197 protein-coding genes, 4 tRNA genes, 8 pseudogenes and 1 riboswitch (2 of these 210 running past the window's edge) are annotated in these 229,407 nt (G+C 66.4%); of the genes and pseudogenes, 121 read left to right on the top strand and 88 right to left on the bottom strand.

Annotation, left to right across the window (positions count from 1 at the left end; all coding sequences use genetic code 11):
* Positions 1-1,742, top strand: the 3' portion of a protein-coding gene (gene pbpC, locus FBQ73_RS19045) for a penicillin-binding protein 1C (RefSeq protein WP_210236828.1). It extends 349 nt beyond the left edge of the window; only the last 1,742 of its 2,091 coding nucleotides appear in the window; the start codon falls outside the window, past its left edge; it ends in the stop codon at positions 1,740-1,742.
* A gap of 124 nt (positions 1,743-1,866) precedes the next feature.
* On the opposite strand, the gene FBQ73_RS19040 is transcribed toward pbpC, so the two are convergent.
* A complete protein-coding gene (locus FBQ73_RS19040) occupies positions 1,867-2,073 on the bottom strand; it encodes a hypothetical protein (protein ID WP_138401058.1) in 207 nt (68 codons plus the stop codon).
* A 242-nt stretch (positions 2,074-2,315) separates the two neighbouring features.
* Here FBQ73_RS19040 and FBQ73_RS19035 point away from each other — a divergent pair.
* Positions 2,316-2,389: transfer RNA gene (locus tag FBQ73_RS19035), tRNA-Gln, on the top strand.
* A gap of 231 nt (positions 2,390-2,620) precedes the next feature.
* On the opposite strand, the gene FBQ73_RS19030 is transcribed toward FBQ73_RS19035, so the two are convergent.
* Positions 2,621-3,310 (bottom strand): fumarylacetoacetate hydrolase family protein, encoded by a 690-nt coding sequence (locus FBQ73_RS19030; RefSeq protein WP_138401057.1) that lies wholly within the window; start codon positions 3,308-3,310, stop codon positions 2,621-2,623.
* 170 nt (positions 3,311-3,480) lie between these two features.
* Between FBQ73_RS19030 and FBQ73_RS19025 the strand changes: the two genes are divergently transcribed.
* Complete coding sequence (locus tag FBQ73_RS19025) at positions 3,481-4,464, top strand: LLM class flavin-dependent oxidoreductase (RefSeq protein ID WP_138401056.1); 984 nt, start codon at positions 3,481-3,483, stop codon at positions 4,462-4,464.
* Between the two features lie 13 nt (positions 4,465-4,477).
* On the opposite strand, the gene FBQ73_RS19020 is transcribed toward FBQ73_RS19025, so the two are convergent.
* Positions 4,478-4,930, bottom strand: a complete 453-nt coding sequence (locus tag FBQ73_RS19020) for a GNAT family acetyltransferase (RefSeq protein ID WP_138401055.1) — start codon at positions 4,928-4,930, stop codon at positions 4,478-4,480.
* Positions 4,927-5,964, bottom strand: coding sequence for an L-threonylcarbamoyladenylate synthase (locus tag FBQ73_RS19015; RefSeq protein ID WP_138401054.1), 1,038 nt, complete (start codon positions 5,962-5,964; stop codon positions 4,927-4,929). The genes FBQ73_RS19020 and FBQ73_RS19015 overlap by 4 nt, the downstream gene beginning before the upstream one ends.
* A gap of 151 nt (positions 5,965-6,115) precedes the next feature.
* On the opposite strand from FBQ73_RS19015, the gene FBQ73_RS19010 reads away from it, so the two are divergent.
* Positions 6,116-7,906, top strand: coding sequence for an acyl-CoA dehydrogenase (locus FBQ73_RS19010; RefSeq protein ID WP_138401053.1), 1,791 nt, complete (start codon positions 6,116-6,118; stop codon positions 7,904-7,906).
* Positions 7,907-7,912: 6 nt separating this feature from the next.
* On the opposite strand, the gene FBQ73_RS19005 is transcribed toward FBQ73_RS19010, so the two are convergent.
* Positions 7,913-8,956, bottom strand: coding sequence for a hypothetical protein (locus FBQ73_RS19005; RefSeq protein ID WP_138401052.1), 1,044 nt, complete (start codon positions 8,954-8,956; stop codon positions 7,913-7,915).
* 166 nt (positions 8,957-9,122) lie between these two features.
* Between FBQ73_RS19005 and FBQ73_RS19000 the strand changes: the two genes are divergently transcribed.
* The 4 genes from FBQ73_RS19000 (at position 9,123) to FBQ73_RS18985 (ending at position 12,451) form a co-directional block, all read left to right on the top strand.
* Positions 9,123-10,130, top strand: a complete 1,008-nt coding sequence (locus FBQ73_RS19000; protein WP_246089777.1) for a TIM44-like domain-containing protein — start codon at positions 9,123-9,125, stop codon at positions 10,128-10,130.
* A gap of 76 nt (positions 10,131-10,206) precedes the next feature.
* Positions 10,207-11,196: an ABC transporter ATP-binding protein gene (locus FBQ73_RS18995; RefSeq protein WP_138401051.1), complete on the top strand. Its 990-nt coding sequence runs from the start codon at positions 10,207-10,209 to the stop codon at positions 11,194-11,196.
* Complete coding sequence (locus tag FBQ73_RS18990; protein WP_138401050.1) at positions 11,193-11,954, top strand: ABC transporter permease; 762 nt, start codon at positions 11,193-11,195, stop codon at positions 11,952-11,954. Before FBQ73_RS18995 ends, FBQ73_RS18990 begins: the two co-directional genes overlap by 4 nt.
* Before the next feature lie 38 nt (positions 11,955-11,992).
* Positions 11,993-12,451 carry a carboxymuconolactone decarboxylase family protein gene (locus FBQ73_RS18985; protein ID WP_138401049.1) on the top strand — a complete coding sequence of 153 codons (459 nt, stop codon included), beginning with the start codon at positions 11,993-11,995 and terminating at the stop codon, positions 12,449-12,451.
* A 42-nt stretch (positions 12,452-12,493) separates the two neighbouring features.
* On the opposite strand, the gene FBQ73_RS18980 is transcribed toward FBQ73_RS18985, so the two are convergent.
* Positions 12,494-13,972 carry an NAD-dependent succinate-semialdehyde dehydrogenase gene (locus FBQ73_RS18980; RefSeq protein WP_138401048.1) on the bottom strand — a complete coding sequence of 493 codons (1,479 nt, stop codon included), beginning with the start codon at positions 13,970-13,972 and terminating at the stop codon, positions 12,494-12,496.
* A gap of 157 nt (positions 13,973-14,129) precedes the next feature.
* On the bottom strand, positions 14,130-14,351 hold the full coding sequence (locus FBQ73_RS18975) for a hypothetical protein (protein WP_138401047.1): 222 nt from the start codon (positions 14,349-14,351) through the stop codon (positions 14,130-14,132).
* 198 nt (positions 14,352-14,549) lie between these two features.
* Between FBQ73_RS18975 and FBQ73_RS18970 the strand changes: the two genes are divergently transcribed.
* Positions 14,550-14,756 carry a hypothetical protein gene (locus FBQ73_RS18970; RefSeq protein WP_138401046.1) on the top strand — a complete coding sequence of 69 codons (207 nt, stop codon included), beginning with the start codon at positions 14,550-14,552 and terminating at the stop codon, positions 14,754-14,756.
* A 12-nt stretch (positions 14,757-14,768) separates the two neighbouring features.
* Here FBQ73_RS18970 and FBQ73_RS18965 read toward each other — a convergent pair whose 3' ends face one another.
* Positions 14,769-16,079: a cobyrinate a,c-diamide synthase gene (locus FBQ73_RS18965; protein WP_170218978.1), complete on the bottom strand. Its 1,311-nt coding sequence runs from the start codon at positions 16,077-16,079 to the stop codon at positions 14,769-14,771.
* Between the two features lie 50 nt (positions 16,080-16,129).
* On the opposite strand from FBQ73_RS18965, the gene FBQ73_RS18960 reads away from it, so the two are divergent.
* Positions 16,130-17,260 (top strand): cobalt-precorrin-5B (C(1))-methyltransferase, encoded by a 1,131-nt coding sequence (locus tag FBQ73_RS18960; RefSeq protein ID WP_138401044.1) that lies wholly within the window; start codon positions 16,130-16,132, stop codon positions 17,258-17,260.
* Between the two features lie 8 nt (positions 17,261-17,268).
* Here the strand turns inward: FBQ73_RS18960 and cobM are convergent, their stop codons facing one another.
* The 3 genes from cobM to cbiE are packed head-to-tail and all read right to left on the bottom strand — an operon-like array spanning position 17,269 to position 19,660.
* Positions 17,269-18,030, bottom strand: coding sequence for a precorrin-4 C(11)-methyltransferase (gene cobM / locus FBQ73_RS18955; RefSeq protein WP_138401043.1), 762 nt, complete (start codon positions 18,028-18,030; stop codon positions 17,269-17,271).
* A complete protein-coding gene (locus FBQ73_RS18950) occupies positions 18,027-18,416 on the bottom strand; it encodes a cobalamin biosynthesis protein (RefSeq protein ID WP_138401042.1) in 390 nt (129 codons plus the stop codon). The genes cobM and FBQ73_RS18950 overlap by 4 nt, the downstream gene beginning before the upstream one ends.
* Positions 18,413-19,660 carry a precorrin-6y C5,15-methyltransferase (decarboxylating) subunit CbiE gene (gene cbiE, locus FBQ73_RS18945; RefSeq protein ID WP_138401041.1) on the bottom strand — a complete coding sequence of 416 codons (1,248 nt, stop codon included), beginning with the start codon at positions 19,658-19,660 and terminating at the stop codon, positions 18,413-18,415. The genes FBQ73_RS18950 and cbiE overlap by 4 nt, the downstream gene beginning before the upstream one ends.
* Positions 19,661-19,697: 37 nt before the next feature.
* Here cbiE and FBQ73_RS18940 point away from each other — a divergent pair, with 37 nt between their 5' ends.
* On the top strand, positions 19,698-20,513 hold the full coding sequence (locus FBQ73_RS18940; RefSeq protein ID WP_138401115.1) for a cobalt-precorrin-6A reductase: 816 nt from the start codon (positions 19,698-19,700) through the stop codon (positions 20,511-20,513).
* Here FBQ73_RS18940 and FBQ73_RS18935 read toward each other — a convergent pair.
* The 10 genes from FBQ73_RS18935 to uraH form a co-directional block, all read right to left on the bottom strand.
* On the bottom strand, positions 20,456-21,256 hold the full coding sequence (locus FBQ73_RS18935; protein WP_138401040.1) for a precorrin-3B C(17)-methyltransferase: 801 nt from the start codon (positions 21,254-21,256) through the stop codon (positions 20,456-20,458). The genes FBQ73_RS18940 and FBQ73_RS18935 overlap by 58 nt on opposite strands.
* Entirely contained in the window at positions 21,253-21,978 is a 726-nt protein-coding gene (locus tag FBQ73_RS18930) for a precorrin-2 C(20)-methyltransferase (RefSeq protein ID WP_138401039.1), read from the bottom strand. Before FBQ73_RS18930 ends, FBQ73_RS18935 begins: the two co-directional genes overlap by 4 nt.
* Positions 21,975-22,610 carry a precorrin-8X methylmutase gene (locus tag FBQ73_RS18925; RefSeq protein ID WP_138401038.1) on the bottom strand — a complete coding sequence of 212 codons (636 nt, stop codon included), beginning with the start codon at positions 22,608-22,610 and terminating at the stop codon, positions 21,975-21,977. Before FBQ73_RS18925 ends, FBQ73_RS18930 begins: the two co-directional genes overlap by 4 nt.
* A 13-nt stretch (positions 22,611-22,623) precedes the next feature.
* Positions 22,624-23,940: a precorrin-3B synthase gene (cobG, locus tag FBQ73_RS18920; protein ID WP_138401037.1), complete on the bottom strand. Its 1,317-nt coding sequence runs from the start codon at positions 23,938-23,940 to the stop codon at positions 22,624-22,626.
* Positions 23,937-27,302 (bottom strand): cobaltochelatase subunit CobN, encoded by a 3,366-nt coding sequence (gene cobN / locus FBQ73_RS18915; RefSeq protein WP_138401036.1) that lies wholly within the window; start codon positions 27,300-27,302, stop codon positions 23,937-23,939. Before cobN ends, cobG begins: the two co-directional genes overlap by 4 nt.
* Before the next feature lie 15 nt (positions 27,303-27,317).
* Positions 27,318-28,352: a cobalamin biosynthesis protein CobW gene (cobW, locus tag FBQ73_RS18910; RefSeq protein WP_138401035.1), complete on the bottom strand. Its 1,035-nt coding sequence runs from the start codon at positions 28,350-28,352 to the stop codon at positions 27,318-27,320.
* Positions 28,352-28,798, bottom strand: a complete 447-nt coding sequence (locus FBQ73_RS18905) for a DUF1636 family protein (protein WP_246089784.1) — start codon at positions 28,796-28,798, stop codon at positions 28,352-28,354. Before FBQ73_RS18905 ends, cobW begins: the two co-directional genes overlap by 1 nt.
* A 99-nt stretch (positions 28,799-28,897) precedes the next feature.
* Positions 28,898-29,101: riboswitch (cobalamin riboswitch) on the bottom strand.
* Positions 29,102-29,254: 153 nt separating this feature from the next.
* Positions 29,255-30,535, bottom strand: coding sequence for an allantoate amidohydrolase (locus FBQ73_RS18900; RefSeq protein ID WP_138401034.1), 1,281 nt, complete (start codon positions 30,533-30,535; stop codon positions 29,255-29,257).
* Positions 30,532-31,980, bottom strand: a complete 1,449-nt coding sequence (gene puuE, locus FBQ73_RS18895; RefSeq protein WP_138401033.1) for an allantoinase PuuE — start codon at positions 31,978-31,980, stop codon at positions 30,532-30,534. The genes FBQ73_RS18900 and puuE overlap by 4 nt, the downstream gene beginning before the upstream one ends.
* A 3-nt stretch (positions 31,981-31,983) precedes the next feature.
* Positions 31,984-32,337: a hydroxyisourate hydrolase gene (gene uraH, locus FBQ73_RS18890; protein ID WP_138401032.1), complete on the bottom strand. Its 354-nt coding sequence runs from the start codon at positions 32,335-32,337 to the stop codon at positions 31,984-31,986.
* A 258-nt stretch (positions 32,338-32,595) separates the two neighbouring features.
* Between uraH and FBQ73_RS18885 the strand changes: the two genes are divergently transcribed.
* Positions 32,596-33,987: a nucleobase:cation symporter-2 family protein gene (locus FBQ73_RS18885; RefSeq protein ID WP_138401031.1), complete on the top strand. Its 1,392-nt coding sequence runs from the start codon at positions 32,596-32,598 to the stop codon at positions 33,985-33,987.
* A 68-nt stretch (positions 33,988-34,055) separates the two neighbouring features.
* Here FBQ73_RS18885 and FBQ73_RS18880 read toward each other — a convergent pair whose 3' ends face one another.
* Positions 34,056-34,982 (bottom strand): LysR family transcriptional regulator, encoded by a 927-nt coding sequence (locus FBQ73_RS18880; RefSeq protein WP_246089776.1) that lies wholly within the window; start codon positions 34,980-34,982, stop codon positions 34,056-34,058.
* A 192-nt stretch (positions 34,983-35,174) separates the two neighbouring features.
* Between FBQ73_RS18880 and FBQ73_RS18875 the strand changes: the two genes are divergently transcribed.
* From FBQ73_RS18875 to trxA, 8 genes are all read left to right on the top strand, one after another.
* Positions 35,175-36,398 (top strand): urate hydroxylase PuuD, encoded by a 1,224-nt coding sequence (locus FBQ73_RS18875; protein ID WP_138401029.1) that lies wholly within the window; start codon positions 35,175-35,177, stop codon positions 36,396-36,398.
* Positions 36,399-36,510: 112 nt separating this feature from the next.
* A complete protein-coding gene (locus FBQ73_RS18870; protein WP_138401028.1) occupies positions 36,511-37,740 on the top strand; it encodes an ArgE/DapE family deacylase in 1,230 nt (409 codons plus the stop codon).
* A 220-nt stretch (positions 37,741-37,960) separates the two neighbouring features.
* Positions 37,961-40,492 (top strand): sensor histidine kinase, encoded by a 2,532-nt coding sequence (locus FBQ73_RS18865; RefSeq protein WP_138401027.1) that lies wholly within the window; start codon positions 37,961-37,963, stop codon positions 40,490-40,492.
* On the top strand, positions 40,489-42,060 hold the full coding sequence (gene tsaE, locus FBQ73_RS18860) for a tRNA (adenosine(37)-N6)-threonylcarbamoyltransferase complex ATPase subunit type 1 TsaE (protein WP_138401026.1): 1,572 nt from the start codon (positions 40,489-40,491) through the stop codon (positions 42,058-42,060). The genes FBQ73_RS18865 and tsaE overlap by 4 nt, the downstream gene beginning before the upstream one ends.
* Positions 42,061-42,122: 62 nt before the next feature.
* A complete protein-coding gene (locus tag FBQ73_RS18855) occupies positions 42,123-42,824 on the top strand; it encodes a nucleotidyltransferase family protein (protein ID WP_138401113.1) in 702 nt (233 codons plus the stop codon).
* A 23-nt stretch (positions 42,825-42,847) separates the two neighbouring features.
* The gene (addB, locus tag FBQ73_RS18850) at positions 42,848-45,895 is read left to right on the top strand and encodes a double-strand break repair protein AddB (RefSeq protein WP_138401025.1); all 3,048 of its coding nucleotides are present in this window, start codon (positions 42,848-42,850) and stop codon (positions 45,893-45,895) included.
* Positions 45,892-49,392, top strand: a complete 3,501-nt coding sequence (gene addA / locus FBQ73_RS18845; RefSeq protein ID WP_138401024.1) for a double-strand break repair helicase AddA — start codon at positions 45,892-45,894, stop codon at positions 49,390-49,392. The genes addB and addA overlap by 4 nt, the downstream gene beginning before the upstream one ends.
* Positions 49,393-49,478: 86 nt before the next feature.
* Positions 49,479-49,799, top strand: coding sequence for a thioredoxin (gene trxA, locus FBQ73_RS18840; RefSeq protein ID WP_012115276.1), 321 nt, complete (start codon positions 49,479-49,481; stop codon positions 49,797-49,799).
* 94 nt (positions 49,800-49,893) lie between these two features.
* Here trxA and FBQ73_RS18835 read toward each other — a convergent pair whose 3' ends face one another.
* The 4 genes from FBQ73_RS18835 to def all read right to left on the bottom strand — a co-directional run bounded on the left by FBQ73_RS18835 (position 49,894) and on the right by def (position 52,705).
* Positions 49,894-50,238: a hypothetical protein gene (locus FBQ73_RS18835; RefSeq protein WP_138401023.1), complete on the bottom strand. Its 345-nt coding sequence runs from the start codon at positions 50,236-50,238 to the stop codon at positions 49,894-49,896.
* A 151-nt stretch (positions 50,239-50,389) separates the two neighbouring features.
* Positions 50,390-51,127, bottom strand: a complete 738-nt coding sequence (truA, locus tag FBQ73_RS18830) for a tRNA pseudouridine(38-40) synthase TruA (RefSeq protein ID WP_138401022.1) — start codon at positions 51,125-51,127, stop codon at positions 50,390-50,392.
* A gap of 15 nt (positions 51,128-51,142) precedes the next feature.
* On the bottom strand, positions 51,143-52,066 hold the full coding sequence (gene fmt / locus FBQ73_RS18825) for a methionyl-tRNA formyltransferase (RefSeq protein ID WP_138401021.1): 924 nt from the start codon (positions 52,064-52,066) through the stop codon (positions 51,143-51,145).
* 120 nt (positions 52,067-52,186) lie between these two features.
* A complete protein-coding gene (def, locus tag FBQ73_RS18820) occupies positions 52,187-52,705 on the bottom strand; it encodes a peptide deformylase (protein ID WP_138401112.1) in 519 nt (172 codons plus the stop codon).
* Positions 52,706-52,785: 80 nt separating this feature from the next.
* On the opposite strand from def, the gene FBQ73_RS18815 reads away from it, so the two are divergent.
* The 5 genes from FBQ73_RS18815 to FBQ73_RS18795 all read left to right on the top strand — a co-directional run bounded on the left by FBQ73_RS18815 (position 52,786) and on the right by FBQ73_RS18795 (position 57,015).
* Positions 52,786-53,952 (top strand): DNA recombination protein RmuC, encoded by a 1,167-nt coding sequence (locus FBQ73_RS18815; RefSeq protein WP_138401020.1) that lies wholly within the window; start codon positions 52,786-52,788, stop codon positions 53,950-53,952.
* Positions 53,953-54,125: 173 nt separating this feature from the next.
* The gene (gene mutM, locus FBQ73_RS18810; protein ID WP_138401019.1) at positions 54,126-55,007 is read left to right on the top strand and encodes a bifunctional DNA-formamidopyrimidine glycosylase/DNA-(apurinic or apyrimidinic site) lyase; all 882 of its coding nucleotides are present in this window, start codon (positions 54,126-54,128) and stop codon (positions 55,005-55,007) included.
* A gap of 205 nt (positions 55,008-55,212) precedes the next feature.
* Positions 55,213-55,983 carry an enoyl-CoA hydratase gene (locus tag FBQ73_RS18805; RefSeq protein WP_138401018.1) on the top strand — a complete coding sequence of 257 codons (771 nt, stop codon included), beginning with the start codon at positions 55,213-55,215 and terminating at the stop codon, positions 55,981-55,983.
* 362 nt (positions 55,984-56,345) lie between these two features.
* Positions 56,346-56,432, top strand: a tRNA-Leu gene (locus FBQ73_RS18800).
* 163 nt (positions 56,433-56,595) lie between these two features.
* Entirely contained in the window at positions 56,596-57,015 is a 420-nt protein-coding gene (locus FBQ73_RS18795) for an Arm DNA-binding domain-containing protein (protein ID WP_138401017.1), read from the top strand.
* 517 nt (positions 57,016-57,532) lie between these two features.
* Here FBQ73_RS18795 and FBQ73_RS18790 read toward each other — a convergent pair.
* On the bottom strand, positions 57,533-58,138 hold the full coding sequence (locus FBQ73_RS18790; RefSeq protein WP_170218971.1) for an invasion associated locus B family protein: 606 nt from the start codon (positions 58,136-58,138) through the stop codon (positions 57,533-57,535).
* Between the two features lie 134 nt (positions 58,139-58,272).
* Positions 58,273-64,191 carry a hypothetical protein gene (locus FBQ73_RS18785; protein WP_138401015.1) on the bottom strand — a complete coding sequence of 1,973 codons (5,919 nt, stop codon included), beginning with the start codon at positions 64,189-64,191 and terminating at the stop codon, positions 58,273-58,275.
* A 703-nt stretch (positions 64,192-64,894) separates the two neighbouring features.
* Between FBQ73_RS18785 and FBQ73_RS18780 the strand changes: the two genes are divergently transcribed.
* On the top strand, positions 64,895-65,554 hold the full coding sequence (locus FBQ73_RS18780; protein WP_138401014.1) for a helix-turn-helix transcriptional regulator: 660 nt from the start codon (positions 64,895-64,897) through the stop codon (positions 65,552-65,554).
* A 69-nt stretch (positions 65,555-65,623) separates the two neighbouring features.
* On the opposite strand, the gene FBQ73_RS18775 is transcribed toward FBQ73_RS18780, so the two are convergent.
* On the bottom strand, positions 65,624-67,384 hold the full coding sequence (locus FBQ73_RS18775) for a thiamine pyrophosphate-binding protein (RefSeq protein ID WP_138401013.1): 1,761 nt from the start codon (positions 67,382-67,384) through the stop codon (positions 65,624-65,626).
* Between the two features lie 245 nt (positions 67,385-67,629).
* On the opposite strand from FBQ73_RS18775, the gene FBQ73_RS18770 reads away from it, so the two are divergent.
* The 7 genes from FBQ73_RS18770 to FBQ73_RS18740 all read left to right on the top strand — a co-directional run bounded on the left by FBQ73_RS18770 (position 67,630) and on the right by FBQ73_RS18740 (position 75,195).
* A complete protein-coding gene (locus FBQ73_RS18770) occupies positions 67,630-68,406 on the top strand; it encodes a FadR/GntR family transcriptional regulator (RefSeq protein ID WP_138401012.1) in 777 nt (258 codons plus the stop codon).
* Between the two features lie 163 nt (positions 68,407-68,569).
* Positions 68,570-69,412 (top strand): ABC transporter ATP-binding protein, encoded by an 843-nt coding sequence (locus tag FBQ73_RS18765; protein WP_138401011.1) that lies wholly within the window; start codon positions 68,570-68,572, stop codon positions 69,410-69,412.
* Positions 69,412-70,290: a branched-chain amino acid ABC transporter permease gene (locus FBQ73_RS18760; RefSeq protein WP_210236827.1), complete on the top strand. Its 879-nt coding sequence runs from the start codon at positions 69,412-69,414 to the stop codon at positions 70,288-70,290. The genes FBQ73_RS18765 and FBQ73_RS18760 overlap by 1 nt, the downstream gene beginning before the upstream one ends.
* The gene (locus FBQ73_RS18755; protein WP_138401010.1) at positions 70,290-71,333 is read left to right on the top strand and encodes a branched-chain amino acid ABC transporter permease; all 1,044 of its coding nucleotides are present in this window, start codon (positions 70,290-70,292) and stop codon (positions 71,331-71,333) included. Before FBQ73_RS18760 ends, FBQ73_RS18755 begins: the two co-directional genes overlap by 1 nt.
* A 45-nt stretch (positions 71,334-71,378) precedes the next feature.
* A complete protein-coding gene (locus tag FBQ73_RS18750; protein ID WP_138401009.1) occupies positions 71,379-72,560 on the top strand; it encodes an ABC transporter substrate-binding protein in 1,182 nt (393 codons plus the stop codon).
* The gene (locus FBQ73_RS18745) at positions 72,560-73,375 is read left to right on the top strand and encodes an ABC transporter ATP-binding protein (protein WP_392567242.1); all 816 of its coding nucleotides are present in this window, start codon (positions 72,560-72,562) and stop codon (positions 73,373-73,375) included. Before FBQ73_RS18750 ends, FBQ73_RS18745 begins: the two co-directional genes overlap by 1 nt.
* An 8-nt stretch (positions 73,376-73,383) precedes the next feature.
* Positions 73,384-75,195 (top strand): AMP-dependent synthetase/ligase, encoded by a 1,812-nt coding sequence (locus FBQ73_RS18740; protein ID WP_138401007.1) that lies wholly within the window; start codon positions 73,384-73,386, stop codon positions 75,193-75,195.
* Positions 75,196-75,212: 17 nt separating this feature from the next.
* On the opposite strand, the gene FBQ73_RS18735 is transcribed toward FBQ73_RS18740, so the two are convergent.
* Both FBQ73_RS18735 and FBQ73_RS18730 read right to left on the bottom strand, forming a co-directional pair.
* Entirely contained in the window at positions 75,213-76,574 is a 1,362-nt protein-coding gene (locus FBQ73_RS18735) for a PP2C family protein-serine/threonine phosphatase (RefSeq protein WP_138401006.1), read from the bottom strand.
* A gap of 48 nt (positions 76,575-76,622) precedes the next feature.
* A complete protein-coding gene (locus FBQ73_RS18730) occupies positions 76,623-77,060 on the bottom strand; it encodes a potassium channel family protein (protein WP_138401005.1) in 438 nt (145 codons plus the stop codon).
* Between the two features lie 209 nt (positions 77,061-77,269).
* Here FBQ73_RS18730 and typA point away from each other — a divergent pair, with 209 nt between their 5' ends.
* A complete protein-coding gene (typA, locus tag FBQ73_RS18725) occupies positions 77,270-79,099 on the top strand; it encodes a translational GTPase TypA (RefSeq protein ID WP_138401004.1) in 1,830 nt (609 codons plus the stop codon).
* Between the two features lie 53 nt (positions 79,100-79,152).
* Here the strand turns inward: typA and FBQ73_RS18720 are convergent, their stop codons facing one another.
* Positions 79,153-80,256: an NAD(P)/FAD-dependent oxidoreductase gene (locus FBQ73_RS18720; RefSeq protein ID WP_138401003.1), complete on the bottom strand. Its 1,104-nt coding sequence runs from the start codon at positions 80,254-80,256 to the stop codon at positions 79,153-79,155.
* A 208-nt stretch (positions 80,257-80,464) separates the two neighbouring features.
* Between FBQ73_RS18720 and FBQ73_RS18715 the strand changes: the two genes are divergently transcribed.
* The 4 genes from FBQ73_RS18715 to FBQ73_RS18700 are packed head-to-tail and all read left to right on the top strand — an operon-like array spanning position 80,465 to position 83,886.
* The gene (locus FBQ73_RS18715) at positions 80,465-80,902 is read left to right on the top strand and encodes a gamma-butyrobetaine hydroxylase-like domain-containing protein (protein WP_246089775.1); all 438 of its coding nucleotides are present in this window, start codon (positions 80,465-80,467) and stop codon (positions 80,900-80,902) included.
* The gene (locus FBQ73_RS18710) at positions 80,899-82,635 is read left to right on the top strand and encodes a fumarate reductase/succinate dehydrogenase flavoprotein subunit (RefSeq protein WP_138401002.1); all 1,737 of its coding nucleotides are present in this window, start codon (positions 80,899-80,901) and stop codon (positions 82,633-82,635) included. Before FBQ73_RS18715 ends, FBQ73_RS18710 begins: the two co-directional genes overlap by 4 nt.
* 34 nt (positions 82,636-82,669) lie before the next feature.
* Positions 82,670-82,903 carry a 4Fe-4S dicluster domain-containing protein gene (locus FBQ73_RS18705; RefSeq protein WP_012114793.1) on the top strand — a complete coding sequence of 78 codons (234 nt, stop codon included), beginning with the start codon at positions 82,670-82,672 and terminating at the stop codon, positions 82,901-82,903.
* An 8-nt stretch (positions 82,904-82,911) separates the two neighbouring features.
* Positions 82,912-83,886, top strand: coding sequence for a HEAT repeat domain-containing protein (locus tag FBQ73_RS18700; protein ID WP_138401001.1), 975 nt, complete (start codon positions 82,912-82,914; stop codon positions 83,884-83,886).
* A 46-nt stretch (positions 83,887-83,932) separates the two neighbouring features.
* Here the strand turns inward: FBQ73_RS18700 and FBQ73_RS18695 are convergent, their stop codons facing one another.
* The gene (locus tag FBQ73_RS18695; RefSeq protein ID WP_138401000.1) at positions 83,933-85,792 is read right to left on the bottom strand and encodes a TRAP transporter large permease; all 1,860 of its coding nucleotides are present in this window, start codon (positions 85,790-85,792) and stop codon (positions 83,933-83,935) included.
* Positions 85,793-85,994: 202 nt separating this feature from the next.
* Positions 85,995-87,014: a TRAP transporter substrate-binding protein gene (locus FBQ73_RS18690; RefSeq protein WP_138400999.1), complete on the bottom strand. Its 1,020-nt coding sequence runs from the start codon at positions 87,012-87,014 to the stop codon at positions 85,995-85,997.
* Between the two features lie 194 nt (positions 87,015-87,208).
* Here FBQ73_RS18690 and FBQ73_RS18685 point away from each other — a divergent pair, with 194 nt between their 5' ends.
* The 6 genes from FBQ73_RS18685 to bluB all read left to right on the top strand — a co-directional run bounded on the left by FBQ73_RS18685 (position 87,209) and on the right by bluB (position 94,587).
* Positions 87,209-88,117 carry an IclR family transcriptional regulator gene (locus FBQ73_RS18685; RefSeq protein WP_138400998.1) on the top strand — a complete coding sequence of 303 codons (909 nt, stop codon included), beginning with the start codon at positions 87,209-87,211 and terminating at the stop codon, positions 88,115-88,117.
* A gap of 68 nt (positions 88,118-88,185) precedes the next feature.
* Positions 88,186-89,841 (top strand): acyl-CoA synthetase, encoded by a 1,656-nt coding sequence (locus FBQ73_RS18680; RefSeq protein ID WP_138400997.1) that lies wholly within the window; start codon positions 88,186-88,188, stop codon positions 89,839-89,841.
* Between the two features lie 44 nt (positions 89,842-89,885).
* Positions 89,886-90,647 (top strand): SDR family NAD(P)-dependent oxidoreductase, encoded by a 762-nt coding sequence (locus FBQ73_RS18675; RefSeq protein WP_138400996.1) that lies wholly within the window; start codon positions 89,886-89,888, stop codon positions 90,645-90,647.
* 148 nt (positions 90,648-90,795) lie between these two features.
* Complete coding sequence (glpD, locus tag FBQ73_RS18670) at positions 90,796-92,301, top strand: glycerol-3-phosphate dehydrogenase (RefSeq protein ID WP_138400995.1); 1,506 nt, start codon at positions 90,796-90,798, stop codon at positions 92,299-92,301.
* Between the two features lie 23 nt (positions 92,302-92,324).
* Positions 92,325-93,818, top strand: a complete 1,494-nt coding sequence (glpK, locus tag FBQ73_RS18665; protein WP_138400994.1) for a glycerol kinase GlpK — start codon at positions 92,325-92,327, stop codon at positions 93,816-93,818.
* Positions 93,819-93,906: 88 nt separating this feature from the next.
* A complete protein-coding gene (bluB, locus tag FBQ73_RS18660) occupies positions 93,907-94,587 on the top strand; it encodes a 5,6-dimethylbenzimidazole synthase (RefSeq protein ID WP_138400993.1) in 681 nt (226 codons plus the stop codon).
* Here the strand turns inward: bluB and FBQ73_RS18655 are convergent.
* The gene (locus FBQ73_RS18655; protein WP_138400992.1) at positions 94,577-95,152 is read right to left on the bottom strand and encodes a protease inhibitor Inh/omp19 family protein; all 576 of its coding nucleotides are present in this window, start codon (positions 95,150-95,152) and stop codon (positions 94,577-94,579) included. The two genes, bluB and FBQ73_RS18655, sit on opposite strands and share 11 nt — an antisense overlap.
* 294 nt (positions 95,153-95,446) lie before the next feature.
* Here FBQ73_RS18655 and FBQ73_RS18650 point away from each other — a divergent pair, with 294 nt between their 5' ends.
* Both FBQ73_RS18650 and FBQ73_RS18645 read left to right on the top strand, forming a co-directional pair.
* Positions 95,447-96,220, top strand: coding sequence for an SDR family NAD(P)-dependent oxidoreductase (locus tag FBQ73_RS18650; RefSeq protein ID WP_138400991.1), 774 nt, complete (start codon positions 95,447-95,449; stop codon positions 96,218-96,220).
* Positions 96,221-96,365: 145 nt separating this feature from the next.
* Positions 96,366-97,244: a methylated-DNA--[protein]-cysteine S-methyltransferase gene (locus FBQ73_RS18645; protein WP_138400990.1), complete on the top strand. Its 879-nt coding sequence runs from the start codon at positions 96,366-96,368 to the stop codon at positions 97,242-97,244.
* 5 nt (positions 97,245-97,249) lie between these two features.
* Here the strand turns inward: FBQ73_RS18645 and FBQ73_RS22850 are convergent, their stop codons facing one another.
* The gene (locus tag FBQ73_RS22850) at positions 97,250-97,426 is read right to left on the bottom strand and encodes a hypothetical protein (protein WP_170218970.1); all 177 of its coding nucleotides are present in this window, start codon (positions 97,424-97,426) and stop codon (positions 97,250-97,252) included.
* A 112-nt stretch (positions 97,427-97,538) separates the two neighbouring features.
* Positions 97,539-98,600 (bottom strand): ferrochelatase, encoded by a 1,062-nt coding sequence (gene hemH, locus FBQ73_RS18640; protein WP_138400989.1) that lies wholly within the window; start codon positions 98,598-98,600, stop codon positions 97,539-97,541.
* A 356-nt stretch (positions 98,601-98,956) separates the two neighbouring features.
* On the opposite strand from hemH, the gene FBQ73_RS18635 reads away from it, so the two are divergent.
* Positions 98,957-99,376, top strand: a complete 420-nt coding sequence (locus FBQ73_RS18635; protein ID WP_138400988.1) for an EF-hand domain-containing protein — start codon at positions 98,957-98,959, stop codon at positions 99,374-99,376.
* A gap of 330 nt (positions 99,377-99,706) precedes the next feature.
* Here the strand turns inward: FBQ73_RS18635 and FBQ73_RS18630 are convergent.
* Positions 99,707-99,781 (bottom strand) — tRNA-Val (locus FBQ73_RS18630).
* Positions 99,782-99,842: 61 nt separating this feature from the next.
* Entirely contained in the window at positions 99,843-100,205 is a 363-nt protein-coding gene (gene cpdR / locus FBQ73_RS18625; RefSeq protein ID WP_012114807.1) for a cell cycle two-component system response regulator CpdR, read from the bottom strand.
* Between the two features lie 191 nt (positions 100,206-100,396).
* Here cpdR and FBQ73_RS18620 point away from each other — a divergent pair, with 191 nt between their 5' ends.
* Positions 100,397-101,284, top strand: a complete 888-nt coding sequence (locus tag FBQ73_RS18620) for an N-formylglutamate amidohydrolase (protein ID WP_138400987.1) — start codon at positions 100,397-100,399, stop codon at positions 101,282-101,284.
* A 1,360-nt stretch (positions 101,285-102,644) separates the two neighbouring features.
* Positions 102,645-103,427: a histidinol-phosphatase gene (gene hisN, locus FBQ73_RS18615; RefSeq protein WP_138400986.1), complete on the top strand. Its 783-nt coding sequence runs from the start codon at positions 102,645-102,647 to the stop codon at positions 103,425-103,427.
* A 141-nt stretch (positions 103,428-103,568) separates the two neighbouring features.
* Here hisN and FBQ73_RS18610 read toward each other — a convergent pair whose 3' ends face one another.
* The gene (locus FBQ73_RS18610) at positions 103,569-104,516 is read right to left on the bottom strand and encodes an alpha/beta fold hydrolase (protein ID WP_138400985.1); all 948 of its coding nucleotides are present in this window, start codon (positions 104,514-104,516) and stop codon (positions 103,569-103,571) included.
* A 108-nt stretch (positions 104,517-104,624) separates the two neighbouring features.
* Positions 104,625-105,119: a hypothetical protein gene (locus FBQ73_RS18605; RefSeq protein ID WP_138400984.1), complete on the bottom strand. Its 495-nt coding sequence runs from the start codon at positions 105,117-105,119 to the stop codon at positions 104,625-104,627.
* A 252-nt stretch (positions 105,120-105,371) separates the two neighbouring features.
* Between FBQ73_RS18605 and FBQ73_RS18600 the strand changes: the two genes are divergently transcribed.
* On the top strand, positions 105,372-105,854 hold the full coding sequence (locus FBQ73_RS18600) for an Hsp20 family protein (RefSeq protein WP_138400983.1): 483 nt from the start codon (positions 105,372-105,374) through the stop codon (positions 105,852-105,854).
* A 185-nt stretch (positions 105,855-106,039) separates the two neighbouring features.
* Entirely contained in the window at positions 106,040-107,035 is a 996-nt protein-coding gene (locus FBQ73_RS18595; protein ID WP_138400982.1) for a phosphoglycerate dehydrogenase, read from the top strand.
* A gap of 163 nt (positions 107,036-107,198) precedes the next feature.
* On the opposite strand, the gene FBQ73_RS18590 is transcribed toward FBQ73_RS18595, so the two are convergent.
* Both FBQ73_RS18590 and FBQ73_RS18585 read right to left on the bottom strand, forming a co-directional pair.
* A complete protein-coding gene (locus FBQ73_RS18590) occupies positions 107,199-107,501 on the bottom strand; it encodes a MoaD/ThiS family protein (RefSeq protein WP_342780540.1) in 303 nt (100 codons plus the stop codon).
* Positions 107,498-108,583, bottom strand: coding sequence for a sialidase family protein (locus tag FBQ73_RS18585; protein WP_138400980.1), 1,086 nt, complete (start codon positions 108,581-108,583; stop codon positions 107,498-107,500). Before FBQ73_RS18585 ends, FBQ73_RS18590 begins: the two co-directional genes overlap by 4 nt.
* A gap of 165 nt (positions 108,584-108,748) precedes the next feature.
* Between FBQ73_RS18585 and FBQ73_RS18580 the strand changes: the two genes are divergently transcribed.
* The 3 genes from FBQ73_RS18580 (at position 108,749) to FBQ73_RS18570 (ending at position 113,779) form a co-directional block, all read left to right on the top strand.
* Entirely contained in the window at positions 108,749-109,363 is a 615-nt protein-coding gene (locus FBQ73_RS18580; protein ID WP_170218969.1) for a TetR/AcrR family transcriptional regulator, read from the top strand.
* 97 nt (positions 109,364-109,460) lie between these two features.
* Positions 109,461-110,651: an efflux RND transporter periplasmic adaptor subunit gene (locus FBQ73_RS18575; RefSeq protein WP_138400978.1), complete on the top strand. Its 1,191-nt coding sequence runs from the start codon at positions 109,461-109,463 to the stop codon at positions 110,649-110,651.
* Positions 110,648-113,779: an efflux RND transporter permease subunit gene (locus FBQ73_RS18570; protein ID WP_138400977.1), complete on the top strand. Its 3,132-nt coding sequence runs from the start codon at positions 110,648-110,650 to the stop codon at positions 113,777-113,779. Before FBQ73_RS18575 ends, FBQ73_RS18570 begins: the two co-directional genes overlap by 4 nt.
* A 184-nt stretch (positions 113,780-113,963) precedes the next feature.
* Here the strand turns inward: FBQ73_RS18570 and FBQ73_RS18565 are convergent, their stop codons facing one another.
* Complete coding sequence (locus tag FBQ73_RS18565; protein ID WP_138400976.1) at positions 113,964-114,539, bottom strand: HdeD family acid-resistance protein; 576 nt, start codon at positions 114,537-114,539, stop codon at positions 113,964-113,966.
* Between the two features lie 554 nt (positions 114,540-115,093).
* Complete coding sequence (locus tag FBQ73_RS18560) at positions 115,094-116,329, bottom strand: L,D-transpeptidase family protein (protein ID WP_138400975.1); 1,236 nt, start codon at positions 116,327-116,329, stop codon at positions 115,094-115,096.
* 301 nt (positions 116,330-116,630) lie between these two features.
* Here FBQ73_RS18560 and FBQ73_RS18555 point away from each other — a divergent pair, with 301 nt between their 5' ends.
* The 3 genes from FBQ73_RS18555 to metH all read left to right on the top strand — a co-directional run bounded on the left by FBQ73_RS18555 (position 116,631) and on the right by metH (position 122,505).
* On the top strand, positions 116,631-117,650 hold the full coding sequence (locus FBQ73_RS18555; RefSeq protein WP_138400974.1) for an ArsR/SmtB family transcription factor: 1,020 nt from the start codon (positions 116,631-116,633) through the stop codon (positions 117,648-117,650).
* Complete coding sequence (gene metF, locus FBQ73_RS18550) at positions 117,650-118,603, top strand: methylenetetrahydrofolate reductase [NAD(P)H] (protein ID WP_138400973.1); 954 nt, start codon at positions 117,650-117,652, stop codon at positions 118,601-118,603. The genes FBQ73_RS18555 and metF overlap by 1 nt, the downstream gene beginning before the upstream one ends.
* Before the next feature lie 167 nt (positions 118,604-118,770).
* Positions 118,771-122,505: a methionine synthase gene (gene metH, locus FBQ73_RS18545; protein ID WP_138400972.1), complete on the top strand. Its 3,735-nt coding sequence runs from the start codon at positions 118,771-118,773 to the stop codon at positions 122,503-122,505.
* Here metH and FBQ73_RS18540 read toward each other — a convergent pair.
* Positions 122,468-123,049 carry a methyltransferase family protein gene (locus tag FBQ73_RS18540; protein ID WP_138400971.1) on the bottom strand — a complete coding sequence of 194 codons (582 nt, stop codon included), beginning with the start codon at positions 123,047-123,049 and terminating at the stop codon, positions 122,468-122,470. The two genes, metH and FBQ73_RS18540, sit on opposite strands and share 38 nt — an antisense overlap.
* Positions 123,050-123,243: 194 nt before the next feature.
* Between FBQ73_RS18540 and FBQ73_RS18535 the strand changes: the two genes are divergently transcribed.
* The 3 genes from FBQ73_RS18535 (at position 123,244) to FBQ73_RS18525 (ending at position 124,921) form a co-directional block, all read left to right on the top strand.
* The gene (locus FBQ73_RS18535; RefSeq protein WP_138400970.1) at positions 123,244-123,783 is read left to right on the top strand and encodes a YeeE/YedE thiosulfate transporter family protein; all 540 of its coding nucleotides are present in this window, start codon (positions 123,244-123,246) and stop codon (positions 123,781-123,783) included.
* Positions 123,784-123,813: 30 nt separating this feature from the next.
* On the top strand, positions 123,814-124,440 hold the full coding sequence (locus FBQ73_RS18530; protein WP_138400969.1) for a YeeE/YedE thiosulfate transporter family protein: 627 nt from the start codon (positions 123,814-123,816) through the stop codon (positions 124,438-124,440).
* Between the two features lie 106 nt (positions 124,441-124,546).
* Complete coding sequence (locus tag FBQ73_RS18525; RefSeq protein WP_138400968.1) at positions 124,547-124,921, top strand: hypothetical protein; 375 nt, start codon at positions 124,547-124,549, stop codon at positions 124,919-124,921.
* Here FBQ73_RS18525 and rsmA read toward each other — a convergent pair.
* The 8 genes from rsmA to msrB all read right to left on the bottom strand — a co-directional run bounded on the left by rsmA (position 124,906) and on the right by msrB (position 135,603).
* Positions 124,906-125,781: a 16S rRNA (adenine(1518)-N(6)/adenine(1519)-N(6))-dimethyltransferase RsmA gene (gene rsmA, locus FBQ73_RS18520; RefSeq protein ID WP_138400967.1), complete on the bottom strand. Its 876-nt coding sequence runs from the start codon at positions 125,779-125,781 to the stop codon at positions 124,906-124,908. The genes FBQ73_RS18525 and rsmA overlap by 16 nt on opposite strands.
* Positions 125,778-126,830 (bottom strand): 4-hydroxythreonine-4-phosphate dehydrogenase PdxA, encoded by a 1,053-nt coding sequence (pdxA, locus tag FBQ73_RS18515; protein ID WP_138400966.1) that lies wholly within the window; start codon positions 126,828-126,830, stop codon positions 125,778-125,780. Before pdxA ends, rsmA begins: the two co-directional genes overlap by 4 nt.
* Before the next feature lie 134 nt (positions 126,831-126,964).
* A complete protein-coding gene (locus FBQ73_RS18510) occupies positions 126,965-127,876 on the bottom strand; it encodes a SurA N-terminal domain-containing protein (RefSeq protein ID WP_138400965.1) in 912 nt (303 codons plus the stop codon).
* A gap of 110 nt (positions 127,877-127,986) precedes the next feature.
* Positions 127,987-130,437: an LPS-assembly protein LptD gene (locus FBQ73_RS18505; RefSeq protein WP_246089774.1), complete on the bottom strand. Its 2,451-nt coding sequence runs from the start codon at positions 130,435-130,437 to the stop codon at positions 127,987-127,989.
* 68 nt (positions 130,438-130,505) lie between these two features.
* A complete protein-coding gene (lptG, locus tag FBQ73_RS18500; protein ID WP_138400963.1) occupies positions 130,506-131,600 on the bottom strand; it encodes an LPS export ABC transporter permease LptG in 1,095 nt (364 codons plus the stop codon).
* A gap of 5 nt (positions 131,601-131,605) precedes the next feature.
* Positions 131,606-132,814, bottom strand: a complete 1,209-nt coding sequence (locus FBQ73_RS18495; RefSeq protein WP_138400962.1) for an LptF/LptG family permease — start codon at positions 132,812-132,814, stop codon at positions 131,606-131,608.
* A 232-nt stretch (positions 132,815-133,046) separates the two neighbouring features.
* On the bottom strand, positions 133,047-135,143 hold the full coding sequence (locus FBQ73_RS18490; protein WP_138400961.1) for a S9 family peptidase: 2,097 nt from the start codon (positions 135,141-135,143) through the stop codon (positions 133,047-133,049).
* The gene (gene msrB / locus FBQ73_RS18485; protein ID WP_138400960.1) at positions 135,133-135,603 is read right to left on the bottom strand and encodes a peptide-methionine (R)-S-oxide reductase MsrB; all 471 of its coding nucleotides are present in this window, start codon (positions 135,601-135,603) and stop codon (positions 135,133-135,135) included. The genes FBQ73_RS18490 and msrB overlap by 11 nt, the downstream gene beginning before the upstream one ends.
* A 531-nt stretch (positions 135,604-136,134) precedes the next feature.
* On the opposite strand from msrB, the gene FBQ73_RS18480 reads away from it, so the two are divergent.
* Entirely contained in the window at positions 136,135-136,551 is a 417-nt protein-coding gene (locus tag FBQ73_RS18480; RefSeq protein ID WP_138400959.1) for a MucR family transcriptional regulator, read from the top strand.
* Positions 136,552-136,732: 181 nt separating this feature from the next.
* Here FBQ73_RS18480 and FBQ73_RS18475 read toward each other — a convergent pair whose 3' ends face one another.
* Both FBQ73_RS18475 and FBQ73_RS18470 read right to left on the bottom strand, forming a co-directional pair.
* Entirely contained in the window at positions 136,733-138,346 is a 1,614-nt protein-coding gene (locus tag FBQ73_RS18475; RefSeq protein ID WP_138400958.1) for a phosphoenolpyruvate carboxykinase, read from the bottom strand.
* A 208-nt stretch (positions 138,347-138,554) separates the two neighbouring features.
* On the bottom strand, positions 138,555-139,271 hold the full coding sequence (locus FBQ73_RS18470; RefSeq protein WP_138400957.1) for a HugZ family pyridoxamine 5'-phosphate oxidase: 717 nt from the start codon (positions 139,269-139,271) through the stop codon (positions 138,555-138,557).
* Between the two features lie 298 nt (positions 139,272-139,569).
* Between FBQ73_RS18470 and FBQ73_RS18465 the strand changes: the two genes are divergently transcribed.
* The 7 genes from FBQ73_RS18465 (at position 139,570) to FBQ73_RS18435 (ending at position 145,366) form a co-directional block, all read left to right on the top strand.
* Positions 139,570-140,268, top strand: coding sequence for a response regulator transcription factor (locus FBQ73_RS18465; RefSeq protein ID WP_012114836.1), 699 nt, complete (start codon positions 139,570-139,572; stop codon positions 140,266-140,268).
* 34 nt (positions 140,269-140,302) lie between these two features.
* Positions 140,303-142,111 (top strand): sensor histidine kinase, encoded by a 1,809-nt coding sequence (locus FBQ73_RS18460; protein WP_138400956.1) that lies wholly within the window; start codon positions 140,303-140,305, stop codon positions 142,109-142,111.
* A 3-nt stretch (positions 142,112-142,114) separates the two neighbouring features.
* Positions 142,115-142,564 (top strand): HPr kinase/phosphorylase, encoded by a 450-nt coding sequence (locus FBQ73_RS18455; protein ID WP_138400955.1) that lies wholly within the window; start codon positions 142,115-142,117, stop codon positions 142,562-142,564.
* Between the two features lie 109 nt (positions 142,565-142,673).
* Complete coding sequence (locus FBQ73_RS18450; protein ID WP_138400954.1) at positions 142,674-143,075, top strand: PTS sugar transporter subunit IIA; 402 nt, start codon at positions 142,674-142,676, stop codon at positions 143,073-143,075.
* A complete protein-coding gene (locus FBQ73_RS18445; RefSeq protein WP_392567241.1) occupies positions 143,044-143,430 on the top strand; it encodes an HPr family phosphocarrier protein in 387 nt (128 codons plus the stop codon). Before FBQ73_RS18450 ends, FBQ73_RS18445 begins: the two co-directional genes overlap by 32 nt.
* A gap of 201 nt (positions 143,431-143,631) precedes the next feature.
* Positions 143,632-145,110 carry an ATP-binding protein gene (locus FBQ73_RS18440; protein WP_392567243.1) on the top strand — a complete coding sequence of 493 codons (1,479 nt, stop codon included), beginning with the start codon at positions 143,632-143,634 and terminating at the stop codon, positions 145,108-145,110.
* A gap of 179 nt (positions 145,111-145,289) precedes the next feature.
* Positions 145,290-145,366, top strand: a tRNA-Arg gene (locus FBQ73_RS18435).
* 417 nt (positions 145,367-145,783) lie between these two features.
* Here the strand turns inward: FBQ73_RS18435 and FBQ73_RS18430 are convergent.
* The gene (locus FBQ73_RS18430; RefSeq protein ID WP_246089773.1) at positions 145,784-146,485 is read right to left on the bottom strand and encodes a DNA-methyltransferase; all 702 of its coding nucleotides are present in this window, start codon (positions 146,483-146,485) and stop codon (positions 145,784-145,786) included.
* A gap of 422 nt (positions 146,486-146,907) precedes the next feature.
* Here FBQ73_RS18430 and FBQ73_RS18425 point away from each other — a divergent pair, with 422 nt between their 5' ends.
* The 8 genes and pseudogenes from FBQ73_RS18425 to katG all read left to right on the top strand — a co-directional run bounded on the left by FBQ73_RS18425 (position 146,908) and on the right by katG (position 153,256).
* Positions 146,908-147,450 (top strand): MarR family winged helix-turn-helix transcriptional regulator, encoded by a 543-nt coding sequence (locus FBQ73_RS18425; RefSeq protein ID WP_210236824.1) that lies wholly within the window; start codon positions 146,908-146,910, stop codon positions 147,448-147,450.
* Positions 147,447-147,992, top strand: coding sequence for a GlcG/HbpS family heme-binding protein (locus FBQ73_RS18420; RefSeq protein WP_210236823.1), 546 nt, complete (start codon positions 147,447-147,449; stop codon positions 147,990-147,992). Before FBQ73_RS18425 ends, FBQ73_RS18420 begins: the two co-directional genes overlap by 4 nt.
* 16 nt (positions 147,993-148,008) lie before the next feature.
* Positions 148,009-148,857 carry a siderophore-interacting protein gene (locus tag FBQ73_RS18415; protein WP_138400953.1) on the top strand — a complete coding sequence of 283 codons (849 nt, stop codon included), beginning with the start codon at positions 148,009-148,011 and terminating at the stop codon, positions 148,855-148,857.
* A 9-nt stretch (positions 148,858-148,866) separates the two neighbouring features.
* Positions 148,867-148,995, top strand: a pseudogene (locus FBQ73_RS22945) (oxidoreductase); the annotation flags it as partial.
* Positions 148,996-149,090: 95 nt separating this feature from the next.
* Complete coding sequence (locus FBQ73_RS18405; RefSeq protein WP_138400951.1) at positions 149,091-149,816, top strand: SDR family NAD(P)-dependent oxidoreductase; 726 nt, start codon at positions 149,091-149,093, stop codon at positions 149,814-149,816.
* A gap of 38 nt (positions 149,817-149,854) precedes the next feature.
* Positions 149,855-150,412 carry an NADPH-dependent FMN reductase gene (locus tag FBQ73_RS18400; RefSeq protein WP_138400950.1) on the top strand — a complete coding sequence of 186 codons (558 nt, stop codon included), beginning with the start codon at positions 149,855-149,857 and terminating at the stop codon, positions 150,410-150,412.
* A 199-nt stretch (positions 150,413-150,611) separates the two neighbouring features.
* Positions 150,612-151,076, top strand: coding sequence for a Fur family transcriptional regulator (locus tag FBQ73_RS18395; protein ID WP_138400949.1), 465 nt, complete (start codon positions 150,612-150,614; stop codon positions 151,074-151,076).
* Positions 151,073-153,256, top strand: a complete 2,184-nt coding sequence (gene katG, locus FBQ73_RS18390; RefSeq protein ID WP_138400948.1) for a catalase/peroxidase HPI — start codon at positions 151,073-151,075, stop codon at positions 153,254-153,256. Before FBQ73_RS18395 ends, katG begins: the two co-directional genes overlap by 4 nt.
* A gap of 212 nt (positions 153,257-153,468) precedes the next feature.
* Here katG and FBQ73_RS18385 read toward each other — a convergent pair whose 3' ends face one another.
* Positions 153,469-154,374: a LysR family transcriptional regulator gene (locus FBQ73_RS18385; RefSeq protein WP_138400947.1), complete on the bottom strand. Its 906-nt coding sequence runs from the start codon at positions 154,372-154,374 to the stop codon at positions 153,469-153,471.
* A 102-nt stretch (positions 154,375-154,476) separates the two neighbouring features.
* Between FBQ73_RS18385 and FBQ73_RS18380 the strand changes: the two genes are divergently transcribed.
* A complete protein-coding gene (locus FBQ73_RS18380; RefSeq protein ID WP_138400946.1) occupies positions 154,477-156,006 on the top strand; it encodes a CoA-acylating methylmalonate-semialdehyde dehydrogenase in 1,530 nt (509 codons plus the stop codon).
* Between the two features lie 76 nt (positions 156,007-156,082).
* Here the strand turns inward: FBQ73_RS18380 and FBQ73_RS18375 are convergent, their stop codons facing one another.
* Positions 156,083-156,997, bottom strand: a complete 915-nt coding sequence (locus tag FBQ73_RS18375) for a LysR family transcriptional regulator (RefSeq protein ID WP_138400945.1) — start codon at positions 156,995-156,997, stop codon at positions 156,083-156,085.
* 102 nt (positions 156,998-157,099) lie between these two features.
* Between FBQ73_RS18375 and FBQ73_RS18370 the strand changes: the two genes are divergently transcribed.
* From FBQ73_RS18370 to FBQ73_RS18345, 6 genes are all read left to right on the top strand, one after another.
* Complete coding sequence (locus FBQ73_RS18370) at positions 157,100-157,474, top strand: Dabb family protein (RefSeq protein WP_138400944.1); 375 nt, start codon at positions 157,100-157,102, stop codon at positions 157,472-157,474.
* 30 nt (positions 157,475-157,504) lie between these two features.
* Entirely contained in the window at positions 157,505-158,587 is a 1,083-nt protein-coding gene (locus FBQ73_RS18365) for a maleylacetate reductase (protein ID WP_138400943.1), read from the top strand.
* A 101-nt stretch (positions 158,588-158,688) separates the two neighbouring features.
* The gene (locus FBQ73_RS18360) at positions 158,689-159,576 is read left to right on the top strand and encodes an intradiol ring-cleavage dioxygenase (protein WP_138400942.1); all 888 of its coding nucleotides are present in this window, start codon (positions 158,689-158,691) and stop codon (positions 159,574-159,576) included.
* Positions 159,577-159,700: 124 nt separating this feature from the next.
* Positions 159,701-161,374, top strand: a complete 1,674-nt coding sequence (gene mhpA, locus FBQ73_RS18355; RefSeq protein WP_138400941.1) for a bifunctional 3-(3-hydroxy-phenyl)propionate/3-hydroxycinnamic acid hydroxylase MhpA — start codon at positions 159,701-159,703, stop codon at positions 161,372-161,374.
* A 687-nt stretch (positions 161,375-162,061) separates the two neighbouring features.
* The gene (locus tag FBQ73_RS18350) at positions 162,062-163,330 is read left to right on the top strand and encodes an MFS transporter (RefSeq protein WP_138400940.1); all 1,269 of its coding nucleotides are present in this window, start codon (positions 162,062-162,064) and stop codon (positions 163,328-163,330) included.
* 77 nt (positions 163,331-163,407) lie between these two features.
* Complete coding sequence (locus FBQ73_RS18345) at positions 163,408-164,307, top strand: SphA family protein (RefSeq protein ID WP_138400939.1); 900 nt, start codon at positions 163,408-163,410, stop codon at positions 164,305-164,307.
* A 37-nt stretch (positions 164,308-164,344) separates the two neighbouring features.
* Here the strand turns inward: FBQ73_RS18345 and FBQ73_RS18340 are convergent, their stop codons facing one another.
* On the bottom strand, positions 164,345-165,253 hold the full coding sequence (locus FBQ73_RS18340; RefSeq protein WP_138400938.1) for a LysR substrate-binding domain-containing protein: 909 nt from the start codon (positions 165,251-165,253) through the stop codon (positions 164,345-164,347).
* 63 nt (positions 165,254-165,316) lie between these two features.
* A complete protein-coding gene (locus FBQ73_RS22845; RefSeq protein ID WP_170218968.1) occupies positions 165,317-165,493 on the bottom strand; it encodes a hypothetical protein in 177 nt (58 codons plus the stop codon).
* Here FBQ73_RS22845 and FBQ73_RS18335 point away from each other — a divergent pair.
* Genes FBQ73_RS18335 through FBQ73_RS18320 form a run of 4 tightly spaced genes read left to right on the top strand, consistent with a single transcriptional unit; the run spans position 165,486 to position 168,726 of the window.
* The gene (locus tag FBQ73_RS18335; RefSeq protein WP_210236822.1) at positions 165,486-166,745 is read left to right on the top strand and encodes an MFS transporter; all 1,260 of its coding nucleotides are present in this window, start codon (positions 165,486-165,488) and stop codon (positions 166,743-166,745) included. The genes FBQ73_RS22845 and FBQ73_RS18335 overlap by 8 nt on opposite strands.
* Positions 166,742-167,581: a cyclase family protein gene (locus FBQ73_RS18330; RefSeq protein WP_138400937.1), complete on the top strand. Its 840-nt coding sequence runs from the start codon at positions 166,742-166,744 to the stop codon at positions 167,579-167,581. The genes FBQ73_RS18335 and FBQ73_RS18330 overlap by 4 nt, the downstream gene beginning before the upstream one ends.
* A gap of 27 nt (positions 167,582-167,608) precedes the next feature.
* Entirely contained in the window at positions 167,609-168,391 is a 783-nt protein-coding gene (gene hpaH, locus FBQ73_RS18325) for a 2-oxo-hept-4-ene-1,7-dioate hydratase (RefSeq protein ID WP_138400936.1), read from the top strand.
* A gap of 8 nt (positions 168,392-168,399) precedes the next feature.
* Positions 168,400-168,726, top strand: a complete 327-nt coding sequence (locus FBQ73_RS18320) for an aldolase/citrate lyase family protein (RefSeq protein WP_138400935.1) — start codon at positions 168,400-168,402, stop codon at positions 168,724-168,726.
* A gap of 51 nt (positions 168,727-168,777) precedes the next feature.
* Here FBQ73_RS18320 and FBQ73_RS18315 read toward each other — a convergent pair whose 3' ends face one another.
* Entirely contained in the window at positions 168,778-169,554 is a 777-nt protein-coding gene (locus tag FBQ73_RS18315) for an IclR family transcriptional regulator (protein ID WP_170218967.1), read from the bottom strand.
* Between the two features lie 507 nt (positions 169,555-170,061).
* On the opposite strand from FBQ73_RS18315, the gene hpaH (FBQ73_RS18310) reads away from it, so the two are divergent.
* From hpaH (FBQ73_RS18310) to dmpH, 4 genes are all read left to right on the top strand, one after another.
* Positions 170,062-170,844, top strand: coding sequence for a 2-oxo-hept-4-ene-1,7-dioate hydratase (gene hpaH, locus FBQ73_RS18310; RefSeq protein ID WP_138400933.1), 783 nt, complete (start codon positions 170,062-170,064; stop codon positions 170,842-170,844).
* Positions 170,845-170,851: 7 nt separating this feature from the next.
* Positions 170,852-171,631, top strand: a complete 780-nt coding sequence (gene hpaI / locus FBQ73_RS18305; protein ID WP_138400932.1) for a 4-hydroxy-2-oxoheptanedioate aldolase — start codon at positions 170,852-170,854, stop codon at positions 171,629-171,631.
* A 145-nt stretch (positions 171,632-171,776) separates the two neighbouring features.
* Positions 171,777-172,865: a VOC family protein gene (locus FBQ73_RS18300; protein ID WP_210236821.1), complete on the top strand. Its 1,089-nt coding sequence runs from the start codon at positions 171,777-171,779 to the stop codon at positions 172,863-172,865.
* A 136-nt stretch (positions 172,866-173,001) separates the two neighbouring features.
* Positions 173,002-173,802 (top strand): 2-oxo-3-hexenedioate decarboxylase, encoded by an 801-nt coding sequence (dmpH, locus tag FBQ73_RS18295; protein ID WP_210236820.1) that lies wholly within the window; start codon positions 173,002-173,004, stop codon positions 173,800-173,802.
* 943 nt (positions 173,803-174,745) lie between these two features.
* Here dmpH and FBQ73_RS18290 read toward each other — a convergent pair.
* The 4 genes from FBQ73_RS18290 to FBQ73_RS18275 all read right to left on the bottom strand — a co-directional run bounded on the left by FBQ73_RS18290 (position 174,746) and on the right by FBQ73_RS18275 (position 178,553).
* Complete coding sequence (locus FBQ73_RS18290) at positions 174,746-175,630, bottom strand: LysR family transcriptional regulator (RefSeq protein WP_138400930.1); 885 nt, start codon at positions 175,628-175,630, stop codon at positions 174,746-174,748.
* A gap of 263 nt (positions 175,631-175,893) precedes the next feature.
* Positions 175,894-176,625, bottom strand: coding sequence for an SDR family NAD(P)-dependent oxidoreductase (locus FBQ73_RS18285; RefSeq protein ID WP_138400929.1), 732 nt, complete (start codon positions 176,623-176,625; stop codon positions 175,894-175,896).
* A gap of 99 nt (positions 176,626-176,724) precedes the next feature.
* Positions 176,725-177,474, bottom strand: a complete 750-nt coding sequence (locus FBQ73_RS18280) for a pirin family protein (RefSeq protein WP_138400928.1) — start codon at positions 177,472-177,474, stop codon at positions 176,725-176,727.
* Entirely contained in the window at positions 177,471-178,553 is a 1,083-nt protein-coding gene (locus FBQ73_RS18275) for an alkene reductase (RefSeq protein ID WP_138400927.1), read from the bottom strand. Before FBQ73_RS18275 ends, FBQ73_RS18280 begins: the two co-directional genes overlap by 4 nt.
* A gap of 464 nt (positions 178,554-179,017) precedes the next feature.
* On the opposite strand from FBQ73_RS18275, the gene FBQ73_RS18270 reads away from it, so the two are divergent.
* From FBQ73_RS18270 to FBQ73_RS18260, 3 genes are read left to right on the top strand one after another with little or no spacing between them, the layout of a single operon-like run.
* The gene (locus FBQ73_RS18270; RefSeq protein ID WP_138400926.1) at positions 179,018-179,269 is read left to right on the top strand and encodes a hypothetical protein; all 252 of its coding nucleotides are present in this window, start codon (positions 179,018-179,020) and stop codon (positions 179,267-179,269) included.
* A complete protein-coding gene (locus FBQ73_RS18265; RefSeq protein WP_138400925.1) occupies positions 179,266-180,132 on the top strand; it encodes a pirin family protein in 867 nt (288 codons plus the stop codon). The genes FBQ73_RS18270 and FBQ73_RS18265 overlap by 4 nt, the downstream gene beginning before the upstream one ends.
* Positions 180,133-180,159: 27 nt before the next feature.
* Positions 180,160-180,744, top strand: a complete 585-nt coding sequence (locus FBQ73_RS18260) for an isochorismatase family protein (protein WP_138400924.1) — start codon at positions 180,160-180,162, stop codon at positions 180,742-180,744.
* 105 nt (positions 180,745-180,849) lie between these two features.
* On the opposite strand, the gene FBQ73_RS18255 is transcribed toward FBQ73_RS18260, so the two are convergent.
* Together FBQ73_RS18255 and FBQ73_RS18250 are read right to left on the bottom strand one after the other, a co-directional pair.
* A complete protein-coding gene (locus tag FBQ73_RS18255; protein WP_138400923.1) occupies positions 180,850-182,082 on the bottom strand; it encodes an ABC transporter substrate-binding protein in 1,233 nt (410 codons plus the stop codon).
* Between the two features lie 170 nt (positions 182,083-182,252).
* Entirely contained in the window at positions 182,253-183,146 is an 894-nt protein-coding gene (locus tag FBQ73_RS18250; protein WP_170218966.1) for a TetR/AcrR family transcriptional regulator, read from the bottom strand.
* Here FBQ73_RS18250 and FBQ73_RS18245 point away from each other — a divergent pair.
* Positions 183,100-184,017, top strand: a complete 918-nt coding sequence (locus tag FBQ73_RS18245) for an alpha/beta hydrolase (RefSeq protein WP_138400921.1) — start codon at positions 183,100-183,102, stop codon at positions 184,015-184,017. The two genes, FBQ73_RS18250 and FBQ73_RS18245, sit on opposite strands and share 47 nt — an antisense overlap.
* 49 nt (positions 184,018-184,066) lie before the next feature.
* Here FBQ73_RS18245 and FBQ73_RS18240 read toward each other — a convergent pair whose 3' ends face one another.
* Positions 184,067-184,804, bottom strand: coding sequence for a FadR/GntR family transcriptional regulator (locus FBQ73_RS18240; RefSeq protein ID WP_138400920.1), 738 nt, complete (start codon positions 184,802-184,804; stop codon positions 184,067-184,069).
* A gap of 177 nt (positions 184,805-184,981) precedes the next feature.
* On the opposite strand from FBQ73_RS18240, the gene FBQ73_RS18235 reads away from it, so the two are divergent.
* The 6 genes from FBQ73_RS18235 to FBQ73_RS18210 all read left to right on the top strand — a co-directional run bounded on the left by FBQ73_RS18235 (position 184,982) and on the right by FBQ73_RS18210 (position 194,069).
* Positions 184,982-186,163 (top strand): acetyl-CoA C-acyltransferase family protein, encoded by a 1,182-nt coding sequence (locus FBQ73_RS18235; RefSeq protein ID WP_138400919.1) that lies wholly within the window; start codon positions 184,982-184,984, stop codon positions 186,161-186,163.
* A gap of 97 nt (positions 186,164-186,260) precedes the next feature.
* A complete protein-coding gene (locus FBQ73_RS18230; RefSeq protein WP_138400918.1) occupies positions 186,261-187,910 on the top strand; it encodes a long-chain fatty acid--CoA ligase in 1,650 nt (549 codons plus the stop codon).
* A 107-nt stretch (positions 187,911-188,017) separates the two neighbouring features.
* Positions 188,018-190,114 (top strand): 3-hydroxyacyl-CoA dehydrogenase NAD-binding domain-containing protein, encoded by a 2,097-nt coding sequence (locus FBQ73_RS18225; RefSeq protein WP_138400917.1) that lies wholly within the window; start codon positions 188,018-188,020, stop codon positions 190,112-190,114.
* The gene (locus FBQ73_RS18220; RefSeq protein WP_138400916.1) at positions 190,111-190,893 is read left to right on the top strand and encodes an SDR family oxidoreductase; all 783 of its coding nucleotides are present in this window, start codon (positions 190,111-190,113) and stop codon (positions 190,891-190,893) included. Before FBQ73_RS18225 ends, FBQ73_RS18220 begins: the two co-directional genes overlap by 4 nt.
* 41 nt (positions 190,894-190,934) lie before the next feature.
* Positions 190,935-192,755, top strand: a complete 1,821-nt coding sequence (locus FBQ73_RS18215) for an acyl-CoA dehydrogenase (RefSeq protein WP_138400915.1) — start codon at positions 190,935-190,937, stop codon at positions 192,753-192,755.
* A gap of 72 nt (positions 192,756-192,827) precedes the next feature.
* A complete protein-coding gene (locus FBQ73_RS18210; protein ID WP_138400914.1) occupies positions 192,828-194,069 on the top strand; it encodes an ABC transporter substrate-binding protein in 1,242 nt (413 codons plus the stop codon).
* 197 nt (positions 194,070-194,266) lie between these two features.
* Here the strand turns inward: FBQ73_RS18210 and FBQ73_RS18205 are convergent.
* Positions 194,267-195,406 (bottom strand): annotated as a pseudogene (locus FBQ73_RS18205) (IS110 family transposase); the annotation flags it as partial.
* Between the two features lie 141 nt (positions 195,407-195,547).
* Here FBQ73_RS18205 and FBQ73_RS18200 point away from each other — a divergent pair.
* Positions 195,548-195,910 (top strand): annotated as a pseudogene (locus tag FBQ73_RS18200) (integrase core domain-containing protein); the annotation flags it as partial.
* 252 nt (positions 195,911-196,162) lie between these two features.
* A complete protein-coding gene (locus FBQ73_RS18195) occupies positions 196,163-196,747 on the top strand; it encodes a TetR/AcrR family transcriptional regulator (protein ID WP_170218965.1) in 585 nt (194 codons plus the stop codon).
* Positions 196,748-196,827: 80 nt separating this feature from the next.
* On the opposite strand, the gene FBQ73_RS18190 is transcribed toward FBQ73_RS18195, so the two are convergent.
* The 5 genes and pseudogenes from FBQ73_RS18190 to FBQ73_RS18175 form a co-directional block, all read right to left on the bottom strand.
* Positions 196,828-198,651 carry an FAD-dependent monooxygenase gene (locus FBQ73_RS18190; protein ID WP_138400911.1) on the bottom strand — a complete coding sequence of 608 codons (1,824 nt, stop codon included), beginning with the start codon at positions 198,649-198,651 and terminating at the stop codon, positions 196,828-196,830.
* A gap of 168 nt (positions 198,652-198,819) precedes the next feature.
* Positions 198,820-198,999 carry a VOC family protein gene (locus FBQ73_RS22940; protein ID WP_210236819.1) on the bottom strand — a complete coding sequence of 60 codons (180 nt, stop codon included), beginning with the start codon at positions 198,997-198,999 and terminating at the stop codon, positions 198,820-198,822.
* Between the two features lie 66 nt (positions 199,000-199,065).
* On the bottom strand, positions 199,066-199,872 hold the full coding sequence (locus FBQ73_RS18185) for a VOC family protein (protein WP_210236818.1): 807 nt from the start codon (positions 199,870-199,872) through the stop codon (positions 199,066-199,068).
* Positions 199,873-199,955: 83 nt separating this feature from the next.
* A pseudogene (locus FBQ73_RS18180) lies at positions 199,956-201,423 on the bottom strand (NAD-dependent succinate-semialdehyde dehydrogenase).
* A 12-nt stretch (positions 201,424-201,435) separates the two neighbouring features.
* Positions 201,436-202,455 carry a dihydrodipicolinate synthase family protein gene (locus FBQ73_RS18175; protein ID WP_138400910.1) on the bottom strand — a complete coding sequence of 340 codons (1,020 nt, stop codon included), beginning with the start codon at positions 202,453-202,455 and terminating at the stop codon, positions 201,436-201,438.
* A 162-nt stretch (positions 202,456-202,617) separates the two neighbouring features.
* Between FBQ73_RS18175 and FBQ73_RS18170 the strand changes: the two are divergent.
* Positions 202,618-203,426 (top strand): annotated as a pseudogene (locus tag FBQ73_RS18170) (IS3 family transposase); the annotation flags it as partial.
* A 215-nt stretch (positions 203,427-203,641) separates the two neighbouring features.
* Here the strand turns inward: FBQ73_RS18170 and FBQ73_RS18165 are convergent.
* Positions 203,642-204,934, bottom strand: a complete 1,293-nt coding sequence (locus tag FBQ73_RS18165) for an IS110 family RNA-guided transposase (RefSeq protein WP_138400909.1) — start codon at positions 204,932-204,934, stop codon at positions 203,642-203,644.
* 137 nt (positions 204,935-205,071) lie between these two features.
* Between FBQ73_RS18165 and FBQ73_RS18160 the strand changes: the two are divergent.
* Positions 205,072-205,452: pseudogene (locus tag FBQ73_RS18160) on the top strand (integrase core domain-containing protein); the annotation flags it as partial.
* A gap of 15 nt (positions 205,453-205,467) precedes the next feature.
* Here FBQ73_RS18160 and FBQ73_RS18155 read toward each other — a convergent pair.
* From FBQ73_RS18155 to FBQ73_RS23560, 3 genes are all read right to left on the bottom strand, one after another.
* Entirely contained in the window at positions 205,468-206,493 is a 1,026-nt protein-coding gene (locus FBQ73_RS18155) for an ornithine cyclodeaminase family protein (RefSeq protein WP_138400908.1), read from the bottom strand.
* An 86-nt stretch (positions 206,494-206,579) separates the two neighbouring features.
* Positions 206,580-207,422 (bottom strand): transporter family protein, encoded by an 843-nt coding sequence (locus FBQ73_RS18150; RefSeq protein ID WP_138400907.1) that lies wholly within the window; start codon positions 207,420-207,422, stop codon positions 206,580-206,582.
* Positions 207,423-207,574: 152 nt separating this feature from the next.
* A complete protein-coding gene (locus FBQ73_RS23560; RefSeq protein WP_170218964.1) occupies positions 207,575-207,685 on the bottom strand; it encodes a hypothetical protein in 111 nt (36 codons plus the stop codon).
* 648 nt (positions 207,686-208,333) lie between these two features.
* On the opposite strand from FBQ73_RS23560, the gene FBQ73_RS23555 reads away from it, so the two are divergent.
* Positions 208,334-208,663 carry a transposase gene (locus tag FBQ73_RS23555; RefSeq protein ID WP_138400905.1) on the top strand — a complete coding sequence of 110 codons (330 nt, stop codon included), beginning with the start codon at positions 208,334-208,336 and terminating at the stop codon, positions 208,661-208,663.
* On the opposite strand, the gene FBQ73_RS18130 is transcribed toward FBQ73_RS23555, so the two are convergent.
* Positions 208,598-209,509 (bottom strand): LysR family transcriptional regulator, encoded by a 912-nt coding sequence (locus FBQ73_RS18130; RefSeq protein WP_210236817.1) that lies wholly within the window; start codon positions 209,507-209,509, stop codon positions 208,598-208,600. The genes FBQ73_RS23555 and FBQ73_RS18130 overlap by 66 nt on opposite strands.
* Before the next feature lie 426 nt (positions 209,510-209,935).
* Between FBQ73_RS18130 and FBQ73_RS22840 the strand changes: the two genes are divergently transcribed.
* The 7 genes and pseudogenes from FBQ73_RS22840 to FBQ73_RS18095 all read left to right on the top strand — a co-directional run bounded on the left by FBQ73_RS22840 (position 209,936) and on the right by FBQ73_RS18095 (position 215,999).
* The gene (locus FBQ73_RS22840; protein ID WP_170218961.1) at positions 209,936-210,217 is read left to right on the top strand and encodes a transposase; all 282 of its coding nucleotides are present in this window, start codon (positions 209,936-209,938) and stop codon (positions 210,215-210,217) included.
* A gap of 144 nt (positions 210,218-210,361) precedes the next feature.
* A complete protein-coding gene (locus tag FBQ73_RS18120; protein WP_210236816.1) occupies positions 210,362-211,921 on the top strand; it encodes an MFS transporter in 1,560 nt (519 codons plus the stop codon).
* Positions 211,922-211,924: 3 nt separating this feature from the next.
* The gene (locus FBQ73_RS18115; RefSeq protein ID WP_138400903.1) at positions 211,925-212,950 is read left to right on the top strand and encodes an HlyD family secretion protein; all 1,026 of its coding nucleotides are present in this window, start codon (positions 211,925-211,927) and stop codon (positions 212,948-212,950) included.
* 125 nt (positions 212,951-213,075) lie between these two features.
* Positions 213,076-213,396 carry a DUF190 domain-containing protein gene (locus tag FBQ73_RS18110; protein WP_138400902.1) on the top strand — a complete coding sequence of 107 codons (321 nt, stop codon included), beginning with the start codon at positions 213,076-213,078 and terminating at the stop codon, positions 213,394-213,396.
* An 84-nt stretch (positions 213,397-213,480) separates the two neighbouring features.
* Positions 213,481-214,547, top strand: a protein-coding gene (locus FBQ73_RS18105) for an IS630 family transposase (protein WP_138400901.1) whose coding sequence is annotated in 2 segments (ribosomal slippage) — positions 213,481-213,967 and positions 213,967-214,547 — 1,068 coding nt in all. Because the reading frame shifts where the segments join, the coding sequence is not laid out codon by codon here.
* A 14-nt stretch (positions 214,548-214,561) separates the two neighbouring features.
* Positions 214,562-214,753, top strand: a complete 192-nt coding sequence (locus tag FBQ73_RS18100; protein WP_138400900.1) for a hypothetical protein — start codon at positions 214,562-214,564, stop codon at positions 214,751-214,753.
* Between the two features lie 65 nt (positions 214,754-214,818).
* Positions 214,819-215,999: pseudogene (locus FBQ73_RS18095) on the top strand (CaiB/BaiF CoA transferase family protein).
* A gap of 177 nt (positions 216,000-216,176) precedes the next feature.
* Here the strand turns inward: FBQ73_RS18095 and FBQ73_RS18090 are convergent.
* Positions 216,177-216,560 (bottom strand): hypothetical protein, encoded by a 384-nt coding sequence (locus tag FBQ73_RS18090; protein WP_138400899.1) that lies wholly within the window; start codon positions 216,558-216,560, stop codon positions 216,177-216,179.
* Positions 216,561-217,440: 880 nt separating this feature from the next.
* Between FBQ73_RS18090 and FBQ73_RS18085 the strand changes: the two genes are divergently transcribed.
* From FBQ73_RS18085 to FBQ73_RS18055, 7 genes are all read left to right on the top strand, one after another.
* Positions 217,441-218,328 carry an alpha/beta hydrolase gene (locus FBQ73_RS18085; RefSeq protein WP_138400898.1) on the top strand — a complete coding sequence of 296 codons (888 nt, stop codon included), beginning with the start codon at positions 217,441-217,443 and terminating at the stop codon, positions 218,326-218,328.
* Between the two features lie 180 nt (positions 218,329-218,508).
* The gene (locus FBQ73_RS18080) at positions 218,509-219,771 is read left to right on the top strand and encodes an LLM class flavin-dependent oxidoreductase (RefSeq protein ID WP_138400897.1); all 1,263 of its coding nucleotides are present in this window, start codon (positions 218,509-218,511) and stop codon (positions 219,769-219,771) included.
* Positions 219,771-220,589 (top strand): alpha/beta fold hydrolase, encoded by an 819-nt coding sequence (locus FBQ73_RS18075; protein ID WP_138400896.1) that lies wholly within the window; start codon positions 219,771-219,773, stop codon positions 220,587-220,589. The genes FBQ73_RS18080 and FBQ73_RS18075 overlap by 1 nt, the downstream gene beginning before the upstream one ends.
* A gap of 106 nt (positions 220,590-220,695) precedes the next feature.
* On the top strand, positions 220,696-221,232 hold the full coding sequence (locus FBQ73_RS18070; protein WP_138400895.1) for a flavin reductase family protein: 537 nt from the start codon (positions 220,696-220,698) through the stop codon (positions 221,230-221,232).
* A 154-nt stretch (positions 221,233-221,386) separates the two neighbouring features.
* On the top strand, positions 221,387-222,973 hold the full coding sequence (locus FBQ73_RS18065) for a phytoene desaturase family protein (protein WP_138400894.1): 1,587 nt from the start codon (positions 221,387-221,389) through the stop codon (positions 222,971-222,973).
* Positions 222,974-223,004: 31 nt separating this feature from the next.
* On the top strand, positions 223,005-223,229 hold the full coding sequence (locus tag FBQ73_RS18060) for a hypothetical protein (RefSeq protein ID WP_138400893.1): 225 nt from the start codon (positions 223,005-223,007) through the stop codon (positions 223,227-223,229).
* Between the two features lie 54 nt (positions 223,230-223,283).
* Positions 223,284-224,024, top strand: coding sequence for an SDR family NAD(P)-dependent oxidoreductase (locus tag FBQ73_RS18055; protein ID WP_138400892.1), 741 nt, complete (start codon positions 223,284-223,286; stop codon positions 224,022-224,024).
* A gap of 55 nt (positions 224,025-224,079) precedes the next feature.
* Here FBQ73_RS18055 and FBQ73_RS23550 read toward each other — a convergent pair whose 3' ends face one another.
* The 6 genes and pseudogenes from FBQ73_RS23550 to FBQ73_RS18025 all read right to left on the bottom strand — a co-directional run bounded on the left by FBQ73_RS23550 (position 224,080) and on the right by FBQ73_RS18025 (position 227,804).
* Positions 224,080-224,691: an IS5 family transposase gene (locus tag FBQ73_RS23550; protein ID WP_170218960.1), complete on the bottom strand. Its 612-nt coding sequence runs from the start codon at positions 224,689-224,691 to the stop codon at positions 224,080-224,082.
* 2 nt (positions 224,692-224,693) lie between these two features.
* Positions 224,694-224,849, bottom strand: a pseudogene (locus FBQ73_RS23545) (transposase); the annotation flags it as partial.
* A 108-nt stretch (positions 224,850-224,957) separates the two neighbouring features.
* Positions 224,958-225,923 (bottom strand): IS481 family transposase, encoded by a 966-nt coding sequence (locus tag FBQ73_RS18040; protein ID WP_138400890.1) that lies wholly within the window; start codon positions 225,921-225,923, stop codon positions 224,958-224,960.
* Positions 225,924-226,232: 309 nt separating this feature from the next.
* Positions 226,233-226,466 carry an IS66 family insertion sequence element accessory protein TnpB gene (gene tnpB, locus FBQ73_RS18035; RefSeq protein WP_138400889.1) on the bottom strand — a complete coding sequence of 78 codons (234 nt, stop codon included), beginning with the start codon at positions 226,464-226,466 and terminating at the stop codon, positions 226,233-226,235.
* Entirely contained in the window at positions 226,463-226,858 is a 396-nt protein-coding gene (gene tnpA / locus FBQ73_RS18030) for an IS66-like element accessory protein TnpA (protein WP_138400888.1), read from the bottom strand. The genes tnpB and tnpA overlap by 4 nt, the downstream gene beginning before the upstream one ends.
* A 143-nt stretch (positions 226,859-227,001) precedes the next feature.
* A protein-coding gene (locus FBQ73_RS18025) for an IS5 family transposase (RefSeq protein ID WP_138400887.1) occupies positions 227,002-227,804 on the bottom strand; the annotation gives its coding sequence in 2 pieces (ribosomal slippage) (positions 227,002-227,474 and positions 227,474-227,804; 804 coding nt in all).
* Between the two features lie 437 nt (positions 227,805-228,241).
* Here FBQ73_RS18025 and FBQ73_RS18020 point away from each other — a divergent pair.
* Complete coding sequence (locus FBQ73_RS18020; RefSeq protein WP_138400886.1) at positions 228,242-229,036, top strand: helix-turn-helix domain-containing protein; 795 nt, start codon at positions 228,242-228,244, stop codon at positions 229,034-229,036.
* Between the two features lie 137 nt (positions 229,037-229,173).
* Here FBQ73_RS18020 and FBQ73_RS18015 read toward each other — a convergent pair whose 3' ends face one another.
* A protein-coding gene (locus tag FBQ73_RS18015) for an alpha/beta fold hydrolase (RefSeq protein WP_138400885.1) crosses the window boundary here: on the bottom strand, positions 229,174-229,407 show its 3' portion. Its footprint extends 633 nt past the window's final position; 234 of the gene's 867 nt are visible here — the last part of the coding sequence; the start codon falls outside the window, past its right edge; its stop codon occupies positions 229,174-229,176.

Below are 229,407 nucleotides of genomic sequence, written 5' to 3'. Positions count from 1 at the left end.
CGGCAGGGCAGGCGGCGGGATCGCGGCGGGTGGTCTCCGGCGGCTCGACGCTCACCATGCAGGTGGCGCGCCTCACTTTGCCGCCGCGTCCGCGCACCCTCGCCGCCAAGCTCGCCCAGATGCGCCGGGCACTGGAGCTGGAGGCCCATCTGTCCAAGCCCGAGATCCTCGGGCTCTATCTGACGCTCGCCCCCTATGGCGGCAACATCGAGGGGGTGCGGGCGGCGTCGCTGACCTATTTCGGCAAGGAGCCGCGCCGGCTCACCCTCGGCGAGGCGGCCTTGCTGGTGGCCCTGCCGCAGGCGCCGGAAACCCGCCGGCCGGATCGCTTTGCGGCCCGGGCACGGGCGGCGCGCGACCGGGTGCTGGACCGGCTTCTGTCCCAGGGCCTGCTTGCCGCCGACGAGGTGCGCGTGGCCAAGGCCGAGCCGGTGCCCACGGCGCGGCGCCCCTTGCCGCAACTGGCGCCTCATCTGGCCGAGCAGATGGTGGCCGAGCGGCCGGATCTCTCCCGCCACCTCTCCACCCTCGACGCGCCGCTGCAGGAGAAGCTGGAGGAGTTGGTGCGCGAGCGCACGCGGGCTCTGGGCCGCGGTCTGTCCTCCGCAATGGTGGTGATGGACAATGACAGCGCCGAGGTGCGGGCCTATGTGGCCTCGGCGGATTTCCTCGACAAGAACCGCGCCGGCGCGGTGGATCTTGCCCGCGCGGTGCGCTCGCCAGGCTCGACGCTCAAGCCCTTCATCTACGCCCTCGCCTTCGAGGACGGCATCGCCCATCCCGAGACGATGATCGAGGACCGGCCGGCCCGTTTCGGCGGCTGGCGGCCGGAGAATTTCGACCGCAGCTTCCAGGGCACCCTCTCGGTGCGCAAGGCGCTGCAATTGTCCCTGAACGTGCCGGCGGTGCGGCTCTTGGATGCGGTGGGGCCGCAGCGCCTCGCCACCCGCCTTCAGCAGGCCGGGGCGCGGCTGGAACTGCCGCCGGGGGCGGCGCCGGCTTTGCCCATGGGGCTCGGCGGCGTGGGCATCCGCCTCGTGGACCTCACCATGCTCTACGCCGCGCTGGCGCGGGGCGGGGAAGCGCATCCGTTTGTGTTCCGCCGCGAAGGGCGCGCGGTGACGGCGCCGCGCCGGTCCCAGCTCGTGGATCAGGTGGCGGCCTGGTACGTGGGCCAGTGCCTTCTGGGCACGCCGGCGCCGGAGAATGCGCTGGGCGGCCGCATCGCCTTCAAGACCGGCACGTCCTACGGCTATCGCGACAGCTGGGCCATGGGCTTCGACGGGCGGCGCACCGTGGGCGTCTGGGTGGGCCGGCCGGACGGGCAGGCGGTGCCGGATCTCACCGGCCGCGCGGCGGCGGCGCCGCTTTTGTTCGACGCCTTTGCCCGCATCGTCCGCACCCCGGCGGGCCTTGGCCCGGCGCCGCGCGGCGCGGTGATGGCGGCGAACGCTCGCCTTCCCGTGCCGCAGCGCCATTTCGGCCGCACCCGGCAGGAGCAGCCCTTGCAGGTGGTCTATCCGCCGGACGGCGCGCGGGTTTCCGGCGCCGAGGCGGAGACCCTCGCGCTCAAGGTGGATGGCGGCACCTTCCCGCTTACCCTGCTGATGGACGGCCGCCCTGTGGCGCAGGTGGACGACCGGCGCACCCTGTTCTGGACGCCGCAGGGGCGGGGCTTTGCCCGCCTCACCGTGATCGACGCGGCGGGGCTTTCCGACAGCGTGACGGTGCGGGTCGAGTAGGACCCATCACCCCAAAAAGAAAGTCCCGCGCCACCTTGCGGTGGGCGGGACAGGCACTGGGAGGAAACGCGGAAGATGTCACGCTCCGGGCAACCGAGCCCGGAAAGGCAGAAGCAGAAGAGGCTCAGAGACCGCGGACAACCAGCTGTGCAATCTCGTCGCGGGTGCAGCCGAGCTTGGCGAGTTCGCTGTTGGGCATGCGGCGGAGCTGCTCATAACGGGCCGCCATCTGGCGGGCTTCGGCAATGGCGGAAGCCACCTTGGAAGCCGCGGCGCCCAGGCGCCCGAACAGCCCGAATTCGCGGGAAGGAGTTGCAGTGATCGTGGCCATTTTCGCCTCCACTTGGAGAGTGGCTCCAAATTCGATGACCGCAACATAAGCCAGGTGCGTGCGCTGCAACAGCATCGATTGTGCATGGCACCAATGCGGATACCGTATACCAGAGCGGGTCCGCGGCAGGCTGTGGATGACTCGAAAGCCTATTGAACCGGGGCGGAGAATTGCGTATAGACCCCACCTGCCTTTCGGGGCACGCGTCCTTGGCCACCTCGGTGGCGCATAGAGGGCGGCGTTGGGGGATAGTTCAACGGTAGAACCGCGGACTCTGACTCCGTTAATCTAGGTTCGAATCCTAGTCCCCCAGCCAATCCCGAACTCGCAAACATCTTTCTCCGCCATTGAGCCGGCCCTTCATTGAGGCGAGCCGGGCTTTGCGTCCGTGCTGCTTTTGGGCCCATCCGCTGGCTGAGACAGGGGCCTGATGGCCCCTGTCTCTATCGGGCCAGAACAAGGCCGCCCGGACACTGGCTGCGACCTGGGTCCGGGGCCGGCGTTGGACGACTTGGGTTAGACGACCTGATCGCAGGCGCCTCGGCTCTCACACCACCGTGAGGCGGAGTTCACCCACGCCCTCCACGCCGCCTTCCAGCACGTCGCCCTTGGAGATGGGGCCGACGCCCGCCGGGGTGCCGGCGAAAATGAGGTCGCCGGGGGCAAGGCGGAACAGGGTGGAGAGGGTGGCGATCATCTCCGGCACCTTCCAGATCATCTGGTTGAGGTTGCCCTCCTGCTTCACGGACCCGTTGATCTTCAGGAAGATGCGCCCCGCGTCGGGATGGCCGATGGTGGCCGCCGGCACCAGGGCCGAGCAGGGCGCGGCCTCCTCGAACGCCTTGCCCACTTCCCACGGGCGGCCGAGCTTCTTGGCCTCGCCCTGCAGGTCGCGGCGGGTGAGGTCGAGGCCCACCGCATAGCCGAACACGCAGTCCAGCGCCCGCTCCAGCGGAATGTCCTCGCCGCCGGCCTTCAGCGCCACCACCAGTTCGATCTCATGGTGCACGTCCTGCGACATCTTCGGATAGGCGATGGTCGCGCCGTGGGGCACCAAGGTGTCGGGGTTTTTCTGGAAGAAGAAGGGCGGCTCCTTGTTGGGATCATGGCCCATCTCCACCGCATGGTCGGCGAAGTTGCGGCCCACGCAATAGATGCGGTGGACCGGGAAGTGATCGTCGCTGCCCACGATGGGAAGGGTGGGGACGGCGGGCGGCGCGAAGACGTAAGAAACCATGGCAAGGCTCCGGGGAGGGGTTCCTTTCCATAGGACGCAGGCGACGGGGAGGGAAGGGCGTCCGCCGTTCCGTCGGGGGTGCCTTGGCGACAGAGTTATATCCAATGTAATATAGCTTTTTGGCGCCGCTTCGGCGCCAGCGCTCTTCATTGCCGCTCCCGGAGGTTGCCATGCGCATAGGATTGTTCTGCACCTACGAGAATCCGCAGCTCGATTACGCCAGCGCCTTCCGGGAGCAGACCGAACTGGTGGAGCGGATCGAGGCCCTCGGCTTCGAGGAGGCGTGGATCGCCGAGCATCATTTCAATCCGCAGGCGGCAAGCCCCTCCTGCCTTCCCATCCTCGCCTATCTCGCTGGTCGCACCTCGCGCATCCGCCTCGGCTCTGCGGCGGTGCTGCTGCCGCTGCACAATCCCATCACGGTGGCCGAGGACGTGGCCACCGTCGACATCCTCTCCGGCGGGCGGTTCGAGTTCGGCGTCGCCAAGGGTGGTCCCTTCCCCATGCAGATGAAGCATTTCGGCGTGGCGAAGGAGGATGCGCGGGACCGTACATTGGAGGCGCTCGACCTGATCGAGGCGCTGCTCGACGGCGCGTCAGTGACCTTCAAGGGCCGCTTCTACGCGGCGGAGGGGCTCGAGCTGGTGCCGCGGCCGGTGCAGAAGCCCGTGCCTGTCCACATGGCGAGCGCCACGCCGGAGACGGTGGCCCTCGCCGCCCGTCGCGGCTACGGGCTCATGGCGGCGCCGCCCTTTCCGCTCAAGGGGCTGGCCGCCAATCTCGCCCGCTACCGCGAGACCGCGCCGGATGGGGACCCGCGCCTCACGCTCATCCGCTTCCTGCATCTGGCGGAGAGCCGCGCGCAGGCGGTGGAGGAGGCCAAGGCCTTTCTCGCCCCATTCGTGGAGCGCATGCGCGCCACCACCGCACAGGTGCGGCCGGACTGGACCCCCTGGTTCGAGCTTGACCGCATGATCGCGGATTCGCTCATCGGCACCGAGGCGGACGTGGCGGCGCAGGTGGCAACGCTGGAGCGGGAGTTCGCGCCGCGCACGTTGGTCCTCAAGCCGATGGCGCCAAGCTATGCCAAGCGCCTGAGCGACCTTGAGACCTTCGCCGCCCGCATCCGTCCGCAGCTTCGCGCGGCAGCCTGAGGCGTCGGCGCGCCTACTTCCCGTCGAGGCGGCGGGAGAAGACGACGCGCGGCTCCTCCAGATAGCCCACGGCGGAATAGAAGCCGCGCACGGCCTCGTTGTCCGGGCGCACCAGCAGCATGAGCTTGGGCACGGCGCGGGCGCGCAGCCAGTCCTCAGCGGCGGTGAGCAGGGCGCGGCCGAGGCCCTTGCCCTGCAGATTGGGCTCCACCGCAAGGTAGTAAACCCAGCCGCGATGGCCGTCATGGCCCACCATCACCGAGCCCGCGAGCGCCCCGTCCCGCCGCGCCACCAGGATGGTGGAATGGGGTCCGCGCCGCGCCAGGGCGATGTCGGCGAAGGGGTCGTTCCACGGGCGTGTCAGGCCGGCGCGCTCCCACAGGGCGGCAAGCGCCGGCGTGTCGGTGTCCTGCGCATGGCTGAAGGCGAAGCCCTCAACGGCGGTGGTGGCGAGGGTCTCGGTCATGCGGGGATCTCGCTTCCGGAAGGGTCTTGGGAGGGGCGGGGCGCGGCGGCGCGCGCGAGGCGGTCGTAAATGGCTTCGCCCAGGCCGGTGCGGGGCAGCGCCACCACGGCGATGGCGGCAGCACCGGAGGCGTCCAGCGCCCGCAGTGCGCCATAGAGCCGGGCGGCGGCCTCCGTGAGATCACCAGACGGGCTGAGGTCGAGCACCGTTCCGGCGGCCGGCGTGCCGTCCGGCGCTGCGCCGGCGAAGGTGAGCAGGGCTTCGCCCGGAGCGACCCGGGCAGCGTCGAGCCGCAGCGCGGCGCGGGGCGCGTAGTGGGAGGCGAGGCGGCCGGGTGCCATCGGGCGGGCGTCGTCGCTCGCGCCGGGCCGGGCGATGGGCTGGCCGAGGGCGGCCTCGATCTCCTCCCGCGCCAGTCCGCCGGGACGCAGCAGCACCGGCACTTCGCCAGTCACATCGAGAATGGTGGATTCGACCCCCACCAGGGTCGGTCCGCCGTCCAGCACCATGTCGATGCGGCCGGAAAGGTCGTCCATCACATGGGTGGCGGTGGTGGGGGAGACATGGCCCGAGCGGTTGGCGCTGGGCGCCACCACCGCCCCGCCGAATGCCGCGATCAGCGCGGCGGCATCGCCATGGGCGGGCACGCGCAGCGCCACCGTGTCGAGCCCCGCCCGCGCCAGCTCGCAGACGCCGTCGCCGCCGGCATAGGGCACCACCAGCGTCAGGGGCCCGGGCCAGAAGCGGTCCGCGAGGATGTTCGCCGCCCGGTTGAAGGTGCCAAGCCGGCGGGCGCCAGCGGCATCCTGCGTGTGGGCAATCAGCGGGTTGAAGGCCGGGCGCCCCTTGGCGGCATAGAGGGCGGCGACGGCCTGGGGGTTCGCCGCATCGGCGCCGAGGCCGTAGACCGTCTCGGTGGGAAAGGCCACGAGACCGCCGGAGGCCAGGAGCCGCGCCGCCTCGGTGATGGCGCCGGGGGCGGCGGCCGGCAGCAGGCGGGTCGGGCGCGTCTGGGGCGGAGCGGGAGAAACCATGATGCCTTCAATCCGCGCGTGTCCGACCAATGGGCCTGGGCGCGCCTCTTGACGAAGCCGGCCGGCGCCGCGATGTGGGAAGCCGAACGTCGCGTGCTTAGAGCGCGCCCCGCGGGGCCGGTCAAGCGCATGCCGCACACGGGAGGGTCACATGAGCTATCGCGCGCCGGTGGAAGAGGTCGCCTTTTTTCTCAAGACCTGCACGGCCCTTCCCCTGCTGATGGAGCAGGGCCTCGTGGACCTCTCCTTCGACGTGGTGGATCCGGTGCTGGAAGAGGCCGGCAAGTTCGCGGCTTCCGTCATCGCCCCCCTCGACAAGGTGTCCGACAAGCAGGGCTGTACCCTCAAGGATGGCGCCGTGACGACCCCCGAAGGCTGGCGCGCCGCCTATGAGGCCTGGACCGCCGCCGGCTGGAGTTCGGTCGCGGCGGAGGAAGAGTTCGGCGGCCAGCACCTGCCCACCTCGGTGACCTCGGCGCTCACGGAATTCTGGAACTCGGCCTCACCCGCCTTCGGCATCGGCGGCGTGCTGACCATGGGCGCCATCGAGGCCCTCACCGCCCACGGATCCCCCGAACTGCAGCAGACCTATCTCACCAAGATGGTGGCCGGCACCTGGACCGGCACCATGAACCTCACCGAGTCGCAGGCGGGTTCCGATCTTGCCGCCCTGCGCGCCAAGGCGGTGAAGCAGGCGGATGGCACCTATCGCGTCTTCGGCACCAAGATCTTCATCTCCTACGGCGAGCACGACATCGCCGAGAACATCGTACACTTGGTGCTCGCCCGCCTGCCGGATGCGCCGGCCGGCACCCGCGGCATCTCCCTGTTCCTGGTGCCGAAGGTACTCGTGAATGCGGACGGCAGCCTCGGCGAACGCAATGACGTGGTCTGCGCCGGCATCGAGCACAAGCTCGGCCTTCATGGCTCGCCCACCTGCACCATGGTGTTCGGCGAAAAGGGCGAGGGCGCCATCGGCTATCTGGTGGGCGAGGAAAACCGCGGCCTCGCCTGCATGTTCACCATGATGAACAACGCCCGCCTCGCGGTGGGCATCCAGGGCGTGGCGGTGGCCGAGCGCGCCACCCAGCGCGCCTTCGCCTATGCCAAGGATCGCCGGCAGGGCAAGGCCGCGGGCTTCGAGGGCTCGGCCCCCATCATCGCCCATCCGGACGTGAAGCGCATGCTGCTGACCATGCGCGCCGAGACTGACGCCGCCCGCGCCATCTGCCTGAAGACCGCCGACGCTCTCGACCGCGCCCGCCGCCTGCCCGACCCCTCCGCCCGCGCCGCCGCGCTGGCCGAGGCGAGCCTTCTGACCCCGGTGGCCAAGGCTTTCTCCACCGACATCGGCATCGAGGTGGCGTCCACCGGCGTGCAGGTGCACGGCGGAATGGGCTATGTGGAAGAGACCGGCGCGGCCCAGCATATGCGCGACGCCCGCATCTTCGCCATCTATGAGGGCACCAACGGCATCCAGGCCATCGACCTCGTGACCCGCAAGCTGCCGCAGGAGGGCGGCGACGTGGTGAATGCGGTGATCGCCGATTATCGCGACATCGCCGCCGAGGTGGCCGCGCTGAATTCTCCGGATTTCGGCCATACCGGGGTGCGGCTCGCCGAGGCGATCGATGCGCTCGCCCGCGCCACCCTCAAGATTCTGGACTGGCTGCCGAGCGACCAGGCCAAGGCGCTGGCCGGGGCAACGCCCTATCTGCGCCTGTTCGCCCGTGCCGCCGGCGGGGCCTATCTCGCCAAGGTGGCGCTGGCCGCCTATGCGGAGCGCGCGGCGGGCGGAACCGATCCGCGCCTTGCCGCGCGCATCGCTCTTGCCCGCTTCTTCGCGGAAAACCTCGCCACCGAGGCGAAGGGGCTGGAGGAATCCGTCACCAGCGGCGCCAATGGCGTGCTGGAGGCGGAGGCGGTGCTCGCCGTCGCCTGAGGTTTCTCAGCGGCTGGTGAAGCCGTCGAAGACGAAGTCCGGCGCGCTGGTGTTGTGGCGGGAGGGCACGAGGCGCCCCGCCCACAGCATGGCGACGTTGTCGGCATCGGTGAAGCTCAGCACCGGGGCCTCGCCGATGGTGGCGGGCGCCCCGGTCTTCGCCAGCGTCCGCCAGGAGACGCGGGCCACATCCGCATTGCCCTCGGTCACATACATGGAGCGCAAAGCGGCGAAGGTGCGCGGCGCCGTGCCGTCGAATTCCGCTTCCAGGGTCAGCGCATCGCGATCCACGTCGGCGATCTTCAGCCGGGCCTTGCCGCCGTCGGCAAACGACAGGGTGAAGGTGCGCGTCTGCGGCGCGAAGCCGATCTCCTTCAGGCGCACCAGCGGGCGCTCGGCCTGCTCCACCGGACCCAGCAGGAAGGACGAGCCGTAGGCGGTACTGGCGAGGTGCGCCGGCGACAGCGGCCGCGCCCGCCAATAGCCATCCGGCGGATACACCACCAGCACCTCTTCCGGCTGCTGGTCTTTGCCGCGCACCCACAGCTGCACCATGTGCAGGCCCTGCGTCGCTTCGGTGCCCACCCGGAACGGCACGGTCGCTGCACGCCAGAACGAGGGGAAGATGAAGCCGGTGAGCCACAGGTCCGGCGTCTCATAAATGGTGATGCGCTTCGGCGCCGGGATCGCCGTGGGCGGCGTTCCCGCCGGCGCGGGGGCGGTGGCCGGCACCACGGGATCAGCGGAGAAATCACAGGTTTCGAAGTCCGGCTCGGTCCGGTCGACGCGCAGCATGCCGGCATAGGCGGGGTGGCGGGCGATGATGCGGAACCGGCTCACCTTGTCGGAGACGAAGGACAGCGTGACGTTGTCGGTCTCGGCGCAGGTGGCGGCCACGCTCTCGTTGCGCACGGTGACGCCGATAGGCTCGGCCCGCGCGATCGGCGCGCCGAGAAGGGCGCAGCAGGCGAAAAGGCCCAGGATCGGTTTTGTAAACCTGTTCCCGGCAAAGGCGTTTCTGGCAAGGGCACGCACGGCAGGGACGGGCATCAGGGGCTCCGGGAAGCGACGGCGTGGCAGGCCGGGCGACCATATCAGCGCGGGCTCAGGTCGCAAACGCGAAGCCGAGGCCCTCGCAATCGGTGCGGCCTCCTCCTATATGAATGGCCATGTGACGTTGCGGCATTTGCCCGGCGTCGGAGAGGATCTGATCGGAATGTCCATGTTTCGCAAGCGGACGGTTCTGGCGGCGCTGGCCGTCGCGGGCGCGTTGACCCTCGTCGCCGCGGACCATGCGGAGGCGCGGCGCGCCGGCTCCATCGGCAGCCGGGGAACCCGGACCTATCAGACGCCGGCCGCGACCCCCACGGCGCCGGGGACGGTGGCGCCGGTGCAGCGCTCCACCACTTCGCCACAGACGGCGCCTTCCGCGGCGGCCCGGCCGCAGGCCGCCGCGCCGCGCTCTTCCATGTTCGGCAATGGCTTTGCCGGCTCACTCATGCGCGGCCTGCTCATCGGCGGTCTCATCGGCATGCTGATGGGGCAGGGACTCGGCGGGCTTGCTGGTATCCTGGGGCTGCTGCTTCAGGTGGGCCTCGTGGTGGGCGGCGTGATGCTCATCATGCGCCTGCTGCGCCGTTCCCAGCCGGTTCCCGCCGCTGCCGGTGCGCGGGGGGGGGCAGGCTCCGGCGGGCCGCGTCCCGCCGCTCCCGGTGACTGGCGCGCCGCCAGCGTGCCTCCGGCGGCGAGCGTGCCTCCGGCCGCCAGTGCACGGACGCCTGGCGTGCAGGACGAGATCGGCCTCGCCGCGGCGGATTTCGATGCGTTCGAGCGTCTGCTCGGTATCATCCAGGGCGCGGTCAGCCGTGAGGACCAGGCCGAACTTCGCGCCAACACCACGCCGGAGATGTTCGGCTACCTCGCCGACGAACTGCGCGAGAATGCCGAGCGCGGGGTCCGCAACGATGTCTCCGACGTGAAACTGCTTCAGGGCGACCTCGCCGAGGCGTGGCGGGAAGGCAACCGCGAGTACGCCACCGTCGCCATGCGCTATGCCAGCCGCGACGTGATGCTGGATCGCAAGAGCGGCCAGCTTGTCTCCGGGGATGCTGCGGGCGTGGGAGAAAGCACCGAGGTGTGGACCTTCGTGCGCGACCGCGTCGCCGGTCCCACGGGCGGCGGGGCAGCGGGGCTTTGGCGCCTCAGCGCCATCCAGGGCGCCTGAGCGGCCTTGCGCGTCTGCGTGAGAGGAAGGCGGCGGGGCTTCCCGCCGCCGCCGTGACGTGGTCTAAAGCGCCCCCATGAGCGCTTCCGCGACCCGCGACTCTTCCATGATCGCCACCCCCGGCGCCTCCAGCAGCGTCATCACCGTTTCCGGCCTCGGCAAGACCTATGCGACGGGCCACGTGGCCCTAAAGGATGTCTGCCTCGAGATCCGGCGCGGCGAGATCTTCGCCTTGCTCGGGCCCAACGGCGCGGGCAAGACCACCCTCATCTCCGTCATCTGCGGCCTCGTGAACGCCACCGCCGGCAAGGTGGAGGTTGCAGGATACGATATCGTCGCGGACTATCGCGCGGCGCGCTCCCGCATCGGCCTGGTGCCGCAGGAGCTGACCACCGATTCGTTTGAGAGTGTCTGGGCCACGGTCAGCTTCTCGCGCGGCCTGTTCGGCCGCAAGGCGAACCCCGCTTATATCGAGAAGGTGCTGCGCAGCCTGTCCCTCTGGGACAAGAAGGATGCCCGCATCATGACGCTCTCGGGCGGCATGAAGCGCCGCGTTCTCATCGCCAAAGCGCTGTCCCACGAACCGGAGGTGCTGTTCCTCGATGAGCCCTCCGCCGGCGTGGACGTTGAACTGCGCCGCGACATGTGGCGCCTCGTGCGCGAGCTGCGCGACGAGGGCGTCACCATCATCCTCACCACCCACTATCTGGAGGAGGCCGAGGAGATGGCCGACCGGGTGGGGGTGATCGCCAAGGGCGAGCTGATCCTGGTGGAGGAGAAGGCGACGCTCATGCGCAAGCTGGGCAAGAAGCAGCTTACCGTCGAGCTGACCGCGCCGCTCGTCGCCCTGCCGCAGGCGCTGGCCGACTTCGGGCTTGCCCTTTCGGACGACGGCATCCGCCTCACCTACACCTATGCGACCAACCGCGAGGGGGACGACGACGGCCTCTCCATCGCCGGCCTGCTGGCCGCACTCTCGTCCGAGGGCATCGCCTTCAAGGATCTCCATACGGAGCAAAGCTCCCTCGAAGACATCTTCGTGAGCCTGGTGAGGCGCGAGCCGTGAACCTGCAAGCCATCGCCGCCATCTACGGCTTCGAGATGAACCGCACCCGGCGCACGCTGGGGCAGAGCGTGGTCTCGCCGGTGCTGTCGACCTCGCTCTATTTCGTGGTGTTCGGCTCGGCCATCGGCCCGCGCATGGCTGAAGTTGGGGGGGTCGCCTATGGTGCCTTCATCGTGCCGGGGCTGATGATGCTGACGCTGCTCACGCAGTCCATCAGCAACGCGGCGTTTGCCATCTACTTCCCGCGCTTCACCGGCACCATCTACGAGTTGCTGTCGGCGCCGGTCTCGCCGTTCGAGATCGTGGCGGGCTATGTGGGGGCGGCGGCCACCAAGTCCACCGTGCTGGGGCTGATCATCCTCGCCACCGCCTCGCTGTTCGTGCCGCTGGAGATCCGCCATCCCTTCTGGGTGCTGGGCTTCCTGGTGCTCACGGCGGTCACCTTCTCCCTGTTCGGCTTCATCATCGGCATCTGGGCGGACGGGTTCGAGCGGCTGCAATTGATCCCCATGCTGGTGATCACGCCGCTGACCTTCCTCGGCGGCACCTTCTATTCCCTGGACATGCTGCCCCCGGTGTGGCGGACGGTGACGCTGTTTAACCCCGTGGTCTATCTGGTATCCGGCTTCCGCTGGAGCTTCTTCGGCCATTCGGATGTGCGGGTGGAGGTGAGCTTCGCCATGACGCTGGCCTTCCTTATCGTCTGCCTCTTCACGGTGCGCTGGATGTTCCGCACCGGCTACCGGCTGAAGAGCTGACAGCGAAGCCTGCGATCTGCGAACCGAAAGGAAGCCGCGTGACCGACACTCTGTCCCGCCCCACCTACAAGGCCTTCACCGAGCGTGCGCCGGATGTCTATGCCGGCCTGTCCGCCCTCACCAAGGCGGTGGACGCCTCCGGCCTCGACAAGGGGCTGACCGAGCTGGTGAAGCTGCGCGCCTCCCAGATCAACGGTTGCGCCTTCTGCTTGAAGTTCCACCTGGGCGTGGCGCGGAAGGCCGGCGTGCCGCAGGACAAGCTCGACCTGCTCGCGGCCTGGCGGGATGCGCCGGCATTCTCGGCGCGGGAACGGGCGGCGCTGGCCTATGCGGAAGAGCTGACGCTGCTTGAGGCGGAAGCCGCCTCTGACGCGGCCTGGACGGCGCTGCTGCTGGAATTCTCGGAGGATGAGGCGGTCTTCCTGACGGTGACCATCGCCTCCATCAACGCCTGGAACCGCATCGGCATCGCACTGCGCTTCGCGCCGCCGGCCTGATGCGGGACGCCCCGGGCGGCGAACCGCCCGGGGGTGGCGGGCTCAGAGCCCGCCGACGCACATGTACTTGATGTTCAGATAGTCGTCGCAGCCGTACTTGGAGCCTTCGCGGCCCATGCCGCTCTCCTTCACGCCGCCGAACGGGGCGACCTCGGTGGTGATGACGCCGGCATTGATGCCGACCTGGCCATATTCCAGCTTTTCCGCCACCCGGAAGGCGCGGCCGAGGTCCTTGGTGAAGAAGTAGCAGGCGAGGCCGTATTCCGTCGCATTGGCGTAGGCGACGGCCTGCTCCTCGGTCTCGAACTTGAACAGCGGGGCCAGCGGGCCGAAGATCTCGTCGCGGGCAAACGCCATGTCCTGGGTGGCGCCGGCCAGCACCGTGGGCTCGAAGAAGGTGCCGCCGATGGCCGGCTGCTTGCCGCCGGTGAGAACGGTGGCGCCCTTGTCCAAGGCGTCCTTCAGCAGGCGCTCCACCTTGGCCAGCGCGCGGTCGTCGATGAGCGGGCCGGCCACCACGCCTTCGTCCAGGCCGTTGCCCACCTTCAGCTTCTTCGAAGCTTCGGCGAACTTGGCGGCGAAGGCGTCATAGATGCCAGCCTGCACATAGAAGCGGTTCGCGCACACGCAGGTCTGGCCCACGTTGCGGAACTTGGAGGCGATGGCCTGCTCCACGGCCAGGTCGAGGTCGGCATCGTCGAACACCAGGAACGGCGCGTTGCCGCCCAGCTCCATGGAGATCTTCTTCATGGTGTCGGCGGACTGCTTCATCAGCAGCTTGCCCACGGGGGTGGAGCCGGTGAAGGTCACCTTCTTCACCAGCGGGTTGGAGGTCATCTCGCCGCCGATAGCGGGGGCCTCTCCCACCACGATGTTGACCACACCCGCCGGGATGCCGGCCATCTCGGCCAGCACGCCCCAGGCCAGGCCCGAATAGGGGGTCAGCTCGGAAGGCTTGGCCACCACCGTGCAGCCCGCCGCCAGCGCCGCGCCGATCTTGCGCGACAGCATGGAGGAGGGGAAGTTCCACGGCGTCACCGCCGCCACCACGCCCACCGGCTCCTTGGTGACGAGGATGCGGCGATTGCCCCACGGCGAGGGGATCACGTCGCCATAGAGGCGCCGGGCCTCTTCCGCGAACCAGCGCACATAGCCGGCGGAGGCGCCGATCTCGCCCTTGGCCTCGGCCAGCGGCTTGCCCTGCTCGGTGGTGAGGATGGCGGCCAGCTCGTCCGCATTCTGGGTGATGAGGTCGGCCAGCTTGTGCAGCTTCACCGCGCGCTCGGCGGCGGTGGTGGCGCGCCAGGTCTTGAAGGCCTCGGAGGCGGCCTCGATGGCGCGGCGGGTCTCGGCGGCACCGGCCTTCGGGATGGTGCCGATGATCTCGCCGGTGGCGGGATTGTTGACCTCGATGGTCGCGCCGGAATCCGCGTCCACCCAGGCGCCGCCGATCAGCATCTTGTCGCGCAGCAGCGCGAAGCGCGCGGTTGCGGAACGGGAAACGGGCTGGGGTGCTGCCATGGGAAGGCTCCTGAGGGGCATGAAGGACCGGGGCGATCGAACGCCCGCGTTGGATATACGATATAGGACGGAACGGCCAGCGCGGCGTCCAGCCGACGAAGGCGGTTCCTCGCCGCATGCTGGCATTCGCGCCCGGAGGTCTCAGCGCACGCGACTCTCAACGCACGCAGGTGATGGAGTGGAAGGGAACGACCTGCTCCTTCTGCCCGTTCCCGGCGGCCACCTGGCACCGCAGATAGTCGCGGCCCACGCTCAGGGGCGCGAAGCCGGTGAGGGTATTGCCCCCCACCACCTGGATGATGATGGCCTGCCCATCCTTGTGGCTGACGATGTCGAGGATGGCAGCACGGAAGTCGTCTTCCTTGAACTGACACTGCATGACGTCCCTCCCGGGGATCGGCGGCGCGCCCTTCCGGCGCCCGGCGGCGCGCCTGCAGACGAGACTATAACGCGCAAACGCCGGTCCCGGTCATGCAGTGAATGCATGCGACGCGACGGTCCCATTCACAGTTGATCGGTGTCAAAAGCGGACCCAACGGAAGGGCGTATCAAGGGGCGTCTGCCGCGGAGCCTCACCATGCTTAAGATTGCGATTCTCGTCTGGCTCATTCTGGGCACCACCTTTGCCGGCGCTGCCATCCTGTTCGTGCTGGCCATGCCGTCCTTGGCGGGGCAGGACATGCGCCTCATCCCCATCGCTGCCGCCATCGGCGCGGTCGCCGCTATTCCGGCGGCTTATGTGGTGGCCAAGCGCATCCTCGCTGTCACTGCCAAGCAGGCGTGAGCGACGCAGGGGTCAGTCCCGCGCGATGGCGTGGAAGAAGCCGCCCGTGACGGTGCCGCGCCGGCTGCCGGCGGGGCCCAGCGGGCGGCCTTCGGCGTCGGATAGCTCGGCGAGTGCATCCCCGCCGCGGGTGAGCACGGTCGCGTAGTGAAACTCGTGGCCGCGCACCGTCTCCCCCACCGCCCCAAGGGGGGAGGGGGACACAAGGCGCGCCGCCCGATAGCCGAGGTTCATCTTGCGGTGGGCAAAGCTGGTCTCAAGGTCCAGGAGGCCGAGCATGGCGTGGGTGCTCCCCTCCGCGTCGGTCAGCGCGTGACCGAGGGTCATATAGCCGCCGCACTCCCCGTGCACCGGCTTTGCTCGCGCGAAGCGGCGCGTGCCTTCAAGGAACCGGCCCGCCGCCGCCAGCCGGCCGGCATGAAGCTCCGGATAGCCGCCGGGCAGCCAGCACACGTCGCAGGACGGGTCCGGCGCCTCGTCGCCAAGCGGTGAGAAGGGCAGGATCTCCGCCCCCAGCGCCCGCCAGCCGGCCAGTAGATGGCCATACATGAAGCTGAAGGCCGCATCCTGCGCCAGCGCGATCCTTTGGCCGGGCGGCGCAATCAGCGCGCCCGCATCTCCCGCAGCAAGGTCGAGCGGGCCGGCGGCAGCGCGGATGCCGTCGAGGTCGAGATGGCGCTCGCCGAGATCGGCCAGGGCTTTGAGCCGGGCCGCGAGGTCGTCGGTCTCCCCCGCCTGCACCAGGCCAAGATGGCGCTCCGGCAGCACGATGGCCGCCTCGCGCGGCACGGTGCCGAGGATGGGCACGCCCAGTGGGGCGATGGCCTCGCGGATCATGCGTGTGTGCCGCTCGCTGCCGAGCTTGTTCAGCACCACCCCGGCGATGCGCACGCGCGGATCATGGGTGAGGAAGCCGCGCAGCACCGCAGCGGCTGTCTGCGATTGCCCCGATACATCGAGCACCAGCAGCACCGGCAGGCCGAGGCGCGCGGCGATGTCGGCCCCCGCACCAGTGCGGCCAGCTTCGGTCGCCACCCCGTCGAACAGGCCCATGGCGCCTTCCGCCACCAACAGCTCGGCGCCCTGCGCGGCGGTCGAGGCGAGGTGGTCGACGAGGGCCGGCGGCATGGCCCAACTGTCGAGATTGAGCCCCGGCCGTCCGGTTGCGGCGGCATGGAAGGCCGGGTCGATATAGTCCGGCCCCGATTTCGCCGCCCGCACGGCGACGCCCCGCCGCGCCAGCGCCGCGAGCAGGGCGAGGGTAATCGTGGTCTTGCCCGAGCCGGAGCGCGGGGCGGCGATGAGGAGGCCGCGGGGTGTCACCATGCGGTCCCCCCTTCCACAGTCCGTCTGGCCTCTCTATCAAGGCGGTCATGAGCGACGTGCCGAGCGACGGTTCCGAAGGCGCCCCCACCGACCGGCCGCTGAAGCGCGGCTGGACCACGGGCACCTGCGCCGCCGGCGCGGCAAAGGCCGCCTTCGCGGCGCTTGTCACCGGCGCCTTTCACGATCCGGTCGAAGTGGAGCTGCCAAACGGCGCCCGTCCGGCCTTTGCCCTCGCAGTGCAGGACCTTCAGCCCGACAGCGCCATGGCCGGCATCGTCAAGGATGCGGGCGATGATCCGGACGTGACCCATGGCGCCCTCGTGGGCGCCACGGTCCGGCGCGGGGCAGCGGGCGCGGGCGTCACCTTCCGGGCCGGGGAGGGGGTGGGCATAATCACGCGGCCGGGCCTGCCCATCCCGCCGGGCGAACCGGCCATCAATCCGGTACCCCGTCGCATGATCGCCGCCGGCATCGCCGAGGTGGCGCGGGCGGCGGGCGTCGCGGCCGACGCGGAGGTGGAAATCTTCATCGCCGACGGCGCGCGCCTCGCGCTCAAGACGCTCAATCCGCGCCTCGGCATCGTCGGCGGGCTCTCGGTGCTGGGCACCACGGGCATCGTCGTGCCCTATTCCTGCGCGGCGTGGATCCACTCCATCCATCGCGGCATCGATGTGGCCCGCGCCATGGGGCTGGACCATGTGGCCGGGGCCACCGGCAATGCCTCCGAACAGGCGGTGCAGAAGCTCCATGGCCTCGACGAGGTGGCGCTCATCGACATGGGCGATTTCGTCGGCGGCATGTTGAAATATGTGCGCGCCCATCCGGTGGCCAAGGTGACGGTGGCCGGCGGCGTCGCCAAGATGACCAAGCTCGGGCAGGGCTTCCTGGATCTCCATTCCAAGCGCGGCCGCGCCGACATGGAGGCCCTCGCCACCCTCGCGTCGGGCGCGGGCGCCGGGCCAGACCTCGCGGCGCGCATCGGCGCCGCGCACATGGTGGCGGAGGCCTTCCAGATCGCCCGGGCCGCAGGCTTCCCGCTGGGCGATCGCGTGGCCCGCGCCGCCTGGGCCACCGCCGCGCGGGCGCTTGGCCGGGCTGACGTGGCACTGGAGATCGTGGTGTTCGACCGCGATGGCACGCTTATGGGACGCGCGCCCTTCGCCCCAGCGCAGGCCTGAACGGCCGCTCATTCCCCGCCCCCGCGAAAGCGGCGGACATAGGCGGTGTCATAAAGCGCGCTCTCGCGGAAATCCTGCGCCGCCAATGCCCGCCCCACCAGGATGAGCGCCGTGCGCGGGATGGGGTCGACCTCAAGTTGGGCCGCGATGTCACTGAGCGTTCCAGTGACGACCCGCCCATCCGGCCAGGAGGCCTTGGCCACCACCGCCACCGGGCAGTCGGCGCCGAGCACCGGGGTCAGTTCCGCCACCACCCGGTCGAGGGCGTGAATTGCCAGATGGATGGCAAGCGTCGCCCCCGTGGCGGCGAAGGCGGCAAGGTTCTCCGTCGCCGGCATGGCGGAGGCGCGGCCCGAGACGCGGGTGATGACGAGGCTCTGCGCCACCTCCGGCACGGTGAATTCCCGCTTCAGCAGCGCCGCCGCCGCCGCGAAGGCGGGCACGCCAGGCGTCAGCGTATAGGGGATGGACAGCCGGTCGAGCCGGCGCATCTGCTCGGCCACTGCGCTGTAGACAGAGAGGTCGCCGGAGTGCAGCCGCGCCACATCCTCTCCCGCTTTGAAGGCGCGCACATATTCAGCCTCGATCCGGTCGAGGTCGAGGGGGGCGGTGTCCACAATTCGGGCGCCGGGCGGGCAGTAGTCCAGCAGCTCCGGTGCCACGATGGACCCGGCATAGAGGCAGACCGGGCAGCGGGCGATGAGATCGCGCCCGCGCACGGTGATGAGGTCCGCCGCGCCGGGTCCCGCGCCGATGAAATGAACGGTCACTCTTCTTCTTCCTCCCGCCGGGCGAGGGCGCAGGTGACGGGCCCCAGCGCGAGGCGCGGCCCCAGAAGTCGTGCCGTCGCGCCGGCGGCGGCCAGCGCCGCTGTCTCCGCCGCAGAGGGCACGCGCAACAATGCGATCACCCGCTCCGAGCGGGTCTGGGTTCGGTTGGAGGCGGCTTCAAGCTGAGTCTGCGGCACCAGCACCAGCGGCAGGCCAAGCTTGGCCGCCGCCTCGCTGATGCCGGCCTCGCCCCCCTTCACCGCCGGCGCGGCGATGAGGGCCACGTCGTCCCGCGCCAGCGCGGCGCGCTCGAGGGCCGCGTCGAAGGCGGCCAGCACCTCGTCCACGCTCACCCCCCGCTTGGAGCCGATGCCGGCCACGATCATGCCCCGCCTCCCTCTGTCTTGGGCGGCTTGCCATAGCGCCACTGGGTGACCGGCATGGCAGGCCGCCAGCCGGTCATTCCCTTCACCGGCGTTGAGCGCGCCAGAGCGATGCGCACCAGATCGCCGCCGAGCCTTGCATGGGCGGCAAGGAGCACCGCTTCCGTCTCCAGCGTGACCGCGTTGGCCACCAGCCGCCCGCCCGGCTTCAGCGCCGCCAGCGCCGCCTCGAACACGCCCGGCTCGGAGGCGCCGCCACCGAGAAAGATGACATCCGGCGGGGGTAGTCCGGCAAGGGCGCCGGGTGCCGCACCCTCTACGACTTTCAGATGGGGCACGCCGAGGCGCCCGGCATTGCGGCCGATGCGGGCTGCGCGCTCCGCATGCCCCTCGATGGCGATGGCGTTGAGGGACGGATGGGCCAGCAGCCATTCGATGGCGATGGAGCCCGCCCCCGCTCCGATATCCCACAGCAATTCCCCCCGTCGCGGCGCGAGGGAGGAGAGGGTGAGGGCGCGGATCTCGCGCTTGGTGATCTGGCCGTCATGCTCGAACAGGTCGTCGGCAAGGCCGCTGGCGAGGGGCAGGAGAGGGGCGTCCGTGTCCGCCGCCACCTCCAGCGCCACCACGTTCAGCGCGGCCACGTCGGTGAAGGCGAAGGCATCGGCCCGCGTCTCGCGCACCCGCTCGGACGGGCCGCCCAGAGCCTCCAGCACCACGAGGCGCGAGGCGCCGCAGCCGTGGGCGGTGACGAAATCCGCCACCTGTCGCGGCCCGCTACCGTCCGAGGTGAGCAGGATCAGCCGCGCGCTGTCCTGCAGGCAGGGCCGAAGGCGCGCGAGCGGCCGGCCGTGGAGGGAGATAAGGTCCACCTCCTGCAACGCCCAGCCCAGCCGCGCGGCGGCCAGGGAGAAGGCAGAGGGCGCGGGGAAGGCGCGCATTTCGTCCGCCGGCACATGGCGGGCGAGGCTCGCGCCCACGCCGTAAAGGAAGGGGTCGCCCGAGGCGAGGACGCACACCGCCCGCCCGCGCGCGGCGAGAACGCCGGCAAGGCTGAAGGGGCTCGGCCAAACCTGCGCTTCGCCGGTAACGAGGTTGCCGGCAAGGGCAAGATGGCGCGCCCCGCCGAACACGATCTCGGCGCAGGAGATGGCGGCGCGCGCGGCGGGGGAGAGGCCGTCCGCCCCGTCCTCGCCGATGCCGACGATGGACAGCCAGCGCCCGGCTGGGGCACTTATGCCCGCCATGAGCGATCCCTCCGTCTCGACCCGCGCCGTTTCAGCCATGGTCCCGCGCATTCTCCTGCTGGGCGGCACCAGCGAGGCCAGCGCCCTCGCCAAATGCCTCGCCGCCCGCATCGCGGACCATGCCGATCTCGACGTGGTCCTGTCGCTGGCAGGGCGCACGGAACATCCCGCGCCCCAGCCGGTGCCCGTGCGCGTCGGCGGCTTCGGCGGCGCGGCGGGCCTTGAAGACTACCTGAAGGCGGAGCGCGTTGCCGCCGTGGTGGATGCCACCCATCCCTATGCCGCCCGGATGTCCTTCAATGCCGCGCAGGCCTGCGCGGCGGCGGGCGTGCCCCTCCTCGCCCTGCGGCGCGGGCCGTGGATGCCCGTTGCCGGCGATCGCTGGCGCGAGGTGGCGGATGTGCCGGCGGCGGTGGCCGCGCTGGGGGATGCGCCGCGGCGGGTGTTCCTCGCCCTCGGCCGCAACGAGGTGCGCGCCTTCGAGGCGGCACCGCAGCACGCCTATCTGGTGCGCAGCGTCGATCCGGTCCTGCCGCCGCTGGCGGTGCCGCAGGCCCAATATGTGCTGGGGCGCGGCCCGTTCGGCGAGGGCGACGACCGCGCGCTGCTGGAGGCGCATCGCATGGACACCATCGTGGCCAAGAACAGCGGCGGTGCGGCCACCTACGGCAAGATGGCGGCGGCGCGCGCATTGGGCATCGAGGTGCTGCTGATCGCGCGGCCCGCCATCCCCGCCGTCCCGGCGGTGGAAACGCCGGCGGAGGCCGAGGCGTGGCTGCTCCACCAGCTCGGCGCTCACGGCGCGGTTTCCTCCACCGGAGACACGGGCCTGTCCGCCGAGCGGGGTGCGTAGACCAGGGGCGGCAGGCCGGGGCGCTGTACGATGCGGGTATCGGCGGTGCCGATGATCACGCAGGTAGCCATGTCGGCCTGCGCCGGGTTGGCGTCGGCCAGAGTGGTGAGGGTGATACGCTCGTCCTCGCGCCCCGCCGCGCGGCCGAACACCACCGGCACGCTGCCCGCAAGGCGCTCGCGCAGCAGCGCGAAGGCCCGTCCCAGCTGCCACGGCCGTGCCCGGCTGATGGGATTGTAGAGGGCGATGACAAAGCCCGCCTCCGCCGCCAGCAGCAGGCGCTTTTCCACCAGCGCCCAGGGCTTCAAATTGTCGGAGAGGGAGAGGGCGCAGAAATCGTGGCCCAGCGGCGCCCCGCAGCGCGCCGCCACCGCCAGCATGGCGGTGACGCCGGGCACCACCTCGAGATCGAGGGCGCGCCAGGCGTCCGGCCCATGCTCGATGGCCTCGCACACGGCGGCGGCCATGGCGAACACGCCGGGATCGCCCCCCGAGACCATGGCGACCCGCGCACCCGCAACCGCCGCGTCCAGCGCCGCCGAGGCGCGGGCGATCTCCTCGCGATTGTCGGAGGGCCGGCGCTCCTGCCCCGGCCGTTCTGGCAGGCGGGCGAGATAGGGGGCATAGCCGAAGACGAGGTCCGCCGCTTCCACCGCCGCCGCGGCCTGCGGCGTCATCTGCCGCGCCGCACCGGGGCCGAGGCCCACCACGGTGATGCGCCCGCGCCTGTCGCCGCCAGTCATGCCGCGCGCTCCCAGCCGGGCACCAGCACGATGGAGAAATAGGGCGCGCGCTCGTCCGCCCGCTCGGAGAGGGGCACCAGCGCGCAATCGGCCATGGTGCCGCGCTCCACATAGAGCGCGCGATCGAGCCGGCCGGCGGCGGCCAGCGCCCGGCGGATCTTGGGCAGGTTGCGGCCCACCTTCATGATCACCGCCGCATCGGCCGTGGCGAGGCGGCGGGAAAGCTCGTCTTCATCCAGCGTGCCGGGCAGCACCATGAGCACGTCGTCGCCCTGGGCGATGGGCGCGCCGGCCTGCGACCAGCAGCCGGACATGCCGGTGACGCCGGGAATGACCTTGGTGGGGAAGCGCTGGGCGAGGCGCACATGCAGGTGCATGTAGGAGCCGTAGAACAGCGGGTCGCCCTCGCTCAGCACCGCCACCGTGCGGCCGGCGAGGATGTGCTCCGCCACCGTTGCCGCCGAGGCGTCGTAGAAGGCGCCGATGGCGGTGCGATAGGCGGCATCATGCCGGTGGATCTCGGTGGTGACGGGATAGAGCAGGGGCAGTTCCACCGTGTCCGGACGGAAGTGCGCCTGGGCGATGGTCCGCGCGTGGCTGACGTTGCCGGCCTTGGCGAAATAGCCCACCACGTCGGCGCCGGCGATGGCCTTCACCGCCTTAAGGGTCATGAGATCGGGGTCGCCGGGGCCGACGCCCACGCCGATGAGCTGGCCTTTCATAGCCCGGCCCTCGCCAGCGCGTTGACGGCGGCGGAGGTGATGGCGCTGCCGCCGAGCCGCCCGCGCACGATGGCAAACGGCACGCCGCGCGGGTCGGCTGCCAGCGCATCCTTGGATTCCGCCGCGCCCACGAAGCCCACCGGCATGCCGAGGATGGCGGCGGGCCGGGGCGCGCCCTTGTCCAGCATTTCCAGCAGGTGGAACAGGGCGGTGGGCGCATTGCCGATGGCGACCACTGCGCCGGCAAGCTGCGCGCGCCACAATTCCAGCGCCGCGGCCGAGCGGGTGGTGCCGAGCTTCTCGGCCAATGCCGGCACCGCGGGATCGCGCAGGGTGCAGACCACCTCGTTGTTGGCGGGCAGGCGGGCGCGGGTGATGCCGTGGGCCACCATCTGCGCATCGCACAGGATCGGTGCGCCGGCTTGCAGCGCCGCGCGGGCGGCGGCCACCACGCCGGGGCCAAAGACAAAATCGCGCGCCGCCTCCACCAGCCCGCAGGCGTGGATCATGCGCACCGCCACGTCTTCCTCCTCGGGGGAGAAGCGCGACAGGTCCGCCTCCGCTCGGATGATGGCGAAGGAGCGCTCGTAGATGGCGGTGCCGTCGCGCACGTAATCGAAGGGAAGGGTCATGCTGCGCGGCTCGTCACGTCTTCACCATCGGTCTGTCGTTTCCTTCGCGCACCCACAGGCCCGCCAATAATCCCACCTCTTGCATCCGGGCCAGAAGCCCGCGTCCCGTCTCGCCGGGCGCGCGGGACGTGACGGCCAGCGTCGCGAGGGTTGCCGCCAGCGCCTCCACCGCGATCACCGGACCGCGTGCTCCGGACGGTGCGCCCTCATGCACCAGCGCGATCCCCTCGTCCATGCCCACGAAGGTGAGGGTCGCCGGCGCGGGATGGGCGCAGCCCTTGGCGCAGCCGGACAGATGTACCGTCACCGTGCCGTCCAGCAGCGGCGCGAGGGCGTCCGCCACCCCGGCCGCGAGGTCCCGCGCCGGGAAATGGGCGCAGACGCAGGCCGGCGCGCCGGGGCAGGCGGCGATGAAGGCGCGCGGATCGTCGGGCGCGGTGAGGCAGCCGAGCCGCCGGGCTTCCGCAGCGAAGGCATGGGCGCCGTCCGCGTCGAGGCCGGTGGCGAGGAGCACCCGCTCGGTGGCCGGCCGCAGGTCGCGGGCGCCGGCCTCGTCGGCCGCATCCGCGAGAGATGCGAACAGGTCGGCCACGCCGGCACCGAAGGGCAAGCCGATGCCGCAGGCGAAGCGGCCTTCGACGAGCGGGAAGGTGCCCAGTGGGGTGGAGGGGATGCCGCCATCACCGGAGTTGGCGAGTGGCGTGGATGTGCAGCCCGGCAGGTCGGTGGCGCGGGCGCGGTGGCCGAGGGCGGCGATCCGCGACAGGGCGTCGAGGGCGCGGGTGGCCGCCTCCTGCTCGGCCAGCAATTCCTGCATACCGCCGCCGATGGTGGCGGACCACCTCGCATCCGCCCCGGAGCGCACGGCGATGAGCCGCACATCCGCCTTATGGCCGGAAAGGCCGATGGCGCCGCCGCCGTCCACGACCACGGACACCTTCGGCCCCAGTTTCCCCGCAAGTCCCGCCGTTCCCTCCCGGATGAGGCGGGCGAGGGGACGGGCGTCGGCAATTTCCCGGGGATCGAGCCCCGACAGCGGGGAGATATCGATGGCGAGGCCGAGGCGCGGCGTGATGCCGAGCGCGAGAACCGCATCCTGAAGCGGCGCCACCGTTTCCGCCGTCAGCCCGCGCACCTGCAGGCTGCCGCGGGCGGTGATCTCCATCATGCCGTTGCCCAAGGCCGTCGCCGCGCGGGCCAGGCCGCGCAACTGGCCGGGGGAGATGGCGCCTTCCGCCGGCACGAGCCGCAGGATCAGGCCGTCGCCGGTTTCCATGGGCGCGAGGAAGGCCGGGCAGGCGCCCCGGCGCACGGGCGGACGCGGGCTCATTCCGCCGCCTCCTTCGGTGCTTTTTCGTGGGGCGCGGCGGCCTCGGCGAGGAGGGCGTCGAGATCGGCGTCGAGGGCGTTGCGGCGGCTGTGCCACAGGCCGCGGCGGCGCGCATCGGCGAAGCGGCGGGCCATGGTGCGGGCGGCGGCGGGGTTCTGGTCGAGCAGGAAGGCGCGCACGGACGGCTCCGCCAGATAGGCGGCGTGGAGCCGGTCCAGCAGGGCGCTCGCCACCTCCTGCGTGGTCTCGGCGAAGGCGACGAGGCGGTCTACCGTCTCCGCCAGTTCCGCCGCGCCGCGCGGGCCGTGGCGCATCTGGCCGGCGATGAAGGTCGGCGAGACGCGCCCGTGCACCAGCCGCGCCAGTGCTTCGGACAAGGGGCGGGCGCGGGGGCGGTCGGGGTCGGTGGTGTCGAGCACCACCAGGTGCGCCTTGCGCCCCAGCGCCGCGCCGGCCGCCGCGAAGCCCCCCATGAAGGCGGCATCCTCGCTGCCGTCCAGGAGGTCGCGGGCGGCATCATCCGCGCCGTGGATGAGCGCGTCGGCCTGCGCGATGCGTCCGGCGAAGGCGCCGGGGGCGGGGCGCGCAACGCCGTCCGCCCCGCCATAGGCATGGGAGGCGGCGGCGAGATAGGCATGGCCCAGCTCGGCGCGATCCGCGAAGACGCCGCGCTGGAGCTGCGCCTCGATGCCCGCGCCATAGGCGCCCGGCGCCGAGCCGAACAGGCGGGACAGGTCCTCGCCCCGGCGGCGGGCGGAGGCGAGCGGGTTCTCGGCATCGTCCTCGTCCCGCGCGGCCACGGCACGCACGGCGGCATCCAAGAGCGCGATCTGGGCCGGGAAGATGTCGCGGAACAGGCCGGAGATGCGGAAGGTCACGTCGATGCGCGGGCGCCCCAGCACGGCCGGGGGCAGCACCTCGATGCCGGTGACGCGGCCGCTCGCCGCCTCCCACATGGGGCGGCAACCGAGGAAGGCGAGGCCCTGGGCGATCTCCTCGCCCCCGGTGCGCAGGGAGGCGCTGCCCCACAGGTCCAGCACCAGCGCGCGGGGCCAGTCGCCGTGTTCCTGCAGCAGCAGGCGCAGGGCCTCGTCGGCCGCCTTGCGGGCGAGGTCGCAGGCGGTGGGGGTGGGCAGGGTGCGCGGATCGGCGGTGTAGAGGTTGCGCCCGGTGGGCAAAACGTCCCGCCGCCCCCGCGCCGGCGCCCCGGCGGGACCGGCCGGCACGAAGCTTCCGTCGAGGGCGTCGAGCAGCGCGCGGGTCTCGGCGCCGGCGCTGGCGTTGCGGGCCGGGTCAGCTTCGTCCTGCGGCACATGGCCGAAGATGTGGAGGCCGTCTTTCACCGCGAGGTCCTTCAGGTCGCACAGCCAGGCATCGATACGGCGCAGGGCCTCGTCGGGATCGGTGGCGGTGGTGACGCCAGCGGTGGCGGCGAGGCCGGTGTCGCCGGCGGTCTCCACGATGAGCTGGGCGAGGCGCTCGCGGCGGCGGCGGTCGAGGCCGTCGGCCTGCGCATATTCGTCCACTAGCCGTTCCAGCTTCTGCTCGGCCTCGGACAGGCCGGCGGCGGCCAGCGGCGGCGGCAGGTGGCCGATGGTGACGGCGGCGAGCCGACGCTTGGCCTGTGCCGCCTCGCCGGGATTGGAGACGATGAAGGGATAGACCACCGGCAGCGCCCCCATGACCAGTTGCGGGAAGCAGGCCGGCGTCAGCGCCACCGCCTTGCCCGGCAGCCATTCCAGCGTGCCATGGGCACCGAGATGGATGACGGCGTGGGCGTCCAGCCCTTCGCGCAGCCACAGGCCGAAGGCGATGAGGGCATGGCGCGGCGGCAGGGCCGCGTCGTGATAGTCCGCCCGCCGGTCCAGCGCCGCGCCGCGATCGGGCGCGAAGGCGAGGGTGAGGGCGCCGAAGCGGGCAAGGCGGAAGTGGAAGGTGCCGTCCCTCAGGTCCGCGTCGGCTTCGGGGGCGCCCCATGCGGCGAGCACGGCCTCGCGCGCGGCCAGCGGTAGGCGGTCGAAGGCGGCGCGATAGGCATCGAGGGATAGGGCCGGCGCGGGGGCGATGGCGGCGAGCAGCGCCTTGGCGTCGGCCGGCGCGGAGCCGGTGGCGTAGCCGGCGTCGCCCAGCGTTGAAATCATCCGCCGCGCGCTCTCCGGCACGTCGAGGCCCACCGCATAGCCGGAGCGGCCCTCGGCGCCGGGATAATCGGGCAGGATCAGTGCCAGCCGCCGCTCCGCGCGGGGCGTGATGGCGAGGCGCACGAGGCCGGCGACGCGGTCCGCCACATGGGCCACCTGGTCCGGCTCCGGCCGGTTGATGGCGGGGGCGAAGGCAAGGTCCGCATCGGCCGGGGCAAAATCCTTGAACGAGAGCGCGCCCGCCAGCACCCGCCCATCCAGCTCCGGCAGCACCACATGCATGGCGAGGTCGGCGGCCGACAGCCCGCGCGGACTGCCCGCCCAGGCGGCGCGGGCGGTGGTGGCGGGGGCGGCCTGGAGCACCGGCGGCCCTCCTGCCGGGAACAGCTCCGCCGCATCCCCCGCCGCAAACGCGGTGGTGGTGACGATCACCGCCGGCTTGAGCGCGGCCAGCGCATCGCGCACGGCGGCGCGCGCTTCGGGTGCCTTCAGGCTGGGCACGAACAGGGGCACGGCGGCGATGCCGCGCGCCTCAAGGGCGGCGGCCAGCGCATCGATGGCGGCGGTGTCCGCCGCGAGCCACTGGGAGCGGTAGAACAGGATCAGGGCGCTGGGCCGCCCATCCGCCTGCGCGGCGGCACCGGCTTCCTGCTGTTCCGTCAGCCCCGCGCCGGGGCGATAGAAGGCCGTGGCGGGAACGGGGCGCGGCGGAGCGATCGCGGCGGGCGCGGCAAAGCCGGCCGTCCGGGCCATGCGGGCGAGCAGGGCGCCCATGTTGTCCGGCCCGCCGGCACGAAAATAGGCGAGCCATTGGGCCAGCTGCTCCGCCGGCACGGTGGAGAGGGCCGCGAGGCGCGGGTCGTCCTGGTCCTCCCCCGGCAGCAGCGCGAGGGCGATGCCACGGGCTCGGGCGAGGGCGGAAAGCTGTTCGGCGCCGTAGCGCCACCAGTCGAGGCCGCCCAACTGGCGCACCAGCACCACCTTGGCGTGGCGCGCCACCTTCTCCACCCACAAATCCACCGACATGGGGTGGGTGAGGTCCTTCAGCCGGGCGAGGCGCAGGCTGGGCAGGCTGTCCCGCCGCGCCCGCCAGGCGGCGGACAAGGCCAGCAGGTCGCTGTCGGTGAAGGACAGCGCCACCATGTCGCCGGGCGGCTGGGCGAGATCGACCGGCTCGGCCAGATCCTCCAGCGTCGTCGATGTGGTAGCGAGGATGTGCATGGGGTCTGGTTCGCCTCAGCCGAGGATGGCCCGTTCCACCGCCGCGCGGTCGAAGCCCTTCAGGCCGATTACCACCAGCGCCCCGCGCCGCGCCTCCTCGGCGCCCCACGGCCGGTCGAAATGGTGCGACACGCGCGGGCCGACACCCTGCACCAGCAGCCGCATGGGCTTGCCGGTCACCGCCGCGAAGCCCTTGACGCGCAGCACGTCCGGCGTCTCGGCCGCAGCGACCACGCGGGCGGCGAGGGCGACGGGATCGGCGATCTCGGGCAGCTGGAGCACGATGCTCTCGAATTCGTCGTGGTCGTGGTCTTCCTCGTCGTCGTGATGGGTGCGGCGGGCGTCGATCTCATCTTCCACGCCGATGCCGAGGCCCAGCAGCACGGCGATATCCACCTTGCCGGCGGTGGCGCGCACCAGCTTCACCGCGCGCGGCAGGCTCTGCGCCACCACCCGCTCGGCGATGGCGAAGCCGGCCTCGTCGAGCAGGTCGCTCTTGGAGAGGATGACGAGGTCGGCGCAGGCGATCTGGTCCTCGAACACCTCTTCCACTGGGTCGTCATGGTCGAGGCTTGTGTCTTCCGCGCGCTGGGCGGCCAGCGCCGAGAGGTCTGCCGCCACCCGCCCTTCGGCCAGCGCCGGGCCGTCCACCACCGCCACCACGCCATCCACCGTTACCCGGCTCTTGATGGCCGGCCACTGGAAGGCCTGCACCAGCGGCTTGGGCAAAGCGAGGCCGGAGGTCTCGATGAGAATGTGGTCCACGCGCGGGGTGCGCGACAGGATCTGGTCCAGCGCCGGCACGAAATCGTCGGCGACCGTGCAGCACAGGCAGCCGTTGGCCAGCTCCACGATGGTGTCCTCGCTGCAGCTTTCGATACCGCAGCCCTTCAGGATCTCGCCGTCGATGCCCACGTCGCCGAATTCGTTGACGATCACCGCGAGGCGCTTGCCGCCGGCATTCTCCAGCATGTGGCGGATGAGCGTGGTCTTCCCCGCGCCGAGGAAGCCGGTGACGATGGTGCAGGGCACGCGGGCGAGCGAGATCATCAGGGCTCCTTGGGAAGGGACAAAGGCGGGATGCGGGCGACCATGCCACGCTTCAGGCTGTCGGGCCGTCCGCGCCAGGGCATGAGGCCGTCGCCGGAGGACGCCAGCAGCGCCGCACCGGCGATGAGGTCGGGAGCGGCATCGGCGGAAAGGTCGCCGAACACATAGGTCCAGCCGTCGCGGCGGACCATGGCGGCGGACAGGGCGCGCTTGCAGTTGGCGAGGCAGCGCACGCCCTGCACCGCGACGCCATCTGGCAACTGGGCTGCCGCGGTGGCTTCGGCGAGGGCGACACCATCGACAGGGAAGGCGCCTTCGCCGGAGCTGCGGCAGGTGGTGCAGACGAAGACGGTCACGGCCGGACGATCGCCGGGCATAGCGGTCGGCGCGTCGTACGCGCGGGGCGTCGTCCCGGCGGGGGTCTCCGCCGTGGCAACGCCGGTCATGTCGGCAGGTTCGCCGCGCTCCACGAGACATATCCACGGGTGCGCGGGCCGCCCGCGCAAGGCGGGCTTGAAGGGACGCAAACCGGAGCACCCCGCCCGGCGCGGACCTTGTCGAAGGCAGGTCTCCTGGCTCGCGGATCAGCGCCCCCGCCGCCTTCCCGGCGCCTTGCGGCGCCAGTGGCATCTGGCAGGGGCTCACCGCTTACAGTTGCGGGGGCAGCCACGGCATTGGGAGAGGCCTCCCGCACCGCATTCCCTTTTGCGCCCGTGTGGGACCACGGGACCTTCGACACGGGCACTAAAGGCAGGGCGGGAGCGAATGTCAAATGGGGCGGCGGCGGGAGGCCGGGATGGCGGTTTCCCGGCCCGAAACGCCTCGCCGCTCTTTCCAGCCCGCGTGATCGACCTGGGGCTCGCGGGCGCGGAGATACCGCACCAGCAAGGTACACAACCCGCTCACACCTCCCCTGCGGTCTTCAGAAGAAACGCGTGGAGCGCTTCGGCGGCGAGGCCGATGTCGGCGGGGGAGGCGTATTCACGCGGATTGTGGCTGCCGTTCTGCGAGCGCACGAACAGCATGGCCATGGGCATGATGCCCCGGAACACCATGGCGTCGTGACCGGCGCCGGAGGGCAGGCGCAGCACCGGCAGGCCGAGGCCCTCCACAACTTCCGCCATGCGCTCCTTCAGGACGCCGTGGCAGGGCGCGGCCGGCACCTCGTGGCCGATGTCGAGGATGGCGCGCACGCCGCGCCGCGCCGCGATCTCGTCGATGGCCGCGCGGATGTCCGCGACGGCGCGCTGGCGCAGGTCGTCGGACAGGGTGCGCACGTCGAGGGAGAATTGCACCTCCCCCGGCACCACGTTCACGGCGCTGCCAGCAATGATCATGGTGCCAACCGTGGTCACCAGGGCATCGGCATCGGCGCGGCCGCGGGCTTCCACGGCGAGGATCATCTCGGCGGCGGCGGCCAGCGCGTCGTGGCGCATGGGCATGGGCAGGGTGCCGGAATGGCCGGCCTCGCCGCGCACGCGGATATGGCCGCGCGAGGCCCCGGCGATGCCGGTGACGATGCCGAGCGGCGCGCCCGCCGCCTCCAGCACCGGGCCCTGCTCGATATGCACTTCCACATAGCCCAGCATGTCTGCCGGATCGCGCCGGCATTCGGCGATACGCTCCGCCGGCGCGCCGAACGAGCGCAGCGCCTCGGCGCGGGAGATGCCCTGCTGGTCCACGTCCTCCAGGCTCCTGGGGTCGAAGATGCCCGCCATGGCCTTGGACGAGGTGAGGGTGGAGAGGAAGCGCACGCCCTCTTCATCCGCGAAGGCCGCCACCTCGATGGCGAACGGCAGGCGCAGGCCTTGCGCGTTCAGGGCCTCCACCGCCGCGATGGCGGTGAGCACGCCCAGGTTTCCGTCATAGATGCCGGCGTTGCGCACGGTGTCGATGTGCGAGCCCATGAGCAGGGTCTTGGCATTGGCCCGGTCCGCCGCATAGCGCCCGACGATGGTGCCGGTGGCGTCCATGTGGACTTGGGTGAGGCCGGCCTCGCGCATCCAGTGCGACACCTGCGCCGCCGCCCGCTTGTGGGAGGGGGTGAGGGAGAGGCGGGTGAGCTCGCCCGGTACGTCCGAGAAGGCGGCAAGCTCCTTCAGGCGGGCGGTGATGGCATTGCCGTCAAGGGGCGCGAGGGTGGGGACGGGGGCAGGTTGCGGCACGGGGAAGACCTTGTTCATGCGGCCTCCGGGAGCATCTGGTCCAGCCGGAGCCGGGCGATGCGCTCGATCTGTGTGAGGGCCTCGTTGACCTCCTGGTCGCGATCATGGGCGAGCCGGCGCTCGAAGGCGTCGAGGATCTCGGCCTTGGTCCGGCCGCGGATGGCCATGATGAAGACGAAGCCGAACTTTGCCACGTAGGCGTCATTGAGGGCGGTGAAGCGGGCCTTCTCCTCCGCCGTCAGCCGGTCGAGGCCGGCGGACGCCTGCTCGGCGGTGGATTCGGCGGTGAGCAGCTTGGCTTCCGCGAGCTTCCCGGCAAGGTCCGGATGGGCATGAATGACCGCCATCTGCTTCTCGATGGGGGCGGCGCGCAGCACGGCGGCAAGGGCTGCGTGGAGGCCGGCGGCGGTGTCCTCGCGGGGGGTGAGGCCCTTGTCGTAGGCGCCTTCCGCGATCCAGGGGGAATGCTCGAACACGCCGCCGAACCGTTCCACGAACAGGCCGCGCGGCATGAAGGTGGGCCGGTAGCCGCCGACGGGGGGGTGGGTGGCGATCCAGTGGCGGGCGATGTCGACGCGCCGGGCCACCCACACCTTCTCATGACCGGCGATGTAATCGAGGAAGCGAGCCAGCGCCTGGGCGCGGCCGGGCCGGCCGGCGAGGCGGGGATGGAGGCCGACCGACATCATCTTCGGCGCGGTCTCGCCCTCGGCATAGAGCAGGTCGAAGCTGTCCTTGAGATAGTCGAAGAAATCGGTGCCGGTGCCGAAGCCCGCCGCCACCGAGAAGCGCATGTCGTTGGCGTCCAGCGTGTAGGGCACCACCAATTGCGGACCCTTGGCGCTCTCGATCCAGTAGGGCAGTTCGTCGGCGTAGCTATCGGCGGCATAGAGGAAGCCGCCTTTCTCCATCACCAACGGCACCGTGTGCTCTGCCGAGCGGCCCTGGTAGAAGCCCAGCGGGCGGGAGCCGGTCACTTCGGTGTGGATGCGGATCGCCTCGTCGATGTGCTCGCGCTCGGCGTCGCGGGTGAAGTCCTTGTATTCCAGCCATTTGTAGCCGTGGCTCGCAATCTCCCAGTCGGCCTCCTTCATGGCGGCGACGGCATCCGGGTTGCGGGCGAGTGCGGTGGCGACGCCATAGACCGTGACCGGCATGGCGCGCTCGGTGAACAGGCGGTGCAGCCGCCAGAAGCCTACCCGGGCACCGTATTCGTAGATGGATTCCATGTTCATGTGCCGCTGGCGGGGCCAGGGCTGGGCGCCGATGATTTCGGACAGGAAGGCTTCCGAGGCATTGTCGCCGTGGAGGACGGAATTCTCGCCGCCCTCCTCGTAATTCACCACGAACTGGACGGCGATGCGCGCGTCTCCCGGCCAGCGGGCATGGGGCGGGGTGCGCCCATAGCCGATGAGGTCGCGCGGGTAGGGCCGGCCGGTGATGGGATCGTTGGGCACGGACATTCCTCAGGAGCCCCGATAGGTGGAGTAGCTCCACGGGGAGCACAGAAGCGGCACATGATAATGCCCGTCCTCCGCCAGCGAGAAGCGCAGGGGCACCACGTCGAGGAAGGGCGGATCGGACGCCGGAGCGCCGGTGGCGCGGAAATGCGCACCGATGTGGAACTGAAGCTCGTAGGTGCCGGCCTTGAACTCATCGCCCGCGAGCAGGGGCGTGTCGGTACGCCCGTCCGCATTGGTGCGGCGCTCGGTCACGAGCGTGCGCGAGCCATCCGGCGTCAGACGGTAAAGTTCAACCGCCACATTGGCCGCCGGACCACCAGCGACGGTGTCGAGTACATGCGTGGACAGGCGCCCCATTTTTCCCTCGCAGGCCTTGCGGTCAAAAGATCCGCTGCAGGGCAGCATAACCCGGTCGCGGACGATCCATTTCCCAAAAATATTGGAAGATCTTCCGATTAACCAACGGTTTTCACGGCGCGCGATTTGATCTTTCATTAGGCATGCCGATACGTTGGGCAGACCCGCCGGACCGGTACCCGCGCCGCACGCAAAATGGCGCCAATAAACGAAAACGCCCTTCCGCACCCGACCCGACTGCCTTTCCAGGGGGACCTCATGTCCGAAGCCGTTCATCCCGTAGACGAAATACTGCCAGCTCCGAAACTCGCCATCCTCGGCCTCCAGCACGTGCTGGTCATGTATGCCGGCGCGGTGGCGGTGCCGCTCATCATCGGCCGCGCGCTGAAGCTGCCACCCCAGGACGTGGCCTTCCTCATCAGTGCCGACCTGTTCGCCTGCGGCCTCGCGACGCTGGCCCAGTGCCTCGGCTTCTTTGGCGTCGGCATCCGCCTGCCGGTGATGATGGGTGTCACCTTCGCCTCGGTCGGTCCCATGCTCTCCATGGCGGCGAGCCCGGAGATCGGCCTTCTGGGCATCTATGGCTCGGTGATCGCGGCGGGCATCTTCGGCATCATCGTCGCGCCATTCGTCTCGCGGCTGTTGCCCTTGTTCCCGCCGGTGGTGACCGGCACCATCATCCTCATCATCGGCATCTCGCTGATGCGGGTGGGTATCAACTGGGCCGGCGGCGGCATTCCATTCCTGACCCAGACCATCGACGGCAAGGTGGTGCAGGTGGCCAATCCCAATTACGGCCAGCTCCAGGGCCTCGGCATTTCGCTGTTCGTGATGCTGGTGGTGCTTGGTCTCATCAAGTGGGGCAAGGGCTTCCTCGCCAATGTGGCGGTGCTACTCGGCATCATCGCCGGCGCGGTGCTGGCGACCTTCCTCGGCATCATGCATTTCGAGAAGGTGGCGGCGGCGTCCTGGTTCGACGTGATCCTGCCGTTCCACTTCGGCATGCCCACGTTCCACCTCGTCCCCATCATCACCATGTGCATCGTGATGATCGTGGTGATGATCGAATCCGTCGGCATGTTCCTCGCCCTCTCGGACATCACCGGCAAGCCGGTGGACCAGAAGGCGCTCACCAAGGGCCTGCGCGCCGATGGTGTGGGCACCTTCCTCGGCGGCATCTTCAACACTTTCCCCTACACCTCCTTCTCGCAGAACGTGGGCCTCGTCGGCGTCACCGGCGTGCGCTCGCGCTGGGTGACGGTTGTGGGCGGCGCCATCATGCTCGGCCTCGGCCTGCTGCCGAAGATGGCGGCGCTGGTGGAGGCGGTGCCCCAGGTGGTGCTGGGCGGCGCGGGCCTCGTGATGTTCGGCATGGTGGCGGCCACCGGCGCGCGCATCCTCACCGGTGTCGACTTCAAGACCAACCGCTTCAACCTGTTCATCGTCGCGGTGTCGGTGGGCTTCGGCATGATCCCGCTGGTCTCGCCCAACTTCTTCAAGAACCTGCCGCACGAGCTGCACCCGCTGCTGGAGAGCGGCATCCTGCTGTGCGCCATCGTCGCCGTGCTGCTCAACGTCTTCTTCAACGGCGTGAAGCAGACCTCCACCGAGGAGATCGTCGCGGCGGCCAAGCAGGCCGAGGCCCACTGAGGCGGGGCAGTCGGGCGGAGGCGGGGGGCGGCGCAAGGGTGAACGCGGCCAATCAGACTGGCACGCGCTCAGGCGGACAGCCGCTCCCCGATCTTCCCCAGCTCCTGGGCGATGTAGCGGCGGCCCTGGTCCACCAGCATGTCGGCGAAGGCCTTCACCTTCAACGGCACCAGCTGGCGGGCGGGGTAGAGCACGGCGAGGGTCGCGGGCTTGGGCGGGTGCGCCTGAAGCACCGGCACCAGGCGGCCCTCGGCGAGCGCATCCGCCACCTCGAAGCGGGGCTTCACCACGATGCCCCGCCCCTCGAGGGCCCAGACGGTGAGCACATCGCCGTCGTCGGCCTCCAGGTGCCCGGTGACCGGAACGGCGAGGTCACGGCCCTCGTCGGTCAGCATCCAGCGCAGTTCCCGAAGGCTCGCAAATCTCAGGAGCAGGCATTGATGGGACAACAGGTCCTGCGGGCGCAGCGGCACTCCCGCCCGCTCCAGATAGGCCGGGGAGGCGCACAATATGCGTTCCACCTGCGCCACCTTGCGCATGATCATGCTGGAATCCTCGAAGGTGGCGAGGCGCAGCGCCACGTCGATGGATTCGGCGATCAGGTCGAGGGTGTGTTCGGAGAGGCGCAGGCGCACGTCGATCTCCGGGTGCGCCTCCTGGTAACGCGCCGAAACCTGCGCCACCAGGCGCCGGCCCAGATGGAGCGGGGCGGTGACCCTGAGCGCGCCGCGGGGCAGGGCGCCCAATTCCGACACATTGCTCTCCGCCGCATCGATGAGGCGGAGCGCGTCGGTGATGGCCTCGTAATAGACGCGGCCCTGCTCGGTCAGGCTCATGCGGCGGGTGGTGCGGTTGAACAGCCGGCAGCCCAGGTGCTTCTCCAGCATCTGGATGCGGTGGCTCACCACATTGGCGGACAGGCGCAGCCGCCGCGCGGCTTCCGAGAAGCTCTCGCTCTCCACCGACATGGCGAAGGCCTTCATATTGTCGAGCACGATGCCACGTCCCTTGACCTGAACCTTCACAACGATAAGCACGCGGGACGGCGGGGCCAATGGCGCCGCAAGATCCCGGATCAACAATCACATGAGAGACCGCGTCATCCGATGGGCTTGCGGCGCACGCCCATCGGCGCGGGCTCCGAAGGAAACGCGCCTTCGCCTTCCAGCTACGGGACCTGAACGGACATGGAACCTATCCTTCACGAGTGGGGCAGCCTGTTGCTGCGCTGGACGCACATCATCGCCGGCATGGCGTGGATCGGCTCGTCCTTTTATTTCATGCATCTCGACGCCAGCCTGAAGGCGACCCCCGACATCCCCGCCGGCAAGGGCGGAGAAGCCTGGGAAGTGCATGGCGGCGGCTTCTACCAGGTGAAGAAGTATCTGGTGGCGCCGAGCTTCCTGCCCGAGGAGCTAGGCTGGCACAAGTGGCAGTCCTATGCCACCTGGCTCACCGGCTTCTTCCTGCTGATCTGGATCTATTACTACAAATCGTCCATCTATCTCATCGACCCGGCGGTGATGAACCTGAAGCCGTTCGTCGCCTTCGTCATCGGCATGGGCGGGCTGGCTTTGGGCTGGATTGCCTATGACCAGCTGTGTCGTTCCAGGCTCGGCAACAATCCCATGGCGGTGGGCGTCATCGTGTTCGTCGGCGTGGTGCTGGCGGCCTACCTGTTCCAGCAGGTGTTCTCGGCCCGCGCCGCCTTCATCCACACCGGCGCGCTCATGGCCACCATCATGAGCGGCAACGTCTTCTTCGTGATCATCCCCAACCAGCACAAGGTGGTGGCGGCGCTGAAGGCGGGGCAGGTTCCGGACCCCTATTACGGCAAGACCGCGAAGCTGAGGTCGGGGCACAACAATTATTTCACGCTGCCCGTCGTCTTCCTGATGATCTCCAACCACTATCCGCTCACCTATTCCACGCCTTATGCCTATGTCATCGTGGCGCTGTCCCTCGTGGTGGGCACGGTGATCCGCTATTATTACAATGAGCGGCACGCGGGCCGTGGCGACAAGGCGTGGTGCTGGCTGGTGGCGGCGGTGTGCATCATCCTTGCCATCGCCATCTCGGCCACCACGACCCCCATGGGCCGCACCGCCCTCGGCCTGCCGCCGCTGGTGAGCGTCGCCTATGCCCGGAGCGGGCCGCCGGTGGAGGTGCCGGACGACGTGGCCAACATCGTCATGGGCCGCTGCTCCATGTGCCATGCCTCAGAGCCGCTCTACGAAGGCATCGTCATCGCCCCGCGCGGGGTGATGCTCGACACGCCGGAGCACATCGCCCGCAACCGCGACCTCATCGTCGTGCAGGCCGGCCTTACCCATGCCATGCCACCCAATAACATCACCGAGCTGTCGCAGGAGGACCGGGAGGTGCTGAAGGCCTGGGGGGCGGGCAAGTAAGGTTGGGTCCCCGTGTCGCGGTGGCCGGAGCACATGCGGGTTCCGGCCGCCGCGCCTTGTCGTTTGCGTCGAAAGCGCAATAAAACCGTCTGTAAAATCGAAGGAAAGCCCCATGACAACCCCCGACGCCGACACCCTGCCCCACCTCATCGCCGAGCGCGCCGACGCGCAGCACGCGTTTCTGGCGGAGCTGGTGAAGGTGCCGTCCGACAATCCCCCCGGCGATTGCGCCCCCCATGCCGCGCGCGCTGCCGAACTGCTGGAAGGGCTCGGCCATGTGGTGGAGCGCCATGTGGTTCCAGCCGACCGGGTGAAGGCAGCGGGCATGATCTCGGTGACCAACCTCATCGTGCGCCATCGCTTCGGAGACGGGCCGGTGATCGCCCTCAACGCCCATGGCGACGTGGTGCCCCCCGGCGAGGGCTGGACCAAGGATCCCTTCGGCGCCGAGGTGGTGGACGGGCGCATGTATGGCCGCGGCGTCGCCGTCTCCAAGTCGGACTTCGCCACCTACGCCTTCGCCCTCGATGCGCTGAAGCGCTCGGGCCTGCCGCTCAAGGGCACGGTGGAACTGCACTTCACCTATGACGAGGAGATCGGCGGCGAGGTCGGGCCGGGCTGGATTCTCGAACAGGGCATCACTAAGCCGGATTATGCCGTCTCCGCCGGCTTCACCTATGGCGTGGTGGTGGGCCACAACGGCTGTCTCCACCTGGAGGTGGAGGTGAACGGCAGGTCGGCCCATGCCGCGCTGCCCTTCACCGGCATCGACGCGCTGGAGGCGGCCAACCATATCCTAACCGCGCTCTATGCCTATCGCGGCACCTTGAAGGACAAGGTGTCCGAGGTGGCGGGCATCGGCTCGCCCCAGCTGACGGTGGGCCTCATCTCCGGCGGCATCAACACCAATGTGGTGCCGGACCGCGTCACCTTCCGCCTCGACCGGCGCATCGTGCCCGACGAGAGCCCGGAAGCGGTGGAAGCCGAAGTGCGCAAGGTGATCGCCGATGCCGCCTCGGCCTTCCCCAAGGCGCGGGTGGAGGTGCGGCGCATCCTGCTGGCGCGGCCGCTGGTGCCCAGCGAGGGGACGAAGGTGCTGTCGTCGGTGCTGTGCCGCAACGCCTCCGCCGTGACCGGCGAGACGGTGAAGGAGACCGGCGTTCCGATCTATACGGATGCGCGGCTCTATGCCGAGGCGGGCGTGCCGGTGGTGCTCTACGGCGCCGGCCCCCACACCATCGAGGAGGCCAACGGCCACCGGGCGGACGAGAACCTGCTCCTGTCTGATCTGGACAAGGCGACACTGGTCATCGCCCTCACCCTGCGCGACCTGCTGGCGTAGGGGTAAGCCGGAAGAGGGAGGGCAGGGCGAACCCGCCCGGCCTTTCCTTGTCCGGCTTGTGGAAGATGTGCCTTCCCTACCGAAGGGACGATGCGCCTGTGTGCTGTGGCCGGCTCGCCCTTCAATGGCCGCTGCCCCTTCGGTAGACTGGCGCAAGTGATTCGCGGGGCGCCGGAGGAAGCTGCGGCGCCTGTCGGGCAGGGGAAGGACACCGGGGCGAATGGCGGACCGCATCCGGACCAGCGGCGTTCCGCGCCAAAGGCGCGGGCGTGAGCAAGGCGGCGCTCGCCTGACGGCGGGGCTGCGCCGGTTCTCCTCGCCGTCCCGCTCGGGCCGTCCCGCCTGCGCCGGCCTCGCTGCGGTCTTCCTCTCTTCGACCCTGTTCGTGAGCCCGGCTGCCGCCGGCTGGGATGCTGCCGCGACCGCGGCCGGCGCCCTGTGGCCGGTGGCGGGGCTGGCGGTCGCCGCCATCGCCGGCCTTGCCGCCCTGCGCAGCCATCGCGTGGCGAAGGACCTGCGCGGCCGCATTGAAGCCGCCGAGCGTGCCGCCGCCGATGCCGCGGCCTCCGCCGCCCGTGCCCGCGCCGAAGCCCAGGCCTGTCGCGTCCTCCTCTGTGAGGGCGCTCCGGCCTTCCTGCTGTGGACGGGACGGGAGGCGCCGGCCGACCTGTTCGGCCGCACCCCCGAGACGCTCCGCGCGGAACTCGGATCCGCCACGTCCGCTTTCGAAACCGCGCTCGCCCGCCTGCGGGCGGAAGACGGCAGCTTCTCCCAGACGCTGGATACGCCGACAGGGCCGCTGCGCCTCGACGGCAGGAGCCGGGCCGGCGCCGGCATCCTGCTGCTGGCGCCGGCGACCGGCGACGCGGTCGGGCATGAGGTCGGGCCGGTGGTGTCCGGCCTTGCGGCCTTGCTCGATGCCGCGCCTGCCCCCGCCTGGCTGCGCGGGGCGGATGGCGCGCTGTCTTATGTGAACCCCGCCTTCGTGGCGGCGGTGGGCGCCGCCTCGGCGGAGGAGGCGCGCGCGCAGGGCCTCGACCTCCTCGACGGCAAGACCCGCGCAGCCGCCGCCAGCGCTGAAGGCACGGACGGGCATTTCCGCCAGCGGGTGAAGGCCGTCACCAAGGGTCAGCGGCGGCAGATGGAAGTGGTGGAGGTGGCCGGCGCCTTCGGCACCGCCGGTATCGCCATCGATGTTACCTCCGAGGAGGACGCCCGGGCGGAGATGAAGCAGGCGGTCACCGCCCATCGCCGCACTTTGGACCAGCTGACCACGGCGGTGGCCATCTTCGGGGCCGACGAACGCCTCGTATTCCACAATGCCGCCTATGAACGCCTGTTCGACCTCTCCCCCGCTTTCCTCGATCAGCACCCGCCGGAAGGCGAGATCCTGGAAGACCTGCGCACTCGCCGCAAGGTGCCCGAGCAGGCAGATTTCCGCGGGTGGCGCGCCCAGTTGCGCGAAGCCTACCGCGCCATCGAGCCGGTGAATGACTGGTGGCATTTGCCCGGCGGGCAGATGCTGCGGGTGGTGGTCACCCCCAATGCGGAAGGCGGCGTCACCTATCTGTTCGACGACCTCTCAGAGCACGTCGCCCTGGAGAGCCGCTACAACACTCTCATCCGCATCCAGGGCGAAACGCTGGACGGGCTGGCGGAAGCGGTAGCCGTGTTCGGCTCGGATGGGCGGCTCAACCTCTACAACCACGCCTTCCTCAGCCTGTGGTCGCTGGAGGCCCGCGCCTTGGGCGAGCGGCCGCACGTGGACGCGGTGGCGGCCCTGTGCCGGCCGCTCCATGGCGAAACTTCGGTCTTCGCCCGCATCCGCCACGCCGTGACCACCATCGGCCCGCGCGAGGCGGTGACCTTGCGCCTGGAGCGCCCGGACGGCCGTGTGCTTGACGGCGCCACCCAGCCGTTGCCGGACGGTGGCACCATGGTCACCTTCCGCGACGTGACCGACAGCGTGAAGGTGGAGCGGGCGCTGATCGAGCGCGCCGAGGCGCTGGAGGCGGCGGACAAGCTGAAGAACGCCTTCGTCGGACACGTGTCCTACCACCTGCGCACGCCCCTCAATACCCTGATGGGCTATGCGGACATGCTGCGCGAGGGCTTCGCCGGCCCGCTCAATACCCGCCAGCAGGACTATCTGGAACACATGCGCCAGTCCTCCGACCAGCTGCGCGCGCTGATCGACGACATTCTCGACCTCGCCTCCATCGATGCCGGCGCCATGGAGCTGGACCTCTCCGACGTGGACGTGGGCGAGACCGTGCTCGGCGTGGCCGAGGCGGTGCGCGATCCGGTGGCGGAGGCGGGGCTGAACCTCGCCGTCAGCGTGGGGCCGGATGCCGGCCACTTCGTCGCTGACGGGCGGCGGGTGCGGCAGATCCTGTTCAACCTGTTGTCCAATGCCATCGCCGTCTCGCCCGCCGGCGGCACGGTCAGCCTCGGCGCGGTGCGGCGCGACGGGGCGCTGGTCTTCACCGTGCGCGACGAGGGGCCGGGCGTGCCCACCGAAGTGGCCGACACCCTGTTCGAGCGCTTCGAGAGCCGCAATGCCGGCCCGCGCCACCGGGGTGTCGGGCTGGGCCTTGCCATCGTGCGCTCGTTCATGACTCTTCACGGCGGCTCGGTCACCGTTGCGCCGGCCGGGCGTGGGCCGGATGGCGGCGGCAGCGACGCCCAGGGCACCATCGCCACCTGCATCTTTCCCTTGTCCGGCGAAGGCCGGAGAGAGGCCGCCGAATGAGCCTCGTCATCGAACGCCTTGCCGGCCAGCCCGTCGCCTGCCGCGTCGTGCTCCAGGATCTCGCGGCGACAGCCCGCCTCGCCGGCTGGCTCTCCACCTGGTTCGGGCCGAAGGACACCATAACCCTCACCGGCGACCTCGGTGCGGGCAAGACCGAGTTCGCCCGCGCCCTCATCCGCGCCTTCGCGGAAGATGCCGGCGTGGACGTGCCCAGCCCCACCTTCCCGATCCTGATCTCCTATGATTTCCCGCGTGGCCGGGTGGTGCACGCCGACCTCTACCGCATCATCGAGACCGACGAGCTGGACGAGTTGGGCTGGGACGAGCTGCGCGAGAACGCGCTTTTGCTGGTGGAATGGCCGGACCGGGCCGACGATCGCCTGCCGACCGACCGCCTCGACGTGGAGCTGTTCCATGCCGCCGGCACCGATTTCGGCGCCGGGCTGGGGCCGGAGGCGCGGGTGGCGATCCTCACCGGACATGGCAGCGTCGGCGCCCGGCTCGACCGCTTCCAGATCGCCGACGGCTTGATCGAGCAGAGCGGGTTCGCCGCCGCCGAGCGGGTGTTCCTGCAGGGCGATGCCTCCAGCCGCTCCTATACCCGCCTCGTGGCGCCGGGCCGCTCGGCGATCCTGATGAATGCGCCGCGCCAGCCGGACGGGCCGCCCCTGCGCCGGGGCCTGCCCTATAGCCAGCTGGTGCATCTGGCGGAGGATGTGAAGCCCTTCGTCGCCATGGACAGGGCCTTGCTGGCGCAGGGCCTGTCGGCGCCGCTGCTGTATTCCGCCGACCTCGATGCGGGCCTCCTCGTGCTGGAGGACCTGGGGCGCGAGGGCGTCGTCGCCGGTTCGCCGGCCGCGCCGGTTCCCGAGCGCTACCATGCGGCCATGGAGGTGCTGGCCGCCCTCCACACCCGCAACCTGCCGCGCACGCTGAATGTGGCGCCACGGGTGGAACGGGCGCTGCCCGCCTATGACGTGGCGGCCATGCTCACCGAGATCGACCTGATGCTGGACTGGTACCTGCCGGCCCGCGGCATCCGGCTGGACGGGGTGGTGCGCGAGGAATTCCACCTGCTCTGGCGCAGCGCGCTCAACCCCGTGCTGGCCGAGCCGCCCACCTGGGTGCTGCGCGACTATCATTCCCCCAACCTCATCTGGCTGCCGGAGCGGGAGGGGCTGCGCAAGGTGGGCCTGATCGATTTTCAGGATGCGGTGATGGGCCCGGCCGCCTATGACGTGGTCTCGCTGGCGCAGGACGCGCGGGTGGACGTGCCGGAAGGGCTGGAACTGCAACTGGTGAGCCACTACGTGAAGCTGCGGCGCGAGGCCGACCCCACCTTCGACGTGCGCGGCTTCGCGCGATCCTATGCGCTCATGGGCGCGCAGCGGGCCTCCAAGATCCTCGGCATCTTCACCCGGCTGAATGATCGCGACGGCAAGCCGCATTACCTGCGCCACCTGTCGCGCATCCGCCGCCATCTTGCCCGCTGCCTCAGCCACCAGGATCTCGGCTCGCTCCGGTCGTGGTACGAGGCGGTGCTGCCATCCAAGGATTTCGCCGCGTGACGGACAAGGGACAGGCCGGGCATTCGACGGCCCAGATTTCCGACAACCGGATTTCCACCGCCATGGTGCTCGCCGCCGGGATGGGCACGCGCATGCGTCCGCTCACCGACACACGGCCGAAGCCGCTGGTGGAGGTCTACGGCCGCCCTCTCATCGATCATGTGCTCGGCCGTGTGGCCGATGCCGGCATCCCCCGCGCGGTGGTCAACCTGCACCACCACACCGACATGCTGGAGGCGCATCTCACGGCCCGGGGCGGGCCGCCGCAGATCGTCCTGTCCGACGAGCGCGGCCAGTTGCTGGAGACCGGCGGCGGCGTGCGCAAGGCGTTGCCGCTGCTGGGCCCGGATCCGTTTCTCGCCATCAATTCGGACACCATCTGGATCGAGGGCATGCGGCCGAACTTGGTGCGGCTGATGGAGCATTTCGATCCGGAGCGGATGGATGCGCTGCTGCTCCTCGCCTCGGCCGCCCATTCCATCGGCTATGACGGCATGGGCGATTTCCAGATGGACAAGCTCGGCCGGCTGTCGCGCCGGGCCGAGCGCACGGTGGTGCCGTTCGTCTATGCCGGCGCCGCCATCCTGAAGCCGGAGCTGTTCGAGGGCACGCCGGACGGTGCCTTCTCCCTCAACCGCATCTTCGACAAGGCCGCCGAGGCCGAGCGCCTGTTCGGCCTGCGCCTCGACGGCATCTGGATGCATGTGGGCACGCCCGATGCCATCGCCCTCGCCGAGGAAGCGATCCAGAGGTCCAGCGACTAAGGTCCGGAAAGAAAGGGACGGCCGTGCCGCGCGTGCTCACCATCCCGTCCTCGGCGCCGTTCCTGCCGACATTGGCGACGGCGCTGCTCGACGGTACGCTGGTGGAGGGCTTCGCCCCGCGCGCGGACCCTCTCGCGCTGGCCGGCGCCACCGTCTTCCTGCCGACCCGCCGCGCCGGCCGCCTGTTCGCCGAGGCGCTGCTGGAAGCGTCCCGCAACGCGGTGCTGCTGCTGCCGAAGATCGTGCCTTTGGGCGATGTGGACGAGGACGCGCTCGCCTTCTCCGAGGATGCCCCGGTGCTGGCCGCGCCCCATGCCATCGCGCCGGTGCACCGGCGCCTCGTGCTGGCCCGGCTGGTCGCCCACTGGCGTGATACCCTCGCGAAAGCAGCCGGACGGGAGGCGGTGGCCGCGGGTACCGCCGCAACCTTCGCCCTCGCCGATGCCCTCGGCGCCCTGTTCGACGACCTCACCACGGCGGGGCTGACCGTGGACGGCCTCGACGGCCTCGTGCCGGAGGAACTGGACCGCTATTTCCGCGTGGGGCTGGATTTCGTGCGCATCGCCCGGCGCGCCTTCACCGACTATCTGGACATCGCCGGACTGGTGGAGCCGGCCGCCCGCCGCGACGCGCTGATGGATGCGGAAGCCCGCCGCCTCGCCGCCCTGGGGCGCGATGCCGGCCCGGTAATCGCGGCGGGCTCCACCGGCTCCATGCCGGCCACCGCCCGGCTTCTGGCCGCCATCGCCGGCCTGCCCAAGGGCGCCGTGGTGCTGCCGGGCCTCGACCAGGATCTCGACGCCGCCTCCTTCGCCCGCATCACCGACGGGCGGGACGCGGCGCCGGACCATCCCCAATATGGCCTTGCCCGGCTGCTGCCGCGCCTCGGCGTGGCGCGCGGCGACGTGCTGCCGCTGGCCGCGCCCGCCCCGTTCGGCCGCGAGCGGCTGATGAGCGAGACCATGCGGCAGGCCGAGACCTCCGACCTGTGGGCCAGCCTTTCCGATCGCCTGCCGCCGGCGGCGCTGGGCACCGCTATGGCCGGCATCAGCGTGGTGGAGGCGGACGACCCGCGCGCGGAAGCCCTCGCCATCGCTTTGCTGTTGCGCGACAGCCTGGAGCGGGAGGGCGAGACCGCCGCTCTCGTCACCCCCGATCGCGATCTCGCGCGCCGGGTGGCGGCGGAGATGGCGCGCTTCGGCGTGGCGCTGGACGATTCCGCCGGCACGCCGCTGGCCGACAGTCCCGCCGGACGGCTCGCCGGCCTGCTGGTGGTGGCGGCGGCGGAGGACCTGGCACCGGTGCCGCTGTTCGCGCTGCTCACCCATCCTCTGGCGCAATTCGGGCTGACACCCGAGGCGAAGGCGGATGCGGTGGCGGCGCTGGAGCTGGTGGCCTTACGCGGACCGCGCCCGCGCGCCGGCATCGACGGCTTGAGGGATGCCATCGCCGCCTTCGACCGGGAGGATTATCGCGGCGCCGATCCCCGCCGGCGCATGGGGGAGGGGGCGCTCAACCACGCCCGCGATCTGGTGGACCGGCTGGACCGGGCGCTCGGCCCGCTGCTCACCCTCGGCGCGCAACGGGGTGCAGCGCCGCTCTCGGCGCTCGTCGCCGCCCACCGCGCCGCGTGGGTGGAGACCGCCGGCCCCCTCGATCTCGACGCGGAGGATGCGGCGGAAGCAGCGCTTGCCCGCACCTTCGAGACGCTGGACGGGGCGGCGGGCGATGGCCCCGCCCTCGACCTCTCCGCCTATGCGGATGCGGCCGGCGCCCTGTTCGCCGATGCCATGGTGCGCCCGCGCGCCGAGCCCCATGCGCGCATCCGCATCCTCGGCCCGCTGGAGGCCCGCCTCATCCATGTGGATCGCATGGTGCTGGGCGCGCTCATCGAGGGTAGCTGGCCGCGCATCGCCGAGACCGACCCATGGCTCAGCCGGCCTATGCGCGGCGATCTGGGCTTGGATTTGCCGGAGCGGCGGATCGGCCTGTCCGCCCACGATTTCGCCCAGGGCTTCGGCGCCGCCGAGGTAGTGCTGACCTTCGCCGCCAAGGTGGGCGGCACCCAGAGCGTGCCCTCGCGCTTCGTGCAGCGACTGAAGACGGTGGCGGGCGAGGCGGAGTGGATTGCCGCCCGCGCCCGCGGCGCCCGCTGGGTCCAAGCCGCGCGCCGGCTGGACGATGCCCCCGCCTTGCCCCGGGCCATCCGCCCGGCCCCGGCCCCGCCCCTGGCGCTGCGCCCCCGTCGGCTGTCAGTGACGGAGGTGGAGACCTTCCTGCGCGATCCCTATTCCATCTATGCCCGCCACGTGCTGGGCCTCATCCCGCTCGATCCGCTGGACGCCGCCCCCGGCGGGGCGGAGCGCGGATCGGCCCTGCACGAGGCCGTCGGCCGCTTCACCCAGGCGCATCCCCGCAAGCTGCCGCCCGATGCGCTGGAACAGCTGCTGGAGGAAGGCCGGCGGGCCTTCGCCCCGCTGAAGGCCTTCCCCGCCGAGCATGCGTTGTGGTGGGCGCGGTTCGAGCGGGCGGCGGGCTTCCTTGTCGCCTTCGAGCGGGAGCGGCGGGTGCACCTCGACCATGTGGTGGCGGAAGCCTCCGGCAGCCTTGAAATCCCGCTGGGCAATGCTGCCTTCCGCCTCACCGGGCGGGCCGACCGCATCGAGGTACGAAGCGACGGCCTGCTCAATATCCTCGACTACAAGACCGGCACGGCGCCGAGCGCCCGGCAGGTCGCCTCCCTCTCGCCCCAGCTGCCGCTGGAGGCGGCCATGGCCAGGCGCGGCGCCTTCCCCGACGTGCCGGCGGTGGATGTGGCGGACCTGCTCTATGTGGAGCTGAAGGGCGGCGCGGCGGGGGGCGAGGAAAAGCCCATCCGCGTCAAGGATCGCGACACCATGGACCTTGCCGAGACCGCGCTCGCGGGCCTCGAAAGCCTGCTCATGGCGTTCGAGAACGAGGCGCAGGGCTATCGCTCGTTGGCGGCGCCGCAATGGTCCGGCACCTTCGGCACCTATGATCATCTCGCCCGCGTGCGCGAATGGGCGCTCTCCGGGGAGGAGGGCGAATGAGCGCCGATCTCGTGCTGGATGCCCGCGACCCCGAGGCGACGCCCAAGTCCGAGGCGACACGTCGCCAGTCGGAGGCCTCCCATCCCGCCTTCTCGGCCTGGGTGTCGGCCAATGCCGGCTCGGGCAAGACCCATGTGCTGGCGCGCCGCGTCATCCGCCTGCTGCTGGCCGGCACGCCGCCGGGGCGCATCCTGTGCCTCACCTATACCAAGGCGGCGGCGGCCAACATGGCCAACCGGGTGCTGGCCATCCTCGGCCGCTGGGTGCGCCTGCCCGATGGGGAGTTGGACGCCGCCATCCGCGACACGGTGGGCTCGGCCCCCGATGCCGCTTTGCGCGCCCGCGCCCGCCGGCTGTTCGCCGCCGCGCTGGAAACGCCGGGCGGGCTGAAGATCCAGACCATCCACGCCTTCTGCGGCGCGCTGCTCCACCGCTTCCCGTTCGAGGCCGACGTGGCCGCCGGCTTCGGCGAACTGGATGAGGTGGGCCGGCAGGAACTGATGGCCCGCATCCGCGCCGACCTCGTGGTAGCGGCCACCCGCGTGCCGAACGCGCCCCTGGGCGAGGCGCTGGCGCGGTTGACCGAAGATATGTCCGACAGCGGCCTGTCCGGCCTGCTCGAGGCCGCCATCGCCTTGCGCGCCCGCATCCTGCCGCTGGGCGACACGCCGAGCGCGCGGAAGGCGGCGGTGGCGCGGGCGCTCGATCTGCCGGCGGATGCCAATGTGGCGGATCTGGAAGTGCAGATGCTGGCGAGCCCCCATCTGCCCCATTCCGAATGGGCGAGCGCGGCGGCGGAGCTGGCCGCCTCCGACAAGGCCACCGACCGCACACGGGGCGATGATCTTCTGGCCGCCGCCGAGGCGGGAGACATGGCGTCCGGCCTTGCCGCCTGGCGGCGGGTGTTCTTCGGCTCGGAGGGGCCGCGCTCGGACCGCAACCTCTTCACCAAGGGCTTCGCCGACCGCGCCCCCGGCCTTGCCGCGCGGCTGCGGGATGAGCGCGACCGCCTTGCGGTGCTCGCAGACCAACTGCTCGGCGCCCGCACCCTGGAGCGCACCGAGGCCGCGCTGACCCTCGCGGCCGAGGCCGTCCGCCGTTACGAGGCCGAGAAGGCGGCGCGCGGGCTTTTGGATTTCGACGACCTCATCGTCAAGGCCGCCCAGCTGCTCTCCGACCAGCCCACCTTCGTGCAGTACAAGCTGGACCAGGGCATCGACCACATTCTCGTGGACGAGGCGCAGGATACCAGCCCGCAGCAGTGGCGGGTGGTGCAGGGCCTCGCCGACGATTTCTTCTCCGGCGCCGGTGCGCGGGAGGACGTGACGCGCACCCTGTTCGTGGTGGGGGACGAGAAGCAGTCCATCTTCTCCTTCCAGGGCGCCGATCCGCGCGCTTTCGGCGAGATGCGCTCAACCTTTGCGCGCAAGGCGGGGCCACAGGCCCTGCGCCGGGTGGAACTGCCCCATTCCTTCCGCTCCGCGCCCGGCGTGCTGGAGGCGGTGGACCAGATCTTCTCCCGCCCCGAGGCCCATGATGGCCTCACGCTGGACGCGGTGGCCCCCGTGCATGCCGCCATCCGCGCCGATGCCCCGGCGCTGGTGGAGATCTGGCCCACCACCACGCCGGAGCCCGCGACCCAGCCGGACAATTGGCGCCGCCCGCTGGACGAGGCGCCGGTGGATGACCCGGTGAGCCGGCTCGCCCAGCGCATCGCCGGCTTCATCCAGGCGGGCATCGCCACCGGCCTTGCCATTCCCTCCCGCAATGGAAGGGCCATGCGGGCGGGTGACGTGCTGGTGCTGGTGCGCCGGCGCGGGCGGGTGTTTGAGGCGGTCATCCGCGCGCTCAAGGAGCTGAAGGACGCCCAGGTGGAGGTGGCGGGCGCCGACCGCCTGGTGGTGGCCGAGCACATCGCCGCCCTCGACCTGATGGCGCTGGGCGACGCGCTGGTTTCCCCCGACGACGATCTGGCGCTGGCGGCTTTGCTCAAGAGCCCGCTGTTCGGCCTCACCGACGAGGATCTCCTCGCCCTGTGTCCCGGCCGGGGCGGACGGCTGGTGGACGCGCTCAAGGCGGCGGCCGATCCCCGCCACGCCGCCGCGTGGGCGCGGCTCGCTGCATGGCGCGGGGAGGCGACTTTGCTGCGGCCGTTCGATTTCTACGCCCGCGTGCTGGGCCGCGACGGCGGTCGGCGCGCCATGCTGGCCCGGCTCGGCCCCGAGGCGGCCGACGTGCTGGACGAATTCATGGTGCTGGCCCGCGCCTATGAATCCAACGAACCGGCCAGCCTTGCCGGCTTCCTCGCCTATCTGCGCCGGGGCGGTGCCGAGACCAAGCGCGACATGGAGAGCGGCCGCAACGAGGTGCGGGTGATGACCGTGCATGGCGCCAAGGGCCTTGAGGCGCCCATCGTCATCCTCGCCGACACGGTGGACATGCCGAAGGCCCGCTCCGCCGGTGGCCTCATCTGCGTGCCGGGGGCGGAGGGCGAGGTGCCGGTGCTGGCCCCGCGCAAGGCGGAGGATCCCGAACGCCTCGCCACCGCCCGCGCCGCCGCCGCCGCCCGCGAACTGGAGGAGCACCGGCGCCTGCTCTATGTGGCCCTCACCCGCGCCGAGGATGCTGTGATCGTCTGCGGCGCGGAGACCCGCGCACCGGCCAAGGACAAGGCCCATGCCCGTCCGGAGGGCTGCTGGTACGAGCTGGTGCGCGCCGCCCTCGCGCCGGAAGCGGACGAGCAGGACGCCCTCGGCTTCGCGGGCAAGGTACTGCGTTGGAACAGGGGACCGGGCCTTGCGGTGGCGGGGCCGGCGGCGGCCTCTTGTGTGGCTGGGGAAGAGACAGCTCTTCCCACCTTCCCCAATCCGCCGCCCCCGGAAGCCGCGCCGCGCCTGCTGCGGCCCTCGAAGACCGAAGCCGCCGGCCCCTCGCCTTTGCGCACGCCGGCGCCCGAGACGGCGCTCTCGCCCCTGGTGCGGGGCGATCTGGTCCATCGCCTCCTCGCCGGCCTTCCCGACTTGCCGTCGCCCGAGCACGCGGCGGCCGGCCTGCGCCTGCTGCGGCACGCGGCGGACAAGGTGGCGGACGAGATCCATCAGGAGGTGCTGGAGGAAGCCCTCGGCGTCCTCGGCCATGCGCCGCTCGCGGATCTGTTCGGCGCCGGAAGCCGGGCGGAGGTGCCGGTCATCGGCCGTCTGAAGGCGCGGGAGGGTGCGGATTTCCACGTGTCGGGCCGCATCGACCGGCTGGTGTTGACGCCCGACCGCCTGATCGTCGTCGACTTCAAGACTGACCGTGCCCCGCCCGGGCGGCCGGAAGACGTGGCCGAGGCTTATGTGGCGCAGCTTGCCGTCTATGGCGCTCTTCTGTCGCAGGTGTTCGCCGGGCGCATGTTCGAGGCGCGGCTGGTCTATACGTCGGGTCCTCGCGTTTTCCGGCTCGAATCCGCCCGTTTGGAGGCGGCTCTGGCGCGGCTCGGTCTCACCTCGGCGTGACGGCGCCTTGACGAGGAGGGGAGGGGCTCCCTACGTTCGGTCCCAACATTCAGTGGTTCCCCCGGTTTCCCCCTACGAGGTCTGCCATGTCGGTCGAGAAGGTTTCGGATCAGAATTTTGAACAGGACGTGCTCCAGTCCAGCGCGCCGGTCATCGTGGACTTCTGGGCCGAGTGGTGCGGCCCCTGCCGCATGGTGGCCCCCATCCTTGAGGAAGTGTCCGGCGAGATGGGCGAGAAGATCCGCATCGTGAAGCTGAACGTGGATGAGAATCCCGCCACCGCTTCCAAGTACGGCATCATGTCCATTCCCACCCTCCTGCTGTTCAAGGACGGCAAGATCGCCTCCCGCCAGGTGGGCGCCGCCCCCAAGGCGAAGCTGGTGCAGTGGATCAACGGCGCCATCTGAGTTCGTTCGGTCCCTCTGAAAAAGCAAGCCGCCGCTGTCCAGATGGGCAGCGGCGGCTTTGTCGTGTCGGGCTGTTCGGCAAGCCCCGTCGTCCTCAGAAATGCGCCGCTGCATGGGCGAAGGTCGACCGCTTCACCTCGAAGGCGGCCACCGGCTTCACCCGCCAGGGCCGGTCGAGGCACAGGCTCGCGTCGTTGAGGCGGGCCGCCTCGGCGCCTGCATCGCTTTCACAGGCATAGCGTCGCGCTTCCTTGGGAAAGAAGGCGCCGCCGGGAATGATGAGGTCGGCGCCATCTTTGGTCGCCATGCGGGTTTCGCTGCCGTCGAAGAACACCCAGCCGCAGGGCGCGGCGGGCACGAGTCGCGCCACCAGGTGGGTCGTGGGGAGGGCGCGGGCCTGCGGGGGAGCGCGCAGGGCGTGGAAGCGAAAACCGAACATCACCTTAAGTCCTCTTCTGCCGTTGGGACGCGCCGGGCGTGTCCATGGGGGCTTTGAAGAGGGAATGCCCGCGCAGGGGCAGACGTTCCCTGCTTGGCGGCAGGTAGGGCTTACAAAGGGTTGATGACGCGACCCGAAGGCGCGCGCGTGCTCAATAGCTCACCGCCGCCAGATAGAGCCCGGCGGCCGGCGCCATGGGGCCGCAGCGGGTGCGGTCGGCGGCCTTCAGTGCGGCTTCCAGGTCGTCGGCGCTCCAGCGCCCTTCGCCTACCCGCATCAGCGAACCCACCATGGAGCGCACCTGATGGTGCAGGAAGGACCGCGCCGAGGTGACGACGCGGATCTCGTTGCCGGAGCGGGAAACGTCCAGCTGGTCCAGGGTCTTGAGCGGCGAGGCGGCCTGGCACTCGGCGGCGCGGAAGGTGGAGAAATCGTGCTTGCCCAAAAGCCGCTGGGCCGCCTCGTGCATAGCGTGCGCATCCAGCTTCTGCGGGATGCGCCAGGCCCGGTCCCGGTCGAGGGCAAGGTCCGGCCGGCGGTTGACGATGCGATAGAGATAGTGCCGCTTGGTGGCGGAGAAGCGGGCGTCGAAGCTGTCCGGCACCTCCTCGGCGCTCAGAACCGCGATGGGGTGGGGGCGCAATTGCGCCGTCATGGCGTCGCGCACCGTGTCGCTGCGCCAGTGTCGCGAGAGGTCCACATGGGCCACCTGCCCGGTGGCATGCACGCCCGCGTCGGTGCGCCCGGCGCCGGCCACATGCACATCCTCGCCGCAGAATCGGCGAAACGCCTGCGCCAGCGCGCCCTGCACCGTCTCCCGGTCGGCCTGGATCTGCCAGCCGGCATAGGGGGTGCCATCATATTCGATGGTGAGCTTGTAGCGGGGCATGGGCGCGGCGCGCCGTCAGGCGAGACGCGTGCCGGGCGGCACGGCATTCCCGTTGAGAAAGCTAGATGCCCCGGCGGGCTGCTTGCCGGCCTTCTGCAATTCCACCAGCCGCACCGCGCCGGAGCCGCAGGCGATGGTGAGGCGGTCATCCAGCACTTCTCCGGGGGCGCCGGCACCCTCCGCGAGGGTCGAGCGCAGCACCTTCACCCGGGTCGCTTCCGGCCCCAGCGGGAACCAGGCGCCGGGGAAGGGGGAGAGCCCGCGGATGCGATCGTGCACCACCTGCGCCGGTTGCGACCAGTCGATGCGGGTCTCCGCCTTCTCGATCTTGGCCGCATAGGCGACGCCTGCCTCCGGCTGGGGCGTGAAGGCGAGGCCGCCGCGCTCCAGCGCCGCCAGCGCGCGGGCCATGAGGTCGGCGCCCAGCACCATCATGCGGTCGTGCAGGTCACCGGCCGTCATGTCAGGGCCGATGGGGATGCGCTCCACGAGGCCCACGGGGCCGGTATCAAGGCCCTGTTCCATCTGCATCACGCAGACGCCGGTCGCCTCATCCCCCGCCATGATGGCGCGCTGAATGGGCGCGGCGCCGCGCCAGCGGGGCAGAAGCGAGCCGTGCAGGTTGAGGCAGCCGAGGCGCGGCGCCTCAAGGATCGCAGGTGGCAGGATGAGGCCATAGGCCACCACCACCGCCACATCGGCGTCATGGGCGGCGAACTCGGCCGCCGCCTCCGGGCTGCGCAGGCTTTTCGGGGTGAGCACCTTCAGGCCGAAGCGCTCGGCCACCTGGTGGACCGGGGAGGGGGTGAGGTCGAGCCCCCGCCGGCCGGCGGGGGCGGGCGCGCGGGTATAGACCGCCACCACCTCGTGCCCGCGTCCGACGATCTCGGAAAGGGTTGGCACGGCGAAATCCGGCGTTCCCATGAAGACGATGCGCATGCTGCCTGATCCGGGCCGGCGCGTCCGGCCCGGTCGGGCTCGCGCGGCGCTTGAGCGAAAGGACCCGGATGCGACCGCATCAGCGGGAAAGCGGGAAAGGCGGCGCCGGCGTCCGGGGCGTCAGACCTCGTCCTTGTGCCGTGCCTGCTTGGTGAACTTCTTGATCACCCGGTCGCGCTTCAGCTTCGAGATGTGGTCGATGAAGAGCACGCCGTTCAGGTGATCGATCTCGTGCTGCACGCAGGTAGCGAACAGCCCATCCGCCGCCACCTCGCGCACCTGCCCCTCGATGTCCTGGAAGCGCACGGTGACCCGCGCCGGCCGTTCCACCTCCTCGTAATATTCGGGGATGGAGAGGCAGCCCTCGGCATAGACCGAGGTCTCGTCGGACGCAGCGATGATCTCGGGATTGATGAGGGCGATGGGCTTCTTCGCCTCGCCCTCGCGCGCAACATCGATGGTGACCACGCGCCGCTGCACGCCCACCTGGATCGCCGCGAGGCCAATGCCCGGCGCGTCGTACATGGTGTCGAACATGTCTTCCACGAGCTTTCGCACCTCGCTGTCGATTTTCTCGACCGATGCCGAGAGGGTGCGCAGCTTGGGCTCGGGGATGATGAGGATGGGTCGCGTCGCCATTCGAGCGAAATAAGGCAAGCTGCGGCTCCGGTCAACATGTTCGCTGTTTGTTCGGATTACGAATCGCGATAGAAAGGGTCATGCGGGAGGCGCTCTTCAGTCTGGCGGGTCACGCCGTCACCCTGGCCGAGGCGGCAGCCTTGGGCGCGGGACTGCTTGCGTTGCTTGTGTTCATGGTCGGCGTGTCCCTCGTGCGGCAGTCGCGGGCGCGAGCTGCCGCGGTAGCCGATGAGGCGCTGCGGCGCGACGAAATGGACCGCCGCCTGCGCGAGCTTGTCCGCGTCCAGTCGGAGACCGCCGGCCGGGTGCAGAGCATGACGGAGGTGCTTGCCCACCGCCAGAGCGAGCTGGCCCGCGCGGTTGCGGAGCGTCTCGACGCCACCTCCCATCGCATCGGCGAGACGCTGTCCACCAGCGCCCGCGCCACTCACGAGAGCCTGACCCGGATCGCCGAACGCCTCGTGATGGTGGAAAAGGCGGAGCGCAGCCTCACCGACCTTTCCGCCCAGGTGGTGGCGCTCAAGGACACGCTGGCCAACAAGCAGGCCCGTGGCGCCTTCGGGCAGGCCCGCATGGAGGCCATCGTCGCCGACGGCCTGCCGTGCGGCAGCTTCGCCTTCCAGCACACCCTCTCCAACGGCAAGCGGCCGGACTGCGCCATCTTCCTGCCCGGTGACCCGCGCCCGCTGCTGGTGGATTCGAAATTCCCCCTCGAATCGGTCACCGCCTTCCGTGAGGCGCCCTCCGCCGACATTCGCAAGGCGGCGGGGCAGAGGCTGCGCAACGACCTGCTGAAGCACGTCTACGATGTGGCCGAGCGCTATTTCGTGCCGGGCGAGACCCAGGACGTGGCCCTCATCTTCGTGCCCTCCGAATCGGTCTATGCGGAGATTTCCGAGCATTTCGACGGCGTGGTGCAGGAAGCCTACCGCCTGCGGGTGGTGCTGGTCTCCCCGTCCTTGCTGATGCTGGCGATCCAGGTGGTGCAGGCCATCGCCAAGGATGCCCGCATGCGCGAGGCGGCGGACCGGGTGCGCGCCGAGGTGGCGGCATTGGTGGTCGATGTCACGCGCCTGCGCGAGCGGGTAGGGGACCTTGCCAAGCATTTCGCGCAGGTGGGCGACGACGTGGGCCGCGTCATCGTCTCCGCCGACAAGATCGCCCGTCGCGGCCTCAGGCTGGAGCAGCTTGATTTCGAGACGCCGCCCGGCCCGCCGGAGGGGGCAAAGGTCACTCCCCTCGATTGAGACCGATGGGCGCTTGAGCGTACCCACTCGGTCTCGGTTGAAGACCGAGGCCGATGGTATGAGGGGACAAGATCAACACGCTCTCTTGCGCAGGGGGCCTGTCGGCCCGATCCTATGAGGCCGTGAAGATTCGCGTGCCGGTTGCGGCGCGTCCCACTGAGTTTAAGAACAACATGCCCGAATTGCCCGAGGTGGAGACCGTCCGCCGCGGTCTCATTCCTGTCCTGCAAGGTGCCGTGATTGAAAGCGCGGAGGCCCGCCGTCCCGACCTGCGCTGGCCCTTGCCCGAGAATTTCGCCGAGCGCCTCGCCGGCCGCCGGGTCGAGGCCATCGGCCGTCGCGCCAAATATCTCCTCGCCGATCTGGACGGGGGCGAGGTGATGATTCTTCACCTCGGCATGTCCGGCTCCATCCGCATCGAGGGTGGGGCCGTGAAGGGCCGTCCCGGCCGCTTCCACCTTCCGCGCGGGGTGGGCGGGCCGCACGACCACGTGGTGCTGCATCTCGCTGGCGGCGCCACGGTGACCTTCAACGATCCCAGGCGCTTCGGCGCGATCCTGATCGTGCCCTACGACCAGATCATGTCCCACCCGCTGCTGGCGGGCCTCGGGCCGGAGCCCCTGGGCAACGGCTTTAATGCCGAATATCTCGCCCGCGCCTGCGCCCGCCGCCAGATCTCGCTGAAGGCGGCGCTGCTGGACCAGAAGCTGGTGGCTGGGCTCGGCAACATCTATGTGTGCGAAGCGCTGTTCCGCGCCGGCCTGTCGCCGCGCCGCCTCGCCCACACCATCGCGACCGCCGAGGGTGCGCCCACCCAGCGTGCCGAGCGGTTGGTGGTCGCCATCCGCGACGTGCTGCGCGAGGCGATTCACGCCGGCGGCTCCTCCCTGCGTGACCACCGGCAGGTGAACGGCGAGCTGGGCTATTTCCAGCACACCTTCAAGGTCTATGACCGCGAGGGGAAGCCCTGCCAGACCCTGCACTGCAAGGACACCATCAAGCGCATCGTGCAGAACGGGCGCTCCACCTTCTATTGCCCCACCTGTCAGAGGTAGCTTGCCGGAGGTGGTCCCCCGGGTCGTTCGACAAAGGTCGGGCAGGCCTGCACGGCGACTGTGCGGCATTGCCTCTTCGCCTCGCCCCCATGACGCGATACAGCACGGTGACCGCGCGTGCTGGCGCCGCGCGGAGCCTTGAACCGGCGTCATGCCGGGCGACGAGCTTGAACCGGCGTCACGCCGGGCGACGAGGAGGAATGGGATGGCATACGAGACGATCCTGGTGGAGCAGCACGACCGCGTGGGGCTCATCCGCCTGAACCGCCCCCAGGCGCTCAATGCGCTCAACGGCCAGCTGATCGGTGAGCTGAACGCGGCGCTGGATACGTTCGAACAGGATCGGGGCATCGGCTGCGTGGTTCTCACCGGCTCGGAAAAGGCGTTCGCCGCCGGGGCCGACATCAAGGAGATGCAGGTCTTCTCCTATCCGGCGACCTATCTCGACGATTTCATCACCTCCTGGGAGCGCCTGTCCCGCACCCGCAAGCCGGTGGTCGCGGCGGTGGCCGGCTTCGCGCTGGGCGGCGGCTGCGAGCTGGCCATGATGTGCGACTTCATCCTCGCCGCCGATACGGCGAAGTTCGGCCAGCCCGAGATCAAGCTGGGGGTGATGCCCGGTGCCGGCGGCACCCAGCGCCTGACGCGATTTGTCGGCAAGTCCAAGGCCATGGAAATGTGCCTCACCGGCCGTCTGATGGACGCCGCCGAAGCCGAGCGCGCCGGCCTCGTTTCCCGCGTGGTGCCGGCTGCCGAGCTGCTGGACGAGGCGTTGAAGGTGGCGAAGGTCATCGCCGGCATGTCCACGCACGTGGCCATGCAGACCAAGGAAAGCGTCAATCGCTCCTACGAGACCACCCTTGCCGAGGGCATCCGCTTCGAGCGGCGGGTGTTCCAGTCCCAGTTCGGCGTCGCCGACCAGAAGGAAGGCATGGCCGCCTTCATCGAGAAGCGCCCGGCGAAGTTCGATCACTGAAGGACTGGTCCACGCCACGGCAGTTGATGCTGCAGTGATTCTGCTGCGGCACGCCCACCGCGTAAACGGGGCCTTGTGGTCGCAACTCTTGGTCCGACCTTGTGGTCGGGCCAGGCATGCCTGGAGGTCGGTCGATGGTTGAGAGCTTCGCCATCGCGGGCGCAGCGTTCAGCCTGTGCGTCCGGCAATTGTGTCTTTCGTTCAAAGGTATAGGTGCGGATGAGCGTCGCGACTGCGGCCGGGTGGGGGCATGGGGGCGGGTTTGTTCACATCTTTCGGTCGCACGGGGTGTAGGTGTTATTGACAGGTCCCGCGCCCCCCCTTATGTGAAGGCCCTGCCTGACGGCAACGCGCCGTCCGGGGCCCAGGTGGCGGAATTGGTAGACGCACCAGCTTCAGGTGCTGGCGCTCGCAAGGGCGTGGAGGTTCGAGTCCTCTCCTGGGCACCATTCACCCTTCCGGGTCGGTGCAAAAAGCTCCAAAAGCCCTTACAGATGCTCAATTCTCCGGTCCGAGAGGCTCCGGGAGTGTCTGGGGTATCCGTTGGCAGCCGGCAAATCTGGGGTACTTTTGGGGGTATCGGAAACGTCCCCCCACTGAGGGCGCCCCCCAATGCCCCTGACCGACACGGCCATCCGCGCGGCGAAGGCCGGGGACAAGCCTTATAAGCTGGCGGACGGCGGTGGTCTCTATCTCCTGGCGAATCCCACCGGCTCGCGTCTCTGGCGACTGAAGTACCGGATTGAGGGCAAGGAGAAGCTTCTCGCCATTGGGCCAGATCCCGAGGTGTCGCTCGCGAAGGCGCGGGACCGGCGCGATGACGCCAAGAAGGCGATCGTCGATGGTGTCGACCCCTCGGCCCTCAAGAAGCGGGCACGCGAGGAGGCGAAGGCAGCGCCAGTCAACACCTTCCGCGCGGTGGCTGAGGAGCACCTCGCCAAGCTGACCCGCGAGGGGCTTGCCGAGCGGGGCTGGTCAGTACCTGTGGCAATGCCGCAGTCAGCGGCCAAGATGTCTGAAATGCATCATTAAGGGCGCGTGACGCTCCTCGTTGTGGGCGGCTTTTGGGGCCGCGTTCCGGATTCCCCGGGACGCAGCATTTTCCTCGCCGCCATACGGAAGCTGCTCCGAGCGATCGCTTTGTCAATATCCTCCCCGAGAGGTGGTCTCCATATCGCTCGACCACAGCAGAAGCGTTGCTGAAGGACCAGCCCGTCTCCCTTCCGAAGGCAGACGTGTGAGGAAGCGATGGCCTGGCGGACAACGTGGTTCGCTACGCGAGCTCACCAGGACGTAGGGATCCGGTGTGACGTCTACGCGCCGAGGGGCACCCCGAGAGGCACCGGAGGGCGTGCCGGGTGCCCCTTCTTCGCCGTTCCCGGGCCCGTCCCTCCCGGCCTGGCCGACCCATTGGGTCAGTGACGATCGGTTCGGGATTGGATGTGCCACTGAAGGATCAGGCGGGTGACCAAAGAAAAAAAGCCGAACGCGGGAGCGCGTTCGGCTTCATCGATCCCAGGGTCTTCCTAGCCGAACTGCGGCGGTTGGCTCAGGCTTTCTTCAGATTGGCGAGAACCTTGTCGATGCCGCTGATGGCCACCTTGACGTTCACCTGCCGGCCGTCCGCCAGATAGAAGCCGACGGTGGCCTCCTTGGCGGCGGCGAGGTCATTGGCGAAGGCCTGGTCGTAGGCGATGGAGGCCTCGCACTCGGCCTGGCCGCAGGTCTGGAACGCGAGGCGCCGCACATTCTGGCCCAGCGTGAAGTCGACGCCTTCGCGTACGATCACGCCGGTTGGCGTGGTGACGGCGAGGGTCGGCACATCCTTGCCGTCGCGGCCGACCTTAAGCACCAGCACCACGCGGTTCGACTTGGCGTCGGTGACCCGCATGGTGGCCCAGCAGGTCTTCTTGGAGCTCTTGGCGCCAGCCGCTGGGGGGAGCTCCTGGCAGGTCAGGATCCAGCTGTCGAAACGCTGGGTCTCGGTCTTGACGGGGCCCGTCGGGGCCGCAGCGGCAGGCTGGGCCGGGCGCTGCTGTTGCTGCTGAGCTTCGGCCGCCGACATGGCCACCAACCATGTCGAGGCCAGGATCACGGCAGCACCGGCGCCGAGCACCGCGCCGATGCGAAGGGAAAAGGACTTGGAAGGGGTCACGGACGTCTCCGACATCTCGCACTTGCGCCGTGGGAGCATGGCAGCCTGGTGGTCCCAGCCGATCTGCCTGCTGCGGAGTTAGGAAAGGCGGCGTGCCGAAGCACGCCGCCTCATTTCAACCCGATCGGGCGATCTCACCACTGGTAGCGAACGCCACCCTTCGCGCTGCCGGCGACATAGCTGTCTCCGAACTTGATGTCGGCATTGGTGAAGCCGTTCCAGCCGCTGTCCTTGGCGAAGAAGTTCAGACCCACGCCGACTTCGCCGAACAGACCGTCGAAGGTGTCGACGGTGGTGAAGGGCAGGCCGGGGTTGTAGATCGTGACCGCATTGTCGCCGAGGAACTCGTACCACAGGCGGCCGGTGAGGCTGGCCTCGACCCGGTAGGTGGCCGCGTCGTAGGCGTTGGCACCGACCCGGAGGCCGACGCTGCCCCGCAGGCTGTCGTTGTTTCCGAAGTCCACCAGCGTGCCGGACGCGATGGTGAGGTCGGAAATGTTGGTGTTCACGTAGCTGAGGGTGGCAAGGCCATCCACGAAGCCGGTCGCGCCCCACTTGTAGAAGCGGTAACCGGTATCGATCACGAAGCCGTAGTTCTTGGCATCCGGAGACTGTCCGAAGTAGCCCGCCCCGACCAGGGTAGGCGCCTGATAGTCCATGGAGAGGAAGTCGGCCTTGAACAGGGCGTCGAGGTACCAGTTGTTGTTGATGTAGGTGGCGTAGACGCCAACCGTGCCACCCGAGTAGTCCGCCGTGCTGGGCGAGCCCGAGAAGGACAGGTCAGAGGTCAGATAGCCACCGAGGACACCGAACACCACCGCGTCGTTGGGACCGAAGACACCTTCCTTGCCGAAGTCGGCGCCGGCCATGAACCCGTAGGTGTTCTGGTCGTAGCCGGTGTCGAAGCTGTAGTTGCGGCCGTAGGCGCTGTAGCTGTCGGAAGCGTCCCGCGAACCCCAGCTGCCGACCACCTTGCCCCAGACACCGGGGGTGACGGAGGCGGGCGCGCCGTTGACGGTCTTCACGCCTTCCTTGGTGACGAGGGTCGTGGTGGTGCCCTGCAGGTAGGTGCGCAGGTCAGCCTGACGGTCGAGCCACACGCCGGTGGTCTCGTGCCAGACGGACTGGGCGCCGGTGACCAGCTTCGGCAGTTCGAACACTTCCTGGTCGGGCAGGCCGATCAGGTACTGGTCGTTGCCGATGGCCACGAGGTCGTAGAAGAACAGACCCTTGTCGATCACGCCGCCGAACTTGGCGCTGTAGTTCGCCGAGGCCGAAGAGATCACGAAGCTCGGGGTCTCGCCGAAGGTGTTCTTGCCGTAGGTGACGCCGGCCGGGTCGACCACGTCCACCACCTTAATGCCCGCGAGGTTCCACGCGCCGGCACCAGTGTTGACGTCGTGGATCAGCAGCGCGGTCTGGCCGGGAGTGACGAGGCCGGCGATGGCGTCCCCGTTCACGTCACGTCCGCCCACCTGCAGGATGTCCGAGGTGGAGCCGGCCGCGCCCAGGAAGCTGTCGAGGCCGACGGTGCTGTTGCCGACGCCGTGGAAGACGCCGCTCACGTAGGTCACGTCGCGGGCGCCGTTCCAGGCGATCTGGCCGGGGGCTTCGTCCCGAAGGTCGAGCAGGCCCGCGCCCACATAGGCGCCATCGCCGTTGTTGAAGGTCTCGAGGCTATAGAAGGAGGTGGTTTCAGCCACGGCCCCCTGAAGCGCAGTGACGATCCGGCCGGGGTTGTTGATCGCGTCGGTACCACCACCGAAGTAGTTGTTGCCGACCGTGACCCAGGTGTTCGAGCTGTAGTTGTTAAAGACGTCGTCGTTGCCGGTGAGGCCGACGCGACCGACGATGGTGCCGAAGTTGTCGATGGTGGTGGCGCCGCCGTCGGTGTCGATGACGATCTGGCTCGCCGCCGTCACGACATCCCCATGGAAGGCGTAGGCCCAGGAGCTCACCAGCGAGTCCGCGCCCACCGTGATGTTGGTGGCGTCATCGCTGCGCACCGAGATCACGGCGTTGGACCAGGTCTGGCCCGAGCCGGACACGACGTTGTTGGCGCCGATGCTCACAGTGGCGATATCGGCGTCCGAGATGCGGATCGCGTTGCCGACACCGTTTTCGTCGGCGTCGCCGATGATCAGGGCATAGGAGCCGGTGGTGACGTTGACGTTGTCCCAGCCGTGGGCGTGGATCGCGTCGTCGCCAGCGATAACCTGCGTCGCCTTCACGGAGGTTCCGCCGAGCACGTTCACGTAGATGTCGCCGGCCCCGAAGGAGCGGTTGGACACCCGGATGCCGTCGTCGCCGGCTTCCACGGAGCCGGTGGAGCCGACCGTGACGGACACATCGCCTGAGCCACCGAACTTGTTCGCGACGATGCCGTCGTCGAGCGCGGAAACCAGGCTGTTGGTGCCGGTGGTGACGTTGGTCGCACCCGTGGTGAACAGGGAGGTCGCGTAGATGCCGTCGTTGCCGGCGAGGATCGCGGAGTTCTCTCCGGTGGTGACGGTGTTGTCGCCGGTTCCGAAGAGATGCGCCGAGGTGATGCCGTTGGTACCGGCAAAGATGATGCTGTTGAGGCCGGTGGTGGTGGTGAGGTTACCGTCGCCGAAGGCCTTGCCGGCGATGATGCCAGCGAAGGTCGGGGTGGCAAGGCTACCGATGGTGGAGCCTTCGCCGGTGGTGACGACCACGTTGCCGTCGCCGAAGGACTGGCCGGCGGTGATGCCGACACCCGCGGTGTTGATGGCGCTGTTCTTGCCGGTCGTCACCGTGACGGCGTCGCCGCCCACGGTGGCGCTGTCGCCGAAGAGCTTCAGGGCCACGATGCCGCCGAGGCCGGCATTGATGGTGCTGCCTTCGCCGGTGGTGACGACCAGGTTGCCGTCGCCGAAGCCCTGGCCGGCGGTGATGCCGATGCCGTTGGTCGCGGTGATCGAGCTGTTCTTGCCGGTCTCCACCAGGACGGCGGTGCCGCTGGCACTGTCACCGAAGGCCTTGAGGGCCACGATGCCGCCGAGGTTGGCATCGATGGTGCTGCCTTCGCCGATGGTCACCTTCACGTCGCCGGTCCCGAAGGACTTGGAGGCGATGATGCCGATGTCATCGGCGGTGATGGTGGTGGCATCCTTCAGGGCCACGGTCACGTTGCCGGTGCCGCCAAGGGCGTTGGCCTCGATGCCGTTGCCGGTGGCGGCGGAGATGTTGGCGTTGGCGTTCACCGTCACGTCGCCATCGCCACCCTTCAGGATGAAGATGCCGTTGTCGCCGGCGTTCACGGCGGCTTCGTTGGTCACCGTCACGTTGCCGGTGGACAGGGCGATGCTGCGCACCTGGATGCCATCGTCGCCCGCGGTGACGAGGGCGTTGGTGGTGACGTTGACGTCGCCGCCACCCAGCAGGTTCACCGAGATGCCGTCATCGCCGGCATTGATGGTGCCGTTGGCGGTGGTGTTGATGGTGATGGGCGTGTTGGCCGTGGGCGAGAGGCTGATGGCCACCGCCGTGATGCCGTCGCCGCCGGTCGCGGCCTGGCTGAGGCCGCCGATCGCCGAGTCCACATCGATGGTGGTCGCGCCGGAGTCGCCGACCTTGAAGGTGGAGATGCCGATGCCGTCGGACTGGATCGGCGCGCCGGCAAAGATATTCACGTCGATGTCGCCGGTGCCCACGTTGCCGGCCAGGATGCCGATGCCGGTGGCCTGGACATTGGCGTTCACATTGGCCTGGGCGAGACCTGAGCCGAAGGTGACCGCGGCGCCGCCGATGACCGGCGGGTCGATGACGGCGTTGACGTTCAGGATGGCGTCACCGGTGCCGCCGGCGAAGGCCGCCGCACCGAACAGGCCCTGCGACGAGATCTTCTCCTGGACGTTCACCGTGGTGTCGCCGCCCGAGTTGAAGGCGATGATGCCCGAACCCACCGAATTGATGGTGGCTTTGTTGGTCACCGTCACGGTGCCGTCGTTGCCGAGGATACCTGCGACGATGCCCTGGGAGCCGGCGGTGATGGCGGCGTTGGTGGTCACGTCGAGCGTGCCATTGTTGCCGATGATGCCCGCTGCGATGCCCTGGCTGCCGGCACCGATCGTGTCGTTGGTGATGACGGTGACCTTGCCGTCGTTGCCGCTGAGGCCGGCAATGATGCCCTGGGAGCCGGCGGTGATGGCGGCGTTGGTGGTCACGTCGACGGTGAAGTCATTGCCGGTCGCACCGGCCAGGATGCCGAAACCGCCCGAGGTGATGATGCCAGCAGTGGTGGTTTCCACCGTCACCGAGCCGGACTTGCCGGACGCGAGTGCGGTGACGCCGAAGCCGGTGACGTCGATGGTGTTGTCCACCAGCACGTTGGTCGTGGCGATGTTGCCGGCGGTGGCGCTGGCCAGGATGCCGGCGGCCGAGTTGTTGATGATGCCGTGCTGCTCGACCGTGCTGGTGGCATTCTTGCCGCCGCTCTGCGCCGTCGCGAGGCCGGTGATGGCGACGCCCGCGCCGCCGCTGACCGGACCATAGGTGTCGATGGTGCTGGTGGCGTTGCCGAAGACGCTGGTGGTCGAGGCCGCGATACCACCCAGGCCGCCACTCGTGGTGCCGGAAGAGGTGATGTTGGTGGTGGTCGACTGGTCGATCACGGCGTTGACGCCGATACCCACGCCGGAAGTGCCGGTGACGATACCGTTGGTGTTGACCGTCACATCGCCGCCGATGCTGGTCTTGTTGATCGCGATACCCGCCAGACCGCCGGAGACGGTGGTGCCGCCAGCCGTGTTCACGTCCACGTTGCCGTTGGCCTGATACTGGCTGTTGACGAGGACGCCGAAGCCGAGGGGGCCAGCGCTCACCTGCGTCGCGCCGCCCAGCGTGACGTTCACGTCATCGCCGCGCTGGACCAGGTTGATGCCGGCAAGGCCGCCGGAAATGTTGGCGTTGCCGGTGGTGGCAACGGTGATGACCTCGTCGGCGGAGCCGAAGATGCCGGAACTCACCAGCGGCAGCGTGCCCTGAGCGGTGCCGGAGAAGCCGATGACGTTGATGTCGCCGTTGTCGGTGGTGAGGGCGAGGCCGGCGAGGCCGCCCTGGGCGGTGCCGGAGAAACTGTTGACGTTGATGTCGCCCTGGGCGGTCTGGGCCAGGATGCCAGCGCCCAGCGTGCCCTGAGCGGTGCCGGCGAAGTTGTTGACGTTGATGTTGCCGACGACGCTGGCCGAGAGGTCGAGGCCATTCACGCCACCGGTCACCAGTGCGGTGCTGGCGAAGTTGTTGGCGTCGATGTTGCCGGCCGCCGTCTGGGCCTGGATGCCGTCGAACAGCACACCATTCGACGAGCCGGAGAAGCCGGAAAGGTTGATGTTGCCGACCGAGGTGGAGGCATTGATACCAGTTACGCCGCCCTGCGCCGAGGTGGCGAAATTCTGGACGCTGATGTTGCCGACGTCGGTTTCGAGCCTCAGGCCGTTGATCAGGCCGGAAATATGGGGGGCGGAGCCCGATGCGGGCGTGGTGAAGTTGTTTGCGGTGATGTTGCCGCCGGCCGTGGCGCTGATGCCATCGCCCAGCACGCCGGTGGCCTGGCCCTTGAAGCCGTTGAGATTGATGTCGCCGTCGGCGGTGAGGACGAGACCGTTCACGCCGCCCGAGGTGGTGCTCGAGAAGTTCGTGATCGTGATGTCGCCATCGGCGTCGTACGACATGCCGTTCAGCAATCCGGCGGAGGTGGTCGTCCCCGACGTATTGACGATGATGTTGTTGCCGGCCGAACCGACAATGCCAGCGCCGCCAACGTTCGCACCGTTGGTAAGATTAACCGTGAGGTTGTTGCCGGCAGTGCCGATCACACCCAAGGCGGCGCCCGAGTTGCAGTTCAGCGTGGCGTTGCCAAACGGGTTGATCGCATTGTTGCAGGCCGCTTCGGCCGCGGTCGGCACCAGGAGTGCGCCCACGGCGAGGGCCGGAACCAGCGCCGAGCTAAGGAGGAGGGCGCGGGTGCGCCGGTGGCGCAGGGAGATTTCCCCAGAAGCGCCCGAAAGGATGGTGCCGCCCGTATTGGCCATCTGAACCCCCAGTAATCGGCCGGTGCCCTGAACCAGCCGGAAAAACATTGCTTCGGTCGCGGCGCTTTGTCCGCGTTGCGACCCTTGGATGCAGATGCGCTTAGGGCACCATGCAACTCCAGCGAACTTATCCAGCTGGCGCAATCAGCGCTCCGCATGTAACGAATCTTTGCTACTCAAAATACGAACTTATACATATTCGCCGTGGGTGTTGCAGTTTTGCATGAAACGCTAAATAAGCAATATAATATAATATGTTACGATGGATTGTGACGGTCAATTCGGGTGAATGATACCTTGCGACAGGATCGCTGACGCAAGTTTATTGGAGGTACAATAGTACGATAGTTTGCATTTAGACTCTGTTTGGATTGTTCTCCCCTCCGTTAGGGGGAGTGACCGTCCAGTGATAAGTGACGCAACCAAAACGCCAAAGCCCTACAGGTTAAGTATTGGTGCCAATGCGGTGCAGACGGCATCGACTGCCATTTCATCATTTGGATCGATTGGGGATCGCCGACACACGGGGGGCGAGCATTCCGAGGGGGGAAACGCTTCACCCTTCCACGTTACGGTTTTGCATTCGGTTACGATTATTGGTGGAAACGCCTTCGAGCCCGGCAGTTTTCACGTCAGCTCGTCGCCCGAGCCGGGCATTTTCATAGGCCGGTGTTCCGAATCTGCCACGGTGCAGATCGATGACTTGCAACCAGTCGTCGTGGAGGCGGGGCGAGCCTTCCTTGGGGTGGTGGCGCGGGCCGCCGAATTGGACTATGCGGCCGGCGAGGTGACCCTCGTGCTTCTTCCCCGGTCGGCGCTAAAGCACGTCGACGCGCTCAAGGCCATGCCGTTCGGGCTTTCCGCGGGGCCGGACCCGGCGCTGGACATCCTGGTCTCGCACGCCGCGGGCCTTCCCGGTCGAACCCTTCCGCCCGCTTTGGCCCTGTTCTGTCAAAGCGGCTTGCTCGGCCTCCTGGCCTTCGCGGCGGGTCCTGGCGGAAGCCTGGACGCCCGCAGTCGGGATGGCCGGGATACGCTCTACCAGCAGATCCTGCTCGACATCGCCGCCAATTGCAGCCGTCATGATTTCGGCGTGTCGCAGGTGGCGCAGCGCCACAAGATCAATGTGCGCACCCTTCAGAAGATGTTCCAGCAGCATGGCGTTACGCTGAAGGAGCACCTCACCTGGTCGCGCCTCCAGCTCGCCCACAGCGCCCTGGCCGATCCAGCCAATGCGGCCAAGAAGGTGTCGGACATCGCCTTCGAAGCCGGCTTCAACGACATCGCCACCTTCAACCGCCTGTTTCGCAAGAGCTTCGGGCGGACGCCCTCGTCCTTGCGCCAGGGCTCCGGCCCGGACTGACGCCGCTGCCTGCGGCCTCCCCGCGTCCGTCGCATCTGATGGTGCCGGTGATGCGCCCTTTGGAGGGGCTCACCGGTGATCTTTGCCGCCGTCGGGCGGAGATTTTCCGCCAGCACCGGCCTTCAACGCCGCCGCGCGCAGGCCGGTGAGGGTGGCCGACGGCGTGATGGCCTCGGGATCGATCACCAGTTCCAGCAGGGCCGGCTTGTTGGTCTGCGCCGCAAAGGCGCGGGCGCGATTGAGGGCGTCGGCGAAGGCGTCCGTTTCCTCCACCCGCTCGCCGAACGCGCCATAGGCCCGCGCCAGGGCTGGAAAGTCGGGGTTCTCCAGCGTGGTGGCGAACACCCGGCCGGGATATTCCCGCTCCTGGTGCATGCGGATGGAGCCGTAGATGCCGTTGTTGACCAGGATCACCACCACGCCAGCACCATATTGGCAGCCGGTAGCCAACTCCTGCCCGCTCATCTGGAAGCAGCCGTCGCCGGCAAAGCAGATCACGTCGCGGGCCGGCTCCAGGAGCTTGGCGGCGATGGCGGCGGGCAGGCCGTAGCCCATGGCGCCGGAAGTGGGGGCAAGCTGGGTGCGGAAGCCGCCGTAGCGGTGGAACTTGTGCACCCAGATGGCGTAATTGCCGGCACCGTTGGTGAAGATGGCATCCTTGGGCAGGGTCTCGCGCAGATGCACCATCACCGCGCCGAGATCGAGCCGGCCGGGCAAGGAGCCGGGGATGGAGCCGGGGATCTGGTCGGCGAGATAGTCGGCGCGGGCGGCCTTCACCCCGGCGCTCCATGGCGCCGGCCCACCGGTAGAGGTCTGGGGCTTCAGCACAGCGGCAGCGGCGGCGAACTCGCGCACGCCGGCGTTGATGGGCAGGTCGGCCTGATAGACCCGGCCCAGCTCCAGCGGATCGGCATGGACATGGATGAAGCGCTGCGCCGGGCGCGGCAGCTCGAACAGGGTGTAGCCGGCCGTGGTGGTCTCGCCGAGGCGGGGGCCGATGGCGAGGATCAGGTCGGCGGCGCGGATGCGCGCCACCAGCTTGGGGTTCGGCCCCAGCCCGGCGTGGCCCACATAATTGGGATGGTGGTTGTCGAGGATGTCCTGCCGGCGGAAGGCCGCCGCCACCGGCAGGTCGAAGGCCTCCACGAAGCGCTGGAAATCGCGGCAGGCCTTGGCGTCCCAGCCGCCGCCACCGACGATAATGAAGGGGCGCTCGCTCGCCTCCAGCATGGCCGTGAGGCGGGCAAGGTCGTCCGCGCCGGGATGGGCGGCGACGCGTTTGTAGGGCTGGGCATCCGCGACTTCGGCCGAGGCGCCCAGCACGTCCTCGGGCAGGGCCACCACCACCGGGCCGGGCCGGCCGGAGACCGCCACATGGAAGGCGCGGGAAATAAGCTCGGGAAGCCGCTCCGGCCGGTCCACCTCCACCACCCACTTGGCCATGCCGCCGAACATGGCGGGATAATCCACCTCCTGCCACGCCTCGCGGCCGCGCATGGACGTGCCCACCTGGCCGATGAAGAGGATGAGCGGGGTGGAATCCTGCGATGCGGTGTGGATGCCGATGGCCGCATGGCTCGCGCCCGGCCCGCGGGTGACGAAGCAGATGCCGGGCCGCCCGGTGAGCTTGCCGTGGGCCTCCGCCATGTTGGCCGCCGCCGCCTCGTGGCGGGTGACGATGGTGCGGATGGCGTCGGTGGCACCGGCGAGGGCGTCGATGACGGGCAGGAAGCTCTCGCCCGGCAGGCAATAGACGGTGTCGACGCCGTGGATCTTCAGCGCGTCCACCAGGATCTCGCCGCCGGAGCGGATGAAAGCGGAATGCTGCATGGTCTGGCCCGTGACGGAAAAATGTGGCCCGCGCCGGATGGGGGCATGCGGCGCAGGCTTCTTCTTTAGCTGAAATTGTCCCTGGGTCTCAGGCGCCATGTGCCTCTCGGGGCGGGGAATGTGGTCCGCGCTTCCGCAGTGGCGCGAGAGGGTCGTTTCAGGCCCGGACGTGGCCGGCAGGCGTGCCCTTGACAAGCCGCGATGGCGGTGAGACCGTTTGTCGGACAAAGCGGAAAAACGCTGTCATGTCCGACACGATTGCCGACCGTTTCGATCGCATCCGGGTGCCTTCGGCCTACGAGATGGTGGCCGAGGCCATCGAGGCCGAGATCGTGTCCGGCCGCCTGCGCCCGGGGGACGAGATCGGCACCGAGGCGGCGTTGGTACGGCAGTTCGGGGTCAATCGCTCCACCGTGCGCGAGGGCATTCGCGTGCTGGAGCAGGGCGGCCTCGTGCGGCGGGAGGCGGGGCGCAAGCTCTATGTCTGCGAGCCGCGCTACGATGCCCTGTCGAGCCGCATCAGCCGCGCGCTGGTGCTGCAGGACGTGACCTTCCGCGAATTGTTCGACGCCGCGCTGATCCTGGAGGTGGGGGCGGTGGAAGGGGCGGTGGCCCATGCGGACGCGGAGGTCATCGCGGCGCTTGAGGCCAACCAGTCCCGCATCGAGCAGGCCATCGGCAATCCGGTGCTGCTGTCGGAGATCGACACCGAATTCCACGCTCTCGTGGCACACGCCTCCCGGAACCGGGTGCTGGAGCTGGCGCGCGAGCCGGCGGCGCTGCTGTTCTTTCCCTCATCCGAAATGATCTGCCGGCGGGTGCCGGAGGGCGGTCCGCGCATGGTGGAGGCGCACCGCAGGATCATCGACGCCATAAAGGCGCGCGACCTCGAACTCGCGCGGCTCTGGATGCGCCGGCATCTGGTGGACTGGCGCAAGGGCTTCGTGCGTGCCGGCCGTGAGATCGACGCGCCGGTCGAGCGCATCTTCGCGCGTTACGCCTTGAGCCGCTCCGCCCTCTGAGGCGACGGCGAACGTTTGTCAAAGATCCCCGGACAAGAACCGGGGACGGGTCGCAACAGACCGTGTTGGGTACCCTTGGGAGGGGAAACGCCTTGACCACGCTGAACTCGGCCGTTCGCGCCGGGCCGCGCGCTTGCGCCGGCATGCCATCTCGGGAGGGGCGATGACGCGCCCCGCGCCCGGCCTCCTCGCGCCCGCCCATCTGGCCGTTTCCGGCCTCAGCCTGTCGTTCGGCGGGCTCAAGGCGCTCACCGACGTGTCGTTCGAGGTGCGGCCCGGCACCATCACCGCCCTCATCGGGCCGAACGGCGCCGGCAAGACCTCGTTGTTCAACTGCATCTCCGGCTTCTACCGGCCGCGCGAGGGGCATATCCGCCTCGACGGGCAGGACATCACCCACACCCATCCGCCGGCGCGGGCCAAAGCTGGGCTGGCGCGCACCTTCCAGAACATCGCCCTGTTCAAGGGCATGACGGTGCTCGACAACATCAAGCTCGGCCGCCACGCCCACATGAAGACCAACCTGCTTCAGGCGCTCGCCTATTGGGGCGTTGCCCGGCGCGAGGAGATGGAACTGCGGGCCGAGGTGGAGCGGCAGATCATCGATTTCCTCGAGATCGACCACATCCGCAACAAGCCCGTGGCCTCGCTCTCCTACGGCCTGCAGAAGCGGGTGGAGCTGGCGCGAGCGCTGGCCATGCGGCCGCGCCTGCTCATGCTCGACGAGCCGGTGGCGGGCATGAACCGGGAGGAGACCGAGGACATGGCCCGCTTCATCCTCGACGTGAAGGAGGAGTGGGGCATCTCCATCCTCATGGTGGAGCACGACATGGGCATGGTGATGGACATTTCCGACCATGTGGTGGTGCTCAATTTCGGCAAGGTGATCGCGCAGGGGCCGCCGGCCCAGGTGCAGGGCGATCCGCAGGTGGCCGCCGCCTATCTCGGCAGCGGCAACCCGGCCGAACTGATGCGTCGCCTGTCCGCCGTCGGGGAGGCCGCCTGATGGACTGGCTGTTCTTCGCCGAGGTCACGCTGGCGGGCCTTGGCTCCGGTGCGCTGCTGGCGCTCACCGCGCTGGCCTTCGTGCTGATCTACAAGGCGACGCGGGTCATCAACCTGGCGGTCGGCGAGATCCTCATGCTCGGCGGCTACCTGTTCTTCGCCTTTTCCGCCGGCTTCGGCCTGCCGGTGTGGGCGGCGATCCCGCTCGCCATCGCCGGCGGCGGCGTGGTGGGGGCGATGGTGGAGCGGGCGCTGATCCGGCCCATGCTGGGGGAGGCCCCCATCTCCGTCTTCATGGTCACGGTGGGGCTCGGCTCGGTGCTCATGGGCGCGGTGGAACTGGTGTGGAACACCGACCCGCGCGCGCTGCCGGACTTCATGGGCGCGACGCCCGTCTTCATCGGCGAGGCCTATGTCTCGCGCAAGATCGCCATCGGCTTCGCCGTGGCGGGGGTGGTCATCGCCCTGTTCCTGCTGCTGTTCCGCTTCTGGCGCGGCGGCGTGGCGCTGCGGGCCACCGCCAGCGACCAGGCGGCGGCCTATTCCTGCGGCATCAACGTGCCCGGCGTGTTCTCGCTGGCCTGGATCGTTGCCTGTGCCACCGCGGCAGGGGCGGGCATCCTGGTGGGCGCCATCGGCGGCATCTCGCCCACCATGGGGGTGTTCGGCCTCTCGGCGCTGGTGGTGGTGATCATCGGCGGGCTGGATTCCGTGCTCGGGGCGCTGGTGGGCGGCCTGCTCATCGGCCTCGTGGAGGCGTGGGCGGGCACCTTCCTTGGCGGCGAGTTCAAGCTCGTCACCACCTTCTCCCTCCTCATCGCGGCGCTGATGATCCGGCCCTACGGCCTGTTCGGCACCGTTGAAATCGAGCGGCTCTGATGCGCATCGCCACCGCCAAGGAAACCTACATCGCCGACGAGGGCCTGCTGACCACGCGGACGCAGCGGGCCTGGATGATCGTGCTCGCCCTCGTTCTGGTGCTGGCGCCGTTCGTGCTCAACGCCTACTGGCTGTATCTGGCCTGCCTCGTCGCCATCAACGTGGCGAGCGCCACCGGGCTCAACATCCTCACCGGCTATACGGGCCTCGTGAGCCTGGGGCAGGCCGCCTTCATGGCGGTGGGGGCCTATGCGGTGGCGTTCCTCGACGGGCATCTGGGCACGCCCTTCCTTCTCAACATTTTCGCTGCTGGCCTCGTCGCGGCGGCGGTGGGCGTGCTGGTGGGGGTGCCGAGCCTGCGGGTGAAGGGGCTTTATCTTGCCATCGCCACCATCGCCGCTTCCTTCATCCTGCATTTCGTCTTCACCAACTGGGTGTCGGTGACGGGCGGCATGAGCGGGGTGAACGTGGCGCCGGCGCGCCTCTTCGGCATCGAGCTGGCCTCGCCGTTCGCGCTCTACTTCGTCATCGTGCCCATTACGGCGCTGATGGTGCTCGCCGCGGCGAACCTGTTCCGCACCCGTATCGGCCGCGCCTTCATCGCCATCCGCGATCGCGACATCTCCGCCGAGGTGCTGGGCATTCCGCTGTTGCAATACAAGCTCATGAGCTTTGCCCTGTCGTCTTTCTACGCCGGGGTGGCGGGGGGCATGTGGGCCTATTTCTTCCGTGTGGTGACGCCGGAAAGCTTTCCCTTCGCCACCTCCATCTTCTTCCTCGCAGCGGTGATCGTGGGCGGGCTCGGCACCATCCTTGGACCCATTCTCGGCGCCGCCTTCATGACGCTGGTGCCGGAACTGCTGAAATATGTGGTGGAGTGGCTCGGTCCCGTCTTCCCCAATGCAGGGGCGGCGCTCTCGCCGGTGCGCACCATCGTGTTCGGCGCGCTCATCATCTTCTTCCTGGTGTTCGAGCCCCAGGGGCTGGCGGAGATCGTGCGCCGCATCCGCCGCTTCTTCCATTTGTGGCCGTTCAAGACCTGACGAAAGCAAAACACAAGAACGAACAAGAGTACGGAGGACATGCCAATGACGGATCTGAACCGACGCCATGTGCTGGGACTTGCCGCGGCGGGCCTTGCATCCACGGTCTTTTCGCCGCTTTCCGCCTTCGCAGACGAGAAGGAACTGGTGATCGGCGGCTCCATCCCGCTCACCGGCGTATTCGCTTTCGCCGGCGTCGCCATCGAGGCGGGCATCTCGGATTTCGTGAAGATCACCAACGAGGCGGGAGGCGTGGCCGGGCGCAAGCTGCGCCTTGCCTATGAGGACACCGCCTACAAGGTGGACCAGTCGGTGGCGGTCTTCAACAAGCTGACCACCCAGAACGACATTCACCTCTATTACGGGGACTCGACGGGCTTTGCGAAGACCATCAACGAGGAGCTGAACCGGCGCGGCTCCATCCTCATGGCGGGCGCCTCCTTCGGCAGCGAGCTGAACAATCCGGAAAAGTATCCGTTCCAGTTCATGGCCGGCCCGGACTATGTGGAGATGATCGCCATCCTGCTCGAATACATCGCGAAGCAGCAGAAGGGCGCCAAGATCGTCTTCGTGAATTCCGACACCGAGTTCGGCCGCGACCCCATCGAGGCCAGCGTGAAGCGCGCCAAGGAGATGGGGCTGGAGGTGGTCGGCCAGATCGTCACCCCACCTACGGCGGTGGACGTGTCCACCGAGATCCTGAAGCTGCGCCGCGCCAATCCGGACTTCACCATCTTCCACGGCTACGTGTTGGCGCCGCTGCCGGAATTCCTCTCCCAGGCCAAGCAGCTGGGGCTGAAGAGCCGGTTCATGGGCACCTTCTGGTCCATGGACAATTCGCTCTGGGCCAATGTGGGCGCCCCGGCCGACGGCTACATGGGGGTGATGCCGTATCGCTATTATTACGACACCGCCCCCGACGCGCCCATTCTGGAGAAGATCCGCAAGCTGCGGCCCACCTATCAGGCCACGGGCTACATGCAGGGCTTCCTCACCGCCATGCTGATGACCGAGGCGGCGAAGCGCACGCTGGACGCGGGCAAGGACCTGACCGCCAAGAACCTCAAGGCCGCGCTCAACACCATCAAGGATTTCGACACTGGCGGCATCATCGGCGTGCCTATCTCGATTCCCGGCAATTCGGTGCCGGTGGGCCGCATCTATTCCTATAGCGCCGCCGACAAGCAGATGAAGCCGGCCTCCGACTGGATCAGCCTGAAGAAGTGATGAAGATGACCGCGAAGCCCATACTGGAAATCAGCAATATCGAGGTCGTCTACAACCGGACGGTCCAGGTGCTTCGCGGCCTCTCCCTGCGCGTTCAGGAGGGGCAGGTGGTGGCCCTGCTCGGCTCCAACGGGGCCGGCAAGTCCACCACGCTGAAGGCGGTGTCCAACCTGCTCCAGCTGGAGGACGGCGCGGTGACGGCGGGGACCATCGCCTTCGACGGTGCGCCGCTCGCCGCGCTCACGCCCCATGGGCTGGTGCGGCGCGGCCTGTTCCATGTCATGGAGGGCCGGCGCATCTTCGAGGACCTCACCGTGGAGGAAAACCTCGTCGCCGCCACCTATGCCCTCACCGGGCGCAAGGCGGGGCCGGCATCGTTCGATGCGGTCTATGCCTATTTCCCGCGCCTCTATGAGCGCAGGAGCGGGCGGGCGGGGTATCTCTCCGGCGGCGAGCAGCAGATGCTGGCCATCGGCCGCGCACTGGTGGCCGAGCCCAAGCTCATCCTGCTGGACGAGCCCTCGCTCGGCCTGTCGCCGAAGCTGGTGGAGGAGATCTTCACCATCATCGCCCGCATCAACCGGGAGCGCGGCGTCTCCATGCTGCTGGTGGAGCAGAACGCCGCCGTGGCGCTGGCCGTCTCCCACTATGGCTACATCATGGAGACCGGCAAGATCGTGCTGGACGGCCCTACGCAGCGGCTGATGGCGGACGAGGACGTGCGCGAATTCTATCTCGGCATGGCCGGGGAGCGGGGCGAGAAAAGCTACCGCGACATCAAGCATTACAAGCGCCGCAAGCGCTGGCTTTCGTGAGAGCCCAGATGACCGCACCCCATTTCCCCGACCTGACCCTGCCGCAGATGCTGCGCCTCCACGCCCGGCAGCAGGGCGAGCGTACCGCGATCCGCCAGAAGGATTTCGGCATCTGGAACCCGGTCTCGTTCCAGGACTATTTCGCGCGCGCCGCCGCTGTCGGCCACGGCCTGCGCGCCCTCGGGCTCGGCGAGGGCGGGCATGTGGCGGTGCTCTCGGAAAACCGCATCGAATGGGTGCTGGCCCAGCTCGGTGCCGGCCTCGTGGGGGCGGTGACGGTGGGAGTCTATCCCACCAGCCCGGCCAATGAGGTGGCCTATGTGCTCGGCCATTCGGATACCCAGATCGTGGTGTGCGAGGACCAGGAGCAGGTGGACAAGGTGCTGGAGCGGCGGACCGAATTGCCGCTGCTCAAGTCCATCGTGGTGATGGAGCGGAAGGGCCTGCGGGCCTATGCGCCCGGCACCGTGCTGTCGTTCGACGACCTCGTGGCGGAAGGCGAGCGGCACGGCCAAGCCCATCCCGGCCTCGTCGAGGAGGTGCTGGCGCGCCAGTCCCTCACCGACATCGCGCTGATGATCTACACCTCCGGTTCCACCGGCAAGCCGAAGGGGGCCATGCTCACCTACGCGAACCTGCGGGCCCAGGCCATCGGCATCGCCGAGCGGCTGGGGCTCGATGCCGATACCACCCACGTCTCCTACCTGCCCCTGTGCCATGTGGCCGAGCAGATGCTCACCACCATGACGCCGCTCTATCTCGGCTCGCAGGTGAATTTCGGCGAGTCCATCCGCACCATCCAGGAGGACCTGCGCGAGGTGGCGCCGAGCATGTTCCTCGGCGTGCCGCGCATCTGGGAGAAGCTGCACGCCTCCATCTACATCAAGATGCTGGAGGCGGGCGGGGTGCGCCGCGCCCTGTTCGAGCGCCTGATGGCGGCGTGCCAGCCCTTCGCCGAGACCGCCCCGGAGAAAAGGACGCTGTATCAGCGGGCGGTGTTCTTCCTCGGCTGGCTGCTGTTCTTCCGGGCGCTGCAGAATTTCATCGGCCTCGGCAAGGTGAAGGTGGCCATGACGGGGGCGGCGCCCATCTCGCCCCACATCGTGCGCTTCTTTCGCACCATCGGCGTGCCGCTCATCGAGGTCTATGGCGCCACCGAGACCAGCGGCATGGTTACCGGGCAGCGCCTGTCCGACCTCGTGCCCGGCTGCGTGGGACCGGCGGCGGAGGGGGTGAGCCTTGCCCGCGGCGATCACGGCGAGTTGCTGGTGAAGGGCGGCATCGTGTTCGCCGGCTATTACAAGAGCGAAGACGCCACCGCGAGCGCCCTGCGCGACGGCTGGCTCCACACCGGCGACGTGGTGGAGTTCGTGGATGGTCAGGTGAAGATCGTCGATCGCCTGAAGGACATCATGATCACCGCCGGGGGCAAGAATTTGAGCCCGTCCGAGATCGAGAACGTGGCCAAGGGCAGCGCCTTCATCAAGGAATGCATCGTCATCGGCGAGGCGCGCAAATATGTCTCGGCGCTCATCCAGATCGATTTCGAGACGGTGGGCAAATGGGCCGAGGAGAATGCGGTTTCCTACACCAATTTCCGCAATCTCGCGGAAAACCCCAGGGTGCGGGCCCTCATCGAGGGCGAGGTGGCGAAGGCCAACGCGCAGCTGGCGCAGGTGTCCCACATCCGGCGCTTCCACCTCCTCACCAAGGAGCTGGATCATGATGATGACGAGGTGACCGCGACGATGAAGGTGCGGCGCTCCAACATCCAGAAGAAGTATGCGGCGGAGATCGAAAGCCTCTACGCGACGGCTTGACCGCCGTAAGCCGCCCTTCACGCCACGGGCGTGAACGTGACGGACAGCGCGGTCATGTCGTCGAATTGCGGCGCCGTGCCTGAATGCGCGGCGGCGGCGTCCAGCAATGTGGCGAGAAAAGCGTCGGCCGGCAGGGGCAAAGCGCGCAGCGCCGCCGCTTCCAGCCGCGCGTCGCCGAAGGAGATTTCGTCCGGGTTGATGGCATCCGTCAGCCCGTCGGAGAACAGGAACAGCCGGTCGCCCGGGGCAAGGCGGTCGGTGACGGCGCGCGGCTTCGTTCCCTCCAGAATGGCGAGGGCCATGCCGGTGGCGGCCGGCCGCTCGATGGCGCCGTCCGCGCGCAGGATCATCGCGTCGGTGTGGCCGCAATTGCAGTAGGTGAGATCGCCGCTCTCAAGGTCGATCACGGCGCAGAACAGGGTGACGAACATGTCCTCCCCGTTGGTGGCGCACAGAAGGTCGTTCACGGTGGCCACCGCGGCGGAGAGGTCCGCCTCCCGCCGCAGCACCATGCGCAGGGCGGTCTGGGTGGCGCTCATGAACAAGGCAGCGGGGGTGCCCTTGCCGGCCACGTCGCCGAGGCTGACCACCAGATGGCGGGCATCGATGAGAAAATAATCGTAGAAATCGCCGCCCACATCCTTGGCGGGGCGCATGGCGGCGGCGATGTCGGCGCGCCCGCCGAGCAGATCCGGGGCGAGGGGAGCCGGCAGCATGGAACGCTGGATCGCCACGGCATTGGCCATCTCGCGGCGCTCCGCCACCCGCGTCATGATGGCCTCGGCCAGGCGGCGGAAGGAGTGGGAGAAATCCACCAGCTCGGGCAAGGGATTGCGCAGGTCGTCCAGCAGCTTCAGGTCGAACTCGCGGCGTTCCAGCGCATTGAGCGCATTGGCGTAGAAGCCGAAGACGCGGTTGAAGGTCTCGAACCGGCTGCCGAACTGGCGCATCACCGCCGAGAGCAGGGCGGGATGGGCGCGGCCCGCCGCCTCCAGCGCCTCGGCCGAGAGCCGGACGGCGGTGAGTTCGGTGGCGGCATCCACATGGGCGGTGCGGGCGACGCCGGTGAAGGCCGCGATCTCGCCGATCACCGCTGGTGCCGACAGATGGGCCAGCTCCACATGGGCATAGGGGGTATCGATGGTGACCATCGCCGTGCCCTCCACCACCAGGAGCGCGAAGGTATCGGTGTCACCCCGCTGGATGAGGCGGGTGCCCGGCGGCACCATCATCTTCTCGCCGCCGGCGATGAGGGCGGCCAGCACGGAGAGCGGGAAGTCGGCAAAATAGGGATGCCGCGCCATCACGGCTGTCGCGGCTTTAACCTCGTCCGGATCGAGGCGGAGCACCTCATCCTGTCGTAACGTCAGTGGTGGCATGGGTTTTCCTTGGGCGCGACCACTATAGCCCAGGTCCGGCCGGCGGCCTTAGCCCAAACGCAGGATGCGCAGCGCCCGCGACAGCACCGCGAACAGCACCGCCGTGGACCAGCCGAACAGCAGCATGCCGTTCGCCGCCGTGATGGGCGCGAGCACCCGCCACCGGTGCTCGGGCAGGATGTCGCCGTAGCCCAGGGTGGTGAAATTCACGAAGGCGAAATAATAGGCATCCTTGTCCTGGCTCACGCCCACCAGCTCATACAAGGCGGCCCAGACCGCCACTTCCATGAAATGCGCGAGCATGAGCAGCGTCCCCGACGCACCCATGATGATGATCAGGGTCACGATCCTTCGGCGGGGGGACAAATGGCGTGCGGAGATGCGCCCGATCTTGATGACGAGCACGGTCACCAGCGCCTGGATGGTGATGGTAGCGACGCTGACCAGCCCACCGACCAGGAACTCTCCGTCCAGGAACCAATACACGGCGCCATTCTCCCGCTCAGGCTCGCTTGTCCATCGCACCGCTTTTTCTCAAGCCCAGAGCCGGCGTGCGGGCAAGAGACGCGCGCCAATTCCGGCCGGTTTCGGCAGCGCGCATTGATCTTGATCGGTTTGTGTGTATTTTGCGCCGCAATAATCCCTTTCCCGGCGGGCCCGAGTTATTCGGACCCGCGTTTTCGTGCTGGACGACCATGAAGCTTCGCAACATCGCCATCATCGCCCACGTCGACCACGGCAAGACCACGCTGGTGGACGAGTTGCTCAAGCAGTCGGGCTCCTACCGCGAGAACCAGCGCGTCGCAGAGCGCGTGATGGATTCCAACGATCTGGAAAAGGAGCGCGGCATCACCATCCTCGCCAAGGCCACCTCGGTGGTCTGGAAGGACACGCGCATCAACATCGTGGACACCCCCGGCCACGCCGACTTCGGCGGCGAGGTGGAGCGCATCCTGAACATGGTGGACGGCGCCATCGTGCTGGTGGACGCCGCCGAGGGCCCCATGCCCCAGACCAAGTTCGTGGTGGGCAAGGCGCTGAAGGTGGGGCTGAAGCCCATCGTGGCCATCAACAAGGTGGACCGCTCCGACGCCCGCATCACGGAAGTGGTGAACGAGGTGTTCGACCTGTTCGCCGCGCTGGACGCCACCGACGAGCAGCTCGACTTCCCCATCCTCTACGGTTCGGGCCGCAACGGCTGGATGGCCGAGAGCCCGGAAGGCCCCTCCGACCAGGGCATGGCGCCCCTGTTCGACCTGGTGCTGAAGCACGTGCCCGAGCCCACCGTGGATGACGGCCCGTTCCGCATGATCGGCACGCTGCTGGAAGCCAACCCCTTCCTCGGCCGCATGATCACCGGGCGCATCACCTCCGGCTCCATCAAGCCGAACCAGCCCATCAAGGTGCTGGCGCAGGACGGCTCGCTGGTGGAGCAGGGCCGCGTTTCCAAGATCCTCGCCTTCCGCGGCATTGAGCGCCAGCCCATCGAGGAAGGCGTGCAGGGCGACATCATCGCCATCGCCGGTCTCTCCAAGGGCACGGTGGCCGACACCTTCTGCGCGCTCGAAGTGACCGAGCCGCTGGCGGCCCAGCCCATCGATCCGCCCACCGTCACCATGACCTTCATCGTGAACGACTCGCCGCTGGCCGGCACCGAGGGCGACAAGGTGACGAGCCGCGTCATCCGCGACCGCCTGTTGCGCGAGGCGGAAGGCAACGTGGCGCTCAAGATCGAGGAATCCACCGAGAAGGATTCCTTCTTCGTCTCCGGCCGTGGCGAACTGCAGCTCGCGGTGCTGATCGAGACCATGCGCCGCGAGGGCTTCGAGCTGGCCGTGTCGCGTCCCCGCGTGGTGTTCCAGAAGGATGAGGCCACCGGCCAGGCGCTGGAGCCCATCGAGGAAGTCCTCATCGACGTGGACGAGGAATATTCCGGCACCGTCGTGCAGAAGATGAGCGAGCGCCGCGCCGAGATGGTGGAGATGCGCCCCTCCGGCGGCAACCGCCAGCGCCTGGTGTTCTACGCCCCCACCCGTGGCCTCATCGGCTACCAGTCGGAGCTGCTGACCGACACCCGCGGCACCGCCATCATGAACCGGCTGTTCCACGAATACGCCCCCTACAAGGGTGAGATCGCCGGCCGCGTGAACGGCGTGCTCATCTCCAACGAGCAGGGCGAGGCGGTGGCCTATGCCCTGTGGAACCTCGAAGACCGTGGCCCGATGATCATCGAGCCGGGCTGGAAGGTGTACCAGGGCATGCTGGTGGGCATCCACAACCGGGACAACGACCTGGAAGTGAACGTGCTCAAGGGCAAGAAGCTCACCAACATCCGCACCACCTCCAAGGATGAGGCGGTGCGCCTGACCCCGCCGATCCGCATGACGCTGGAGCGCGCGCTGGCCTGGATCCAGGACGACGAGCTGGTGGAGGTGACCCCCAAGTCCATCCGCCTGCGCAAGCGCTACCTCGATCCCAACGAGCGCAAGCGCGAAGAGCGCAAGAAGGAGACCGAGCTGGCCTGAGGCCGGATCGATCCAGCGCTGCTGATTTTGAGGGCCGTCCTTCGGGGCGGCCCTTATTTTTTGGCTATCGCGAGCACCGTGTCGGCGATGGCGAGGCAGCTGGTGAGGCCGGGCGATTCGATGCCGAACAGGTTCACCAGCCCGGCGATGCCGTGCACCGCCGGCCCCTGGATGACGAAATCCTGCGGCCCGCCGTCTGGCCCGGGGATCTTGGGGCGGATGCCGGCATAGCCGGGGGCGAGGTCTTCCTCCCGCACATCCGGCCAGTAGCGGCGGATGGAGGCCATCATGGCGGCCTTGCGGGCCGGGTCGACCTGATAGTCCCGCTGCGTCACCCACTCCACGTCCGGCCCGAACCGTCCCTGTCCGCCGAGATCGAGGGTGAGGTGGGTGCCGAGCCCGCCCGGCTCCGGTACCGGATAGATGAGGCGGCTGAACGGCACCTTGCGCCCGCAGGTGAAATAATTGCCCTTGGCCAGCGTCTGCTCGGGCACGAGGTGGGCCGGCATGCCGTCGATCCGGCGGGCGAGGTCCGGCGCATCGAGGCCGGCGGCATTCACCAGCAGGCGGCAGCCCAGCACCAAGGGCGCGTCACCGCCCGTGCGCACCGTCAGCCCCTCTGGCCCCGGCTTCGCCCCGGCGAAGGGCGCGCCGAGGGCAAGCACGCCGCCGGCGGCCTCCATGTCGCCTTGCAGGGCCAGCATCAGGCCGTGGGAATCCACGATACCGGTGGAGGGCGAGTACAAGGCGGCATGCACATCCAGCATTGGCTCCAGCGCCCGCGCGGCGGCGCCGTCCAGCATCTCAAGGTCGTCCACCCCGTTGGCTGCGCCATGGGCGGCGAGCTTTTCCAGATAGGCCCTCTCGTCCGCGCTGGCGGCGACGATGAGCTTGCCGATGCGGGAATGGCCGACCCCATGGCTTTTGCAGAAGGCATAGAGGGCGGCGCGCCCCTTCACGCACAGTTCGGCCTTCAGGCTTCCCGGCTCGTAATAGATGCCGGCATGGATGACCTCGGAATTGCGCGCGGAAATGCCGGTGCCGATGGCCCCGGCCGCCTCGACCAGAACTACCTCGCGACCGGCAAGAGCCAGCGCGCGGGCGATGGCGAGGCCGACCACGCCGGCGCCGATGACGATGGCTTCCACCTGATCCATGAGGGATTCGCCCGTTGCTGCGGCGGCCACCATAGCGCAGGCGCAGGCGGTGGGGAGTACCCCGGGGCTCGGCCTGCCGGCACCGCCGTGTGGGGCCTGAATGTCCGAGGCGGGGCATCATCGGAGGGCCTGCCGGGCCTCCCTGGAAGTGCTCCAGCCAGCAACTAGTTGCTATCGGCTGGGGCGGCCGCGATGTCCAATCGCTCCCATGATGACGTCTGCCCCCAAGCCCCTTCCGGCGCCGTCGGAGCCTTTTCCCGATATCGAGGAAATCCGCCTCGATCGCGATCGGCGTCACCTCCACCTCGCCTTTGCCGGCGGGCCGGAGGTGGACCCGGCGCAGCACCCCAGTCTCGGCGTTCCAGCGCTGCGCGCCGCTCTCAGCACTCCGGCTGTCCGCACCGCCCTCAGCGCCCCCACCCTCCGCGCCGCTTGCCGCTGCGCGGCCTGCGTCGCCGATCGGGCGCGGGGAACGTTTTCCGCCGACTTTGCCGGCGTCACCCTCACCCATGTGGCCCCGTTCGGGGCGCACGGGCTCAATTTATCCTTCTCCGACGGCCATGCGCGCGGGGTCTATCCCTTCGCCTATCTCGCCGCCCTCGCGGCGGAAGCGGCCGGCCCCGACCTTCCAGAGGTAAAACCATGAGCGAGATCAAGACCGAGATCGTCGAAACCGACATCCTCGTCATCGGCGGCGGCACTGGTGGCCCCATGGCCGCCATCAAGGCCAAGGAGAAGAATCCCGGCCTCAAGGTCGTGCTGATGGAGAAGGCCAATGTGAAGCGCTCCGGCGCGGTCTCCATGGGCATGGACGGGCTGAACAACGCCGTCATCCCCGGCTACGCCACCCCCGAGCAATATGTGAAGGAGATCACCGTCGCCAATGACGGCATCGTCCACCAGAAGGCGGTGATGGCCTATGCCACCGGCTCCTACCCGATGATCCAGTATCTGGATTCCATCGGCGTGAAGTTCGAGAAGGATGGCTCCGGCGAATACAATGTCCGCAAGGTCCATCACATGGGCACCTATGTGCTGCCCATGCCGGAGGGCCACCACGTCAAGAAGGCGCTCTATCGCCAGCTGCGCAAGCACCAGGTGCTGGTGACCAACCGCTACATGGCCACCCGCCTGCTGAACGCCCCGGACGGCCGCATCGCCGGCGCCATGGGGGTGAACACCCGCACCGGGGAATTCCTGGTGGTGCGCGCCAAGTCGGTCATCCTCGCCTGCGGCGCCGCCGGGCGGCTCGGCCTTCCGTCCTCCGGCTATCTGTTCGGCACCTATGAGAACCCGGCCAATTGCGGCGATGGCTATGCCATGGCCTATCATGCGGGCGCGGGCCTCGCGAACCTCGAGTGCTACCAGATCAACCCTTTGATCAAGGATTACAACGGCCCGGCCTGCGCCTATGTCACCGGTCCGTTCGGCGGATACACCGCCAACAACAAGGGTGAGCGCTTCATCGAGTGCGATTACTGGTCCGGCCAGATGATGAAGGAATTCTATTCCGAGCTCCAGAGTGGCAACGGCCCGGTCTTCCTCAACATGACGCATCTCGCCGAGGAGACCATCTCCGAGATCGAGACCATCCTGCACTCCAACGAGCGGCCCTCGCGCGGGCGCTTCCACGAAAATCGCGGCACCAACTACCGCGAGAAGATGGTGGAGATGCACATCTCCGAGATCGGCTTCTGCTCCGGCCATTCGGCCTCGGGCGTGTGGGTGGACGAGAATGCCCGCACCACCGTGGATGGTCTTTACGCCGCCGGCGACATGGCAAGCGTGCCGCACAATTACATGCTCGGCGCCTTCGTGAATGGCAGCATCGCCGGTCAGGACGCCGCCGATTACTGCGCCTCCACCGACCTGCCGGCCTATGACGAAGCCGATGTGGCCCGCGAGCAGGAGCGCGTGCTCGCCCCCACCCGCCGCGACGATGGCCTGACCCCCCACGAGATGGAGTTCAAGACCCGCCGCCTGGTGAATGATTATCTCCAGCCGCCGAAGGTTACGGCCAAGTACAAGATCGCCCAGGCGCGCTTCGCCGAGATCCGCGAGGACCTCAACGCGCTATGCGTGAAGGATCCCCATGAATTGATGCGGGCGCTGGAGCTGCAATCCATCCTCGATTGCGCCGACATGGCCGCCGCCGCCTCGCTCTACCGCACCGAAAGCCGCTGGGGCCTTTACCACTGGCGGGTGGATCACCCGGCCACCGACAACGAAAACTGGTTCTGCCACACGCTGCTCTACAAGGACGAGATGGGTCGCATGGCCCATAAGAAGCGCGCCGTGGACCCTTACGTGGTCGACATCCCCGAGGAGGAGATGGGCGCCTACCACCAGCTGCGCACCCCGGCGCTGGCCGCCGAGTGACCTCACAGAATTCAAGAATTCGGAGCCTGCCCCCATGCCATTCGCCAACCACCCCACCTCCGTGCCGGTCACGGTCGACGACGAGAAATGCATCGCCGAGAAGGGCTGCCGCGTCTGCATCGACGTGTGCCCCCTCGACGTGCTCGCCATCAACCCGGCCTCCGGCAAGGCGCACATGAAGTATGACGAGTGCTGGTATTGCATGCCGTGCGAGGTGGACTGCCCCACCGGGGCGGTGAAGGTCGAAATCCCCTATCTCCTGCGCTGAGGTGAGCCATGGCCCTGTTCGATGATTTCGACGACGACATGGACGCCGTGGCGGAGCGCGCCCGCGACGCCGATCCCGGCATCCGCCGCGTCGCCATGCTCAACCTCGCCGAGAGCGTGGATCCGCAGGCGGTGGAGCTGCTGCTCGCCGGCCTGAAGGACGAGGACGCCGGCGTGCGAGAGGCTGCCGCCAAGGCCCTCGACGAGCATTCCGGCCTTCCCGCCGCCCTCGGCCTGATTGCGGCGCTGGATGATGCGGTGGAGGCGGTGCGCCTCGCCGCCATCGAGAGCCTCGCCGACAAGAAGGAGCCCGGCTCCGCGCCGCGCCTCATCGAGCGGGCGCAGGAGCATGCCGGGCCGCAGGCCGCCTTCGTGCGTGCCGCAGCGCTCCGGGCCCTGCGCGACATGCAGGATCCCGCCGCGATGCCGGTGGCGCTTTCGGCGCTTTCCGATTCCGACATGGCCGTGCGGCGCGAGGCGCTGGGCGTGCTCGGCTATCTGAAGGCCGATGCGGCGTTGCCCGCGCTGCTGCTGGCGGCCACCGATCCCGAGCCGGCGGTGCGCCGGGCGGTGATGGCGGCCCTGGTGTTCGTGCGCAGTGGCACGCCGGGCGTGCCCGCCCTCGTCGCCGGGCTGAAGGATGCCCATTGGCAGGTGCGCGAGGAAGCCGCCTTTTCCATCGGCAAGGCCAGGCTGCCGGAGGCGGTGGATCCGCTGATGGCGGCGGCCAATGACGACAGCTGGCAGGTGCAGGCCAAGGCGGTGAATGCGCTGGGCAAGCTCAAGGCCCGCACCGCTGTTCCGGTGGTGGCGGAGGCGCTGGCTCACGGCTCGAGCAACGTGCGCAAGGAAGCCGCCGCCGCCCTGGGCGAGATCGCCGATCCAGCCGCCGTGGCCGCGCTGGAAGCCGCCTTCGACGATCCGGACCCGGACGTGCGCAAGCTGGTGCGCTGGGCGCTGGAGCGCTGTCAGGCCGCGGCCTGACAGGATCGCCGGGCGCGGCTGAAACCCGCGCCCGGCGATCCATCCCTCACAGCATGCCGATGGAGATCCACGGCACCGCCGCCACCAGCACCAGCCCGGCGAACAGCGCGACCAGATAGGGCCAGATGGCGCCGATGGCCTCGTCGGGCGAGACATTGCCGATCTTGCAGGCGAGGAAGAAGCCGATGCCGATGGGCGGTGTCATCAGCCCGATGTTCATGGCCGTGACGATGACCATGGAATAGTGCACGTCGTTGATCCCGAGCTTGCGGGCGATGGGGTACATCAGCGGCGCCATGAGCACGATGGCCGGCAGGCCCTCCAGGATGCAGCCCAGCACCAGGAACACCACGATGCTCACCGCCATGAAGCCGATCCAGCCGCCGGGCAAGGCGGCCATCAGGCTGGCGAGCTCGTTGGCGATGCCCGCCTGGGTGATGGCCCAGGCCATGGCCACCGCGCAGGCGAGGATGACGAGGATGGCCCCGGTGAGGGCCGCCGTCTCCACCAGCATGCGGTAGAAGGTGCGCGCCGAGATGCCGCCATAAAGCACCATGCCCACGAACAGCGCATAGACCACGGCGATGGTGGATACCTCGGTGGCGGTGGCGACGCCTCCCGACACCGCACTGCGGATGAGGAAAGGCAGCACCAGCGCCGGCGCGGCCACCAGAAGGGTGCGCCAGATCACGCCGGCGGTGGGGCGGGTGACGCCGGTCATGTCCTCGTCCCGCGCCTTCAGGCGCGCCAGGGCGGCGAGCACCGCCAGCAGCACCATGGCCACCACGAAGCCCGAGGTGAACAGGGCCGCGATGGACACGCCCGCCACCGAGCCCAGCACGATCAGCACGATGGAGGGGGGCACCGTATCGGCCATGGCGGCGCCGGTGGCGAGCAGAGCGATCATCTCCCTCGGCTTATGGCCGCGCCGCTTCATCTCCGGGAACAGGGCCGGGGCCACGGTTGCCATGTCGGAGACTTTGGAGCCGGAAATGCCAGAAACCACGAACAGCGAGCCGAGCAGCACATAGGACATGCCGGCCTTCACATGGCCAAGCAGGGAGGCGAGGAAATCCACGATCGCCTTGCCCATGCCGGTGTGATCGAGGATGCAGCCGAGCAGCACGAACACCGGAACCGACAGGAGGATGAGGCTGGACATGCCCTCGTCCATGCGCCCGATCATCACGATGAGCGGCACGCGGGTGGCGAAGGCGAGATAGGAGGCGGTGCCGATGCCGAAGCAGAAGGCGATGGGCACGCCGGCGGCCAGCGCCACCACCACGAAGCCCACGAGGCAGATGACGATGGCCGCGTTGCCGGCCTTCATCAGGGCCGGGCTTGCGATCCACAGCGCCGCCACCACCAGGGCGATGACGCCGAGCGCGACGGCAAGGTCGCGCACCGTGGAGCGTCTGACCGCCGAGGCCACGGCCAGCGCCGCCATGGCGCAGATGCCCACCGGCAGGGCGGCGGCACGCACGCTGCCGGGAATGCCGAGAGCGGGCAGGGTGATGAAGCTCTCCTCTGACGCATAGTCGTAGGCGGGATAGGCCAGCGCCAGCAGCAGGGCCGCGACCAGCAGCAGCGCCAGCGTATCCACGAAGCGCCGCGCATCGCGCGGCAGCAGGCCGAGAAACAGGGTCAGGCGCAGGTGCTCGTTGCGGTCGATGGCGATGACCGAGCCCAGCATGGCGAGCCAGATGAAGCAGATGGAGGCGACCTCGTCGCCCCAGATGATGGGCAGCGCCAGCAGATAGCGCGAGAGCGCGCCGGCCAGCAGCAGGCCGACCACCACCACGAGCAGCACCGCGGCGAGGGCCTCCACCGGACGCATGAAGCGCGAGCCGACGCGACGCGCGTCGGTCCCGGCAGCGAGGGGCAGGAGGTCGTCGGCGGAGGCCATGGCGCGGGTTCCGTTACGGTATTCAAAGGGCGCGCGTCCGCCCTGGATCGCCCCGGCGGCGTGCGTTTCTGCGCGTGATGCTGGGATGTCTTGCCCCGATTGGCCCCGGGCGTCCACTCAGCCGCCGCGGTTTGGGGGATCCAGGGTCCGGGGGAGGCCTTGGACGGGGTCGGGCGGCCCTTGGGGAGAAGGGCCGCCGCCTTCAGGACAGCTTGCCGGTGTAACTCTCGAGGATGGTCCACGCCTCGTCGCCGAACTTGCCCTTCCACTCGGCATAGAAGCCGGCCTTGCGCAGCTGGTCGCGGAAACTGTCCACCTTGGGCTCGTTGAAGGCGAGGCCCTTTTCGCTCAGCTCCTTGCGCAGGTTGCCGTTGAGCACCAGCACGTCCTCGCGCTCCATGAGGCCGGCGGCGTTGATGTTCTTCGCCACGATGGCGCGCAAATCGTCCGGCAGGCGCTCGAAGGCGCGGCGGTTGGCCAGGAACCAGAAGCCGTCCCACATGTGGTTGGTGATGGAGCAGTATTTCTGCACCTCGTAGAGCTTCGCCGTGGCGATGATGGCGAGCGGGTTTTCCTGCGCGTCCACGGTGCGGGTCTGGAGCGCGGTGTAGACCTCGGCGAAGTTGAGGCTCGCGGGGGCGCTGTCGAAGGCCCGGAACATGGAGGTCCACAGCGGCGACACCGGCACGCGGATCTTCAGGCCCTTGAGGTCTGCGGCGGTCTCGATGGGCTTTGTGGAGGTGGTGATCTGGCGGAAGCCGTTGTCCCAGATCTTGTCCATGGCGATGATGCCGGCCTTGGAGATCTGGCCGCGCACATAGGCGCCGAGATCGCCGTCCATGGCCTTCCACACGGTGGCGTAGTCCGGGAAGGCGAAGCCGATGCCGCTCACCGAGGCGTTCGGGATCAGGGTGGAGAGGATGAGCGGGGAGAGGGTGAAGAACTCGATGCCGCCCGAGCGCAGCTGGCTCAGCATGTCGGTGTCGCCACCGAGCTGGCTGGAGGGAAACACCTTGATCTCGACGCGGCCCTGGGTTTCGGCCTTGATCTTGTCCGCCATCTCGCCCGCGCGCACGTTCATGGGGTGCGTGACCGGCAGGTTGTTGGCGTACTTGTAGGAGAATTCCGCGCTCTGCGCCCGCGCGACGAAGGGGGCGAACACGCCGCCCGCAAGGGCTCCGGCCGCGCCGGCCTTGAAAAGGGTGCGACGGGTCAACATCATGCTGGCTGCTCCTCCTGCGGTCCATTCGGACCGGTTTCCTGATGGGTCCATTATATGGACCTCAAATCCCTGCGGCCCATGCTGGCCCGCTTGTGGGATTTTCGCAAGCCCATTATGGTTCCTGAAGACGCTGCGCTGCGGCGATCTCAATCATATCAAGAACTAGGTCCATATGTTGGATCATGGGAGAGCGCGTGGGACGGGCACACAAGCCCTCCGCCGTCCGGCCCGGCCCTGAGCCGGACGGCGTCGGCGGCTTATCCGCCGGCGAAGCCGCGGGTGGGGGAACACAGAGCATCGAGCGCGCGGTGGCGCTGCTTCTGACGGTGGGCCGTTCGGCTCCCGAAGGCGCGCGGCTGTCCGATCTGGTGCGGGTGAGCGGCCTGCCCAAGCCCACCGTGCGGCGGGTGCTGCTGGCGCTGGTGCGCACCGGCCTGCTCGACCAGGACGAGGTGACGCGGCGCTATCATGTGGGGCCGGAAGCCTATGTGCTCGGTACCCTCGCCGGCACCCGCTTCGGCATCCACGCGCTCGCCCTCGACGGCCTCGCCCGCATCGCCCGCACCAGCGGCGACTGCGCCTTCCTCTCCGTACCGCGCGGCGCCTTCAGCGTGTGCCTGCACCGGGAGGAGGGCACCTGGCCCATCCGCACCCACGTGCTCCAGGCCGGCGACCGGCATCCGCTGGGCATCGGCGCCGGCGGCCTCGCCCTGCTCGCCGCTTTTCCCGACGCCGAGGTGGAGCGCATGCTCGCCGCCAATGCGCAGGCGCTGGAAAGCCATTATCCCGGCTATGGGGTCGAGGTGCTGCGCGCCCAGGTGGCCGACGCCCGGGGCCGAGGCTACGCGCTCAATCCCGGCCTCTATGTCGCCGGCTCCTGGGGCATCGCCGTGCCGGTGCTGGGGCCGGATGGGCGCCCCTTGGGCGCGCTGTCGCTCGCCGCCATCGAAAGCCGGCTTTCGCCCGAGCGGCAGGCGGAGCTGGTGCCCCTGCTGAAGCGCGAGGCGCAGGCGCTGGAAGCCGCCCTCGGCCATCGCCCGGCCGCCGAGCCATCCGCCGCCGCGCATCCCCATGGGCGCACCATCGCCAACGCCGGGCCGTGATGGCGCCCGCCCCCAGGTCCTTGTCTTTCCATGCGCGCCCTGCGCGCGCCTCCCGCCCGGAGTGATCCATGTCCCCTGAGCCTGTCGAAACGCCATCCGCCGCCATCGCCCCCAAGGGCGGCGTCGCCCGCTCCAGCCGGCGGGTGATGAACCTGTCCCATGTGCTGCGCCAGGCGGCGCGACGCTTCCCCGGCGAGATCGGCTTCGTGGACGGCGCCCGCACCGTCACCTGGGGCGAGATGGAAGCGCGGGTGGATGCCATGGCGGCGGAGCTTTCCCATCGCGGGGTGGGCAAGGGTGATCGCATCCTGGTGCAGTCCAAGAACTGCCTTGAAATGTTCGAGAGCATGTTCGCCGCCTTCCGCATCGGCGCGGTTTGGGTACCCACCAATTTCCGCCAGACGCCGGGGGAGGTGGCCTATCTCGCCTCCGCCTCGGGGGCGCGGTTGATGATCTGCCATGCCGATTTCCCCGAGCACGTGCCTGCGGTACTGGCCGAGGCGCCGTCCGTCGCGGCGGTGATCGCCATCGGCGCCGCCGATTTCGGGCCGGACTATGCCGACCTCGTGGCCGCCCGCCTCGGGGAAAAGGCCAAGGTGGCGGACGTGGAGCACGACGACCCGTGCTGGTTCTTCTTCACCTCCGGCACCACCGGGCGGCCCAAGGCGGCCGTGCTTACCCACGGCCAGATGGCCTTCGTCATCACCAACCATTTGTGCGACCTGATGCCCGGCACCACCCAGGCCGACGCCTCGCTGGTGGTGGCTCCGCTGTCCCACGGGGCGGGGGTGCACCAACTGGTGCAGGTGGCGCGGGCGGTGAAGACCATCCTTTTGCCGTCCGAGAAGTTCGACGCCGCCGATGCGTGGCGGCTGGTGGAAGAGTGGCGCGTCACCAACATGTTCACCGTGCCCACCATCACCAAGCTTCTGGCCGAGCACCCCTCGGTGAACACTTACGACCATTCCTCCCTGCGCTATGTCATTTATGCTGGCGCGCCCATGTATCGGGAGGACCAGAAGCGGGCGCTGAAGGCGCTGGGCAAGGTGCTGGTGCAGTATTTCGGACTGGGCGAGGTCACGGGCAACATCACCGTGCTGCCGCCGGCCCTGCATGATCCCGAGGATGGTCCCAACGTGAAGCTCGGCACCTGCGGCTTCGAGCGCACGGGAATCCAGGTCCAGATCCAGAATGACGCGGGCGAGGAGGTACAGCCCTTCGAGACCGGGGAAATCTGCGTCTGCGGCCCTGCCGTGTTCGCCGGCTATTTCGACAACGCGGAAGCCAACGCGAAGGCGTTCCGCGACGGCTGGTTCCGCACCGGCGACCTCGGCCACATGGATAACGAGGGCTTCGTCTACATCACCGGCCGCGCCTCCGACATGTACATTTCTGGCGGCTCCAACGTCTATCCGCGTGAGGTGGAGGAAAAGGTGCTCACCCATCCGGCGGTGGCGGAGGTGGCCATCCTCGGCGTGCCCGATCCCATGTGGGGCGAGGTGGGGGTGGCGGTGTGCGTGCTGCGCGAGGGCGCGAGCCTCGCCGAGGACGAGCTGATCGCGTTCCTCGACGGCAAGGTCGCCCGCTACAAGATGCCCCGCCGCGTCCATTTCTGGGACGCGCTGCCGAAATCCGCCTACGGCAAGATCACCAAGAAGATGGTGCGTGAGGCCTTGGCCGAACGCGGCCTGCTGGAGCCGCCGCCCGCCACCCGCTCCGCCTGAAGCGCGCCGCGGCACCGGAAACAAAGCCCCAAGGGAGAGACATGATGAGCAGGACGCGAAGCGTGATCGTGACGGGAGGCGCCTCGGGCATCGGCCTCGCCGCGGTGGAGGCGCTTCTGACAGAAGGCTGGCGCGTGGTCGCGGCCGATGTCGATGCAGTGGCGGTGGAGCAGGCGCGGGCACAGCTTGCCGGGCACGGCGACCGCGTGCGCGTCGAACTGGCCGACATTTCCGATGAGGCGCAGGTGGTAGACCTCGTCACCCGCACCCAAGGGGAGTTCGGCCCGCTGTGGGGCGTGGTGAATTCCGCCGGCATCGCCCGCGACGTGCCGGCGCTGGACACCTCGGTGGCGCTGTTCCGCGAGATCCTCGACGTGAACCTCGTCGGCACCTTCCTAGTGGCGCGGGAGGCGGCGCGGGTGATGAAGGAGAATGGCGGCGGCGCCATCGTCAACATCGCCTCGGTCTCGGGCATCAGGGGCAATCTCGGACGCTCGGCCTATGGCGCCTCCAAGGGCGGCGTACTGGTGCTGACGCAGATCCTCGCGGTGGAGTTCGCGCCCTTCAACATCCGCGTGAACGGCATCGCCCCCGGCCCCATCGAGACGCCCATGGTGAAGGCGATGCACACGGCGGAAGCCCGTGCCGGCTGGATGAAGACCGTGCCCATGCGCCGCTATGCGGTGCCCTCCGAGGTCTCCGGCGGCATCGCCTTCCTGCTGGACGAGACCAAGTCCTCCTTCATCACCGGGCAGACCCTGAATGTGGACGGCGGCTTCACCGCCGGCGGGTTGATCGGGCTTTAGGTCCGGCGCTCCGGCTGCGCCGTCGCTGGGCCGGGATACGCGTCATGCCCCAGTTGACGCCGCCGCCCGGCGCGGCATCGTCTGGCGGGATGGGGCGGTGAGTCTGGCGTCGTGATGTGCAGCCGGGAGACCGGGGGTGGAGGCGGGGATGGAGGAAACCACGCGCGTCTTCGACCTCGCCATCATCGGCGGCGGCATCAATGGCGCCGGCATTGCCCGCGATGCGGCGGGGCGCGGCCTGTCGGTGGTGCTGTTCGAGCAGGCGGACCTCGCTTCCGGCACCTCGTCGGCCTCCACCAAGCTCATCCATGGCGGGCTGCGCTACCTGGAACATTATGCGTTCCGCCTGGTGCGGGAGGCGCTGGCCGAGCGCGAGGTGCTGTGGGGCATCGCCCCGCACATCATCTGGCCGCTGCGCTTCGTGCTGCCGCATCATGCCGGCCTGCGCCCGGTGTGGATGCTGCGGCTGGGCCTGTTTCTCTATGACCATATGGGCGGCCGCCGCCTGCTGTCGCCCACCCGAACGCTGGACCTCCGACACGATGCCGCCGGTTTGCCGCTGTGCCCCGGCCTTCGCACCGCATTCGAATATTCCGACTGCTGGGTGGACGATGCCCGCCTCGTGGTGCTCAACGCCCGCGATGCGGCGGACCGGGGCGCCTCCATCCGCCCACGCACCAGGGTGGTAAGCGCGCATCGCGTCGATGGCCTGTGGGAGATCGAAGCGGAAGGGGCGGCTGGGCGGCAGAGAGTGCGCGCCCATGCGCTGGTGGATGCCGCCGGCCCCTGGGCCGGGCAGATGCTGGACGTGCTGAAGGTGAATGCCCGCGCCCGCCTGCGCCTCGTCAAGGGCAGCCACATCGTGGTGCACCGCCTGTTCGCGCACGATCGCTGCTACCTGTTCCAGAATGCGGACGGGCGCATCGTGTTCGCCATCCCCTACGAGGGCGATTTCACCCTCATCGGCACCACCGACCTCGACTATTCCGGTCGGCCGGAGGACGTGGCGGCGAGCCCCGAGGAGGTGGTCTATCTGTGCGCGGCGGCGAGCGAGTATTTCGCGGCCTCCGTGGCGCCGGAGCAGGTGGTGTGGGCCTATAGCGGCGTGCGCGCGCTCTATGACGACGGTGCGGGCAAGGCCCAGGAGGCCACCCGCGACTATGTGCTGGCCCTCGACGCGCCGGAGGGCGAGGCGCCGCTTCTGTCCGTGTTCGGCGGCAAGATCACCACTTATCGACGCCTCGCAGATGCCGCGCTGACGCGGCTTGCGCCGCATTTGCCTACGCTGGGTCCGGCCTTTACGGGCAAGGTGCCGCTGCCGGGCGGGGATTTCCCGCGGGAGGGGTTCGAGCATCTGCTGAAAAGCCTGCGCCGCACCTTCCCCTCCCTCGATCCGGCCCTGCTCAAGCGCCTCGCGCGCGCTTATGGAACGTCCAGCTTCCGCCTGCTGGAGGGCGTGATGCATGAGGACGACCTTGGCGACTGGTTCGGCGCCCATCTGTGCCGCCGCGAGGTGGACTGGCTGATGGACCAGGAATGGGCAGTCACCGCCGAGGACGTGCTGTGGCGCCGCTCCAAGCTCGGCCTGCGGACCTGCCATGAGGAAGCACGGGCTCTCGACGCCTACATGGCCGCTCGGCGCGGTGGCCTGTAAAAGCAAAAATCCGGGAGGAACCTTTGGCCGCCTATATCCTCGCCATCGACCAGGGCACCACCTCCTCGCGCGCCCTGCTGGTGCGGCGCGACGGCACCATCGCGGCGCTGGCGCAGGAGGAGCTGCCCCAGCATTTTCCGGCCTCCGGCGCGGTGGAGCAGGAGGCGGAGGACATCTGGAATACGGTTCTCACCTGCTGCCGCGCAGTGTTACGGCAGGCGGGGGCGGGTGCATCCGACATCGCCGCCATCGGCATCACCAACCAGCGCGAGACGACGCTGGTGTGGGATCGCGCCACCGGCCGCGCCATCCACCGTGCCATCGTCTGGCAGGACCGGCGCACGGCGGACACCTGCGCCCGCCTTGAGGGTGAAGGCCATGGCGCGCTGGTCCACGCCCGCACCGGCCTGCTCATCGATCCCTATTTCTCCGCCACCAAGATCGCCCACATCCTTGACGCCGTACCGAATGCTCGCGCGCGGGCGGAGCGGGGCGAACTGGCCTTCGGCACGGTGGACAGCTTCCTCCTGTTCCGCCTCACCGGCGGACGGGTGCATGCCACCGACGCCACCAACGCGTCCCGCACCATGCTGTTCGATATCCATAAAGGCGCCTGGGACGACGATCTGCTGGCCCTCTTCGGCGTGCCCCGCGCGCTGCTGCCACAGGTGCGCGACTGCGCGGCCGAGTTCGGCGTCACCGATCCGGCGCTGTTCGGCGCCCCGATCCCCATCCGCGGCATGGCGGGTGACCAGCAGGCCGCCATGGTGGGGCAGGCGTGCTTCCAGCCCGGCATGGTGAAATCCACCTACGGCACCGGATGCTTCGCCTTGCTGAACACGGGCGCAACGCCGGTTGCCTCGCGCCATCGCCTCATCACCACCATCGCCTACCAGATCGACGGGCGGCGCACCTATGCGCTGGAAGGCTCCATCTTTGTGGCCGGCGCGGCGGTGCAATGGCTGCGCGACGGGCTGAAGATGATCTCCCATGCCGCCGAGAGCGACCGTCTCGCCGCCGAGGCGGATGAGGCGCAGGACGTGATTCTGGTGCCGGCGTTCGTGGGCCTCGGCGCGCCCTATTGGCGGCCACAGGTGCGCGGGGCCCTGTTCGGCCTCACCCGTGCCACCGGGCCGGCCGAGCTGGCGCGGGCGGCGCTGGAGGCGGTGTGCTTCCAGACCTGCGATCTCATCGACGCCATGCACGCGGACTGGCCGGGGCAGGGCGGTGCCACTGTGCTGCGGGTGGATGGCGGCATGTCGGCCTCCGACTTCACCATGCAGCGTCTCGCCGACCTCCTCGGCGCGCCGGTGGATCGCCCGGCGGAGACGGAGACCACGGTGCTGGGCGCCGCCTATCTCGCCGGGCTTCAGTGCGGCTTCTTCCCGCCGCCGGATATCTTCGCGCAAAGCTGGCGGCTGGAGCGGCGGTTCGTGCCCGCCATGCCGGCCGAGGTGCGCGCCGGCCGGCTCGCGGCCTGGCGCGCCGCCGTGGACTGCCTTGTCGGCAGGGATTGACCTTGGAGCCTGCTTGGGCGCCCACTGGCTATCAATGGCGAACGCGCGCCTTCGAATGCCGCGAAGCCAAGAAGGGGAGGGCGCCCGGATGAGAGAGGACGACAGCTTCTCGCCGGAAGAGCGCGCCGCCATCTACCGCTGCATCCGCGAGCGGCGGGACGTGCGGCGCAATTTCCGGCCCGATCCGGTGCCGCCCGATGTGCTCGCCCGCGTGCTGGCGGCGGGCCATGCGGCGCCCTCGGTGGGGTTCCTGCAGCCGTGGAATTTCATCGTCATCCGCGAGAGCGCCACCAAGGAGGCGCTGCACGCCGCCTTCACCCGCGCCAATGCGGAGGCCGCCGCCATGTTCGAGGGCGAGCGGGCCGATCTCTACCGTTCGCTCAAGCTCGAAGGGCTGCGCGAGGCGCCGCTTCTGCTGTGCGTCACCTGCGAGCGCGAGCGCGCCGGACCGGTGGTGCTGGGTCGCACCCACCAGAGCGAGATGGACATCTATTCCACCGTCTGCGCGGTGCAGAATATCTGGCTGGCGGCGCGGGTGGAGAATCTGGGCGTGGGCTGGGTCTCGATCCTCGCCCTTGCGGACCTGCACCGCATCCTCGCCATTCCCGACCACATCGTGCCCATCGCACTGCTGTGCGTGGGCTATGTGGAGGGATTCGCCCACACACCGGACCTTGAGCGGGCGGGCTGGCGCAAAAGGCTGACGCTGGAGGACCTGGTGTTCGAGGAGCGCTTCGGCGAACGGGAGAAGATCCCCGTCAGCGGCTGAGAGAGACCTGCTGGTTGCTCTCGGAGATGAGGCCCACATAGCGGTTGGGGCCGGACGGCTGGAGCCGGGCGGTGACCTTGCCCTGATGGTTCTGCAGCACGATGTCCGAGCCCATCATGTCCCAGCCCTTGGTCATGAAGATCTCGCTGGGGCAGGACACGTCGGCCTGGGCCGAGAGGCCGGAAAGGCCGCGATCGGTGCTGAGCTTGAGCGGGCAGGAATTGCGCCCGTCGTCCCAGGTGAAGGTCCAGGCACCGGACAGCTGGCCCTGCGCCGGGCTCGCCGCATAGGCGGTGCCGCCGGGGTTGGCCGCGGGCGGGGTGAGGGGCACGTTGGAGGCGGTGGAGCGCGGCGTGATCGCGCCGGTAGCGGTCTCCGCCGTGGAGGCCGAGACGTTCGCGGGCGCCGGCGCGCTCTCCACCGATCCGGTGGGCGCCGTCAGAACCCGATTGCTCGCCACGGCGGACGGCTTCGCCCCGAAGCCGTCGAGCTCTGTGCTGCAACCGCCGAGTGCCAATGCACCAAGGGTCAGCGACAGGGCCGCCGATACCTGAACCACCTTCATTCAACGCACTCCGGACGTGCCCGCAAACCCTAGCGCGTCTCCCAAGCCTCCGCCACCTGCGGAAAAGCCCGGATGAGCGCCATCAACGTTCGGGCCGCAGCCGGTTCGGAGGGAACTCCGTTGCCGGCTGTGACAGCGGGCACCCTTTCGGCAGAACATGGCAGCACCAAGGCCAAGGCCTCACCTTAATACCGTCCCAGGGTGGTTGATGGACGCGATGGTTAAGGCGGGTTAATCAGCAGTCCCCTAGCTTCTCGCCAGATTCTTCACCCCTTCGCTTGCCGGAGCCTGCCCATGTCCATGCTCGATCCCAGCACCCTGACCCTTCTTGTCACCGGCGCCACCTCCGGCATCGGCGCGGCGACGGTGCGCCGCTTCGCCAGCGTCGGCGCGCGGGTGGTGGCGGTGGGGCGCCGGGCCGAGCGGCTCGAGGCGCTGAAGGCGGAGTTCGGCGACCTCATCCATCCCCTGGTGCTGGACGTGCGCGACGAGAAGGCCACCTTCGAGGCCTTTTCCAGCCTGCCGGCGCCGTTCAACGCCTATAACGTGGTGTTCGCCAATGCTGGCCTCGCCCTCGGCCTCGAACCCGCCTATGCGGCGGATCTGGAGGAGTGGAAGACCATGGTGGATACCAACATCACCGGCCTTCTGGTGACCGTGCGGGCGAGCCTGCCGGCCATGATCGAGCGCAAAGAGGGGCACCTGGTGTTCACCGGCTCCATCGCCGGCGACTATTCCTATCCCGGCGCCAACGTCTACGGCGCCACCAAGGCCTTCGTGAAGCAGTTCTCGCTGAACGTGTGGGCGGATGTGGCCGGCACCGGCGTGCGCGTCACCAACATCGAGCCGGGCCTCACCGAGACCGAATTCTCCGTGGTCCGCTTCGGCGGCGACAAGGAGCGGGCCGACAAGGTCTATGCCGGCGCCACCCCCATGACCGGCGAGGACATCGCCGAGCAGGTGTTCTTCGCCTGCACCCTGCCGCGGCATGTGAACATCAACCGCATCCAGTCCATGTCGTCGCAGCAGTCCTTCGGCCCGCTGGCGATCAAGCGCGACCCGGTGTGATAGGCGGGCCGCGCCGGCAGGGCGGTGAAATCGGGTGGGCGCGGCTTGTCGGCTCTGGTCAGATGGGCCACGCTCGACCTGAAGGAGATGCCCCGTGCTGGCGCTCGATTGCCCCGCCCTCGATTTGTCCGCTTCCGGAGGCCGGATGACCGCGACGCCGGCCACCCCGCTCGCCATCGCCGCCCGCGACTATGACGTGGTGCGCCGGGCGGTGGAGTATATTTCCCGCCATGTGCGCCAGCAGCCGGAGGTGGAGGAGATCGCCGCCGCCGCCGGCGTCTCCGCCCGCGCGCTCACGGATCTCTTCCGCCGCTGGTGCGGGCTGACCCCCAAGGCCTTCCTGCAGGCGGTGACCCTCGACCGGGCCCGCCGCATCGTCTCCGAATGCCCGAACGTGCTGGATGCGGCCTTCGAGCTGGGCCTGTCCGGCCCCGGCCGGCTGCACGACCTGTTCGTGGTGCACGAGGCCATGTCGCCGGGCGAATGGAAGACTGGCGGGGCGGGGCTGGTGGTGCGCTTCGGCTTCCATCCCTCGCCGTTCGGGCTGGCGCTGGCCATGTCCACGCCGCGCGGCCTGTGCGGCCTCGCCTTCGCCGACGTGGGGGAGGAGGCCGCGGCGCTTGCCGACATGCGCGCCCGCTGGCCCAACGCCACCTATGTGGAAGACCCCACCGCCACCGCGCCTCTGGTGGCGCGCATATTCGATCCCACCTCATGGCAGGGTGACCAGCCGCTGCGGATCGTCTTCATCGGCACGGATTTCGAGATCAAGGTGTGGGAGACGCTGCTGCGCATCCCCATGGGCCTTGCCACCACCTATTCCACCATCGCCGAGCACGTGGGCCGGCCGAAGGCGGCGCGGGCGGTGGGCGCGGCGGTGGGCAAGAACCCCATTTCCTTCGTGGTGCCGTGCCACCGCGTCATCGGCAAGAGCGGCGACCTCACCGGCTACCACTGGGGCTTGACCCGCAAGCGCGCCATACTCGGCTGGGAAGCCGGCAAGGTGGAGCCGGCGGGGGAGTAGCGCCCTCAGCCCTTGCGGCTGCTCTTGCGGGAAATCAGCGCGCGCGGGTCGATCTTCTGCATGGGGCCGGTGCGCCGTGCGCTGATGCAGCGCGAGCCTGCGGGGACGTAGACGATTTCGCTGCGCTGCGCCATTTCGCGGACCTGCGCCAGGCAGGCGCGCCGCAGGGTGATCTCGCTCATTTCAGTCCTTCCATGGGGGAGCGCGCTTTTTAGCGGAGTGGAAGCCGTTTGGCTCCTGCTTTATTGATAAAAGACGCGGTCCCGTGGAGGTTTTTCTTCGTGTGGTGGGTGCCTACCCCACCCAGCCCTTCAACTCCCGCTCCACCACGTGTGCGAGTACACCTATGCCCTCGGCGTCGGCATTGAGGCAGGGGATGGCGGCGAATTTCTTGCCGCCGTGGTGCTCGAAGATCTCGCGGTTCTCCACGCCGATCTCCTCCAGCGTCTCCAGGCAGTCGGCGACGAAGCCGGGATTGACCACGGCGAGCCGCTTCACCCCGCTTTCCGCCAGCGCCTTCACCGTCTCGTCGGTGTAGGGGCGCAGCCATTCCTCGCGGCCGAAACGGGACTGGAAGGTGAGGCGGAAGCGCTTGTCGTCGAAGCCGAGGCGCGCGCGCAGCAGGCGGGCGGTCTTGGCGCACTGGCAGTGATAGGGATCGCCCTTCAGCAAATAGGATTTCGGCACCCCGTGGAAGGAGGCGAGGATTACCTCCGGCTCGAAATCGAGGGCTGCCAGGTGCCGCTCCAGCGAGGTGGCCAGCGCATCGATATAGACAGGATCGTCGTGCCAGGGCGGGGCGACGCGCAGAGTCGGCTGCCAGCGCATCTGTTTCAGCGCATCGAAAGCCTTGTCGCACACCGTGGCGGAGGTGGCGGCGGAATATTGCGGATAGAGCGGCACCAGCAGGATGCGCTCGCAGCCCTGGGCCTGGAGCGCGGCGAGGCGCTCGGCGATGGGCGGCTTGCCGTAGCGCATGGCGAAATCCACCACGATGCGCTCGTCAAGGCCCGCGAGTTGCGCCGCAAGCTTCTCCGCCTGGTCGCGGGTGATGGTCTTCAGCGGGCCTTCGTTGCGCTCATGGTTCCAGATGCTGGCATAGTCGCGGCCCTTGGGGCCGGGCCGCTTGGTGAGGATGATGGCGTTGAGGACGAACCACCACAGGGCGCGGTTCACCTCGATCACCCGCCGGTCGGAGAGGAATTCCTTCAGGTACGCCCGCATGGACCAGTAGTCGGTGGCCTCCGGCGTGCCGAGATTGACGATGAGCACGCCGATGCGGCCGAAGGCGACCTTCGGGTGGTCGGGGGGCAGGTGCGTCGTGTCGGGGGAGAACGCGGGCAGGTTTGCGGTCATGGATTCCTCGAAGATGTCCCGGCGAGATGGCGCCTGCGCGCCCGCGCGTCAATCCATGGCGCGCTGATGCGGCGCTGGGCTTGCGACCCGGCCAGTCCCATACGCAGCGGCGGCGGTGCCGGATGGCGCGCGGCGATCGATGGAACGGCCGCACCGTCGGGACCTGGAGCCGCCCGCGCCGTTCGGGTGCGGCGGCGGACTGAACGCCGGCCCCTGGGCTGACAGGTGCACGTCCTGCAATGCAGAATGGCAGTGACCAACCGGGGCAGCCTCGTGTTGCCGTCGCGAGGGCGGAAGGCTACAGCCTCGCTGATACCGGCCTGCCGAACGGCGGGCGCATAAGAAGGAGACGTTCCATGTCGCACACGCTGTTTCGCCTGGGTGCCGCCGCGGTGCTGACAGGCATGCTCTCGCTTGGCGGGATCGTGTCTGCCTCTGCGGCGACCTCCGGCAAGGACGCTCTTGCCCTGCTCAACAAGGATGGCGACGACACGCTGGAGATCGTCGAGGTGATCGACCTCGGCTCCAAGCTGTTCGTGGCCATCAATCCGGACGGCGACACCACCCTGGAGAAGGACGAGACCAACGGCCGGCTGACCGATGCGGACTGGAAGGCCATCAACAAGGATGGCGACAAGACGCTTGAGATGGACGAGTGGCTCGCGGTGGTTCGCACCCGCTTCAACGCGGCCGATGCCAACAAGGATGGCAAGCTGACGGCGAAGGAACTGGATTCCCCAGCTGGCCAGAAGCTGCTGCTGCTGCTGGTGAAGTGATGCCGGGTTGGTTCGACATGGTCGAACCGACCCCTTGATCCGGAGCCTTTGATCCGGAGCCGTTGATTCACTTGGGCCGGTGAGAGCGCCTCATCGGCCCCAGGCATCCGCGGTCGCCATGCGGGCGGCTTGATCCCTGACGGCGGCCAAAGGTGATTCGGATATCCGAGGAGAGGGCGCGCAATCGTCCGCAGCCGGACGGAAAAGCGCGCGCGTCGGCAGGAAACGCCGCGACATAGGCGCGGTGTCTGCGGCGCGGTGTCTGCGTCCCGTTCGGTCTCCGGCAATGCCGGAGACCCGGCGAGGTCATCGCAAGGTCGAGGTGAGGGATGGTGGGCGCGACAGGGATCGAACCTGTGACCCCTACGATGTCAACGTAGTGCTCTCCCGCTGAGCTACGCGCCCCCTCGCAGGAGCCGCCTCTATATCGGCCGGTTTCGCCGGAGGCAAGACCCCTGAGTGTGGATCAGGCGGCTGCCAACATCTTTCCCACCTCGGAGACGAGATCGCGCAGGTGGAAGGGCTTTGAGAGCACCTTCGCCTCGCTGGGCGCCTCGTTGTCGGCATTCAACGCCACGGCGGCGAAGCCGGTGATGAACATGACCTTGAGGTCGGGATCGAGTTCGGTCGCCCGGCGGGCGAGTTCGATTCCGTCCATCTCGGGCATGACGATGTCGGTGAGCAAAAGCTCGAAGGGTTCCTCGCGCATGCGCTCATAGGCGGACCGGCCATTGTCGCACGAGGCGACGGAATAGCCCGCGTTCTGAAGCGCCTTCACAAGAAAGCGCCGCATGTCGTTGTCATCTTCGGCGAGCAGGATCTTGGGCACGCCACTTCCCCTGATGTCGTGATCGGTCCTTCCCCGGTGCGGGGCCGGGGGCCATATGACTTGTCTGACCCAATCGGGTAAATTCGAAGTGAAGGTCCCGCAACCTCTTCACAAATCGCTGCCCGCCGGGCCATCATGCGGTCCGGTCCAGGCGATTTTTCTGGAACGTTTCCAAGCCATTGGGTTCCTTGATGACCGCCTGCCTCGCCGACGCCATTGACCCCGCCTTCGAGGTGCTCGCGCCGGCCGGCATGACCGCGCCGTTCGTTTTCAATTCCCCGCACTCCGGACGAATCTATCCGCGCAGCTTTGTCGCCCAGACCCGGCTCGACTTTGCCACGTTGCGGCGCTCGGAAGATACGTTCGTGGACGAATTGTTCGTCCATGCGGTGTCTGAGGGGGCGCCGATGATGCGGGCGTTGTTCCCGCGCTCCTTTCTCGATCTCAACCGTGAGCCCTATGAGCTGGACCCGCGCATGTTCGAGGGCCGGTTGCCGCCCTTTGCCAATACCCGGTCGATCCGGGTGTCGGGCGGGCTCGGCACCATCGCGCGGGTGGTGGGCGATGCGCAGGAGATTTATCCGCGCCGCCTCGCCGTGAGCGAGGCGCTGGAGCGGATCGAGACCTATTACAAGCCGTACCATCAGGCCCTGCGCCGGCTCATCGGCCGGGTGCAGCGCCAGTGGGGCCTGGCGGTGCTGGTGGATTGCCATTCCATGCCCTCCGCCTCCAACCGCGAGGACATGGCCCGCGCCGATTTCGTCATCGGCGATCGCTACGGCACCAGCTGCAGCGAGATCGTGACCGAGGCCATCGAGCAGGGGCTGACCGCGCGCGGCTATAAGGTGGTGCGCAACAAGCCCTATGCGGGCGGCTACATCACCGAGCATTACGGCAATCCCTCCGCCGGCCTGCATGCGGTGCAGATCGAACTCAACCGCAGTCTCTATATGGAAGAGGCCGTCTATGAGCGGCACGCGGGGTTCGAGCGGGTCCGCTCCGACATCGCCACGCTCCTGCCGGAGCTGTTTGCCGCCGTCATCGACCGGCTTGCGCCATCGCGCGCAGCTGCCGAGTGAGCGAGCATTGCATTTTTTAAACTGGTGCCTTGCGTTTTTCGAATGGCACGGCTACCAATTCCACCACGGCTGATGGTTTGAGCATCATTATACCGGTTGCGGACATCAACGCGGGTGCGTTGGTGTCATGTCGGTTTTTGGTGGGGGAGAAAGTGACGAGAGATCGCTTCCCGCAAGCCTGCTAGACGGCCGTTCAGGTCTCCGGCGCATGATCTGCGCAATCGGCAGGCCCAAAAAGAAAGGGGCCGTCCGCGTGAGCGAACGGCCCAAGTCTAGGGAGGAAACGCCCAAGGAGGGCAGCGACACAGCGACGCCAATCGCCATGTCGCAGTGCACAAATAGCCCAGTGCGGTGCCATAAATCAAGTCCCCTTTTGTCGCAGTCTGACATCGCACAATAAGCCATTGATTTTATTTATTTTATTCTGAGCGCGCTGCGTCCGGTCGCTCCTGTTGTTGGCCGCCTCCGGGCAAAAATTATTCGCATCGAGTCGCAAATCATCCTGCTGTGTCTGTGATCGGGGCCCCTTCGGGCTCCAAATCCGTTCGCGCGTCTTCATGGGCGCATCGCGCGTCAGGGCGTGATCGGGATGGGAGCGGACCGGGGGCGACGCACGTCGTGTCGGATACGCGCATCGGTCGGATAGGGGAGGGGGCATCCGCGGCGGCCGGGCAACAGGCGCGGATTTGAAGGCGGTGCTCTGAGGGCGAGATGCCTCCGACCTTGAGGTGCTCGGACCTGACGGTACCACGTCGAAAACCTCAGCCAAAAAGCGCTCACAAGAAAGGCGCTCGCAACCGAGGAGAGCCTTCGCCAGAAAGCGTGGCCAGATCCGGCGCTCGACCAGGGGTTCCGCAGAAGGACCCGCGCAGGCAGGCCCAAAAAGAAAGGGACCGCTCACGTTGCCGGAGCGGTCCAAGTCTAGGGAGGAAACGCCCAAGGAGGGCAGCGGCACTGCAACAAGCAATGCCGCGCTGCACCAATATGCCTCTGCGGCCACTTTGCATCAAGGCCCGGACCGGCGGATTGTTTGGGCAGCTCCGGCTCAACTAAAACCATTCGTTTGCAGTCTTTTGTTCGTCGACTGCCTATTTGGTGCGCGATTGCATCATTGCGATGCCTGCCGTTCGCCCAAGCGGGGAGCGAATTTGCGTTGCAGGCTTTTGCGGCTGGCCTTTCCGGGCCCACGTCTCCCGGTCCGCTTGTCCCGTCCATGTCGCGGTCATCTTTTTCCTTGGCAGCGACGGAGCCGCGCGCTTTGTTGGCCGCGCGCCTTTTCGGCGCCGACCGCCGCGACTCCGCGCCAACTGCTGGCGCGGGTCCCGCGGCATGCCCATCGCCTTGATTCTGCGGAGCCGTCATGACCGCCGTCGATTTCGACGCTTTCGTCCACAAGCTCGCGACCGTCTCCGGAGAGGCCATCCTGCCCTTCTTCCGCACCGCCCTCGGCGTGGAAGACAAGGGCGCCGGCCGCGGCTTCGATCCGGTCACCGAGGCGGACCGCGCCGCCGAGCAGGCCATGCGCAGGCTGATCCGCGACACCTTCCCGGCCCACGGCATCATCGGCGAGGAATTCGACAATGTGGCCGGCGATGCGCCCTATGTCTGGGCTCTGGACCCCATCGACGGCACCAAGTCATTCATCGCCGGCCTTCCCGCCTGGGGCACGCTGATCGGCCTGCTGAAGGAGGGGGATCCGGTCTACGGCATGATGCACCAGCCCTTCATCGGCGAGCGCTTTTTCGGCGACGGCGGCGTCGCGCGCTACCGTGGCCCCGCAGGGGAGCGCATCCTGTCAGCACGGGACTGCAAGCGCCTCGAGGACGCCATCCTCTTCACCACCAGCCCGCGCCTGATGAACACGCCTGACCGCGCGGCCTTCGAGACCGTGGAGGAGCGCGCGCGCCTCTCCCGCTACGGCGGCGATTGCTATGCCTACTGCATGGTCGCGGCGGGACTGGTGGATCTCGTCATCGAGACCGGACTGCAGGATCACGACATCATCGCCCTGGTCCCCATCATCGAGGGGGCGGGGGGCATCGTCACCAGCTGGGAAGGCGGCTCGCCGGTCCATGGCGGGCGCGTGGTGGCAGCGGGCAGCCGCAGGGTGCATGAGGAGGCGCTTCGCCTCCTCACCGCGTGAGTTCTGGAGGCGCTTCGCCTCCTCACCGCGTGAGTTCTGGAGGCGCTTCGGCTCCTCACCGCGTGAGTTCTGGAGGCTTTTCGCCTCCTCACGGCGTGGAACTCAGCAGGCTTTTCGCCTCCTGATGGCGAGAATGCCGCCTTACAGGATCGGCGTGCCGGGGATGAAGGCGTCGAACGCGGCCCAGAACTGGGCGCGGAAGATGTCGCGCTCCATCATCAGCTCGTGGCGGCTGGCCGGCACCACCACATGGGCGCCGGCGATGAGCCGGGCCGAGAAATGCTCAATCGCCTTGTTGGAGACCAGCCGCTCGCCCCCGGCGGCGATGATGAGCAGGGGCTGGCGGATGCGGCTGATGGTGTCCGGGTGCGTCAGTTCCGCCATGGTCGCCTCGGCCCCCGCGAGCCAGCCCATGGTGGGCGCGCCGAGGTCCAGCATCGGGAAGGCGCTGGCGAGGGCCTGGGTGCGCTCGAACCGGGCGCGGTCGGAGGTCAGGAGGTTGCCCTCGAACCGCATGCGCGACAGCGCGCGTCCGTGCCCGCCCGGCACATAGGCGCGGGCGAAGCCCAGATGGGCGAGCGCGAGGGACATCGGGCGCACGATCCCTTCGAAGGGCACCGCATCCAGGCCCAGCATGGGCGCGGTGAGGACCATGCGATCGAACCAGCGCTGGCCGTCCAGCACCGAGGACAGGAGAATGGTGGCGCCCATGGAATGGGCCAACGCGAAATGCGGTGGCGGGCAATCGGGCAGCATCACCTCGCGCGCGAACACCTCCAGGTCGAGGAGATAGTCGCTGAATCGGGCGACGTGCCCCTTCAACGGATTGCGCAGCAGGCGCTGGGAGCCGCCCTGGCCGCGCCAGTCCACCATGGCCACGGCGAAGCCGCGGGAGCGCAGCTCGCGCACCACCTCGAAATATTTCTCGATGAATTCGCAGCGGCCGCCGAACAGGGCGACGGTGCCTTTCACGCTGCCGGCCTCGGGCGCCCAGCGGGCAAAGCGCAGCTTCACGCCGTCTTCGGCGATGAGTTCGCCGGTGACGCAGCCGTCGGGCACGGGATGGTTCGGAAGGGCGAACAGGGTCATGCGAGGCTTCGGCAGGCTCTGCTGGGTCGCAAGCCGGAAGACCCGGCCCGGATCGGTCCGCGAGGGTTACACGCTCGGGCGGGCCTTCACAATCGCGGCCTTCGCTCGTCACGGCGCGGTGGGGCGGAAGCCGATCACCTGCATGCCGTTGATCTCGCCGCTGTCGGCATCCAGCACCAGACGCACCCGTTCGCCCCGCGGCCCGGTGGCCTCGGCGAGGAAGCTGCGCCCGCGCTGGCGCACGGCACTCACGTCCATGAAGCCGCGGGCCTTCAGGTTCGCCGCCACCTCTTCCGATTTCAGCGGCGGTGCGCCGGGTGGGCGGGCCTGGACTGGCCGGAAGGGATCGGGGCGGCTTCGCGGGGAAAGGGGCGCGGGGACATGGGCAGTGAACGCTTCCGCCATCTGGCTCAGGTGCCGGCCGGAAGCCCCGGGCGCGGCGGTCTCGCCGGGCTGTGCTTCGGTGGTTTCAGCCGGCGCATCCGGGCCGGGCTGAAGGGCCACCTCCTGTTCCCCAAGCGTGCACTGGGCGGCGACCGGCGGTGCCGGCATCGCCAACAGGGCGCACAGGAAGGCCAAAATGGCAGCCGGGGCGGCGCGCATCGCCTGCTCCCTCCCTTTCCGCGACATCTGCGGATGGAGCTTCACGTCAGCCCACAAGTTTACCGGTGGTGCTTGAATGAAATCCGACGCCACCGTTCATCCGATGTTCAGGAAACCGACCCGTGGCTTCCGCCCCTTGACGCCCGAAAACGGCTTCCCCACATCCTTCCCAGGCGCCGGGCACTCGTGGCGGCGCCGGAACCGGCCCCGGCTTCGGAGGGGCCTGCATGTCGCTTCAAAGGAGGATATGCCATGCGTACGTTTGATCTATCTCCGCTGTACCGCAACACCGTCGGTTTTGATCGGCTGTTTTCGCTGCTCGATTCCGTCGGGGGCGTGGATGCGGCGCCCACCTACCCGCCCTACAACATCGAGCGAACCGGCGAGAATGCCTATCGCATCACCGTTGCCGTGGCGGGCTTCACCGAGTCCGAGCTGGGCATCGAGGTGAAGGAGAACACCCTCACCCTCAAGGGCGAGAAGAAAGCGGCTGAAACCACCGAGGCCGGCCAGATGCTGTATCGCGGCATCGCGGGACGGGCCTTCGAGCGCCGTTTCCAGCTCGCCGACCATGTGGAGGTGAGGGGTGCCGCCCTTGAGAATGGCCTGTTGCACGTGGACCTCGTGCGCAGCATTCCCGAGGCCAAGAAGCCCCGTATCATCCCGATCGCCACCGCTGCGGGTGCCGAGGCGCCGAAAAGCATCGAGGGCGCGGGGTCGGCTCAGGCCGCCTGAACAGGGTTGCCTGAATAAAGCCCGCCGGGCCGGCGGGCTTGGGGGGCGAATCGGTTTCGCCCCCATTCTTCCAGGCGGCGCCGTCAGCGCCGCCTTTTGCATGTGAGGGTTGATTTTCGCGGGGTTGATCTTGGCGGCCGAGCGGGGGAGGAGAGGGGACCCCTCCGCCTGAAAGGTCCGCTCTCTTGTCCGCTTCCCGCCCCAAGGTTCTTGTCACCACCCGTCTGTTCGATGATGCCACCACCCGCTTCCTGGAGGAGGGGGGCTTCGAGGTGGTGCCCTCCGGCCTGCCCGGTGACGCGGTCGACACTCACATACCGGACGCCGATCTCAATGCCCTGCTGGACGGGGCGGTAGCCTGGATCGTTGGCCAGCGGGCGGTGACGGGGGATGTGCTCGCCGCCCACCCCCAGCTCAAGGTGATCGCCAGGCGCGGCGTCGGCTACGACCGCGTGGACGTGGCTGCGGCGCGCGATCTTGGTCGGGTGGTCACCATCGCGGCCGGAGCCAACGATCCGGCGGTGGCGGACCACACCATTGCCTTGACGCTGGCGGTGCTCCGGCGCCTCAAGGAAAGCGACGCCGCCATCGCGCGCGGCGACTGGCGGGTGGTGGTCGGGTCCGATCTCACCGGCAAGACGGTGGGGCTGATCGGCTTCGGCCGCATCGGACGTCAGGTGGCGCGGCGTCTTTCCGGGTTCGACGTGACGGTGCTGGTCACATCGCGCCGGCCGGACCCTGATGCCGCCGGCGTTACCTTCGTGCCGCTCGACGAGTTGATCGCGCGGAGCGACGTGGTGAGCCTTCACGCTCCGCTGGCGCCGGAAACGCACCATGTCATCAATGCCGTGACGCTGAAGGCCATGAAGCGGGGCACGGTGGTGGTGAATACCTCCCGCGGCGGCCTCGTCGACGACGCGGCCCTGCTTGCCGCGCTGGAACAGGGCGAGATCGCGGGCGCCGGCCTCGACGTGTTCGAGGCGGAAGCGGACCCGGCCTTGCAGCCCCTCGCTCAAGCCCTCGCCGCGCGCGCGGACGTGGTGGCCACGTCCCATGCGGCGGGATCGAGCGAGGAGGCGCTGGCGCGGGGTAACCTCATTTCCGCGCAATGCGTGGTGGCGGCGCTGGCCGGCGCCCCGTTTCCGCCCGGCTGCCTGATCGCGGACGGTCGTGTGAAGTAATTCGTTTACCCTATTGAAATTAAAGCTCTTCGGTTCGGGCGGTCGCGCCCGCCGGGCTGAAGGGCGATGCTTCGCCGGATCGTGGGGCGAGGCTGCATCGACACCTCAAGAGGTGCCGATAAGTTTATGGTTAATAAAGTATTTTGCATGAATGCAAGGTGGCTCAGCCGCCGCTGATGGCGGTGAGGATGAAGACGTCCGCTCCCGGCACGAGCGGGGTGTCGAGCCGGGCCCGGCGGCCATTCACGAACACATTGATGTGCCGGCGGATGGCCGGGCGCTCGTCGCACAGCCGGTCGCGCATGCCCGGCCAGCGCGCCTCCAGCGCGTCCATGAGCTGCCGGACATCGCCAGCCACCACCTCGACCAGCGTCTCGCCATCGGGGAACAGCCGCACCAGATGGGCGGGCAGCCGCACCCGCACGGGAGCGCGGGGCGACGATTGCGGATCGGCGGGCATGGTCATGCCTCCACGACGAGGGTCTCCACCGAGGAGATGGTGGGCAGGTGCTCGGCGACGCGGCTCCAGGTCTCACCCTCGTCGGGTGAGACATAAAGCTCGCCCGAGCCGGTGCCGAAATAGACGCCCGCCGGCTCCAGCGTGTCGGTGGCCATGGCCTGGCGCAGCACGTTGAAATAGGCGTTCTGCTGCGGCAAGCCCGCACGCAGAGCGGTCCAATTTGCGCCGCCGTCGCGGGTGCGCCAGACGGCGGCCTTGGCATCGGGCATGAAGCGGCCCGCCGTGTCGCCGTTCAGCGGGACCAGAAAGAGCGTGTCCGGATCGCGCGGGTGGGCGGCGGCGGGAAAGCCGAAGCTGGAGGGCAGGCCCTGCTCGATGCTGGCCCAACTCACTCCGCCATCGTCCGAGCGGTACATGCCGCAATGGTTCTGCTGGTAGAGCCGATGGCGCATGCCCGGTGCCTTCACCACGCAATGCACGCACTGGCCGTGCTCGGGATAATTCTGGCCCTCGGGCAGGTAATCGGCGCGGGTGCCGCGATTGCGCGCGCTCCAGGTCTTGCCGCCATCGGCGCTGTGGAACACGCCGGCGGCGGAGATGCCCACCCATACTCCGTCGGGATCTTCCGGGTCCAGAACGAGGGAATGCAGGATCAGCCCGGCCCCGCCCGGATTCCATTCGGCGCGGGAGGGGTGCTGCTGGAGCCCGTCCAGATGGGTGAAGCTCTCCCCGCCATCGTCGGAGCGGAACAGGCCGGCCGGTTCCACCCCGGCATAGAGCGTGCCGCCGGGGCCGGGGGCGAGGCTCCACACGGTTTTCACCGGCGTCTCGCCTTCGGCATAGGCGAGGCCCCGGCTGGAATGGCGCCAGGAGGCGCCGAGATCGTCCGACTGCCACACGGCGGGGCCGAACCATTCGTTGCCGCCACCCGCATGGATGCGTCCCGTCGCCGGGTCGCCCACCACATGGTTCATGGGCCAGGTGTCGCAATACGGGCCGCGCAGGGCCCATGCACGGCGAGCCCCGTTGCTTTCGAGGATGAAGGCCCCCTTCTTGGTTCCCACCAGCACCAGCACCGTTCGCGCCATTTGCTCCTCCCTCGGCCAGCCGGCCCCACCCGGTCTCCTGCCGAGGACGCAAGCGCCGGGCGCGCTCCGACAGGCGCGCCGGAATTTTCCGTCGGGCGTTTTCAACGGCCTTGGAATTCGATGACTGATGATTTATGATATTCATCAGTTCTGATGGAGATGGCCTTGAACATCCGGGTGAAGGAGACGGCGGACGAGACCCGCGAGCGCATCGCGCGGACGGCGGAAGAGCTGTTCCGCCGCATGGGTTTCGCCAAGACGGCGGTGGCGGACATCGCCGCCGAGTTGGGCATGTCGGCCGCCAACGTCTATCGCTTCTTCCCCTCCAAGACCGCCATCGTCGCCACCATCTGCACCCGCACCCTGCTTGAGAACGAGGCGCAGATCGCCGCCGTGCTCGCGGGAGAGGGCACCCCGCAAGAGCGCATCATTGAGGGCTTTGTGACCATCCTGCGCTACCACAAGGAGAATTTCCTTGAGGAGCGGCGCGTGCACGACATGGTGCTGGTGGCCATGGAGAACAATTGGGATGCCATCGAGGCCCACAAGGCGCGCATCGGCGGCATGATCGCCAAGGTGCTGGCCGAGGGCATCGAGAGCGGCGTCTTCGTGCCCCATGATCCGGGGATGGCGAGCCAGATCATCCTCGGCGCCTGCGTGCGCTATTGCCACCCGGTGTTGGTGGTCCAGCATATCGACGAGGATCTGGAGGCGGGCTTGCGGGCCAGCCTCAGCTTCATTCTGCGGAGCATCGAGGTGGAGCGGACACCACTCCCCTGAACGGGAGTGATCCGCGCGCTTTCGTGCGCCTTAAAAGTGATGAAAGATGAATTTCGTCAGCGTTGAGCTGTTACTCGACATTTGACAGGACCGTGCCATGCCAGTCGCTGCCCCCGACCCCCATCCGTCTTCCGGTGCGCCGCGCCTTTTGCGTGCGGGCCTGCTCGTCTCTTCTCTCGCCGCCGTCGCCGCCCTGCTCACCGCCTGCGGAGACCAGGCCCCCGCCCAGACTCAGGCGGATGCGCCTCAGGTGGTGGCGCGGCCGGTGCAGGTTACCACCGTGGCCTTCAAGCCGCGCGATGCGGAGAAGACCTTCGTCGGCGTGGTCCGGGCGCGGCGGGAGATCGACCTTGCCTTCCGCGTGGGCGGCAAGATGGTGCAGCGGAAGGTGGAGGTGGGGGACCTGGTGGCGCCGGGCGACGTGGTGGCCCGCATGGATCCCGAAGACCTGAGGCTCGAACTGGAGAGCGCGCGGGCGGAACTCGCCGCCGCCACCGCCAATCTCAACCAGACCTCCGCCGAGGACGGGCGCTACCGGTCGCTCACTGCAAAGGGATACTCTTCGAACGCCGATCTCGATCGCAAATCCCTCGCCAAGGAGGAGGCGGTCGGCCGCCTGGAGCGGGCGAAGCGGGCGCTGGAACTGGCCGAGAACCGGCTCTCCTATGCCGAGCTGGTGGCCGATGCGGCGGGCGTGGTGGTGGCCACCGCCGCCGAGCCGGGGCAGGTGGTGTCCTCCGGCCAGACCATCGTCCGCGTGGCGCGGCTGGACGAGAAGGAGGCCGTGGTTTCCCTGCCGGAGACCGCGCTGGCCGATGCCCGCGCCGCCGATGCCTTCGTGACCTTGTGGGCCGAGCCGGGCCGGCGCATTCCCGCCCGGCTGCGCGAGCTTTCGCCCCAGGCCGATGCCACATCGCGCACCTATCCCGCGCGCTTCACCCTCGATGGGGCGGATGCCACCGTCGCCCTCGGCATGACCGCCACCGTCACCCTGCGCCCGAAGGACCAGCAGGTGGTGGCACGGCTGCCGTTGTCCGCCGTCATCGATCGGGGCCATGGCCCGCAGGTGTTCGTGGTGGACGGCGCCAGCCGCACCCTTGCCGCAAGGCCGATCACCATCGCTGCCTATACGGAGGATCAGGTGCTGGTGGCCGGCGGCGTCGCGCCCGGCGACGAGGTGGTGACGCTGGGCGTGCAGACGCTGCTGCCGGGCCAGAAAGTGCGCACCGCCAAGCTTCCGGGCAGCACCGACATGGCCGCCGCCGGCCTCAGGGAGATCCGGCCGTGAGCCCCGCCGACCAGCCCCCCGGGAGCGCGCCGGACGAAGCCGGCTCGGGCTTCAACCTCTCGCGCTGGGCCATCACCCACCGCGCACTGACCCTGTTCGCCGTCCTCTTGCTGGCAGCGGCGGGGGCTTATTCCTACCTCAACCTCGGCCGCGCCGAGGACCCCTCCTTCACCATCAAGGTCATGGTGGTGCAGGCGGCGTGGCCGGGGGCCACCGCGTCCGAAATGCAGGCCCAGGTGGCCGACCCCATCGAGAAGAAGCTGCAGTCCCTGCCGCACCTCGACCGGGTGGAGAGCTATTCGCGCCCCGGCGTCTCCTTCGTGCAGATCTTCCTGGCGGATTCCACCCCGGCGCGGGAGGTGAAGGACCTCTGGTACCAGGTGCGCAAGAAGGTCGCCGACATGCGCGGCGACCTGCCGGCGGGCGTCATCGGCCCCGGCTTCGACGACGAATATGGCGACGTCTATTCCGCCCTCTACATGCTGAGCGGGGAGGGTGCCGCCCCGGCCGAGCTGAAGCGGCAGGCCGAGATCATCCGCCAGCGCCTGTTGCGCGTGAAGGACGTGGAAAAGGTCGACCTCATCGGCGAGCGGCCCGAGCGAATCTATATTGAGTTCTCCCACGCCCGCCTCGCCAACCTGGGCGTCACCCCGGCGCAGGTGTTCGACAGCGTCGCCCGGCAGAATGCCGTGGTGGCGGGTGGCGCGGTGGATACCCGCTCCGACCGCATCAATCTGCGCCTCACCGGCGCCTTCAGCGGCGTCGAGGCCATCGCCGAGGTTCCGGTGGCGGTGAACGGCTCGCTGGTGCGCCTCGGCGACATCGCCACCGTCAAGCGTGGATACGAGGACCCACCTTCCTTCCTGGTGCGCCAGCATGGGCGCCCGGCCATCGGCATCGGTGTGTCCATGGCGGCGGGTACCAACATCCTCACCCTCGGCAAAGAGCTGAAGGCGGCCATGGCGGAGGCCACCGCCGAGCTGCCCGTGGGCATCGATGTGACCCAGGTGGCCGACCAGCCGCACATCGTCGGCGAATCGGTGGGCGAGTTCCTGAAGACCTTCGTGGAAGCCCTCGTCATCGTGCTGGTGGTGAGCTTCCTGTCGCTGGGCTTCCGCACCGGCATCGTGGTGGCGCTCTCCGTGCCGCTGGTGCTGGCCATCGTGTTCCTGGTCATGTTCGCCACCGGCATGGACCTGCACCGCATCACCCTCGGTGCACTCATCATTGCGCTGGGGCTTCTGGTGGACGACGCCATCATCGCCATCGAGATGATGGTGGTGAAGATGGAGGAGGGCTGGGACCGCATGCGCGCGGCCACCTTCGCCTGGACCTCCACCGCCTTCCCCATGCTCACCGGCACGCTGGTGACCGCCGCCGGCTTCCTGCCCGTGGGCTTCGCCAAGTCGTCCTCCGGCGAGTATGCCGGCGGCATCTTCTGGGTGGTGGGCTTCGCCCTCATCGCCTCGTGGTTCGTGGCGGTGATCTTCACGCCCTATCTCGGCACGGTGCTTTTGCCCGACATGAAGAAGGGCCATGCCCACGAGATGCACGACGGCCGCCTCTACCGTGCCTTCCGCCGGGTGCTGGAGGCGAGCCTGCGGCACCGCTTCCTGGTGATCGGCGCCACGGTGGCGATGTTCGTCGGCTCCGTCGTGGCGTTCGGCCTTGTGCAGCAGCAGTTCTTCCCCACCTCCACCCGGCCCGAGCTGTTCCTGGAGATGCGCCTGCCCGAGGGCACGTCCATCACCGCCACCGAGGCCACGGCGAAGAAGGCTGAGGCCCTGATCGGCGACGATGCCGACGTGGCGACCGCCACCACTTACGTGGGCCGCGGCGCGCCGCGCTTCTGGCTCGGCCTCAACCCGGTGCTGCCGAACCCGAATTTCGCGCAGATCGTCATCGTGGCGAAGGACATCGAGGCCCGCGAGCGGCTCAAGGCGCGGCTCGACGGCGCCCTCGCCGAAGGTGCGCTCTCGGAAGCGCGGGTGCGCGTCGACCGCTTCGTGTTCGGCCCGCCGGTGGGCTTCCCGGTGCAGTTCCGCGTGGTGGGCCCCGACCCCATCGCGGTGCGCGACATCGCCGAGAAGGTGCGCGTGGTCATGGCCGCCGACAAGGACATGATCGACCCCCACCTCAATTGGGGCGAGCAGGTCAAGTCCATCACCCTGGCCGTGGACCAGGACCGCGCCCGCGCCCTCGGCACCACCCCGCGCGATCTCGCCGAGACCCTCCAGACCCTGCTGTCCGGCTATACCGTGACCCAGCACCGCGAGGGCAACCTGCTCATCGACGTGGTGGCCCGCGCCGTCCCTGAGGAACGCCTGGACCTCGAACACCTCGCCGCCCTCACGGTAACCACCCGCAACGGGCTCGCCGTGCCACTGGGACAGGTGGCGCGCATCGCTTATGCCCATGAGGAGCCCATCCTCTGGCGGCGCGACCGCGACCTCGTGCTCACCGTGCGCGGCGACGTGAAGGACGGGGTGCAGCCGCCGGACGTGACCACGCGGCTGTTGCCGAAGCTGGCGTCCCTCAAGGCCGAACTGCCGCCCGGCTACCGCATCGAGACCGGCGGCTCCATCGAGGAGAGCGCCAAGGCCAACGCCTCGCTGGCGGCGGTGTTCCCGGTGATGATCATCGTGATGCTGACGCTGCTGATGATCCAGCTGCAGAGCTTCTCGCGCCTGGCGCTGGTGCTGGCCACGGCGCCCCTCGGCCTCATCGGCGCGGCGGCGGGGCTGATCATCGCCCACAAGCCGTTCGGCTTCGTGGCGCTGCTGGGGCTCATCGCGCTGGCCGGCATGATCATGCGCAACACGGTGATCCTGGTGGACCAGATCGACCACGACATCCGCGACGGACACACCCCCCACCGCGCCATCGTGGATGCCACGCTGCGGCGGGCACGGCCGGTGGTGCTCACGGCGCTGGCGGCGGTGCTGGGCATGATCCCGCTCGCTGAAAGCGTGTTCTGGGGCCCCATGGCCGTGACCATCATGGGCGGCCTTCTTGTGGCCACCGTGCTCACGTTGCTGGTGGTGCCGGCGCTCTACGCCACTTGGTTCCGTGTGAAGGTCGCGGATGAAAAGGAAGCGCCGGCGGCCCTGCCGCTGCCGGCCGAATGAATGGCCCGCCTGGGCGCCGGATCCGGTCGGATCTCGTGTGCGCGGGCGGACAACGAGGTCCCGGCGCCCCCCGGGACAGTCCTCCCTGCCCGGTCGCGGCTATTGCCCCCAGTCGTGGCCGGGCGGGAGGATATCTTGATCAGCCGCCGCTCCGCCCGATGGTTCGGACGGGGCAGAACGGGCCTCAGCTCTTCTTCTCGCGCAGGGCGAGGCCGAACATGAGCGTGCCGACGCCGTTGACGATGAGGTCGACGCCCAGGAACAGGCCGAGGATGTAGAGCGAGTTCACCGGCCAGCGGGCGATGATGATGGCGCCAAGCAGCAGGGTGACGATGCCCGACACCACGATGAAGCCCCAGCCCTTGGCGGGCCGCGAGCCCACGCCGGCGAAGATGCGGAAGATGCCTTCTACCGCCAGCGCCACGCCGATCATGAGCGTCAGCACGCCGGCACCCAGCAGCGGGTTGTAGATCATAAGGCCACCGGCCACCACGTAGAGCACGCCGGCCAGCAGCCAGTAGAAGAAGCGGCCCCAGCCCTGGACCCGAAAGGCGTGGATGACCTGGACCACGCCGCCCACGAGAACCAGCGCGCCCACCCACAGCACCGTGACGAAGGTGGAGGCGAGCACATGGGCGAGGGCCACGAACCCGAGCACGATGAATGCGATGCCCAGCACTGCGAACCAGCCCCAGCTGGCGCGGATGGCGTGGAGCTGATCGGTAACGGTGGATGCGGGGGTCTGCGCAGGCATTGTCATTTTGCCGTCTCCGGATGCGAGGCCGTAGATCCCTCGCCGGTTGGGGTGAGTCGTTCCACCCCCTGCGATCATACAGGAGGAACCGGCAGCTCACAGCGCGGGGTGTACCGGAGTTGGGGTGCAATCCGGTGCTCGGAACGGCGACGCAAGGTGGTGTCTCAATCTGAATGTGCCAGGCCCTGACCGGGCAGCCCTTGTTCTCCCCGACGAGCGGGAGAGAGGGCGAATGGCTTGCTTTCAAACAGGAACACGACCCATCGTCCGGCGCGTCGTCAACCGGCCCGCAAGACGGGCAACGGCCGCTCCGATTCGCGCGTCAGCGGTGTTCGGAACCGGCGGTGAACGGGAAGGGAGCCTGGGAGCTGGAAAAAGCCGAGGCACCGGCAGGCCGGGACGCAGGCTCGAGGGTCGCCGTCATCGCGCGTCTCCGGATTGGAACCGGGAGGCATCCCGCATGAGGGATGTTTGGGCGCCGGCTTGCCGGGGTGGACCCGGGAGGTGGGAGAGCAGCAGGTGAACCCGGCCGGCGCAGGACGCCGACCGGGTTTGAAGAATCAGCGCTGGGCCGGGACCACCGGCTTGCCGGCGGACGCGGTGGAGACCGGGGCGCCCGCATTGGCCTGCGGCGTGCCGGTCTTCGGCAGGATCACCACCTTGGTGCCCACGCCGGCGCGGTCGAACAGGTCTTCGATGTCGGCGTTCAGCAGACGGAAGCAACCGGACGACACGAACTTGCCGATGGTCTGGGGCTCGTTGGTGCCGTGGATGCGGTACTCGGTGCTGCCCAGATAGAGCGCGCGGGCGCCCATGGGATTTCCCGGGCCACCGGCCATGAAGCGCGGCAGGTAGGGCTGGCGCTGGATCATCTCCGACGGCGGGCGCCAATCGGGCCATTCCGCCTTGCGGGATATCTTCTGCGTGCCGGCCCAGGTAAAGCCCTCGCGGCCCACGCCGATACCGTAGCGGATCGCCTTGCCGCCACCCACCACGTAATAAAGGTAGGTGTTGGGCGTATCGATGATGATGGTGCCAGCCGGTTGGGTGGTCACATAATCCACCGTCTGGCGGCGGAAACGCTCCGGCACCGGCTCGGTGGGATCCACGTTCTCGATGCGCGGGCCAGACGGCGCCTCGGTGGTGCCGGGCACCACGGCGGCGTTGGGCGAATAGGCGCCGGCGGGCGGCGGACCGGCGTTGATGCTGGCGTAGATGGCGTCCTGGTCCACCGCGCCGCGGCCAGAGCCGCCGTAGGTGGCCTGTGCCGGAGGCTCATAGGCGGCGGGGGCCGGCTGGCCATAGGCGCCTGCGGTCGGAGCCGCCTGGGGCGTCGCGTAGGTCTGCTGGCTATAGCCCTGGTTGCCGTAGATTTGACCCTGCGGCACGACCGCGGCGGGCTGCGGGCCGCCCTGGGGGGCGACGGCGCTCGGCGCGGCCGAATAGGTCGGCTGCACGGGCTGCGGGTAGCCCTGCTGGGGGTAGGCCTGCTGCGGATAAGGCTGCGCTGCGGGGGCGCCATAGCCGGGCGTCGCCTGCTGGCCGGGGGGCGGCAGCTCGGTGCGCTCCAACTGGTCCCGGCGCACGGGAGCCTGGCGGGCATAGGGATCGGAATAGCCGGGCGGCGGCGCGCCATAGCCCCCCACGGAGCCGGGCGGTAGCGTGCCGGTTTCCTCTTCGTCTGCCGCGTTGGCGGGCAGGCTGTAGTTCGTGCCGTTGGTGGCCTGGCCGAAGGCCGGCGCGGTGAGAACCGATGCCCCGAAGGCGGCGAGGAGAAGTTTGTGGCGCAAGGTCATGTGAGAGGGTTAACCGTGAAACGTGACGAAATTGGAAACGGGCGCGGAAAAATTTCGCACGCCACATCGGTAATATCGTACGGAAGCGCCGGGCATTCCTACACCTCCACAGATCTGTAACAAAAGCCTCTATGCCCGCATGAACGTTGGCGCAATGGCACTTCGCGCAGCGCCGCTGATCGTGATCGGCATGGCTGCCCCTGTCCGTGCGGCTACGGTGCCGGCCCTTCGCAGGAGGCGATGTAGCCGAGCGAGAGGGAGACGCTTGAATGTGTCGACGTTAGGATATAAAGATATCTTTATGTCGAATGCGAAATCCCGCCCGTCCTTCTCGTTCCCCGCTGTGCTCGAAAGCCTGAAGGCGGCGGGCGAGGATACGCGCCTGCGCCTTGTCGCGGTGCTGGGCGAGGCGGAGCTTACGGTTTCGGACCTCACCGAGATCCTGGGCCAATCCCAGCCGCGCATTTCCCGCCATCTCAAGCTGCTGGCCGAGGCCGGGCTGGTGGAGCGGCACCGGGAGGCGAGCTGGATCTTCTATCGTCGGGCGGCGGATGGGGCGGGCGGGCGAATCGGCACCGCGCTCCTTGAGCTGCTGGACCGCGACGATCCGGTGCTGGTGGGCGACCGGGCGCGCCTCGTGGCGGTGCGGGCGGCACGCGCTGCGGCAGCGCAGGCCTATTTTGCCGCCCACGCCCGCGAGTGGGATGAGATCCGCCGGCTCCACGTGCCCGAGGCGGCGGTGGAAGCGGCGGTGCGGCAGGTGCTGGGCGCCGCGCCCATCAGATCGCTGCTGGACCTCGGCACCGGCACCGGCCGCATGCTGGAGGTGTTCGCCCCTGATATCGAGCGCGGTATGGGCATCGACCTGTCGCCGGATATGCTGGGCGTCGCCCGCACCAATCTGGAGCGGGCCGGCATCCGCCATTGCCTGCTGCGCCAGAGCGACATCTATGCCGTCCCGGCGCCGCGCGATTCGTTCGATGCGGTGATCGTGCACCAGGTTCTGCATTATCTCGACGACGGCGGCCGCGCCCTGAAGGAGGCGGCGCGGGTGCTGCGCCCCGGCGGCCGGCTGCTGGTGGTGGATTTCGCGCCCCACGGCCTCGAATTCCTGCGCGACGCCCACGCCCACCGCCATCTCGGCTTCCCGCGCGAGACGGTGGAGGGGTGGCTCGCCGACGCCGGGCTGGACCTCGTCACCTTCCGCACCCTCGCGCCAGACGGCAAGGCGGGGGACGGGCTCACCGTTTCGCTCTGGCTGGCGCGCGACCCGCGCGTGCTCATGGCCGAGGCCGACCTTGCCGACAGGGAGATTGCCTGATGACCACGCCCGCCCTTGCTCCTGCTCCCGCCCCGGTCCGGGCGAGCCGGGAGATGGACCGGCCGCCGGTGAAGGTCTCCTTCGAGTTCTTCCCGCCGAAGTCGCCGGAGATGGAAAAGACCCTGTGGTCGTCGATCGCTCGCCTCGCGCCGCTGTCGCCCGATTTCGTCTCGGTCACCTACGGCGCCGGCGGCTCCACCCGCGAGCGCACCCACGCCACCGTGGAGCGCATCGCCAAGGAGACCGACCTTGCCCCCGCCGCCCACCTCACCTGCGTGGCCGCGACCCGGGACGAGATCGACGCGGTGGTGCGCGCCTACGGCGAGGCGGGCGTGAAGCATATCGTGGCGCTGCGCGGCGACCCGGTGACCGGGGTGGGCACGGCCTACGAGCCCCATCCCGGCGGCTACGCCTATGCCAATGACCTCGTGGCCGGCATCAAGCGCCTCGGCGATTTCGAGGTGTCGGTCTCCGCCTATCCGGAAAAGCATCCCGAGAGCGCGAGCATCGATGCCGACATCGATGTGCTGAAAGCCAAGGTGGATGCGGGCGCCACCCGCGCCATCACCCAGTTCTTCTTCGAGAACGACGTGTATTTCCGCTATCTGGACAAGGTGCGGGCGCGGGGCATCGACATTCCCATCGTGCCCGGCATCCTGCCGGTGACCAACTTCAAGCAGGCCTCCAGCTTCGCCACCCGCACCGGCGCCAGCGTGCCGGCCTGGCTGCTGCGGCGGTTCGAGGGGCTCGACGACGATGTGGAGACGCGCAAGCTCATCGCCGCCGCCGTGGCCGCCGAACAGGTGACCGACCTTGTTGATCGCGGCGTCACCGATATCCATTTCTATACGCTGAACCGCGCCGACCTCGTCTACGCCATCTGCCACCTCCTGGGCCTGCGGCCCAAGGCGGCGAGCGCGGTGGCGGATGCGCCAAAGGCAGTCGCCATCTGAGCGCTAAAGGCCCTCTCCCGCTTGCGGGGGAGGGTTGGGAGGGGGAGGGAGCCTCAGTCCCATCGCCGCCGGCAAGAATGGCGACGATGCCGTGTTTTCGTCCGGCGACGGACGCCCATCTGTTTCACCGAGGCTGTGCCAAGCCCCGAGCCCGAGATCACCCAGCCATGACCGAAACCCGCGCAGCCGACATCTTCTCCGCCCTCGCCCAGGCCGCGTCCGAGCGCATCCTAGTGCTCGACGGCGCCATGGGCACCATGATCCAGGGGCTGAAGCTCGACGAGGCCGGCTATCGCGGCGCGCGCTTCGCCGATTGGCCGCGCGACGTGAAGGGCAACAACGACCTTCTCAGCCTCACCCAGCCGGACGCGGTGCGCGCCATTCACCTCGAATATTTTCGCGCCGGCGCGGACATGGTGGAGACCAACACCTTCTCCGGCACCACCATCGCCCAGGCCGACTACGGCATGGAAGCGCTGGTCTATGAGCTGAATTTCGAGAGCGCCCGCCTCGCCCGGGAGGCCGGCGATATCGCGCAGGCGGAGGATGGCCGCCCGCGCTTCGTCGCCGGCGCCTTTGGCCCCACCAACCGCACCGCCTCTATTTCGCCTGACGTGAACGACCCCGGCTTCCGCGCCGTGACCTTCGACGACCTCGCCCGCGCCTATCACGAGCAGGCGCGCGGCCTTATCGACGGCGGGGCGGACATCCTGCTGGTGGAAACCATCTTCGATACGCTGAATGCCAAGGCGGCCATCTTCGCCATCGAGCAGCTGTTCGCCGAGCGCGGCATCCGCCTGCCGGTGATGATCTCCGGCACCATCACCGACCTCTCCGGCCGCACCCTGTCGGGCCAGACGCCCGCCGCCTTCTGGTATTCGCTCCAGCACGCCCGGCCATTCTCCATCGGCCTCAATTGCGCGCTGGGGGCGAAGGAGATGCGCGCCCATGTGGCCGAGATCGGCCGGGTGGCGGACACGCTGGTGTGCGCCTATCCCAATGCCGGCCTGCCCAACGAATTCGGCATGTATGACGAGAGCCCGGAAGCCATGGCGGAGCTGGTGGGTGAGTTCGCCGCCTCCGGCCTCGTGAACATCGTGGGCGGCTGCTGCGGCACCACGCCCGCCCACATCCGCGCCATCGCTGAAGCGGTGAAGGGCAAGGCCCCCCGCGTGGTGCCGCAGATCGAGCCGCGCCTGCGCCTCTCCGGCCTGGAGCCGTTCGAGCTGACGCCGGAAATTCCCTTCGTGAACGTGGGCGAGCGCACCAACGTCACCGGCTCCGCCCGCTTCAGGAAGCTCGTCACCAATGGCGACTTTGCCGCCGCGCTGGCGGTGGCGCGGGACCAGGTGGAGAGCGGCGCCCAGGTCATCGACATCAACATGGATGAAGGCCTCCTCGACAGCGAGGCGGCCATGATCACCTTCCTCAACCTCGTCGCCTCGGAGCCGGACATCGCCAAGGTGCCGGTGATGGTGGACAGCTCCAAGTGGGAGATCATCGAGGAGGGGCTGAAGCGGCTTCAGGGCAAGGGCATCGTCAATTCCATCTCCATGAAGGAGGGCGAGGACGCCTTCCGCGAGAAGGCCCGGCTGGTCCGCAGCTACGGCGCCGCCGTGGTGGTGATGGCCTTCGACGAGGAAGGCCAGGCCGACACCTTCGAGCGCAAGACACAGATCTGCGCGCGGGCCTACCGCATCCTGACGCAGGAGCTTGGCTTCCCGCCGGAAGACATCATCTTCGATCCCAATATCTTCGCGGTGGCCACCGGCATCGAGGAGCATTCCGGCTATGGCGTCGCCTTCATCGAGGCGACCCGCTGGATCCGGCAGAACCTGCCCCACGCCCACGTGTCGGGCGGTGTCTCCAACCTGTCGTTCTCGTTCCGCGGCAACGAGCCGGTGCGCGAGGCCATGCACGCGGTGTTCCTCTATCATGCCATCCAGGCGGGCATGGACATGGGCATCGTCAATGCCGGCCAACTCGCGGTCTATGACGAGATCGAGCCCGGCCTGCGCGAGGCCTGCGAGGACGTGGTGCTGAACCGCCGTCCCGACGCCACCGAGCGCCTGCTGGAGATCGCCGAAGGCTTCAAGGGCACCGCCGGCAAGGAGAAGCGTGAGGCGGATCTCGCCTGGCGCTCCTGGCCGGTGGACAAGCGCCTCGCCCATGCCCTCGTCAACGGCATCACCGATTTCGTGGAGGTGGACACCGAGGAAGCCCGCCAATCCGTCGCCCGTCCGCTCCACGTCATCGAGGGTCCGCTGATGGCGGGCATGAACGTGGTGGGCGACCTGTTCGGCGCCGGCAAGATGTTCCTGCCCCAGGTGGTGAAGTCCGCCCGCGTGATGAAGCAGGCGGTGGCCTATCTCATGCCCTTCATGGAGAAGGAAAAGGAGGAGATGGGCGTTACCTCGGCTTCCGCCGCCGGCAAGGTGCTGATGGCGACCGTGAAGGGCGACGTGCACGATATCGGCAAGAACATCGTCGGCGTGGTGCTCCAGTGCAACAATTACGAGGTCATCGACCTCGGCGTCATGGTGCCCATGGCCAAGATCCTCGAAACCGCCAGGGCCGAGAAGGTGGACGTGATCGGCCTTAGCGGCCTCATCACGCCGTCACTGGACGAGATGGTGAATGTCGCAGCCGAGATGGAGCGTGAGGGGTTTTCCCTGCCGCTGCTCATCGGCGGGGCCACCACCTCGCGGGTCCATACGGCGGTCAAGATCTCGCCCCGCTACGAACGCGGGCAGGCGGTCTATGTCACCGACGCCAGCCGGGCGGTGGGCGTGGTTTCCAATCTGCTCAACAAGGACACGCGCGGCGCCTATGTGGCGGACATCCGCGCCGAGTATCGCAAGCTCGCCGAAGCCCATGCGCGGGCCGACGCCAACAAGCAGCGCGTGCCCCTCGCCAAGGCGCGCGACAACGCCCTGAAGCTGGATTTTTCCGCCTATGAGGCGCCCAAGCCGGCGTTTCTCGGCACCCATGTGTTCGAGGACCACGACCTGTCCGACCTAATGCGCTTCATTGACTGGACGCCCTTCTTCCAGTCCTGGGAATTGACCGGGCGCTATCCGGCCATCCTCCAGGACAAGGTGGTGGGCGCCCCCGCCCGCGCCCTGCTCACCGACGCGGTGGCCATGCTGGAGAAGATGGTCGCCGAAAAGTGGGTGACCGCCCGCGCCGTGGTGGGATTCTGGCCCGCCAACGCCATGGGCGACGACATCGTCCTGTTCCGCGACGACACCCGCAAGACGCCGCTGGCCACGCTTCACACCCTGCGTCAGCAATTGGCGAAGAGGGACGGACGGTTCAACCTCGCGCTATCGGACTTCGTCGCGCCGCTGGAGAGCGGGGTCGCCGATTATGTGGGCGGCTTCGCGGTGACCACCGGCATTGGCGAGGAGGAGCGGGTGGCGGCCTTCAAGGCGGCCAACGACGATTATTCCGCCATCCTTTTGAAGGCCCTGTGCGACCGCCTCGCCGAGGCCTTCGCCGAGCGCATGCACCATCTGGTGCGCACCCGGCTGTGGGGCTACGCACCGGACGAGGCGCTTGCCAACGATGACCTCATCGCCGAGCGCTATCGCGGCATCCGCCCCGCACCGGGCTATCCGGCGCAGCCCGACCACACCGAGAAGGCGACCTTGTTCCAGCTGCTGGAGGCTACGAACAAGGTGGGCATCCACCTCACCGAGAGCTTCGCCATGTGGCCGGGGGCGGCGGTGTCGGGCTTCTATTTCGCCCATCCTGAGAGCGCCTATTTCGGCGTCGGCCGCATCGAGCGCGACCAGGTGGAGGACTATGCCGCCCGCAAGGGCTGGAGCGTGGAAGAGGCCGAGAGATGGCTCGCGCCCATCCTCAATTACGATCCGGCCCGGGTGGAGGCGGCGGAGTAGACGCGCGCCACCAGCCGATCCAGCGCGGTACCCGCGCCGCATAGGCATCGAAGGCGGCGCCGAACTTCGCCGCGAGATGGCGCTCTTCCCGGCGGGCGGCCAGGCGGTCGGTGGCGAGCGCGGCGAGAAGCGCCGCCGCCAGCAACCAGCCATTGGCGAGAGCCATCCCCAACCCCAGCAAAAGCAGGGTGTTGCCCAGATAGATGGGGTTGCGCGAGAGCGCGAACGGCCCGCTCGTGACCAGTCGGTCCGCCGCCCGGTGGGGCAGGATATTGGTGCGGGCGCGATGGAGGGTGACGATCGCCCACAGATCGAGCCCCAATCCCAGCCCCGCCACGACAGCGCCGCCGCCGCGCACTGCCGGACCGGCGAGGAGGGGCGGCCAAAAGGACGGGGCGAGGGCGCCAAGGGCCAGCGCCGCAGCCAGCGCCCCGCCATAGATCATGGGTGGCCAGGGCAGGCGGTTCGGCCGCGCGGCGCAGGCATCGGGCGGGCAGGGGTCGGGCGGGCACGGGTCGGGCGGGGTGGCGTCGGGCACGATCATGGGCGGTCTCCCAGGTGCGGGATAGCACGCGGCGGACGGGTGGGCGCCTGCGGCAGCATGTGCCTCTTGTCAAAACATTCATATAATTTAATTTAAATATATTGAATGTTGTGCGGGCATGGGTCGCCGCTGGCGTCGGCCGCTGCGCGTGGACAACCACGCCGCACAAATTCGGACCACCCAGGGAGAGCCCCATGAATTGCAGCTCCGGAGCCTGCTTCCTTCGCCGGAAGGCCTGGTCGCCCTATGCGGCGGGGATCGTCATCGGCTTGCTGCAGGTGCCCGCCTTCCTGCTCATCTCGACCGCCCTCGGCGCGTCTTCGTCTTATGTGACCGTGGGCGGCGCCCTTGCCGCCCTGTTCGATCCGGCGGTGATGCAGATCGATTATGTGGCCAAGCACGTGGCCGCAACCGGGAAGAATCTGTGGCAGGTGGCGCTGGTGGTGGGCGTTGCCATCGGCGCCTTCGTCTCCATGCGGCTGTCCGGTGCCCGCCGTCAGCCCATCTCGCCGGTGTGGCGCCGGGCGCTGGGAACCTCCAGCCCGGCGGTGCGCTACATGGTGGCATTCGTCGCAGGCTTCATCATGCTGTTCGGCGCCCGGCTGGCGGACGGCTGCACCTCCGGGCACGGCCTTTCGGGCATGGCGCAGATGGCGATGTCCTCCACCATCGCCGTCACCTTCATGTTCGTGGGCGGCATCGCCACCGCCTTCCTCGTCCTGCGCCGCATTTGAAGCGCGCCCTCACGCACAGGGAGAACAGCCATGTCCGTCCTTTCCGCCATCCTCACCGGCGTTGCCATGGGCATCGTCTTCGGATTCGCCCTTGAAAAGGCGCGGGTTTTCGAGCCTGGCATGATCGTGGGCCAAATGCAGATGCGTAATTTCATCATGCTGAAGGTGTTCCTCACCGCCGTGGCGACCGGTGCCGTGGTGCTGGCGACGCTGCATGGCTTCGGCCTGGTGAAGCTGGCGCCAAAGGCCACCTTCTATGCGGCGGACGTGCTGGGTGGCCTGGTGCTGGGCGCCGGCATCGCCTTGGCCGGCGCCTGTCCGGGAACCATCCTGGCGCAGATCGGCGCCGGCTATCGCGACGCCCTCTTCACCCTGGCCGGCGGCATCGCCGGGGCCGTGGCGTTCGGCTATGCCGAGCCGGCGCTGGCGCCGTGGCTGCTCAGCGGCGGCCCGGGCAAGCTGACCTTCATGGATCTCACCGGCCTGTCCTACACCGTTCTTGCCCTGGGCCTGGCAGCAGTGCTGGTGGTGGCATTGGTGGTGCTGGAGCGCTGGCGCCCGTGGCAGCGCGAGCTGGGAGCCGATGTGGATGGCGATTTCGGCCCCGCCGTGACCCAATCCGCCGTGGCGGGCGCGCGTCTGAAGCCGGTGGAGTGAGCGCCGTGCCGGCGCCCCCATCCTCGGCTTCCGGTCGCCGCATCGTCATCCTCGGCGCAGTCTTTGCCGCCCTCACCGCCATTCGCAAGCTGCGGCTCAGGGGCCGGTGAGCAACGACCTTTTGCTCATCGCCTCCGGCGGACGCAAAATCCGCAAGCTGCCGGGCATCGAGAATGCGATCGTCCCCTGTGGGGGCATCATCGTGACGGAAGCGGTCCGCGACTGGCTCGTGGCGCTGAAGCACGGAACCGTGCCCGCGGGCTTCGACAGCAATCCCAACGAGCCGTCCGCCGTGCTGGTGGAACGCCGGCCCGCCGCGGTGTTCAAGCCGGAGCTGATCTGCGTCGTGGACACGCTGGATGCGGGCATGCTGGTGTTCCGCGACACCGGGCGCAATGTGGTGCCGCCGCGCCTCGCGCCCTTCCATGCCGTGAAACGCATGTCCGAGGCTCGCTACCTGAAGGCCTACCGCGCGGCCTGATCCGCTGGGGTCCCCGCCTTCAGCTGCACGAACGCATTCGCCAGCCTGACGAAGCCGGCGACATCGATCTCCTCGGCCCGCGCCGTCTCCTCCACGCCGGTGGCGGCGAGCAGGGCGGCGGTGTCCACACCCAGGGATTTCAGGCTCTGGCGCAGCATCTTGCGGCGCTGGCCGAAGGCGGCTTCCGTCACCTTCTCCAAAGCGGAGAGGGCGCAGGGCAAAGGCTCCGCCCGCGGCACCAGATGCACCACGGAGGAGGTCACCTTCGGCGGCGGCACGAAGGCGGAGGGGGCCACATCGAAGGCGATGCGCGCCGTGGTCCGCCAGCCCGCCAGCACCGCCAGCCGGCCATAGGCCTTCGAGCCCGGCGCAGCGACGATGCGCTCCGCCACTTCCTTCTGGAACATGAGGGTGAGGGAGGCGAACCACGGCGGCCAGGGATCCGTGGAGAGCCAGCCGATGAGCAGCAACGTCGCGATATTGTAGGGCAGGTTCGCCACCACCCGCACCTCACCGTCGCCGACGAGCGGGCGCACGTCCACCTTAAGGGCGTCGCCGGAGATCACCTCCAGCCGGCCCGGATAATGGTCACTGACTTCCGCCAGCGCATCGAGGCAGCGCTGATCGCGCTCGATGGCAATGACGCGCTTCGCGCCCAAGGCGAGCAGAGCCCGGGTCAGCCCGCCCGGCCCCGGGCCCACCTCCACCACGGTCGCCCCTTCGAGGGGGCCGGAGGCGCGGGCGATGCGGCCGGTGAGGTTGAGATCCAGAAGGAAGTTCTGGCCCAGCGACTTCTGCGCCGAGAGGCCGTGCCGCCGGATGACGTCACGCAGCGGCGGCAATTCGTCGAGGGCGCTCACGCCACGCTCACCGCGCGCCGGCCCTCGCGCGCGGCAAGGCCCGCTTCCGCATCCGCGAGGCGGCGGGCGAGCCGAAGCGCCGCCACCAGACTCGAGGGGTTGGCACGGCCCGTTCCGGCGATGTCGAACGCGGTGCCGTGATCTGGCGAGGTGCGAATGAAGGGCAGGCCCAGGGTCACGTTCACACCGTCGTGGAAGGCCAGGGTCTTGGCCGGGATCAGCACCTGGTCGTGATACATGCCCACCGCCACGTCGTAGCCGGCCCGCGCTTGCGGGTGGAACAGGGTGTCGGCGGGAAGCGGGCCGCGGGCGTCGATGCCCTCGCGCTTGAGGGCGTCCACCGCGGGGCGCACGATGGCCTCGTCCTCGGTGCCGAGGGTGCCCTCCTCGCCCGCATGGGGGTTGAGGCCGCAGAACACCAGCCGGGGCCGCGCAAGGCCGAAGCGCCGGGCCATGTCGGCGGCGATGATGCGGCCGGTCTCAACCAACAGCTCGATGGTGAGATGGCCAGGGACCTCCGCATAGGGCAGGTGGATGGTGGCCGGCACCACGGCGAGCTGCTCCGACCAGATCATCATCACTGGATGAGGCGCGGGACGGCCGGCGCGCGCGGCGCGGGCGGCCAGGAATTCGGTGTGGCCCGGAAACGGAAAGCCCCCTGCATACATGACCGACTTCGCCAGCGGATTGGTGACCAGCGCCGCCGCGCGTTCGGCCTGGACGAGGCCGAGCGCTGCCTCCAGGCTTGCCACCACGCAGGGCGCGCTGGAGGCATCGGGCTTGCCGGGCATGGCGGTGGAGGCGGGGCCAGCGGGCATCACCGGCAGAGCCTCGGCGAAGCGGCTTGCGGCGTCTTCCGGACCGGTCTCGGCCAGCGGCACGGTGAGGCCGAGATGGCGGGCGCGGGCCTTGAGCGCCCCGGGGTCGCCGGCGACCAGGAAGGCGGGCAGACCAAGCTCCCGGCGCTCCGCCCAGGCCTTCAGCGTGATGTCGGGACCGATGCCGGCGGGATCGCCGAGGGACAGGACCAAGGGGGCGGGCGCGACCATCACAGCGTTTTTCCGCAAAAGTTGAGACCGGTTTTGCGTCATGAAAACGCGTGGAACAGCGTGACAGGCTCGCTAGAACCGCCCTTCAATCATAAGGTCGGATCTAAGGCTGCGGTTTGCAAGCCGTGGGCGCTTCAGCGGCGGCGGTACTCGATGAGCGACTGCTTCCTCAGCTCCGCCATGAACTTCTTGGATTCGGCGATGAACTGGGCGCTGGACAGCTCGTCCTTGATTTCCTTCTTCTGCGAGCTCTCGCCGCGCACTTCGCGCTTGCCGCAGATAGCGAAGGTCTCAACACCAGACTGGGCCACTTCCGGAGGAGTGAGGCGGCCGATCTCAGTCTTGTCGAGGAGCTGACGCAGCGGCGCGGGCATCTCGGAGGACAGGCGCGTCACCTTGGGTCGCACCACCACTTCCTTCAACGACTTCGCCATGTCCGCGCCAGCGTCGCAGTCGGTGAAGCGGCCGCGCAGGGCATTGGCCTCGGCGAGGCGGGCGCCGTAGTTGCCGGCGGTGCGCGGTACCACGAAAACGATGGGCATGAGGGTGTATTCAGTCGCGATCATCTGAGTCGTGCCGCGCTTCTGCAGGGCGGCGACCACGTCCGCGTCACGCACGTTCACCGTGCCCGAGCGGGCGCGCACATATTGGCCCCAGACATAATCGGCGAACAGCTTCTGCTTGAACGTGCGGTCGTTGAGCCCCTGCTGCTTGAAGCTCTCGCTGAGCTGCTCGGCGGTGCGGCCCGACCGTTCGGCCACCCCCGCGTACAGGCGGTCCACGTCCTTCTGGTCCACATCAATCTTGAGGCGAATGGCCTGCTGGATCTTGATGCGCTCGTCGATGAGGTCCTCGAGGGCCTGCTGCGCCGTCACGCCCTTGCGCTCGATCATCTGGTGCATCAATTGGCGCTGAGCCACGTCATAGGTGGTGATGGGATCCCCGTTCACCATCACGATGATCTGCTGGGCCTGGGCCGGCGTGCCGGCCCCGAGGGCGAAGAAGGCCAGAGCAAGGGCCGTGAGAAGGAAATGACGCAGCTGCATGGTCCTGTCCGAAGGTCAGACGGCGACTTGTGTCCCCTTCCTGTGGCGGCATTGCGGCCCGCCGAGCCGACCGCAGCCGAAGCTGCGCCCGGTTCAGCCGGTGCGTGGCCTCACTGGCTGGTTTCGCTGCTGGAGCCGAACGAGGTGGAGAATCCGCCCTCGCCAAGCGTTCTCAGCCCGATGCGGAACATCACCTTGTTGACCGGCGCCGCATTGGGGCCGTTCAGAGTGTAGTCGGTGACGTAGTTGAGGGCGAGGGTGAAGCAGTCGTCGATGTAGCTGAGGCCCACCAGCGTATAGTCGAACTCGCCGGCGGCGAAATCGTAGCGCACCGCGCCACGGATGGCCCAATTGTCGTTCAGCTTGTACGAGGCGTTGGTGTAGATGCCCTCGCGCTTGTCGTAATAGCCGAGCAGCGGCTGGGCTTCGTAGCGGCCGTAGGTGAGGGCTACGTTGAACCGGTCCAGCTCCGCCCGTCCCTGCAGTTCGAAGCGCTGCATGGAGAGGTTGTCGTTGTCGAAGCGGAAGCGGGTCACGAATTCGAGATACTTGGTGGGCGAGTAGCCGAACTTGGCGATGTAGTCGGACGCTGTGGTCTCAAGGCCCGACTCAAGGCCCGTATTGGCCATGTCGCCATAGGCGAAGGAGTTCCGGCCGAACAGGTTGTAGGACTGGCCGACCACCGCGGTGACGAGGCCCGCCCCCTGGATGGCGGCGGTATAGGTCACGCCGAGATTGACGCGGCTGCCGCCCTCGACCCGATCGTAACCCGAATATTTGTTCACCTCGAACAGGTTGGTGTCGTCGAACACCAGGCTCTGGGCGTCCTCGTTCGGGAACTTGCCGATGTCCGTCTCGTTTGGCCGGATGATGAGCTGGGCCCGCGGCTCGATGGTCTGGGTGCCCCAGCTCTCGGCGGAGATGAAGGGATACTTATAGTCGAGGCCCACCGCCGGCATGCCGCGGATCAGGTCGTCGCTGCCCGACTGGAGCGGGTTCTGGCCGGGCAGAGTGGCGCCATACATGTAGCTGTAGGGCAGGTAGCCGGTGTCCACGGAGGCGACGTCCACCCGCGCGGTCACGAACGGCGTCCAGATCTGACCCATCGGGTCGGTGATGGCCTTCTTCCAGTACAGCTCCGCCGACAGGCGGGTATAGTCGCCCGGCGCGCCGCGCAGCAGGCACTGCTCCGGATTGGGGTTCATGAGCGCGCAGGAGCCGGTGGGGATGCCCACGGCACCGGTGTTGGAGGTGAGCGCCGAGGTGCCGATGAAGTCAGCCTCCTGGCGGGTCAGGCTGGTGAGGTTGACCTTGATGCCGGATTCACCGCCCCACAGGGGCTTGTCGAACACCTTGTTGTAGTTGAGCGTGCCGACGATGGGCTGGAGGTCCTGGTTGTCGGTCACCGAGAGGCCGAGGAAATACAGCCCCCGCACGTCGAAGAAGGAGCGGTCGCCCTGGCCGGTCAGGTAGACGGTGGAGGTCTTGGTGGTGACCCCGTCGCTGATGAGATTGTAGTCCTGCAGGAACGTGCGGTCGGAGACGAGGGTCCCGTCCCAGCCGAAGGTCCAGAACTTGTTCAGGGCGAATGCGCCGGTGCTCTGGATGGCGCCGCGATCGTCGCGGTAGCCGGGCAGATATTCGGTCACCCCATTGGACGTGGTGGTGAAGGCGTCCTTGTCCTGCTGCATGATGCCGGCGGCGCGGATGGTGTAGGCACCGTTGATCAGGCGCTGCCGCCACTCCGCCTGCATCAGCACACCTTGCTTGGTGGTGACTGCGGGCGTCAGGGTCAGGTCGCGGTCAGGCGCGATGTTCCAGAAGAAGGGCGTGCCGACCCCATAGCCGATCTGGCTGGACGAGAAGAATTCCGGGATGAGGAAGCCGGTCTTGCGCTTCACCGTCGGGTCGGGCGAGGACAGATACGGGAAATAGGCCACGGGCATGCCGAAGAATTCTATCCAGGCGTCCTGGTAGTAGATCATCTTCTCGTCTTCGTTGTGGATGATCTTCTTGGCCTTGATCTGCCACAGCGGAGGCTTGCTCGGGTCGTCCTTGCACGGTTCGCAGGCGGTATAGATGCCGTTCTGGAATACGGTCACATTGCCGTCCGTGCGGTCGGCACGGGTGGCGGCGAAGTGGGTCTTGTCCACGGTGTCGAGGCGCAGGGAATCGATGAAGCCCTGCTTGAAGTCCTGGGTCAGCTGCAGGTTGTCGGCAGTGACGATCTTGCCGTCCTTGTCCTTCAGCCGGACATTGCCCTGGGCAAAGAGGGTGTTCGACTTGCGGTCGAGCACCACCCGGTTCGCCTCCAGGGTCGAGCCGTCATAATAGATCTGGACAGTGCCGACGGCGGAGACCGTTTCCTTCTGGTAGTCGTATTCGAGCTGGTCGGCCGTCACCAGCATCTTCTGGTTCGGGTCGAGCTTGCGCGCGCCCGAGAAGCCCGAGCCAAGCGCGCTGGAATTCACGGTGCTCTGCTGGTCGCTCTGCGCCACCGCGGGCGCGGCGGCGAGGAGGCTCGCTGCCATCAGGAAGAGGCCGGCCGCGGACGCAAGCATCCCCGTCCGGCGCGCGCTGCGGCGCCGGTCCCCGGTGATGCTGCCTACGGCGGGGGGAAGCCCGACCGTCATCCGTCCTCCCGATGCAACAGAATGAGTACCCCCAGAAGAATCCCGGTCACCGCAGGAAACCATGATGCAGCAACGGGATGAACGATTCCCGCCTCGCCGAGATCCTCAGCGAGCTTGGTTCCAACATAAAGCAGAAAGCCCGCAAGCACGCCACCGAGAATCGTCTGGCCCACCCCGCCGAAGCGGAACACCCGAAGCCCCACCACCGCGGCAATGAGTACCATTGCCACCAGCAGAAACGGCCGGGCGAGAAGACTCTGGAGCTGAAGGCGGTATCTTTCGGCGCCGAAGCCCGATTGTTCCGCACTGCGGATGGCGGCGGGAAGTTGCCAAAACGACACGGTTTCCGGGGCGATCAGCGACTCCTGGATCTGCTTGGGATCGAGATTCGTGGCGATCAGATAGGTGTCATAGTGTTGATGATCGAGGCCCGGAACCAGCACCCTGGCGTCGGTAAGAATCCATGCACCATCTCCCAAGGTTGCAGAGCGAGCCTCCACACGTTCCACGAGACGGTCGGCCTTGTCGAACTCGAACACCACCACCCCGGTCAGCGCCCGCCCGCCCTGCTGGGAGGCCTGGGCCTGGATGATCGACTGGCCGTCCACGCTCTGCTGGCGCACCCAGAACTCCTTCTTGCCCTGGGGCAGCAGTCCCGAGGAGGAGGAGCCGAAGATCTCGCCTTCGATCTGGTTCGCGCGCTCCTTGAAATTGGCGGAGACCGGATTGAACACGGTGGTGGCGAACACGCCGATGAGGAAGGCCACCAGCACCGGCGGCGTGATGAACTGCCAGACCGAGAGCCCTACCGCTCGCGCCACAACCAGCTCCAGCCGCCGCGACAGCAGCACGAAGGTGGAGATAGCGCCGAACAGCACGGCGAACGGCATGAGCTGCTCGGTGAAGGCCGGCGCGCGGTAGAGGGTGATGAGGGCGAGCAGCCCCAGGGTCACCTGCTCGCGGTCGGCGGTGCGGCGCGCCATCTCCAGGAAGTCCACGAGCACGATGAGCGTCACGCAGGACAGGAAGATGAGCACCACAGCGCTGGCGAACCGCCGCGCGAAATAGAAGCCGAGAATGCGTCCGATCATGTGGCTCAGGCCGCCGCGCGCCGCGTGAAGCGCTGCTTCAGCCAATCCCCGAGGGCGACCAACGCCGCCGGCGGGGAGAGGCGGATCCAGCCCTGGATCACCATGGCGCAGATGGCCACGGTGACGATCGGCAGGAGATAGATGAGCGGCACCGCGCCGGCCTGGGTCTTCAGCTGGCCGGCAATGGCGAAATTGCCGATCTGCACCGCGCCCATGGCCGGGATGATGGCGCCCAGCGCCGCGCCACGGCTCTGCCGGGTGGTGCGGGGGCTTGCCAGCGCCGCGGCGGCGATGGCGAAGAAGGCCATGGGATAAAGCCCCGCGGACAGGCGCTTGTGCAGTTCCTCCCGGTAGCGACCGGGGAAGAAGCGCAGGTAGAGGTCGTCCTCGGGCGGGTTCATCACGAAGGAAATGGGCCGCTCCATGGGCTTCACGTCCTGGCCCTGGGCATTGGGGGCGAGGGACGACAGGTCGAAGGCGTAGCGCTGGAACTCCACCACGGAGGAGTTGGACGACTTGCCCTTGTCCTTGCTCGCATCCTTGTTCGGGTCCTTGTCGGCGTCCTTCTCGGCGCCGCCGCGCCGCTGGATGGAGCCGTTCTCCAGCACCAGGAAGATGCCGGCGTCGCTTTCGATGATCTGGCCGCGGTCGGCAAGGTAGGTGGAGACGCCGTCATCGCGCGCGTCATTGATGAAGATGCCGCGCATCACCCCGTTGGCGGCGCGCTCGCGGACATGAAAGACGAGGCCCTGCGACAGGTTCACGAACCGTCCCGGCTGGGCGACGAAGGACACCACATCCGCGCGCACCTTGGTGACCTGCTCGCGGAAGGTGGCAAGGCTCGCCGGCACCACCTTGATGGCGAGGAGCGAGCAGAAGGCCGAGACCAGCAAGGCGAGGATGATGAGAGGCCGCAGCAGCCGCCATGGCCCCATGCCGGCCGAGGCCATCACCACGATCTCGCTGTCGCCGTTGAGCTTGAGCAAAGTGTAGGAGGTGGCGATGAACAGCGCCGCCGGGGCGATCACCAGAACCAGCGTGGGCATGGTGAGACTGGTGATGGCGACAAACGCAATGATGGTCTGGCCCTGGCTGGTGACGAGGTCGAGCTGGCGCAGGGCCTGCGTCGCCCATATCATGCCGGCGAGCACCACCACGACGCCGAGGAAGGCCACCGCGGCGGTCGAGAAAATGTAACGATCCAGACGGCCCATCAAAGCGTGCCTCAATGCGCGGAGCCGCCCCTCTCTCGCATTCCCCCAATCGAGCGCGCTCTGGATAGCCGGAAGCCGCGCCCGGCGCAAATGCCGCCGGGGCAGGCCTTCGGAACCCTGCGCGATCTGCCGCCCCCGGCCAGACCAGCGAAACTCTGTACAACATCAAGCAAGGAGGCCGGTTTGCCGCCCCGGCCGCATCACGATCCAGGCCGCGCGTCTCCCGGCGCCCTCAGGTTGTGCGGCCCACCGTCTTCAATGCGAACAGATAGACGAGGGCCACCTCGTCCAGTTTGTCGAATCGCCCGGCGGCGCCCCCGTGTCCCGCATCCATGTTGGTGCGCAGCAGGATGGTCCGCCCGCCGGTGTCGGCCGCGCGCAGCCGCGCCACCCATTTCGCCGGCTCCCAATAGGTGACGCGGGGATCGGTCAGTCCGGCGAGGGCGAAGATGGAAGGGTAGGCCTGCGGCCGCACGTTATCCACGGGCGAATAGCTGAGGATGCGCCGGAATGCCGCCTCGTCGGTAATGGGATTGCCCCATTCGGGCCATTCGGGCGGGGTCAGGGGCAGGGTGTCGTCCAGCATGGTGGTCAGCACGTCCACGAACGGGACTTCGGCCACGATGCCGGCGAACAGGTCCGGCCGCAGATTGGCGACCGCTCCCATCAGCATGCCCCCCGCTGAGCCGCCCTGGGCGACGATGCGGTCAGGCGTGGTGAAGCCCTCGGCCACCAGATGCTCGGCGCAGGCGACAAAATCGGTGAAGGTGTTGGTCTTCCCCGCAAGCTTGCCGTCGGCATACCAGCGCCAGCCCTTGTCGGTACCCCCGCGCACATGGGCGATGGCATAGATAAAGCCGCGATCCACCAGCGACAGGCGGCTGGTGGAGAAGCCGGCCGGAATGGTGATGCCGTAGGCGCCATAGCCATAGAGCAGGAGCGGGGCGGAGCCGTTGAGCGGGGTTCCCTTGCGATAAAGCAGGGAGATCGGAACGCTTTCCCCATCCGGCGCGGAGGCATAGAGCCGCCGGGTCACGTAGTCCGCCGGGTCGTGGCCGGAGGGGACCTCCTGGCGCTTCAGCATCTCCCGGCGGCGGCTCGCCATGTCGTAGTCCCACACCTCGGACGGGGTGGTCATGGAGGCGTAGGTGAAGCGCACCGCGCTGGTGTCGAAGCCGAAGCCGGGGTGGAGCCCCAGCGCATAGGCTTCCTCGTCGAAGGCTATGGCGTGTTCATCCCCCGAGGCGATGTCGCGGATGATGATGCGCGGCAGCCCTGCTTCCCGCTCCAGCCGGGCCATGTGGCCGGCGAAGAGGGTGTGGCTCAGGATCATCCGCCCGGCCCGGTGGGGCACCAGATCGCGCCAGTTCGCGCGTTCCGGCGTGGCCGTGGGGGCGGTGACGAGCTTGAAATCCTCCGCCCCGTCCGCGTTGGTGAGGAGGATCAGGCTGTCGATACCGGCGAGGCTTGGGTGGTGCTCCACCTCGTAACGCACGCCGGTCTCGCGCGGGGCGATGCAGCGGGGCAGGGGCGCGGCTTGGGTCAGGTCCAGCAAGTGGACCTCCGAGGTGTCATGGTCACCACAGGCGATGAGGCCGTAGCGGTGGGACTGGGTCTCGCCCAGCGAGACGAAAAAGCCCTTGTCCGGCTCCTCATAGATGAGGGTGTCGGTGGCGGGATCGGTGCCCAGCACGTGACGGAACACCCTGGATGGCCGGTGCTCGGCATCGCGGCGGATATAATAGAGCACCGACCCGTCGGCGCTCCATAAAAGGTCGCCGGTGGTTTCCTCGATCACGTCGGGCAGGTCGGCGCCGCTCGTCAGGTCGCGGACGCGGATGGCGTACAGCTCCGAGCCGGAGGTGTCGGCCGCGAAGGCGAGGCGGGCATGGTCGCGGGTGTGGCGCCAGTGGCCGAAATGAAAATAGGCCTTGCCGTCCGCTTCCTTGTCGCCGTCCAGCAGGATGGCCTCGGGCCCATCGGGCAGGGGCTTGCGGCAATAGAGCGGATGCTGGCCGCCCTCCCGGTGGCGGGAGAAATAGGCGAAGGAGCCATCCGGGGCGGGAACGGACGAGTCATCCTCCTTGATGCGCCCGCGCATCTCGGCGACGAGGGCCGTCTTGGCCTCACCCATGGGAGCGAAATAGGCCTCCGCGTAGGCGTTTTCCGCCTCCAGATAGGTACGGATGTCGGCGTCCAGCACCGACGGATCGCGCATGACGGCGCGCCAGTTTTCGGCGCGCAGCCAAGCATAGTCCTCGGTGAGAGCCACGCCGTGGACAATGCGTTCACTGGGGCGGCGTGGTGCGCGCGGCGGCTCAGGCGCCACGGGTGTCTCCGTCGTCGGGCACAAGCTTGAGGGCGGTGCCGTTCAGGCAGAAGCGCAGGCCCGTGGGTGCCGGTCCATCCGGGAAGACGTGGCCCAGGTGACTCTCGCAACTGGCGCAGCGCACCTCTATGCGGCGCATCCCATGGGAGGTATCTTCGTGTGTCACGACCGCGTCGGGGGAGATCGGGGAGAAGAAGCTCGGCCAGCCCGTGCCCGAATCATACTTGGTTTCGGAGCGAAACAGCGGGGTTCCACAGGCAACGCAGGAATAAAGACCCGCGCGCTTCTCGTCCCAGTAAGGGCCGGTGAAGGCGCGTTCGGTGCCATGCTCGCGGGTGATTCGAAACTGCTCGGGCGTCAGGCAGGAGCGCCATTCGCTCTCACTTTTCACCACCTTGGTATCGCTGTCACCCTGGGCAGCAAGAGATGGGGCGACGGGAGACGGGGCAGGATTGGGCATGGAAGACCCCTGGTTCGATTATCACGAGAGGTAGGCACTCCCGGTGGCAACGGCAAGGCGGCGGCGGGCGCGGCACTGCCTTTTTGGCGACGAGAGGCGGCAGCCGGGGGGGCGCGGGCCGGGTCTGATCCGTGGACCCGCCCCGAGATCGAACGCGCCCCGCTGGGCCGATCATGGCCGGAACCTTGGACGACCCTTATGTATGCAAGAACAGCAAACGTTTTCGCGAAATACTGGTTGCAAAGCTGAAGTCGCGAAATTAACAAATATAGAGCACCTTCTTCGTCGGATCGCTGTGGAGCGGCTGAACGGGGAGGGGAAGCAAGGTTCGTCGCCGGTGGGCCCGAATCGGCGGAGGTTTCAATGGTCCCCGATTGAGGTTCGACCTTCGTCCGAAGACGGCGCCATTCCAGATCAACTTCGCGGGCAAGGTCCTGCGGTTCGCGCAGTTGGCCCAAAGGCGCTACCCGCGCGGGCCGTTTTGAATTTCATCCATTCGATGCCAAGAAAACCAACCGCGAAGAAGGTCCCATGAGCGAAACCACCGATACGACCGCCTTTATCGAGCTCGCGACGGACATCGTTTCGGCCTATGTCAGCAACAACACGGTTGCCCTTGCCGATCTGCCCTCCCTCATCAATGAGGTCTACGGCACGCTCCAGCGTCTCTCCAGCGGCGAGGAAGAGCCCGTCTCCGAGCCGGCCAAGCCCGCCGTGGCGGTGAAGAAGTCGGTGAATCCGGACTTCATCATCTGTCTGGAGGACGGTAAGAAGTTCAAGTCCCTGAAGCGCCACCTGCGCACCCGCTACGATATGACCCCCGAGCAATACCGCGAGAAGTGGGGCCTGCCGGCCGACTATCCCATGGTGGCGCCAAATTACGCGGCCGCCCGCTCGGAACTGGCCAAGCAGATGGGCCTTGGCCAGCAGCGCCGCCGGGGCGCCTGATCCTCAGGTGCGTCCAAGGGCGGCTTTGGACAGCAAGACCCGGAGACAAAAAGGCCCGGCACTGTGGTGCCGGGCCTTTGCTTTTTAAACCGGACCTGTTTGAAACCAGATCTGGAGACCGGGGACGAACGAGGCGCGTCCATCCAGGCCGTGCTACGCGATGGCCATTACTCCGCGACCGTTACTCGGCGGCGATGCGCACATGGGGCTGGGCGTCGCGCACGGCGGCGTCCACATGGCTCTCGAACCGGGTGAAATTCTCCCGGAACATCTCCACCAGCCGGCGCGCGGTGGCGTCGAACTCCGCCTTGTCGGCCCAGGTCTTGGACGGATAGAGCACATGCGGCTCGATGCCGGGCACATTGGTGGGCACCTCGAACCCGAAATAGGGATCGGTGCGGAACGATGCGCCCTTCAGCGAGCCGTCCAGCACAGCCGTGAGCAGGGTGCGGGTGACTTTAATGGGCATTCGCCGTCCGGTGCCGAACTTGCCGCCGGTCCAGCCGGTGTTCACCAGCCAGCAGTCCACCTGATGTTCCGCGATCAGGTCACGCAGAAGATTGCCGTACACCGAGGGATGGCGCGGCATGAAGGGGGCGCCGAAGCAGGTGGAGAAGGTGGCTTCCGGATCCTTCACCCCCTTCTCGGTACCGGCGACCTTGGCGGTGTAGCCCGACAGGAAGTGATACATGGCCTGCGCCGGGGTCAGACGGGCGATGGGCGGCAGCACGCCGAAGGCGTCGCAGGTGAGCATCACCACGTTCTTCGGCATGCCCGCGACGCTGGTGGCGCTGGCATTGGGAATGAACGACAGGGGATAGCAGGAGCGGGTGTTCTCGGTCAGGCTGCCGTCGTCGAAGTCGGGGACGTGGGTGACTTTGTCCAGCAGCACGTTCTCCAGCACCGTGCCGAAGCGGTTGGAGGCGGCGAAGATCTCCGGCTCTGCCTCGGCCGAGAGGCGGATGGTCTTGGCGTAGCAGCCGCCCTCGAAATTGAAGACGCCGCTCTGGCTCCAGCCGTGCTCGTCATCGCCCAGAAGGGTGCGGTTGGGATCGGCGGAGAGGGTGGTCTTGCCGGTGCCGGACAGGCCGAAGAACAGGCATACGTCGCCGTCCGCGCCCACGTTCGCCGAGCAGTGCATGGGCATGATGCCCTTTTTCGGCAGGATGTAGTTCAGCGCCGTGAACACCGACTTTTTCATCTCGCCCGCATAGGACGAATTGCCGATCAGCACGATGCCGCGGGTGAAATTCACCGCGATCACCGTCTCCGAGCGTACCCCGTGGCGCGCCGGATCCGCCTTGAAGGACGGCAGGTCGATGATGGTGAGTTCGGGCACGAAGCTGTCCAGCTCGGCCTGCTCCGGCCGGCGCAGCATGGTGCGGATGAACAGCGAGTGCCAGGCGAACTCGGTATAGACGCGCACCTTGATGCGGCAGGAGGGGTCGGCGCCGCCGTAGAGGTCCTGGGCATAGAGGGTCTTGTCCTCGGCCGCCGCGAGGAAGTCCTGGTAGAGCGTCTCGAACTGCTCCGGTGAGATGGCGCCGTTGTTGTCCCACCACACCTCGGCCTCGGTGTCGGCGTCGCGGACCACGAACTTGTCCTTGGGGCTGCGGCCGGTATGGGCGCCCGTCTCCGCAACCAGCGCGCCGCCGGAGGACAGGCGGGCTTCCCGGTTCGCCAGGGCGTGCTCGTAGAGCGCGGGCTCCAGCAGGTTCCAGTGAACCGCGGTAAGGTGTTTCAAACCGAAGCTGGCGGCGCCGCAGGCGCTGTTCCGGTGGCCGGTTTCGAGCAAGGAATCGTCCTCCTGATGTTCCCACCGGCTTGAAGCCGGCTCCGCGCGGCACACGGACGCCATCCTGCATCCTTGAGGGATGCCACGCCTCCTCAGGCTATAAGGAGACGCCGCCAAAGGAAATACCGCCAAACGTCCATCCGGAACGCGATGCAGCCCCACTCTACAAGTGGGGACAGCCACGGCGTTTCCTAAGAAACGCCGTGGCTCAGGCAGCGGTTCCCTGACGCGCCTTCTGCACGAGGGCGACGAGTTCTTGACGCACTGCGGTAAGATCAGTAACGCGCTGCGAAAATTCTAGACGACGGACCAGCTCGCCGCTGGAAATCTCGCAGCCTTCCGGGTCCACCGCCACCATGCGCCAGGCGCCCTCGGGCGCACCGAGAAGGACCGTTGCGTAAAGGCCGACGGCATCCGAGTGGTCGGCATTCATGTGCGCGATGACACCGTCGGCACCCGCTGCCAGTGCTTCGGCCCCGGTCCAGTCGGTGAGGAGGGCGGCGCCCGGCACGTCCACGATACGGCCGAAACCCTCCACCAGGTGCGCCTCTTCCACATGGATGGCGTGGAAGGCAAAGTCCGTGAAGTCCACATAGCCAGCTGCGGCAGGATGGCGGGCGAGGTACCGGGCGCGCACCTCGGCCTCCGGCGCCGCCACGATGCGGCCGATGAGGCTGGCCCGCGGCGCATTCAGTGGATCGATGGCGCCTGCCGCCGAGATCAGAAGGGAGACCCGCGCATCACCGGCGATGTTGCGGGTGTGTCGGGCGAGGCGGGAGATGAGCAGGGTGGGGCGGCCTTCCGGACCGGTGGCCACCGCCACCAGCGAGGCATAGGGCCCGCCCGTACCCTCCAGCGTCGCCAGCGCGCCGAAGCGCGCTTCGCGGATGAGCCGGCGGACGGCGGTGGCGGCAGATTCGGCCATGAAACCATGCTCCCTTCAGACCAACGCAGGATGATGCGGTCCGCCTGCCCAGCGCAAGCGCTGCCGCCACCGCAGGCCGCCGCAGGGCGAACGTGGTGACGCTTGGCCGGGTCGAGGCTCGGTCCGGTCGGGCCTTATGGGCGACATTTACAAGGTGACGTTTGGCGTCAGTGGAGAATCCCGCTATTTTGCGGCAGTCGACTCTTGTGTGTCACATTTCGGCCACGCGAACGGGGTTCACCCCTCGCGTAAGGCCGCAGTTGAGGCCGCTGTTTCCAGACGGCTGAAAAGAGGTGTCATGCCCACCATCGCCCTCGTCGACGACGACCGCAACATTCTGACCTCGGTTTCCATCGCACTGGAGGCGGAAGGCTATCGCATCGACACCTACACCGATGGCGCCTCGGCCCTGGATGGATTCAAGACCAACCCGCCGGACCTCGCCATCCTCGACATCAAGATGCCGCGCATGGACGGCATGGAGCTGCTGCGCCGCTTGCGCCAGAAGACCGACATGCCGGTGATCTTCCTCACCTCCAAGGATGAGGAGATCGACGAACTGTTCGGCCTCAAGATGGGCGCCGATGACTTTATCAAGAAGCCGTTCTCCCAGCGCCTGCTGGTGGAGCGGGTGAAGGCCGTGCTGCGCCGGGTCGGTGCCAAGGATGGCGCCGCCCCCCGCGAGACCGACAGCGCCAAGGTGCTGGAGCGCGGCAATCTGCGCATGGATCCCGAGCGCCACACCTGCACCTGGAAGGGCGAGCCGGTGACCCTCACCGTCACCGAATTCCTGATCCTGCAGGCGCTGGCCCAGCGTCCCGGCGTGGTCAAGAGCCGCAACGCGCTGATGGATGCGGCCTATGACGATCAGGTCTATGTGGACGACCGCACCATCGACAGCCACATCAAGCGGCTGCGCAAGAAGTTCAAGTCGGTGGACGACAGCTTCGAGATGATCGAGACCCTGTACGGCGTCGGCTACCGGTTCAAGGAGTGAGCACCACGGCACCGCGCCGGGGGCTCTGGACGACATGACGGCGCACACCGACGAGGCCCGGGCCGACGAGATGGCCCTGGGCGGTCCCGGCGCCTCCGGCGGCCGGGCGGACCGCGGGCGCGAGCCGCGCGGCGGTGTGATCGCGTGGCTGAAGCGCGTGCGCCGCTTCGTGGCCTTCAAGGGCTTCTCCTCGCTTACCCGGCGTATCGTGCTGCTCAACCTCGCCGGGCTGTGCGCCCTGGTGTCGGGCATCCTCTATCTGTCGGAGTTCCGATCCGGCCTCATCGACGCGCGCATCCAGAGTCTCCTGGTGCAGGGCGAGATCATCGCCGCCGCCATCGCCTCCTCGGCGCAGGTGGAAACCAATGCCATCACCCTCGATCCCGAGCGGCTGCTGGAATTGCAGGCGGGCGAGAGCTACGGCCCCGACGACGGCTTCGCGCCGCTGGAATTCCCCATCAATCCCGAGCGCGTCGCCCCGGTGCTGCGGCGCCTGGTGGGGCCGACCCGCACCCGCGCCCGCATCTATGACCGCGAAGGCCAGCTGCTGCTGGATTCCCGTTCGCTCTATTCGCGCGGCGAGATCCTGCGCTACGACCTGCCGTCCCCCAACGAGCCGAAGCCTGGTGTGCTGGAGCGGGCCTGGCAGGCGGTGCAGCTGTGGTTCGGCCGCGGCGACCTGCCGCTCTACAAGGAGTTCGGCCCCCAGGCCGGCAAGAATTATCCCGAGGTCGCCTCCGCCGCCATGGGCGTGAAGGCCAGTGAGGTGCGGGTGGACGAGCGCGGACAGGTGGTGGTCTCTGTCGCCGTGCCGGTCCAGCGCTTCCGCGCCATCCTCGGCGTGCTGCTCTTGTCAACCCAGAGCGGCGAGATCGACGCGGCGGTGAAGGCCGAGCGCTTCGTCATCGTGCGCGTGTTCCTGGTGGCGGCAGTGGTGATGGTGCTGCTCTCGGTGCTGCTCGCCGGCACCATCGCCGATCCGGTGCGCAAGCTCGCGGCGGCGGCCGAACGGGTGCGCCGGCGCATCAAGTCGCGGGTGGAGATCCCGGATTTCACCGCCCGCTCGGACGAGATCGGCCATCTCTCCGGCGCCCTGCGCGACATGACTGGCGCCCTTTACAATCGCATTGAGGCCATCGAGAGCTTCGCCGCCGACGTGGCGCACGAACTCAAGAACCCGCTCACCTCCCTGCGCAGCGCGGTGGAGACGCTGCCGCTCGCCAAGAGTGACACCTCGCGCAACCGCCTGATGGACGTGATCCAGCACGACGTGAAACGTCTGGACCGCCTCATTTCCGATATTTCCGACGCCAGTCGGCTTGATGCCGAGCTGCAGCGGCAGGAGGCGGCGAGCGTCGATCTCAAGCAATTGCTGGAGATGGTGGTGGGCCTTGCCCAGGACGTGCGCAAGGACGACGGCGTCTGCGTGTCGCTCACTTTCGAGCGGGCACACGGCGCGCCGGCCGACTTCCTGGTGGCGGGCCATGCCTCGCGACTGGGCCAGGTTGTGGACAATCTCGTCTCCAACGCCCGCTCCTTCTCGCCCGAGGGCGGATCGGTGCGCGTCATGTGCCGCCGGCTGAAGGACGGTGCCGAGATCGTGGTGGACGACGACGGCCCAGGCATTCGCCCGGACGCGCTCTCGCGCATCTTCGAGCGCTTCTACACGGACCGGCCGCACCAGGGCTTCGGGCAGAATTCGGGGCTTGGCCTCTCAATCTCCCGGCAGATCGCCGAGGCCCACGGCGGCACCATCTGGGCTGAGAATCGCACGGAAACCGAGCCCGACGGCACCCTGCGGGTGACCGGCGCCCGCTTCGTCGTGCGCTTACCGGCCGCCTGAGCCGTGGGCGCGCCCGCCAGTATCCATGCGAGCTGCATCGCCATCGGTGACCTCGGTGTGCTGATCCGCGGGCCCTCGGGCTCGGGCAAATCGAGCCTCGCCCTGCGGCTCATCCTCGACGCCCCGCGCAGCCTGCCCCCGGCCGAGCTGGTGGCCGACGACCGAGTGCTGTTGTCGCCGGAGGAGGGCGTTCTGGTGGCGCGGCCGGCCCAAAGACTTGCCGGGTTGATCGAGATGCGGGGCCTCGGCATCCGCCGGCTACCGTATCGTCCCATGGTCGCGGTGCGGCATGTGGTCGATCTTGCAGCATCGGACGCGGGCCGGATGCCGACCCCGGAAGCCCGGCGAATGATGCTTCAAGGCATTGAAGTTGAACGTATTCCTCTGGAGGAGTGGCAGCAGGCGCCACTGGTTCTCGCTTGCATTATCGGAACGCGTGACCACGATGATTAAATGTGCTTTTGTGCGTTGCACCCCTTGCGTAATTTTTGAGCCGATCTGAATATGGCCGTCCCGCAACGCGGGAGGCCTTCATCCAAGGGGTGGTGGAGGCGGAGGAAGCATGATCGGTCTCGTCCTCGTCACACATGGCCGCCTCGCAGACGAATTCTGCTCCGCCCTGGAGCACGTCATGGGTCCGCAGACCCAGATGGCGACCGTTACCATTGGTCCCGAGGACGATATGGAGCGGCGGCGGCAGGACATCATCGAAGCCGTGGACCGGGTGCGGACCGGCGATGGCGTGGTGATCCTCACGGACATGTTCGGTGGCACGCCCTCCAATCTCGCCATCTCGGTGATGAATACGCCGGACGTTGAGGTGGTGGCGGGCATCAACCTGCCCATGCTGGTGAAGCTGGCCAAGGTGCGCGGCGAGCTGCCGCTGGAGCAGGCCGTCGACGTGGCGCAGGAAGCCGGTAGGAAATACATCAATGTCGCAAGCCGTGTCCTCTCCGGTAAATGACGCCTTCGTTCCGCGGGCGGACGCGGGCGACGCACAAGCCCACGAGTGTCCCGAGGCGGCGTGCGGTGGGCCCATCGCACCCGAGGCTCTGGTGCGCGCCCTGCCGATCGTGAACAAGCGCGGCCTGCATGCCCGCGCCTCCGCCAAGTTCGTGCAGACGGTGGAGCGGTTCGACGCCTACGTGACCGTATGTCGCAACGGCGAGGCGGTGGGCGGCAATTCCATCATGGGGCTGATGATGCTGGCCGCCGGCCCCGGTACCAGCGTGACCGTGACCGCAACCGGCAACGAGGCCGCTGCGGTGCTTGAGGCCCTTCATGCCCTGGTGGCCGATCGCTTCGGCGAGGAAGAGTAGCGCTTTCGCCGGGGCTGCACCGCGCCGCAGGCCGGCTGCGAAACCCAGGGCCCGCCATTCCGGCGCTCCGCTTGTGGCCGGCGTTTACCTCAATCTCAAGTCGCTCTGGCCGGTGACCGATTGGTTGCCTATTTCTTAATGTCGATCGCTCGCGCGCTGTGCGCGGGGATCCGGGACGGGTCTTCCCCCCGTATCATGGCCATGTTGGAGCCGACGAGCCATCAGGAGGTGACAACACCGCCGCCCCGGGGCGCACGGTGGAGCCTCGGGCTGTCCACGAAGCTCCTTGCCTTGACCGTCGCCGTGGTGGCCATGGCCGAAATCGCGGTGCTGGTGCCCACCATCGCCAATTACCGTATCGCCTGGCTCTCCGACCGGCTGGCGGCGGCCCGCACCGCCGCCCTGGTGCTGGATGCCGCCCCGCAGGAGGGCATTTCGCCCGACCTGACCCGCCAGCTGCTGGAGAGCGTTGGCGCCAAGGTGATCGTCGTGAAGCGAGAGGACACCCGCCGCCTCCTTGCCGCCTCCGACATGCCGCCCATGGCCAATGTCCACATCGACATGCGCGAGACCACCCTGTGGACCGCGGTGCGCGACGCTTTCGACACGCTCACGGCCGGGGAGGGCAGCATCCTGCGCGTGGTGGGCGATCCGCCGCACGGCGCAGATTTCATCGAGATCGTCCTCAGCGGCACGCCCCTGCGCGCGGCCCTGCTGCGCTTCGCCGCCACCGTGCTGCTGGTGTCGCTGGCGGTGGCTGTGGCCGCTGGCGTGCTGGTCTATGTGAGCCTCAACTGGCTGTTCGTGAGGCCCATGCGGCGGCTCACCGAGCGCATCTCGGCGTTCCGGGAGAATCCGGAGGACGCTTCCCGGATCATCGTGCCCTCGGGCCGCTCCGACGAGATCGGCACCGCCGAGGAGGCGCTCGAGGAGATGCAGCGCGAGCTGTCCCAGACGCTGCACCAGAAGAGCCATCTGGCGGCGCTCGGCCTCGCCGTCTCAAAGATCAACCACGATCTGCGCAACCTGCTGTCGTCCGCGCAGCTGCTCTCCGATCGCCTGGCAACGGTGCCGGACCCCACGGTGCAGCGGTTCGCGCCCAAGCTGCTGGCCGCCCTCGACCGCGCCATCACCTATTGCGAGCAGACCCTCTCCTATGGCCGCGCCAAGGAGCCGCTGCCCGAGCGGCGCGACGTGGCGCTTGCCCACCTCTTCGACGAGGTGCGCGAGACGTTGGGCCTGCAGGGCGGCTCGGGAATCGGCTGGGTGGTGGATATCGAGCGTGGGCTGGTTGCCGATGCCGACCCGGACCAACTTTTCCGCGTGATCCTGAACATCGCCCGCAACGCCGTTCAGGCGCTGGAGGTGCGTGCGCCGGTGGATCCCGAGCGCGACCAGATCCGCATCAAGGCCCGGCGCAAGGGGGCGTTGGTGGAGATCGAGATGGGCGACACCGGGCCCGGCATTCCCGCGGCGCGGCGCGAGCATCTGTTCGAGGCCTTCGTGTCCTCGGCGCGGCGCGGCGGCACCGGGCTCGGCCTGCCCATCGCCGACGAACTGGTGCGGGCTCATGGCGGCGAGATCCGCCTTCTGGACACGCAGGTGGGCACCACCTTCCGCATCACCATTCCCGACCAGCCGGAAAGCCGTCACCATCGACGCGAGCGCATCCGGGCGTGAGGTTTCGACGTACCGCGCAGTTTTCCACATGGGAGTAGCGCCAAGCGGTTTTTCTCAGTGATCCGGTCTTGCGTGGTCCGCTGGAAGGGTGTAGCTCACGGGTCCTCGCGGCGCTCCAACGCCGCGACGCCCCGGAAGGGCTTCCCTTCCAGGCCGGTTCCCACCGGTTTCGGGCACAGGCGCCGGTAGCTCAGCTGGATAGAGCACCAGACTACGAATCTGGGGGTCGGGAGTTCGAATCTTCCCCGGCGCGCCATCTAACAAATTGAAATAACAATTATTTTCAGACGCTCTGTCTGGATCTGCCGGCTGAATTTTCTGAGTTCAGCCGGTTTTTCAGCCGGTTTTGGAAGGATGGATACCCCTTCGCACCCTATAGTGGTTAGGCGGGTGTCCGAGCGACTGGCCAGAGGAACAGAGGTCTGTTTTTTCCTCAAGGGAGATCGCGGTCATAACGCGGCGAGCGCGCCAACCCCCTTTCCAAGGTTGGGATCGAGGGTTCGAATCCCTTCGCCCGATCCAGTTTCTCTCAATAAATCAATGCATTAGGTGTAAGCGTCGTCTTCAGGCCACGTTGCTGAGGACCGGTTGCGCCGGATAGGCCCATGGGATGAGGTCGTCGATGCGGCTGTTGGGGTGTAGCGCGCAAAATCGAATTGCACCGCGCGCAGGATCAAATTGCACCGGCCTCCTCCTGGCTTGAAGCGCCGTTTAACCCCTCCTGCAGCCGCCGGCACGCGATCTCGAAATAGGCCGCATCGACCTCGATCCCGACGTAGGGCCTCCCCACCGCCTGGCAAGCCAGCCCGACTGTACCCGAGCCCATGAACGGGTCGAGGATCGCCCCCGCCTCCATGGGCACCAGGAGGCCCTCCATCACAGCCACCGGCTTGCCGGCGATGTGGTGCTTGTGCCTCGGCACCGGAGCCCGGAACACGCCGGGAGCTGTCGGCCCGGTGAGGGGACGCGGTCCCTCCGTTCCCCAGACCACATACTCCGCCTGCGCCCGATACCGCCCCTGCTGCGGCCGGCCACGCTCTGTCTTGTCCCACGGCACGATGCCCCGCCAGACCCAGCCGGCCGCCTGCAGTGCGTCGGTGGTGGTGGGCATCTGGCGCCAATCTGTGAAGACGCACCCGAGGGCGCCTGGAACGACCAGGCCCCGAGCGCGGGAGAGCCAGAGGGTCAGCCAGGCGAAGTAGGAACGCTGGTCGCGGGTGTCGCCCTGAAACTCCGGATAGATGCCCCTATGCGCCGAGGACTGGTATTTCGAGCTGGTCGGCGCCGAGCGGTCCCCCTTGAACGCTCCGCCGCTGGAATAGGGCGGATCGGTCAGGAGCCCGGCAAACCCGCGCTCCTTCAGCAGCGGGAGCACGTCAGACTGCCCTCTCACGCCCAACCTATGAAGGTGCGCCCGGGACGACGCTTACCATTGAGTTATCGCCCCGGCGGGGCAGATATGGCCTTTTGGCTTGGAGCTACCACGGGGCTACCACCGATTGTGCCGGCACAGACGCGGCCATAGGCCGCCTCTGTGCTAACCGCATGGGCTCCGCCGCCCGCTGCATCCTCCTGCGAAACATCGGCATGATGCGGGTACGAGCGATGTTCACTGCGGTCCAGCGGTGAGCCTCGGAGTTGGTGGGTCCGTCACGATCGAAAGCGCGGCGCACCCGGAGCCCACAGGGTCGCGGCTCCGGTGGCCACTTGCACCGACGGCCAGTCGTCGCCTTGACGGCAATCTTTCCAATACCTATTTATCTGCCTAGGCAGATAATTTCCAGCGTGAGGCTGTTGGTGTCAATCGGCGAAGTCCTTCTCCCTTCGATCTCCGAAGCAACCTACGATGCCGTCCACAATGTCGGCCGGACGCTGATCGACGCGGCCGCGCAGATGACGCGGGCGGTCGATCGCCGTGCCCAGACTGTGGGGATCACCGGCGCGCAATGGGTGGTGCTGATCCGCATCGGCGGCGGCATCGGCAGCACGGCGAGCGAGCTTTGCCGGACCCTCGGATACGACAGCGGCGCCATGACCCGGATGCTGGACCGGCTGGTGAAGCTCGGACTGGTCCGGCGCGTCCCGTCGCCCGCGGACGGGCGGGTCATGACCGTCGCGCTGACGCCCGCGGGGGAAGCGCTCTATCCGCGCCTCAGGCCCATCGCCATCGACGTGCTGAATACGCACCTGCGGGGCTTCAAGCCCGAGGAGATCGAGCAGCTCATGGGCTTCCTGGAGCGCATCATCGCCAACGGGCAGGCGGGCAGCGACGGGGTGTCCTGCGACACCGGCCCGGCGTTCGGCGGCGCGACCCGATCACGCGCCGGAGGTCAGCAATGAGATGGGTGCTCAAGGCGCTGCGACGTGCGGTCTGCATTCTTGCGGCCCTGGCTGCCGGCGGGGCTCTCATGGCCAATTCCGCCTTCGCGCAGGCCGGTCCAGCGCCGGGAGGGGCGAGAATGCCCGCCGAGCACGTCAATATTGTCCATGAGCTGTCGCTGTCGGCGGCACAGAAGCTTCTGGCCAAAGGTCTCGGCGTTGCGGCTGAGCGCAACCTGAAGTTGGCCATCTCGGTGGTGGACCGCTCGGGCCATCAGCTTGCCTTCGCTCGGATGGACGGCGCCGCGATCGTGACGGTGGAGGTCGCGATCGGCAAGGCGCGCACGGCGGCTTTCCTCAAGGCACCGTCGAAACTGTTCGAGGACATGATCAATTCGGGCAAGCCATCCATGGCGACCGTGCCGGGGCTGCTGCCGCTCGAGGGCGGCATGCCGGTTCTCCTCGATGGCGAGGTGATCGGCGCGGTCGGCGTCAGCGGTGGAACCGGCGAGACCGATCAGGAGATCGCGACGCTGATCGCCAAATCATTTGCCGAATTTTGACAGGACGGAGCATGTAATGAACGAAGTCCAGCAAGTGATCCGCAAGAGCAATCGCGACGAAGACGAGCGACAACCCCACCGTGTGCGGCATGAGCTTCGCTTCCGTCTGCTCGATGTGCGGCAGGTCGAGAAGCTGACGCCGCATATGACGCGGATCACGCTTGGCGGTGACGAGCTCGAGGGCTTCACCAGCCCCGGCTTCGACGATCATGTGAAGCTGTTCTTTCCCGCCCCCGGCGAGGATGCGCCATCGCGCCCGGAACTTGGCGAGAAGAGTGTCACCTTCCCGGATGGGCGCGCGCATCCGATCATGCGAGACTTCACGCCGCGCCACTATGATCCGGTCGCGCGCACGCTTCAGATCGACTTCGCGCTCCATGACGGCGGCCCTGCGAGCGACTGGGCACGGCAGGCAAGACCCGGCCAGATGCTCGGCGTCGGCGGGCCGCGCGGCTCCTTCATCCTGCCGACCGATTTCGACTGGCACCTGCTGATCGGCGACGAGACAGCGTTGCCGGCGATCGCTCGGCGGTTGGACGAGCTGCCTGTGGGCGCACGCGCTGTCGTGCTGGTCGAGGTGAAGGGGGAGGCCGACGAACTGCCCTTCGAGACCAACGCCGTTGCGACGATCCATTGGGTGCATCGCGGCAAGGCGTTGCCGAACGCCACCCCGCTGGTCGAGGCGTTGAAGACCATCCCTTTCCCGGGCGGCGAATACCACGCCTGGATCGCCGGCGAGTCGGAGACCGTCAAGCAATTGCGTCAGGCCCTGATCGCCGAGCATGGCGCCAATCCCAAATGGGTCCGGGCCTCGGGCTACTGGCGGCGTGGCGCAACGGCCGTTCACGACAGTCTCGACGAGTAGGCGAAGCCTGTGAGTCATCTGCTCTCGGAAATTCTCCTCGGTCCGCTCCGGCTCGAAAACCGCATCGTCATTGCGCCCATGTGCCGGTTCTCGGCCACCAACGGACAGGCCGGCGACTGGCACCTCATGCATCTCGGCAAGGCGCCCTGGCAATATCGCGACTGCGCTCCCGCGACGACGAGAGGGTTGTTCGCATTCGCCGCGGAGCCGACGACAACGGAAAGGACGGCAGGGTGAGCCTCAAGGACAAGACAGTCGTCGTCATCGGCGGGACGTCCGGCTTCGGCAAGGCGACGTCCCTCAAGGCAGTCGGGCTGGGCGCCCGCCTGGTCATCACCGGCCGGGATGCGGCAAAGCTGCAGCGTGTCGTCGCGGAGTTCGCATCGGCCGGGCACGAGGCTGCCGGGCATGTGGTCGATGCGGCTGAAGTCGCGTCGGTCGCAGCCTTCTTCGAGAAGGTCGAGCCTTTCCACCATCTGGTCTCGATGGCTGGCGGCTTCATGGGCGGCGGCTTTCTCGATGCCGACTATGAGACAATCCGGCGCGCCGTCGACGAAAAGCTCTTTGCCAATCTTCAGATCGCACGCCATGCGGCGAAGAAGATTGCGGACGGCGGCAGTATGACCTTCACCGCCGGCTCCGGCGGCCGCCCGCACAATGCCTCCGGCGCGATCATCGGCAACGACGCCATCCGCACTCTGGTTCAGGGCCTTGCGGTCGAGCTCGCCCCGAAGGCCCGTGTGAACGCTGTGGCGCCGACATGGACGCCGACGCCGCTCTGGCGAGGCATGCCGGCCGCCGACGTGCTGGCCACGCAGAAGCGCTTCTCGCAGACCATCCCGCTCGGCCGCACGGCCGAGATCGAGGAGGTCGCCTCGGCCTACATCTTCCTCATGCAGTGCGGCTTCATCACCGGCCAGACCATCGTGGTCGATGGCGGGCTGACGCTGGTGAGCTGAGCCGGCCAGGATCAACCCAACCCGAAAAGGAACTCATCATGTCCGTCCATGTCGCCGTCATCGTAGGCAGCCTTCGGAAAGGCGCATTCAGCCGTTCGATCGCACTCGCGCTGAAGGAGATCGCCGCCCCGCGCCTCGACCTTGGCATTGTCGAGATCGGCGATCTGCCGCTCTACAATCCCGACCTCGATGGCGAGACGCCGCCCGCGCCTTGGGCGCGGTTCCGCGGCGAAGTCGCTGCGTCCGACGCCGTGCTCTTTGTGACGCCGGAATACAACCGCTCGATCCCCGGCGGCCTGAAGAACGCGCTCGACGTCGGCTCGCGGCCCTATGGAAAGAGCGTCTGGAGTGGCAAGCCCGCAGCCATCGTCAGCGTCTCGCCGGGCCTGCTCGGCGCCTTCGGCGCCAATCACCACCTGCGCCAGCCGCTGGTCTTCCTCGACATGCCGATATTGCAGCAGCCGGAAGCCTACATCTCCAAGGTCGGCGATCTCCTCGACGCCGACGGCAGGCTGACCAGCGACGCCACGAAGGATTTCCTCAAGACCTTCGCCGACAAATTTGCGGACTGGATCGCGCTGACCGTAGGGAAGTGACCGAAAGTGGCCAGGTGCCGCGCCAAGTCACGCACCGATCCGCCTGCGCTCCACACTGATCGGACAGCACGTTCCATTTCATGATTTCAGAGACGGATTCACCAATCGGGCTGAGCCGACCGGATCGGTGAAACCGTCTCTCAATATTTTTAATAACTCTCTATATTGAATCCATCACAATAAGATCCATACTGCCGGCATGCGTCCGCCGACCGTCCACCGCACCCCTGACTGGGTTCAAGCCCTGAGAGCCAAGGGGCTGCGCGCCACCGTGCAGCGCGTCACGGTCCTGGATTTCCTGCACCATCATCCGCATGCCGATGCCGAAGCCATCTTTCAGGCCGTGCGTCCCGCGCTGCCGACCATCTCTCTTCAAGCCGTCCACCTGATCGTGCAAGGGCTTTCCGGGAAGGGCCTGATCCGTCGCATCAGCCTGCCGGATTCCGCCAGCGCGCGGTACGAAACGCGCATTCAAGATAATCACCACCACATCCAATGCATTCGATGCGGGCGCATCGAGGACGTGGATTGTATTGTCGGTCATGCCCCCTGCATCGAACCATGCGATACGCACGGCATGCGCATCCTCGAAGCCAGCATCGTCTTTCGCGGCGTGTGCCAGGATTGTGACGACACAGCAAGCCAAAGGAAAGAAAAGCCATGACAACTGAAGCCAAATGCCCGTTTTCGGGGAGTGCCTCCAAGCTCGTCGCCGGCGGGGGCACCGAGAACCGCCACTGGTGGCCGAACCAGCTGCGCCTTGACCTGCTGAACCAGCACTCGTCCAAATCCGATCCGCTGGGCCGGACGTTCAACTACCGTGAGGAGTTCACGAAGCTCGACTACGAGGCGCTGAAGAGCGATCTGCGCAAGCTGATGACCAACTCGCAGGAGTGGTGGCCGGCCGACTTCGGCCACTATGGTCCGCAGTTCATCCGCATGTCCTGGCACGCCGCCGGCACCTACCGCCTGAGCGATGGCCGCGGCGGCGGCGGTCGCGGCCAGCAGCGTTTCGCTCCGCTCGACAGCTGGCCGGACAATGTGAACATCGACAAGTCGCGCCGCCTGCTGTGGCCGATCAAGCAGAAATACGGGCAGAAGATCTCCTGGGCCGACCTCCTGATCCTCACCGGCAACGTGGCGCTGGAGACCATGGGCTTTCGCACCTTCGGCTTTGCCGCCGGCCGCGAAGACACCTGGGAGCCCGATCTCGACGTGAACTGGGGGTCCGAGACCACCTGGCTGACCCACCGGCCGCTCGATGCGTTTCCCAATCCGCTCAGCGCCACCGAGATGGGCCTGATCTACGTCAACCCGGAAGGTCCGAACGCCAACGGCGACCCGGTCTCCGCCGCCGCGTTCATCCGCGAGACCTTCAAGCGCATGGCGATGAACGACGAGGAAACCGTCGCGCTGATCGGCGGCGGCCACACCTTCGGCAAGACCCACGGTGCCGCGCCCGAGTCCCACAAGGGACCGGAGCCTGAAGCCGCCGGCCTCGAGGCCCAGGGCCTGGGCTGGATCAGCGACTACGGCACCGGCAGCGCCGGCGATGCCATCGGCAGCGGGCTTGAAGTCACCTGGACCCAGACGCCGGCGCAGTGGAGCAACCACTTCTTCGATAATCTGTTCAAGTTCGAATGGGTGCAGACCCGCAGCCCCGGCGGCCACATCCAGTGGGAGGCGACGGACGCCGAGGCCGTCATCCCGGACGCGCACGACCCGTCGAAGAAGCGCAAGCCGACCATGCTGACCACGGATCTGTCGCTGCGCTTCGACCCGGCCTACGAGAAGATCTCGCGCCGCTTCCTGGAGAATCCGCAGGCCTTCGCCGAAGCGTTTGCCCGGGCCTGGTTCAAGCTGACCCATCGGGACCTTGGTCCGCGCACGCGCTATCTCGGCCCGGAAGTGCCGAAGGAAGTGCTGATCTGGCAGGATCCGGTGCCCGCCGTCGATCATCCCTTGATCAACGGCGCCGACGCCGCCGCGCTCAAGGCCAAGGTTCTGGCCACGGGCCTGACCGTGTCCGAACTGGTCGGCACCGCCTGGGCCTCGGCCTCCACCTTCCGGGGCGGCGACAAGCGCGGCGGCGCCAACGGCGCGCGCATCCGCCTCGCCCCGCAGAAGGACTGGGAGGTCAACCAGCCCGAACAGTTGGCCAGGGTGCTCAAGGCATTGGAAGGCATCCAGCGCGAGTTCAATCAGGCGGCGGGCGACGGCAAGAAGGTCTCGCTGGCCGACCTGATCGTGCTGGCCGGCAATGCCGGCGTCGAGCAGGCGGCGAAGGCCGCCGGCCACGAGGTGAGCGTGCCGTTCGCGCCCGGCCGCACCGACGCCGCGCAGGAGCAGACGGATGTCGCCACCTTCGACGTGCTCGAACCGGCCGCGGACGGCTTCCGCAACTACCAGCACGCCGAGCTTGCGGCGCCCGCCGAGGTGGTCCTGATCGACAAGGCGCAACTGCTGACCCTGACCGCGCCCGAACTGACCGTGCTGATCGGCGGCCTGCGCGCGATCAACATCAATGTCGGCGGTTCCCCCCACGGCGTGCTCACGGACCAGCCGGGCGTGCTGACCAACGACTTCTTCGTCAACCTGCTGGATATGGGCACCCAGTGGACGGCGGTCCCCGAGGCCAAGGACGTGTTCGAGGCGCGTGACCGCAAGACCGGAGTGCAGAAGTGGACCGGCACCCGCGTCGACCTCGTGTTCGGCTCGAACTCGGTGCTGCGCGCCTTGGCCGAGGTTTATGCCAGCACGGACGCGAAGGAGAAGTTCGTCAACGACTTCGTCGCCGCCTGGACCAAGGTGACCAACCTTGATCGCTTCGATTTGCACGGTTGACACCAAACAACCCGGCGATAGCCGGCGCCGTCGAGACGCCGCGCGGGAGAAAAACCCCCTCACGGGGGTTTTTCTCCGTGATAAATCCCAGTTTTCACGTAATTTTACTACATCCATGCAATGTATAGGCGTGGGAGCCTGTTTTCATGGCATCCTAAGGAAGTACACTATGTCGAACCTGACGTTCAGGTTACATTCGTTCTCCCGTCCCGTCATCCGGGAATGAAGCGGGCGCGCGCCTCGCGGAAGCGCTGGGTGAGAACATCCCGCAGCACCGTGATGCGCCGCACCTGCGCGGTGTCGGGATGGGCGAGGAGGAAATAGGAGCGGCGAAAGCCGATGCCGGGCAGGATCCGCACCAGCGCATCCGGGCCTTGCGCCTCCAGATGCCGGCCGGCGGCGAAATCGTGCAGCACGCCGATGCCGGCCCCCGCCCGCACCGCCTCCATCTGGCCCATGACGCTGGCGCAGCGAAACCGGCTGCGCCCGTACTTTTCCAGCACGCCGGAATAATCCAGCGCCGAGGCATAGGCGAGGTCCTCCACCCCCGTCACCACAACGTGGCCGGCGAGGTCTTCCACGCTCGCCGGAGTGCCGTGGCGCTCCAGATAGGCGCGGGCGGCATAGACCGAGAGCGTGTAGTCGATCAGCCGGGAGACCAGCAGCCGGCCTTCCGTGGGCCGGTCGAGTACGATGGCCAGGTCCGCCTCCCGCCGCGACAAAGAGAAGGTGCGCGGCAGCGGCACCAGCTCCACCACGAGGTCCGGATAAAGGGCAGCCAGCGCCCCCAGCTCCGCGGCGAGGAAGTAGTTGCCGAGCCCATCCGGCGCGCCGATGCGCACGGTGCCGGAGACATCGGCTGCCGCGTCGCGGAAGCTCTCGGCGATGCCCAGCATCTCCGCTTCCACCCGCTCGGCCGCCGGTAGTAGCCGTTCTCCAGCGTCGGTGGGTACGCAGCCGGCGGGGCGGCGATCGAACAATGGGGCGCCGAGGGCCTCTTCCAGCGCATCGAGCCGGCGGGCCACGGTGGCATGGTTGAGCCCCAGCCGCCGCGACGCCGCCAGAAGCTGCCCCTGCCGCGCCACGGCAAGGAAGACGCGCAGATGGTCCCAATCCATACTTCAAATTCCGCACAACAGATGCTCGAATGATAGCATTGATGATCATCTTTTGAAGTGGGAAGACGGGGCACCTTCCTGCCGCTTCAAGAGGCCCAAACCATGCCGCTCGCCGCCGCCCAGCCTGTTGCAGGCCCGCTCGCCATCCCGCATTTCATTGCCGGCCGGCAGGTCCCCGGCACCAGCGGACGCACCGCGCCGGTGTACAATCCAGCCACGGGGGTGCAGTCGGGCGAGGTGGCGCTGGCCTCCGAGGCGGAAGTGCGCGCGGCGGTGGAGGCGGCCAATGCCGCCGCGCCCGGCTGGGCGGCCACCACGCCCCTGCGCCGCGCCCGCATTCTCAACGCCTTCCTACGCATTCTGGAAGAGCGCATCGACACCCTGGCGGAAGTCATCTCCGCCGAGCACGGCAAGGTGTTCTCCGACGCCAAGGGCGAGATCCAGCGCGGCATGGAGGTGGTGGAATTCGCCACCGGCGCGCCGCAGCTGCTCAAGGGCGAGATCACCGAGGACGTGGGCACCAGGGTGGACAGCCACGCCGTGCGCCAGCCGCTGGGGGTGGTGGCCGGCATCACGCCGTTCAACTTCCCGGCCATGGTGCCCATGTGGATGTTCCCGGTGGCGCTGGCGTGCGGCAACTGCTTCATCCTGAAGCCGTCCGAGCGCGATCCCTCCGCCTCCCTGCTGCTGGCGGAGTGGCTGAAGGAAGCGGGCCTGCCGGACGGTGTCTTCACCGTGGTGCAGGGCGACAAGGTGGCGGTGGACGCGCTGCTGAACGATCCGGGCGTGGAGGCCATCAGCTTCGTCGGCTCCACTCCCATCGCCCGCTACATCTACGAGAGGGCGGCGCGCACCGGAAAGCGCTGCCAGGCGCTGGGCGGCGCCAAGAACCACATGATCATCATGCCCGACGCCGACATGGACCAGGCCGTGGACGCCCTCATGGGCGCCGCCTACGGCTCGGCCGGTGAGCGCTGCATGGCGGTCTCGGTGGCGGTGCCGGTGGGCGAGGGCACCGCCGAGGCGCTGATGGAGAAGCTGGAGCCGCGGGTGCGCGCCCTCAAGGTCGGCCCGGGCACCGATCCCGAGGCGGAGATGGGCCCGCTGGTGACCAGGCAGCACCTCGACAAGGTGTCGGGCTATGTGGACCAGGGCGTCGCGGAAGGCGCGAAGCTGGTGGTGGACGGGCGCGGCCTCAGGCTCCAGGGCTATGAGGGCGGCTACTTCATCGGCGGCACCCTGTTCGACCACGTCACGAGCGAGATGCGCATCTACAGGGAGGAGATCTTCGGCCCCGTCCTCGCCGTGGTGCGCGCCGACAGCTACAAGACCGCCGCCGACCTCATCAACACCCACGAGTTCGGCAACGGCACCGCCATCTTCACCCGCGACGGCGACGCGGCGCGCGAGTTCGCGCACCAGATCAAGGTGGGCATGGTGGGCATCAACGTGCCGATCCCGGTGCCCATGGCGTTCCACTCCTTCGGCGGCTGGAAGGCCTCCCTGTTCGGCGACCACCACATGCACGGGCCCGAGGGCGTGCGCTTCTACACGCGGCTGAAGACCATCACCACCCGCTGGCCCACCGGCATCCGCGCCGGCGCCGACTTCGTCATGCCCACCATGAAGTGAGCCGGCAGGGAGGGGCCGCGCGGGGGCGGCCCCGTTTAGGTTCCGGCGCGGTCGGCATCGTGCGGACCCATGACTTTCAGCTTGACCAGATCTCGCTGCGCGAGGTCCTGCGCACGTAGTCGATGAGGAAGTCGGTGAAGACGCGGATCTTGGCCGGCAGGCGGGCCTTGTTCTGGTAGGCGATGTTCATGGTGAGCATCGGCAATTGCCAGTCGATGAGGAGCGGCACGAGGCGGCCCGCCTCGATGTCGCCCTGCACGATGTACAGCGGCTGGATGAGGATGCCGAGCCCGGCGAGCGCTGCCTGGCGGATCACCTGGCCATCATTGCAGTCGAGGGCGCCGGTGATGCGCACGGCGCGCTCGATGTCGCCCTTGGTGAGGTGCAGGGAAAACGGGTCGGCTGCGAGATTGTAAATGAGCATGTCGTGCTGTGCGAGGTCGGCCGGCTCCCTCGGCTCGCCGCGCAGCGCAATGTAGGCCGGCGCAGCGGCGAGCACGCGGCGCATGCGGCCGAGCCGGCGCACGATGATGTTGGTGTCCGGCTCGTGCAGCCGGGTGCGGATGGCGACGTCGATCCCCGCTTCGATGAAGTCGAGATAGCGATTTGCCACCGCCACATGCACGCTCAGCTTCGGGTAGAGCGCGCGCAGCTCCGGCAGCATGGGCGCGATGTAGGTCATCGCGAAGGACAGCGAGCTGGTCACCCGCAGCAGGCCCTGGGGCGAGACGGTGTGGGCGTTGATGGCGTCTTCGGCCTCCGAGAGCTCGTTCAGCAGGGAACTGCTGCGCTGCAGGAATTCCTGGCCTGCTTCGGTGAGCCAGAGGCGGCGGGTGTTGCGCTCGATGAGCCGCGCCGACAGGCGATCCTCCAATGCGCTCAGGTGCCGGCTCGCCGCGGCATTGGACATGCCGAGCACCTCGGCCGCCCGTGACAGACTCCCGAGCTCGGCGGTCTTCACGAAGACCTCCAATTGGGTCAGCCGATCCATATTTCCACCTAGCGGAATAGAGTGTTACGCACTTACGTATTTATTTCCGTTCTGTGCAAGCCAAAATGCAATCTAACGATACGAGGTCCAAGGGGGAGCGCCATGAGCGGTCCGATCAAGCATGTGGTCATGTGGCGTGTGAGCGGCGAAACGGCTGAGTTGCGTGCAGCCGCGCGGCGCAAGGTGCAGACCGCCTTCGAAGGCCTGCGCGGCCGCATCGAAGGCCTGCGCTCCCTCGAGGTGGGCATAAACATCACCGATATCGACCATGCCTGCGATGTGGTGCTGATCACCGAGTTCTCGGACCTCGCCGGGCTCCAATCCTACGCCACCCATCCCGAGCATCTGCGGGTGCGTCGGGAACTGGGCGACCTGCGCACCGCGCGGTTCCAGGTGGATTACGCGATCGGCTCCGCCGGCCCGGACCTTGCCAAGGCCGAGGCCCGCGAGCTGAGCCCGGAAGCGATGGCGGATTGATCGGCGGGGCATTCGGCAGGGAACGAAGACATGATCAGCACCTTCACTTATGAGGCCCTGCCTGTCCGGGTCGTGTTCGGCCGCGGCACGCTCTCCACCCTGAAGGCCGAGGCGGAGCGCCTGGGCATCGGCCGGGCCCTGGTGCTGGCGACGCCGCAGCAGGAAGCGGAAGGCCGCCGGATCGGCGGGCTCCTGGGCGGCGCCTTCGCCGGCCTATTCGCCGGTGCCACCATGCACACGCCCGCCCACGTCACCGAGCGTGCTGTGGCCGAACTCCACGCCACCGGCGCGGACGGCGTGGTCGCCATCGGCGGCGGCTCCACCATCGGTCTCGGCAAGGCGCTCGCCCTGCGCACCGGCGTGAAGCAGATCTGCATTCCCACCACCTATGCCGGCTCGGAGATGACGCCGATCCTCGGCGAGACCAAGGACGGGCTGAAGACCACCATCCGCTCGCTGGAGGTCCTGCCGGAGGTCGCCATCTACGATGTCGACCTCACGGTGACGCTGCCCCCGACGCTGTGCGCCACCTCCGGCATCAATGCCATCGCCCATGCGGTGGAGGCGCTCTACGCCCGCGACCGCAACCCCATCGTCTCGCTGATGGCGGAAGAGGGCATCCGCAACCTCGCGTCCGCCTTGCCGATCCTGGTGCATGAGCCGCTCAACCTGGACGCACGCAACCGCGCCTTCTACGGTGCATGGCTGTGCGGCTGCTGCCTCGGCGCGGTGGGCATGGCGCTGCACCACAAGCTCTGCCACACGCTCGGCGGCTCCTTCAACCTGCCCCACGCCGAGACGCATACCATCGTGCTGCCCCATGCCGTGGCCTACAATGCGGAGGCGGCGCCCGAGGCCATGGCGGCCATCAAGCGCGCACTCGGCGCAAGCGATGCCGCGCGCGGCCTGTTCGATCTGGTGCGGGCGCTCGGCGTGCCGCAGGCCCTCGCCGATATCGGCATGCCCGCCGACGGGATCGAGCGGGCCGCCGACATCGCCGTCGAGTCCCCCTACTGGAATCCACGCCCCATCGTGCGCGACGCCATCCGCGACCTGATCGCCCATGCCTATGCCGGCGAGCGGCCGGGCGCCGTGGCGAGCCGCGCGGCCTGAACGCTGCCCCGCGACCATGCAGGTGGCGCTCGCGCCGCCCGCCTTGCAGATGACGGACCCGGCCGCCAAGCCGGACGACAACAAGACCCAGGGAGATTCCATTGAGAAACTTCGATCAGTTCACCATCACGCAAGCCGTGTTCACCCGCATCGCCAATGGGCAGGACCGGCGCGTCCACGAGATCAGTTCGGCCCTGGTGCGCCACCTTCACGACTTCATCCGCGAGGTGCGCCCCACCCAGGAGGAATGGACTGAGGGCATCGCCTTCCTCACCGACGTCGGGCACATGTGCACGCAGACCCGGCAGGAGTTCATTCTGCTGTCCGACACCCTCGGCGTCTCCATGCTGGTGGATGCCATCAACCACGACCACAAGGGCGTCGCCACCGAGAGCACGGTGCTCGGCCCTTTCTATGTGGAAAGCCCGCCGGAATTCGCCTGTGGCGCGGATATTTCGGGTGATCTCGCCGGCGCGCCCATATTCGTCTCCGGCAGCGTCGCGACCGCGGACGGCGCCGCGCTCGCCGGCGCCATCGTGGATGTCTGGCACTCCGACGAAGACGGCTATTACGACGTCCAGAGCACCGTGCCGGACGCGGGCCTCGCGGCGCGGGCCCGGTTCCGCACCGACGCCGCCGGACGCTTCCATTTCTGGTCCATCAAGCCGGCCGCCTATCCCATTCCGCACGACGGCCCGGTGGGGAAGATGCTGGAGGCGCAGGGGCGCCATCCCTGGCGGCCGGCCCATGTGCACTTCATGATCGAGGCGCCGGGGCACGAGCGGCTCGTCACCCACGTGTTCGTCGCCGGCGACCAGTATCTGGACTCCGACGCCGTCTTCGGCGTGAAGGACTCGCTGATCCGCGAATTCACCCCCTGTGCGGCCGGCACCGCGCCCGACGGGCGGCAGATGGATCGTGATTATTGCCACCTGCACTACGACTTCAGATTGCTGCCGGCGGCCCAGGCCGCATCGCAGGCCGCTTGAGGCGTCGCGCCACGAGACGGTCACCCGCGGCCATCCGCTATTGAATGAGGATCCGGCGCTGCGGCACCGCGCGCATAAGCCGGCCGGTCGGACATTGCCCAAGCCCTTAAAGGGAGGACATCACATGACGCCAACCAAATCCGCCGCTTCACACGGCCTCTTCGACGATACGGGTGCGCCGCGGCCGGGCGGCTTCGATGCCGACGTGGCCATCGTCGGCGCCGGCCCGGTGGGCACCCTGCTCGCCGTGCTGCTCGGCCTGCGCGGCCACCGGGTGACCTTGGTGGAGAAATGGCCAACCGCCTACGCGCAGCCGCGGGCGGTGACCTACGACCACGAGATCGCCCGCATCCTCTCGATCCTGGGCATCGATTCCGACCAGGACGACGCTATCAACTATCACGACGAGCTTTATTACTGGAAGAATGCCAAGGGCGAGACGCTGCTGGTGGTGGACTGGGCGAGCACGTCGGCGTCAGGCTGGCGAGTGCGCTACTGGTTCAACCAGCCCGACCTTGAAAAGCGGCTGCGCAGGATCGCCGGCGAGGTGCCATCGGTGACGCTGCGCTGGGGCTGGCAGGCAACGGCGCTCTCCCAGGACGCGGACGGCGTGTTGCTGGGGGGCACCGTCACCAACGCCGCCGGCGAGACCACCACTGAGACCATCCGCGCGCGCTATGTGGTCGGCGCCGACGGTGCCAACAGCTTCGTGCGCCAGGCGCTGGGCCTCGACTTCGTCGATCACGGCTTCTTCTTCGACTGGCTCATCCTCGACATGCTCCCGCACGGACCCTACGAGATGTCGCCGTCGCAGTGGCAGTTGTGCGATCCCCAGCGTCCCACCACGATCGTGCCAGCCGGGCCGGGCCGCCGGCGCTGGGAATATATGGTTCTACCCGGCGAGGATCCGCAGGCGCTCGCGGCGCCGGAATCGGCCTGGCGGCTGCTCGAGCCCTGGGGCCTGACGCCGCAGAACGCCACCCTGGAGCGCAGCGCGGTCTATCGCTTCCAGGCGCGGTGGGCGGAGACCTGGCGACGCGGCCGCGGCCTCATCGCCGGCGATGCAGCCCACCTGATGCCGCCCTTCGCAGGGGAGGGCATGTGCGCGGGCCTGCGCGATTCTGTGGCGCTGGCCTGGCGTCTCGACCTGATCCTCTCCGGCAAGGCCAATGATCGTCTGCTCGACACCTATGGCACGGAGCGCAAGGCGCACGCGCGCCACTACATCGAGTTCTCGATGGATCTCGGCAAGATCATCTGCATCACCGATCCCGAGGAAGCCGACGCGCGCGACCGGAGGATGATCGCCGAACTCGCGGCGTCCGACGGCACGCCGGTGCCCACCGATGTCGCCTGCCTCGGCAGCGGCGCCTGGGTGGAAGGCACGCCCCATGCCGGCGAGCTTTCGGTGCAGGGCATCGTGAGCACGACGGAGCGTAGCGGCCGGTTCGACGACGTGGTGGGCCGTGGCTGGATGGTGCTGGGCCTCGGCGCCTCGCCAGAGGCGGTGCTGACGGAGCAGCAGCGCGCGGCGCTCCGCTTCCTCGACGGGCGCTGCGTGCATATCGGCTTCGAAGGCACGGACTGCGACGCGGTGGATGTGAACGGCGCCTACGCGCAATGGCTGGGCCGCATCGGGGCGCGCTATGTGGTTCTGCGCCCTGACTTCTACGTGGCCGCCTCCGCCGCGTCGGAGGACGACTTGCGCCGCGTCATGGACCAGGTGCTGGAGCGGCTTCATCTCAGCAAGTTCGAGGTCCGCGACGGCCAGCCCGACCGGACGGCGCACAGCGCCTGAAGGGGCTCGGCGACGGACGGTCCGTCGATTGAAGACGGCGCAGGCGCGTGGCCGCGTGCGCGGCCTTTGGTACCCGCAGGGATCACGGCAGGAGCGGAGCGGGGCGGGTGATCGCCCGTGCCGCTCAACGCTGGGGCATGCCGCGTTGGCGAGTGCGGAGCATTTGTCTTGTCCCGGCACCGCGCAATACCGCTGAAGCGGCGCGACGATCGGCATCAAGGTAGTTTTTCTTGGGGCAGGAGAGGCTTTGTCCCGGAAGTGCAGCGTCGTTGTTGACACATATTCGACTTTCGATGATTATGCATATAACGATGCACTTGTATCGTTTAATGAACAAAACGAGGTGTTCCACCGCTCCGGCGTCGCCGGGGTGATGCAGGGCGCCCTTTAGAGAGAAACGCCAAGAGGAGGGAAGCATGGCTATCCGCGCGCCATAGGACAGCATTGGGCCGCCGCACGCAGCGGAACGTTCGTATAGAGCCCAATCTGTCACAGCATTTGTGAAACAGCTTGAATCGCGCGGGTCATCCGAGCCGTGCAGCGACTTCGTTTGTTCAAATCTCAAGAATACTTCATCCAAAACTATTAAATACATCCACTGCGACGCGCATGGAATGCATCGTCGCAGCGACAACGCCAAGAAAAATAACGGCCACAAACATTGAACCGGATCCAAGGGAGGACGGAATGCAATCGCACGCCAAGGTAGCCTGGGATAGACAGTACGAATGGAAGGCGGTGGCTCTGCTGTCGCTCGGCTTCGGCCTCGTCGGCATAGACCGCTTCATGATCATGCCGATGTTTCCGGCGATCATGAAGGATCTCGGCCTCACCTACCAGGATCTGGGCCACATCACCGGTATTCTCGCTATCGCCTGGGGGATATCGGCGTTCTTCATGGGGAATATTTCCGACCGCATCGGGCGCCGGAAAGTGGTTATCGGTTCCCTGGTGATCTTCTCCCTCCTCGCCGGTGCCAGCGGCCTTGCCGGCGGGGTTGGCGGACTTCTCCTGGTGCGCGCGCTCATGGGGTTCTCGGAGGGCGCCTATGCGCCGGCCAGCATCACCGCGACGCTGGAGGCCTCCAAGCCCACGCGCCACGGGCTCAATCTCGGCATCCAGCAGATGGCCATGCCGCTGTTCGGCCTCGGCCTCGCCCCCATCCTCGTCACCCAGTTGCTGGAGATTGTCGACTGGCGGTGGATTTTCCTTCTGGTCGCGGCGCCGGGCCTCATCGTGGCCTTCCTGCTCTACCGGGTGCTGCGCAATGTGCCGCGCGCGGCGGCGGCGCTCCATACCGCGACCCACGACGCCTCCGCCCATCGCTGGACCGATGTCTTCCGCTACCGGAACATTCCCCTCAACATGGTGGGAATGCTCTGCTGGCTCACCACACTCGTCGTCACCAGCGCGTTGATGCCCAACTATCTCACGGATCACCTCCACCTCGACGTACAGGCCATGGGCTTCGTCCTGTCGGGCATCGGGTTCGGCGCCAGCCTCGGCACGGTTCTCATGCCCTGGCTGTCCGATCGCCTCGGCCGCAAGCCGATCATGATCGTCTCGGTGCTCGGGGCCATCGGCTTCCTGCTCCTGCTCATGGGGACCGGAGCTGATCCCGTGTGGCTCTTCCTGTTCCTGTTTGGAGCCCACTTCTTCAACTTCGCGCTCATCTGCCTCACCGTGGGTCCGCTCAGCGTCGAGGCCGTCCCCGCGGCGCTGATGGCCACGGCCTCGGGCATCGTCATCGGCACCGGAGAGATCTTCGGCGGCGGCATCGCGCCCATCATTGCGGGCACCGTCGCCCACCATTTCGGCATCCAGTACATCCTGCACCTCGCGGTCGGCGCCATGCTGGTCGGCTTCATCGTGTGCACGGCACTCAAGGAAACCGCGCCGCGCCGCGCCCGCAAGGACCTTGTGCGGGAGCCGGCTCCTTCACCCGTCAATGGATAGCGCAACCGAATTTGGAGGGGCCGGCGGCCGCCTTCCGCCGGCCCATGAGCTGAAAACAAATCCTGACAGGGGGGCAAATGTCCAAATCGAACCTGCTCGCCGCCTGCCTGGGCGGTGCGATCCTCGCCATGCCACAACTCGCGCGGGCCACGGAAAACGGCGCTATCGCCTATCCCATCGGCGTCAATACCGTCATGGCCGGCGCCCTGCCGGGGCCCGGCGAGACCTGGTGGCAGAACTATACTGTCTATTACACCGCCGGTGCTTTCACCGACGGTCAGGGAAACGCAGCCGTGCCCGGCTTCAAGGCTGACGTGGCCGTCAATGCGGCGCGCCTGCTCCACGGCTGGGACGTGAGCCTCGGCCCGTTCGAACTCGTGTCGGGCATTGTCGTTCCCATCATGAACGTGGATGTCGGAACGGCTTCGGGATCGCAAAGTTCCTTCGGCGTCGGCGACATCACGCTGCAGCCGCTCTATCTCGGCTGGTCGAATGCGGACAAGACCTTCCTCGGCTACGCCGGCGTCGATATATTCATCCCCACGGGGGGCGGGATCTCCAACAATTTTTACAGCATCAACCCGCTCGCCAACTTTACCTGGTTTCCGACGCCGAAGTTGGAGATTTCGGGCGCGATCGGCCTTGAGTTCCATACCGAGAACACGGATACGGACTATCGATCCGGTTCCCTGTTCTTTATGGATTTCGGGGTGAACTACCATGCGTTCGACACCATCCCGCCGCTGGCCATCGGCATCGGCGGTTATGTGATCAAGCAGTTCACCGACGACAAGGTGGAGGGTGTCGTCTACCAGGACGGGTTCCGGCAGCAAGGCATCGCCATCGGGCCGCAGATTTCCTACGGCACGCCGAACGGCGCCATTGCCCTGAAATGGCAGCATGAATTCGCTACCGAGAACCGGCCGGAAGGCGAGCGCTTCTGGTGCCAGTTCCTGCTGCCGCTGCGGGTCCCCTGATGATGTGGTGCCGGCCGTGTCCCAGCGGCCGGCACCTCTACTGCTGAGGCGCGCATGCGTGCCGAAGTCTCTGGCCAAGCCAATCGAGGGGAGCCGCGAAGCGCTCGCGGATCTCCTTCGTGCGGCATGCGAGGTGATAACTGAAAATGCCGGGCACCGAGAGGTCGAACAGCCGCACGAGTTCGCCCCGCTCAAGATAGTCGCGCACCAGCAGCGAGCGCGCCATGGCGATGCCCTGCCCGGCGAGGGCGCCCCGAATGGTCAAGGCAATGTCGTCGAGCAGCGTGGAGTGGGCGGGATAGAGGATCGGCAGGCCGGCTTTTTCAAGCCACAGGTTCCATGTCACCTGGGAGTGCAGCAGCAGCGGCACGTCGGGCATCGTCTCGATCGAAAGAGCGGGATGGCGCGCGAGGAACGATGGGCTGCACACCGGGAACACCACCTCCTCGGCGATTTTCTCGGACATCATGCCCGTCACGTCACCGGTGCCGTAGACGAGGGCGATATCCGTGTCGTCCGGACATTTCTCCCCGAGGTCAGGCAAGCTGGTCAGCCGCAACCTCACCGGCCCCAGCGCGGTCTTGAATGCGTCGAGGCGGGGCAGCAGCCAGTGCTCGGCGAGGCCGATCTGCACAGCCAGATTGAGCATCTCCGACTGAGGAACCGCCTGCACGTGAGCCACCGCATAGGCCTGGCTCAGATAGTCGAGCGCCCGGCGCGTCTCGGCGGCAAGGCTGCGTCCCACCATCGTCAGCGTCATCCTGTTGCCCTGGCGCATGAAAAGGGGCTGCCCGATGGCTTCTTCAAGGCCGCGGATCTGGTGGCTGATGGCGCTGTGGGTGATGCACATTTCGTCAGCGGCCAGAGTGAAGCTGCCGAGGCGCGCAGCCGCCTCGAAGCACCGCAGCGTTTGGATGGACGGAAGCGAACGGTACGGGGCAGCCATCTTGGATCACATATCGCGACAGAAGCAGAAGCCAAGCACGCATGCGGGTCTGATGCGCACATGTCAATTCTGTTCACAGCGCGCTTGAAAATTGACCAATTGCGGCACCTTCCGGCCGTTCTTATCAAGCTCCGACGCCAATGCGGCCGCACCCGTCGTCTCAAGACACCCGAGCGGCCGGTGAGCCGGACACTCCCGGATCCAAGCAAGCAACAAACGCTGGAGGAAGCCGATGAGCATGGAACTCTCTGCCAAGACACCTACGCCTGCCAGCGCGCGGTGGTATGTAGGTGCGACGAAGGTGCAGTGGCAGGCGTTCTGGTCCGCATATCTGGGCTGGGCGCTGGACATCATGGACTTGCTGCTGTTCGCGATGTTGCTGAGCCACATCAGCACCGACCTCGGGATGGACCGTTCCACCGCCGGCATGATTGCTTCGGCGAGTCTCGTCGCCACGGCCTTCGGCGGTCTTGTGTTCGGCTTCCTCGCTGATCGGATCGGCCGCACCCGCTCCATGGTGCTGTCCATTCTGTGCTATTCGGTGGGGACGCTGCTGTGCGGTTTCTCGCAGAGCGTGGCGCAGCTCCTCCTCTTCCGTATCGTGGTGGGACTTGGCGTCGGCGGCGAGTGGTCGGCGGGCGCCGCCCTCATCACCGAGACCTGGCCGGCCCAACACCGGGGCAAGGTGATGGCCTGGGTGCAGAGTGCCTTCGCCTCCGGCTATGCGCTTGCGGCCATCGTGGCGGCGGTGCTGCTGCCGGTGATTGGCTGGCGCGGCGCCTTCTTCTTCGGCATCGCGCCGGCGTTGCTGGCCTTCTGGATTCGCCGCCACACGCCGGAGCCGGAGATCTGGAAACAGCAGACCCACCGCCTCTCGCTGATGGAAACCCTGCGCATGCTCTGTGGTGAGCATGGGCGCAGCACCGCGGTGTGCTTCGCTTTCACCGCCGCGGCGATGTGCGGCTACTGGGGCCTGTTCACCTGGATCCCCACTTGGCTCGCCACCCCCGTCGCCAACGGCGGCCCCGGCCTCGACCTCGTGAAGTCCACCACCTGGATCGTGGTGATGCAGGTGGGCGCCGCGCTCGGCTTCATCTCCTTCGGCTATGTGGCCGACTCGCTGGGCCGCAAGGTGGCTTTCGTCACCTACTTCGTGCTCTCGGCGCTGGCGGTGCCGGTCTACACGATGATTTCCACGCCCACCATGCTGCTCCTGTTCGGGCCCGTCGTCGCCTTCTTCGGCACCGGCTTCTACTCGGGCTTCGCGCCTACCTTCGCCGAGTTGTTCCCCACCAATGTGCGCGCTACGGCCCAGGGCTTCATCTACAACGCCGGTCGCGCGGTGAGCGCGCTCGCCCCCGCCGCAGTGGGCCTCCTGGCGTCGAGTTACGGCCTTTCCGGAGCCCTCGCCTTCACCGCCGGTTTCTTCCTCCTCGCCGGCCTGATCGTCCTGATCTTCCTTCCCGAGACCAAGGGAGCCAAGCTGCAATGAACATCGCCACCGCGCCTCTTTCCCGCGTGTTCGATCCCAATGCGTGGCTCACGGCCGCCGACGGCGCATGCCGGATCGACCTCAGCCATCCCATGCAGAAGGGCATGCCCATCCACCCGGCCCATCCGCCGTTCCACATCACCCTCAACAACCGGCACGGCGACGTGCTGCGCTGTTGCGGCCATTCCTCGTCCAACGAACTGATGGTCACGAGCACCCACTCCTCGACCCACATCGACGCCCTGTGCCACGTGTCGGAGCACGGGGCGCTCTACGGCAAGTTCGACGCGGGCGAGCAGCAGCAGGGCACGGACCTGTTCAAGGTGCACGGGGCAGAGACCATCGCCCCCATCTTCCGGCGGGGGGTGCTGCTCGACGTGGCGCGCAGCCTGGGGGTCGCGGCACTCGCGCCGGCTTATGAGATCACGGCGGCTGACCTCGAAGCCGCGGAGGAGGCCTCGGGCACCTCTATCGAGGCCGGAGACGTGGTTCTGGTGCGCACCGGCTGGGCGGCCTACTGGTCCAATTCGCCGAAATATCTCGGCCTCGATTCCGCCGGGGCACCGGGGCCGGGTGCCGAGGGCGGGCAGTGGCTCGCGGCGCGCAAGCCGTTCTCGGTGGGCTCCGACACGTCGGCCTTCGAGGTGATGAACCACCACAACATCACGCTTGAAGTCCACATGATCCTGATCGCTCAGAACGGCATCCACATCATCGAGAACCTGGCGCTCGAAGAACTGGGCGCGGCGGCTCCCGGCCTGTTCGCCTTCGTGGCACAGCCGCTGCGCATCAGTGGTGCCACGGGGTCGCCCATCCGACCCATCGCCCTTTTCTGAGAGCCCGACGACGGGAGTCAATCACACATGCTGACCGAGGAAGAGCGCCGTCGCGGCGCCGAACAGATCCTGCGCGCCGAGCGCGAGGGAAAGCCGGTGGCGCAGCTCAGCCGGACCTTCCCGCAGATGGAGATCGAGGACGCCTACCGCGTCCAGGACCTGTGGGCGCAGGCGCGCATCGCCACGGGCGCGCGGGTAGTAGGCCACAAGATCGGGCTGACCTCGCGCGCCATGCAGATGGCGTCGAAGATGACCGAGCCGGATTATGGCCGCATCCTCGACGATGCGCTCTACAACGACGGGGCGCAGATCCCCGCGTCGCGCTTCATCAAGCCGCGTCTTGAGGTGGAACTCGCCTTCATCATGGGTGAGGACCTTTCCGGCCCTGGCGCCCGCATCTATGACGTGATGCGGGCCACTGAATTCGTGATGCCAGCACTGGAAATCATCGACTATCGCACCGATGTGCCGCGCACCATCGTCGATACCATCGCCGACAATGCCGCCTTTGGCGCCATCGTGGTGGGCGGCCGGGTGGTTCGCCCCATGGATGTGGACATCCGTTGGGTGGGCGCCACGCTGTCCAAGAACGGCATCATCGAGGAGAGCGGTGTGTCGGCGGCCGTGATGGGCCATCCGGCGGCCGGTATCGCCTGGCTCGTAAACAAGCTTTCGGTGGTGGGAGCCAAGTTGCTGAAAGGACAGATCGTGCTTGCCGGGTCCTTCACGCGCCCGGTAGACATCACCGCCCGCGACGTTATTACCGCCGACTACGGGCCGATAGGCGCCATCAGCGTCTCCTTCACCTGAGGACGACCATGGACCTGCCACGCAACCTCTTCAAACACGCGCTCCGGGCGAGGCGGCCGCAGCTCGGGCTCTGGTGCACGCTGGCGAATGCCTATGCGGTCGAAATCGTGGCCGGCTCCGGCTTCGACTGGCTGCTCCTCGACACGGAACATTCGCCGGCGGACGTGCCCATTCGCCGCATCCAAGCCGCCGGTAGGCCAGCGGGCATCCTGACGGGGGACGAGGCCTTCGCCCGTCGGTGCATCGAGATCGGCGCGCTCTTCACCGCAGTGGGAGTGGATGCCGGCATCCTGGCACGGGCGACGGAAGGCCTCGCCGCCCGCTTCCGGGCCTAAGGGTTTCCGATGTGCCCTTGAGCCTGTCGGCCCCGGGTAGAAGCCGGGACATCACTTCGCTGGACGGTGGCCCGCCGGACCCGTCCCGGCCATTCGTTCCACGGCATCGCGGCATCGTCGGAGCGCGTCCGCGACGGTGCCGCGGCTCTCGTCAAAACGTTGCTTGGGAAGCGATACGGAGAGCACATAGTTGCCGCTGACCAATCCTCGAACCGGCAGAGCAAGCGCGCAGACTCCGCTCGCGAACTCCTCGTCGTCGACGAAGCAGTCATCAGCCGGATTGGCGATGCCGGCCAGCAGTTCCTGGTGGCTGGTGATCGTCTTGTCGGTGTAGCGGGTCAGCGGGTGGACGAGGTGGCTCGAAGCCTCCTGGCCGCTCATCTGGGAGAGGTGGGCCTTGCCGCTCGCCGTGCAATGGAGCGGCAGCGGCGTTCCGATATGGGAGACGACCCGAAGGGCCCGCGCGGGCTGCACCTGATCGACGACGAGGGCAGCATCGCCCTGCAGCATGGTGAGATCCACCGTTTCTCCGACTTCGGCGTTGAGCCTTTCGAGAATCGGCCGGACCAGGAGTGCCACGTCCCGGTGAACCGAGGCCGCGATGCGCGCGATCTCCACCCCGAGCCGCACGCCGGGCACGAGGTCGCTCTTGGCAAGCAGCCCCTCCACCTCGAGGGCGTCCACGAGGCGCTGGACAGTGGCGCGTGACAGCCCGGTTTCCTTGGCGATCTGCCCGAGGCTCAGGCCGGTGGGATGATCGGCAATGGCCCGCAGGATCGCTGCCGCCCGTGAAATCAGGCGCATCTCGCCGCGTGCCGCCTCGCCCATCGGTGCCTCCGGGCCCGGGGCTGCCGCAGGCGGGGTGGCTGCGCGTGCAGTTGCACGCGGCCGCGACTTTGTCGTTGACATGCCGTGCCTCTCAAAACTATCATTCATCAATCGATACATATGTATCGATTGATGAGCTTCAATAAGAACATTCTCGCTCTGGAAGAGCATCGGTGCTGCGTGGCAGCGGTCGATGCCTCATTCGGGCGAAGAACGTCATCAGGGAGGAGTTTGACCATGGGCATCCCGCCGGCTCAAGTGCGCCCGGCTGCCGCAAGCTTCGGCTGGAGCGGTCGTCAGCAATTCCAAGATTTCAGCGCGCCTGCTCGATGAGGCCGGCCCTGTCGGGGCATCGGTCCGCGCGCATTGCCGGCCGCATTGCCCTTCCCTGCGGCGAAGTCGCCGCGATGCGGGAGGGCCGCAGGCGCGTAGCTGCTTTTCACCATGCCACACCCGGCGCGGCGCTGCGGTGATCGCCTTGTCGTCGTCAACCTGGAGGAGTTTTTGATGCTGTCGGAAGAAGACCGCCGCAAGGGTGCAGAATTGCTGCTGCAAGCGGAGCGGGAGCGCAAGCCCATCCCGCAATTGAGCAAGACCTTTCCGGACATCGAGATCGAGGATGCCTATCGCATCCAGGATTATTGGGCACAGGCGCGCATCGCCGCTGGCGCCCGGGTCGCCGGCCACAAGATCGGCCTGACCTCGCGCGCCATGCAGCTCGCCTCGAAGATGACGGAGCCAGACTACGGGCGGATCCTCGATGATGCCTTCTACAACGACGGCGCCAGGATCCCGGCGTCGCGCTTCATCAAGCCCCGGCTGGAGGTGGAGCTCGCCTTCATCATGGGCGAAGACCTCGCCGGTCCCGGCGTACGCATCTACGACGTGCTGCGCGCCACCGAATTCGTCGTCCCCGCCCTCGAGGTGATCGACTATCGCACCGAGGTGCCGCGCGCGATCACCGACACCATCGCCGACAACGCCGCCTTCGGCTCGATCGTGGTCGGCGGACGGCCGGTTCGTCCGTTCGACGTGGACCTGCGCTGGGTGGGCGCGACCCTGTCGCAGAACGGGATCATCGAGGAGACCGGGGTTTCCGCGGGCATCATGGGCCACCCCGCCGCCGGCATCGCCTGGCTCGTCAACAAGCTCCATGTGGTTGGCACCGGACTGGAGAAAGGTCAGATCGTGCTCGCCGGATCCTTCACCCGGCCGGTCGACATCACGGCCGGGGATATCATTCAGGTGGACTACGGTCCGCTCGGCGCCATCGGCGTCTCGTTCATCTGAGGCGGCCATGGATCTACCCATCAATCCCTTCAAGCGCGCGCTGGCCGAGGGGCGTCAGCAGATCGGGCTCTGGTGCAGCCTGCCCGACCCCTATTCGGCGGAAATCGCGGCTGGCTCCGGCTTCGACTGGCTGCTGTTCGACACCGAGCACTCACCGTCCGATCCGGTCCGCACGCTCGGCCAGCTGCAGGCGGTCGCGCCCTATCCCGTCGTCCCGGTGGTCCGCCCGGCCAGCAACGATGCCGTGCTCATCAAACGCTTTCTCGACATCGGCGCCCAGACGCTTCTCGTGCCCTATGTGCAGAATGCGGACGAGGCGGGGGCCGCGGTCAGGGCCATGCGCTACGCGCCCGACGGCATCCGCGGCGTCTCGGGGCTGACCAGGGCGACGCGTTTCGGGCGCGTACCAGGTTATGCCCGGAAAGCCGCGGCGGAACTCTGCCTGCTGGTCCAGGTCGAAACCCGCGAAGCGATCGACGAGATCGAGCACATCGCCGCAGTCGATGGCGTGGATGGCATCTTTATCGGGCCCGCCGACCTCGCGGCGAGCCTCGGCTATCCGGGGGAGCCGGGCCATGCGGAGGTGGTCGCCGCGGTGGAGGCAGCCATCGTGCGGATCCGTGAGGCGGGCAAGCCTGCGGGCATCCTCACCCCCGATCCCGCCTTCGCGGCGCGCTGCATCACCCTCGGCACCACCTTCACGGCCGTCGGTGTCGATGTCGGCGTGCTCGCCCGCGGCACCGAGAAGCTCGCGGCCCAGTTCTTGGGAAAGCCGGGATCCGCCTGATCTTAGTGTCCATTATGGAGCTCAGAACGTTTATTACATTATGACTTAACTCATATGTGTATTTCGCAATAAAATCTTGGTGTTGAGCATGCAGGTGCGCGGTTTCGCTGGACGGTGTCGCGTAGGAACCATTGGGAGGAACAACATGACGATCAACCCTGTCACCACACACCAGATGGCTGAGCCCATCTTCGACATCGCCGAGCTGTCATCGTTCGAACTGTTCTCGCCATGTGTTGATGAGACAGTGTGGTTCTTCCGGGACCTCCTCGGCATGATCGAGACCGGCCGCAGCGGCGATTCCGTATTCCTCCGCGGCTGGCAGGAGGCCTACCGGCATTCGCTGAAGATCACCTATCGCGAGCGCCCCGGCATGGGTTTCGCAGGATGGCGGGCCATGTCGCCGGCGGCCCTGGAGCGCCGGGTGAAATCGATCAAGGACAGCGGTCTCGCCCGCGGCTGGGTCGAGGGCGAACAGGGCATCGGCCCGTCCTTCGAGTTCACCCTGCCGGATGGCGCCGTGCAGCGCATCCACTGGGAAGTTGAATACTATCAGCCGGAGCGGGACGACAGGAGCGTGGTGCTCAATCGCGTGCAGCGCCGGCCGCTGCGGGGCGTTCCCATCTCGGGCCTCGATCATCTCAATATCCTGTCGCGCAATGTGAGCGACAACCGGCGCTTCTTTGCCGAGCACCTCGGCTTCAAGCTCAGCGAGCACATCCTCCTCAGCGATCACACCGAGGCTGGGGCCTGGCTGCGGGCGATGACCCGATCCCATGACATCGCCCTGGTGAAAGACGGCGCCGGGCAGGGCGGCCGCCTGCACCATGTGGCCTTCCTGTACGGCAATTCCCAGCATCTTGCCGACATCTGCGATGTGATGACCGACCAGGGGCTCGAACTGGAGGCGGGTCCCGCCCTTCACGGGGTCAGCCAGGCTCAGTTCGTCTACGTCTTCGAGCCGGGCGGCAACCGCATCGAGCTGGTCGGGACGCCGGGTTACATCATCACCGACCCGTCATGGGCGCCGGTGAACTGGGTGCAGGACCACCTTGACAGCGCGATCATCTGGTACGGCGCGCCCTTGCCCACGGAATTCGACACCTACGGCACGCCTCATGACGGGCCGACCCGGTACCGCACGCCGAACCGCTACATCGCCGCGGAAGCCGCGCTCCTTCTGGCCGGGACAGATGGTCTCTCCGGCATCAATGAGCATGCCGTATCGCGATAGGATCAAGCGTCAGCTTTGGGTGGCGGGGGGGGGGGGGGCGGCGGCTCGTTACCGTCGCCAAGAAGGAGAGACGCGCGGGTTCAGCTTGAGGCGCGAGGAACGCACGAGCCCCCCTGCCGGGATGAGTTGGGATGGAATGGCCATGGCCCTGGATTGGAAGACTCTGGAAGCGTTCGCCGAGCATCTCGAAAATGCTGAATTGGAGCGCCGCGCGATCACGAAGATCACTGATGATTGTCCCGATTTGAGTTGGGAGGAGGCGTACGCCATTCAGGATTGCATCCGGGCGCGCAAGGTGGCGCGCGGCGTACGCATCACCGGACTGAAGATGGGCCTGACCTCTTTGGCGAAGATGACGCAAATGGGCGTGGAGGACCCCATCCATGGCTTCATCACTGACTATGGGATGGTGCCCGATGGCGGGGAGATCGCTATGGATGCGCTGATCCATCCCAAAGTCGAGGCCGAGGTCGGGTTCGTGCTGAAACGGCCCCTGTCCGGTCCGGGCGTGGATATCGATATGGTGCTTGCCGCGACCGACCGGATTGTCCCGGCAGTGGAAGTGATAGATTCGCGTTATCGCGATTTCAGATTCGACCTCAAGAGCGTGATTGCGGACAATACCTCGGCGGCGCGCTACGTCGTCGGAAGCTCTACGACGCCGTTTGCCGCCTCCGATCTTCACCGTCTCAATGTCGTCTTGGAGAAGAACGGCAGCGTCGTCGCCGAGGGTGTCGGAGCCACGGTGCTAGGTCACCCCGCGGCGAGCGTGGCCATGCTCGCCAATATGTTGGGACGCAAAGGGGAAGGATGGGAAGTGCCGGCCGAGGCCTTGATTCTGACCGGAGGCATCACCGAGGCCGTACCGGTCGCACGGGGTGACTGGATTGATGTGCGCTACAAGGATTTTGGAAGTGTCTCGTTGCATTTTGTCTGAGCGCACTTGGATACAGTGGCAAGTAAAGAGTGGAAGCTTGCGTAGAAAGCCTGCGCATGCGTAATGCACAATCCAGTCACGGAGCGCTTTCAGGTGATCGACAAATTAATTGCATATTTACGCGCGATACGGACAATTCCATTCTGGGGAAAATGAATGTAGGGCTTTTTAGGGCTGTCAATCGAAAACATTACATTTACTTATCTCTACGGGCGACGCTTTACTGGTTGGAAGACAGGCAGGTATGACTTTGTCATGTGAAGCGGAACGACGGAATTGATTCGACCGGAGGACCGGAGCGTGCGCTGAAATAACATTGCCTCAGCTAGGTAACTGTCCGAGCAATTGTTTTATTACGTAGGATTGATGGGCGATATTTCGCTATATACACTTAACGTCCTGTTGGTGTGAGCTTAATGATATTGTGATAGGTGCAGATTTTCGCTCATTATGGCCGGAAGTACTTGAGGATTCGCACCAGAAGTACTCGGAAGCCTATGACCTGCATGATCTGTCTGAACCCGGCATGACCGGCTGCTGGCGTAGTCGACATCGATTGCGCCGCCCGGCACATCTGAGGGGTCGGGCCATCTCGCGGATCAGGGGTATCTTCGTCATCCCGCGTCGCCCTGCAGGAGAGCAGATCGGCGTTGATCGGCGCCCCTTCATGCCGCGATGTTCGCCTCGGCTGCGAAGCCCGCATCGCCCGAGACTTCGTGCGATGTTTAGCCTCGGCATTTGATGGACATTGCCTTCGTCGCACTTCCCCCGCACCGAGCGCTTTGTGTTCATGCAGATAGAGTTCGTGGAGCGAATCGCATCAAAAGAAATATTTAAATATTAATTTTTGTATTCAATCCATCGGATCAATTAAGAATTACGAAAACGTCTGCGGCCTGTGATGCATTGGAATAATTTTTGATATTGTGGTGAGATATAATTCTCATTTAGGTTTATGTATCATGTAATCGTGCAGGAAGTCTATGAATCGTAGCGTCTTTGCCGGCAACAAGCGTGTTTCGGTGATCGCATAGACGGGGACCGGCGTGGCCTGCCACTGTGGCAGGACGCGACGCAGCCGTCCGTTGGCCAGGTCGTCGGCGACGATTTCCTCCGCCAGCATGGCGATGCCCAGATCGAACGCGGCGAGGCGCCGCATCATCCCGATACTGTTGAGTTGGAATCGGCCGCCGACCGTGACGTCGATCGCCTCCGTCGCGTCATGCAGCGTCCAGACATTGGCTGACGGGCGCATGCGCAGGCACTCGTGGCCGGACAGATCGGCCGGCTGGCGGGGCTCGCCATATAGTTCAAGATACCGCGGTGAAGCATAAAGATAACGCGGAAGAACGGCGATCTGGCGCGCGATCAGATTTGAATCAGGCTGTTCTCCCATACGGATCGCCACATCAAACGGCTCGGTCACGAGATCCACTCTGCGCGGAGTGAGGTCGAACTCGAAGCTTATGCCTGGATAGCGCCGCGAGAATTCGGCAATCTGCGGCGCCAGAAACGTCGTGGCAAAGTCAACCGGCAGGGAGACGCGCAGCACACCACTCGGCTGGGCCAGAATCTCCCCAAGTTGCTCATGGGCGAGCCGCGCCTCGTCGACAATACGCTTGCAGCGCTCGAAATAGATCTGGCCAGCTTCCGTCAACTCGATCTTGCGTGTGGTGCGGTGCAGGAGACGCAAGCCGATCGCCTTCTCGAGAAGTCCGATCCGGCGGGACAGGGTGGAGTTGGGCATGCCGATCGTTTCAGCCGCTCGGCGGAAACTCCGCGCCTTCACGACCTCGACGAAGAGAGCCATGTCATTCAGCAACTCCACATGCATTGTTCCATCAACGGATTAATTTCTACCTAGCCATTAATTTTATGCCGATATCGGGGTGGTCGGCAATGCCGCACCTCAACTCGCGTTCCCATGCCAGACGCAGACGCTCGGGCCAGCCGAATAGGTGTGTCTCCCGCAAGGGCGCCACGTGGTGTTGAGATGGCTTCAAGAATTGTCCGGGCGAATGCTTGCGCGTAGGTTCAACCGATAGGGAGCCGATCACTCCCATTTGCGGCATGCGGCCGTCGACCTTTTCATCAGAGCCGGACCTGGCCCCCGTCCGTCGCGATTGTCTGGCCAGTCACGAAGCCGGAGTCTTTCGAGCAGAGGAAAGATACGACGCCCACCAGATCCTCGGGCTCGATGACCCGGGGAATGGCCTGCTGCTTGGGGAGGTATTCGTAGATATCCTGGTTTACGCCCCTCATTGTCGCCGTATTGGTCAGGCCGGGCGCGATGACGTTCGCCGTCACGCCATCGCCGCCGATTTCGCTGGCCAGCGCGCGGGTGAAGCCGATGACGCCGCCCTTGCTGGCGATATAGGCCGTCATCTGCGGCGCGTTCAGCCAGAAGGTCGTGCTGGCGACATTGACGATGCGGCCATATTTGCGGGCCCTCATGCCTGGCAGGAAGGCCTTGGTCATCAGGAAGGGGCCGTCGACGTTGACGCTCAGGACTTTTTTCCAAGTGGCGAAGTCGGTGTCCTCGAACGACTTCCAGGGGTAGATCCCGGCATTGTTGACCAGCGCGACTACTGGCGGCAGCGCCGCCTCGACAGCCGCAGCGAACCGGAGCGTCGAGTCCGGCGAAGTGACGTCGACAACGGCCGAGAAGAATTTCCGCCCTTCGGCTTCCACGACGGCGCGGGTCGCATCGGCCTCGGCGACATCGGCGACGGCGATGTCGAAGCCATCGGCCGCCAGCCGTTTCGCATAGAACTGGCCGATTCCGTTCGCGGCCCCCGTGATCACTACGGTTCCCTTGGACATAGGGTGTCTCCTTTGCAAACTGTGTTGAGGAAGACGTGCCGAGGGCGGTGATGGGAAGTCCGCCACCCTTTTGCAGTCGGCACGTTCTGTTCCGGTGGCTCAACGGGCGAGGACATTCCCGCTGAACATGCCGCCCTTGAAGACCGGTACGCTGGCGTCCGTAGTGAACAGCACCAGATCGGTGTCGGCCTGGGCCTCGACCACATAGGCTTCATCGTCCAGCACCAGGCTTTCGCCGTCGCAGAGAGCCTTGGTCCCGACCGATGCACGGCCCGCGAAGACGTAGAGCAGCCGCATCGCACCGGGGACAGGCACGGCAGGGAGGGCTAGCTTGGCGCCGGCGGACAGATGGCTGTCCTGCACCCAGGCGGCGGCCCGCAATTCCAGCGGCGCCTCGCCTTTCGGGCCGGCGATCAGCCGCCACTCGTCCTGGCTGATCGCATCGGGAAAGTCATGGAACTGCACCATCGGTTCGAGAGCCGGAGCGCGAGGGCGGATGAAGATCTGAAGGGCTTCGATGTCCTCCGTGCCCACCATCTTTTCCTCATGCTGGAACGTGTGCCCGGCGTTCATCAGCATCAGCCGGGTCTTGGTCAGCACTTCCTCGTTGCCGACCGTGTCGCGATGCAGCATGGTGCCACCGCGCATATAGGTGAGGATTTCGTCGTCGCGATGCGGGTGCAACGCGACGAAGCCCCCCGGCCCGATCAGTGCCTGATCGATTCGGCCGATTGCGCCGATACCGCTGTCGCCCTGGCCAAGCGTCATTCCTGGAAACAGGATTTCGATCCCGAAATCCCCTGTCCGGTGCGTGCGCTTGACGCTGCGATCAAGTTTGACGGGGGTCATTTCGCATCTGCGGCTTCCGACAGCGCCGGATAATCGATATAACCCGCACCATCGGGGCTGCCGCCGTAATAGGTGGCGCGGTCGGGCGTGTTCATCGCAGCGCCGGACTTCAGGCGTTCGACGAAATCCGGCGTGGACAGCACGAACTGGCCATAGGCCTCCAGATCGGCCAGCCCAGCCTTCACATCGGATCCGACGTCTTCGAGCGCACGACCGGGCCGGTTGAGGATCAGCGCCTGATGCCAGAGCGCGCGCAAATCGGCTAGCAGCGCGTCATTGCCGAGATGCATGATGTGAATATAGGCTAGCCCCAGCTTGTTCAGCTCGCGCACGAGATAGCGGTAGAGTTCCGGCCCCTCGGCACCCTCGTCCAGGCCGCCAAGCGTTGCGCCGGGCGAAAGGCGAATGCCGGTGCGGTCCGCTCCGATCTCCGCCGCCACGGCGCGGGCCACTTCGAGGGCGAAGCGGGCGCGGTTCTCGATGCTGCCGCCATAGGCGTCGGTGCGCAGATTGGCATTCACCGAGAAGAACTGCTGGATCAGGTAGCCATTGGCCCCGTGGATCTCGACCCCGTCCGCTCCGGCGTCGATCGCGTGCCGCGCGGCGTTGCGGAAATCATCGACGGTCTTCGCGACCTCTTCGATCGTCAGGGCGCGCGGCTCGGGGATCGGCTGCATGCCGGTCGCGGTGAAGATCTGATCGCCCGGCTTCACCGCCGAAGGGGCCACGGGCTGCCGATGATGCGGCGTGTTGTCGGGGTGCGAGGTCCGCCCGACATGCATCAGCTGGATGACGATACGCGATCCCTTGGCATGAACGGCCGAGGTGACGGCACGCCAGCCTCGAACATGGGCGTCGGTGTAGATCCCCGGCGTCGCCAGATAGCCCTGGCCGTCCTCCGAGGGCTGGGCGCCTTCGGTGACGATCAGACCCACCCCGGCCCGCTGCGCGTAATACTTTGCCGCAAGCGCTCCAGGCGTGCCATCGACCAGTGCCCGACTGCGGGTCATCGGGGCCATGACCAGACGGTTCTTGGTTTCGATCGCGCCGACCTTGGCCGGGCTCCAGATGTCGGACATCGTGCTAACTCCATAGTTCTTGCCACGAGACATGAGATGAGGATGGTGTCGGCCGTCTCGGGACCTGTTCGTCGGATGAGGCCGAGGTCTCTTCCTTGCGTCTGCTGCGACAGCTAGTGCGCCATTTATCTGCCGCATAGATCGGTTTTTGGGATAGATTGCTCCATAAGTGGAGCAAAGTGATCAGGGTTGTCGGATATGCCGCCGTGGGGTGGCTTGGCGGCCCCCATTCATCTTCTCAAGAACATCGACCTCGCAGGACAAGGTGGAGCGGACCATGCCGAGCATCCCCGGAGGCAGGTCGAAGTTTCATTCTTTCGTGATTTCAGCGAGTGAGTGGCGTCGGAGCCTTAGCACCTCTCATCATTGATCCATCACCGGATCAATGATTCTCATTCTGCCATGTTTATCCCACGCGCAGCAGCCGCCATCTTCTCGGGCACTATCGAGGGGGTGACCTCCAGATGAGTGTTCTGTTCAAGCCCACCCGCATCCGCCGGCTGCAGCTTCCGAGCTGCCTTTCCGTGGCGCCGATGACGCGCGCCCGGTCGAGCGGTGACGATGGCGTGCCCACCGACAAGGTCACAACATACGACGGCCCGCGAGTTGGTGCCGGCCTGAACATCAGCGAGGGCGTCTTTCTCGTCGCCATGGGCAAAGGCTGCCCGGACGCCCCTGTCCTCCGCGGCTACTCCGGCCCAAGGAGTGAGCCGTGACAACACTTGCGAGGCTGCACCGCGCCAACCGTGGCAGCGACTTTCGTGCAAGCCGCCTGCACGGCGGCGAAATCGCTGGGCTGATCGACCCTTTCCTTGGGGTCGATCATGCCTGGATGAGCGCGCCGACATTTCCTCCACACCCGCATGCCGGCTTCTCAGCGGTGTCTTACCTGTTTCTGGACTCGGAAACTGGAATCGACAATCGCGATTCGCTCGGCAATCGCACGCTCATCCAGCCTGGCGGTCTTCACTGGACCACAGGCGGTCGCGGGGTGGTTCACGAGGAAGTCCCGGCGGAGAGCGGCAAGACGGTGCATATGCTGCAGATCTTCGTCAATCTGCCGCGCGAGCGGCAGGGTGCGGCCCCCTTCGCCTTGAGCCTCGCATCGCTGGATGTCCCCGTCGTCCGACTGCCCGGTGTCAAGATTCGCGTGCCGCTTGGCCGGTATCGCGAGACACGGTCGCCGCTGACGCCACCGACCGAGGTCAACCTGCTCGACATCCTCCTTGAAGACGGCGCCGAACTGGTTCTCCCGGTCGAGGCAAGTCACAACGCTTTCGTCATGCCGATCCACGGCACATTGACCATCTGTGGCGAGTGCTTCGACAGCAACAAGCCTCAGCTACCTATCTATCCGGCTGGCCATGGTTCTCGGGACCTCACGATCGAGGCACGACAGGGCCGCGCCAAGGCTGTGGCGTTCTCAGGCCGTCCTTTGCTCCAGCCCGTGCATTGGCACGGGTCAATGGGGATGGCCTCACCAGAGGCGCTGGCTGATGCCTTCGCTGCTTACCAGCGTGGCGAGTTTGGCGCGCTGCCAAGCGGACTGGCGCCCAGTCGGTATTCTCGGGGCGCATGACCCCGCTCAACTCCAAGGAGAACCACAATGGCATACGAGAAATTTACCGCCGACAACAGCGCCATGCTGCTGATCGACCATCAGGTGGGAACCATGGGCTGGGCGAAGTCCATGCCTTTCGAGGAACTGAAGCGCAACGCGCTGATGTTGGCGAAGGCTGCAAAGATCCTGAAAATCCCCACCGTGCTGACCTCCAGCATGGAAGAATATGCACAGGGCCCGCTCTTGTCGGAACTGGAAACCATCCTGCCCGACGCATTCTCCGCCCGCATCAAGCGCCAGGGCATCGTCAATGCTATGGACGACGAGAAATTTGCCGCCGCCGTCAAGGCCACGGGCCGCAAGAAGCTGATCGTCGCCGGTGTCACCAATGACGTCTGCACCGTTTATCCGGCGCTCAGCCTGGTACGCGATGGTTTCGAGGTTCAGGTCGTTGCCGACGCCGGCGCTTCGCCCACCAAGGCAGCCGACGACATCGCCTTGCGGCGCATGGACAAGGGTGGCGTCACGCTCACCAGCACCAACCAGGTCATTGCCGAACTGGCTGGAAGCTGGGGCACCCCCGAAGGCGGGCAGCTGGTGCAGGTGCTGATGGAAGCGCTGACGGCGTAAGGCGCTGCGCCTCGACGGGCTGTTGCTGGATAGCTCTCCGCTGCGCCCGGCCCGAATCGGCGCAGCGGTTTGGCGACATCAAAGTCGATGAAGACCGTGCTCCGCTCATCCGGCCTTCCTGATGGCCGGGCAGGCACTCTGCGACAGCGGGCGGAAGGCCTGCTCACCGGGAATGACCTCGATCACGTTGTAGACGTCCCATTCGGACTTCGACTGTTGGGGCGTCTTGACCTGCAGCAGGTACGTGTCATGGACGAGGCGGCCATCCGGGCGCAGCGTGGCGTTGCGGACGATATCGTCCTCCACCGGGATCTCACGCATCTTTGCGGTGACGGCCTTGGGGGCCTTGGACCTCAGCGCCGCGACCGCCTTCAGGTAGTGGCGCGTTGCCGAATAGGCGCCCGCATGGCTGATGGATGGCATCTTGCCGCTGCCGGCAACTTCAGCGAAGCGGGACGACCAGGTCCGGGTCCGGTCGTCGACGTTCCAATAGAAGCTTTCGGTCAGCTGCGTCCCGGCTGCGGCCGCGAGGCCGAGCGCCTTGACGTCAGGGAGGGTCAGAAACAGGGCCACGGGCTTCTTCCCGCTCGTTTGCAGGCCGAATTCCGAGGCTTGGCGGATCGAGGCGGTTGCATCGGTTCCCGCGTTCGCAAACGCGACGAAATTCGCGCTCGACGCCTGGGCCTGGAGGAGGAAGGAGGAGAAGTCGCTGGTCTGGAACGGGTGCCGCACCGCGCCGACAACTTGCGCGCTCTGCGCGTTGATGATTTCGGTGCCATCCTTCTGCAGTGAATGGCCAAAGGCATAGTCGGACGCAAGGAAGAACCATTTGGTGCCCGGCTTGGCCAGGGGCTTCACCGCACCCGCGACCTGGCTGTAAGTGTCCCACATCCACTGCACCGACGTATCGGGGGAGCAGTCCTCGTTGGTCAGTCGCGCGGTGCCCCCCGGGAAGAGCACACTGAAGCTCTGCCTCTCCCGCGCAAGTGACTGCACCGCCAGTTGCACGGCAGCGTTCACCACGTCCCCGATCACATCCACATTTTCCGTATCAATCCACTTGCGCGCGATACCGAGGGCAATATCGGCCTTGTTCTGATGATCGGCGGCGATCACTTCGACCTGCATGCCCTTGCACTCGGCCTTGAGGCAGTCGTCCACCGCCATCTGCGTGGCGATCACGGAGCCCTTGCCGGCAAAATCGGCGAACGGGCCGGACAGGTCGGTCAGGACGCCGATCCTGACCTTGAGACGCTGCTCCTGCGCGAGACATGCTCCGGGCGCACCGGAAAGAAGGACGCCCAGCAGGGCCGCAGCGGTGGCGATTGTGATGCGCATGTTTCCATCCCTTGATTGTGGCCTGCGGCGACCGATCGGCTTTCGGGCCTGCCGGCCGGAGATCGCGTGCAATCCCGGCCGACATCCGCGCCGAACCATTAGTTGGTCGTCCGACCAAAACTTGGGACGGTGTCGATGTCAATAAAAAATGTCCCGGACCTGTCCAATGGTCACTCAGAGGAAGGGGCCAAGCCCCGCCCTCCCACGGCCATGCCGTCGTCCGCATCGCCCAGGCGCTCGAAGCCGGCGGAGAGGAAGGGCAGCATCATGTCGAAGATCCGGCCGATGTCGGTAGAGCGTATGGCTCCATTGGACAGTTGGTCCGCCCGTCCGGTCTCGGCCGCGATTCCGAGCATCACGCTGACCATGAAGGTGAAGCCGGCGACGAGCTTCGCCTCGGAGCAGGTCGGGAACGTGCGGCGGAGCTCGTTGAGAAAGACAGTGGCGACCGGGTCGTAATAGGTGCTGAGAAGCCCCGTCCATCGCTGTGAATTGGCAACGCTCGATATGATCTTCGTATAGCTCTTCCATTCCGCCCCGGCGCTATGGGACAGCTCCAGGAAGGGCCATGTATAGGCGTGGATGATCCGCTCGGCGGGAATTGCGGCCGGCAGGAATGACTTGCGCTCCCTGGTCAGCAGGCCGAGACGTCTCCTGCCGATTTCGGCCGATCGGCGCTCGATGAGCGTCTCGTACAGCAACTCCTTGTTCTGGAAATGATAGGAGACGAGGCCGATCCGCGTCTCCGCCTTGATCGCAATATCGCGCAGCGAGGTGGCGTCGTATCCGTGAGTGGCGAACAAATGCTCTGCAGCACTCAAGATGCGCTCGCGCGTCGGAGGGCCTGCATCCGGAACTGCTTTCTTTTTCACGATCCCTCGCCGTTGTTCTGCACAGGCATTATCCATGATCGCCCATCGGGGGGATCGCGGCAACCGATTGACAGGCCCGACCGTCCTCGATATTTGGTTGGACGACTGACCAATAATATTCGAAAGCAGGTCGAGGAAGCAGGACATGCCGAGCCAGAAGAAGGTCGAGTTCAAGAGCGGCAGCCACATCATCAGCGGCATTCTCATCGTGCCGGACGGCGCGAGCGGTCCGGTGCCCGTCGTCGTGATGGGAGGGGGCTGGTGCTACGTCAAGGAAATCGTCATGCCGCACTATGCCAAGGGCATTGTGGCGGCCGGCGCCGCGGTGCTCATGTTCGACTACCGCAATTTCGGCGAGAGCAGCGGCACGCGCCGCCAGCACATCGATCCGTGGGAACAGATCGAGGATTTCCGCAGCGCCGTAACCTATGCCGAGACGCTGCCCGAGATCGATCCCCGGCGCATCGGCGTGTGGGGCATCTCCTATGCCGGCGGCCACGTTATCGCCGTGGCGGCCATCGACAGCCGGGTGAAGCTCGCGGTCTCCAACATTCCGGTGGTCAACGGCTACGAGACCATGCGCCGGACCCACGGCTCCACCCGCTTCAACGATCTCGAGGACCTGCTCCTGGAGGATCGCAGGGGCCGGGCGAAGGGCCATGACGGGCGCATGCCCATGTCCTCGCTGACGCCGCCGACGGAACTGTCGACCTGGCCGTTCCCGACCATTCACTCGGTGTTCAACGACATCAAGGCCCGCGAGGCGCCCAATCACGAGCACTGGAGCACGATCGAGAGCACCGAGCTGCTTCTGAACTACGATGTGGGCCCGTTCGCGCGGCGCATCTACGACAAGCCCATCCTGTTCGTGATCGCCGAGGGCGACGAGATCACCCTGTGGGATCTGGAGATCGCTACCTACCATTCGGTTCCATCGGCGCAGAAGGAGCTGGCGGTGATCCCCAAGGTCTCGCACATGAGCCTCTACTCCCAGCAGGACCACCTGTCCCGCGCCGGCGCCGCGGCTTCCGCCTTCATCAGGAAGCATCTCGTCGACGCCTGAACGCAACCCGAGGAAGCCGGAGACATGCTCCGGCTTCCGCCATCCGGCGTCACGCGCCCTCGAAGGCGATCGCATCCTTGAGGTTGAAGCTGCACAATTCGTAGCCGCGGCGGAAATCCACCATGTGCCGCCGCATCCACAGCTCGGCCTGCCCAGCATCGTGCGCCTTGAGCGCGTCGATGATGCGCCGGTGCGCCTGCGCGAGGCGGCGCGGCCCGGTCTCGCAATTGAGCGGATGGGCGAACAGCTTGGCGAGCGCCGGATAGAACAGCTGGGAAATGGGCTCGCGAGCGAGCAGAAGCGCCTTGTTGGCGGCAATCTCGGCAACGAGGGTGTGGAACTCCACGTCGAGAGCGATGATGGAGCGGCCTGCGGCGCGCTCCTCTTCCATGTGGCGATAGTTCTCTTCGAGCTGCGCGATCTGCTCTGCGTCGATCCGGGCGGCGGCCCGCGCAGCGGCGCTGGGCTCCAGCGACATGGAGACCTCCCACAGCTCCTCGAAGGTCACGCGCTGCATGACGAGGGCGCGCGAAGCCCGCGGCGCGAGGTCGGAATAGTGCGGCGCCTTCACGAACAGCCGCCGGCCGGCCTCGCGACCAACGAGGCCGCTTTCTTCCAGGATCCTGAGGCCCTCGCGCACGGTGTGCCGGGCGAGGCCAAACTGCTCGGCGAGCTCCGTTTCCGTCGGCAGGGGATCTCCGGCGCCGAGGCGACCGGTCATGATCTGCTTCTCGATGGCGTCGCACACGGTGCGATAGGCCGGGACGGGCTCAATACGTTGAAACATGGCGCAATCTCGATCGGGGCTGGCCGGCATTATCATCCTGGACCACGTTGTGCAAATGTTCCATTGTCCAACAAATCAACATGACGTAAGACGGTTTCAAAATGAGGTGCGCCGGACCGTGAGGAAGACCCTCGCCCACGGGGTGGAACGGCGGCCGGCGGGATCAGGGAAGCGGAAATGACACGTGACATCGTGATCGTCGGCGCTGCGCGCACGGCCATCGGCACCTTCGGCGGGACCCTCAAGGACGTGCCCCTGTCGCAGCTCGCGACCACCGCCGTGAAGGCCGCGCTGGAGCGCAGCGCCGTCGCGCCTGACGCGGTTGGTCACGTCGCCCTCGGCAACGTCATCCCGACCGAGCCCAAGGACGCCTATCTGAGCCGCGTCGCGGCGCTGAATGCAGGCCTTCCCCAGGAGGTGCCGGCCTTCAACGTCAACCGCCTGTGCGGCTCGGGCCTGCAGGCGATCGTCTCCGCGGCTCAGACGATCGCGCTGGGCGACACCGACGTCGCCATCGGCGGCGGTGCCGAAGCCATGAGCCGGGGGCCGTACATCTTGCCCGGCATGCGCTGGGGCCAGCGCATGGGCGATGGGCGCATGGTGGACTACATGCTCGCCGCTTTGCACGACCCCTTCCAGGACATCCACATGGGGATCACCGCGGAGAACGTGGCCGCCCGCCGGCAGGTGAGCCGGGAGGACCAGGATGCGCTTGCCGCGGAGAGCCACCGCCGCGCCGCCCACGCCATCGCCGAGGGGCGCTTCCGCGAGCAGATCGTGCCGGTGGAGATCGTCTCCCGCAAGGGCACGAAGATCTTCGACACGGACGAGCACGTGCGCGCCGAAACTACGGTCGATGTCCTGTCCAAGATGAAGCCGGTGTTCAAGGCCGACGGCACCGTGACCGCCGGCAACGCGTCCGGCATCAACGATGCCGCGGCGGCGGTGGTGCTGGCCGAGGCCGGGCTTGCCGAGAGGATGGGGCTCAAGCCCCTCGCGCGCCTCGTGGGCTACGCCCATGCCGGCGTCGCGCCCGACGAGATGGGCATCGGCCCCATCCCCGCGACGCGCAAGGTGCTGGAACGCACGGGGCTTTCCGTCGCGGACCTCGACTTGATCGAATCCAACGAGGCCTTTGCCGCCCAGGCCTGCGCCGTGGCGCGGGAGCTCGGGTTCGATCCCGCGAAGGTCAATCCCAACGGCTCGGGCATCTCCCTCGGCCATCCCGTGGGGGCGACCGGCGCCATCATCACTGTGAAGGCCATCTATGAGTTGCACCGCATCGGCGGGCGCTACGCGCTCGTGACCATGTGCATCGGCGGTGGCCAGGGCATCGCCGCCATCTTCGAGCGGGTGTGAGGACAGCCGGGCAGTAGACCGACCTGACAGGGAGCTGCTCCGCAAGAGGGCGGCCCCGTTCGATGAAGAAAAATAAGGGTGCCAGGGAGAAACGACAATGAAGGGCCTGATGCAGAGCCGCGACCTGAACGTGTCGGACATCATCCGTTTCGCGTCCAGCTACCATACCCATGCCACTGTCACGACACGCCGCGCGGACGGCAGCCGGGTCGTCCATTCCTATCCCGGGATCGAGGGCCGGGCGGCCCAGCTCGCCCATGCGCTGAAGCGGCGCGGCATTGCCCCGGGGACGCGGATCGGCACGCTGGCCTGGAACGACCATAGGCACCTCGAGCTCTATTACGGCGTCGCCGGCGTCGGCGCCATCTGCCACACCATCAATCCGCGCCTGTTCAAGGAACAGATCGCCTACATCATCGCCGACGCCACGGACGCGATGCTGTTCGTCGACCCGCTCGAGGTGTCGGTCCTGGAAGATCTGGGGCCGCAGCTGCGGATTGCGGGCGTCGCCACGCTCGTGGTGCTGGGCGGGGACGAGGAGGTGCCCGAGACCGCTTTGAAAGCGCATCTGGAGGTGATCTCCTACGAGACGCTGATCGCCGGGGAGCCCGCCGAGATCGACTGGCCGCGCTTCGACGAGAACGAGGCTGTCAGCCTCTGCTACACGTCGGGGACCACGGGGAGCCCCAAGGGCGTGCTCTATTCGCACCGCGCCGTGGTGCTGCATGGCTATTCCACCAACCTGCCGGACTTCTTCGGCCTGCGCTCGGTGGACGTGGCCATGCCGGTGGTGCCCATGTTCCACGTCAATGGCTGGGGCGTGCCCTACAGCGCGCCCATGGTGGGAGCCAGCCTCGTCCTGCCCGGCCCACGGCCGCAGGCGGCCGACCTCTGCGACCTGATGGCGACGACGGGTGTGACATGGTCGGCCGCAGTGCCCACCGTCTGGCTCGGCGTGCTGGAGCGCCTGCGCGCGACACGCCCCGCGATCCCCCAGCCCCTCAGGATCACAGTGGGCGGCGCGGCCTGCCCGCCCCACGTCGCCACCGCTTTCCATGACGAATTCGGCATCGCCGTCAACCACGCCTGGGGCATGACGGAGACAACCCCTTGCGGCCTGTTCAACCAGCGCAAGGTGGAGAACAAGGACATGCCGCTGTCGGAATGGCTCGCCTCCCAGCGCCGCCAGGGGCGTCCCACCTTCGGTGTCGAGATGAAGGTGGTGGACGATGCCGGAGCTGAGGTGCCCGCCGATGGGGTTGCGACGGGCGAGATGCTGATACGCGGGCCCTGGATCGCGGCGGCCTATTTCAAGCGCCAAAGCCAGGACGCTGCATTCACGATGGACGGCTGGTTCCACACCGGCGACGTGGTCACGCAGGATGCCTCAGGCTATTTCGAGATCGTCGACCGCACCAAGGACCTGATCAAATCGGGCGGCGAGTGGATCAGCTCCATCGCGCTCGAGAACATCGCCGTGGCACATCCTGCGGTCGAGGAGGCGGTGGTCATCGCCGCGCGCCACCAGAAATGGGATGAGCGCCCCCTCCTGCTGGTGGTGCTGAAGCCGGGAAGGGTCGTGGAGAAGAGCGAGATTCTCGACTGGTACGGCGGCAAGGTCGCCAAGTGGTGGGTCCCGGATGATGTGGTCTTCGTGCAGGAGCTGCCCCACACGGCCACGGGGAAGCTTCTGAAAGCCGAAGTACGCCATCAGTTTGCGGACTACATGATCAACAGGCCGCACTGACAGTCCGTGAAGATCGAAATTACTTCATACATTCAGCCGAAGTGCTTGCCCAGGTGTTCCGCATCTTTTGCAGGCCATTCCGGGAAGAGCGAGTGGAGGGGAGCATCGTGCCGGTCAAAACGCATATCGAGGATGGGGTCGGGATCATCGTCTTTTCCAATCCGCCCCTCAATCCCATCTCGGCGAGCGCCGGCATTCCCCAGGCCATCGAGGCCGCATTGCGCACGTTCGACGCCGACCCCGCAATCAAGGCCATCGTGCTCGCAGCCGAGGGGCGGATGTTCTCCGCTGGCGCCGACATCGCCGAGTTCGACAAGGATCCCGAGGCGATCGCGGGGCCGGCACGCCGGCTCGACGACGTGCTCGACGGCCTGAAAAAACCGGTGGTTTCCGCCATTCAAGGCGGCGCCCTCGGCGGCGGCCTGGAACTGGCGCTCGCGACCGATTACCGGATCGCCACGGCGGATGCGAAGGTTGGCCTGCCCGAGGTGACGCTCGGCCTCATTCCAGGCGCGGGCGGCACGCAGCGGCTGCCGTGCCTGACCGGCGCCGCACAGGCGGTGCAGCTGATCACAACCGGCAAGGTCATCAGCGCCGCCGAGGCGCACCGCATCGGGCTGCTGGACGCCCTCGCGGGAGACGATGTCCGCGCCGAGGCCGTTGCCTTCGCCCGGACGGTGGCGAGCGACGGCCGCCGCAGGAGCCGCGACCAGGAGATATCCACTGAGGGCGGGCCGGAAGCCATCGCCGAGGCGCGTGGCAAGGCGCCTCGGGGTGCGCCGGGCGACGCGGTCCGCGGCGCTCTCGACGCCATCGAGGCTGTCATCGTGCAGGGCTTCGACGGCGGTCTGAAAGCCGAATATGGCATCTTCGACCGCCTGCTGATCAGCGAGCCGGCGCGCGGCCTGCGCCACGCCTTCCTCGCAGAGCGCGCGGTGGCGCGGGTGCCGGGGCTCGATCCGGCGCTGAAGGTTGACCCGGTGCGCGCAGTGGCCATCATCGGGTCTGGCACCATGGGGACGGGCATAGCGCTGGCGGTGGCCCAGGCCGGGCTTCCCGTCACCGTCATCGACGCCAACGCCGCGGCGCTGGAGCGCTCCCGGTCCTCGGTGGAAAGCACCATCTCGCGTGCTGTCGAGCGGGGTCGGATGAGCGAGGCCGCGGGCCAGGCGCAGCGCGCATTCATCGGCTTCTCCCTCGACATGGAGGCCGTGCGCGGCGCGGACTTCGTGATCGAGGCGGTGTTCGAGGATATTTCCGTCAAGCAGCAGGTGTTCGAGGCGCTCGACCGGCTCGCCGACGCGGGCGCGGTGATCGCCTCCAACACCTCGACGCTGGATGTGGACAGGATCGCGGCCTTCACGAACCGACCGCAGTCCGTGGTCGGCACGCACTTCTTCAGCCCCGCGAACATCATGCGGCTGCTGGAGGTGGTGCAAGGCGCGAAGACAGCCTCCTCCACGCTGGCGCGCGCCATGACCTTCGCCAAGCAGATTCGCAAGGTGGGCGTGGTCTCGGGCGTCTGCGACGGCTTCATCGGCAACCGCATGTTCGAGGAGTATCTGCGCCAGGCCTACTTCCTGCTGGAGGAAGGCGCCCTGCCGCAGCAGGTGGATGCCGCCATGGAGGCCTGGGGCATGGCCATGGGGCCGCTGCGCACCATGGACCTTGCGGGCCAGGACATTGGCTGGAGCATCCGCAAGCGGCGCGCAGTAGAGCAGCCCGACCGGCCCTATTCGTGTATCCCCGACCTGATCTGCGAGATGGGCCGCTACGGCCAGAAGACCGGCGCCGGCTATTATCTCTACACAAGGGGCGGCAAGCCGGAGGTGGACCCGGCCATCGACGCGCTCGTGATTGAGGAATCGCGCCGCCTCGGGATCACCCGCCGCCCCATCAGCGACGAAGAGATCGTCGAGCGCTGTGTCTATGCGCTGGTGAATGAGGGTGCACGCATCCTCGAGGACAGGATCGCCGCGCGTCCCCTTGACATCGATACGGTGTGGGTCTGCGGCTACGGCTTCCCGCGATTCCGGGGCGGGCCGATGTTCTATGCCGATCGTGTGGGACTGCCCCACGTCCTTTCCCGCATCGAGGACTTCGCTGGCGCCTACCAGGGCTGGGCCTGGACGCCCGCCGATTTGCTGCGCCGTGCGGCCGAGGCCGGCACGGGCTTCGCCGCCCTCAATGGAGACGTGGCATGACCAATGATCTGCATCGCCTGCTCGACCTTTCCGGCCGTGTCGCCATCGTCACCGGCGGCTCGCGCGGCATTGGCCTGCAGATGGCGGAGGCGCTTGGCGAGTTCGGCGCGCATGTCGTCATCACCGCGCGCAAGGCCGGTGAGCTGGCGGATGCGGGACGCCACCTCGAAGGGCTGGGCACCGCCTGCACCACGTTGGTATCGGACCTCTCGGATCCGGCCTCGATTCCTCTGCTGGTGGAGGCGGCGCTCGCCGTGACGGGGCGCATCGACATCCTAGTGAACAATGCGGGCGCGACCTGGGGCGCTCCGGCCGAAGCCTATCCACCGCACGGCTGGGCCAAGGTGATGGACCTCAACCTCAACCGCCTCTTCGACCTCACGCGCGAGGTGGCGGCGCGGGCGATGCTGCCGCAGGGCTACGGGCGGATCATCAACATTGCCTCCATCGCCGGCCTGACGGGCAACCTGCCGGGCATGGAGGGCACCGCCGCCTACAATGCCTCGAAGGGCGGCGTGATCAGCCTGACGCGCGCGCTCGCCTCCGAATGGGGCGCGCGCGGCATCACGGTGAACGCCCTCGCGCCGGGATATTTCCCCTCGAAGATGACGGCCGGCACCCTCGACAGGCACGGCGAGAAGCTCCTTTCCGTGACCCCGCGCGGCGTGCTCGGCGGCGAGAGCGACCTGAAGGGGGCGGCGCTGCTCTTCGCCTCCGATGCCGGCGCCCATATCACCGGCCAGACCCTCGCGGTGGACGGCGGCATGACCGCGGTCTGAGCGCGGATGCCACTGTTCTGAATCGAAACACGAGAACACCCATGACTTCCGCAACGCTGATCCGCCGTGCTGATCTGGATTTTCTTCTGCTCGACTGGCTGGGCGCGGACCGGCTGGCCGAGGTCCCGCGCTTTTCCGACATCAACCGCGAGACGCTGACGGCGTTGCTCGACTTGAGCGAGACCGTCGCCTCGCGCCACTTCCTTCCCCACTACAAGACGGCGGACATGGAGGAGCCGACGCTCGACGAGGGCGGGGTCCACATCCTGCCGGAGATCGGCGTGGCGCTCTCCGCTTATGCCGAGGCGGGCCTGTTCGGCCAGAGCTTCGCCCATGAGCATGGGGGCATGCAGCTGCCGCTGACGGTGGCGGCCGCTTCGTTCGCCCATTTCCTCGCGGCGAACATCGCCACCGCCGCCTATCCCATGCTGACGGTGGCGAATGCGCGCCTCCTGACCACCTTCGGCGGCGAAGCGCTCATCGATGCATTGGCGCGCCCGCAGATCGAGGGCCGCTATTTCGGCACCATGTGCCTGTCCGAGCCGCAGGCGGGCTCCTCCCTCGCCGACATCACCACCCGCGCGGTCGTGGACGGGGAGGACGGCCTCGGCCGGCGCTACCGGCTCACCGGCAACAAGATGTGGATCTCCGGCGGCGATCAGGACGCCTCGGAGAACATCTGCCATCTGGTGCTGGCGAAGATCCCCGGCGAAGGGGAAAAACTCGTGCCCGGAACAACCGGCATCTCACTCTTTGCCGTACCGAAGACCCTCGTCGTGCCCGGCGACTTCGCCGGCGAACGCAACGACGTGGTCGTGGCCGGCCTCAACCACAAGATGGGGTATCGCGGCACCGCCAACTGCCTCCTTAATTTCGGCGAGGGACAGCGCCACCGGCCGGGCGGCGCGTCGGGTGCGGTGGGCTACCTCGTCGGCGCGCCCGGGCATGGGCTCGCCATCATGTTCATGATGATGAACGAGGCGCGGCTGCAGGTCGGACTCGGCGCGGCCATGCTCGCCTATCGCAGCCACCGCCTCAGCGTCGCTTATGCCGGCGAGCGCGCCCAGGGCCGCCCGCGCGGCGCGACACCGGACATGCGCCCGATCCCCATCATCGCCCATGCCGACGTGAAAAGGATGCTGCTCGCGCAGAAGGCCTATGCGGAAGGGTCCCTGGCGCTGGTGCTCTACTGTTTCCATCTCGCCGACCTCGCCGAGGCGGCAGACGATCTCGAGGCGCGGCAACTGCTCGACCTCCTCACGCCGGTGGCAAAGACCTGGAGCTCGGAATGGGGCCTGGCTGCCAGCGACATCGCCATCCAGATCCACGGCGGATACGGCTACACCCGCGACTTCGACGTGGAGCAGCTCTATCGCGACAACCGCCTCAACCCGATCCACGAGGGGACCACCGGCATCCAGGCCATTGACTTCGTCGGTCGCAAGCTCATCCGCGACAAGGGCGAAGCCTTCACGCTGCTGCTGTCGCGGATCGATGCGACGATCGCGCGGGCCGCGGCGTCCGCTGTCCTCGCGGAGCCGGGGCGGGTGCTGAACATGGCGCGCGGCGCGGTTGCGGACATGGCGCAGACCCTGGTCGCCGATCCCACGGGAACCGGAGCCCTGGACAACGCCACCGCCGTGCTCTCCGCCTTCGGCCACCTGGTGGCGGGCTGGCTCTGGCTGGACCAGGCGCTTGCCGCAGAGGCGGCGCGCGATCGCCTGCCGGCATCGCTCGTGGACGGCAAGGTCGCCACCGCCCGGTATTTCGCCGCCTACGAGTTGCCGAAGATCCCGGGCTGGCTCTCGCCGCTGCGCGCCGCCCCGCATCTGTTGTCCGAGGTGCGCGCCGAACTGTTCTGAGTTGCCCCGCATTCCATCGCAACCTGAAGAAAGTCCGAACGGTGACAACGTCGGAAAGCAAGGGAGGAATCGATGTTCGCAAATGAGTCTGTGAAGAAAAGACTGGGTCTTGCGGTCCTATACACGGCGGTCGGCGCTGTCGCGCTGGCGGGCGCCTGTGTCGCGGAACCGTCGAACGGCGTGGTCCGTATCGGCGTGCTGAACGACCAGGCGGGCCCCTATTCCGATCCCCAGGGGCCGGGCTCGGTGGCCTCCGCCCGGCTCGCCATCGAGGACTTCGGCAGGAAGGTGCTGGGCAAACCCGTCGAACTGGTGGTCGGGGACCACCAGAACAAGGCCGACATCGGCGCCAGCATCGCCCGCAAATGGATCGACGTGGACGGGGTCGATGCCCTGGTCGATTTCGGCAATTCGGCGGTTTCGCTGGCCGTGCAGGACCTCGCCAAGAACAAGGCGGTCATCCTGAATGTCAGCTCGGTCACGGACAAATTGTTCGGCGAGAACTGCTCGCCCACCGGCTTCGTCTGGAACTATGATTCTTCCACCATAGCCAATGCCATGGGGCGCGCGACGGTGAAATCGGGTGGCGACAGCTGGTTCCTCATCGTCGCCGACTATTCGTTCGGCCACTCCCTGCAGCAGCAGATCGAGCGTGTGGTGGTGCCGGCGGGCGGCAGGATCGTCGGCGTGGCGCGTCACCCGGTGACGACCACCGACTTCAGCGCCTATCTCGTCCAGGCGCAGGCGTCGAAGGCCAAGGTCATCGCCCTGCTCAACGCGGCCGACAACACTATCAACTCCATCAAGCAGGCCGGCGAATTCGGCATCGTGGAGGGTGGCCAGAAGCTCGCGGCCACCGCTTTCTACTTCACCAACGTGCACAGCCTGGGGCTGAAGACGGCGCAGGGGCTCCAGTTCGTGGCGCCCTTCTATTGGGATCAGGACGACGCCTCGCGCGAGTTCACCCGCCGTTGGCGCGCCGAGCGCGGGACCACAAATGCCCCTACCCACTTGCAGGCCGGCGTCTACAGCGCGGTCCTCGCCTATCTCAGGGCGGTGGAGGCGGTTGGCACGGACGATCCGGTGAAGGTGTCCGAGAAGATCCGGGAGCTTCCGGTCAACGACTTCTACGCCAGGGGCGCGAAGGTGCGGGCCGATGGTCGCCTCATGAAGGGCATGACCCTCTACGAGGTGAAGTCGCCTGCGGACTCCAATGGCCCGTGGGACTATCTCAAGGCGGTGCGCGAGATGCCCGCGGAGGAGATCATCCGTCCTTTGAGCGAGAGCAACTGCCCATATGCGAGCGCGCGCTAGGCAGCGCAATTCTTTGGATCCAGCGGTTTCGGATACGAGGACGTTATCCCGACAACGTTGTGATCTTGTCCGGTCCGGCGGGCGCCCACATCGGCTTTCGCGCGCTTGCGAGTGACCTGCCCCCTTCCTGATCCCTCGATTTGAGTGAGAGTCCGTCACCCAAGGAGACGGACGTGAAAAAGAGCAGGTTTAACGAGACGCAGATCATCGGCGTGCTGCGCGAGCAGGAGGCTGTAGCGCTCGAACTTGTCGCGAAAACTGTTCTCCTTCTGCCGGATCGCAACCTGACCGGCGAGCCAGAGGTTGCGCCGAAGACGTGCATTTCCATACTTCGACAACCTGGTCTGGCCGCGGTATGTGCCCGACTGCTGGGTCGAGAGGTCCAGGCCGCAGAACTTCAGGAACTGGCGATGATGGCCGAAGCGACGGAGATCGCCGGCCTCGGCCAGAATGGCGAGGGCAATGATAGGTCCGATCCCTGGAATCTGTCCCAGGCGCTTATAGTCCTGGCTCTCGGCCAGGAGCTGGTCGGCCATGGCCTCGATCTCATTGCGCTGGCGGATCAAACTGCGCGCCTCGGCGATGACAAGCCGGAACATGCGGATGGCGGGTGCTTCGAGTGGGATGGGCAGGCCGATGGAGGTCTTGGCCGTCTCGTAGATGTCGCCGAGCAAGCGTTCCTTCGAGACCTTCCGGCCGACGACGCTCCAAGCGGCTTCAATGAACGCGGGTTTGTTCAATGCCGTGATGCTGGCCGGCGTGGGAAACCGATCCAGGAAGGCGAAGAACCAATCGCTTCGGCTGTTCTGGCGGAAGCGGTCGAGCTCCGGGAAGTAGAGCGGCAGATAATGTGTCTGGATCCGATGCAGCACCTGGGTCTTGGCGCCGGCGATCGCTTCGTGGGTCTTCGATAGCTCCTGGACGTCGTTGATGCCGGCGGCCAGCGGGTCATGGTAGGCTTGCGAGGCCCCAATCCGCAGCATGTGGAGAATGACCTGGGCGTCCTTGGGATCGTTCTTGTCCCAGCCGTTGTGCAGGGCCTCGCGCGTGCGGGCCAGGGCCACCGACGAAACCAGACGAACCTGGAAGCCGGCTTCGCGCAAACGCCAGGCGATCGGCCGGTGATAGTTGCCTGTCGCCTCCATGGCGCAGGCGACAGGCCGGTCAAAGCCCTTCAACAACACGATCAGCCGATCGTGCTCGGCGCGCGTGTTCAGGACTGTCATGCGCCGCCGCCGCTTCTGGCCGGGCGTCTCGATCAGCACCTCGTTCCGCGCTTTGGCGATATCAATCGCCACCAGAACGACGTCATCGGGCATAGGATGCAAAGTGGTCATGGTGGGTCCGTCTCCGGAATGAGGCTTTGAACACCGTCATTTTAGAGACCTGCTGACCGACCATGACCGCCTCAGCCGGCGCGCTGCGTGACGCAATGGCTCCGCGCGCCGGCTGAGGCTCCTTCCTTCCTGATGTGCTACGGGACCGAGATGACCAGCCGGGCCATACTGGAATGGACCAACCGCACCGGCCTGGAATGGCATTACATCGCGCCGGGCAAGCCGCAGCAGAACGGCTTCGTCGAAAGCTTCAACGGCAAGCTACGCGACGAGTGCTCGAACGAGGAGGTGTTCGCCACCTTGGCCGAGGCCCGCGTCGTCATCGAGCGCTGGCGGCACGACTACAACCATATCCGGCCGCACTCGGCCCACGGCGGGCTTACCCCTGAAGCGGTGCGGCTGCACCACGCGGCCGGACGGCTGCGCAACCTCGAAGGCTCCGCCGACCGGCCGCTACCGCCGGCGTCAGAGATCAGCTACCAAATCCCTGGACTCTCACAATGACTGAGGGACCGGCGGGGGCAGGTCACGAGGCCTGCTCGTGCTTCGCGCCGGCAACCATGTTCCGGCGCGCAGTTCGTTGACGACACACGGCTGACGTGGTGTATCATGGCTGTCACCCTTTGTGGGTTGTAAGAGCTTGCCATTTATATGGTAATGTGTAATACCATTTCCATGGTGAAGTCTGCGCAAAGGCAAACTGGAGAGCGGAAGGCCCTGCCGAGGCGATTCGTATCTGTCTCCAGCCAGGCACCGGTGATCATCGACACCGCGGCGGAATTGTTTCTCGATCGCGGGTACGAGGGCGTTTCCATCGACGCAATCACCGCGCTCGTCGGCGGGTCGAAGCGAGATATATACGCCCTATTTGGGGACAAGGAGACGTTGTTCCGGCGGGCGGTAGAAAAGCTTGCGACAGAGCGAGCGGATCTTTTTCGGGAAGTGCCACTCTCCGACGATCTCCGGGCGGCACTCACCTCGATCGGTCTCAAAATCATTGAGGTCCTCCTGTCACCTCGCGCGCTGGCGCTGCACAGACTGATCATATCGGAAGCCGCCAGAGCGCCGAACGCCTCAGAAGCTTTCCTAACGAACGCGCCGCTGAGGGCCTACGAAACGGTTGCGCAATTGCTTCGCCAACACGCGGCAAAGGGCGACGTCCTTGTGCCCGATGCGGACATTTCGGCACGCATATTCGTTGGAGCTTTGGTACAGGACCTGCAACTCTGGGCCCTTCTGGGCAAGGCTGTTAGTGAGACCGAACAGCGGGTGAAGGCGGAAGCCGTTGTTCAACACTTTCTCGACGGAATCGACATCCGGCGAGGCAAGGACGTCGGATAAACAAACACGGGAAGTCCAAGAGGAGGCTTATTTCTCAAGCGAAAGAGCCTCCTCCCAATCGGGGTGTCACTTCTGCAACTTCACGCGTGTGTGAGTGCCCTTGCCTTGCCCAGGATGGTGGTTAAGACTTGGGTAAGCTCCTGGCCAGGGTTCTTCGGGAGGGCGACAGTTCGCCAGCCAACAAAGGAATCCGGACGGATCAAGACTGCGCCCCCTTCGCTCAGGCCGTTCAGGGCTGCCCAGTTGTTCATCGAGTCCTCGTAGTCACCGTTCTCGCCGATCGTCACGAGATCGATAGGAGTGCCGACTTCGCCCGCCGCAGCCGCGATCGCCTCAAGCCACTCACGTCGTGCAGTTGGTTGTGTGACAAGGACAAACCGATCTATGACCGCCAGGTCGATGGTCGACTTCCGTTGCGAGCCGCGGTAGATCCAGGCGTGCGGAACCCGGTGACCGGGACGCGCCTCAGGGACGTACTCAATGATCGGGTCGGGATTCGGCTTGGGCCTACTTCCGTCCGAAACGATCCCTCCGCCGACGTATTGCTGACCCAGCTCCACACCGAGCATCCGAGTGCCGAAGTTGGTTTTGCGGAACATCTGTGCCATTTCGGTTCGCAACTGCTCGCCCTCGGGCGAGTCAGCGAAGAAGCGGTCCAGCGCATTCCAACCCGCCTGGCCCCGCTCGAACCCGCGGAGAACTGCGGCGACTTCCTCAGTCTGGCGTCCCAAGCAGGTGAGTGCCTGCTGGACGACTGTGCGGGCAATGGGGAGGCGCTCCTCCTCATAGCTGTGGAGCAATTCGAGGGTGGCGTTGCCCTTGGTGATCTGCGCGACTTTCCAGGTGGCGTTTTGCGCGTCGGCGACCGCCGTGTTGAGCCCAAGGCCACCTGCCGGTGGGTGGCGGTGTGCAGAATCTCCGAGGAGTAGGATCCTCCCGATATGGAGCTTCTCGGCGACGACGCCTCCGATGGACCACCCGCCCACTGAATGGATGACAGGCTCAAGGTCTGGAATTCCGATGGTTGTGCGAAGCATGTCAACAACGACCGCCTCATCCTGAGGAATGCCGGTTTCTGGCATGCCGATGTGGCAGACCCACTCCTCCGAGTCCGTGCCCCAACGGGTTGGTCCCATTTTTACCAGCGCTCCACTCCACAGGCCGTGACCGATGTTGTCCGGTGAGAGGAAGATCGTGATGGCCTGCCGGGGATCCTTGATCCAAGGGTGCAGTTGCGCGCTGAAATGGATAATCAAGGCCTGGCCGAGCTCCTGCTGACCAACCCAGCCAACACCGACCTCACGGCCCACCGACCGGCCGCCGTCAGTGCCTAGCACGAACTCCGACCGGACCTCCCACTCCACACCGTTTTCGACATTCCGGACCCTCGCCGTCACGCCGGAGTCATCCTGCTTGAGCTTCAACAGCTCCTGGCCATACTGGATTCGACCCGGCGCACAGCGCTTGGCCTCCTCATTCAGGAGTGGCTCGACCTGGATCTGAGTGAGATTCGTGTACTCACACGGTGTTGCATTTGCGTAACGCGTGACGTCCTCACCACCGCCCCACGCGTCCACGTGGCCGATCTCTCGCCCATGGAGCGGTGTCGGACCTGCGAGGGACGTCATCCAGTTGAACCGGGAGAAGCGCTCGATGGGTCCGCCGCGACGGTAGAACTCCTCGTCGAGCCCCAACTGCCGGAAGATCTCCATCGTCTTCGCGCTGACGATGTGTGCCTTAGGAAGGCCGTGGACCGCGCGCCGCCGCTCCAGCAGAATGTGGTCCACGCCCATTCGCGAGAGCATGATGGATGCGGTGAGCCCCGCAACTCCGGCTCCGACAATGAGGACAGGTATATGCTTGAAGTGCGCCTTGGCGCCAGGGGTAACTACCTGGGGTTGCACCTACTTTCTTTCCGTAATCTGAGCTACATCGCGTTCGAGCGCCAACTCTCCGAGGCGCATGAATGAGCATCGCCTATCCTGCGAAGTCCCGCGCATCAATGCTGGAGACGAAGGGTGTTTACTTCGGCAGACGGAGCGAAGTCGCTTCCGACTCCGCGAGGAATGTCATCACACCGGAGGTGCTGTGAAGACACCCTTGTCAACATCGTTGCGCATCTCCTCGAACACCTCTTCGGATATCGGATCAGCAATGCCCCATTGATCTGCCGTCATCGGGTCGGTCGCATCGTGGATGGTCGGGTGCCAGGTGTCTTCGTCGATGACCTGAAGTTCGGTGGTGTACTCCAAGACATTTCCGTGAGGATCGAGGAAGTAGGAGAAGGTGTTGTTGCCGATCCGGTGTCGACCAGGACCTCAGAGCTTTGACGCTCCGGCGCGGAGCAGTCGACCGGTACCGCGCATGTACTCGTCCAGGCCACGCATCTCAAATGACAGGTGATTGACCGAGGTGTGTGGTCCTTGTGCGAAGGCGATGGAGTGGTGCGTCCGGTCGATTCGCATGAAATGAAAGAGATCACCTGCACTCGGGTGTGCCAGCGTGTCGGAGAGCTTGAAACCGAGATGCCGCTCGTAGAAGGCGCGCGTGATACCAATGTTGGGGGAGTTTACCACCACGTGCGACAGCTTGACCGGGATCGACTCACCCTTCTCGATCGCTCGAGGCATTCGCCGTGCCACGTCCGCAGATACTTCGATGACTCTTCCGTCAACGTCGAAGAAGCGGAAGCCATAGCCCCCTCCGGGCGTACGGAGCCTTTCGGGTTCGGTGACCAATTGGATCCCAGCGGTGCCTAACACCAGGGCGAGCTGGTCGACGTCGGCTTCGGTCTCAGCTCCAAACGAGATGAGGTCGAGTCGCTTCTCCTCGGCCCGTCGGATGCGCACTGAGTAGCGTTCAGGGGAACCCTCGGCAGCGAGGAAGGCGATTCCGGCATCAGAATCGGCGATGGTCAGACCCCACGTCTCGGTGTAAAAGGCAACTTGCCTTTCGAAGTCTGGCACCGCGATGTCGACATGCCGAAGGTGGGTCAACAGACGCTGGCCCATTTGTGTATTCTTTTGCTCACTAGATTCGTGAACAGAACGCATCTCATGGCGTGCAAAGGTGGTACTGCGGTCTGCCGCCGTATAGCCCAGTTCGGAATTCCCATGGGTGGGCATGGCTTGTCTCCTCCTGTTTAGTTGGTAGGATTTAGGGCGGGCGTCTGGTGGCGCGCTCCTCTAAGAAAGATGTGCGGTCTCGCTCACTGGGACGTGACACCATCCCAGGCGAGGTACTTGGTTTCCAGAAACTCGTTCATGCCGTACTGCGAACCTTCGCGGCCTAAGCCACTTTGCTTGACACCGCCGAACGGGGCCACCTCATTCGAGATGAGGCCGCAGTTAATGCCCACCATGCCCGATTCGAGCGCTTCGGCGACACGCCAGATACGCGCATGGTCACGACTGAACAGATAAGCTGCCAAGCCAAACTCGGTGTCATTGGCCAAGGCGATCGCTTCGGCCTCGGTCTTGAAGCGAAGTAGCGGCAGCACCGGTCCGAACGTCTCCTCACGCGCAATCGCCATGCCCGCCGTGACTCCCGCGATCACCGTCGGCTCAAAGAATGCTCCGCCAGCCGCATGGGGCTGTCCGCCGGCGAGAACCTTGGCGCCACTGGCCACCGCATCGCGCAGATGTCTGCACCTTGTCGGCGGCCGCGCCGTCGATCAGTGGCCCGATTTGCACCCCGTCGTCCAACCCGTTCCCGACCTTTAGCTGTGTAGCACGAAGAGCGAGCCGCTCGGCCAGTGCGTCGTAGATACCGTCCTGCACCAGCACGCGATTGGCTGCGATACACGACTGTCCAGTGTTGCGGAACTTGGCCGCCAAAACCCCCTCGACCGCGGTCTTCAGGTCGGCGTCGTCGAACACGATGCACGGTGCGTTGCCGCCCAGTTCCATCGAACACTTCTTGATGGTCGCGGCAGACTGCAGCAGCAACACTCGCCCCACTTCTGTCGAACCGGTGAACGTGACCTTGCGGACTAAGCGGTGCCCCGTGAGTACGCTACCGATAATACGCGTGTCATTGCCGGTTACCACGTTGAACACGCCCGCCGGTACGCCCGCGCGGAGGGCCAATTCACCGAGTGCCAAGGCGGTTAACGGCGTCTGGCTGGCAGGCTTGACCACCATGGAGCAACCTGCAGCTAGCGCCGGGCCGGCCTTGCGCGTGATCATCGCAGCGGGAAAATTCCACGGCGTGATGGCCGCACACACACCCACAGGCTGCTTGAGCACCACGATGCGCAGGCCCTCGCGCGGCGCCGGGATCACATCGCCGCGCACGCGCTTGGCCTCTTCGGCAAACCACTGCACGAAGGAGGCGGCGTAGTCCACCTCGCCGCGCGCCTCCGACAGGGGCTTGCCCTCTTCCAACGTGATCAAAGTGGCGAGATCCTCACGGCTCTCAACGATCAACTGGTACCAGCGGTTGATGATCTCATGGCGCTGTTTGGCGGTGGTGGTCTGCCATTCACGGAACGCGCGATCCGCGGCCTCAACAGCTGCGACGGTCTCGGCTTCCTGACAGCGCGGCAGCGCCTGCAGTGGCTCCCCGTTCGCCGGGTTGTGCACGACATACTTGCCAGCTGGCATGTCTTCGATCCAGCGGCCGTCGATCAGTGCGCCGGTGCGCCAGAGCGCAGCATCTTTCAATAGCTTCTTCATGATCAGCGGCCCTCAATCTGGATGCCGGCCCACGATGAACATGTGGTCCGGATCGTCGGTCACAGGAAGTCCGCTCGCCTGAAGTCCCTGCCGGAAACCCTTCATGAATTTGTCCGGCACCCGCATCGCCGGCGCACGCAGCGGACCACCATTGAACCCGGCTAGCCAATCCTGGTACTTCCACATCGTTCGGTTGAGAACAGACGTCCCACCAATGTACGCATGGGCTCCCGCAGCGTTCGCATTCCGTGCTGGACTGACTTGCCAGTACAGCTCCATCGCCTCAGCGAACTTTCCTTCGCGCGCCAACGCAAAAGCTCTTGGGTAATAGTCGCTCATCCATTGCGTGTTGCTTGTTCCCGAGAACTGCAGCTTCATCAGACCCATCAAGGGAATGGCGTCCGACTCGATCGGACAGCTGATCACGACTTCCTCCCTGAAATGGTGATACATCTCGCATACTCCACCAATCAGCGGATAGCCCTGCTCTGCCTTGATCGCGACGATGTTGGGACAATCCCGAAGCAGGCGTCGCACCAGATCTACCGACATCCCCGCAGGATGCACGCGCTCAAAGCCCCAGAGCGGGAGAGGAAACAGCATGACGGCGAGCTCGGTGGCATCGCAGAGCTCCCTGGTGTAGTCGTAGATCTCCCGCTCCGAATTTGGCCAGAACTGGCTAGGGTAGGACAAGAGAACAATGTCTGCCCCGGACTTCTCGGCCAGCTTTACCGCCTCGATGTTTTCCGACAAGGTTCCAAACGCTGCGTGGAAAAATATGCCGAACTCCGATCCCGCAGACTCCCTAGCGATCGAAGTGAACAACGCGTTTTCCTGCGGAGTTATTGCAACCTCCGTGCACAGCAAGGTGTAGGAAAACCCCAGTTTTCTGACTAGATCAATGTCGTGACGGATCCCGGATTGGTTCAATCGCCTCAGATCGGAGGTGTAGCTTGGGATCGTTACCGCGGAGCACCCTTTGAGGTGTTCGCGTGCCCATGCACGCGCGTCGTTCTTTTTGTACTGATGCATGATTTCACTCTTGATAAATGAGCTTCTGCTATTTGGTGACCGTGCACAAATCAACGCTTGGTGTCTGCGCCGAGATCTTCGGCACTTTCCATTTCTCCTGACGTTGCCCCTCCTGGCTAATCCAGCTTGAAGTTCGTTCTGGCCCAATGAGAGGACCAGAACATGAGGCGCAGCCGCTTCACCGAGGAGCAGATCATCGGCATCCTGAAGGAGCACGCGGCCGGGGTGCCGGTCTCGGACCTGTGCCGGAAGCACGGGGTCAGCGACGCTAGCATCTACAAGTGGAAGGCCCGTTTCGGCGGGATGGACGTTTCGGAGGCCAAGCGGCTGCGGGCGCTCGAAGACGAGAACGCCAAGCTGAAGCGCATGCTCGCCGACGCCATGCTGGACAACGTGGCGCTGAAGGATCTCCTGGGAAAGAAATGGTGACGTCCGCTGCCGAGCGCAGAGCTGTCGCCCACCTCATGGACGTCCATGGGATGAGCGAACGGCGGGCGTGTAAAGCCACCGGCTTCTGCCGCATGACCATGAGATACAGAGCCACGCGCGGGACTGACGCTTCGCTGCGTGAGCGGATGAAAGCCATCGCCCAGGAGCGGCGGCGGTTCGGGTATCGCCGTCTCCACGTCCTGCTCAGGCGCGAGGGCTTCCGGGTCAACCACAAGCGCGTGTTCCGGCTCTATCGCGAGGAACGGCTGATGGTCCGCCGGCGAGGGGGCCGCAAGCGGGCCATCGGGACGCGGGCGCCGATGATGATCCCGATGCGACCGAACGAGCGCTGGTCGCTCGACTTCGTCGCCGACCAGATGACCGATGGTCGGCGCTTCCGGATGCTGGCCATCGTGGACGATTGCACCCGCGAGTGCCTGGCGCTCGTGGCGGACACGTCGCTGTCCGGGGTCAGGGTCGCTCGCGAACTCGACAGGCTTCTGGCAGAGCGCGGCCGGCCCAAGATGATCGTCAGCGATAACGTCCTATGTTGGGAAGGAAAGCGGCTGATTGGGCAGCATGTCTCTGTCCACGAGATTGCGCTCGTGGGGTGATGGTCGTCAATACGCGAACCAGGCGGCCCCTGCTGGGAAGGAAAGAGTTCTCGGCCATAGCAAACACAGGGTCCATCGGCGCACCGTGGCCCTCACCGTCCTTAAGACGAGATATCGATCCAGGCAGGAGACCCGAGCATTATCTACAGGGTCGCAGGCTGCGCCCTCACGGCACTGCTGAGAGGGGTTCTCCCACCTGGCACCGGCCCCTCGACAAAGGGCCGGTAATCGTCACCGCTTTTGATGATGGCGTGCACCACGCGGGCCATCTTGGCGGTGATCGCGGTCAGCGCCTTGCGCCTGAGATCGGCGTTGTGCCGGTCGCGGGCGATGTAGCGCTCGAACTTGTCGCGAAAACTGTTCTCCTTCTGCCGGATCGCAACCTGACCGGCGAGCCAGAGGTTGCGCCGAAGACGTGCATTTCCATACTTCGACAACCTGGTCTGGCCGCGGTATGTGCCCGACTGCTGGGTCGAGAGGTCCAGGCCGCAGAACTTCAGGAACTGGCGATGATGGCCGAAGCGACGGAGATCGCCGGCCTCGGCCAGAATGGCGAGGGCAATGATAGGTCCGATCCCTGGAATCTGTCGCAGGCGCTTATAGTCCTTGCTCTCGGCCAGGAGCTGGTCGGCCATGGCCTCGATCTCATTGCGCTGGCGGATCAAGCTGCGCGCCTCGGCGATGACAAGCCGGAACATGCGGATGGCGGGGGCTTCGAGTGGGATGGGCAGGCCGATGGAGGTCTTGGCCGTCTCGTAGATGTCGCCCAGTAAGCGTTCCTTCGAGACCTTCCGGCCGACGACGCTCCAAGCGGCTTCAATGAACGCGGGTTTGTCCAATGCCGTGATGCTGGCCGGCGTGGGAAACCGATCCAGGAAGGCGAAGAACCAATCGCTTCGGCTGTTCTGGCGGAAGCGGTCGACCTCCGGGAAGTAGAGCGGCAGATAATGTGTCTGGATCCGATGCAGCACCTGGGTCTTGGCGCCGGCGATCGCCTCGTGGGTCTTCGATAGCTCCTGGACGTCGTTGATGCCGGCGGCCAGCGGGTCATGGTAGGTTTGCGAGGCTCCGATCCGCAGCATGTGCAGAATGACCTGGGCGTCCTTGGGATCGTTCTTGTCCCAGCCGTTGTGCAGGGCTTCGCGCGTGCGGGCCAGGGCCACCGACGAAACCAGGCGAACCTGGAAGCCGGCTTCACGCAAACGCCAAGCGATCGGCCGGTGATAGTTGCCTGTCGCCTCCATGGCGCATGCGACAGGCCGGCCAAAGCCCTTCAACAGCACGATCAGCCGATCGTGCTCGGCGCGCGTGTTCAGGACTGTCATGCGCCGTCGCCGCTTCTGGCCGGGTGTCTCGATCAGCACCTCGTTCCGCGCTTTGGCGATATCAATCGCCACCAGAACGACGTCATCGGGCATAGGATGCAAGGTGGTCATGGTGGGTTCGTCTCCGGAATGGGGCTTTGAACACCGTCATTTTAGAGACCTGCTGACCGACCATGACCGCCTCAGCCGGCGCGCTGCGCGACGCAATGGCTCCGCGCGCCGGCTGAGGCTCCTTCCTGATGTGCTATGGCAGTGAGTTCACCTCCAACGCCATTCTGGGCTGGGCCGACGCGGCTCGGGTCGAGTGGCACTACATCGCGCCCGGCAAGCCGATGCAGAATGGCTTCATTGAGAGCTTCAACGGCCGCCTGCGGGACGAGCTGTTGAACGAAACGCTGTTCTCCAGCCTGTCCCAGGCCAGGGCCGCTCTCGCCCGGTGGCAGGTCGATTACAACACCGACCGGCCGCACTCGAAGCTCGGATGGCAGACGCCAAGCGCCTTCGCCTCAACGTTCCACCCGCGGCGGGATCAGACGCTCCGCATCATGAACGGCTCCGCGTCTGCCCCCGCCGCTCCGCACGCCCGACAGGGCAAATCCAACCGCCAGAACGAACTCACCGCTGGATAGAAGTTGGGGGCAACGTCACTCCACAGGAACGATGCCGACCGGAATTGGCGTGCCAGCTGATGTTTCTCGTGCCCTTAGGAGCAGCATTTCCGCTATCACCACATCCTGTAATGCGGAGCCGACAGACTTGAACAGAATGATTGAGTCTGGCGTTGGGCGCGCTTCCTGCTGTCCACTCACGATCGAAGAAAGAGAGCACATTTTTTCTTTGAATATGACACCTTCATCTTTCGCTTTCAGCATGTCACCTGTTTCATGACCAACCTCTTCGGGGATGTCCGCCACGATGAGGTCCGCGCGGCGGATGACATCGACATCCACCTCACGCTGCTCCGGCAGCGTCGATCCAATGGAAACCACTGTCATGCCGGGTCGAAGCCAGGCACCTCGAAGCACAGGAGATTCGTCACGAGATCGGGCGGCACAGATCACGACATCAGCACCGCTTACCGCATCTTCTGCCGAGTCGCAGGCCCGTACCCTGAGATCCGGAATCAGCGTCGCGAACTTGCCGACGTAGCGAGCACGGCTTTCTGGACTTGGGCTGAACACGCTAACGGATTCGATCCTGCGCATCGACGCAAGGGCCTCAAGTTGCCCCTGCGCCTCAAATCCCGTACCAATCACAGTGACCCTCAGCGCTCGATGGGGTGCGATCGCATCAACTGCGACTGCAGATGTTGCAGCGGTACGTATGCCCGTTACTTGATTGCCGTCGATGAGCGCAGCCAAATTCATTGTCTTTGCGTTGAACAATGAAATTAGGTAACTTACATATCCACTTCGAGGTGAAGCGGCGATTAACTTGCATCCCATGAAATCCCCGCTGGGCGATATCGCCGTGAGACTTCGCAACCAAATTCCGTCACCTCGGGCCATTGTACGTGGCGGAAGAGCGGGACGATCGCGAGATGCTGCATATGCGCTTCGCAGCGCCATCACCGCATTTCGCCATTCGCACAGCTTGCCTACATCTTTATCAGTCAAAAAAAGTGTGGGTGGAATCTGCGTTCCTACGAGGAGGTCATTTGATTCAAACATTTTAGGAATCCGATGTAGATTGAAGTGCTATGGAGTATTGATATCCGATATATCGCCAAATGATGCCGCAAGTTGTGGAGGCGACATCAATATTTGAAAACTGCGGGTCGCCCGGCCGAAGCGGGCGCCATCAGCGGCACGATGATGTTGGCCCACACGCGCGTCTCGTATCCGGCGTAGTTTTCCTGATATACGTCGCGAGTCAGCTTCAGTTGAACGTTGACGATATCGAAGTCATAGCCGATGAGACCGCCCAGCGCGAATTGACTCTGCTTCTGGTATCCATAGTACGGCGTCGACAGATCGGTGGAACCGAAACCAACCGCGCCGATCTCGAACTTGCCGAACTTCTTGGTGGCCGTCAGGTCCACGTTGAACCAAGCGGGCGCGCCGCCTGTGCCCTGCGCGCCGGTGCCATAGTAGAAGGTGGAGGAGAGATTCCATCCGTCCCGGAGATAGCTGAGGGCTGCAAGGCCCTGCCAGGAGAGAAAATCACGGCCCACTTCCGAGCTGATTGGTAGATAAATGCCGCTCTGGAAGCCTCCAAAGAAGCCATTGCCGAGATCCCACTTGACCTGCAAATCAATAATGGCATTGGCCATGCCTGAAAAGCTCGGCCCGTTATCTATGTCGACGTTCACGTAGGGCATGGTTACGTCAAGCATGATGACGCCACCAGCTAGCTTGTAGGGAGTCGACCAGATCAGCCAAGCGGGAGCAATTGCGCCGACATTCACGTTTGGATCAGAATCTCGCCATCCGTAGCTGGGAAAGGTAATGGACCACAACCCCTCCGGCAGCGGCGCGCCCATTGGAAGTCCGGTCGAGAGACCTGGCAAAATTTGGGACCCGGCGTACGAAGGTGTAGCAGGCAGAGTCGCGAGAACGCAACATGCACCAATTAGCATCGCAAAATTCGGCGTGTTCATGATTAAGTTCCCATCCCTAACTTTATTTCTTTTCGTGGCGATGCAGGTTGAAATTGTTTTACCTGCCACTATTTAGGTATTCTCTCTGCTGCAAGTCGTGACATTGGGCGCCATTGCGTCGACCGTGTCGGTGACGTATCCGTATCTGTTGATTAGGCAGCTCTGCTGCTGCCCTTCACGATGTCGAGGACAACATCCACGATCATGTCTTCCTGGCCCGCCACCAGGTGACGGCGGGCTTGTGAAGTGGCGTTGCACGGCACGTGCAGAATGCTCGTTCGAATGAGTCATCTCAGGCGCTCGCGCGTGACGCGAGAGCCATTTCCCATCTCAGCTTTCCATAGTTCAGCTTGCCTCGTGCCCGCTTCGCCAAGAACACGAATTCCCGCAAGCGCGTTGCCGAATTGCTGGAGTTGACAACCATCGCGATGTCGTGGGCCTCCCCAGCCCAACCGGTCTCAAGTCGCACTCCGCGTCATAGCGCGAGTTCCGTCGATTTTCGGAAGCGTTGTGTCTGGCGCGTCCATCAAGTAACGGGTGTACTGGTCGTTCGGTGGCTTTGATCACGGCGGCGGTACCTATCTTGGTTCCCGCTGCTGGTCTGTTGTCCACCACAATGGGAACACCCAACTGCTGCGCGATCCTGTCCCGCACGACTCTTGATGCGCCATCCGTAATACGCCGAACTGATTGCCGAGCGATCATCTTGATCGGCGTTTGAAACAGTCGGCCCTTACTCTGTGCCGAGTCTAAGCAAGCCGGAACAGCGCCCGGGAGCTACTGGAGGTTGAATTGCATGTCGCCCATCTCCGTGTACCGCAAGCCGCTTAACTTGCGTGATATTCTTAGAGGGACTGTAGGATGCGCGGAAGCAAGCAGTAAGCCCTGCCGTCTCATTTCAGCTATCGCGAATGTGCGAAAGCTCCAATAGGCTGCGTGCGGTATGCGACGATGTGGTTTGCCGCAGGCTGATAACGGTGTCGGACGTCGGGCCAGGTACGGCGCTGACCTTCTGCACCGCGGTAGATGATCCCGGTCGGTTCAGCGGCACACGCGCCGTGGATGCGCATTTCGGCGCGACGCTGCGGCGTTACCAATCGGGCGAGGCCGATCGGATCGGCCACATCAACAAACAGGGCGACACTCTGGCGCGGCCAGCGCTCTTCAACAGGGTGCTATCGACTACAGAAAATTCGGTCACGCAATTGAAACAGAATACGCGCGACCTCCCGCGTCGCTGATGTACGCGGCCGCATTTGCGTAGTACCGAGAACTACCTGCCGCATAAGCCGAGGTTCAATGATAGGACAGGAGCTGAGTAATCCGGAGGCCACACGGGCTGCTACGGTGGTGGAGGCGACGATTGCATAGCCCGCCCCTGCAATCGCGAGTTCTTGTTGCAGTAAAACGGAATCTGCTTCCATGGCGACGTTCAGCTCGACGACCTGCTTTTTTGCCAGAAGGTCAAGCCTCGCCCGTAGCAAGTGTGGCGGCGCCGGCACAATCAGCGGAAGGCCTTCCAAATCTGCGAACCGCACTTGATTCTGACTTGTGATGGGATCTCCCGGCACGCCAATAAGGTGCAAACTGATCTCAGCCATGCAAGGCTCACCGGGTCTTGCCTCGCTGTCTTCTCGCAGCAGCAGCGAGAGATCCAAACGACCTTGCTTCAACCATTCCCCTAAATGGGCGCTATCTCCGTCCATGAAATGCAGTCGTACTAAAGGGCACTGATCGCGCAAGGTTTGGAAGAGCGGGCCTGCGAGTGTCGGTGTGAGTGAAGGCAGCAACCCAACGCGAACCTCACCCATGGGTTCGTTTCCCACGGCCCGAATGTCAACAACTAACCGCGCCGCCTCATCCATAAGAGGGCGAATTCGAGCAAACACAATCTCGCCGAAATCCGTAAGCACGACGCCCCTGCCGGTGCGCCGAAACAGCCGCTGACCACATTGCGTCTCCAGAACTCCGATTTGCCTGCTGAGTACTGATTGCGGGCAATCTAAATGCTCCGCAGCGCGTGTGAAATTTCCAATTTGAGCCACTCTAACGAATAATTCCCATTTTGGATCGATGATCACCGTCACATTCAACCTCTCAAGCTACCTGCTGCCCTTGCACCCTTTACAAAGAACATTCATGGCAAATCCGGGAAGCTGGGATCTTCTACAGGGGGCCAGTTTGGGAATGATGTTGACCTTAACCGATCACCCTTGGAGTGAGGACGGCACCTACACCTGAGCCCTGCGACGGGCGCCTTTGAGCTCTCGGCATGGCTCGCGCCACGCCGATCACGTTGTGACACCGCTATCTTGGCATTTGACAGGACCTCACTTGATCGTATGGCGGTTCCTCGAGGGCAGCTAGGTGTTCAGTCCCGGCTTTTGGCGGATTGGATCGAGGGTGAATCTTTCAGGCTCGTTTGTCCAGCATTTGCAGATGAACTCATAGGGGGTGGGGCTTCTGCCGATCTGTGCGGGTCCAACGGCGGTGCCTGGCTTGCCAAGCAGACCGTGCCGAAGGACGAGCGTCTCGCGATCAAGCGGCACCTTTGCGAGTTCGACCGTCTCGGCGCGGACCTGAAGGTGATCGAGCGCGACCGCACATGCTCGGCGCTCGTGGATGAAGGTGTGATGCGGTTGATGACGATCTCAGGTATCGACATGGTAGCGGGCCTGGCGACGACCGCGGCGATCGGCGACATCAGCCGGTTCAGCAGCCTGCGGAAGCTGGCGAGCTCCCTTGGTCTCAATCCGCACTCCAAATTGACGCTTTCGATGGTGGGTTTCCATTGACTGGTACTCGCAGTTACCTTATGTGGTAATCAATATTACCAATGTGAGAGAAAGCTGCCGCCCTTTCGGCAGGATGAGCCCGGAACGCAACGCGACTACCCAAATGGGATGGGCCGCGATCTGCATAAGATTGGAGAGCCAAAGATGGCAGATACCGGTCACGCAGTTGCACCGGCTATGGCGCCGCCGCCGCTGACCAAGCGAGCGTTGATCGCGCTGCTCGGCATCTTTCTGTCTGCGATGATGTCGGGGCTCAACAGCCGCAGCGGCTCCCTCGGCCTTGCCGATGTTCGTGGTGCGCTCGGCTTCGGTTCTGACGACGCTTCCTGGTTGAATACTTTCTACTCAGCGGGCGAACTCGTCGCCATGCCGTTCGCAACTTGGTTTGCCATTACCTTTAGCGCGAGACGCTTTCATCTGGTACTCGTCACAGTGTCGTCTCTGATCGCGATGGTGCTTCCGTTCGTTGTTGACCTCAACCTGCTGCTCGTGCTGCGGACAATACAGGGGATCAGCGCTGGAGCGCTTATCCCTCTGCTGATGATGATGGCATTGAGAACGCTTCCACCTTCCATTCGCCTGCATGGCCTTGCCCTTTATGCCATGACGGCCACGTTTGCACCGAACGTCGCGATCTGGATCGTCGGGCAATGGACAGACGTCCTTGTGGATTGGCGGTGGCTGTACTGGCAGTTCATTCCGGTGGCGATTGTTTCAGGATGTATTGTCGCTTGGGCATTGCCGCGTGAGCCGATTGCCTGGAAACGGTTCTCGTCTATCAACTGGCCAGGCATGCTTGCCGGAATAACTGGGCTTTTCCTGCTGGCGGTGGCGTTCGATCAGGGCACCCGCCTCGATTGGTTCAACTCGCCGGTGATCAGCACTGCCATGACAATAGGTCTTGTCTGTTTGGTGGCCTACGGCGCCTCTGAATGGTTTCACCCGGCGCCGTTTATCAAGTTCCAGCTCCTGTCGCGCCGAAACCTTTCTATCGGTTTCACCATCTTCATCCTGATGCTGATCGTTCTCATATCGGGCGCGGTATTGCCGTCTTCCTTCCTCGCATCAAACTGGGGCTACCGTGCCTTGCAAAGCGCCCCGATCGGGCTGCTAATCGGGGTTCCCCAGCTCTTCGCCGGCTCGTTGGTCGCGTTTCTGCTCTACCAGAAATGGGTGGATGCGCGGTTTGTCTTCGCCGCCGGGCTCGCGCTGATCGGCCTATCCTGTTTCCATGCAGCCCGGGTCGACACCACCTGGACCTGGGAACAGTTCGTCCCCGCCCAGTCTTTGCAAGCGGTTGGCCAGCCGATGGCGGTCGTCTCGATGTTGTTTCTCGCGACCAGCGTCGTGCAACCGATGGAAGGGCCCTATATCGCCGGCTTCGTCAACACGTTGCGATCCATCAGTACGCTCATTGGTGGCGCGCTCGTCAACTGGCTGATGGAGGTCCGCGAGCACTTCCATTCCTATATTCTTGTCGATCGGTTCGGGTCCATCGGACAGAGCCTTCCTCAGGTTGAGGACATCACGGCATTGAAAACGGCGATCAATGCGCAGGTCGTCGCTCTCGCGACCGCGGATGTCTATCGAGTCCTCGGCACCCTGGCTTTTGTCCTGGTGCCGCTTGCCCTCCTCATGCAATTCATCCCGGCGCCGAACCCTACGCCACAAAACTCCCCACAACTCTCGCCGGCAAATGGATAAAACATGTCGCGTTTCATCAGGCTGGCCGCCGGCGGCCTTCTCATTGCGGTTGCCGCAGGAAGCTATCTCTACTTCAACCGTCCCGAGTTCACGGCCTTACGCCAATCGACCGACGATGCATATGTGCTGGCCGACTTTACCAACGTTGCATCCAGGGTGGCGGGTGTGGTCGAGGCGGTTCTAGTCGAGGAAAACCAGGTCGTGAACAAGGGCGATCCGCTGGCGATCCTCGACGATCGTGATCTGAGGATCGCAGTGCAGAATGCGCAGGCTGCCATCGCCGTCAATGAGGCGAGCATCAAGACCCTCCACGCGCAAATTGAGCGTCAGGATGCGCTCATCATCGAAGCGCAAGCCGCCATTGCCTCAGACGATGCCGTTCTCAGCCTGGCACGCGCAAACGAAGCCCGAATGCGCGAACTGGTGGGATCAGGTGCCGTCACCAAGCGAGGCTTCGACGAGGCGGTGTCAACCCTCGGGACAGCAACGGCAACCCGAGACAGCCATGTCGCGGCGCTCAACGCGGCTCGACGGCAACTCGATATCCTCAATAGCCAGCTGGACGGGGCTCGGGCGGCACACGATCAGGCCCAAGCCAGCCTCGCCGATGCCAATCTACGGCTGTCCTACACGAGGATAGCGGCGCCCATCTCCGGCACCGTCGGTCAGAAAGCCGTGAGAACGGGCGCCTATGTCACGGTCGGAACAACGTTGCTGTCGATCGTCCCGTTGGACAAGCTCTATGTCCGCGCCAACTTCCGGGAGACGCAGCTGGCTCGCGTCCGACCCGGCCAATCCGTCAGGATCGTTGTTGACGCCCTCCCGGGTCAGGTGTTCGCCGGCATAGTCGACAGCCTCGGACCCGCCAGCGGAGTCAGCTACTCGGCCATTGCCCCGCAGAACGCCACTGGAAACTTCACGAAAGTCGTTCAACGCTTACCGATCCGGATCAGGATAGAACCCGACCAGGCCGGCGTCGATGCGCTTCGTGTGGGGATGTCCGCAGTGCCTGAGATTCTGATCGAGTAGCTATACCTCTATAGTCGGCATGACAAGATTGAGAGCGCTATCGCTTTAGACGTTAATGATGCAAATAGTCGATAAAATTGAAAATTCATGAACGTTAATAATAAATATGACGCCTGGAGAGAACGATGGAAGGTTTTCAAATTATATTCTATACTCAACAGGATCGGATGCTTGGTCTTGTTCCACTTGCTCAGTGGTTATTCGATGAAGCGAAACGACATGCCATTCGGGGAGCGACCATGACGAGTTCGCTTAGGGGCCTGGGGCACGACGGCGCGACACATGCTGCCGGCTGGTTCGATCTCTCGGATCAACCGGTACAGGTGACGATGATCGTCACACCTGATGAGTGCGAACGCATGCTTGAATATCTTAGGCAAGAGCATGTGAAAGTGTTTTACATGAAAGTGCCTGTGGAGTTCGGCATTTTGGGCGCGGACATGTAATACCAACGGCCCTGTGATCTGACTCACGGGGGTCTTTTCGGCGTCGGGGTTCACTGATTCCATGGTGCGGGGAGGATTCGCGCCATGCCTGCTGCGGTGAAGCTTCGGACGGACTATTCGGCCTTGGACCTGCGGCGGCTGGCGTCCGGGTCAAAGCACGCCAACCAGAGCCGCCGGCTTCTCTCGCTGGCCGCGGTTCTCGACGGCATGGATCGGGAGCTGGCTGCGCGGATCGGCGGCATGGACCGCCAGACGCTGCGCGATTGGGTCCAGCGCTTCAACCAACACGGCCCGGACGGGCTCCGCGACGTTCGATCCAAGGGTCACCCGCCCAAGCTGTCGCAGGACCAGCTGCTCAAGCTTGCCGAACTCGTCGAGACCGGCCCCGACCGTGCCGTCCATGGCGTTGTGCGCTGGCGTCGCATTGACCTGCAGAAGATCGTCCTCGCGCGCTTCGGCATCGCCTATCACGAGCGCACGATCGGCAAGCTTTTGAAGCAGATCGGCTTCTCGCACATCAGCGCGCGGCCCCGCCATCCCGGGCAGGACGAGCGCGTGGTCGAGGCGTTTCAAAAAATGCCGCGGCGACGCTGAAGGCTCATCTCGCTCATCTCCCGAAGCGCCAGCCTGTCGAACTCTGGTTCCAGGATGAGGCGCGCATCGGCCAGAAGAACGGTCTCGTCCGGCAATGGGCCAGGCGCGGAACACGGCCGCGTCAGCCGGCGGACCAGCGCTATGAGAGCGCCTACCTGTTCGGCGCCATCTGTCCGGTTCGCGGCGTCGGAGCCGCGCTCGTCATGCCCTTCGCAGATACTCACGCCATGCAGGCCCATCTCGACGAGATCGCCGTGACCGTGGCAAAGGGCGCGCACGCCATGCTCCTGCTCGACCGCGCCGGATGGCACACCATCGGCAAGCTCGCCGTGCCCAAGAACATCTCCCTGGTTTTCCTGCCGTCGCGTGCACCAGAGCTCAACCCGGTCGAGAACATCTGGCAGCACCTGCGTGCCAACTGGCTCTCGAACCGCGTCTTCGACACCTACGATGACATCGTCCAGGCCGCCTGCGACGCGTGGAACCACCTCGTCGCAAAGCCTGAAACCATCACATCAATCGGAAGGCGAAACTGGGCTCATATCGGTCATTCATAAGGGCCGTTGGTATCATGTCCACCAAGTCCGCCAGCCCGGTCTTTGACTGGGCCGATCCCTTCCACCTCGAGGTCCAGCTCACTGAGGACGAACGGCTGGTGCGCGATACCTCGCGCGATTATGCGCAGGACACCTATGAGGGCACCCACGACATTCACGCGCTGATCATCGGCCGCGCCATCACCGGCATTCAGGCCTTCGCCTGAGGTTAGGTTGACAGGCCCCTCTCCCGCCGCGAGGGGAGAGGGGCATATTTCTCGGAAGGCCTTCCATGTCCGATGCTCCGCTCTCCGGCCTGCGTGTCCTAGAACTGGCTCGCATCCTCGCCGGCCCGTGGTGCGGGCAGACGCTGGCCGACCTCGGCGCCGAGGTGATCAAGGTGGAGCGGCCGCAGGCGGGGGACGATACCCGCAGCTGTGGCCCCCTTTCCTGAAGGGCGCCGACGGGGCCGACCTCGGCGCCGCTTATTTCCATGCCACCAACCGGGGCAAGCGCTCCGTCGCCATCGACTTCGAGACCGCCGAGGGGCAGGCCGCCATCCGCGCTCTGGTGCTACGCAGCGATGTGCTCATCGAGAATTTCAAGGTCGGCGGGCTGAAGAAACACGGGCTCGATTTTGAGAGCCTGAAGGCGCTCAATCCGCGTCTCGTCTATTGCTCCATTCCCGGCTTCGGCCAGGACGGCCCTTATGCCCCGCGCGCCGGCTATGATTTCCTGGTGCAGGGCATGGGCGGCATCATGGACCTTACCGGCGAGCCGGAGGGCGAGCCGCAGAAGGTGGGCGTCGCTTTTGCCGACATCTTCACCGGCCTTTACGCCACCGTCGGCATCCTCGCGGCCCTGCGGCGGCGCGAGGCGACGGGGGAAGGCGGCCATGTGGACATGGCATTGCTCGATACCCAGGTGAGCGTGCTCGCCAACCAGGCCATGAACTATCTCGCCTCCGCCCGGGCGCCGAAGCGTATGGGCAATGCCCATCCCAACATCGTGCCCTACCAGGTGTTTCCGTGCGCCGATGGCTATTTCATCGCCGCGGTGGGCAATGACGGCCAGTTCGCCCGCTTCTGCGCCGTGCTCGGCGCGCCGGAGCTGGCGCAGGAGGCGGATTTTTCCACCAATCCCGAGCGCGTCGCCCATCGCGCGGCGCTGGTGCCGCAGCTCTCCGCCCTCACCGCTGCTTTCCGGCGTGACGACCTTCTCGCGGCGCTGGAGAAGCAGGGCGTGCCGGCCGGCCCCATCAATACGGTGCCGCAGGTGTTCGAGGACCCGCATGTGATCCATCGCGGCCTCAAGGTGAATCTACCGGAAGCCGGCAGCGGCACTGTGCCGGCGGTGGCGAGCCCCATCGTGCTCGACGGTGAACGGCAGGTGGCGAAGAGTGCCAGTCCCCGCCTCGGTGCCGATACCCAGAAAGTGCTGGCGGCATTGAAGCGTACTTTGCCATACCGCTAGCGCAGAGTCATTTTACACCCGCGCGTACCCTGCAGTATAACCGTCACTTCAAAATTCATTTTATTTTTTGCCGAAACCCATCGAATGATGATAGCCGACAGTTCGTCATTTGTGCGAAGATGTGCTTTCCGCAATAGCGTATTGAGCTTAAGGACAGTGCTTTCAATCGGTTTGAAGTCAGGCGAATAGGATGGTTGGCGGGAGAGCCTCGTGCCGGTCCTCTCGCGCGCTTTCCGGAGTGCCGTTGATCTTGTGGGCAGGCAATTTGACCGTGCCGACGATGTAATCGGACAAGAGCTCCGCCGGAAGAAGCCGCTCGTCAAGCGTCCGAGGAACGTGGCAGCCGACGCCGAGGCGCTCTGCCAGGCTGCCTTGCGCCCAATCAAGCACCTCGTGGCCCGGAAGGGCGAGGCTAAGCAGGCCTGCGTTACGATCTTCCACCGCCGTGACATTCTGGTCGGGCAGTACACGTAGGTCATCCACGCGATCCTTGGTCCTTTCTCCGAACATGTTTTGATTGCGCCACCAGGCCCCTTCCAAGTCAAGCGGTTGATCGCGCAAGATCGAGCATCTTGCCTCAGACCTGTTGTCGGTAGCCCGCACTTACCTTGGTGTGCTTTTCGGGGCGGATGCGTGGCGAAGGGTGTGAGGAGGTAAAAGGACAGGTATGGTGCAACGTCGGTGAGGTGGGGTCAGCAGAACTAGACACCCCCGCCAACTCGGCAGGAGCGGTGACGTAGGCTCTCTTCAACCACGGGATCCCCAAAGACCCTGGCCAGATCCCCGGCGCTCACCCGGCCGACAATGGCACGACCAGACGCACGAGCGAACTCAACGCTGGATGAAGGCCGATGGCAACGTCGGGTGATAGGGCCCCTCAATCCGAATTTGTTCACTAGGCGTACATCCCCGTCGGCTTTGTTGACCGAAAGGCTGCCACCGTTCACTCCTGCGAGAACCAAGCCGGTCACAGAACTCGGCACTTAGGGAGGAAATATGGATGTTGGCATTGCGTATGCCGACGCGGCTCCAAATCGGGCAGAAGCCGATCCGAGGCCTATTACCAGGATCTTGGCCCCCGAAGGGCGACCGGTCGTTGGGCTTTGTCCGGTCGGGCCAATCTCCCCGCTCATCGCAAACTTACCGTAAGTACGTCGTCCAAAGGACCGACTGGGACTTCGACGCCGTACAAGCGACCGTTCTCTCGTGCCTGAATATGAATGGGTGCGCTCTTGGCGTAACCGAATTCCGGCCCGCCGCCGTGATTGAGCTAGCCACCACCACTTATCACCGACTTCGCTCTGGAATATAGACTAACGCCAACTGATTGAGCTCGTATACACTATAAATAATCAAACTGTACGTATTTATACGTACAAACGTCTTCGATTAACATCTCTCCGTGAAGCTGTGGCGCATATCTACCCGAGGGACGCAGACCATGTCGGTGGAACAAATCATCGCCGTCGAAAAGCTACTCTTGTCCGGCCCTGATCTCTCGCAGGCTACGATCGACGAAATGCGGACGGGCTTTGACCAACTCGGCATGATCACGCCACCTGTCGATGATTTCGCAGTCGAAACCGTAGTTGCCCGTGGTGTCAATGTCGAACGCGGTGCGACGCCCACGTCAGACCGCTCTCGAGCCATCGTCTATTTGCATGGCGGTGGATACATGGTCGGTTCCGTCAACTCCCACAGAGGTCTTGTGTCCCTATTGAACCGGGCATCTGGCGCGCAGACCCTCGCCGTTGCATATCGGCTTGCGCCGGAGCACCCTTATCCGGCTGCCGTCGACGACAGCCTTGCTGTATATGAATGGCTGCTGGAAACGACCTCTCCGGGGTCAATCGCCTTCGTCGGCGATTCTGCAGGTGGTGGCCTCGCCGTCGCCACTCTGGTGGCCGCCCGTTCTCGCGGTCTGCCGACGCCGTCAAGCCTCGCCTTGCTGAGTCCATTCGTCGACCTCACATGCAGCGGAGCAAGCATCAACGACAACGCCGCACGCGATATTCTCATCAAAGAAGAGATGCTCGCCGGTCTGGGGGGCACCTATCTCGCCGGGGGAGATATCGCTACTCCCCTGGCCTCGCCGCTCTTTGCGGATCTTGCCGGCTTGCCACCGACAATCATCCATTGCTCGGGATCCGAAGCACTGCTCGACGACAGCGTGAGGCTAGCTCGCAAACTTGCCATGGCAGGTGCGGCGGTCGAAGTGAAGATATGGCCCGGTCTGCCCCATGTCTGGCAGATGTTTTCGGGCATCCTCGATGAGGGCAAGCAGTCACTCACCGAGGTCGGCTCCTTCTTGAAGTCGCACTTCCGATAGGCCCGCTCAACGAGCTACAGATGTGTCCGCACCAACCCCAATTCGGAATGATCGCAGCCGCGAGCAGTAAAGGACAGCCCGAATCGGATGCATCGCCGTCGGATCATGCCGCAAGGCGCAAAATACCGTATTTCCGTCGCATCTCGGGCAGAACCACAGAATAGCTCAATGGAGGAAACAATGAAGGTCAGCTATTTCCAGCAAGTACCCTACAGACATTTTCCCAATGACGTAGGGCAACACTTCGAATCCGTTGTCACGCCAAATTATCACGAGCTGACCGAAGAGCGGCATGTTGTTTCGGCCTACCGCGATGCACTCGATGAGTGCATGCATGCCGCGCGCGCCGGCTTCGATGGAATCGCGATCACAGAGCACTCTCAAAGCTCATATGACATGATCCCCAATCCTGACCTCCTTGAGGCCGCGCTCGCCTATGCGACCGAAGTCGAGGGCATTCAGACGGCCATCTACCCCGTCGGACGCTCCCTGGGAAAAAGTCGCGAGCCCCTTCGTGTAGCCGAAGAATCAGCCATGCTTGACTGCATGAGCAATGGCCGGCTCGTGTGCGGTTTCCCCGTCGGTCTCGCGTATGACGCCAATCTCAACAACGGGATCCCGCCAGCCGAAACCCGCGCGCGCTTCGACGAAAACCTTGATCTCGTGCTGAGGGCATGGTCCGAACGGAAGCCCTTTGCCTTCAATGGAAAATTTTCACAGTATGGGGCCGTCAACATCTGGCCACGCCCGGTGCAGGCGTCATTGCCCCCGGTATGGGTAACCGGACTCGGAAATCCCAAGACCATGGAGTTCTGCATTTCAAGAAACTTCGGATTCAACTACTTCGGCTGGTTCGGCTATAAGCTGACTGGGAAGCGGATCTTCGATCGTTTTGCTTCGATCGCCGAACAGCTCGGAAAGAAACCGAACCCGTTCCAGATCGGCTTCATGCAGCAGATCGCCATCGCGGAAACCGACGCCGAAGCGGAGCGCATCTTTGGTCCGCATATCGAATATTTCTTCCGCAAGGGGCTCGGCGCGATCCCACTCCATCGCATGATGCTCCCTGGGGGCATCGATATCCGAGGACTTGAGTTTGTGCTTCGGGACCCGTCCGATTTCGGCATGTTCGAAAAGTTCCGCACTGCCAGTCTGAAAGAACTCATCGAAGCTGGTTGCGTCATCTGCGGGAGTCCGCAAACCGTGCGCGACCAACTTGTCGAGCTCGGCCGCAACTATGGAATCGGAAATCTGCACGCCATGCTTCAGTTCGGATCGATGCCGAAGGAACTGACGATGCGGACCATCGATCTGTTCTCCTCGGAGGTCTTGCCGGCGCTGAAACCGATCTGGGAGAACGAATACGAACATCATTGGTGGCCGGAGCGACTTGGCGGCAAGCCGCTTCCGCTGGAAGGACAGGCTGAAAGGGAGGTCGCGTGATGCCCGGCAATTCCGCTGCTCAACACAAGGTCACGGTCTGGAACGGGCACGTGCAATTGAACTTCCAGGTAAAGGGTTCGGGTCCTGCTCTAGTTTACTTCCACCCGGCGGCGGGGATGAGGTGGGACCCGTTTCTGGACGAGCTGGCCAAATCGCATACCATCTATGCGCCAGAATTCCCGGGGACGACGTCCGGAAACCCCTATGATATTCACAAAGTCGACGACCTTGGCGATGCAGTTCTGATCTACGAGGAGGCAATCCGGTCCCTGGGCCTGAAACGGCCTGCGGCCATCGGTCAGAGCTTCGGCGGCATGATCGCGCTGGAAATTGCGGCTGCCTATCCTGAAATCTTCTCGAGTCTAACGGTTCTCGACCCGGTCGGCCTATGGCGTGATGAAGCACCGGTCGTGAACTGGGTTGCGGCCGCGCCGAACGAACTACCCGGTCTCTTGTTCAGGCATCCCGACAGCGAGGCAGTACAGGCTGCATTGGCCATGCCGGCGGACCGTGAGACCGCCATCCAGGCCACTGCGCAAATGATCTGGAACCTCGGCGCGACCGGGAAGTTTGTCTGGCCAATTCCCGACCGAGGTCTCGGCAAGCGACTGCACCGTATCACGGCTCCGACACTGATTATTTGGGGAGATCTGGACGCCGTCATCTCCTCATCCTACGCACATTTTCTGGGCGGCAAGATTGCCGGAAGTCGAGTGGAGATCATCGACGATTGCGGGCACGTCCCGCAGGTTGAGAAATGTGCGGAAACCCTCTCGATTGTTGACAAGTTCCTCAACAGGCAATCGGAACCCGTCTGACATATCAAGTGCAATTCAGGCCGCGTATACACCCGCGGCCTGAGTATTAATCGCGATATTGAATTTAGAGCACTGCATTATCTCCAAGTGGTCGGAGGCGTGTCGTATGACCAAAACGACGATACAACCGTCAGATCCAAGCGACGACAAAATACATGATCCTGGCTTCGATCCCTCGTCCTTCCGGAAGGCGTTGGGCTCGTTTGCGACGGGTGTTTGTGTTGTTACCGCTCGGTCGGGCGACGGCAATGCAATCGGTGTGACTTGCAGCAGCTTCAACTCCGTTTCTCTCGATCCTCCGTTGGTGCTTTGGAGCCTTGCCAAGCGTGCGTTCAGTCTGCCAGTTTTTCAAGCAGCCGAGCATTGGGCGATCAATATACTTTCCTCCGAACAAGAGCACTTTTCGAATAGATTTGCGCGCTCGGGTGAGGACAAATTTGACGATGTCGCAACAGAGCTTGGGATCGGAAATGTCCCGCTATTGCGAGACTGCTGTGCACGGTTCCAATGTAAACACGAGCACCGTTATGATGGTGGCGATCACGTAATCCTTGTCGGTCGAGTGCTGCAGTTCGATAGATCCGACCGCCAACCGCTTGTATTTCACTCTGGGCAATATTCACGCTTACTTAGAGCAGTATAGCTTGCGACGCTAAGCAACGGTATTCCGCTTATAGGTGGCCTACAAACCGACTAACGCGTTACGTCACATGGGCTTTTTCACCATATATTGAATAATGATGGTCCAGAGGTTCCGAGGTTGACAACGACCACGCAATATAACGAAGGACAATGCCATGGCAGAGGAAACACATGACGTCGTTGTGGTCGGTGCTGGCCATAACAACCTGACTGCGGCCGCCTACTTGTCCAAGGCTGGACTGGGCGTCAGGATATTCGAGCGTAATGCTTGGTTCGGCGGTGGTGTCGTGACGCGCGAAACGACCGCGCCGGGATTCAAGCATGATCATCATTCGACTACCCACATCTTCATTCAGGCCAACCCGCTCATTAAGAATGACGAACTGGAACTGAAGAGCAAGTTCGGGCTAGAGTATATCCCGCAGGAGATCCCGCATGCCTGCTTATTTCCAGACGGAAGCATGATTCAGACCTTCGGCAGCCTTGACAAGACATGCGAGTCGATTGCGCAGCATTCTCAGAAGGATGCCGACTCATACCGGCGGTTCGTTGAAAAAGCCCGCCAGATCATGCCGATGCTACTGCAGGGTCTTTTCAATCCGCCTCTGCCGTTTGGTTCGTTCATGGCGCTGCTCGACCAAAGTCCCGAGGGACGAGACCTTATCGGCGATCTATTCAGAAGCTCGTATGATCTGGTGATCGAGAACTTTGAGCATGAGAAGGTTCGCATGCACTTCCTGAAGTGGGCCTCTGAGTGTCTCATGGCACCCGAGGAGCAAGGGACGGGCATCGTGCTATTTCTGATGTGCGGCATGTGCCACGATTACCCTGCCGCACTTCCTCGAGGCGGCAGTGGCGAACTCACCGCCGCGCTGATACGCTGCATACAACACCATGGCGGAACGGTTGAAGCCAATTCCGAGGTGAGACGCTTGATTGTGGAGCATGGCCAGGCCACTGGCGTTGAGATGGCGGACGGCCGCCGGATCAACGCCCGCAAGCTGGTCCTGGCATCGGTCCATCCTCACTTGCTTGACGAATTCCTCGGCGGAGGCCTCCCCGATCGGCTCAAGGCTCTTGCGAAGGGAGTGAAGCTTTCGAGCTATTCGGCAATGAACACTCACTACGCACTAAAGCATCCGCCACAGTTCATCGGTGGTAACAAGGTTGCCGGATCATATATCGTTGAAGGTATGCCAGCCTCACTTGACGATTTCAGGCGTTCTTTCGACGACTATCGCTATGGGCGATTGCCACACGTTTCGACGCTCTGCATCGGCGTTTCGACGAATCTCGACCAGAGCAGGGCACCCGACGGAATGGCGACGCTCTATCTCTACAATTTCATGCCCTATGACCTTGCCGATGGCGGAGCTGAGAGATGGGACGAGATCAAGGATGAGGTTGCCAACTGGATGTTGGAGGAGCTACGGAAGTATACGACAAATATGGGAGACGACAACATTATCGCTCGCGCGATCGATAGTCCGCTGGATATGGAGCGAAGCAGCAAAAGCTTCGTAGGTGGTGATTTTCATGGCGGCGCGCTCAATATGAACCAGTTTTCTGGTCGGCGGCCTTTTCCGGAGATCTCCAACTACACGGTCCCTGGCTTCGAGCGATTTTATCTTACTGGTCCCTTCATGCACCCCGGTGGAGGCGTATTTGGCGGCGGGCGCGCGACAGCGGTCAAAATATTCCAGGATCTGGGTCTGGACCTCCAAGCCGTTCTCTCCCGGTAACGGATATTGTCTATATATCGTGAGGCAGCCCGTGACTAACGTCGGTACAATGAAGCTACTCGGGCCAGATGGCTCCGGTATTATGGAAGTTGACTCGATCTCTGTTGAGAAAGGCAACATCGTTATTCGCGGAAAAATCATGGGTGCGATGCCGTTGTCGGCAGTGGTCCAGCCGCAGCAGCTCCGTAACGGAATAAAGCTACTTAGCGTACGCGTTGTGCTGAGAGCCATTGGGATGCTGATCACCGGCAAATGAGAGTCCGGTCGTCCTGGACCTTTCCGAGACGGCCGAACTTAAAGTGAGGTTGAAATGAAGACCCATGAAGGACTGGTTGCCGTTGTGACCGGAGCTGCTCGGGGGATCGGACAGGAGATTGCGATTGCTTTCGCCCGCGCCGGCTGTTCCGTCGTGGCGCTGGATCGCCTTGATTGTGCTGAAACATTGCAGGCTGTCAGTGCGGCCGGCGCTGATTCCGTAGGCCTGCGAACAGACGTGGGGGTACCGGAGGATTGGCAGAACGTACGTGAAAATATTTCAATCCGTTTCGGGCGCTGTGATATTCTAATCAATAATGCTGGTATCTTTCCGTTCGCTCACCTTGACGATCTTAACTTCGATATTTGGAACGATGTAATTAGAATTAACCTAAGTTCGCAGTATCTTGCTGCGAAACATCTCGCACCGCTGATGGCTGAGCATGGGTGGGGCCGAATCATCAGCTTGGCTTCGAACTCAGTCGCGACGAATGCCGCGGGTATGTCTCACTACTTTGCGAGCAAGATGGGGGTCATCGGTTTGACCCGCGGACTTGCGAACGATCTCGGCGGTCGGGGCATTACGGTAAATGCAGTTGCTCCTTCCCTGACACCAACCCCAGGCACCGGCGGAGTGCCAGAAGAGTTTTTCGAGCAGATCGCGGGCTTGCAATCGATAAAGAGGCAAGCAAAGACTGGCGACTATGTTGGACCGATCCTGTTTCTGGCGAGCCGTGAGGCGGAATTCATCACAGGTCAAACAATTGTCGTCGACGGCGGACTTTGGAAAAACTGACCATAACGTGGAGTGGATAGGCTGCGTCGGAGCCGTCATTGCATGATGGCGGCCATTAGGCGGTGTGGACGGATTTGATGAGGATGAAGCTCAAGGCGAGGGCGACGATGGCGGCGAAGCCGCATTCGGTCTTCTCGCAGCGCAGGGCGACGCGCTTGAACCGCTTCAGTTTTCCAAAGCACTGCTCGATGCGGGCACGGCCCCGGTAAAGCGCCTTCGGGAAGAAGGTCGGCCGGTCCCTCGCGTTGGATTTGAACGGGATGGCGGGCGCGATGCCGCGGGCGCGTGCGATGGCCCGGTTGGCCTTGGCGTCATAGCCCTTGTCGGCGACAGCCGCGCGCGGCGTGATGTCGGGACCCAGATCCAGCAGCAGCTTGAAGATCGGGCTGTCGCCGGCCTCACCACCGGTCAGGTGGAAGGCGATCGGCCGACCGTCGAAGTCGCTCTTGAGGTGGATCTTGGTGGAGAAGCCGCCGCGCGAGCGGCCGAGGGCCTGACGCTCCTGCCCCCTTTTGCGCCGGCGGCGGAGACAAGGGCGCGCACCACGGTGGAATCGAACATCTGGACCAGATGCGCGGTGCGGCTGAGCGATGCCAGGGTCTCGAAGAACAGCTCGAACACGCCGGCCTGGCGCAGCCGCCAGAACCGCTTCCAGACGCTGTTCCACGCGCCGAACTCGGCCGGCAGCGCCCGCCAGGAGATGTTGTGCACGGTGAAATAGTGCATGGCTTCGAGGAACTTGCGGTCATCGCGCCCCTTGTCGCCGCGCCGTGACCGGCAAGCGCGGAACACCTCCAGAGCCACCGCCCAATCCTCGTCCGTCATCCGCGTCAGCATGGTCGACCTCGCCAAAAGCCGACCCCTTATGAATCACTGAAAGGACGAAAAGGGAATCCCCCTCCGCCTCGAAACGGTGAAATCCGTCCACACTGCCTAGTTGTTTAGTCCCGGCATTTGATGGATTGGATCGAGCGTGAATCGTTCGGGCTGATTTGTCCAGCATTTGCAGATGAACTCGTATGGGGTGAGGCCCCTGAGTGTCTTCAGTCGGCGGCCGAAATTGTAGGCGGCGACGAAGTCGGTGAGATGGGTCTGGAACTGCCGGTGGTCGTCGTAGTGGAAGCGCTTGACAGTTGCGTCCTTGATGGTGCGGTTCATCCGTTCCACTTGGCCGTTGGTCCAGGGATGCTTCACCTTTGTCAGGCGGTGCTCGATGCCGTTCTCCCGACACCGCATGTCAAACATGTGGGTCATATAGCGTGCGGTCGGACCGTCGGCGTAGCGCGGCGGGAAGGTGAACTGGATGCCGTTGTCGGTGAGCATGGTATGGATCTTGTAAGGCACCGCCGCGATCAGGGCCTCCAGGAACGCTGAAGCCGAAGTCCGCCCCGTCTTGCGGGTCACCTGGACGAAGGCAAATTTGCTGGTTCGATCGATGGCAACATGGAGGTAGAGCTTGCCCTCGGAGGTTTGCACTTCAGCAATGTCGATATGGAAATAGCCGATGGGGTAGGTTTTGAACTTGCTCCTGGCAGGCTTATCATCCTCTACTTCCGGCAATCTTGAGATACCGTGGCGTTGCAGGCATCGGTGGAGGGACGAACGGGTCAGGTGAGGGATCGTCGCCTGCAGGGCATAGAGGCAGTCGTCGAGCGGGAGCAAGGTGTGCCTGCGGAAGGCGACGATGATCGCCTCCTCCTCCAGGGACAGGACGGTTGATGTGGCCTGTTTGGGGCCTGTCGGGAGGTCGCAGACCGAGCTGCGCTTCTTCCACTTGGCGACGGTCTTCGGGTTGATGCCATAGGGCTTGGCCAGCGTCCTCAGACTCTCTTGACTATGTTGTATCGCTCGACGGACCGCCTCCGTCGTCGTGGCGCACCCGTGCAGAACCTGGTCCATAGCGCATCCTTCCATTCCTGCGAAAAGAGTGCACCATCAAAGCCTGGGATCAAACACCAGTTTCGCTTGCGGCACGTCTCGGGTTCCTACAGTGAGCGAAGAGGGAGGAAACCCACAGTAAGCCGTTGAGGCTGCGAAAAGGCGGCCCGCAATCCCGAACAAAGGGATAAGAGCCGTGAAGTAGAGGGGACATGCCGTCTGAGATCGCCATTCTCACAGGTGTCAGTACCGAGATCACGGCTCTGCTGCACACGGAAGGCTGGGCGGTAAATGTGAAGCGGGTCGAACGGACCTGACGTCGGGAGGGGCTCACAGGAAGCGGCCGCGCTCTAGTCGACGCACGTACAGGTTCGCCGCCTGCCCGTCGTGCCAGATGATCTTGACGAGGTCGCCGCGCCGTCCGCGGAAGCAGAAGATATGGCCGCCAAGCTGGTCTCGCCTAAGAACTTCCTGCACTTGCAACGCTAGGGAGGCGAAGCCCTTGCGCATATCCGTGTGGCCTGTCGCCAGCCAGACCTTCACGCCGACCGGGACAGGGATCATCGCGCCCTCAGGGCGGCGATCGCATCGCGCAGCGCTCGGCCATCCACGTCGCCCTCCAGCCGCAGCCGGTCGCCGGACGCCAGTTCAATCTCGATGCGGCCCTCGCGACGAGCCTTACGCTTACGCGGCGATGGCTCGTCCGGGGGTGAAACGGTCTCCATCGGCGGCTCCACCGTCACCGACAGGAAGGCTGGCAACTGGGGCGTGACCCGTTCGCAGAGCTGTTTGCGCCAGCGGAAGAGCTGGCTCACATGCACCCCTGCCGAGCGGGCGATCTCGGAAGCTGAAGCCCCGGGCTCCAGTGCCAGCGCCACCAGCCGCTCCTTCTCGGCCTGCGGCCAGCGCCGGCGCCGCTCCACCGAGGTGATCACCTCCACCCGCGAAAGGGACATATGACTACTCCTAGGATTACCCCTAGGACTTCACGTCATCCCCCAACCTCCGCAAGGCGGCCCTCGCCGGATGGGTACATCGGATGGTGACGACTCTGTCCTTCTGAGTGAAGCAGACTGAGCGGGAATGGACCTAAGAGCACCTAACAAAACCTGCTGACGGCTCGGAAGCATATGATTGCGGCGGCGAGGACGAGGAAGGCACGGTAGAGGTCGGCATGGCGCTCGTAGCGGATGGCGAGGCGGCGGAACTGGTTGATCCAGGCGAAGGTGCGCTCGACCACCCAGCGGTGCTGGCCGAGATGCTCCGAGCTGTCGACGCCGCGGCGGGCGATGCGTGGGGCGATGGCACGCTTGCGGAGGTCCCGGCGGCAACGCGGGAAGTCATAGCCTTTGTCTGCGTGGAGCTTTTCGGGCCGCTTGCGCGGTCGTCCGCGCCGTTGCCGGACCGGGCGGACGGCATCGACCACCTTGGTCAGCGCCATGCTGTCGTGCCGGTTGGCCCCGGTCAGGACGACGGCCAGAGGCAGGCCCTTTCGGTCGACCATGATATGCCGCTTGGTGCCCGGCTTGCCGCGGTCGGTCGGGTTCGGACCGATCGCGTCGCCCCCCTTTTGGCGGGCACGGACGAGGCGTCCACGCTGGCGCGCGACCAGTCGATCTCCCCGGAAAGGTTCAGCCGCTCCAGCATGTGGCGATGGATCTCGTCCCACAGGCCGGCATCCTGCCAGGCCCGCAGCCGACGCCAGCAGGTCATGCCCGAGCATCCGGCGACCTCAAACGGCAGCCGCTCCCACGGGATCGCGGTGTACAGCACGAACAGGATGCCGATCAGCGCCTCGCGGTTCTCCACCCGTGGTCGCCCGCCCTTCGGGCGTGCCGCAGCAGCAGGAAACAGTGGGGCGATCTCGGCCCAAAGGGCATCGGGCAAAAGCTTCTTGGCCATGCCCAAGCCTCGGCCAGATATGGTTAACAAATGGTTTTGTTAGGGGCTCTAAATAGCACTCTACGCGCTGCGTTGATCAGCGAGCCGAAGTTTGCGGCGCTGGAGTTGGGCCTCGAGAACATTCTGATCAACGCAGTGGCAGCGGCCTATATAGCGACAGAACGGCTTTGGAGCCAGATTGCCGGTTTCCCGGCTCATGAGGCTATGACTTCGAGGGCATTACGGAACGTACGCTGTCGCAGATGCCGCTGCGGCGGTACGGGCGGCTTTAGGATGTCGGCGCGTCGCATGCCTTCCCTCTTTCGAGTCGCAATGGTTATATCTCCGGTCAGCGAATTTTGTGCGATTGTGCTTTTGTCTTCGCCCCCTGAGCGCTTGGTTCCGCCGCGGGCGCAGGTGCAAGTGAGGATCGGTACGCTAGGCGTCGGAGAGTAGTCATGATGGGAGAATACCGCTCAGTTCGAGCTCTTGCGCGAGGGCTGGAGATATTGCGGATTCTAAGTCGACGAGGCCCTACCACGATAACCCAGCTTTCAATCGCTACCGGCATCAATAGGACCACGATCTATCGGTTGGTTAGCACACTCGATGAACTTGGTTATGTGGGAATGAATGCGTCGGACAACACGGTGAGTCTGCGCGCGGCAGCGAATTTGTTGACCGAAGGTGTCCGAGTCGACTGGATCCGCAGCGTCGCCTATCCTGAACTCGCCGCATTGGGGGCTATCGTACTGTGGCCGGTCAATCTCTTCATGCCCAGTGGCGACGAAATTGTTCTCCAGGAAACAACACACCATCTCAGCCCGTTCTCAATCCACCGGTCTATGGTTGGGACGCGCTGGGGCTATTTGAACACATCACCCGGTAGGGCCTACCTTTCATACATCGATACGCCTAGGCTAGATGAGACGCTCGAACTCCTTCGCCATTCGAAGCTGGAGGGCAACATGGCCGCACAGTGCAAGGGCCACGCCGAGAAGATCATCGCCAAGACCCGGGAGGCTGGCTACGGGTCGAGCGTGAATGAAGCGGCTCCGGGCATTTCGGGTATCGCGGTGCCACTGCGGCTCGATGGCGATGTGGTAGGTGCGATCAACATGGTATTCTTCACAACCGCGATGAATCCGACCGAAGCCGCGGCAAAATATTTGGATGCGATGGAAGAGTGTGCCAAGCGCATCGGAGCGGAGATGAGTGAGCGCAAACTGAGAGCGACTTGTCTTCCTGACTAAGACTTAGCTTCCCGAAATCGTGGGCTGCGGCTATCCGGAAGTGCATCTCACCCTGATGGAACGGCACCCTATGGGAAAGAAACACCGCCCCGCAATTGCGGAGCGGCTTAGTCCACTGGGTAAATCCAATGTACACTTTAGTTGCGTAGAAAGTCGAGTAGCAGTGTGTTGAACCTTTGATAGTGCTCCCATTGGGCCCAATGGCCGCATTTATTGAAGACATGCAATTCGGAGTCCGCGATCCCTGCCAGCAGACGCAATCCCGAATCGAAAGGAACAAAGCGATCGTTCCGCCCCCAGATAATAAGGGTCTTGGCCGTGATCTCCGAAAGCCGGTGGCCGTAGTCCGGATACTGTTTTGGATTAACCGT

The sequence above is a fragment of the Xanthobacter autotrophicus genome (genome assembly GCF_005871085.1).
Lineage (GTDB): Bacteria > Pseudomonadota > Alphaproteobacteria > Rhizobiales > Xanthobacteraceae > Xanthobacter > Xanthobacter autotrophicus.
Note: the sequence above shows the minus strand (reverse complement) of the source record. Positions and strands in the feature narration are given on the sequence as shown.

Coding starts and splice junctions, on each gene's coding strand:
- FBQ73_RS18775 (WP_138401013.1), bottom strand. CDS start 67,384: ATGCAGCATTCCGCTTTCATCCGCTCCGGCGGCGAGATCCTGGTGGAC.
- FBQ73_RS18445 (WP_392567241.1), top strand. CDS start 143,044: ATGTCGCAAGCCGTGTCCTCTCCGGTAAATGACGCCTTCGTTCCGCGG.
- FBQ73_RS18280 (WP_138400928.1), bottom strand. CDS start 177,474: ATGACCCCCGTCAAACTTGATCGCAGCGTCAAGCGCACGCACCGGACA.
- FBQ73_RS19030 (WP_138401057.1), bottom strand. CDS start 3,310: ATGGTTTCTTACGTCTTCGCGCCGCCCGCCGTCCCCACCCTTCCCATC.
- FBQ73_RS18590 (WP_342780540.1), bottom strand. CDS start 107,501: ATGACCATGCCCGCCGATCCGCAATCGTCGCCCCGCGCTCCCGTGCGG.
- glpD (WP_138400995.1), top strand. CDS start 90,796: ATGGAGGAAACCACGCGCGTCTTCGACCTCGCCATCATCGGCGGCGGC.
- FBQ73_RS18605 (WP_138400984.1), bottom strand. CDS start 105,119: ATGCGCGCCGCCCCGGCTGCCATTTTGGCCTTCCTGTGCGCCCTGTTG.
- FBQ73_RS18650 (WP_138400991.1), top strand. CDS start 95,447: ATGTCCATGCTCGATCCCAGCACCCTGACCCTTCTTGTCACCGGCGCC.
- FBQ73_RS18260 (WP_138400924.1), top strand. CDS start 180,160: ATGGCATACGAGAAATTTACCGCCGACAACAGCGCCATGCTGCTGATC.
- FBQ73_RS18750 (WP_138401009.1), top strand. CDS start 71,379: ATGACGGATCTGAACCGACGCCATGTGCTGGGACTTGCCGCGGCGGGC.
- FBQ73_RS18080 (WP_138400897.1), top strand. CDS start 218,509: ATGAAGGTCAGCTATTTCCAGCAAGTACCCTACAGACATTTTCCCAAT.
- FBQ73_RS18530 (WP_138400969.1), top strand. CDS start 123,814: ATGTCCGTCCTTTCCGCCATCCTCACCGGCGTTGCCATGGGCATCGTC.
- FBQ73_RS18875 (WP_138401029.1), top strand. CDS start 35,175: ATGGAACCTATCCTTCACGAGTGGGGCAGCCTGTTGCTGCGCTGGACG.
- FBQ73_RS18210 (WP_138400914.1), top strand. CDS start 192,828: ATGTTCGCAAATGAGTCTGTGAAGAAAAGACTGGGTCTTGCGGTCCTA.
- FBQ73_RS18340 (WP_138400938.1), bottom strand. CDS start 165,253: ATGGCTGCCCCGTACCGTTCGCTTCCGTCCATCCAAACGCTGCGGTGC.
- truA (WP_138401022.1), bottom strand. CDS start 51,127: ATGCCCCGCTACAAGCTCACCATCGAATATGATGGCACCCCCTATGCC.
- FBQ73_RS18115 (WP_138400903.1), top strand. CDS start 211,925: ATGTCGCGTTTCATCAGGCTGGCCGCCGGCGGCCTTCTCATTGCGGTT.
- FBQ73_RS18185 (WP_210236818.1), bottom strand. CDS start 199,872: ATGCCCACCCATGGGAATTCCGAACTGGGCTATACGGCGGCAGACCGC.
- lptG (WP_138400963.1), bottom strand. CDS start 131,600: ATGATCGGACGCATTCTCGGCTTCTATTTCGCGCGGCGGTTCGCCAGC.
- FBQ73_RS18420 (WP_210236823.1), top strand. CDS start 147,447: ATGAGATGGGTGCTCAAGGCGCTGCGACGTGCGGTCTGCATTCTTGCG.
- FBQ73_RS18110 (WP_138400902.1), top strand. CDS start 213,076: ATGGAAGGTTTTCAAATTATATTCTATACTCAACAGGATCGGATGCTT.
- FBQ73_RS18510 (WP_138400965.1), bottom strand. CDS start 127,876: ATGCAGCTGCGTCATTTCCTTCTCACGGCCCTTGCTCTGGCCTTCTTC.
- FBQ73_RS19000 (WP_246089777.1), top strand. CDS start 9,123: ATGTCCATGTTTCGCAAGCGGACGGTTCTGGCGGCGCTGGCCGTCGCG.
- FBQ73_RS18155 (WP_138400908.1), bottom strand. CDS start 206,493: ATGTTTGAATCAAATGACCTCCTCGTAGGAACGCAGATTCCACCCACA.
- FBQ73_RS18695 (WP_138401000.1), bottom strand. CDS start 85,792: ATGGCCTCCGCCGACGACCTCCTGCCCCTCGCTGCCGGGACCGACGCG.
- FBQ73_RS18975 (WP_138401047.1), bottom strand. CDS start 14,351: ATGCAGTGTCAGTTCAAGGAAGACGACTTCCGTGCTGCCATCCTCGAC.
- FBQ73_RS18440 (WP_392567243.1), top strand. CDS start 143,632: ATGTTGGAGCCGACGAGCCATCAGGAGGTGACAACACCGCCGCCCCGG.
- FBQ73_RS18760 (WP_210236827.1), top strand. CDS start 69,412: ATGGACTGGCTGTTCTTCGCCGAGGTCACGCTGGCGGGCCTTGGCTCC.
- FBQ73_RS18565 (WP_138400976.1), bottom strand. CDS start 114,539: ATGACAATGCCTGCGCAGACCCCCGCATCCACCGTTACCGATCAGCTC.
- FBQ73_RS18540 (WP_138400971.1), bottom strand. CDS start 123,049: ATGATCGTGCCCGACGCCACCCCGCCCGACCCGTGCCCGCCCGACCCC.
- tsaE (WP_138401026.1), top strand. CDS start 40,489: ATGAGCCTCGTCATCGAACGCCTTGCCGGCCAGCCCGTCGCCTGCCGC.
- hpaI (WP_138400932.1), top strand. CDS start 170,852: ATGGATCTACCCATCAATCCCTTCAAGCGCGCGCTGGCCGAGGGGCGT.
- hisN (WP_138400986.1), top strand. CDS start 102,645: ATGACCGCCGTCGATTTCGACGCTTTCGTCCACAAGCTCGCGACCGTC.
- cobW (WP_138401035.1), bottom strand. CDS start 28,352: ATGATCTCGCTCGCCCGCGTGCCCTGCACCATCGTCACCGGCTTCCTC.
- FBQ73_RS18980 (WP_138401048.1), bottom strand. CDS start 13,972: ATGGCAGCACCCCAGCCCGTTTCCCGTTCCGCAACCGCGCGCTTCGCG.
- bluB (WP_138400993.1), top strand. CDS start 93,907: ATGAGAGAGGACGACAGCTTCTCGCCGGAAGAGCGCGCCGCCATCTAC.
- trxA (WP_012115276.1), top strand. CDS start 49,479: ATGTCGGTCGAGAAGGTTTCGGATCAGAATTTTGAACAGGACGTGCTC.
- FBQ73_RS18930 (WP_138401039.1), bottom strand. CDS start 21,978: ATGAAAGGCCAGCTCATCGGCGTGGGCGTCGGCCCCGGCGACCCCGAT.
- cbiE (WP_138401041.1), bottom strand. CDS start 19,660: ATGGCGGGCATAAGTGCCCCAGCCGGGCGCTGGCTGTCCATCGTCGGC.
- FBQ73_RS18040 (WP_138400890.1), bottom strand. CDS start 225,923: ATGGACCAGGTTCTGCACGGGTGCGCCACGACGACGGAGGCGGTCCGT.
- FBQ73_RS18600 (WP_138400983.1), top strand. CDS start 105,372: ATGCGTACGTTTGATCTATCTCCGCTGTACCGCAACACCGTCGGTTTT.
- FBQ73_RS18255 (WP_138400923.1), bottom strand. CDS start 182,082: ATGCGCATCACAATCGCCACCGCTGCGGCCCTGCTGGGCGTCCTTCTT.
- FBQ73_RS18070 (WP_138400895.1), top strand. CDS start 220,696: ATGACCAAAACGACGATACAACCGTCAGATCCAAGCGACGACAAAATA.
- FBQ73_RS18765 (WP_138401011.1), top strand. CDS start 68,570: ATGACGCGCCCCGCGCCCGGCCTCCTCGCGCCCGCCCATCTGGCCGTT.
- FBQ73_RS18715 (WP_246089775.1), top strand. CDS start 80,465: ATGATGACGTCTGCCCCCAAGCCCCTTCCGGCGCCGTCGGAGCCTTTT.
- FBQ73_RS18230 (WP_138400918.1), top strand. CDS start 186,261: ATGAAGGGCCTGATGCAGAGCCGCGACCTGAACGTGTCGGACATCATC.
- FBQ73_RS18635 (WP_138400988.1), top strand. CDS start 98,957: ATGTCGCACACGCTGTTTCGCCTGGGTGCCGCCGCGGTGCTGACAGGC.
- FBQ73_RS18735 (WP_138401006.1), bottom strand. CDS start 76,574: ATGCCACCACTGACGTTACGACAGGATGAGGTGCTCCGCCTCGATCCG.
- FBQ73_RS18020 (WP_138400886.1), top strand. CDS start 228,242: ATGATGGGAGAATACCGCTCAGTTCGAGCTCTTGCGCGAGGGCTGGAG.
- FBQ73_RS18865 (WP_138401027.1), top strand. CDS start 37,961: ATGGCGGACCGCATCCGGACCAGCGGCGTTCCGCGCCAAAGGCGCGGG.
- FBQ73_RS18795 (WP_138401017.1), top strand. CDS start 56,596: ATGCCCCTGACCGACACGGCCATCCGCGCGGCGAAGGCCGGGGACAAG.
- FBQ73_RS18680 (WP_138400997.1), top strand. CDS start 88,186: ATGTCCCCTGAGCCTGTCGAAACGCCATCCGCCGCCATCGCCCCCAAG.
- FBQ73_RS18555 (WP_138400974.1), top strand. CDS start 116,631: ATGTCGAATGCGAAATCCCGCCCGTCCTTCTCGTTCCCCGCTGTGCTC.
- FBQ73_RS18270 (WP_138400926.1), top strand. CDS start 179,018: ATGAGTGTTCTGTTCAAGCCCACCCGCATCCGCCGGCTGCAGCTTCCG.
- FBQ73_RS18645 (WP_138400990.1), top strand. CDS start 96,366: ATGACCGCGACGCCGGCCACCCCGCTCGCCATCGCCGCCCGCGACTAT.
- FBQ73_RS18365 (WP_138400943.1), top strand. CDS start 157,505: ATGATCAGCACCTTCACTTATGAGGCCCTGCCTGTCCGGGTCGTGTTC.
- mhpA (WP_138400941.1), top strand. CDS start 159,701: ATGACGCCAACCAAATCCGCCGCTTCACACGGCCTCTTCGACGATACG.
- FBQ73_RS18165 (WP_138400909.1), bottom strand. CDS start 204,934: ATGACCACCTTGCATCCTATGCCCGATGACGTCGTTCTGGTGGCGATT.
- FBQ73_RS18705 (WP_012114793.1), top strand. CDS start 82,670: ATGCCATTCGCCAACCACCCCACCTCCGTGCCGGTCACGGTCGACGAC.
- FBQ73_RS18245 (WP_138400921.1), top strand. CDS start 183,100: ATGCCGAGCCAGAAGAAGGTCGAGTTCAAGAGCGGCAGCCACATCATC.
- FBQ73_RS18235 (WP_138400919.1), top strand. CDS start 184,982: ATGACACGTGACATCGTGATCGTCGGCGCTGCGCGCACGGCCATCGGC.
- FBQ73_RS18220 (WP_138400916.1), top strand. CDS start 190,111: ATGACCAATGATCTGCATCGCCTGCTCGACCTTTCCGGCCGTGTCGCC.
- FBQ73_RS18950 (WP_138401042.1), bottom strand. CDS start 18,416: ATGATCGTGGCCGGCATCGGCTCCAAGCGGGGGGTGAGCGTGGACGAG.
- FBQ73_RS19010 (WP_138401053.1), top strand. CDS start 6,116: ATGAGCTATCGCGCGCCGGTGGAAGAGGTCGCCTTTTTTCTCAAGACC.
- FBQ73_RS18585 (WP_138400980.1), bottom strand. CDS start 108,583: ATGGCGCGAACGGTGCTGGTGCTGGTGGGAACCAAGAAGGGGGCCTTC.
- FBQ73_RS18275 (WP_138400927.1), bottom strand. CDS start 178,553: ATGTCCGACATCTGGAGCCCGGCCAAGGTCGGCGCGATCGAAACCAAG.
- FBQ73_RS18100 (WP_138400900.1), top strand. CDS start 214,562: ATGTCCACCAAGTCCGCCAGCCCGGTCTTTGACTGGGCCGATCCCTTC.
- FBQ73_RS19020 (WP_138401055.1), bottom strand. CDS start 4,930: ATGACCGAGACCCTCGCCACCACCGCCGTTGAGGGCTTCGCCTTCAGC.
- FBQ73_RS18675 (WP_138400996.1), top strand. CDS start 89,886: ATGAGCAGGACGCGAAGCGTGATCGTGACGGGAGGCGCCTCGGGCATC.
- FBQ73_RS18465 (WP_012114836.1), top strand. CDS start 139,570: ATGCCCACCATCGCCCTCGTCGACGACGACCGCAACATTCTGACCTCG.
- metH (WP_138400972.1), top strand. CDS start 118,771: ATGACCGAAACCCGCGCAGCCGACATCTTCTCCGCCCTCGCCCAGGCC.
- FBQ73_RS18075 (WP_138400896.1), top strand. CDS start 219,771: ATGCCCGGCAATTCCGCTGCTCAACACAAGGTCACGGTCTGGAACGGG.
- FBQ73_RS18120 (WP_210236816.1), top strand. CDS start 210,362: ATGGCAGATACCGGTCACGCAGTTGCACCGGCTATGGCGCCGCCGCCG.
- FBQ73_RS18300 (WP_210236821.1), top strand. CDS start 171,777: ATGACGATCAACCCTGTCACCACACACCAGATGGCTGAGCCCATCTTC.
- FBQ73_RS18240 (WP_138400920.1), bottom strand. CDS start 184,804: ATGTTTCAACGTATTGAGCCCGTCCCGGCCTATCGCACCGTGTGCGAC.
- FBQ73_RS18960 (WP_138401044.1), top strand. CDS start 16,130: ATGAGCGACGTGCCGAGCGACGGTTCCGAAGGCGCCCCCACCGACCGG.
- FBQ73_RS18175 (WP_138400910.1), bottom strand. CDS start 202,455: ATGCATCAGTACAAAAAGAACGACGCGCGTGCATGGGCACGCGAACAC.
- FBQ73_RS18560 (WP_138400975.1), bottom strand. CDS start 116,329: ATGACCTTGCGCCACAAACTTCTCCTCGCCGCCTTCGGGGCATCGGTT.
- FBQ73_RS18385 (WP_138400947.1), bottom strand. CDS start 154,374: ATGGATTGGGACCATCTGCGCGTCTTCCTTGCCGTGGCGCGGCAGGGG.
- FBQ73_RS18495 (WP_138400962.1), bottom strand. CDS start 132,814: ATGGGCCGTCTGGATCGTTACATTTTCTCGACCGCCGCGGTGGCCTTC.
- FBQ73_RS18690 (WP_138400999.1), bottom strand. CDS start 87,014: ATGATGTTGACCCGTCGCACCCTTTTCAAGGCCGGCGCGGCCGGAGCC.
- FBQ73_RS18345 (WP_138400939.1), top strand. CDS start 163,408: ATGTCCAAATCGAACCTGCTCGCCGCCTGCCTGGGCGGTGCGATCCTC.
- FBQ73_RS18935 (WP_138401040.1), bottom strand. CDS start 21,256: ATGACTGGCGGCGACAGGCGCGGGCGCATCACCGTGGTGGGCCTCGGC.
- FBQ73_RS18925 (WP_138401038.1), bottom strand. CDS start 22,610: ATGACCCTTCCCTTCGATTACGTGCGCGACGGCACCGCCATCTACGAG.
- FBQ73_RS18215 (WP_138400915.1), top strand. CDS start 190,935: ATGACTTCCGCAACGCTGATCCGCCGTGCTGATCTGGATTTTCTTCTG.
- FBQ73_RS18905 (WP_246089784.1), bottom strand. CDS start 28,798: ATGACCGGCGTTGCCACGGCGGAGACCCCCGCCGGGACGACGCCCCGC.
- FBQ73_RS18710 (WP_138401002.1), top strand. CDS start 80,899: ATGAGCGAGATCAAGACCGAGATCGTCGAAACCGACATCCTCGTCATC.
- uraH (WP_138401032.1), bottom strand. CDS start 32,337: ATGGGGCGCCTGTCCACGCATGTACTCGACACCGTCGCTGGTGGTCCG.
- FBQ73_RS19025 (WP_138401056.1), top strand. CDS start 3,481: ATGCGCATAGGATTGTTCTGCACCTACGAGAATCCGCAGCTCGATTAC.
- FBQ73_RS18320 (WP_138400935.1), top strand. CDS start 168,400: ATGGACCTGCCACGCAACCTCTTCAAACACGCGCTCCGGGCGAGGCGG.
- FBQ73_RS22850 (WP_170218970.1), bottom strand. CDS start 97,426: ATGAGCGAGATCACCCTGCGGCGCGCCTGCCTGGCGCAGGTCCGCGAA.
- FBQ73_RS18460 (WP_138400956.1), top strand. CDS start 140,303: ATGACGGCGCACACCGACGAGGCCCGGGCCGACGAGATGGCCCTGGGC.
- puuE (WP_138401033.1), bottom strand. CDS start 31,980: ATGTCCGTGCCCAACGATCCCATCACCGGCCGGCCCTACCCGCGCGAC.
- FBQ73_RS18370 (WP_138400944.1), top strand. CDS start 157,100: ATGAGCGGTCCGATCAAGCATGTGGTCATGTGGCGTGTGAGCGGCGAA.
- typA (WP_138401004.1), top strand. CDS start 77,270: ATGAAGCTTCGCAACATCGCCATCATCGCCCACGTCGACCACGGCAAG.
- hpaH (WP_138400936.1), top strand. CDS start 167,609: ATGCTGACCGAGGAAGAGCGCCGTCGCGGCGCCGAACAGATCCTGCGC.
- FBQ73_RS18610 (WP_138400985.1), bottom strand. CDS start 104,516: ATGACCCTGTTCGCCCTTCCGAACCATCCCGTGCCCGACGGCTGCGTC.
- pdxA (WP_138400966.1), bottom strand. CDS start 126,830: ATGGTCGCGCCCGCCCCCTTGGTCCTGTCCCTCGGCGATCCCGCCGGC.
- FBQ73_RS23555 (WP_138400905.1), top strand. CDS start 208,334: ATGTGCGAAAGCTCCAATAGGCTGCGTGCGGTATGCGACGATGTGGTT.
- FBQ73_RS18805 (WP_138401018.1), top strand. CDS start 55,213: ATGGCATACGAGACGATCCTGGTGGAGCAGCACGACCGCGTGGGGCTC.
- katG (WP_138400948.1), top strand. CDS start 151,073: ATGACAACTGAAGCCAAATGCCCGTTTTCGGGGAGTGCCTCCAAGCTC.
- FBQ73_RS18055 (WP_138400892.1), top strand. CDS start 223,284: ATGAAGACCCATGAAGGACTGGTTGCCGTTGTGACCGGAGCTGCTCGG.
- FBQ73_RS18785 (WP_138401015.1), bottom strand. CDS start 64,191: ATGGCCAATACGGGCGGCACCATCCTTTCGGGCGCTTCTGGGGAAATC.
- FBQ73_RS18330 (WP_138400937.1), top strand. CDS start 166,742: ATGAACATCGCCACCGCGCCTCTTTCCCGCGTGTTCGATCCCAATGCG.
- FBQ73_RS18740 (WP_138401007.1), top strand. CDS start 73,384: ATGACCGCACCCCATTTCCCCGACCTGACCCTGCCGCAGATGCTGCGC.
- cobG (WP_138401037.1), bottom strand. CDS start 23,940: ATGAGCCCGCGTCCGCCCGTGCGCCGGGGCGCCTGCCCGGCCTTCCTC.
- FBQ73_RS18285 (WP_138400929.1), bottom strand. CDS start 176,625: ATGTCCAAGGGAACCGTAGTGATCACGGGGGCCGCGAACGGAATCGGC.
- FBQ73_RS19040 (WP_138401058.1), bottom strand. CDS start 2,073: ATGGCCACGATCACTGCAACTCCTTCCCGCGAATTCGGGCTGTTCGGG.
- FBQ73_RS18755 (WP_138401010.1), top strand. CDS start 70,290: ATGCGCATCGCCACCGCCAAGGAAACCTACATCGCCGACGAGGGCCTG.
- tnpA (WP_138400888.1), bottom strand. CDS start 226,858: ATGTCCCTTTCGCGGGTGGAGGTGATCACCTCGGTGGAGCGGCGCCGG.
- FBQ73_RS18815 (WP_138401020.1), top strand. CDS start 52,786: ATGCGGGAGGCGCTCTTCAGTCTGGCGGGTCACGCCGTCACCCTGGCC.
- FBQ73_RS18855 (WP_138401113.1), top strand. CDS start 42,123: ATGGTGCTCGCCGCCGGGATGGGCACGCGCATGCGTCCGCTCACCGAC.
- cobN (WP_138401036.1), bottom strand. CDS start 27,302: ATGCACATCCTCGCTACCACATCGACGACGCTGGAGGATCTGGCCGAG.
- FBQ73_RS18900 (WP_138401034.1), bottom strand. CDS start 30,535: ATGAACAAGGTCTTCCCCGTGCCGCAACCTGCCCCCGTCCCCACCCTC.
- FBQ73_RS18505 (WP_246089774.1), bottom strand. CDS start 130,437: ATGCTTGCGTCCGCGGCCGGCCTCTTCCTGATGGCAGCGAGCCTCCTC.
- FBQ73_RS19015 (WP_138401054.1), bottom strand. CDS start 5,964: ATGGTTTCTCCCGCTCCGCCCCAGACGCGCCCGACCCGCCTGCTGCCG.
- FBQ73_RS18470 (WP_138400957.1), bottom strand. CDS start 139,271: ATGGCCGAATCTGCCGCCACCGCCGTCCGCCGGCTCATCCGCGAAGCG.
- metF (WP_138400973.1), top strand. CDS start 117,650: ATGACCACGCCCGCCCTTGCTCCTGCTCCCGCCCCGGTCCGGGCGAGC.
- FBQ73_RS18970 (WP_138401046.1), top strand. CDS start 14,550: ATGCTTAAGATTGCGATTCTCGTCTGGCTCATTCTGGGCACCACCTTT.
- msrB (WP_138400960.1), bottom strand. CDS start 135,603: ATGCCCAATCCTGCCCCGTCTCCCGTCGCCCCATCTCTTGCTGCCCAG.
- FBQ73_RS18375 (WP_138400945.1), bottom strand. CDS start 156,997: ATGGATCGGCTGACCCAATTGGAGGTCTTCGTGAAGACCGCCGAGCTC.
- FBQ73_RS18940 (WP_138401115.1), top strand. CDS start 19,698: ATGGTCCCGCGCATTCTCCTGCTGGGCGGCACCAGCGAGGCCAGCGCC.
- FBQ73_RS18535 (WP_138400970.1), top strand. CDS start 123,244: ATGAATTGCAGCTCCGGAGCCTGCTTCCTTCGCCGGAAGGCCTGGTCG.
- FBQ73_RS18770 (WP_138401012.1), top strand. CDS start 67,630: ATGTCCGACACGATTGCCGACCGTTTCGATCGCATCCGGGTGCCTTCG.
- FBQ73_RS18315 (WP_170218967.1), bottom strand. CDS start 169,554: ATGGGCGAGGCGGCACGCGGCGAGATGCGCCTGATTTCACGGGCGGCA.
- FBQ73_RS18700 (WP_138401001.1), top strand. CDS start 82,912: ATGGCCCTGTTCGATGATTTCGACGACGACATGGACGCCGTGGCGGAG.
- FBQ73_RS18620 (WP_138400987.1), top strand. CDS start 100,397: ATGACCGCCTGCCTCGCCGACGCCATTGACCCCGCCTTCGAGGTGCTC.
- hpaH (WP_138400933.1), top strand. CDS start 170,062: ATGCTGTCGGAAGAAGACCGCCGCAAGGGTGCAGAATTGCTGCTGCAA.
- FBQ73_RS18720 (WP_138401003.1), bottom strand. CDS start 80,256: ATGGATCAGGTGGAAGCCATCGTCATCGGCGCCGGCGTGGTCGGCCTC.
- FBQ73_RS18400 (WP_138400950.1), top strand. CDS start 149,855: ATGTCCGTCCATGTCGCCGTCATCGTAGGCAGCCTTCGGAAAGGCGCA.
- FBQ73_RS18450 (WP_138400954.1), top strand. CDS start 142,674: ATGATCGGTCTCGTCCTCGTCACACATGGCCGCCTCGCAGACGAATTC.
- fmt (WP_138401021.1), bottom strand. CDS start 52,066: ATGCGCATCGTCTTCATGGGAACGCCGGATTTCGCCGTGCCAACCCTT.
- FBQ73_RS18655 (WP_138400992.1), bottom strand. CDS start 95,152: ATGAAGGTGGTTCAGGTATCGGCGGCCCTGTCGCTGACCCTTGGTGCA.
- FBQ73_RS18065 (WP_138400894.1), top strand. CDS start 221,387: ATGGCAGAGGAAACACATGACGTCGTTGTGGTCGGTGCTGGCCATAAC.
- dmpH (WP_210236820.1), top strand. CDS start 173,002: ATGGCCATGGCCCTGGATTGGAAGACTCTGGAAGCGTTCGCCGAGCAT.
- addA (WP_138401024.1), top strand. CDS start 45,892: ATGAGCGCCGATCTCGTGCTGGATGCCCGCGACCCCGAGGCGACGCCC.
- FBQ73_RS19005 (WP_138401052.1), bottom strand. CDS start 8,956: ATGCCCGTCCCTGCCGTGCGTGCCCTTGCCAGAAACGCCTTTGCCGGG.
- tnpB (WP_138400889.1), bottom strand. CDS start 226,466: ATGATCCCTGTCCCGGTCGGCGTGAAGGTCTGGCTGGCGACAGGCCAC.
- FBQ73_RS18250 (WP_170218966.1), bottom strand. CDS start 183,146: ATGATGTGGCTGCCGCTCTTGAACTCGACCTTCTTCTGGCTCGGCATG.
- FBQ73_RS18085 (WP_138400898.1), top strand. CDS start 217,441: ATGTCGGTGGAACAAATCATCGCCGTCGAAAAGCTACTCTTGTCCGGC.
- FBQ73_RS18335 (WP_210236822.1), top strand. CDS start 165,486: ATGAGCATGGAACTCTCTGCCAAGACACCTACGCCTGCCAGCGCGCGG.
- FBQ73_RS22845 (WP_170218968.1), bottom strand. CDS start 165,493: ATGCTCATCGGCTTCCTCCAGCGTTTGTTGCTTGCTTGGATCCGGGAG.
- FBQ73_RS18575 (WP_138400978.1), top strand. CDS start 109,461: ATGCCAGTCGCTGCCCCCGACCCCCATCCGTCTTCCGGTGCGCCGCGC.
- FBQ73_RS18150 (WP_138400907.1), bottom strand. CDS start 207,422: ATGAACACGCCGAATTTTGCGATGCTAATTGGTGCATGTTGCGTTCTC.
- FBQ73_RS18885 (WP_138401031.1), top strand. CDS start 32,596: ATGTCCGAAGCCGTTCATCCCGTAGACGAAATACTGCCAGCTCCGAAA.
- FBQ73_RS18415 (WP_138400953.1), top strand. CDS start 148,009: ATGAACGAAGTCCAGCAAGTGATCCGCAAGAGCAATCGCGACGAAGAC.
- FBQ73_RS18835 (WP_138401023.1), bottom strand. CDS start 50,238: ATGTTCGGTTTTCGCTTCCACGCCCTGCGCGCTCCCCCGCAGGCCCGC.
- hemH (WP_138400989.1), bottom strand. CDS start 98,600: ATGACCGCAAACCTGCCCGCGTTCTCCCCCGACACGACGCACCTGCCC.
- mutM (WP_138401019.1), top strand. CDS start 54,126: ATGCCCGAATTGCCCGAGGTGGAGACCGTCCGCCGCGGTCTCATTCCT.
- def (WP_138401112.1), bottom strand. CDS start 52,705: ATGGCGACGCGACCCATCCTCATCATCCCCGAGCCCAAGCTGCGCACC.
- FBQ73_RS18995 (WP_138401051.1), top strand. CDS start 10,207: ATGAGCGCTTCCGCGACCCGCGACTCTTCCATGATCGCCACCCCCGGC.
- FBQ73_RS18870 (WP_138401028.1), top strand. CDS start 36,511: ATGACAACCCCCGACGCCGACACCCTGCCCCACCTCATCGCCGAGCGC.
- FBQ73_RS18350 (WP_138400940.1), top strand. CDS start 162,062: ATGCAATCGCACGCCAAGGTAGCCTGGGATAGACAGTACGAATGGAAG.
- FBQ73_RS18395 (WP_138400949.1), top strand. CDS start 150,612: ATGCGTCCGCCGACCGTCCACCGCACCCCTGACTGGGTTCAAGCCCTG.
- FBQ73_RS18380 (WP_138400946.1), top strand. CDS start 154,477: ATGCCGCTCGCCGCCGCCCAGCCTGTTGCAGGCCCGCTCGCCATCCCG.
- FBQ73_RS18480 (WP_138400959.1), top strand. CDS start 136,135: ATGAGCGAAACCACCGATACGACCGCCTTTATCGAGCTCGCGACGGAC.
- FBQ73_RS18745 (WP_392567242.1), top strand. CDS start 72,560: ATGAAGATGACCGCGAAGCCCATACTGGAAATCAGCAATATCGAGGTC.